This window comes from Sphingobium sp. SCG-1 (genome assembly GCF_002953135.1).
In the GTDB taxonomy this organism is placed as follows: domain Bacteria; phylum Pseudomonadota; class Alphaproteobacteria; order Sphingomonadales; family Sphingomonadaceae; genus Sphingobium.
Genome location: NZ_CP026372.1, coordinates 1,084,018 through 1,314,703 on the forward strand (window position 1 = coordinate 1,084,018; position 230,686 = coordinate 1,314,703).

The following is a 230,686-nucleotide window of genomic DNA, read 5'->3' on the forward strand; positions in this document are numbered from 1 at the left end:
GCCCGCCGCGAATGGCGTGATCCCCACCAGCAACAGCGAACAGGCCGCGAGCAACTTGAGCGCACTCCCGCTATGATCCCCCAGCGATCCGGCGCCGAAGATCAGCAGCGGCACCGCCAGCGGCAGCGCCAGCAACCCTGCCAACGCCCCGCTCGACCGCAGCCCCGCCGTCAGCGCGCTGACCATTAGCCCCAAGGCCGCCAGCGCGGGCGTACCCAGCAACAGCCCCAGTTCCAAGGTCGCAATCGTGCCCCCGTTCAGCTTCAGCAGCGCCGCCGCAGGCACCACCGCCACCATCAACGGCGGCCCGAACCCCAGCCAGTGCGCCACCAGCTTGGCCACCGCGATCAGCTCGTCGCCAATCCCGCGCAGCACCAGTTGATCCAGCACGCCGCTGTCCCGATCCGGCGCGACCAGCCGATCGACCGGCAACAGGCTCGCCAGCAGCGCCGCGATCCACAGCATGCCGCCCCCGGTCCGCGCCAGCAGCGCCGCATCCGGCCCCACCGCAAAGGGAAACAACGCCGCCACCAGCAGCAGAAACGCGACCGGCAGCCACAATCCGCCCGACCGCCACGCCAGCGCCGCATCGCGCGCGATCAGGGCGGGCAGGGCGCTCATGCCTCTGTCTCGACCGGGCGATAGGCAGCCACGTCCACTTCGACGGCGCCCGGCAAAGGCAGCGCCTGATGCGACGCCGCCAATATGATCCCTCCGGCCTCGAGATGCCGCGCCATCACCGCGCCCAGCAATGCGACCGACCCCTCGTCCAATCCATTGCTCGGTTCATCCAGCAACCAGATCGGCGCACCGCTCGCCAGCACCCGCGCCAAGACCGCCCGCTTGCGCTGCCCGGTCGAGAGCATCCGCACCGGCACGTCCGCCAGTCGCGTCAGGTCCATCGCCCCCAATGCATGGCCGACCGCGCCCGCCGCAGCCCCATCGACGCGCGCCCAGAACCCCAAGGCCCGCGCTAACGGCGCCTGCATCTCCAGCGCCAGATTCTCGTCGCACAGCGCCATCGCCCCCTCATGCGACACGCTCCCCGCAAAGACCGGCAGCAACCCCGCAACCGCCCGGATCAGGCTCGACTTGCCCGTGCCATTCGGCCCGCGCAGCACCGCGCATTCCCCCGCCCCAAGCGAAAGATCGACGCCGGTCAGCAGCATCCGCCCCCCGCGCACGCACGCCACGCCAGACAGTCGCAATGCCGCGCTCATGGTGCGCCTAGGTCCTCCAGCGCATGCATGTCATCATCGGACAGGCCGAAATGATGCCCCACTTCATGCACGACGACATGGGTAATCAGCGCCTCCAGCGACACGCCCGTCTCCACCCATTCGTCCAGCAGAGGGCGGCGGTACAGTTGGATCGTCGCGGGCAAGTCACCCGTCTGCGGCTCCACGCCCACGGGCCGCCCGGAATACAGGCCAGTCAGATCGAACGGATCCTCGATCCCCATTTCCTGAAGCACCGCGGCCTCGGCAAAATCCTCCACAAACAGCACGACATCGCTTAGGAACGCGTCGAACGGCGGTGGCAGGCGGGACAATGTGGAAAGGGCAAGCGTCTCGATCAATGCCGCGTCCGGCGCAATCAGCCCCTGGTGACCTTGATCCGTCATCGCAGCGGCATAGATTAGTATCTTCTCCAGCGCCAGCCAGGCGGCGCACCCACCAACAGGATGTCTTATAGATGATCGAGAAACTGGATGACGCCCTGCGCGCCATCGCTTTGAACGACTTGCCCGAATGGACGCCGGTGGCCGAACCGGACGGAATTTCCCGCACATTTTCCTTTGCCAGCTTCGTCGAGGCATTCGGCTTCATGACAAAGGTCGCACTGCTTGCCGAAAAGGCGGACCATCACCCCGAATGGTCCAACGTCTATAATCGCGTGCATATCCTGCTGACGACTCACGATGCTGGCGGTGTGTCCCAGCGCGACGTTGACCTGGCAACGCAGATCAACGCCCTGGCCTGACGTTCAACCCTTCGCCGCGTCGCTGCCGGCATTCTCGCTGACCCACAACGGTTCGAACGCGGTGCCCGTCATCAGCAAGGCGGAAGCGGGATAGCCCGCCGCGCCCGCTTTCTTTGCGGTGTCGACGGCCATGTCCACGGCGATCTCCTTGGTCTTGAAGGGGCCGTAGTACGTGTTGTCGAGGTTGATCTTCCATTCGCCGTCATGGTTCATGACGATGTAGCGGGCAGGGGGCAGACTGGTGGGCGGGGACATGGCGGCACCTTCAAATGATAATAACATGTCTTAAAGGTGGTGCGTCCACGCGCCTTGGCAAGAGCAGGCGCTCAACCCAGCACGTCCATCTTCGTGTTATAGTGGTGCCAGGCCATCACTGCCGCCGCCCCGCGATGCGGCCGCCAGCGCTCCGCGATCTCGCGCACGGCCTTCTCGCTGGGTCGCTCGGCCCAACCAAGGATGCGCCCGACTTCGATCTGCACGGCAAGGTCGCCGGCGGGCCAGATATCCGGCCGCCCTTCCGCGAACAGCAGGTAGATTTCCGCCGACCATCGCCCGATGCCCTTCACGAGAATCAGTTGCGCTATCGCCTCCTCGTCATCCTGCGGCAGCGCGTGCAGGTCCAGTTCGCCCGAAAGCACCAGCTCCGCGAGGCTGCGGGCATAGCCCTGCTTCTGCCGGGACAGCCCGCAGGCACGCAGCGCATCATGATCGCGGGCCAGCAACGTCTCCGGCGCACATCCTGCGCCGAGTTCCGCCTCCAGCTTGTTCCATACCGAAGCTGCCGCCGCGACGCTCACCTGCTGCCCGACGATCGTGCGCAACAATGTCTCATAACCCGGCTCGCGCATCCGCGGTTGCGGATAGCCGACCCGTTCCAGTGCCGCTGCGAACCCCGGCTCGATCCCCGCCAGCGCTTCCAGGCTGCTTCGTAACGTCTCTGCCGTAGTTACCATTTAACTCTGTCCTACAGCCGTGCAGGCACCTTATATGCGCGCGACACTTGATTTCCCCGCCGTCAACCGCAATAGGCGCAACAAGACTTTATGGAGAGCCTATATGCCCAAGCTGATCGTCGTCAACCGTAGCGGCGAAGAGACGGCCGTCGAGGGAGACAATGGTCTCTCCGTCATGGAATTGATCCGCGACAATGGATTTGATGAGCTGTTGGCATTGTGCGGCGGCTGCTGCTCTTGCGCGACTTGCCATGTCTATGCCGACCCGGCCTTCACCGACGCGCTGCCTGCCATGAGCGAAGATGAAAACGACCTGCTCGACAGTTCCGATCATCGCACCGAAGCCAGCCGCTTGTCCTGTCAGATCACCATGTCGGACGAACTGGACGGCCTGCGCGTCACCATCGCGCCTGAGGACTGATCGCAGCCCTTGGGGCGCGATCCTTCATGTCGCCACTAAAAAGCCCGGCTGCATCGTAATGCAGCCGGGCTTTTTTGGCATCCTCTCCGATGCTGTCGTCATGCGGCTGTTTCAGCCGTCATAATCTCCGCCGATGTTCTGGTTCCGCGGCGGCGCAGCGGCGGTAAGGCGCAGCGCCTCGGCCGACTGGGCCAGCGAACCGATCTCATCGGGGGTATCGTCATCGTCGATCTGCACCTTCTGCAGGCTGCCGATCAGCGAATCATGCAATTCGTGCGGAAGGACGGTTTCTTCCGCGATCTCGCGCAGGGCAACGACGGGGTTCTTGTCCCGGTCGCGGTCCAGCGTCAGTTCTGCGCCGCCCGAAATCTCCCGCGCGCGCTGCGCGGCAAGCAGGACGAGGTCGAAACGGTTGGTAACCTTGTCGACACAATCTTCGACGGTAACGCGGGCCATCGGGCCTCCTGAATCTGTGGTCTATGGTGGAAAGCGGAACCGCTAGCAGCGAAGCGCGTATGAGTCAATGAAACGGCGCGTGCACGGCGTCGGCGGGGGAGGGCAAGCAACGCTATGGCCAGCGTGGCGAAAACAGCGCAAGACTCGCTTATGGAAGAAGAAGCGAGGATCGGCCTGAAAGCGAGCGTCATTACGACCACGCTGTCCGGCAACACCATCGCCGTTATAGAGGATGGCCCGGACCTCCGATCCGCACTGCTCGACCTGATCGACGGCGCGCGGACCAGCCTGAAGCTCTGCTACTATATTTTCGAAAGCGATGAGAGCGGGCGTATGGTGCTGGCGCGCCTGATCCACGCCGCGCGGCGCGGCGTCAGGGTGACGCTGATGGTGGACGCTTTCGGCGGCGCAACGGCGGAAAACGGCTTCTTCGACGCGCTGGTCGCGGCGGGCGGACAGTTCGGCTGGTTCGGTGCGCGCCGCTCCACTCGCTACCTGATCCGCAATCATCAGAAGATTGCGATCGCCGACGACGCACGATTGTTGATGGGCGGGTTCAACGTGGGCGACGCTTATTTCGGCATACCGGAGGACAATTGCTGGCGCGATATCGGCCTGTTCCTGGAGGGGCCGGAGGTCGCCGCCATGGTGCGCTGGTACAGACAACTCTGGCGCTGGACGAAGACCCGGAAACAAAGCTTCCGCGTCCTGCGCACCCTCGTCAGGCGATGGCGACGACCCCGGCCGGTGTCTGCGCCATCGGCATTTCACTGGCTGATCGGCGGCCCGACGCGCAGGCTCTCCCCCTGGGCGCAGGTGGTGAAGCACGACCTCGACAACGGCACGCGCATCGACATGATCGAAGCCTATTTCTCGCCCGGACGCGGCATGTTGCGGCGCATCTGGCGGCTGGCACGGCGCAAGGGCGCGCGCCTCATCCTGCCCGCCAAGTCGGACAATGGCGCGACCATTGCCGCCGCGCGCCTGCTTTACGGCCCGCTGCTGAAACGTGGCGTGAAGATCTACGAATATCAGCCCTGCAAGCTGCACATGAAGCTCATCGTCATCGACGACGCCGTCTATATCGGCTCGGCCAATTTCGACATGCGCAGCCTGTTCCTGAACCTCGAACTGATGCTGCGGATCGAGGACGCGTCTTTCGCCGCGCAGATCCGCACGCTGGTCGACCGCCGCCAGCAGGAAAGCACAGCCATCACGCCCGAAGTCTACGCCGCCCGCCGCGGCCCCCTCGTGCTATTGAAGGGCTGGATCAGCTACCTGATCGTCGGCATCGCGGACTACACCGTCACCCGCCACTTGAACTTCCGCAACCCCGACGCGGATTGAAACGGAGAGGATGCTGACCTACTTCCGTTCAGCCCTTCGACAGGCTCAGGAGAGCGAAGTCGAAGCCCTCCCCTGAGCGAAGTCGAAGGGGCCTCGCTATCGCTCGGCACGACCCCTCCACTTCGCTCAGGGCGAACGGAAGTAGGGAACGCCTACTCCGCCGCCACCGCCGTCTCCGCATCGCTCAGCGGGTGCTCCAGCCGCTTGAGCATTTCCTTCGGGCACACCTGCCAGAAATGCCCGCGCCAGCGATCCCAATCGTCCAGCACCGTATGCGCCCAGCGGCTATCTGTGCGCACCGCATGTTCGGCGATCAGTACCTTAAGCACCGCTTCCCAATGCGCGCTGTCCAGCCGCTGCCACACGATGCTCTCGGGATTGGCCCGGGCGGCAAAGCTCGCATCCTCGTCCAGTATGAACGCCATGCCGCCGGTCATGCCCGCGCCGAAGTTCGCGCCGGTCCGACCCAGTATGACTGCCGTACCGCCCGTCATATATTCGCAGCCATTCGCGCCGCAGCCTTCGACCACGACCTGCGCGCCGGAGTTACGCACCGCGAACCGCTCGCCCGCCTGACCCGCCGCGAACAGCTTGCCCGCCGTTGCGCCGTACAGCACCGTGTTGCCGATGATCGTATTGTCCTTCGTCACCAGCGGCGAACTCACCATCGGGCGCACCGCGATGATGCCACCCGACAACCCCTTGCCGACATAGTCGTTGGCGTCGCCGAACACTTCGAGCGTAATGCCCTTGCACAGGAACGCCCCCAGCGACTGCCCCGCCGATCCGCGCAACCGCACCGTCAGATGCCCGTCGTTCAGCGCGGTCATCCCGTACTTGCTGGTGATCTCGGACGACAACCGCGTGCCCACCGCACGATGCGTATTCCGCACCGTGTAGGTCAGCTGCATCTTCTCGCCGCGCTCGAATACGGCCTTGGCGTCCTTGAGCATCTGCGCGTCGAGGCTATCCGGCACATCGTTGCGGAACGTCGCAAGGCTGAAGCGCCGCTCGGCATCGGTCGCATCGACCTTGGCGAGGATCGGGTTGAGATCCAGATCGTCGAGATGCTCGGCACCCCGGCTCACCTGCTTCAGCAACTCCGTCCGCCCGACGACTTCGTCGAGGCTCCGGAAGCCCAGCCGCGCCAATATCTCGCGCACTTCCTCGGCGATGAAGGTCATCAGGTTGATGACCTTCTCCGGCGTCCCCGTGAACTTGTCGCGCAACCGCTGGTCCTGCACGCACACGCCTACGGGGCAGGTGTTGCTATGGCACTGCCGCACCATGATGCACCCCATCGCGACGAGGCTCAGCGTGCCGATGCCGAACTCTTCGGCACCCAGTATCGCCGCGATCACGATGTCGCGCCCGGTCTTCAGGCCACCGTCTGTCCGCAACCGCACCTTGTGGCGCAGGCCATTCAGCGTCAGCACCTGATTGGCTTCCGACAGCCCCATTTCCCAAGGCGTTCCGGCATATTTGATGCTGGTCTGCGGCGATGCGCCGGTGCCGCCGACATGGCCCGCGATCAGGATCACGTCCGCATGCGCCTTCGCCACGCCCGCCGCGACCGTGCCGATCCCGGCCTGGCTCACCAGCTTCACGCACACCCGCGCGCGCGGATTGATCTGCTTCAAATCGTAGATAAGCTGCGCCAGATCCTCGATCGAATAGATGTCGTGATGCGGCGGCGGCGAAATCAGCGTCACGCCGGGCGTCGAATGCCGCAGCTTGGCAATGAACTCGGTGACCTTGAAACCCGGAAGCTGTCCGCCTTCGCCGGGCTTCGCACCCTGCGCGACCTTGATCTCCAGCTCTTCGGCCGCACCCAGATATTCTGCATGCACGCCAAAGCGCCCCGACGCGATCTGCTTGATGACGGAATTGGCATTGTCGCCATTCGCATAGGGCTTGAAGCGGTTCGCGTCCTCGCCGCCTTCGCCGCTCACCGCTTTCGCACCGATCCGGTTCATCGCAATCGCCAGCGTCTCATGCGCTTCGGGCGACAGCGCGCCCAGCGACATGCCCGGCGTCACGAAGCGCTTGCGGATCTCCGTGGTCGCCTCAACCTCGTCGATCGGTACGGCTTCGCGGGCGAAATTGAACTCCAGCAAGTCGCGCAGATACACCGGCGGCAAGTCCTTCACGCCGCGCGAGAATTGCAGGTAGCTGGAGTAGCTGTCGGTCGCGACCGCGGTCTGCAACAGGTGCATCAACTGCGCAGAATAGGCGTGGCTCTCCCCGCCATTGCGCTGACGATAGAAGCCGCCGATCGGCAGTTTCACGACTGCGCTGTCATACGCCGCCTCATGCCGCAGGATCGCGGAATAGTGCAGCGACGCATAGCCCTCGCCGGAAATTTTGGACGGCATGCCGGGGAACAGATCGTTCACCAGCGCGCGCGACAAGCCCACCGCTTCGAAGTTATAGCCGCCGCGATAGGAGCTGATGACCGCAATGCCCATCTTGGACATGATCTTCAGCAAGCCTTCGCAGATCGCCGTCTGATACCGCTCGATCGCTTCATTGAGCGTGATGCCATCAAACAACCCGCGCGCATGCCGGTCGGCAATACCCGCTTCGGCCAGATAGGCATTCACCGTCGTCGCGCCGACACCGATCAGCACCGCGAAATAATGCGTGTCGAGGCATTCGGCCGACCGCACATTGATCGACGCATAGGACCGCAGCCCCTTGCGCACCAGATGCGTGTGCACCGCCGCCGCCGCCAGCACCATCGCGATGCCGACGCGCTCCGCGTCGATCTTCTCGTCGGTCAGGAACAGTTCGGTCCGCCCCTCACGCACGGCCTGCTCCGCTTCCTCGCGAATGCGTTCGATTGCCGCGCGTAATTGCTCCTGGCCACCTTCCGCCGGGAAGGTGCAGTCGATCTCCGCAACCGCCGCGCCGAAGTGCCCCTTCAACTGCGTCCATGACGCGCAGGTCAGCACCGGCGAATCCAGCACCAGCACACGGCCCTGCTGCTTGTCTTCTTCAAGAATGTTCGACAGGTTGGAGAAGCGCGTCTTCAGGCTCATCACATGCCGCTCGCGCAGCGGATCGATCGGTGGATTGGTGACCTGACTGAAGTTCTGCCGGAAGAAATGGCTGACGGTGCGCGGAATGCCGGAAATCACGGCGAGCGGCGTGTCGTCGCCCATCGATCCGATGGCTTCCTTCGCGTCCTCGACCATCGGCGCCAGGATCAGTTCCAGATCCTCCAGCGTCATGTTCGCCGCGACCTGCCGCCGCGTCAGCTCCGCTTTGTCCCATGCGCACAGCGAATCGGGGGCAGGGGCGGGCAAGTCCTTCGCGAACAGGAAGTCCTTGACGTAATCGGCATAGGGCCGCTCCGCCGCGATACGGTCCTTGATCTGCCGGTCGAAATACAATTCGCCCTCGGCCAGATCGATCGCAAGCATCTCGCCCGGACCCATGCGGCCCTTGCTGACGACCGTGGTTTCGGGAACCACGACCATGCCGGTTTCCGATCCGACGATCAGCAGATTGTCCGACGTCAGCGTGTAGCGCAACGGACGTAGCGCATTACGGTCGACGCCCGCCACGACCCAGCGGCCATCGGTCATCGCCAGCGCAGCGGGACCGTCCCACGGCTCCATGACCGACGCCAGATAGTTGTACATATGCAGATGCGATTCGGGCGTATCCGCCGACTGCCACGCTTCGGGCACCAGCATGATCTTCGCGGTCGGCGCGTCGCGGCCGGCGCGGCAGATCGCCTCGAACACGGCGTCCAGCGCCGCCGTGTCGGACGCGCCCGCCGGGATCACCGGCTTGATGTCCTCGGACTGCTCGCCGAAGGCCAGCGACGCCATCTTGATCTCGTGGCTCTTCATCCAGTTCTTGTTGCCGCGGATCGTGTTGATCTCGCCATTGTGCGCCAAGGTACGGAACGGCTGCGCCAGCCACCACTGCGGAAAGGTGTTGGTCGAATAACGCTGATGGAAGATCGCGACGCGGCTCTCGAATCGCTCGTCCTGCAAGTCGGGATAGAAGACCGACAGCGATTCCGCGAGGAACAGCCCCTTGTAGATGATCGACCGGCACGAGAGCGAACAGACATAGAAATCGTTAATCTGCGCCGCGACGACCTTCTTCTCGATCCGGCGGCGGATCAGGTAAAGATCCTTCTCGAATTCCCCAACATCGCGTTCCTCGGGCATCGGCCCGGCGATCATGATCTGCTCGATCTCGGGCCGCGTCCGCTGCGCCTTCTCGCCGATTACGGAGACGTCGACCGGCACCTGCCGCCAGCCATAAATCTTGTACCCCGCGTCGATGATCTCGCTCTCGACAATGGTGCGGCACGTCTCCTGCGCCGACAGATCGGTCCGCGGCAGGAACACCATGCCGACAGCCAAGCGGTTCGGCAGTGGCTTATGCCCGCTATCCGCAATCGCATCGTCGAAGAACCGCACCGGCAAATCGACATGAATCCCCGCGCCATCGCCGGTCTTCCCATCGGCATCCACGGCCCCACGGTGCCACACGGCCTTCAACGCATCGATCGCCGAGGCGACCACGCGCCGGCTTGGCTTGCCATCCGTCGCCGCAACAAGGCCTACACCACAGGCATCGCCTTCGAACTCGGGACGATACATGCCCTCCTGCGCGATGCGAAGACGTTCGGATTCCATATGGTCCATCATTGTGCGACCTTCTTTGCGTCTGCGCCGATGAGCGCCTCAAGGCGCTTGCGTTCGGCTGGGGTTAGATCGTTGTAGGTGCGCGGCTTGGGCAGCGCTTCCATTTGGGCCATCGATTTCTTCATAATCTCTGGCATCGCCTGCATCATGGCGGGGATCATGGTCTGGACCTTGCCGATATAATGCGGGTCGGTGGCCAGCTCCATGAAGCCGCTGCCGAACTTGGCCCCGGCTGGCGTTTTCATGAACGCGTTGATCTGATCCAGTTCCGCCGCGTCGTAACGGCTGGCGAACGCCTCGGCCATGCCTTCGCGCATGTCCGGTTCGAAACGGCCCATAAACTGCCCGATGGCAGGCATCATGCTGTTCGTCATGATATCCATGCGCTTGCGAAAGTTGGGGTCCATGATCGCCATGATCTCATTGATCGTGGCGGGATTCAGCTTGTCGGCTTCCACCGCATCCATTCCGCCGGCCTTGAGCAATTCGCGAACGGGCATTTCGGTAATGCTGTCCATCATCGGGCCCATGATCTTCTGCATCATCGGCCCCATCATCCTTTCCATCGTTCCATCGGGCAGGATGATCGCGGCAACCGGACGCGCCTTCGCCAGCAACGCTGGGTTGACCGGCGCAAGCCCGCCACTGACGGACGCCGCAGGCGCAACCTGCGCCCCGAGCGGCGCAACCTGCGCCCCGAGCGGCGCAGACAGCAGCAATAGCGGAAGCGCGAGAGCCAGACGCCGCATCATGCCGCGACCCGCCCGCTGACTTCGGCACTCGCCTTCGCGCGCGCCTTGGCCTTCAGATATTTGTGCATATGGTCGGTAACATCGCGTCCATCGCGGATCGCCCACACCACCAGCGATGCGCCGCGCACGATATCACCCGCCGCGAACACGCCGTCCATCGATGTCATCATAGACTTGTGATCGACCCGCAGCGTACCCCAGCGCGTCACCGACAACTCGTCCGCCCCAAACATCTTGGGCAGGTCTTCGGGATCGAAGCCCAAAGCCTTGATGACCAGATCCGCCTCGATGCTGTATTCGCTGCCCGGATCAGGCTCCGGCGCACGGCGGCCCGACGCATCGGGCTGGCCCAGCCGCATGCCCGTCACCTTGACGCCGCTCACATGCTCGGTCCCCTCGAATGCGATGGGCGCGGAGAGCCAGACGAACTCGACGCCTTCTTCCTCGGCATTGGCGACTTCGCGCTGCGATCCCGGCATATTCTCCCGGTCGCGGCGATACAGGCACTTCACCGACTTCGCGCCCTGGCGAATGGCCGTCCGCACGCAGTCCATCGCCGTGTCGCCGCCGCCGATCACCACCACATGCTTGCCCGCCGCGTGCAGCGTGCCATCTTCATGCTCGGGAACGGCATCGCCAAAGCTCGCGCGATTGGATGCCGTGAGGAAATCGAGCGCCTTCACGACACCCTGCGCGCCGATCCCCGGCGCACGAATGTCGCGCGCTTTATATACGCCGGTCGCGATCAGGATCGCGTCATGACGCTCGCGCAGTTCGTCCATGGTCGCATCACGACCGACTTCGAAGCCTTCGTGGAAGATGATCCCGCCATCCTTCAGCCGGTTGACGCGACGCATCACCACGTCCTTCTCCAGCTTGAAGCCTGGAATCCCGTATGTCAGCAATCCGCCCGCGCGATCATGACGGTCATAGACATGCACCTCATACCCCGCAGCGCGCAGATATTCCGCCGTCGTCAGCCCCGCCGGTCCCGCGCCGATCACGCCCACCGACTGCCCGCGGGGCTTGCCTGGGACCAGCGGCTCAACCCAGCCTTCCTTCCACGCGGTATCCGTGATGAACTTTTCGACGCTCCCGATCGTGACTGCGCCATGGCCGGAAAACTCGATCACGCAATTGCCTTCGCACAGACGATCCTGCGGACAGATGCGCCCGCAAATCTCCGGCATCGTCGACGTCGCGTTCGACAATTCATAGGCTTCGCGCAGCCGCCCCTCCGCCGTCAGCCGCAGCCAGTCGGGGATGTGGTTGTGCAAGGGGCAATGCGTCGAGCAATAGGGCACGCCGCACTGCGAACAGCGCGAAGCCTGCTCCTCCGCGTCCGGCACCGGAAAGCTGGTGCTGATTTCGTTGAAATCCGTCGCACGCGTATCCGCCGCGCGCTTGTCGGGGTATTGCTGCCCCTTGATGACGAACTTCAGCATGGGCGTTTCAGCCATAATTTGTGCTCCACCACCACCATCGGCGACGGAGACGCAATATAATGGCCAAAGCCTGAAGTCACGGGCTTTTTGGCATTTAGGTCAGTTTATGTTACCTATTATGGCGTCTTTCCGGGCGGAGGCCGACAATCCCCGCAATAATATTTCAACCTAAGTGGCCGATGTGGACCTATCGTAGGAAAAGCCAGATCAAAGCGGCACTCCCTGCCACGATTCGATACCAGGCAAAAGGCGTGAAACCGTGGCGCGATACGATCCCCACGAACCACTTGATGACCAGCACGGCCACGATGAAGGCGACCACGAAGCCGATGGCGATATCGGTCCAGTTGATCCCGCCCGACATTACGAGCGCGCGCTTGTCGGCCAGTTCCAGAACTGTCGCCCCCAGCATCGTCGGAATCGCCAGGAAGAAACTGAACTCCGCCGCTGTCCTGCGCTCCACCCCTAGCGACAATGCGCCCATGATCGTCGCGCCGGACCGGCTGACGCCGGGGATCATCGATATGCACTGGATGAAGCCGATCCCAATGACGCGGACTAGCGGTATCTCGGCGATCCCCACGATATTGGCGGATCGTATCAGGCGTTCGATTATCAGGATCGCGACGCCTCCGACGATCAGGGCCACCGCGACCGTCTTCGGCGATCCCAGCAATGCTTCGATCTGATGGTGAAGCAGCAGCCCGATCACGGCCGCGGGAATGAACGCCACCACAAGGTTGCGCAGGAAGCGCCAGGATACGGGGTTCCCCTGGATCAGCCCCACCGCCACGGCCCAGAATGTGCGCCAGTACAGCACCACGACCGCCAATATCGCGCCCAGCTGAATGACCACATTGAACATGGCCCATTGCTGCGCATCATATCCCATCAACTCGCTGGCAAGGATGAGATGCCCCGTCGAGGACACGGGCAGGAACTCGGTCAGTCCCTCGACAATGCCGAGAAGGACGACCGTCAGAAGGTCGGTGGCCACAGTTCAGCTTGTCCCTTTTCGCAGATGTTCAGGCTTCCGCACGTCCGGCAAAGCGCCCGTGCCGCCGGTATTTCACCAGCCAGCCATCAGCCACCGCCGCGATGGGCGTGGGCGTGATGCCAAGTTCCGCAAAGCCCGCGGCGCCCGGCGCGACCACATTGTCGCGGCCCAGCATCTTGAGCTGGTCGCTGGTGATCGGTCCGCCCGGCAGCATCGCAAGCGCCGAGGCCGCAGGCGCGGGTACATCCACGAACAGCTTCTTGCGGCCGATGGCATCCGCGACCCAGCGATTGATCTCCTCCATCGTCAGCACTTCCGGCCCGCCCAGTTCGAACGTCTTGCCATTTTGGCTGGCGTCGAGAGCCAGCGTCGCTATCGCCCGCGCCACATCGACGGCATAGACGGGCTGGAACTTGGTTTGCCCGCTTATCACCGGCACAACCGGTGCCATTCGGATCAACTGCGCAAAGCGATTGAGGAACTGATCTTCGCGTCCGAACACGATCGAAGGCCGCACGATAATGGATTGCGGCAAGGCGGCCCGCACCGCTGCTTCGCCTTGGCCCTTGCTCCGTCCATAAGCCGATGCACTGTCGGCGTCCGCGCCGATCGCCGATACATGGACAAGGCTTCCCACACCTGCCGCAGTGGCCGCCTTGGCTACCGTTTCCGCGCCCTCCCGGTGAACGCGGTCGAACGCGCCGCTCAATATCCCGACCAGATTGACCACCACGTCGGCCCCCGCGACGGCGCGCGCCACGCTGGCCGGCTTAGTGATGTCCGCCGACATAAGCTGCGTCTGGCCAAGTCCGCCCAGCGGCTTGATCCGCAGCGCATTACCCGGATTGCGCTCCGCAACGCGGATGCGCGCGCCGCGTGCGAGCAGCTCCTGCGCCACATAGCGGCCCAGAAAGCCGCCGCCGCCGAAAATCGTAACCAGCCTGTTTTCCATGAGGAACTCCGCCACCAAAAGCGAAAAGGGAATATCAGCCTTTCCCTTGCCCCACCGGCGCGCGGGAGACAACCGCGTCGATGCCATCCTGCAAAAATATAGCGCCGCAAAAAATGTGGGGAAGCAATTGACACCCTCCCGGCCTGCGACTATCCGCCGCTGCCTACCCCGTGCCCAGATGGCGGAATTGGTAGACGCACCAGCTTCAGGTGCTGGCGATCGCAAGGTCGTGGAGGTTCGAGTCCTCTTCTGGGCACCACTACTGGCTCTGGCAGCGTCCAGATAAGTCCAGTAAGCGGCTGGTTTCACAGCATTTCTTGACCGAGAATCGCCAGACACCGTCCGGCGAAATCCGGCTAAGGGCACCAGCAGCGACCACAAAATGCTGCTCTTTTTGGTACCCTCGGATCGACCCGGCCTTGCTGGGAAAACGACCATGCTGACCTACATCCAGATCAATGCCGCCAAGCCGAGAGCGAAGGCCTGGAACCTAACCGATTCTCAAAACCTCTATCTCGTCATCCAGCCCAACGGCTCGAAGCTATGGCGCTTCAACTACCGCTTCCTAGACAAGCAGAAGAAGCTTCATCTCGGCGGGTGGCCAACCATAAGCCTCGCTGAAGCGCGTGTTCGGCGCGACGAGGCCAAGAGAAAGATTGCCGAAGGGATCGATCCGGCGCTGGAGAAAAAGCGCGCACGGATCGCTGCGAAGTACGCCGCTGCCAACACCTTCGAGGCGGTCGCCGAGGAATGGCTCGTCAAATGCGAGCGCGACGGTCTCGCGCCGGTGACCGTCGACAAGATCCGCTGGCTTCTCGCCAAGGCTTATCCCTTGATCGGCACGATCCCGATCGCGCAGATCACACCGCACGAGGCGCTCGCTGTCCTTCGCAAGGTCGAGGCGACCGGCGCGTACGAAAGTGCGCGCCGCATGCGCAGCGTCCTGAGCCGGGTGTTTCGCTATGGCGTCGCGACCGTACGATGCGACAAGGACGTCGCGGCCGATCTTCGCGGCGCGATCGCCGTGCCCAAGGTCAAGCATTTCGCGGCCATCACGCGGCCTTCCGAGGTCGGCGCTTTGCTCCGGGCCATTGACGGCTATAGCGGCCACAAGGTCACCGTCATGGCAATGCGGCTCTCCCCACATGTGCTGCTTCGGCCCGGCGAGCTGAGGCAGGCCGAATGGACCGATATCGATTTCGACGAGGCAATCTGGTTCATCCCTGCGGAGCGCATGAAGATGCGACGGCCGCACCGGGTGCCGCTGTCACGGCAGGTGATCGCGATGCTCAAAGAGCTTCACGAGCACACGCACTGGTGGAAATACCTGTTCCCGTGCCTCGGCAAGCCGCGCAAGGCGATGTCGGAGAATGCCGTCAACCAAGGTCTGCGCAAGCTCGGCTACACGACCGACCAGATGACCGCGCATGGCTTCCGGGCGATGGCCGCGACGCTGCTCAACGAGATGGGCGAATGGAACCCTGACGCTATTGAGCGCCAGCTCGCCCATGTCGACACCAACCAGGTCCGGCGCGCTTATGCGCGCGGCGAATATTGGGATGAGCGCGTCGAAATGATGCAGCACTGGTCGGATCATCTTGATCTGCTGCGCGACGGTGGGAAGGTCCTCCGACCCGACTTCCGGGCCGCCAGGCTACAGACAAAAGCCTGACTGATCTTGAAGCGCCGTCGCTGTGCGGCGCTTCATTTCTTTCTTTGCCTCATCGACCGGCCTACCGGAGCGCCCAACCGGACCATTGCGGTACACAATATATCCGTTATCCTAGATATATGGATAACGATTCGGCTATCACGATACTCGGTGCATTGGCGCAGTCGACCCGCCTCGACGCGTTTCGACTGCTTGTTCGGCATGAGCCCGAAGGCCTTGCAGCCGGCGAGGTCGCGAAGGCGCTCGACGTGCCGCAGAACACCATGTCGGTGCATCTCGCTACCCTGGCGCGCGCCGGGCTGATCCGGTCCGAGCGGCGCAGCCGCGTCATCAACTACCGCGCCGATCTCGATCAGTTGAAGGCGCTCACCCTGTTTCTCGTGAAGGACTGCTGCGGCGGTAAGGCGGAGCTTTGCGAGCCGCTGATCGCCGAGCTCACCCCCTGCTGCTGAAGGCCTTCCATGACCGTCGATATCATCATCTATCACAACCCCGAGTGCGGGACGTCGCGCAACACGCTGGCGATGATTCAGAACCCCGGCCGACAACGATCCCCTCCAGCAGTCGGTCGCGACGGGACGCTTGCGCAAGCTCAAGGTCATGGACTTGGCCGAGGATATCGGCGGCGGCCGCTACCGGCTTGCGGCGGGGCTGGAGGACACGCTGCGCCGGATGGGCGAGCGCGGCGACATCGTCCGCCTCATGCAGCGCGAATTGAGCGCACGCAGGCTTGACCGCGCCGGGGTCGAGCAGGTGGTCTCTACCAACCTCTCCGAACCGATCGTCGGCCGCGTGATCCATCGTGGATTTTCCGACGAGCATCGCGATCGCCATTTCCTGATGATCGATGGTACCGACGGCCGCGTCCATTATGTCGATGTTGGGCGTGGCGACGGGACGCCCGGTGTGCCCGAAGGCGCGACGGTCAGGATCGAGCCCAAAAGGCTGTCGGCGACCCAGGCGGATCGCACGGTCGCTGCCATCGCCCACGCGAATGGCGGCCGCTATTCGGTCGACCTGCATTTGGCGCACGATCCCAATGCCAGCGAGGCATTCGCGACCAGCCACGTCCGCAGGCTGGAGGCGATGCGGCGCGACGGTAACGGTCCCGAGCGGTTGCCGGACGGAAGCTGGGCTGTTGCAGATAATCATCTGGCGAAGGCGGAAGCTTTTGCCCACCGCCAGCAGCGTAATCGGCCGGTGACGCTGTCGGTGCTGTCCCGCACGCCTGTCGCCGAACTTGCTTCGAGGGATGCCCCGACTTGGCTCGACCGTGCAATTGAAGGTTCTGCGCTCGCCCCGCGCGACGTCGGTTTTGGCCGCGAGGTCAGGACGGCGCTCGCGGCCCGGCGGCAATGGCTGATCGAGCAGCGACTTGCCACCGGCGAGCACGGGACTTTTCGGATGCGCGATGGTGCGGTCGAGACGCTGCGCGAACGAGAATTGCGTGGCGCCGCAGCAGGCCTCGCCGACCGGTTCGGCAAGCCGTTCGAACCGGCCCGAATGGGCGAGCGTGTCGAGGGTGTGATCGCGCGTCGTGTCGATCTGGAAAGCGGCAGTTATGCGCTGGTCGAACGGTCGCGGGATTTCACACTCGTGCCCTGGCGCGATGTGCTTGAACGCAATATCGGCAAATCGGCATCCGGCATCCTGCGCAGTGACGGCATCAACTGGCAGTTCGGGAGAGGGCGCTCTGGGCCGACTATCGGCTAAGGTCAGCCCGTACATCGGACGCGCGAAAGCGCCCTAATCCGCGCCGCAACGCGCTCAGTTCTGCAATGAAATCTGGCGACAGCCGTCAATGCACAATTTCATCAGCTTCTCTTCTTGGCTAAGGATCGCTCCGCATAAGCCATTGCGACCACGGTGGATCGTTATTCTATGTCCGCCCCGCCATATTCGATGTAAGACGTAGAAGGATGACTCTCGGGGGGAGGGGGGCGTGATTAGTGCAGAGGATCGGCGTCACAGCCTCAAGAGCATCCGGCGGCTTACGATCCTGGCGCAGGATCCGGCGGTTCTGATCAACGGGCGCCTGGTCCGCGCTCAGGTCGAGATCCCTGCCGAGGAACTCCTGCCCGGCCCGTGCGGCTACCGTGTAAATGTCATCGACTATGACGCTAGCGCGAACCTGCTCTACCAGCCGCTCACGCTCGGTTCGGCGCTAACCGACGAAGACGATCCCTACAAGGATCACAGCGACGCGGATCTCCTCGCAGATCCGCGTTTCCATGCGCAGAACGCCTATGCCATCTCGATGCGCATTCTCGCCCGCTTCGAGTTCGCGTTGGGTCGCCGCATTCCCTGGGGTTGTGCCGGCCACCAGCTTCATATCGCGCCGCACGCCTTTGCCGACCCAAATGCCTTTTATTCGCGCGAAGACCGCGGGTTGTTCTTTGGGTACTTCGCGGTTCCCAAGGTCGATGGCGCCGGTCACGACACCGTCTTCACCTGCCTGTCGCACGACATCGTCGCGCATGAGACGACGCACGCGCTGCTTGATGGATTGCGCGCGGGATTCATGGAGCCATCGCTGCCGGACCAAGCGGCCTTCCATGAAGGCTTTGCAGACGTGGTCGCGTTGCTTTCGATCTTCGCTCTTCCCGAGACAATCAGGCGTCTCATCGCTGGCGATGATGACAGCCCCTTGGTGGATGAAGCGCGCCTGACGGAAGCGAGCCTGCGCCAGTCAGCCCTGTTCGGTCTTGCCAAGCAGATGGGCACCGCCTTGTCCGGCATTCGCGGTCAAGCCCTTCGCCGCTCGGTCGAGCTGGTTCCAGGACGCGACTATCTCAGCGATCCCGAGTTTCTTGAGGAACATGCCCGAGGCGAGCTGGTAGTTGCGGCCATGCTTCGCGCGTTTCTCGCGATTTGGGTCCAGCGCCTTTCCCGATTGGGAACGATCGGCCCGGGGCAGAAGAATCTCAGCCTCGTCATTGAAGAAGGTGCGCGCGCCGCCGACCATCTGTTGACGATCGCCATCCGGGCGATCGATTACTGCCCGCCGGTCGATCTCAGCTTCTCGGACTATCTCTCGGCGCTGCTGACGATCGACCGCGAGGTGGTTCCCGATGACCGCTATGGCTATCGCTTGGCACTGCTCGACAGTTTCGCGAGCTACGGCATCAGGCCGTCGCATAATGCCGGATCCGACGGGACTTGGAAGCGCTGCGACCGGACTTTCGTGCATAGCCGGACGCATTTTGACTCCATGCTGCGCGACCGTGAGGAGGTTTTCCGTTTTGTCTGGGAAAATCGCGTCCCGCTTGAGATCGGCGATGTCGGCTATATCGAGATCCAGTCGGTCCGCCCAAGCATCCGCGTAGCGCCCGATGGGTTCATTCTGCGCGAGACGATCGTCGAATATGTTCAGAGTCTGACCGCGACCGCAGGGGAACTGGGGACCACCTATAACGTGTCCGTTCCCGATGGGGTACCCAAATGGAAACCGTTGCGCATTCTCGGCGGCGGGACGCTGATCTTCGACGAATATGGTCAGGTCAAATATCAGATCGCCCACCACCTCAACAAGTCAGCCGCCGACCGCGAATGGCAGGCGCGCCGGCTCCAATATCTGTCGGATCGCGGTTCGCTCGATCTTCAGGTCGATATGCGTGGCCGCTTCGCCTTGCTTCACATGACACGGGCCACCGATGGCGGTGCCGTCCCCGACGGGCCGCCGTCGCGGCCGGGGGCGAAGGAGCGTGATCATGGCTAAGCCGGTCAGCGCCACCGTACGCACCTACCAAGTCGGCTTCGGCGACTGTTTTCTGCTCAGCGTGCTGTATGCGGATCAGAGCGAGAAACACGTCCTGATCGATTTTGGCACGACCAAGTTGCCACCTGAAGCGCCCAAAACTCGGATGAGCGACATTGCCGGCAATATCGCCGAGCGGTGCGGCGGCAAGCTGACCGCAGTTGTCGCGACGCACCGGCACCAGGATCATATCTCTGGGTTTGCAACGACTGTGCAGGGACGCGGTTCGGGTGCGATCATCGCCGGCCTCGATCCCGATCTCGTAATCCAACCCTGGACCGAACATCCCGATCTGGCGACGGACGCGACGGCAAGTGCCCGGGCCGACGGTACCAAGGGCATGGCCGCCGAAATTCGCTCGCTCGGGGCGATGCAATCCGTATCGGCGAACTATGTCGCCGAGGCGAAGCGGAATTACCGATATCTGCGCGGGTTCGACGAGAATCTGAAAAGCGAGCTCTCGTTCATCGGCGAGGACAATATCGCCAACGTCGCGGCAGTGAGAAATTTGATGGCGATGGGGCATGCCAAGCGCCGCGCCGAATATCTGCATGCCGGCCAGACGACGGCACTCGCGAAACTGTTGAATGTGAAGGTGGATGTCTTCGGGCCTCCGACTGTCGATCAGCGCGCAGCGATCAAGAAGCAGCGCTCGCGCGACCCGGGTGAATATTGGCATCTTGCCGCCAGCGCGCCGCTCGCGATCCAGGCCGAGACCGGTGCGCGCGCAGCGCCGCTTTTTCCCGACCATGTCCAAGGCCGAATCCAGAGCGAGTTTCCGGTCCAGACGCGTTGGATGATCTCCAAGGCGCGTCGGATGCGCGGCAAGCAGATGCTGCAGATCGTGCGGATGCTCGACAAGTCGCTGAACAACACCAGCCTCATTCTGCTGTTTCGGATCGGGTCGAAATCCTTGCTGTTTCCCGGCGACGCTCAGATCGAGAATTGGGGCTATGCGCTCGAGCAGGAGGCCTGGATGGCGAAGCTCGCCGAGGTCGATCTCTATAAGGTCGGCCATCATGGCAGCCTCAACGCAACGCCGAAATCGCTTTGGGCCCAATTCGAGAAGAAGTCGGAAAATGCCGAGGATCCCGAGCGGCTCGCGACGCTGATGTCGACCCTCGAAGGGAAGCATGGGCATGCGGAAGACAGGACCGAGGTGCCCCGCGAAACCCTGGTCGAGCAGTTCCGCAAGCATTCGAACCTGCACACGACACAAACGCCCGACCCCGAAAAATTCTGGCACGACTCCGTGCTCGACGTAAGTTGAGAGGAGCGATGCATGGAGCCGCGTAACGTTGTCGTTTGCTGCGATGGGACGTCAAACGAGTTCGCCAAGGACCTGACTAACGTCGCCAAGCTCACTTATGCCTTGGTCAAGGATCCCGAGCGCCAGCTGGTCTACTATCATCCAGGGCTGGGAACGATGGCGGCACCCGGATTTCCGATGCCGATCGGTAACCGCGCGGCGCGCATCGCCGGCCTTGCCTTCGGCTACGGTATCCGGGACGATCTACGCGACGCCTATGTCTTCATCATGAACCATTGGCGGCCTGGCGACCGACTCTTCCTTTTCGGCTTTAGCCGGGGCTCATATACTGTACGCGCGCTCGCCTCGCTGATCCGGATGTACGGCGTCGCAATGCCGGGCAACGCCGCGCTCGTTCCCTACGCGATTCGGATGCTGTGGGGATTGGGCGGTGACGATCGTAAAGTCCGAGCCAAGGCCTATGACCAGGCCGATCAGTTTAAGGCGAGCTTGGCGATGGCCGACTGCGCGCCCCACTTCGTCGGCGTGTGGGATACGGTCAGCTCGGTCGGGTGGGTCGGCAGCCCGGTGTCCCTTCCCTACACGCGCACCAACGATCAGATCACGATCTTCCGTCATGCGGTTGCGATCGACGAGCGGCGCGCGTTCTTCCGGACCAATTTGTTTCAAGCGTCGAGCGGACAGGATACTGAGCAGCTCTGGTTCCCCGGCGATCATTGCGACGTCGGTGGCGGCCATCCCGAAGCCGAGAGCGGCCTCTCCAAATATCCGCTCGAATGGATGGCTATTGAGGCCAGGTCAGGCGGCCTTCTCATCGACGAACCCCGACTTGCCGAGATTTTGGGCAAGGGACCTCCGGGCTATGCACCGGCGCGGCCCGACGCGAAGCTGCACGAGTCAATGGCCTGGTATTGGCGCCCTGCCGAATTCGCGCCGAAGGCGCACTGGGACAATGCAACCGGCAAGCGCGGTCTGCGGTGCAATATGTTTAGGCGGCGCAAGATGCTGACTGCACCCAAGGTGCATCGCGTCGCGTGGGAAATTCCAGGATATTCGGCGCGATTGCCAGCGGATGCGGTGTGCGTCTGAAACCCAAATGCTGCGGTGATGCCGGGGAGAAATGTTCATGGGCTTGATCCCGAAATGGCATGGCGTGGTGGAGCTTCCTCCGCTCCCCGAGCGCAGGCTGAATGTCGGCGGAAACTGGATCATTCAGCAGCCCTTTCGCGGCGCAGTGTCTCGCGCCTCGATCTCGGACTCGCAATATCCCGGCCACGACCAGATCGAGCTGCGCGATTTGGCGCCGCCGTTCGACATCGTGCTGTTGCGCCAGAGAGGAGCGCGGCGGATCAACATCGACTTGCCGGTCGTCACCGCGCAGGCATTCCCTGACTCTTCCGATCCATCGCCGGTCGCAGTGACGTGGGATAGCCATGGGATGCTCGAACAGTGGGCCGACACGCCGGCCAAGGTCCGCAAGGCTTGGGTCAACAAGTTCGATTTCCGGATCGAGGACGCGGACGAAGGCATTGAGGGCCTGCGCGTGCCGCAAATCGGGGCGCTTCATGCGATCTCCGCGCATTTCGCGGTCGGACGCCAGTTCGATGCGGCGACGGTGGTGTTGCCGACCGGGACCGGCAAAACCGAAACGATGCTTGCGACCCAAGTCTATCGCCGGCTCGAGCGGTCACTCGTGTTGGTGCCGAGCGACGCATTGCGGCGCCAGATCGCCAAGAAGTTCATTTCGCTTGGCGTGCTGCCAAAAGCGGGGGTGGTTCCAGCGGACACGGCTGGCCCGCGGGTCGCGGTGATCACCGCGGGCGTCCGGTCGGCAGACGATGCCCGCACCATCGTCGACAATGCCAATGTCATCGTGGCGCTGCCCAACAGCCTACAGGCGAGCGACCCGGGCGCGGTCGCGGTCCTGGCCGACGGCTGCTCCGATCTTATCGTCGATGAAGCGCATCATATCCGCGACCATCACCGGCGGATATCGGCATGAACATGTGTCCGGCCCGGCCCTGATGTTCCGCAAGTCGAGCGCACCGGCTGTTCCAATCGTCGATTATCTGGAGAGCGACCCCTTTATCGTCCGCTATGTCGATGGCACCTATTCCTACAATTGCTATCACATTCCGACTAACCTTGAGGCTGGGGAATATCCGCGTGAACGCATCGAAACCTGGGACTGGACCGGAGTGCCGCTCAACCGAGAATCGATGCACAAGGCCGGTGACCGCAAGACCATCCAGTATCGCGCCTTCGAGACGATCCGCGACGACTTTGACCTGATCTTCAATGACGACGGCAGCGGCGAAGCAGCCGATCTCGTCTGCCTGAAAGAGGTGGACGAGAAGACAATCCTACTCTGTCTTGTTCATTGTAAGGGCGCGCACGAGGGCCGAGTATCGGCCGATATCCGCAACTTTTATACCGTGTGTGGGCAGGCTCAGAAGTCTATCGCCGTTAAGCACGGCGGCGTGCAAACCCTGTATCACGATCTAAAGCGGCGCCACGAACTGTGGGCGCGCGAGGGCGCGACGCGCTTCCTGAAGGGCGATATGAAAACTCTGTCCTACTTCAAGGAAAAGGCGCGGCGCGCCAAGCTCGATTTTGAAGTCATCCTCGTTCAACCTGGCGCCTCGGCGCAAACTGTGAGCAGGGACGCCCTAAAGCTGTTGGCGACGACTGAGTTGTTCCTAAGCAAGACAACCGAAGCCAGTTTTCGGTTTGTTGCCTCTCCGTAGTTCAGCGCAGCATGCCAGCACCATGCGCCACGTGGTTCTTCTGCAGCGTGGGACTGGTGTTATCGTGCGTTCTAGTTAGCACGAAAATCTTCATCTTTTTGCCGATGAGGAGGCCGATCGTGGTTGAGATCGCAATACCGCCTCGCGCCGGAGCGCTCTTCTGATATACTGTAGAAGCAGCCGAAACCTCCGAGAAGGCATGAATCGGTTTGGGGGGCAAGGATGCGCATCGAATCTGCTGAAATTCGAAATTTCCGTTTGCTCGCCGACGCGGCGCTCGCGCTGGAGGGCCTGACCACCGTCATCGTTGGGCGGAACAACAGCGGCAAGACGTCGCTATCCGAGATCATGAAGCGGCTGCTGACCGACAGCAACGCCAGCTTCCAATTGGAGGATTTCTCTAGCGCGAGCTATTCTGGCTTTTGTGCCGCGCTAGATGCGCGGAACGCCGGCACCGGCGACGAGGCCGTGCGTACGCTGCTTCCTGCGATCGAGCTACGCATTCGGCTGAACTATGACATCGACCAGCCCGAATTCGGGCCGCTCGCTCCCTTCGTCGTCGATCTCGATCCCGATTGCCAGCACGTGCTGGTCGTCATCCGGTACGAGCTGAAGGATGGAGCGATCGCCGCCTTGTTCGAAGGCGCGTCGGTCGAAGCCCTTACAGACGAAACCCGCATTGCCTTTTTCCGATTGCTCCGCGAGCGCGTGTCTCAACATTATTCCATGACGATCCGTGCCGAAGACCCGAACGACGCGACCAACGTTCGCGTTATGCAGCCCGGATCACTGAAGCACCTCGTCAAGACGGGCTTCATCAACGCGCAGCGCGGGCTCGACGATGTGACATCGCGCGAGTCCGACGTGCTCGCGAAGGTGCTGGAGAGTATGTTTAGCATGGCAAGCTCAGAGGCGGCCGATGAGGGCGACAAGGCGATCGCCGACGCGCTGACGACTGCGGTTCAGGATATCCAGACGCAGCTCGACCAGAATTTTGCCGGCCAGCTTTCGAAGCTGCTGCCAACGCTCAAAAGCTTCGGCTACCCGGGTCTAGGTGGTCAGGACCTCCAGACCGAAACGATACTCGACGTGAAGCGGCTGCTCTCTAATTTTACCAAAGTCCGCTACGCCGGTTTCGGTGGCGTGCCGCTGCCCGAATCTTATAACGGCCTCGGCGTCCGCAACCTCATCTTCATCCTGCTTCAGCTCGTCGGCTTCTACAAAGCCTATCGCGCCGAGCCGGTCGCCGCCGGCGTCCATCTCGTCTTCATCGAAGAGCCCGAAGCGCATCTCCACCCGCAGATGCAGGAAGTCTTCATCCGACAACTCGCCAACATCGCCAAGCAGCTCGTCGACGGGACCGAAGATGATGTGACTTGGCCTGTACAGTTCGTCGTCTCCACCCATTCATCGCACATCGCCAACGCGGCGGGCTTCGAGAGCATCCGCTACTTTCTGGCTGTTGCAGCGCCTGATGCCCCGGCTGGCGTTCGCCAGACGCGAATCAAGGACCTCCGCAGGGGTCTCGCCGATAAACCGGAGCCCGAAAAGCGCTTCCTCCACCAGTATATGACCCTGACCCGCTGCGACTTGTTCTTTGCCGACAAAGCCATCCTGGTCGAAGGCCTCAGCGAACGGCTGATGCTTCCCGGCATCACCCGCAAGTTCGAGCTGGCCGAGCCAGAGGCGCCAAAGCTGTCGACGCAATATACTTCGATCATCGAAGTCGGCGGCGCTTACGCGCATCGGTTCGTCGATCTTCTCGAATTTTTGGAGCTGCGCACGCTGATCATCACCGATCTTGATTCAACGCTGGTCAACGGCGGCGAAGCCTGCGCCGTCCATCTCGGCACCGCGACGAGCAATGCCTGCATCAAGAGCTGGTTCGACGACGACCCGCTGACGCTCGCCGTCATCGCGGCGAAACCTGACGACGCAAAACGCAAGGGATGCAGCCGTATCGCCTATCAGTGTCCCGAAATACTTGGCGGACCATGCGGCCGGACCTTCGAAGATGCGTTTATCCTCGCTAACGCAGCCAAGTTCGGCGTTGCCGGTGCCGACACGCACGCGCTGGAGATCGCTGCGCGGGCCAAGGCTGCGACCTTCAAGAAGTCCGACTTCGCGCTCACCTACGCGATCGAGGACGAAGACTGGGGCGCGCCAAAATACCTGACAGACGGAATCCGCTGGCTCGCCCACGAGGATGTGCCGCCCACCGATCCCGTACTCGCTGTTGCGATCGCGGTGGCGGCTGAAGCCGAAGCCAATGTCGAAGCCGCACCCGAGGACGGAGCGGCTGCCGGTGCCTGAGACACCCGCCGAGGAAGCCAGCCGCATCGCGCTTGAGCGCGTCTATGCCGCCCTGGCTGAGGGTCGCAGTTTTCGGCTCGAGGCCGGCGCTGGCGCCGGCAAGACCTACTCGCTGATAAAGGCGCTCGAATATCTGATCGGAAAGCACCGGCGCGAAATGCCACGGCGCGGCCAACAGATCGCGTGCATCACCTATACCAATGTCGCGCGCGACGAGATCGAGGCGCGGATCGACCGTCATCCGATCATATATTGCGATACCAATCACGGCTTTTGCTGGAGCCTGATCGGCGGATTCCAGCGCCAGTTGCGCGAACTGGTCGCTGCAATGCCAGTGTGGCAAGAGCGGCTCGAAGAGGCCGGCGGCATCGGCAACCGCACGATCGATTATAGTCTCGGCCACCGTTCGGTGCGCGACACGGCCATCTCACTTGGCCATGATGACGTCCTACCGCTGACCATCTCACTCATGGAGCAGCCCAAGTTCCGTCGCCTGATCGCGCAGCGCTTTCCAGTCATACTCATCGACGAATATCAGGATACCGACGCGGCATGGGTCGAGGCAATCAAGCAGCATTTTCTGGGTGTCGAGGGCTCACCTTTGTTCGGTTTCTTCGGCGATCATTGGCAAAAAGTCTACGGCACTGGATGCGGCGAATTGGCGCACGAGGCGGTCGAGGAAATCGGAAAAGGCGCCAACTTCCGTTCGGTCCAGCCCGTGGTCGACGTGCTCAATATGATGCGGCCAGCGCTCCCACAGTTCGTCGAAAAACCTGAACTACCAGGCGAGGCGCGCGTTTTCCTGACCAATGGTTGGGCCGGGCAGCGCCGCACCGAAGCGCATTGGCGCGGTGACCTGCCCGCGGAAGTGGCGAGCCAAGCGCTGGAGATGACTCGAGCGCAACTCGAGGCCGACGGTTGGACGATCACACCGCAACACACCAAAATCCTGATGCTTACACATCGTGTGCTCGCGACCGAGCAAGGCTATGCCAGTCTTCCCGGCGTTTTCCGCTTCAACGACGCGTTCACGAACAAGGAAAATCCTTACATCTCCTTCTTCGTCGATGTGCTGGAGCCGGCCTGCGATGCCTACGTAGCGCGTCAGTTCGGTCGCATGTTCGAAGCGCTCGGCGGGAGCGTGCCGCATCTGCGCCGCCCGGCCGACAAGGCGGGGTGGGCCAACGCGATGGCCGCGCTAGTTGCAATCCGGGCCACCGGCACGGTCGGTGATGTCATCGACCATCTCGCAGCAACGCGGCGTCCGCGCTTACCCGATGTCATTTCAGATCGCGAGCGCGAGTTGGCGGCTTTCGACCGCGATGCCGGCGAGCAGATGCCTGCTCTGCTCGCTGAGATCGAAAACCTCCGTGCCATCAGCTATTCTGAGATTCAGGCGCTTCGGCGCTATTTGGACGGCTCGTCGCCGTTCGAAACCAAGCATGGCGTGAAGGGCGCCGAATTCGAGAACGTCCTGGTGATCGTCGGTCGGGGCTGGAACATGTACAACTTCAACGAAATGCTTGAGCTAGCATCCGCGCCGGCGATTCCGGCCGGGCGCCGAGGCGCTTACGAGCGCAACCGTAATCTTTTCTACGTTGCGTGCTCGCGACCAAAGCGGCGACTCGCGGTGCTGTTCACGCAGCTTGTATCCGACGCGGCGCAAGGCACACTGACGGCTTGGTTCGGCATCGATAATATCGAAACACTACCGCTCTGACATGCAAACGGCTGGGGAATGCCCATTGCTAGAGGGGGCTAGGCCTCGCCGACGAAAGTGGCCGAAGCCGAAGGCGTGGCTAAACGTCGCAATTTTGGGAGAGGGAAATTATCAAGCGGGTCATCTTGACTGCCGCAAAATAACACAGAAATACACACTTGTGTGGCAACTCGAAGTCCGCGATGGTGCCGTCGGTTCAGGAGCAGTCGCGGTGGCATATCCAATTCGTATCCAGGTTCTACTAAATCGACCCGAAGCGGAACGCTTTGAGCGCTTCTGTGAGGCGCGCGGTCACAAGAAGTCGACGCTTATCGCCCGTCTCGTGCGAGAGCACCTGGATCGAGAAGGTTTTGATGTTCAAGGTGAATTCTTTGCGGCCGGGAGCGAGCGATGAGTATCTTTGACCGTCGTGCCGTGCTTACAAAGATCGAGCGTTTGCGTTCAGGCGCATCGCCCCGTGTCTTGGATCTATTTGCGGGTTGTGGCGGGCTCTCGCTTGGTTTCCGGGCCGCAGGGTTCGAAATCGCCGCTGCCGTTGAGTTCGACCGTGAGGCAGCTCGCTCACATGGGGAGAATTTCCATCCCGGTGACCCGCGCCATGCACTGGCGCGGGACATAACCAACACCAGCCCGGAGCAGCTTGCTCGTGAGCTGGATCTGGGGCCCGTAAGCGCCGCAATTGACGTCATAGTTGGCGGGCCGCCCTGTCAGGCCTTTGCGCGAGTTGGCCGTTCCAAGCTGCGCGAGATTGACGAGCATCCCGAAGCATTCATGCACGATCCCCGTGCTCAACTCTATCTTGAGTACCTGCACTACGTCGACGCATTCCGGCCCCTTGCATTGCTCATGGAAAACGTCCCGGATGCACTCAATCACGGGGGACAGAACATCGCCGAGGAGACGTGCGAAGTGCTCCGCGACAAGGGTTACATCGCCGGTTACACGCTCCTCAACGCGTCGTTCTATGGCGTGCCACAGATGCGCGAGCGGATGATCCTGATAGCCTATCGCGAAGAACTAGATGTCGAAGTGGAGTTTCCGGCGCCCACCCACTTCGTAAAGCTTCCGCCCGGCTATACCGGAAGTCGTCAAGTAGCGCTCAAGCTCCTGAGCAAGGCACATCTCGCAGACCGTGCGCACAGTTATCATACTCCCCCGGCAGCCAATCCCGGCTTGCCGTCTGCAGTAACTGCAGCCACAGCGCTCAGCGATCTTCCGAAGATGACCGACCATCTGGTGGGAAAATTAAAGCGTGGGGCCCGTCGCTTTGACGAGATTCAGCGGTATCCGACCTCCAAACCGGTGGGCTTCGCGAAGCTTATGCGCGAATGGCCGGGCTTTGAATCCCGTGTCGGGATCAGCGACCATGTGATCCGCTATCTGCCGCGTGACTGGAAGCTGTTCGCCAGAATGAACGCAGGCGACCAGTACCCCGAAGCGCATGCACATGCATTGAAGATGTTCGATGAAGCGCTGACCGAGCTTCGATCAAAGACCGGAAGCGCGATCCGGTCCGGAAGTAAAGCGTGGGAGGCTCTACGGGCATCGATAGTGCCACCCTATGATGTCAGCAAATTCCCGAACAAGTGGCGTAAAATGGAGCCAGATTTGCCCGCGCGAACGCTAATGGCTCACCTCGGCAAGGATAGTTACAGCCACATCCATTACGACAGCGCTCAAGCCCGCACGATCTCAGTGCGAGAGGCCGCACGACTACAGTCATTCCCCGATGGCTTCAAATTCGCCGGCACGATGAACCCGGCGTTCAAGCAGATTGGGAATGCCGTTCCGCCGCTGCTGGCGCGGGCAGTGGCATTGAAAATTCAGGAGACCCTGGAGAGGGCAGTGAGGAATCAGCTTGATGAGCCTATCGGAGCGGCGGCGGCAGTTTGAGGCGGCCTCGCGAGCAGATTCGCTCGTCACGCCGAAAACAAAATTTCACAAGCTGTTCGGGGTGTCGAATAGTGCAAAGGTGATTCCGGGGGGATTGCAGCTCGGCGTCGTTAATCTCGACAATGTCGCGTCTGATGTAGATGGCTTTGCCTTTGCCTGCACGATGATCTTCCCTCCAGCCGACGAGGTCTACTTCACGGCCTATGTCCGCTCTGGAGGTGCGGTGATGGCTGCCCGGCTCGCTGAAATGAAGGAGAAGGGAGCGGGAGGTGGATCTGCTCCGCAGCCGGAGAAAGCGGATGAGGCGAGTGACGAGCCCGGCCAATCCTATGCCGCACGCAACAACAATACGGTCGTTGTGCTGGCTGACGACGGCAATTTCTATCTACGCAATCAGGGTTTCTGGGACACGCTCCCCGAAGACCGCTCCTCGTTGGGCGCGCCAATACCGGTTGACCGTATCAATGTGGCGCTCTGGCCGCCTGCCGCCTCGGTGCAACGCAGTATGCTCGCGCGAGAGTTCATTGGTTATCTCGCTCGATTTGTTGGGCGGGAAAAAGTTCACGAAATTCGTGTCTGGGAAGATGCCTCAGCAGTCAGCGAGGCGATGCGTCGCATGCCCCACACAATTCCGATTGCCGAAATTCGTGCCGGCATCGCGACCCTTGGCGGGGTCTATCCGGATGCGCTGATTGATCGCTTTCACGCTGGCCTTAATCATCTGCCCGACAAGCACTTTGTCATCCTGCCTGGCGTCTCAGGCACGGGCAAAACTCTGCTGGCACGCCACTACTCCCGCGCCGTGCACGGGATCGCGACGCCGGACGGTCCAGACCCGCTTCTGTTCATCTGCCCGGTTCGCCCGGAATGGACGGATCCAACCGGCCTCACCGGCTATTTCGATGTCCTTCAGAACCGATACGTGGTTCCGCCGTTTCTTGAAGCGATGCTGCTCGCAACGGCTTTTCCAGACGCACCGGTGTTTGTCGTCCTCGACGAAATGAATCTGGCACGGGTGGAATACTACCTCGCCGACATTCTGAGCAGCGTCGAAAGCCGACATCCCATCGCACTCCACTCAAGCAGTCTTCCGCTCGAAGGCAGCACAGGCGGCGAAATTCCTCCCCGACTTGCCTATCCATCGAACCTCTTTCTTATCGGCACGATAAATGTCGACGAGACGACCAGCCCGCTCAGCGACAAGGTGCTCGATCGAGCCGTGGTAATCGACATGTCGGCAACCGACCTTGATCGCTTCTTCGCGGCCCTTGACGCACGCGAGCCGGCGCTTGCCTCTTCGACCCAGGCCTGTGCGGCAATCCTTGGATCAGTGAACAAGCTTCTGGCGCCGCACGGACTCGGGTTCGGATACCGTCTCGCCGAGGAGTTCGTCCGTTACCATTCCTTCGCTACCGAACAGCTCGGCACAGCATCCGATTCCGTGATCGACGACCTTTTGGTCCAGAAGGCACTTGTGCGCCTTCGCGGCGGCGACGCGCAGCGCGACATGCTGTTGCAGCTCAAGGCAGCGCTCCCGCTGGCACCCCAGGCGCAGACGCTATTGACGAAGCTTGCCGCCGAGCTCGAGGAACTCGGCACGTTCCAGAACGCACGATGAGCGAACTACGCGTCCGCAACGCTGCGTCAGGCAGTGGCTGGCGCATCTGGCCCGATCCTGAATTGATTCCCTCCGGCTCGCTCGTTGAGGCTAGCGATTGTCTGTTCGAGCTGGTCGACACTCCAGGCGCCGGTGACGCCGACCTGTTCATTGATGACGTAGCGCTTGAGGCGCTGCGGACACGCGACGCGTCCACGGCCCGTTGGCGCTGGTCCCCCGGATTTCATGCTGGCTCGGTGGAGTGCCAGCTGCGGATTGGCAGTCGTCGGGCGACATTCGATGTGCTGCTCGACCCCGCCCAGCACAAGCTGACCCGCGATGCCTTCGACACCATGGTTCGCGAGATCCTGGAAGACAGTTTTGCGCTGTTTTCGCTCTCGGCATTTCATAAGAGTGTCGCCCGGGGCGACGGGCGCCGCCCCCCACCGATCGCGCGACTTCAGTTCCTGCGCAGCAGGATCGCCGAGATCGTCCGAATCGTCGAGGCCATCGACGCAGCGCCGCGCCGCGAATTGCGCGCGGAGGAGCGCGTAGTTGCCCTGCATCAGGCGGCCGGCGCCACTGGTGCCGAAATCCTGAAGTCATTCCGCTCCGGAAGAATAGTCGCTGTGCACCCCGCAACTCCGCTCCATCCTGGGCTTGCCGGACGATTACCCCAGAGGATCGTCAAACGCGTTCGGCGGTCGAGCCTTGATCGGCGCGAGCATCGGGAGATGAAGGCCTGCCTTCGCCTCTGGTCAGGCTGGCTCGCAGCTGCGGCGACCGCGGTCGCATCCGCCGCCGCCTCCCCGGATGCTGTCGCGCACGGTTGGCCACGGCGTTTGCGCCGCCTTGCTCACAGGCTCGACGGTCTGATTGCGCTGCCGTTATTTGAGAGCGTTGGCGAGGCACAGCCGCGAGTGACGGCATCAGCGGTCTGGCAGGGCGATCCAAAGTATCGGCGGTTTCAACGTCTCTATCGCGACATGTCGCTCGGAATCGCCAGTCTCTTCGGAGACTTTCTCGACATGCCGCTCGCCCGCACCTTTGATCTCTACGAGCTCTGGTGCTTCCTACGCCTGCTACGCGCCGCCGCAGAGCGTGAGAAGATCGGCGCTGCCAATATGCAGACACTATTTCTGGCAGATGCGTCTGGACTTACGATTGCCGCCAATGCGGTCAGCGTGCCGATTGACGGCACAGGTCTCACCCTATGTTTCCAGCGCCGCTATCGCGAGTATTGGCGCGAGGCCGACGGCATTGGAAGCTTCAGCCGCGACATGCAGCCCGATATCGTCATTGAGCAGCGCCCTACAGCTAAGAACGAGGGGACTTTACGCCTGATAGTGATCGACGCGAAATATCGAATCGGTGGAGGGCTCAATGATGCCCTGAGCAGCGCGCATATGTACCGCGATGCGATAGTGCGGGGACATGATGCGGGGATCGAAGGAGCCGTGACCGCCGCCTATCTGCTGGCGCCCGACGCGCCGTTCCTTTCGCCCGAATGGCGACAGACCCGATTGCCCGGACGGCTGTTTCATCCTGATTACCGGCGGCGGTTTCGGTTCGGCGCAGTGACTCTCCAGCCCGGTATGGCTATGGGCGAAATCCAAGCTGCGCTCGATGCGATGATCGCAGACGCGACCGCTACGGAACATGCGCAATGAAGCTCGCCGTCAAACTGCTCAAACGATCTGACCTGACGTTTTTCGAACCGCAGTTCCGGCAGGTCAATGCCGGCAATCAAAAGTCGCTGAACCTCAATAAGTCCGTACTCGTCGACCAGTTCTACCCGGCTCTCGGCGAAATGCAGCACAAGGCAGTAATTCCGGTTCGACTGTCGATCTGGGGGCCCGACGCCGCGGAAGAAATGCGCCTCTCACGCAGCATTGCGAAGGAGGCAAAGAATTGGCGGCTGAATGGCGAATTCGTTCACAACCCTGACATTGCGCCGGCGCGTTTCAACACGCTCGCGCCCGACGATCTGGCGCTCCTGCGTTTTGACGGTTCACCTAGCCCGACCGCAGTTACACTTGTCGTCGTCTCCGCGACGGCAAAATCCGACGCCGACCTGTATGAGCAGCTCGCACCCCTGGCGGGCTCCAATATGCGTGCCGTTTCTGCTGACGACCTGCTTGCAGCGCTTGCGGACGCACCGCCCGATCATCCAGCGCGTCAGCTAGTCTGGGACCAAGCAGAGCTTGCCGACCTTGAAGACGCCGCTGACGGCGATGCAACCGCAGCGGCGCGTATTGCCGCGCGACGCAAGGTAAGCCGCGATGAACTGGCAAAAGCCCGCGCTCGCGCTGGTGAAATTGGGTTTGAAGGCGAGGCACTTGTCGCGCATTGGCTCAGCCTTCAGGAGGTCGAAGGGCGGATCAGGGACTGGCGATGGATAGCCGACGAGGATGCGGTCAGTCCTTTTGATTTTGCCGTGACACGATCTGATGGCACCCCTTTGCGGGTCGAAGTGAAAACGACTTCCGCGACCGGACCCAGAGCCTTTCACATTTCAAGCGCGGAAGTCTCGTCTGCAGCGCAAGGCAGCGACTATGACTTGTTCCGACTGTCCGGCTGGGATGGCACAAACGCAACGCTGCGGATTGCAAATGATATCGGTAGCTGGGCCACTTCGCTGCTCACCGCACTCGCTGCGCTGCCGGCCGGCGTCCGACCGCAGAATTTTCTGGTTGATGAGGATCAGTTCAGGTGGAGTGAGCCAATTCAGCTCTCGGTTTCCGCGACCGAGGAGGATGAAGGAGAGCAGGCGTGAAAGCGCGATTGCAACGTGCGTGTCGCCCTGATCCGCACACGCCAGATCAGCGTCGCTACAATATGTCGCGCATCCGCAGCGCTAATACCAAACCTGAGTTGGTCATTCGGCGAGCTCTGCACGCCGCCGGCTTAAGATTTCGACTTCACGATAAATCGCTTCCAGGTTCGCCGGATCTGGTTTTCCACCGGCACCGTTGCGTCGTTTTTGTGAATGGCTGCTTCTGGCACGGTCACGCGTGCAGCCTGTTCCGCTTGCCCGCGACGCGCACCGAATTCTGGGAATCAAAGATCTCGGCGAACATGGCTCGGGATCGACGTAGCCTGTCCGCGCTTCACGACCAGAACTGGCGGACGATGATTGTGTGGGAGTGCTCGATACGCGGGCGAAATCGGCTCGCACCGCAAATGGTTTTCGAGACCTGCGCTGACTTTATCCGAGGCACCAGTGGTCACTGTCAGGTCACTTCAGAGCCTCCTGACACCCCTTAATTTAAATTCCATCTAAAAGCCACCAGGGATGATATTGAAACGCCCAGGGTATTTAATTGATCAGCCAGGGCAAAAACCCTTGACGCCTGGATGGGAATCACTCTACCAAATCAACGCCGCTGGAAGTGTCTGGAAAACCGCAGGCGGCAAGAGTCGATCCCGCCCGTGGCGAGAAGGAGGAAGCATGCTGTGGCACAGCATCCATAGATTATCGGATTGCGAGAGCGGCTGACTCCGACTCTCGCTGAGGTGTTGCGCGACCGGAAGTGTCTGGAAAACCGCCGGTCGCGCATACCGCTACCCATCCCCGTGACGAGAAGGAATTAGCGATGATTACCGATATAGCTGACAGCGCCGCGACTGTCACCAACAGCCTCGACTCTCTCATTGATGCTGGAGACCACACCGGCCGGCCGTTTAATGTCCTGGTCGGCTCAAACATGGGCAACCGCACGCTGATTTTCAGTGTGCCCATGGCAACGTTTTACGAGATTTCTGAGGTTGCGAATAAGCAAAATCTGTCTGCGGTACCGGCATATAATGACCAGCCTGTCGCACAGCGCCGACTTGACGAAGGACATGCCAAGAAGCTTGCGATCTTCATCCTGAAGGGATTGCTCGACACAGCGCGCCGGTCGCTCGAAAAGTCCGGCCACCCGGTGCCGGCCACTCTCCAGCGTCTTCAGCGTGAAATCGGGTCCCAGCCTTACATCTCGATGCAGCCCGTCACTGCCAACATCCGCAACTGCAAGTTCGGGGGCGATGGTCTCCGATTCGAGAAAAATGGCGGAGTGATTACCGTCTATCTTTCGGACAAGCATGTTCTCTGGATCATTGACGGGCAGCACCGCCGGTACGCGATGGACATGGTCTTTGAGTTCCTGAAGTCGGTCGTGAACAACAACCGCTATCCCCGTAAGCCGGTGCTCTACGTCCCGGCTGACGACCCACGGCGCGAACCCACCGCCGACGAAGCAAAGGTCTGGGCGACGGCATTTGAAATCGCTCGTTCTGACTGCTCAATCGTGGTGGAGGCTCATCTCGGCCTCGATATTGATCAGGAGCGCCAGCTTTTCCACGATTTGAACAACCTCGGCAAAACCGTTGAAGGTGGCCTTGCCTACGAGTTCGACAATTCGAATCCGGTCAATCGCTTCATTAAGGAGCGCCTGATCGGCGACGGGATTCTCACTGCAACCGTAGTGGACTCGGATAACGCCGGTGACTGGGCCAAGGATGAGGGTGTGATTGCGCGAAAGGACCTAGTCGCGATCAACGCACTGCTGTTCCTTAACAAGACGACGATTAACGGCGCAACGCCCGCCGACATCAACGCGAAGGAAGAATATGGCACTCGCTTCTGGGAGGCGATCGCCCAGATCCCGAACTGGGGTGTAGCAGGTGCGAAGAAGAATACGGTTGCAGCTCAGCCAGCGGTCCTAAAATCGATCGCGAAGCTGGTGTACGATTTCTCCTACGGCCGCGATCAGGATTCGGAACACCTCGAGCGTTTGGTAGCCGCCATCGAGGATGGAGACATCGACTTCTCGCACGTGAATCCGATGTGGCGATACTTTGAAATGAGTCAGGACGAGAAAGATAGCTTCTGTCCTGGCATGGCAGACGCGGTGACCCCAGAGGAAGCAGGTATCAATCTCGATCTTGGAAACTACGACGCGACCAGTGGCCTGATGCGGTTCGGTCCGAAGCACAACGACATTATACGTCACGTGGGCGACATGATCCGTTTCAAACTCGGCCTGCCCAAGCGAAAGGCGCTCGCGAAGCTTCAGGAGGATCTCGCCATGCGGAAGCTGCTTGAGGAAGTGATGGAGTCCGAAGCTTCCACGCTGGACGAAGTGAGCTGAATCATAAGACCGGCCCCCGGGCCCCGGGGGCCGGTCTCATTGGGTGGTGGTTGGCCGCGCGTCCTATCGCTGCGCAGTGTCGTTTCGAACGGGGCGAGAGCATCGAGCGGTCGTCACTTCGCCGTCTCATCGTCGGGCGTGCGGCGATAGGCAGCTAGATCAAGCGTCAACGCGGCGAGCGCGGCAGCCCGGTCTTCGCCGTGACTCATCAGGAGATCGACAAGATCCTCTTGGTTAGGCTGTCCAAGCGCCAGCCGATACAAGAGGCGCTGGCGCCGCAAGCGTCGAAAACGCGCGACGTCGCGGCTTTGCGGCAGGCTGAACACATAGCGTTTGATCGCCGCGCCCTTCAGCAACCACCATGGGCTCAGGCCAGACGGGTCGTCATGGCGTTCTTCGGCCAGCCCTTCCAGATGGCACCAGGGTGAGCCTCCAAGCTTGGCTGTCGCTGTCAACGCGGCAGGCCCGACTGATTCCCCGAGTGGCCGCCGTACGACGAGACCGGCAAATCGCGAGATGCGACCTTCGCGTTGCTCGAGATCGACAGGATTGGACGGAAGGTCCCAATGCGCGATGCGATCGCACCACGTGTGAAAGTCGAGACCCTCCTGGCCCACCGACGTAGTGGCGAGAACATGGGGCCAGAACGGCGCATTAAAGGCACGACGCAGCTCCTGCGAGCGAACGGGCTTTGCGCGATCATCCCCGGCGAGCGGATCCTCGCTGGCATCGGTTCCGCCAAACGGCACCGCGGCATGGCATCGAACACGAATACCGCCGGGTCCGGCCGGAAGGTCCTTGAACGTGAACCAGCCGGACGCCGCAGCGAGTGCATCGTGAAGATCATCCACGAGTTCGGCAGGCCCGACGCGCGCTCGCGCCAGCCAGAAATGTTCATCAAGCAGGCTCTCAAAGCCGCCATCGATGATCGCACGCTGAAGCACCCGTGTTGGCTTGGCATCGCCGAGCCGGCCCCAAAATACAGGATTATCGAGATAATTGCGTAGCCGTTGCCAGCAGAACCGAATCAGCGAGTCCTGGCCGTCGTCCCCAAGGGCTTCGCTGTAATGGCGCATCCAGGCGCGCCCGACCGTGATGGCCGGCCCACCAAGCGCCATATCCGCGAGGTCTTGAAGCTCTCGTGGGCTGAGCCATTCGATCGCAGGAACATCGGCGCGTTGCGCAAGCAATTCCGCCAGCGCGCCGTCCTCATTGGCTAGATCTTGCCACAGGGCCTGTGCATCATCGAAATCGCCACTCACCTTTTCTACCGCAGCAAGCACCTGCCAACCGGGGAGCCGGCGCTTGGCATCCGATTTCGGATTGGTGCGGATTGGAATTCCGAAACCGCGTAGCACCTTCTTTAATTGCTGTTTCACGGTCAGCTGGGCGAGAGCCGGCGTGGCAAATCGTCCCTTGAGCGGATCGGTTTCCCGGATGAGAAATGCCGAAGGATGGAAGAGCGCCAACGTCGCGCCTTGACCCGCCTTTACCTGGAGCTTTCGTCGCGTCCAGGCCCGGTCGTACGACACGCCCGCAGTCGATGCATAGCGGTTTTCGACTTCGAGGCTGGTCAGCCCAGCCACGCTTTGCGGTGTAGCGCGAAAGCGGCTGAACAGGAGGAGTTTCGGTGATGACGCCTCGGTCCATCCGCCGGCAAGCGGCCACCAGCGCACAGACGGGGCTACCCATGGCAACGCCAGTTGCTCTACCGAACAAACGTCGAGCAAAGCGCGTAGTTTAGCACTTCCCCAGCCACCGCTTGAGCCCCGCGGACGTCGCGCCGCGGTGAGCGCTGGGACGGAGCGCTCTGGCTTGAATTCCACACCGGTGGAGATCTTGTACCGAATCCCAAGCGACTGGGCGGGCAGCGGCACGGATAGCCAATAAGGCAGCGCCGCGGCTTTCAATTTGCCAGGAACACCTTCGGCAAAATGTTTGAACACCTGCAAATCAGCCGCCTGCAGGCTGTGGTCCGGATGATGCGTTCCTTCCCAATCGAGATCGGCCGGATCCTGTCGCTCGGTTCTGGCCATCATCGGGCGCAACAATGTCTGAATATCGTGCCTCATGGCCTGGGCGTGTTCGACCAAATTCGGGTCGGCATCCTCGTCGGCCATCCGGCCGATGCGGCGTAGGATCGCGCCAAACCGTTCGAAAAGCATAGACGCTTCGCTGCGCGCTGTTTTCCCGCCGAGGAAATCGATGATGTCGAAAAGTTCTTCGTGCGGCTGGTTCTGCGCGCCTTCCCAACTCTCGCTGTAGAGCCGGTAGGGCGTCGCAGAAAGCAGGATCATTGCCGGGCCACGGCCTGTCTTGCCGTCGAGCAGGGCATGCACCAGCCGGTCGTCCTTTGACGGCTTCAGCAGGTCGCGATACCGCTGAAATTCATCGAAGATGATGAGATCGGGCGGCGTTGCCAGCAGGCAGGCTTCGGCCAACGGCCGGCGAAGCCGTGCCAGCACGTGCAATTTCTTCTCTGCGGTTGTCGCGGCGAGGATCTTCTTGCGCGCGTTGTGGCCAAATTCGCGAACCAGCGCGCTGCGATACTCGTTGATGAATTTGACGGGCAGCTCACCAACCCATTTGCGCGCATTTCTGAGTGCACCCGCCCAGCTCGATTGGGCACGCTGTTGCATGAAGCCGGCAGGCAATTCATCTCCCAGCCCCTCATAACAGCGATCGAGAAGGCAGGCGATGAACGCACGCTCGCCGACCTTGCCGGTTTGCGGACGTGTCGTGAGCGCCGGAAACGATGTCAACGGTGCGAGGGGATATAGCCGAACGCCCGGGCGCTTCTTGCCTTCCAGCGGGATGAGGCCCAGCCGGTCGACCGTCGAGACTGCGGCCTTCGCTTCCTTACCCAGGAAATCCAGCAACCGATTAGCATTTTGATCGGACACCTTGGTGTTGCTGGTGATGTAGTAAACGGTGAAAGGCTTCTCGCCATCGTTAGAGAGCTTGCGAAGCACCTCGCGCGCGACCAGGGTTTTGCCGAGGCCGACCTCGTCGGCGACCAGGAAGCGGCGGCGACCCTTGCTCTTTAAGGCGGCGATCGCGGCGTCGACTGTTTCCGTCTGAAACTTGCGTGGTATCGTCGTCATGCCGGTGACATCAGCGTGAGCCGCGCGGCTGCCCAGATCTTCTGCAAGATTTTCAGGGCGTTGCGATCTTCGGCGCTGAGCGTATCGTCGTGTGCGAGGATTGCCGTAATATAGGTCTCAAACCGTGCATCGGCGCGCTGGAACGCCGCTTTGTCACGCGCCCATGCCGTCAGAATATCCTCGAGCGTCAGGTCGTCCAACCGTACCTCGTCACTGTCTCGGCCGTTGCCGCCACGCTCATGACGGTCCCACGGCTCGCCGTCGGGTGCCCCTAGGTCGCCATCGAGCAATCCGCGCATCCAGGCATAGAATGAGCGTATACCAAGGAAACGGGCAATCGCAGCGCGATCACGACCGGCCTCGATCGGCGGCTCGACGGTCACCCGCTGCATCCAACCACAACTGTCATCACCCAGACTCAGCCGCAGCTGGATCAGATCGGTCTGCCAGGCCAAGGGAATGTCGCCCAGATCGACCGTGGTTCCAGATACGGGCCATGGCGCCAATTGGCCGGTGATGAGCGATGCTTCGAGCCGAATGCCGTGTTTCCCAAGTTTCGGCGGGCTCGTGGCTGTCAGGACAAATTGCTGCCCCGTCCGATCGATCGAAACCGGCCAATGCGCAACCAGCGCGCGGCGGACGCCGTCGAGAAACTCACCGCCGTCCTTGACCGAGGAAATATCGGGTTCGGAGAATATCTCGGCGGGTATTGGCATCGCCGAACCCAGCATTGCCTCGATCCCCGCGACAATCGATGGACCCGCATCGAAATCGACCGTCGCCTCGGCATTGCGGCCGCCCCAGGCGCGGTCGGTCGCGTTAGCGCTGCCCATCACGACTTTGACTGCAGATTTAGTGCGGAACGCGAACAGTTTAGCATGAAGGCTGATGGGCGGCGGTTCTGCTTCGGCGTCGTCGTTCGGGTTCTGACCTGCGGGAGGCGATGTCCCCGCTCCAGCGTCGAGCTCTATCTCCTCCGGCTCCGGCTCTGGCGGCGCCAAAGCCAACAGACGCATGGGTTTGAGCAACGCTTTTGCGTCCCCGCTCAAGCCACGCACGGCGGGCACCGTCGTCAGCAGAATCCGCTCAGTCCCTTTGTCACCCCACTCAGCCATCGTCTTGACGAAAGCTGGACAAAGAAACGGACTGATCGCGACGATTCTGTCGAAGGTGCCGCCCGGCAGGGGGCTCGCCCCGGAATCGCCCTTTATGCGGAGGGCGACGCTGTTGATACGAACGTCGTCGGGCGCCCGCCAAGTGAGCGCCCCGAGTTCATCCGCGAATGCGTTAGCGGGAAAGTCGGCAAGCTGCGCCAAGCCAGCAAGGCGCTCACCGATGCTCGATATTCCGGGGATTGGCCCGGAACCCTTTTTACGCCGGACCTCGCCATCGATCAGCAGGCCCAGATCGAGATCACGGCTCGGGGTAAGATTGCGACTGCCGATCCAAAAGCGCCAGCTGCGTTCGCCTGCCGGACCTTCATAGCCAACCAACGCGAGTTTGGGATGCCAGCTCTGCCAGTCTTCGTCATAATTCTGCTCGACGATGAACTGGTCGAGCACACCGGTTACTTTGGGAAGGCCCGAGCGCCGGTGCAGCCGGCCGCGCTGGACGATGACTTTGAACTTGTCGCGCATCCGCTCGACCGCCTCAGCAAAATCGGCGGCGTTGCCGCTTCCGGCATCCCCATTGCGGCCGGTCATCGCCAACAACGTCGCGCCGATCGCGAACGGGTCTGCGGAATACGCTGTGAACAGCGCGACGCGCACGGTCCAGCCCCGGTCCGGACGAAGCTGATCGAGATAGGGTTGCCCCGCGAAATCGCCCGCCATGGCTATTTCACCCCTTCCAGGTCTGCGAGCAGCCGTTTGACATTATTCCAGCGAAAATGGAGCGGCATCGCCGCGCCATGCTCCTCCTCACTCCATTCGAGACGGCGGTCCGCACCGTCTTGGGTACGCGACAAACGCGCGCGTCGACGCTTTCGCGATTCCTCGGCGCGCCGATAGGCGGGCTCGATCGCCATCGGATCGGTTCCGCCGTCCTTTACCCATTGCAGCGTCTGCGCGAGCGCGTCGGAGACCGGTGCTGGCAGATGCCCCATATCCTTTTCAAAGGCATCCCAGTCGAGCGCCGCTGCTTGGCGTCGCCATGTCTTCAGGACTTTCGGCAAAGCCTTGCGCTGGTGGTCGGAGCATTGCCGCTTGTCGAGATTGGCCTTGAGCCACTCGACTTGCGCAGCATAAACCGCCCGACCGATGGCCGCGAGCGCCGCTGCGTGACCAGCGCGTATCAGGGCCGGGCGTTCGTGTTTCGCAAGCGCCAGAATGTCCGGGCTCCAGACATGAGCGGCATCGCCAAGCGGTTGACCGACAAGCATTGCGAGGAGCGAATCCTCGTCGTCCCTGGATTTGACGTTGCGCAACTGCCTGGCGAGATACGTCCGCTCCGTCTTCTGGAGCTTGAACGAGAGCTTGTCCGCCTTGAGCCAGTCCTCCGATGGCTCGGGACACGTGAATGGCCAAGTCGGTTGCTCGAAAGGTTGATCTTCATCATCGCGCAGCGTGGTTGACACCGTGGTCGCCAAGACCCGTTCGACTTGAGCTCTCGACCAACTTCCGTTCAGGCCGCGCTCGCGCAGCAACCCCCATTGCTGAAGCGCTGTCCAATAGACATAAGGCGGCGGCTGGTCGATCGGGGTCGGCCACACCCTCCCGCCGATCACGCCCGATTCGCCGAGCAGCCGCTCGGTCAGCCGATGTTCGCCACGTGCGATAAGATCGGCAGGCCGTTGCCCGCGCAGGCGACTGGCGCGAACATTCGCATAGAGCCAAGGCACGAAGAGAATGTAGCGTAGCCGCGTGTGCAGAACCGATGTTCCGGGGAAAAACCGGTCGGCATAACGCTGGTGAACGATGAGAAAACCGATCTCGTCTCGCACTCCGGCCTGATCGGCACTCATGAAGCGCCGTGCATCCCGCAACGCTTCCTTCGACAGATAGGTTATCCCAAAACTTGGCACCTAACCCAACCGCGGAAGTATCAAAATCTCTATGCGTCGCCCTTCTTCTCTCGACGCCGACCAAACCCCCGTATCAACCTGCATATTCCCCCCTCCGCTATTCATCCGACACTAGTGGATCCTCAGGGTACTGGACAGACCAGTTAACCGCCGGAATGATTAGCGGTGAAGCGATAGTGCACCGAGGCTCAAGGCTGCGATAGACCACGCCGCCGTTCGAGTCACAGAAGCTCCCCGCTGGCGTCACAGAGGCCCGGCAATCTCATTCGGGAGCCGAGCGACCGTTTCTCCCCTCATTTCGCGGTCTAGTATTCGCGCTAGGAACTCCGTGAAGGGGCGAATGTTCTGCCGGCCGCTGGCCTCCTCAAGCGCAGCCATATAATCGGCGCGCTGCTCGACGGGCACGATCGTCCACGGATACCTGTCCGAAATTTGTAGTCATATTTCGGACAAAGCTCCAACCAGCCCGATGCTCAGAAGGACTCGAACCGCCCCGTCCATTTACGTCCAGCCTTTTCTACGAATTCAGATCGTGCTAATGATGGCTCTGGCGACTTCTTAAGTCTATGATTTGACTGAGAAATCAATCGCTTAGGTGCCTCGGCAGAAAGCTCTTCTGACCCCCGGCAATCAACGCAGGGCGATAGAGAGACTGTCGGTGCGCAGCGAACGCCAGATTTCGAGCCGATTCACGAGACGCTGAGCGTCTACCGGGACCGTGTGGCGATAATTAGAGTGTGTGCCCTCGCCGAAGCATCCCGCGGGGCAAATTCCGTAGCAGCTTACCGTAGCAATCACGGCCTCTAAAAAGAACGGTTTTCCGGGACTTTCGGTCTGATGATGGGCCACGTTCCCGAATCAGTTTATTGTAGCAGATGCTCTCTGGGGATCGTCTTTTGGACGATCCCTCAGTGATTTCAGCGTGTTGGGGGTAGCTGGTGCCCAGAAGAACACTCGAGCCGTCCTGCCCTGACCGTCAACCGCATGCTCGGTCAGCGACGTCGGGGAGCCTGTGCTATGATGGGGCTGGGTCATATCGGAGGCTCCGGAATGCTGATGGCGCGCGGATATCGGTTCCCTCACGGGCTGGCTTGACCAGCCAGAAGCTACAGCTGACTGGTCGCGGCCAGCAAACCATAAACTTGAGGGTTTCTGGCGTGATAAAACAGGTCAGTGCTCTCGACCTGGTGCTGGTGTTGGACACAACAGGCAGCATGGGCGACGAGATAAGCTATCTGCAATCTGAACTGGATTCCATCGTTACCCGAGTGAAAAGTCAGGTCCGTAACGTCGATCTGCGCGTTCGATTGATCGTCTATCGGGACGAGGGTGATGAATATGTCACACGGTCGTTTCCTTTGTCTGGCGATATTGCGGCACTGCGAGCGACGCTTGACCGGCAAGATGCCAGCGGCGGCGGAGATACGCCCGAAGCCGTGGATCGGGCTATCATTGCAGCGGAACGGATGCAGTGGCGTAGCGGCGCTACAAAGGCGCGTCGACCCGAACAGGTTGAAATCATCCGGAAGGTAGGCAGCTACAACGCGGGACGTTGCGGCAACACCGAGGTCGCAATGCGCTGAACCTGTACCCACCGCCCCGTCTTCAACTTGACTCGCAAACGAGTGGCGGCTTTCGAGAACAGAATTCGAAGACATGAAGGTCACCATTTGGTCGAGGGCAGTCCCAAACAAGAGACAAGTCCTCTTTCCGTGCACGCCGCAGTGCTGTATCTAGTGCCTAATCCGACAGAGCAAAGAGCCGACGGGTGTAAAGACGTAGGAGAAACAGGATGACCGGAAAGATGTCGGCGGCGTTGGCCGCCGCTTGTGCCTGCGCGCTATATGCGCCGGCTTTCGCCTCGAGCAGCGATGCCGATGTGGTTGTGGAAGGGACGAGGGGCGTCGAGATACATCGTGTCACCGTGTCCATGGTCGGGCTGAATCTTGCTGCGGACAGCGGCGTGCGCTGGGCAGATGCACGCCTCAGTAAAGCATCAAAGAAGGTTTGTGGATGGGTGCAGGGAACCGTGCTTCCGGAGACACGCGACTACCGCACCTGTGTCGATGGCGCACTGAATGGCGCGCGGGCGGATCTTGCCAAGATGGTCGGTGTCCGGCGCGGCTAGTGTTGGCAGCATTAACATCAGAGTGGACCGGCCTCTAAAGGCTCGATCCATCGCCTGGTGTGGAGGATGTGGAGCATGTCTTTGACGGACATGCTCCACGGACCAGTCAGAACGTTTTCTTGACGCTGGTGTACCAGTAGCGCGCTTGCGGTTGATAAACGCTGGAAAGATAGCCAGCCGACGAGAATGGCGGGTTCTTGTCGAAGATATTGCGCGCACCAATCTGAATGGCGGTATTGTTGAGCGGGCCGTCATTCTTGAAGGTGTACTGGGCATATAGATTGACCGTGGTTTGGCCCTTCACAATGAAGGGATTAGCCTGCGCATCGCGGACGGCATTTTCATAAACGTCGTCGGTGAATTGCGTGAAAGCGCCGATCTTCACCGGTCCCACAGTCCAGTCCAGCATCGCCGAAATCCGCCAGCGCGGCTGGCCATCCCGACCCACCACATCGCCACCGCCCTGGATGGGCACGCCTGCGTTGATGACACCGGCGTCGCGCCCCGCGATCACGTCGGCCACGCCCTGCGGAGCATCGACATAGTAGCTAATCAGGCGAGACGCATTCACGTTGAGGGAGAAACTGCCGATCGACGTATTGGGCAAAACATAATCGAGGCCGAAATCGATACCCTGCACCGTCACCGGCAGCAGATTTTCGAAGTTTGCTATGACGTACAGCAATTCGCCTACGGGCGCGAGGCCGGTGCCCTGCGCAAGCGCGATATCGTCGGCCGTCGGCGCGCGGCGAACGACGTTCGGATTGCTGCTGCCCTGAGCACGTAGCAGGTAGTCGAGGTTCAGCCCGTTCTGATAGTCGAGCAGGCCGACGACGTTCTTCTGCTTGATGCGCCAGCGATCGACGGTGAGCGTCACTTTACCGAGGCCATCCGGCAACGGCGGGGACAATACCGCGCCAAAGCTCCAGCTCGTCGATTCTTCTGGCTTCAGATTGCGGTTGCCGCCGCTGCGCCGCAGGACCGAGATGCTGCGATTGCATTGCGAGAAGTTGGCGATGCGACCAGCGCGGACATCGGCTTCGCATAGCACATAATCGATGCCGGTATTCACGCGGTCGAGTGTGGAGGTGTTGATGACCTCCAAGTTTGGCGCGCGAAAGCCCTGCGACCACGATCCGCGTAGCTTGATGCCCTGAAGCAATTCCCACGAACCTGCGATCTTGGGCTTCGCGACTGAGCCGACGTCACTATAATCCTCATACCGGCCTGCAACCTGAAAATCGAGGCTGCGGAAGAAGGGCACTTCCATTTCCGGGCTGAATATCGGAATGGCAAGTTCCGCATAGGCCGATTTCACGTTGCGCTTGCCGCGAACGTCGGGGCTGGGGCTGGCGCCGCCCAAGTCGGAACCGTAGAAGATGCCCGTCACTGCATCGGTGTAGGTGGTATCGACGCCCCTAACGCCGCCCTGATATGTCGAGCGGTTGTCGCGATAGGTTTCCCGGCGATATTCGATGCCCGCCGCGATGCCGATGCTGTTATCCGCCCACAGGCCGATGAGGTCGTTATTTGAGATCTTGAAGTCTGCCAACGCGAGCGATGTGCGCGTCCTGCGGGTCGCCTTTATCATGAAGCTGTCGATTGTAGCCTGACTGTTGGGGGTGCAATCCCCGATTGACGGTGCGTTGATGCAGCCGCCGTTGAAGGGATTATAGGCGTCAGGCGTAGTCTTGTTGATCGCGGCCTGAAGTAGGGTGTTGGAGAAATTTTCCTGCGTATCCGCAGCCGTGGCCCAGGTGTAGAGTCCCGCCGAGTCGAAGTCCCAGTCGCCGAAGCTGCCGCGCAGGCCGCCTAGGAAACGATACTGATAGTTGGTGACATCGACGGTGCGTGATCCGACATCCACATAGCTATAGGACGTGATCTGGACCGGTAGCCCTGTGGCGGGCACGATAGCGGTGCTGAGGCCCGGAACGCGATTGGGCGACCCAACGGGGCCGAGCGGGTTCCAGTAGGCATTGGCTGCGACCGTGATCGGAATGTTGGCCAACGATCCGGGCGCGCCAATGATGGCGCTGGTCTTGCCGCGATAGAAGCCGGCTTCACCGAAGATCGTAAGGTTGTCGGTCAGATCATAATGCGCGTTGGCGAACAGGTTGATGCGCTTCACCGATGGCTGAGTGGTCAGATCGTCGTAAGTTGCCGGCGAATTGAAGCGAAGGTTGGAATCGACGGTCGCCATCTCAGTCGCGCCATTGCCATCGTCATAGCACATGCCGTCCGTGCCCGAAGCGATCCGGCATCCGGGACTTGTATTCGGCTGAATGTGAAATTGGCTCGACGCGTTGGTGAAGGGGGTAGCGCCGCTGGAAATCGCCCGATTGAGGAAACTGACGAGCCCATTTGCGCTGGGCGTTGCGGCCAGCGCGCGGAACGTGCCCCATGGCGTGCTGGTGCTGGTGCCGTTGAACGCGGCGACATTGGCGAAGGCCGTCCCTGCGACATAGCCGCGCCGGTCGACGCTGGCGGTATAATCCTGATCGCGAAGATACAGTTTGGACTTCTGCGCATAGCCTGCGAAGAGCGAGATATTGCCGCGGCCCTCGGCGAAGTCTTTGCCGATCAGACCGTTAACCGTAAACTCCCGAAGATTGGTGCCCTCCGCGCCGCCATATTGCGCGTCGAACTTAGCGCCTTTGAAGTCGGAGTTGAGCACATTGTTGACGACCCCTGCCACAGCGTCCGACCCATAGAGCGCCGCTGCGCCATCACGCAGCACTTCCACGCGGGAGATGTTGCCGACGGGAATGGTGTTGGCATTATAGCCGAAGGTCGGCACCCCGGAATCCACGACGCCCGTGATCGCCTGTGATGTGGGATGCAGCACGGTGCGGCGACCGTTGATGAGCAACAGCGTATTGCCTTGTCCAAGACCGCGTAGCGAGACGGTCGAGACGTCGCCGCGCGCGGCATTTGCGTTGCCGCCGCCCAGCACTTGTTCGTTGAAGGTGACGCCGCCTAGTTGCGGGATCGAGCGGAAGAGATCTGCCCCGGACACGGCGGCAACGGCTGCGATCTGTTCAGTGCCGACGACATTGACCGGCAACGCGCCGGTAGTCTTTGCACCCCTGATCTGCGATCCAAGGACCACGATATCTTCGCCGGAGTTAGCCGCGTCACCGGCCGACGTTGGCACCGATGCGCTCGGCGTTTCCTCCGCCGGAGTGGTCTGCGCGAGACCGGTGCCCATGGTAAGCGCAAGAAGGCTGACGCTCATCAATGCAGTTTCAATGACCCTTGGACCGCTCATTCCCTTTTCCCCTGTCGAACCGCCATGCCGCTCCTGCCGGCGCACGGCCTTGTGTGATGGTGCAGGTAATCCAGCGCATCCGTGCCAATTATCAACCTCTGGATGAGGCTTGCCGCGTTACCGCAAAGCAATGGCCGCGTAGCGATGCGCATCAGAACTCCTGCCTTGGAGCTCCGACATCTTCTCCCAAAGTCGAATTCGACCGTCTGCCATGTCGTGACAGTCGATCTTGTGGTGCTGGGTCAGGCGGACTGCCCTGCTTGTTCAATGTTCTTAAAACTATCGAGCGACTGAAACCCGCCATCGTGCAGCAACTATCGCTGCTTTTATTTTGTCTTGGCAATCACACCACTGGGGTGGAGGAAATCGCGATGCTTCTCGTTCAATGCCAACGAGTCATGCAGACCATCAGCCGCATATCGACACGGGAGACATTGCCAACATGAGCGGCAAAATGAGCGATGCGCTCGGAGGCGGGTTGAGCCGCCGCGATCTTGGAGGTCTGGCAATAGGCGGAGCCGCGATGCTGGCTGGCGAACTGCCTGCGTTTGCGCAGGTCGCACCACGCGCGTCCGCCATCGAACCTACGCGGCTGGTGAGTGCCGGGGAAACGCTGCGGCCGGAGATCGTGGGCAATTTCGGTATCGTCGCCGCTGGCCGCCATTATGCCGTGGCGGCGGGCACGCGCATATTGCTGGCTGGCGGCAATGCAACCGATGCGGGCGTGGCGGCAGTGCTTGCCGCTGCCGTGACGGAGATTTCGCACTTCGGCTTTGGCGGGGAAGCACCAACGATCATTTACGATGCGAAGGCAAAGAAGGTGTCGGTTGTGAACGGCCAGGGCACTGCGCCTGCCCTCGCCACGCCCGATAAGTTCACCGATGCTGGTATCATTCCGGGCAATGGACCCAGTGGGGGCACGGTTCCTGCGATGCTGGACGCCATGGCGCTCGCTTTGCAGCTTAATGGCACGATGACGCTCGATCAGGTGTTGCAGCCCGCGATCGAGTTGGCGGACGGCTTCGTGATGTACAACTTCCTGGCCGAGGTGTTCGTTAGCCAGCAGAAGGCGACGTCGAAGTGGGCGTCGGCGTACGACACCTATTATCCCGACGGGCAATTGCCGAAGACGGGCGAGATATTCCGCCAGCCCAATCTTGCTCGCACTTTGCGGCTGATCGCCGAGGCCGATCGCGCGGCGTTCAAGCGGAAGAAGGACCGTAGGGCGGCCATACAGGCAGGCCGCAACGCCTTCTACAAGGGCGACATCGCCCGCCGCATTGGCGCTGCCGTCGAAAAGGATGGCGGCCTGATGCGGTATGAGGATCTCGCCGGGTACAAGGGCAACATCGAGAGTCCGGCGACTACCAGCGTGTTCGGCTATGAGGTTTGCAAGGGTGGCTTCTGGAGTCAGGGGCCTGCGATGCTGATGGCGCTGAACATAGCCGAGGCTGCGGGCATTGCCACCATGACGCCCGGATCGGACCCATATCTGCATACGCTGGCGGAATCGATCAAGCTGGCGTTCGACGATCGGAACATGTTCTTCGGTGATCCAGACTTTGCCAAGGTGCCGGCCAAGGGCTTGCTTTCGAAAGCGTACGCGGCACAGCGGGCAAAGCTGATCGGCCCGCGCGCATCGCTCGAACATCGCTTTGGCGATCCCTGGGCCTTCGAGGGCAGTGCCCGCACGACGCCTGTGTTCATGCCGCATATGATCAAGCGCAAGGGCGGCCCCACCGCTGACACCACCGCAGTCGAAGTGGTCGATCGCGAGGGCAACCTTTTCAGTTGCACGCCAAGTTCCGGCTGGCTGCTGGGCGGCGCGTATATTGCGGGAGATACCGGTGTGCCGATGAGCAACCGTATGACGGTGTTCGACCTCGATCCAGCAAGCCCCAACGTGCTCGCCCCCGGCAAACGGCCGCGCACCACGCTGTCGCCCTGCATTGTCATGAAAGACGGCGCGCCGTTTCTCGCGATCGGCACGCCGGGCGGCGACAATCAGGATCAGCAGATCATGAACGTGCTGCTGCGCGTCCTCGCCTTCGGTCAGCCGTTGCAGGCCGCTATCGAAGCGCCCCGGATCAACTCAAACCATTTTCACGGCTCCTTCACGGTCAAGAAAGACGAACCGGGCGTGCTGGAAATTGAGGATCGCGTGCCGGAGGATGTACGCACCGCCCTGAAAGCACGCGGGCATAAGCTGGACGTGCTCGGGCCATATGGCGTCTCGACCGGTATTGTCGCGGCGGGCGTCGTGCCCGGCCCGGGAACGTTGCGGGGCGGCGCAGACGTGCGGCGTGAACGCTACGTCTTCGGTTGGTAAATTCATGAGATTTTAAGGGGATTTTCGCATGAGGCAGCGCATCGCCGCATCGCTATTGCTGGCAGCAACGACGCTTGGCGGCGCCGCGCCGATCGCGGCGCGTGCAGAACCGGTGCAACCTGCTCCCCCCGGACAGGGGAAGACCATCGCGTTCGACGTGCACGAAGGTACGTCGATGGCGGTGTCCGTATCGCCCAACGGAAAGTTTCTGACCGTCGATCTTCAGGGCAGCCTCTGGATCATCCCTGCTAAGGGAGGCCGCGCCAAGCTCATCACCGACTATTTCAACGATGCGCGTCAGCCGGTCTGGTCGCCGGACAGCAAGACGCTGGCTTACTTCGCCTATCGCGATGGTGGGTATGATCTCTGGACAGTGTCGCCCGATGGATCGGACGCTAAGAAATTGACGGAAGGCGCCTACGACGACCGTGAACCCTCGTGGTCGCCGGATGGCAGCAAGATTGCGTTTTCCTCGGACCGGCTGGGATCGGCGAGTTACAATATTTGGACGATCGAGGTCGGTACGGGGAAGCTGGAGCAGATCACGACCAATCCCAATGAAGACCGGATGCCGACTTGGTCGCCCGACGGGCGGGAGATCGCCTATTCCAGCGCGCAGGGAACGCAGGTCGCATTGTGGGCCGTGTCGCTCGCCGACCGCAAGGAGCGGATGCTGAAGCAGGTCGAGGGTCGTGTCGATGCCCCCTCCTGGGGGCCGGATGGGCAACTCGCCTATGTCGTCGCGGACGCCAAAGGCAGCCACTTGGAAATCGACGGCAAAGCAGTGTCGGGGGCAGAAAACGTATTTCCGTTCCGGGTGTCCTGGCTACCGGGCAAAGGCGGCTATTACTATGTGTCCGACGGCCGGATCCGTCGCCGTTCGGGCAGCCGCGTTACCGAAGTCCCCTTCACTGCGAAGCTGGAAGTCACGCGGCCGCAATATACCCGCGCCAAGCGTGATTTCGATACCACTGCGCCGCGCCGCGCGCTGGGCATCGTGAAGCCTGCCGTATCTCCCGATGGCAGCCAGATCGCTTTTATCGCGCTGGGCGACCTCTATCTGATGCCAGCCACAGGCGGCACGCCGGAGAACCTCACCAAAGATCATGCGATGGAGGCCGATGTCGCGTGGTCGCCGGATGGATCGAGCCTCGTCTATACTTCGGACAAAGGCGGCGGCTTGCCGCAACTGTGGATACGCAACCTGAAAACCGGACGCGACCGCCAACTGACGCGGATGGACACGCAACCACTCGGCGCGGCTTGGTCGCCGGATGGTACGCGAATCGCATTTATCGATGTGGACGGCATGTGGGGCGTCGCGGGTGTCTGCGTAGTGGACGTGGAGACCGGCAAGGTCACGCGCCTGCAGGCGTCGCTGGGACAGCCCGGCTCGCCTAGCTGGTCGGCGGACGGTAAGAATATCGCCATCGGGCTTTCGTACAAATTCTCGTCCAGCTTTCGCGAGGGCACCAACCAGATTTACGTGATACCCGCCGATGGCAAAGGACCGCCGGTGTGGCAGGTTCCGCAGGCCAATGCCTCGATCGACACGCGCGGAGGGGGTGGCCCTGCCTGGTCGCCGGACGGCACGAAGATGGCGGCGATCTACGAAGGATTGCTCAAGATCTGGCCGGTGTCGGCCGATGGTACGCCTGCGGGTCCGCCGCGCAGCTATACGTCCGACATCTCCTATTTCCCGTCATGGGCGGGGGATTCCAAGACGATCCTCTACCAGTCGGCCGACAAGGTGAAGTCGATCGACATCGAAACCGGCGTGATCCGCGAAATCCCCATTAACTTGAGCTATACGCTCGCGAAGCCGACCGGACGCACGGTGATCCATGTCAGCAATCTGGTCGATTCCGTTCGCGACGTGACGCAGCACGACAAGGACATCGTGATAGAGGGTAACCGGATCGCATCGATCAGCGATCATGATCCCGCGCTCCACACTTCCGCCGCCAAGTTCATCGACGGTACGGGGCTTACTGCCATCCCCGGCCTCATCGAACATCATGCGCATGTGCAGAAGGACTTCGGCGCGAACGCGCACCGGGCCTGGTTGGCCTATGGTATCACCACCGTGCGCGATCCCGGTAACCAGCCCTATGACGGCGTGGAGGATCGCGAGGCCAACGAATCGGGCGTCCGCATTGGGCCGCGCATCTACACCAACGGGCCGCTTCTGGAATGGCAGCGCGTCTACTACAAGATGGGCGTTGCCGTGGCTGGTCCAGCGCATCTGGAGCGTGAACTGGAGCGCGCGCGCCTGCTGAAATATGACGTCGTGAAAAGCTATGTCCGGATGCCCGATCTCTATCAGCGCCGGATCGTGGAGGCGGCGCATGCGATGGGCGTTCCGGTGACGGGGCATGAGATCTATCCCGCCGCCTATACCGGTGTCGACGCGACCGAACATATGGGCGCGACGAGCAGGCGCGGCTATTCCCCCAAGCAGGGGCCGCAAGCGCGATCTTACGAAGATGTGATCCAGTTGTTCGGGCAGAGCCAACGGGTGCTCACACCGACAAACTTCGGCGCGTTGCTGGGCTATCTGGAGAAGAATCCGGGATATAAAAATGATCCCCGACTGGGCCTGTACCCCGGCTGGGCGCAGAAGTCGGTACAGGAACAGAACCCGATGCTGATGGCGATGCGGCAGTCTATGCTGGCGGGAAGCCTGCAGTCGCTAAAGGCGATGTACGATGCCGGGACGAAGATAACGGCGGGGACCGACACGACGATTGCGATCAATCTTCATGCGGAAATCGCGTCTTATGTCGACGCTAGCCTGACGCCGTTTCAGGCGTTGCAGTCCGCGACGAAAACCCCGGCGGAAGCTCTCAATCTGGACGCGGGCACGCTGGAGGCGGGCAAGCTTGCCGACATCGTCCTGCTGGACGGCGACCCGCGCGAGAATATCGCCAACACCTTCAACGTGCGCAAGGTCATCACCAACGGCCGCCCCTATGGCGTGGATGAACTGGTGAAGCTGGGCGACAGGCCATAGCCGCGCCTCTGGATTGGGGCACAACAGATCAGGAGTGAATAGAGTGAGAAAAGCGAACGTCGCGTTGTGCGCAGTGGCCGGCCTGATGGCGGCGTTCCACACGCCTGCCCACGCAGCTCCCGAACCGGGCGAGGCGGGGTTCCGGGCGATGCTGAAGGAGATGGTGGAAACGGATTCCAGCTTCGACACCGGCAGTTGCACAGCGGTTACGGAGAAAATCGCGGCGCGGATGAAGGCCGGCGGCTTTCCGGAAGCCAATCTGCACCTTTTCGTTCCCGAAGGGCATCCCAAGGCCGGCGCTCTGGTCGCTGTGTATCCAGGCCGCGATCCCAAGCTGAAGGCCGTACTGATGCTGGGTCACATCGACGTCGTCAACGCCCGGCGGGCGGACTGGACCCGCGACCCATTCACGCTTATCGAAGAGGGCGGGTATTTTTACGCGCGCGGTGTGGCCGACATGAAGGCGCAGGACGCGATCTGGGCCGACAATTTGCTGCGATTTCAGGCGGAAGGGTACAAACCGCTGCGCACTATCAAGATGGCGCTGACTTGCGGTGAGGAGGGCCTGTACCTGAATGGCGCGAAGTGGCTGGTCGACAATCAGCGTGATCTGATCGACGCGGGCATCGCTCTGAATGAAGGCGGATATGGGGAGTTGGACGCGAACGGCAAATATGTCGATCAGACGTTTCAGGCCGCGCAAAAGGTGGTGATGAACTTCACGCTTGAAACGACAAATCCCGGCGGTCATTCCTCGGTGCCTCGCCCCGACAACGCGATCTACAGCCTTGCCCGTGCGCTCGACGAGCTGAGCCAGTATGAGTTTCCGGTCCAGTTCATCGAAGCGAACCGCGGCTATTTTTCCAGGATGGCGAAGATCGTCGGCGGAGAGGAAGGCGCAGCGATGACCGCCATCGTCGCCAATTCCGAAGACAAGGCAGCGAGCGACATTCTCAACCGCTCACCCATTTATCATTCGATGCTGCGCACGACCTGCGTTGCGACCTTGCTGTCGGCGGGACACGCAGGCAATGCTTTGCCACAGCGGGCGACAGCGACCATAAACTGCCGCGTCATTCCGGGTGTTCCCACCGAAGAAATCCAGGCGACACTCACCAAGGTCATCGCCGATCCTGAAGTCAAGATCACGGCGGGCCGCACGTACAAACCTTCGCCGCCTGCGCCCGTAACCGACGCCGTTTTCGGTCCTGCGCAGCGGGCCTCCGCATCGGTATGGCCGCGCGTGCCGATGGTGCCGCACATGGCGACGGGTGCGACCGACGCCGTGACGCTGAATGCGGCGGGCATTCCCACCTACGGCATCTCGGGGATCTTCCGCGATCCCGATGGCAATGGCGTGCATGGCCTCAACGAGCGTATTCGCGTGCGGTCGGTAATGGAGGCGAGGAAATTTCTCTACAAGTTGGTGAAATCGTACGCCGACCAAGCGGAATAGAGCTTCCCCTTTTAATGGACGCGAAGTGCAGAAGCGGCCGTCGCTGACGTTTTACCTACGCGACGATCGTCTCGCCTGTGGTGGCCGAGATCGAGCTTGGCCGCGATATCTCCCACCAAGGCGTTGCCGCCGCGTTGCAAGAGTAACGCGATAAGTCGCTGAAGCCCGACCCGATTCGCTTCGCTCTCGAGTGATGGGAAGACGTGGACATCAATGGGATGGTCGTTCTGCCGATGGTCGCAGAGATCAGTCTCACCGATTTCCAGTTGTAGTGGATCGCCGCCAGCTCTTTCGCGCGATCATAGGCACCGCGCCAAACATTGCGTTTGACCGTCGCGGCGCTGGCCAGGATCGAAGCGCGCGTCCGCTGCATATTGCCACCGATCTGAGCCATGATCGCATCTGCACGAGCAGCCGCAGTAGTCTCGAGCGATTGTCGCTGTGCGCGATACCCAAACCCGAATTGCAAGGCGACGAATATCAGCGAAGGCAGCGAAACTGCGGCAAGCAACAATGAAATGGTCGTCTTGTTCACGGTGCCTGCGCTGCGCTCGATCATGTCTGTTTGTCACCGCTGGCGAAAAAAACGGCAAGTGGATTTGCTCGATGCGGAGCTTTCAACAGAGGTCTTCCAGAATAAACCTTTGCGACCCAGCTATCGGATAAATCCGTGGCCCTTCCGAATAGGGATTTGGGAAGCTCTTATCCACGCTGGATATTTCGCGGCCGTTCCGCGTAATAACCCTATGACACGATGCCACTCGCTTCTACTTCTCGCGCTTCTCACTGCAAGCTGCGGTCGTGGACCGCCGCCGCCGCCGGACTATCAGGCCCAGATCAGCCAGCATGATCGAGCGATAGGAGCCGAACAGCACCCAGCTTTGCTGGAAGCATTTGGCGGTGTTTACGCTGGCCGGCAGTCGGCCTATGTTACTGCCGTGGGCGAGCGGATGGCGAATGCCGCCAAGCTGAAAGGCCAGTGCCACTTCACGCTCGTGAACAGCGATGTGGTCAATGCCTTTGCCGTTCCTGGCTGCTACATCTACATCACCCGTGGCCTGTTGGCAGTGGTCAACAGTGAAGCAGAGCTCGCTTCCGTACTGGGCCATGAGCTTGGCCATATTGTCGCTCAGCATAGCGATCGACAGGAGCAGCGCTCGCTCTGGAGAACCCTTGGCGTGATAGCCGTCAGTTTGACAGGCTCCGAGAAGCTGACCGATCTGGCGGGCCAGGCGGCGCAGTTTTTCGGCCTGCGATATTCGCGGAAGCAGGAGTATGAGTCGGACGATCTTGGTGTCCGCTATCTTCAATCTGCGGGATACGACCCCTATGCTGCGACCGATATGCTGCAAGCCCTGCAGGCGCAGGAAGCCCAGCGTTCAGAAGCGGGCGGGCAGGACGCCAAGGCGCTTCCCGAATGGACACTATCCCATCCGTTGACGGAGAAGCGCATTGCGCGCGCGCATGCCAGCGCGGAAGCTACCGGTTTGGCTGATGATACGCTCCCGGAGAACCAGGCCGCGTTGCTAAAGGCGGTCGACGGCATGCTTTACGGGGATGATCCAGAGCAGGGCTTCGTACTTGGGCAACGCTTCGCCCACCCTGTGCTGCGCATCGGGTTTGCCGCACCTTCCGGCTTTACCATGACCAATAGTCCTGCAGCGATCCGGCTAATGGGTCCAGAAGGTATTCAGGGCGAATTTGGAGGAGGTGCACTTAAGGGGCGTGGTATCGCCGAATACGCAAACGCACTGTTGACGTCGGTCCTCGGCAAAACGCAGGCGACCATCGGCAGGGCAGATGAGGGCAGCGTCAACGGACTGCCTGCATTCATCCTTCCGGTGCACATCATGACGCAGAATGGTCCGGCGCAGCTCCATGTTGCGGTCTATGACGGCGGGAACGGCCAAGCCTATCATTTCATCATCGCAGCACCGCCGGGCATCGACAGTGGTCCCGTCGCGGCCGCCCTGTTTTCATCGTTCCATCGATTGAGTGACGCCGAAATCGGGAAGCTGCGTGCGCGTCGCATCGAGGTGGTCCGTGTCGCTTCCGGAGACACAACGGTGAGCCTCGGCAAACAAATGGCGGGGGATGGCGGAGAGCCCTTGCTGCGCGCGCTGAACGGCATCGTAGATAGCTCAGTCCGGTCAGGACAGTTCGTCAAGCTCGTGACTTGGGCAAGTTAGCCGCAAGCGCAAGCTAAACCGAGCCGCAATGTGATAGGCGTCGTATGTGGTGTACGCCAGCACAGTAAGAATCGGTGGAGAAGCTGAAGGTCTGCACATGAAAATGAAATACGACGCTGAGCGTCCATGAAGGGTTGCCTGGCGATGGCAGCTTCTAACTGAGCAATCGACGATCCGGACGACCAAAGGGTACCAAACGGTCAAACGACCATCGTGGTTCTAGCGCCAGAAAGGCCGAGCGGACCCCATTCAGCAGCGGCACGTTAAGTTCTGATCGAGGATTTGATCATGCAGCCAGACAGCCACCTACACAGCCATGAGCAACCACCCGCACGTAATCGTCACGAGAGGCGGAAAGCCAAGGCGCTGGAGAAACGGCCCAAACAGCGGACCTGTGGATGCGGAGCAGCCCATCGTCATTTCGAGGCGCGTCCTGATAGTTAGTCTTCTAAGCCGCGCATCAAAAAAGGGCCGGCCCTTACGAACCGACCCTCGTTCACTCTGATGGGGACCAAAGTTGCGCCTATAAAGCACGAGGGGTCTTAAGGTTCCGTGCCAAATCAAAGTTAATGCTGTCAAACATCTTGCTGAACTTGATGCATCCTTAAAAACCCATTCTGTAAAGGCCGCTGCTCAGGACCTTCGCGATCCCAAGTTGCTCGACCGCGCGGGCCTCAAGGTCGAGGATATCGGGCTGTGGGAACTTAACGAGGCGTTCGCCAGCCAGTGCCTTTATTGTCGCGACACGCTTGGCATCGATCCAGAAAAATACAACGTCAACGGAGGCGCGATCGCAATTGGCCATCCGTTCGGTATGATCGGCGCTCGGCTAATCGGCCACGCCCTGATCGAAGGCCGCAAGCGCGGCGTGCGCTATGTCGTGGTGTCGCTGTGCACCGCCGGCGGAATGGGCGCGGCGGGGTTGTTCGAGATCGTGGGATGATCGGCGATCCGGCTTGCACCCTTGGCCATTTTGCGACACCAGTGGTAATGTCTTCCAAGATCATTTCATGAAGAATTCTACAGGCACCACTAACTCAAGTGTTTCCCCATTTCTTTCGACAGGTGGCCTGGGAAGTGGCGATGCGCGCTTTGGTAGGGCAACCGCCTCGCGATCCAGATCTGCATTGCCCGACGAGCGTTCAAGGTGCGAAGACAGCACCTTCCCCTCGCGGTCCACGGTGAATCGGATATAGGGCACTCCCTGCTGCCGGCGCGCCATCGCCATGCGCGGGTAGCGCCGGTGCTTGTTGAGTTGGGCCAGTACTCGCCCTTCCCAGGTGTCAGGTGCGTTGCTCGATACCTGTGGCGCTGGCGGTGCCGGCGCCGTCTTTAGCGCAGTGGTTTCCTCAGGCCGGCGCGCGGGATCAGGCATATTCGGCCCGCCGACAGGTTGGGGCACCGAAACTGCCTGGATCGGAACGATGATCTGTTCAATCGGCTGCACCTTGGGCGGTTCGGAAGGCTCGATCTTTTTCTCGACCTGTCTTTGCGCCTCCTTCTCCTCGGGCGGGGTCTCCGGAGGCGAGGCGAGTGGCAGCAACTCCACCATCGTTGGTGCGGATGGGGGCTGCACCTGCACGACCCGATCGATGGTGAGGAGAAGCCCCACAAGGATCATCGCGAAGATGGCGATTGTGCCCGTCAGTCCGAAGATGCGACTGCTTGCCGGTGGAGCGTAAGCGCTACGCTCGAGCGGTACGGCGACAGGCGCGGTTTGCGGCAGTGGAGCAGTTTCGCTCACTTCCTCCGGCTTCACTCCACCGGCGACAAGTACTTTCATGCTGGGAACCTCGGCATCATGAAGAATGCGGCGATTGCCAGTGGCAGGCTTAGACCCAGCAACCACCCCCACGCGCGGTCCGGATTGCGCGTATGGAAGGCAGCCATGGCGACAACGGCAAAGATTATGAAACTCGCCAGTGTGGCGGCAGTGACTGCCTCCACACGGTTCATGCCGAGACGGGCCAGGAGCAGCGACAGGGTGACCGTGGCCAACGAGGTGAACGCATAGGCCCCCAGCGTTCCTGCAAGTGTGCGAGATGCGGCCGACCACCGACCCCGCGCTTGTTCACTCAGGCGGATCATGGCTGGAGCTTTCGCATGATGCGGTCGCGATTGGTGTTGGCGACGATGACCAGGGCGGCGGCGATGGTCAGCCAACCGAACCAGGCCACTGCGCCATCACCCCAGCCAAAACCCAATCCAGCAAGTGCGAACGCAAGCGCCATTGCCAAAAAGCCCATCAAGCGCAAGGTGCGGCTCAGTGCGAGGGGTAGCTTCCGGCTGAGCCAGTCCTGTTGGTGCCGCCTCATGGCGAGCAGCAGTCCGACGAAGCCGCCTAAAGACAAGAAGAAAGTTGCGGCATGGATCATGCCGCCGCCTCCATCAATTCGCGCGCCGTACGGCGCGGTGTATCCTTCGGTTTATGGATAGTGAGCTTCCATGCCGTAAAGGCACAGCCTGCAGCCGTCACCAGCATCACAAGATCGAACCCGGCAAAGATCCAATCCTGCGCCATTAAGCTCGGGAAGAGGCCGCGCGTCGTGGTTAGGTCGTTCACGACAGGCACCAGCGCATAGAGGGACGCACATGCAGCCAGGGCCTCGATCCACGCTCGCTTTACGGGCCGGGCAAGCGTCCACACGAGCACCGCACCCCAGGCTATGAACAGGCAGTTGATTTCCCACTCAGCCCGTTTCGCCATGTCGAACGGTAGCAGGCGGTTGCTAAGGAAGAACACCGCGATCCCCGCGCATGATCCCGTAATCATGCCGACGTTCAATCTTTCCACAAGCCGGAGGCCGAAATGCGGGCGATTCTGGTCGAGCAGCTTGGCGCGGCGCTTGACAGTCCACAGAACGAGGCCGCTTGCCACCATCACCGTGCCGCCAACGCCGGACAGGAAATAGAGCCAGCGCACGACCGCGCCAGAGAAGCGACCCGCGTGTAGGTCGACCATCACGCTCCGACTTGCCATGGCGATGCCCGGTACTGCAGGGATCGCCATAACCTTTCCCGTGCCACCATCCAGATAGAGAGCATCCGATGCACCGCCGATCTGTGTCGGGGACGGCCAAAGCTGAACGATCGAAGCGAGATCACCAGGGCGCTCAACAACGATGCGCGCTGGGGCGAAGCCGTCCAGCAGACTCCTCGCGCGTGACACCGCCTTGTTCAGCGAGAGTGAAGCGATCCTCTGCCCTGTAGGATTCCTCACCGGACCGGGCGGATAGGCGGCCTGGAAATAACTTCCGCGATCCGGAAATTGGGCGCTGATCGCCCAAGGCATAAGCGTGAAAAGCAGTGTGACGAGACCTGTATAAGTAATCATCAGGTGGAAGGGCAACGCCAGAATGGCGGTGACATTGTGCGCATCGAGCCATGAGCGCTGGCCTTTGCCGAAGCGCAGCGTGAAGAAATCAGCAAAGATCCTTTTATGGATGACTATACCGGAGACAATTGCCACCAGCATTGCCAGCGCGGCCGCACAGACGAGGATCTCGGCAAGCCAATGAGGGAGGTAACGGAGTTCGAAATGGAAGCGGTAGAGGAACCATCCGCCGCGCGTGTCCCGAACTGCGATCTCGCGGCCGCTGGTGGGATCAAGGATTGCCTTGCCAGAAGAGGCTGCATTGCCGATCCCGCTCTTCCATGTCGCGATCAGCGGCTCGCCGCCCCGATCAGACGGTAGGGTAATGATCCATCGATCGGCATCGGGAGCCTTGGCGGTTAGAAGGATCGAGGCCGCGCGAAGCGCAGTGCTCGATACGGTTTGTCCTCTCAGCTCCGGGCGCATCCAACCGGATATCTCTTGCTGGAAGAATGCTGCCGTGCCGAAGAGGAATATGGTGAACAGCAACCAGCCCGGCAGGATGCCTGCCCAGGTGTGAAGCCATCCCATCGACTGGCGGAAGGACTGGTTACCCATGGTCGCCTTACTCGTCGCCGTCTGCACTGGGAAAGCGGAGCGTTCCCCCATCGTCAGAAACGAGCTTTAACCGAGACGGTCACATTACGCGGATCACCGTAGAAATTGCTGTTCGCCTGTTGGGCATAGCTCGGAATATAGTAGGTCTTGTCAAAAATGTTGTTGACGTTGACAGCCGCGAGAAGCGCTGGCGTGATCTGGTATCCAATCCGAGCATTCCACACCGAATATCCTGTGATGTCGAAGCTGCGATCATATCCTTTCATCTTTGACTGAGCGGTAACGCCCAAGCCTGTACTGATGCGCTCAAGCTTGCCGGGCAGTGTGTAATCTGCCCATAGGCGTAGAAGGTGACGAGGGGTCCAGGTGCTAAACCATGCTCCCTCGAGCGACGGATCTTCAAGATACTCCGTCTTGTTATATGTGTAGCCCATCGAAGCTTGCAGGCTGGGCAGGATCTCGCCGTTGGCCTCGACTTCCACACCTTCGCTACGCACCTTTCCGGATGCGATTGAGCAATACCAGCCGCTGCAGGCGAAGCCGCCGGCTATGTCGTTAACTGAGCGATTGCGGTGATCGTAGCGGAACAGCGCCAGAGAAACATTGGCGCGCCCCTCCATCAATTCCCCCTTGATGCCGGCCTCATAATTTCGGCCGTCAATGGGCCTCAGCAGATTGCCATCGGCATCGCGGGATGTTTGTGGATCATAGATCGTAGCGTAGCTGGCATAGACGCTCCATGCTTCGCCCAGCGCGTAGACCGCACCGACATACGGGGTGAATTTCGCGTTCGCTCGGGTGGTCGCGGCGTTCGGCGCGCCATAGCTGGCTGCCGTGCCGCTCCGGCTGGTATAGCTATAGTCATACCAGTTGAGCCGTCCGCCGAATGTGATGGTCAATGCCTCGACCGGCCTCAGCCGCCATGTGCCATACACCCCATATTGTTCGATGGCATATGCCGACCGCTGTGAGAACTGAGTCGCGATGAGGTCCGCCAATGTGCGCCGAGGCCGATAGTTATTGACGTTGCCGATATTGCTAATGGTGGCCACGTTGAACTGGCGGGCCAGCACATCATCCGTCTTGTGGGAGAGGTAGTTGCCGCCGACGATCACCTCGCTTCCGATGCCTCCGATATCGAACGATCCGGCGACATAGGCATCGATCGCGTTGCCCTTTGTCTTATAATCGGTGGCGAAATTCGAGTACGTTGCGCCCCCTCCGGTCACACGGGATATGGCGCCGCTGACGAACTGATAATTGGAACGATTGCTTTCATCGAAGTGGATGCCCGAGACTTTCGCACTCCAGCTGTCGCTAAAGCGATGCTCTAGATCAAGATGGAGCATGGTCTGGTCGCTGGTCACGCGATTCCAGTCCGCGCCCAGGTAAGTCGAGCGTGCCAGGCCTAGGTCGCCGCCATCCGCATAACGGGGTAATCCGCGCTCGAACTGACGGCCGTTGAAACGGCGGTTGCTGATACCCACGCCCAGCACCGTATCCGGATCGATGTCATAGTCTGCGGCGAGGTAGAAGGAACGGGTCTTGTTCCAGACCATATCTACGAAGGAGTCAGCCTGATCAAAGTCGGCAATGGCTCGGATGCGAAGGCGCCCATCCTTGTCGACCGGCCCCCCGAAATCGAGCTGGCCGCCAAAATGGTCCCATGAACCGCCAAGCAGGCTGACATTGACCGTCTGTTCAGCCTGTCCACGCTTGCGCACGAAATTGATCGCGCCGCCGGGAGCATTAGCGCCCTGCAAGAGGCCGGCTGCCCCGCGCAGTACCTCGATCCGGTCATAGAAGACCATGGAATCGGCCATGAAGCTGCCGGTGCTGTAGAGGTTTCGCGCCAGCGGTACGCCATCATATTGCAGCGCGCTGATCTCGAAACCGCGTGAATATACGAACGATCCCACGCCCGGCGAACGCGCCAGAGTGATGCCCGGAATCGCCGTTAGTGCTTGTCCAAGGGTGATGATGTTTTGATCATCCATGCTCTGGCGGGTCAGCACCGACACAGACTGCGGGATATCCTTGAGAGCTTGCTCGGTTTTACCGATGGTGACGACGCTGGGCGCATAGGATCGGCGCCCCTCCGTCGTGGCAGAGCTGAACGCCGCGCCAAGTGGCTGGACGTTTGAGCTGCCAACCTCACCTTCGACCCGTATCGGCTCTAACTGGATTGCTCCGTCCGCCGATTGTGGGGCGCGCTCGAGCGTAAAGGCTCGGGGCCCCGTTTGACGGAAGATGATGCCGGTGCCAGCCAAAGTACGCGATAGTCCCTCGGCAGGACCATAGCTGCCATTGAGACCTACGCTTGAAAGGCCGGCAGTCAGTTCTGCCCGGTAGGCCATCTCGACAGCAGCCTGGCGTGCAAAGGCATTCAGCACGTCCGCCAGCGGGCCGGCAGGAATGTCATAACTGCGGGTTCCCTGCGCCAGTGCCGGCGTTGCCACGATCGCGCTAGCGCCCAGCGCCGTCGCCAGCAGCAGTGAAGCCATAAGATTTGCAGCGCCCCGGCAGCCGCGTGTTGTCGTTGAAATTTCCACTTTTCATTCCCCGATCGCTCATGCTCGGAAGCAAGCCGCAATGCTAATGCGAATGCCTCGCATCTATGACGATTGGGCTTTCGGAAACGAGAGGTCGGGCCGCAATTTTTCCTGCTCAGCCCGAGATGAAGATCAGGCGATTGGTCAGTCGGGTAGAGTTCAGCCCGAGCGAGCGTTGAAGCTGGTTGATTGCGGCAACGGGATCATCGATGTGAAACACACCGCTCACGCGAAGCGTCTGGGCCTCGCCGAGCACGCGGAAATAGCCACGATGGTAGCGCCCGATTTCCGCAACGACTTGCGTGAGGGGTGTGTTCCTGAACACCAGCACGCCTTCGGTCCACGCCATCGCATCGGCGGTGTTCGCTGGCGCAGCGTGGCCGAGGCCATCCTGGCCATAAGCAAGGCTTTGGCCCTCTGTGACAACCGCTGACGACCCTTGCGGGACAGGGTAGGTGACCCGAACACTGTGCTCTGTCACCATCACTCTCGCGCCGTCGGCGTCTCTGCGCACAAGGAAGCGGGTGCCGAGCGCCGTCGCCGATCCGCCACTCGCCTCGACAGTAAAGGGCCGGTGCGGATCGGGCGCTACGATAAAGGCTGCTTCGCCGCCTAGCAGCCGCACCACGCGCCGACCGTCTACGAAATCGAGCGCCACCGCGCTGTGTGTATCGAGGTGAACGGTCGATCCGTCCGGCAGCTTCACGATGCGCCGTTCGCCAGTCGCGGTCATCTCGTCCGCCTGCAGGCGTGTCGGCAAATCCGCCGCGATACCGATGAACATCAGCGCCAGACTCGCAGCTAACGCCGGGCCGATCCAGCGTTGCCTACGTGGACCAGTGGCGCGCGGCAACGATCGCCGGGAGCGGCGGTCCGCTGCCGCTAGCAGGCTTGCCCGCAGAGCCAGGGTTTCAGGAACGCCTGCCATATGCGCCCAGATGTCTTGCATCGCCGCGAAGGCGCGGGCGTGGCGAGGGTCAACCGCGAGCCAGGCATTCAGCGCCGCCTTCTTTTCGGCTGACAGCGCATCGCCTTCAGCGACCGCAATCCAACGCGCCGCCTCATCGATGATGGATTTCGGCAAGGGATCGTCAGCCGAAGCCGCCATCAGCGTTCCTCCCTCTTCCCGTCATGGGTTATGGGCCACAAGAGCCTGCATTGTTATGACGTTCGATATAAGGGAAACGAGAGGCGTCCCGGAAAAATATCTCACGCAGACTGATCGCCCGCAAGGGTCCGGTGGCAGATTTGCAGGGCGTGGCGGATGTGCTTGCGCACCATATCCTGACTGATTCCGAGGCGGGTTGCCGTCTCCGCCACGCTCAGCTCATCGAGCTTAATGAGCACAAACACTTGGCGACAGCGCAGCGGCATCGTCTCGACAATGGCCGCGATCCGGCGGACCTTCTCCTGGTCAAGCAGGCGGACCTCCGCGTTCGGTTCGGCTGATGCGACATGCGATGTATTTACGTTGTCGGCGAACCGTGCATCGTGTCGGCGAGCCGAACGCAAATGATCAACCGCGAGGTTCAAGGCTAGGCGAAACAGGAAAGACCGCTTGTTAACGATCGGCGGATGATCTCTAACCGTCTGGACTCGGATATAAAGGCTCTGAGCCACGTCCTCGGCCGCCGGCTCGCTACCGACGATGCGTGCCATCCATCGCACGAGCGACGGGCGCTCGGCGATCAGGAGACGCGACAGGGCAATGGCATTGGTCGGCATTGCCGCGCAGTGTTAGCAGAATGCGAACGTCTCGCAACAATATCGCTGATACCGCTTCATGATGGGCTTACAAAAATCGTTATGAAAGTCGAAGAGCCCGGGAAATCAAGATGGACAAAAGCATTCCGGGGCAGGCGTATGCTGCATGCCGGCAGGAGTGGTCATTCATGACTGGGTAGGGTCCGGGAACTTGCTAATCATGCTAATCGAACACTGTTACATTGGAGCGGATGATTAGACGTGAATCGATCTTGCAGATCGCGGCTGGCGAGGTCTGCAAACTGGAATATTGCGGGCAGCGGCTGGATAGGCGGAGTAGATACTGGAACGAGGTTCAGGATGCCTGTGTAAATTCCCGCTTGGTCGTAAAGAGTCGCTGCATTCGTGAGCGATTGAGCCGCCGGGCCGCTGCCCTCCAGGGCTGTTGATCCGCTAAAGTTGTCGCATGTTCCGGCCGAAAACTTCAAGCAATGCTCGCCGCATTCTCTGCCTCGCCGGGATTCCCGCTCCGCCAGTTCCAATTGGTCGGGCTTCATCTCGCCATAGCTTGCGAAAGAACCCGGATGAAGGGGTGACATAGTGTGACTTTTGTGACCTTCCAGATCAGCTTCACCTGGAACAGCGCTTTTCAGACCCGCGGGCGCGCCTGCGGGTAGCTGCCAAGGATGCGCACCCATTTGGTGTGGAACTTCAATTCTTCCAGCGCGCGGTCGATCCGGGGATCGCCGGGCATCCCCTCGATATCCGCAAAGAACTCGGTCATCGCGAAGCTTGCGCCACGCTGGTAACTTTCCAGCTTGGTCATGTTGACGCCGTTTGTCGCAAAGCCGCCCAACGCTTTGTAGAGCGAGGCCGCGACATTGCGCACTTCGAACATAAAGGTCGTCATCACCGGACCATCTATCGAGGGCCGCTTCGGTTCGCGGGCAAGGACGACGAAGCGCGTCATATTGTCATCGCTGTCCTCGATATTCTCGGCGACCATGCGCAGCCCGTAGATTTCCGCCGCAAGCTGAGGCGCGACAGCCGCCGCGCCCGGCTCGCGCGTTTCCGCAACCAGCGCGGCTGCGCCTGCCGTATCGGCATAGGGAACTGGCTGAATACCCTGCGCGCGCAAATAATGGCGGGATTGCCCCAGCGCCTGCGGATGGCTGAACGCCCGCGTCACCGGCGCATCGGAAGCGCTCATCAGGCAATGGCGGATGCGCAGGAAATATTCGTCGACAATGCGCAGGCCCGATTCGGGCAGCAGGAAGTGCATGTCGGCAACGCGGCCATGCAAGGAATTTTCGATCGGGATGATCGCACGGTCGGCCCGCCCTTCGCGTACAGCGTCGATTGCATCCTCGAACGCGAAACTAGGCAGGGGAATACATGCGGGCTCGTAACCGAGCGCAGCCAAATGCGAATTTGCGCCTGGCGCCCCTTGATAGGCGATGGCGCAGGCTGGATCGCGCGATGCCTGTTCCGAAAGCTGTGCGACCAGCCGCCGTGCGGGAAGGGGATAAGCGTCCATGGCGGACGGCGCTTAGGGCGTTGCGAGGATCGACGCAAGCGACGCTTGCGCGTTCGCGCTTGCGTCATTATGGCAACCGCCACAAAGGGCGCGGGAATCCTGACTTACGCGCCAGGGCGGATTACTCGGAGGAAATCGGACGCATGGACGATCGTTTCAATACCATTGCCGGTTGGGCGCTGTTTGCAGGCATCGTCGCGCTCGGCGGATCGATTGTCAGCGGCAAGCTGTTCCATGCGGAGCGTCCCGAAAAGATGGGCTATGCGATCGAAGGCGTAGAGGCCGAAGGTGGTGCGGTCGAATCGGGCCCCGGCCTCAACACCCTGCTGGCCAGCGCCGATGTCGCCGCCGGTGAGAAGGTGTTCGGCAAGTGCGCCGCATGTCACACCGTTAATCAGGGCGGGGCGAACGGTATAGGTCCGAACCTGTATGCGACCGTCGATGAAGCGGTTGCCGAGGGCAAGGGCGGCTTCGCTTTCTCCGACGCGCTGAAGAAGAAGGGCGGCAAGTGGACCTTCGATCAGCTTGACGCATGGCTGAAGAGCCCGCGTGAATATGCGCCTGGTACGAAGATGACCTTTGCCGGACTTGGCAATGGCGCCGATCGCGCGAATGTGATCGCCTATCTGAACGCACAGGGCTCCAACCTGCCGCTGCCCGCCGCCGATGCGGCGCCAGCGGCTGCTGCCGCCGGGGATAATGCCGCTGCTGCGGGCAACGCTGCGGCGCCTGCCGCCAATGCCGCTGCACCGGCCGAGAACGCTGCGGCCCCTGCCGCCAAGTAAAGCGTCAACGATTTCAAGCGCGCCGCGCGATGGTTCAGGCCATCGCGCGGCGTTTTGCTGTCAGCCGCACGCCATCATCGTGTCGTCCTTGTAGAAGGCGCAGACAGCGCTCCACGCTTCCTCTGCCGTTTCGACCCAGGTGATGAGGTCAAGATCGCGGTGCGAGATGACGCCTTCCTCGGCCAGCGCCTCGAAATTGATAACTTTAGTCCAGAAATCCTTGCCGAACAGCAGGATGGGAATGGGCTTCATCTTGCCGGTCTGGATCAGCGTCAGCAGCTCGAAAAACTCGTCGAACGTCCCGAAGCCGCCGGGGAACACTGCCAGCGCCCGCGCCCGCAACAGGAAGTGCATCTTGCGCAGCGCGAAATAGTGGAACTGGAACGATAATTCGGGCGTGACATAGATGTTGGGCGCCTGCTCATGCGGCAGCACGATGTTCATGCCGATCGACGGCGCATCCACATCCGCCGCGCCGCGATTGGCCGCTTCCATGATCGACGGACCGCCGCCCGAGCACACCACGAAGTTGCGTTTGCCGTCTTCGCCCGCCGGGTAACGCGCCGCGATATTGGCCAGCCGCCGCGCCTCGACATAATATTTCGACTTGTCCGCCAGCCGCTGGGCAACTCCGCGCTCCTCGTCGGTCATCGCGGCGGCGAGGCGCTCCTGTGCCTTCTCCGGTTCGGGTATGCGCGCCGATCCGTAGAAGACGAAAGTCGATTCGATCTTCGCCTCGTTCATCAGCAATTCGGGCTTCAGCAGTTCGAGCTGAAACCGCACAGGGCGCAAATCTTCGCGCAGCAGAAAGTCGGTGTCCTGAAACGCCAGTCTATAGGCGGCGCTCGTCGTCTGCGGTGTTTGCAGGTCTTTGGCGGCATCCTTCACTTCCTGCTTGGCAGGACGGAATTTGCGCTCTTCGATGTCTTTGTTGGTCATCGGCGGGCATTAGCCAGCGGGCCGCGCCTTGCCAAGCACAAGCGCCTTAACCTACCGGCAAAAGCCGCCTTTTCCGCCCATGTCGAAATGCAGATGGTCATGGTGCGCCGCATTGTAATCGGGGCTGAGGACCGTCCTGAAACGCTTGCAGGCGCTGCTCCGGATGATGCGCAGGAACTGCTGTTCGCGACCATCTCCACCCCATCCGTTCTTCACCGAAATGCGGCGGCCATCGGCCAGCAGGAAGGCGGACACATCGACGGCATTGCTGAACGCATGTTCGGACAGCCGCCCCGACCCGGCGATCGGGCGACAGGAATAGGTGCCAAAGGTTTCGATCTTGACCAACTCGCTACCCAGGAACAGCCGCGCGGCGGGCTGCACGCCATATCGTGCCCAAGCCGAGAACTTCGCCGCCAGCGGGCAGGTCATCGCGCCAAGATTGGTGGTGGGGACGCCAATATCGATCAGCTTCACGCTGCCGAACGCCGAGCATCCACCGCCGAAACTGCGATCCTCCAGCGGCGTGAACTGCACCTGCGCCGCGCGCAGATTGGCCATGCACTGGCGGATTTCGGGCGACTGCGATCTGGGGGGAACAGGCCGTGCGACTGGCGGCCGCTTCACACGCACGCTGCGCCGGGGTTCGGGCGTTCCCGCGCAGGCGCTCAGCGCAACGATCAGCGCCAGCGTCACCCATCGCGTTGAAAAGCCCTGCAATGCCCGTCGCCCACGCATGACGACGCTTATAACAGCACAGGGTGAACCTCTGGCAACGGCTTTCCCGCTCCATCCGCCGCACGACCGGCCGAGGGGCGCGGGACCGGAAGAAGCTTGACTAAATGCGCGACATCTATAGGGCCGCCGACGGGCCACGCGGTCCCAACGCCGCGCAGCTCTCTGTAAGGAGACGCATACATGACTGATGTTACTGCCGCCGGCGCAACCCTTGCGCCTGCTCCGAAGCCCGCTACCAAGCCGGCTCGCCCCTTCTTCTCTTCCGGACCCTGTGCCAAGCCTCCGGGCTGGAGCGCCGCTGCGCTCGCCACGGATTCGCTCGGCCGCTCGCATCGTTCGAAGATCGGCAAGACGCGCCTTCAGTATAGCATCGACCTGATGCGCGAATTGCTGAACCTGCCTGACACGCACCGCATCGGCATCGTGCCGGGGTCGGACACTGGCGCCTTTGAAATGGCGATGTGGACGATGCTCGGCGCGCGTCCCGTAACCGCGATGGCCTGGGAAAGCTTCGGCGAAGGCTGGGTGACGGACGCGGTCAAGCAATTGAAGATCGACCCGACCGTCGTGCGCGCCGATTACGGCCAGTTGCCCGATCTCACCTCTGCCGATTTCAGCCATGACGTGCTGTTCACCTGGAATGGCACCACCTCTGGCGTGCGCGTCCCCAATGCCGACTGGATTCCAGCGGACCGCGAAGGACTGACCTTCGCCGACGCGACCAGCGCGGTGTTCGCCTATGACATCGACTGGACGAAGATCGACGTCGCCACCTTCTCCTGGCAAAAGGTGCTGGGCGGCGAAGGCGGCCATGGCGTCCTGATCCTTGGCCCCCGCGCTGTCGAACGCCTCGAAACCTATACGCCCGCATGGCCGCTACCCAAGGTGTTCCGTCTCGTGTCGAAGGGCAAGCTCACCGAAGGCGTGTTCAAGGGCGAAACGATCAACACGCCCTCGATGCTGGCCGTCGAAGACGCGATCTTCGCGCTGGAATGGGGCAAGTCGATCGGCGGGGCCGCTGGCCTGATCGCACGCAGCGACGCCAATGCCGCCGCGCTCGACAAGATCGTCGCGGATCGCGACTGGCTCGGCCATCTCGCCGCCGATCCGGCGTCGCGCTCGAAAACCAGCGTGTGCCTTACCGTCGAAGGCGCGGACGAAGCGTTCATCAAGAGCTTCGCCGGTCTGCTGGAGAAGGAAGGCGCGGCCTATGACATCGCCGGATATCGCGATGCCCCCGCAGGCCTGCGCATCTGGTGCGGCGCGACCGTCGACACTGCCGACATCGAGGCGCTCGGCCCATGGCTCGACTGGGCCTATGCCGAAGTGAAAGCCGCTTAACTCCCTCGCTACCCAATCACGTCGTCCCAGCGAAGGCTGGGATCGCAGGCCCCTAGGTCCGACCCAGCCGCCTGAGATCCTGACCTTCGTCAGGATGACGAATAGCAGAAAGGCTATTTGTCATGCCCAAAGTCCTCATTTCCGACAAAATGGACCCCCGCGCCGCCGCCATCTTCCGCGACCGTGGCGTCGAAGTCGACGAAATCACCGGAAAGACGCCGGAAGAGCTGAAGGCCATTATCGGCCAATATGACGGCCTCGCCATCCGCTCCTCGACCAAGGTGACGCAGGAAATCCTCGACGCTGCGACGAACCTGAAAGTGATCGGCCGCGCAGGCATCGGCGTCGACAATGTCGATATCCCCGCCGCTTCGGCCAAGGGCGTCGTCGTCATGAACACCCCGTTCGGCAATTCGATCACCACCGCCGAACACGCCATCGCGCTAATGTTCGCCCTCGCGCGCCAGTTGCCGGAGGCCGACGCCTCGACGCAGGCCGGCAAATGGGAGAAGAACCGCTTCATGGGCGTCGAAGTCACCGGCAAGGTGCTGGGCCTCATCGGAGCGGGCAACATCGGCTCGATCGTCGCGGACCGCGCGCTGGGCCTCAAGATGAAGGTCATCGCGTTCGACCCGTTCCTGACGCCCGAGCGCGCCGTGGACATGGGCGTGGAGAAAGTGACGCTGGACGACTTGCTCGCCCGCGCCGACTTCATCACCCTGCACACGCCGCTGACCGACCAGACCCGCAATATCCTGTCGGCCGAAAACCTCGCCAAGACGAAGAAGGGCGTGCGCATCGTGAACTGCGCGCGTGGCGGCCTGATCGATGAAGCGGCCTTGAAGGCGGGTCTCGATAGCGGCCATATCGGCGGCGCGGCATTGGACGTGTTCGTCACCGAGCCGGCCAAGGAAAGCCCCCTGTTCGGCACCCCCAACTTCATCTCGACTCCCCATCTCGGCGCATCAACCGACGAAGCGCAGGTCAATGTCGCACTGCAAGTCGCCGACCAACTCTCCGATTACCTGCTGGATGGCGGCGTCACCAACGCCCTCAACATGCCGAGCCTGTCGGCCGAGGAAGCCCCGAAGCTCAAGCCCTATATGGCGCTGGCCGAAAAGCTGGGTAGCCTGCTGGGGCAACTTGAGGGTGACAAGGTGCAGGGCGTTTCGATCGAAGTCGAAGGTCATGCGGCTGAACTCAATCAGAAGCCGATCACGGCGGCGGTCCTCGCGGGTCTGATGCGCGCCTATTCCGACACAGTGAACATGGTCAACGCCCCGTATCTCGCCAAGGAACGCGGCCTTGACGTGCGCGAAGTCCGCCACGACCGCGAGGGCGCCTACCAGACTCTGGTGCGCGTCACCGTGCAGACGCCAACCGGCGAACGTTCGGTCGCGGGCACGCTCTTCGGTCCGACTCAGCCGCGCCTCGTCGAACTGTTCGGCATCAAGGTCGAGGCCGATCTGGCAGGCAACATGCTCTACATCGTCAACCAGGACGCGCCCGGCTTCATCGGTCGTCTGGGTTCGACGCTGGGGCAGGCGGACGTCAACATCGGCACCTTCCACCTCGGCCGCCGCAATCAGGGCGGCGAGGCGGTGCTACTGCTGTCCGTCGATGGCACCGTGACCGAGCCGCTGCTTTGGGACATCTGCAAGCTGGCGGGTGTGAAGACCGTGAAGCTGCTGCGGTTTACGTGAGGTATGCGGGGTGGGAGATAACGCCTCTCACCCCTCCAGATCCCGTGACCCTTTCCCCGTTCGTCCTGAGCCTGTCGAAGGACTAGCCTGAGCGAAGACGAAGGCCGCCTCACTTCGTTCGGCTTGGCCCTTCGACAAGCTCAGGGTGAACGGAGGTTGGGGTATGGCCTCTCCTCCAAAACTCGCTAGAAGCGCCAGCCATGACCAAGCATAATCAAGCCATCGCCGGGCTGCTGCCCGAGGGCCTGTCCGACCGCCTGCCTCCAGCCGCCGAGGCATCGGCAAATCTGGCGCGCACCGTGCTCGATACGGTGGCGGCGCATGGCTATGCCCGCGTCATGCCGCCGATCGCCGAGTTCGAGGAGACGCTGACGCAGCGCCTCAAGTCCGCCCCTGCGAAGGATCTGCTGCGCGTGGTCGACCCGGTGTCGCAGCGTACGCTGGCCCTGCGCCCCGACATGACGGCGCAAGTCGGACGGATCGCCGCGACGCGCCTTGCGGCGGCGGCGCGCCCGCTGCGCCTTTCCTATGGCGGCCCTGTCCTCAAACTGCGTGCCAATCAGCTTCGCCCCGAGCGCGAGCGGTTGCAGGTCGGCGCGGAACTCATCGGCACGGACAGTGTCGCGGCGGCGGTCGAGATCGTCAATGTCGCGATCGAGGCGCTACAGGCGGCGGGCGTCACCGGCATCACCATCGATTTCACGCTTCCCGACCTGATCGACACGCTGGCGGCTGGGCCGATGCCGCTGGGTGACGACGCGCGCGAACAGGTGCGCGTCGAACTGGATGCGAAGGATGCCGGTGCGCTGGTGGCATTGGGCGAAGGCGCTGCCGCCTATCTTCCGCTGATCGAGGCGGCGGGTCCGTTCCATGCGGCGATGGAGAAGCTGGAGGCTATCGACGCCGCGACGGGGCAGGGCGCCATCGCCAGCCGCATCGCGGCACTGCGCGCCATCGCAAAGCCGGTCGGCTGGGACATCACCCTGACGCTCGATCCCACGGAACGCCACGGCTTCGAATATCAAAGCTGGTTCGGCTTCTCGATCTTCGCCGAGGGGTTTGTCGGGGAAATCGGGCGCGGCGGCTGCTACACGATCCTGCGCAGCGGCGGCAGCGAAGAGCCCGCTGTCGGCTTTTCGCTCTTCCCCGATCCGCTGATCGACGCCGGTTTCGGGCAACTCCCCACCAAGCGTCTGTTCCTGCCTCTCGGCCATGATGCGGAGCGTGCGAAGGCCTTGCGCACGGAAGGCTGGCGCACAATTGCTGCACTCTCGGACCGTGACGACGGTGCAGCATTGGGCTGCGACCATTGGCTCGATGGGAGGGACGTGCGGAGTTATTAGAGGGGTTGGTGCGGCTTTTGGCGTGTATGGTGCCAACGCGGATGACTAGAGAGTCTGAGAAAGCGGAAGGATGTGAACGCGGGTAAGTGGTGCAAGCGGCATTGTTGTTGCTTCCGCGTAGTTAACCCAAACGGCTTCTTCGATCTCAAGCTGCGTCTTGGGGGTGTGCTGAGTACGTACGTGAAAGACTTCAGCCTTCACGACAAAGTCTGCTTCGTTAGCCGCCGCAGCAGAAAACTGGCCGAGGGAGCGAGCCTCATTATCGGCCAACGACAGCCCGATCTCTTCACCTAACTTGCGTCGAAGCGCTGATAGCGCATCTTCGCCATCCTCTATCTTGCCCCCGGCTTGCATGAACCAGGGGGTGCCAGCCTTCCAAACTAGCAGCAGCCGTCCGGCTCCATCGTCAATCAAGGCCGCCGCAATTTGGATCGTGCGATTAGCTCTCTGTCTCATCCGAATAGGGTAGCAGGCACGAAAATCGGTTCAACCGACGTTTATGGGGCAGTCCGGTCCTTCTCCCGCGCAGTCACCAACCCACCTTCACCGCACTTTACCCAGAATCTCGCGCGCTCGCGGTTCGAGCCGCTCCACCGCCGCAGCATGGATGCCGGGCGCGCAGCATAATACGCCGAACGCCGTGGGGTCTTTGCGATTGAAGCCGAGCGGCCGCCCCAGCGCATCGCTCACCGCAGCACCCGCTTCCTGCGCGATCAATGCGGCGGCGGCGATGTCCCATTCATTGCCCCAGCGGATCGTCGCCAGCAGATCGGCCTCGTCCGCCGCGACCATCGCCATCCGCAGCGCAATGCTGTTGGGCTTTGCGACGGCCGTGAGATCATGGTCGACCTTCGGCAAGGCATCGGCGGGAACGCGCGCGCCGGGCAATTGCTGGCGCTGACTCGCTACCAGCGCGCGGCCATTCCGTGTCGCGCCGCCATTGGCCTGCGCGATCCACAACTCGTTGCGGGCAGGCGCTGCCAATATCCCGAAACGGGGGAGTCCCGCCTCCACCAGCGCCACAGATACCGCCCAACCAGGCCTTCCGCGCAGATAATCGCGAGTCCCGTCGATCGGATCGACCACCCACACCCGGTCGGTGCCCAGCCGATGCGCGGTGTCCGCCGTTTCCTCCGATAGCCACCCCGCATCCGGTGCCAGATCGTGAAGCGCGCGCTTCAGCATGGCGTTCACGTCCATATCGGCATCGCAGACCATTTCTCCGGGTGTCTTTTCCCAGCGTTCCACCTTGGTCTTGCCGCCCGCCCACAGGGTCAGGGCATGGTCGGCGGCTTCCGCCACCGCGTCTACTGCCTGCCGGAATAAGCGGTCTGCCATGGTTATCCGCCTGCCACCATCATCCCGTCGATCCGGATCGTCGGCACGTTGGTCGCATAGCGGAAGACGAGATCATTGGCGGGGACAAGGTTGCGGAACATCTCGATCAGATTGCCCGCAATGGTGATTTCCGCCACCGCGCCCACCACACCGCCATTCTCGATCAGGAAGCCGGACGCGCCACGGCTGTAGTCGCCCGTCACGCCATTGACGCCCATGCCGATCAGGTCGGTGACATAGAGCCCGCGCTTCACGTCCGCCATCAGGTCGCCCGGCGTCGCGTCGCCCGGCTCCATATGCATGTTACTCGGGCCTGCGCCCGGTGCGCCGCCCGTGCCCCGACTGGCGTGGCCGGTGGGATCGAGGCCCAATTGCCGCGCCGATGCGCTGTCGAGCAGCCATCCTGTCAGCACGCCCGCATCGATCAGCGCGCGGCGCTGCGTCGGCAATCCCTCGCCATCGAAGGGCCGCGATCGCAGGCCGCGCAGCATCAACGGATCGTCGATGATCGTGACGCCGCTGTCGAAGATCGCCTCTCCCAGATGATCGAGCAGGAAGCTCGACCGGCGCGCAATCGCCGGGCCGACCATCGCACCCACCAGATGCCCGATCAGGCTCGATCCGACGCGCGGATCGAAGATCACCGGCATCGGCCCGCTCTCGATCTTGTTTGGGTTCAGCCGGGCGACGGCGCGTTGCCCGGCCTTGTTGCCGATCGTCTCGGCAGCGTCCAGATCGACGATATGCCGCACGGTATGGCTGGCATAATCGCGCTGCATGCCCGCCCCTTCGCCCGCCAGCACGCTGGCATAGGTCGAATGGCTCGTCGCGCCATAGCTGCCCGCAAAACCATGGCTGGTTGCAAGCGCGATCTGGCTGCGGCCCGATGACGCCCCGCCGCCTTCGCTGTTCGTCACGCCGGGAACGGCCCGCGCCGAGTCTTCCGCTTCGAGCGCGCGCAATTTCAGCGCCGCCGGATCAGGCTCGCCCTTGTCGCACAGATCGAGCGCAGCGGGCTTGCGCGTCAGCAAACGGTCCTGCGGCGCAAGTCCCGCATAGGCGTCCTGGGGCGCCTGCTCCGCCATGGCGATGCACCGCTCGACCAATGTGGCAAGGCTGGCCGGGTTCATGTCGGAGCCGGAGACAGTCGCCGAACGCTGGCCCAGGAACACCCGAAGCCCGATCTCCTCGCCCTCGGACCGCTCGACATCCTCCAACACGCCCAGGCGGACGGAAACATTGGTCGAGGCATTGCACACATAGATCGCATCGGCGGCGTCGGCACCGGCCTTACGGGCGGCTTCCACCAGATTTTCCGCGCGCTTCTGCGCTTCGTCGAGACTGAGCATAGGGGTGAGAAGGACTCATGGGGTTCAGGGAAGCCCGCGCCTTAGCGGCATGGGGGCACAGGTGCAAATATGGGGTGGCGGGTTGGTTTTTCATCCCCCTCGCGCATTCGCGCCACCCCCGCTATCGTGGCCCCAGGAAACAACAGGGACGGAATGAGGATGGCCGACTGGAACAGGCGCAAGCCGTTTGAATCATTGACGGCGCGTGAGGAAGGGCAGCGGCTGATCCCGACCCTTTCCTGGCCGCATCTGCTGGCCTTGGGCGTCGGCGCGATCGTCGGCACGGGGATATTGACGCTGATCGGCGTGGGAGTCGACCGCGCGGGACCGGCAGTGTTGCTGTCCTTCGCAATCGCGGGCGCGATCTGCGCCTGCGCGGCGCTTGCCTATGCGGAGATGGCGACGATGATGCCCGCCGCCGGCAGCGCCTACACCTATAGCTATGCAGTGCTGGGCGAGTTGGTGGCGTGGGTGGTCGGCTGGTGCCTGATCCTCGAATATTCGCTGGTCGTCTCGACAGTGGCGGTCGGCTGGTCGGGCTATGCGACGCCCTTGCTGACGGCAGTCGGCTTCCCGCAGGCGCTGGCCGCCAGTCCCGCGCTGGGCGGCATCATAAACCTGCCTGCGATCTTCATCATCGGCGTCGTGGCGCTGTTGCTGAGCATCGGCACGCGGGAGAGCGCACGGCTCAACACGGTGCTGGTCATCATCAAGATTGCTACGTTGAGCCTGTTCGTGTTCTTCACCCTGCCGGTGTTCGATGCCGCCAATTTGAAGCCGTTCATGCCCTTCGGCTTTGCCAAACATATGGGGCCGGACGGTGTCGAGCGCGGCGTGATGGCGGCGGCGGCGATCATCTTCTTCGCCTTCTATGGCTTCGACGCGATCTCGACAGCGGCGGAGGAAACCAAGAAGCCGGAGCGCGACCTGGCCATCGGCATCGTCGGGTCGATGCTCGCCTGTACGCTGATCTACATCTTCGTGGCGGCGGCGGCCGTTGGCGCATTGCCGTTCGCGCGCTTTGCCGACAGCCCCGAGCCGCTGGCGCTGATCCTGCGCGAACTGGGACGGGGTGAGGTGGCGCGGATCGTGGCCATCGCCGCCGTCATCGCCCTGCCGACCGTTTTGCTCGGTTTCCTCTACGGCCAATCGCGCATCTTCCTGGTGATGGCGCGCGACGGCTTCCTGCCCATCAGCCTCGCGCGCATATCGAAGCGCGGAACGCCGGTGCGGATCACGATCCTGACCGCCTCGCTGGTGGCGATCATCGCGGGCCTCCTCCCCATCGATCAGATCGCGGCGCTGGCCAATGCAGGCACGCTGATCGCCTTCGCCGCCGTTGGCCTCTGTATGCTCGTCATGCGCCGCCGCGCCCCCGATCAGCGCCGCCCGTTCCGCGTGCCGCTGGCATGGGCGGTCGGACCGGGCGCGATTCTCGGCTGCCTCTATCTCTTCACCAGCCTGCCCACGAAGACGCTGCTCTATTGCCTCGTCTGGAACGTGATCGGGCTGGCGCTATACTTCGCCTACGGACGGCAGCGCAGTGTCCTGGGCCGTTAGCCAGAACCGGAACAGATGATGCGCCACCGCCATCTCGGGCGGTGCGATGAAGGGCGCGTTCGGGTCACCGGTCAGCGAGGCACGGACCTCGTCAGCCGTGACCCACATCGCATCTTCCAGCTCGGTCTTGTCGATGGTGAGCACATCGCTGCGCGCGTTGGCGACGCAGGCGATCATCAGCGAAGAGGGGAACGGCCAGGGCTGGCTCATCGCGTACCGCACGTCGTCCACCACGATGCCCGCTTCTTCCCATAATTCGCGCGCAACGGCTTCCTCAATCGTTTCGCCGGGTTCGATGAAGCCAGCGAGCGCCGAATAGCGGCCAGCGGGGAAACGCGGCTGGCGACCTATCAGCACGCGGCCCTCATGCTCAGCCAGCATGATCGTTACCGGATCGACGCGGGGGAAATGCTCTGCACCGCAGCCACGAAGCTCGCTCTCGCTGCCGCTGACGGCGCTTGCCGGGCATCGCCGCGCCCATCCCGCCTTGATAGGCGCGGTCGGCGTCCCGCAATTGGCGCAGAAGCCATGGCGCGCGTGCCAGTCGATCAGGCTTCGCGCCGTGCCGTACAGCGCCAGTTGGTCGGGCGACAGCAGGGGGGCGACATTCCAGACCTGCGGCGCGAACTTGGCGGCGTTGCCCGAAGCCGGGTCCAGCCACACGAACAGCGGCCCCTCATCGCCGACGCCCAGCAACGCGAACTCCTCAAATGACGCAGCCGAAGGCAGCGCCCCGGCCGCAAGCTTTGTGCCGTCCACTTCCGGGTCCAGCCCATTCAGCAGGATCATCCGCGCGCGCGGATCGGTAAAAGCGCGTCCCGCCGCCGCCGGATCACTGCGTATATGGTCCGCCCGGTCCAGCGTACCGCCGACAAATCCCGGCTGCTTCATAAAATGCCCATCCTCCGGTCAGTCCCATCGATCTTATCCGGCATAGGCTTCGTCCTTCTTCAACACAGCGTCGGCGACTTTGACGAACAGCGTGGGCAAGCCGGCTTCTCCGATGCGGTCGAGCGGCCACCATTCCCCGTCGTTCTCCGTCATGCAATCGCTATCTACCTCGGCCATGTGCACGGCGAGGGAAAGCGCGAAGTGCGTGAACACATGCCCGACCGGCGCAGGCAATGTCGCCCACTGCGCCGCGAACGGCATGGCGGCGTTCGGCGCAACGGACCAGTCCGATCCCGGCAATCCGCGCATCCCGCCCAGCAGGCCCCGGGCCGGTCGGCGCTCCAGCCACAGCTTGCCATTATGCGTAATCCACCAGACATGGCCGATCCGCTCCGGCTTGGCCTTTTTCGCCGCCTTCACCGGAAAGGCCGCAGGATCGGCAGTCCGGAACGCAGCGCAATCCTCTCGCAGCGGGCAGATACCGCAGGCCGGATTGCGAGACGTGCAGATCGTCGCGCCCAGATCCATCATGGCCTGCGCGAAATCACCCGCCCGCGCATCCGGCGTAATAGTCTCGGCAAAGGCACGGATTTCGGGCCGCGACGCAGGCAGCGGCGTAGCGATCGCAAACAGCCGCGAAACGACGCGCTCCACATTGGCGTCGACCACGACCGCGCGCTGCCCAAAGGCGATCGCCGCCACCGCCGCAGCCGTATAGGCGCCAACGCCCGGCAGCGTTCGGATGTCGGCCTCCCGATCCGGAAAGGCCCCGTTCCAATCGCGTACCACGGCGCGCGCGCAGGCCAGAAGGTTGCGCGCCCGCGCATAATAGCCCAGCCCCGCCCAGGCCGTCATCAGCTCCGCATCCTCCGCCGCCGCCAGATCGGCAACGGTCGGCCACCGCTCGGTAAACCGCAGGAAATAGGGAATGACCGCAGCCACGGTCGTCTGCTGCAACATCACTTCGGACAGCCAGACGCGATAGGGATCGGTCGCATTGGCGCCGGGCGACGCGCGCCATGGGAGACGCCGGGCATGCCTGTCATAATGAACGAGCAGGCGCTGCGCGATGGAAGAAGTCTCGACGGGCATGGGCCGCCTATGCCATTAAGACGCGCATGACGGAACGCCTTGATCCCCCTGCGCCGAAACAAAAGGCCGCGTCCCGCAAAGCCGTCGCCAAACCGGCGGAAGAGCGTCCGCGAATCAATGGACCGCGGGCGATAGCCGACCTGATGCCGGACATCGGCCGCGCCGCTTTCCGCAAATTCGGCTTCGTGCAATCGAGTATCGTCACGCGCTGGGCCGACATCGTTGGCAAGCATTACGCCGATATCAGCACGCCCGAATCGATTCGCTTTCCGGTGGGGAAGAAAGCAGGCGGCACCCTGTCGCTTACGGTATCGAGCGGCCATGCGCCGATGCTGCAACATGTGCTGCCCGACATCATCGAGCGAGTGAACCGCTTCTTCGGCTATGCCGCCATCGCAAAGGTTGCGATGCGGCAGGGGCATGTCGAACCCGCAACGCCATTACGATCGCCCCCGCCGAAGAACCTCCGCCCGATCCCGATAGAGCTTGGCGATTCCCTGCGCGATATCGGCGATCCGGAATTGCGCGCGGTGCTCGAATCGCTGGCGCAGGGGCTTGCCAATTCCAGTGGTTTGCCCAAGATCAGTTGACCCCTTCTACCGAGACATTTCCCCATGAAAATCCGCGCGCTTATCCTTGGCCTTGCCGCCCTTGTTCCTGCAACCGCCATTGCGGCGAAAGCCGTCGACTGGACGAGCCGGGTGACAGTCTCCCCGATCGGCGGGCATGTGATGGGCAATCCCGCCGCGCCGACGAAGGTCGTGGAATATATCAGCTACACCTGCAGCCACTGCGCGCATTTCGTGAACGAAGGCGCGCCGCAACTCAAGGCAGGCTGGGTAAAGACGGGCAAGGCGACGGTCGAAGTCCGCAACGCCGTCCGCGACCGCTATGACATGACCGCAGCGCTGCTGGCGCGCTGCGGTGGCCCCGCCCGTTTCTACGGCAATCACGCGGCGCTGTTCGCCAACCAGAGCGCCTGGATATCGCAGATCGAAGCCTATGAAGCCGCCAACAGCAAGCCTTCGCCTGATCAGAAACCATCCGCGATATTGCAGGACATCGGCAATAAGACCGGCCTGTACACAGTGATGGCGAAGCGCGGTTTTAGCCCTAAACAACTGGACGCCTGCGTCGCCGATCCGGCGGCGCTGAAGGCGGTGACAGGCATGACCAACGACGCGTGGAACGTGACCAAGATTACCGGCACGCCCAGCTTCTTGCTCAACGGCAAACTGATGGCCGACACATCCACATGGGAAGCGCTGCGTGCCGCATTGCCCGGCGGCGGCAAGTGAATTAAACCCGCGCGGTAAATGCCTCCCTAGTTGACGGAAACGATCTGCATGAAATTCCTGACCGGCCTTGCCACCGTTGCTTTTGCGCTGTCCCTTGCTGCTTGTGGAGACAAGGAAGGCGGCGATGCGTCGTCACCGGCTGGGCCCGTCGCGGCCGTGGCCGCCCCTGCAGGCACGACATGGGCCGATACGGTCGCGACCACGCCGGAAGGCGGGTTCGTCATGGGCAACCCGGACGCCAAGGTGAAAGTCACGGAGTTCGCCTCCTACACCTGCAGCCACTGCGCCGAATTTTCCGCCAAATCGTCGGACGAGATCCGCAACCTCGTGAACAGTGGCAAGATGAGCTACGAACTGCGCAATTATGTCCGCGATCCGCTCGACATGACGATGTCATTGTTGGCGCGCTGCGGTGGAGCCGGGCCGTTCTTCCCGCTTTCCGAGCAATTCTTCGCCAATCAAGCGGCCATGTTCGAGAAGGTGCAGGCATGGGGTGACGCGCCCTATCAGGCGGCAATGGCCGCGCCGCCCGAACAACGCTTCAACATCCTCGCCAACGGCACGGGCCTGACAGAATTTGCCATGCAGCGCGGCATCGCACAGGATCAGGCCAAGCAATGCCTCGCCAACACTACCGAAGCCGAAAAGCTGGCCAAGGGCGTTCAGGAGGCGACCACCAAGTATAACATCACTGGTACGCCGACGCTGCTGATCAACGGCACCGTCGTTGAGAATGCCGCGACATGGGAAGTGCTTCGCGAGAAGCTGAAGGAAGCCGGGGTCTGATTGACACGCGGGGGGCCGTTCTCTTTTAATACGGGCTGCGCGGGCGGGGGTCTATCGTGCAGATAAAGCGGCTGAAACTCAGCGGCTTCAAGAGCTTCGTCGATGCGACCGAATTGCGGATCGAGCCCGGACTGACGGGGATCGTCGGCCCAAACGGCTGCGGCAAGTCCAATCTGCTCGAAGCGATCCGCTGGGTCATGGGCGAATCGAGCGCAAAATCGATGCGCGGCGGCGGCATGGAAGACGTGATCTTCGCCGGCACCGCCACGCGCCCGCAACGCGACTTCGCCGAAGTCTCAATGCTGACGGTGCAGGAGCAGGGCGAACTCTTCCCCTCGGTCGATGTCGGCGCGGACGGCGAGCTGGAAGTCATGCGCCGGATCGAGCGTGGCGCGGGCAGTGCCTACCGCGCCAATGGCCGCGACGTGCGCGCGAAGGACGTGTCGCTCATCTTCGCCGACGCCGCCACTGGCGCGCATAGCCCGGCATTGGTGAGCCAGGGCAAGATCGCCGCCGTCATCGCCGCCCGCCCGCAGGAACGCCGCGCGATGCTGGAGGAAGCGGCAGGGATTGCGGGCCTGCATGTGCGCCGCCGTGATGCCGAGCAGAAGCTGCGCGCCGCCGAAGCCAATCTCGCGCGGCTGGACGATGTGCTGAGTGACATGGACAGTCGCGCCAACGCACTGCGGCGACAGGCGCGGGCGGCGGAGCGATATACCTTGCTCTCGACGCAGATACGCACGGCCGAAGCGCGCACGATCTTTGCGCGCTGGCGAGAAGCGGCGGCATCGTCCGACGCGGCCAAGGCGGAGGCGCTGGCTGCCGAAGCGGCAGTGACGGCGGCGCAGGAAGCGCAGATGGCGGCGGCGGCGCATGCACGGGTGGCAGTCGATGCGCTCGCGAAAATACGCGCCGAAGCGCAGCGCGCCCGCGACGTTGCCAGCGAGGCGGGCCACAGGCTGACTGCGCTGAAAGCGGAACGATCGGCGGCGGCGCAGCGCCTTGCCGACTTGTCCGCGCAATCTGAGCGGCTGGAGGAAGATCGGGGCCGCGAAGGCGCCCTGGCACATGACGCAGCCGAGGCGCTGGACCGGCTGACGAAGGAAGTCGCAACGCTCAAGAGCCGCATTGCGCAGACCGAGACGGCGGCACCCGAGCGGGTCGCGCGATTGGCGCAAGCGGAAACGAAGGCGCGGGATGTCGAAGTCGAACTGGCGCAGGCCATGGCGACGCAGGCAAGCGAACAGGCGGAGTTGCGCGTGGCCGAGGCAGCCTTGGCTGCGGCACGCAGTCGGCTGGAACGCGCGGAGCGCGACTTGCGCAAGGTGGAGGCGGAAGTGGCCGCTCTGCCGGATATCGCGCCACTTGAACAGAAGCGCGCCGGGGCGGTGCGGGATCAGGCCCAGGCCGAAGCGGACAGGGCCAAGGCCGAAGCCGCGCTTGCTGAGGCCGATATTGCGCGGGAGGCGGCCAGCGCAGCGCGGGCCAGCGCTGAATCCGCGATGTCGTCGGCTCGCGCCGCGCTGGCGGCGCTGGATGGCGAGGCGGCGGCGCTCACCAAAGCCGTGGAGCAAGGTTCCGCCAAGGGCCGCGCGCTCGATCAAGTTAAGGCCGCGCCCGGCTATGAGCATGCGCTGGCCGCTGCGCTTGGCGACGATCTGCAAGCGGCCGTCGGTGCGGAGGGCAAGCGGCGGTGGTCCGGCGCTGCGGCGCTGGCGGACGATCCCGCGATCCCGCCCGATTGCACGCGCCTGTCCGATCATGTCACTGCGCCGCCCGAACTGGCCCGCCGCCTCACTCAGGTGATAGTCGCGCAGAGCGGCAGCGGTCAGACACTGGCGGTGGGCCAGCGGCTGGTCACACTCGATGGCCAGATGCGCCGCTGGGACGGTTTCGTCGCGCTGGAAGGCGGCGCTGAGGCGGCGCAGCGTCTCATTCGCCTCAACCGGCTGGAGGCGATTGCCGCGGCACGGCCTTCCCTCGCTACACAGGTCGAGGACGCACAGGCGCAACTGACGCACGCCGAGACTAAGGGACGAGAGGCTGCGGCATCGTTGACCGGCGCCCGCGCATTGCTGGGAGATGCCGATCAGCGCCTGCGCACAGCGCTACGCACGATCGACGAAACTGTCGGCGCGCTGGAGCGGCTATCGGGGCGTCGCACAGAATTGGATGCGCGCCTTGCGGACCTGTCCCGGGACCACGGCGTCGCTGTGACCGAACATGAGTCCGCCACCGAAGCGCGCGCGAATATCCTCGATGGCACAGCCACACGGGCGATGGTCGCAAAGCTATCGCAGGCCCGCGACGGCGCCCGTCTGGCCGTGACTCAGGCCCAGTCCGATGCCGCGATGGCCGAGCGCGCGATCCTGTCCGACCGGGAGCGCATGTCTGCCGCCGAAGCGGAGATACGCGGCTGGCGTTCGCGCGCGGGAGAGGCGGCCAAGCGCATCGCGGCGATGTCCGGGCGGGCCGACGCCATCATCGCGGATCAGGCCGCATTGGCGGGAAAGCCCGAAGCCATGGATGCCGAAATCGCGGGGCTGTCGGCTCATGTCACGACGTTGAACGACGCGGCAACCGAGGCGCAACAGGCGGAGCGGGATGCGGAATCGGCGCTGCGGACTGCCGAGGCGCTGGTGCAGGAGGCGGCAGAAGACGTCAGCGCCTCCCGCGAAGCCCGCGCGGGTGCCGTGGCGCGCGCCGAATCAGCACAGGAAAAGCGCCTCGAAATGGGTCGCTTGTCGGGCGAGCGCTTCGAATGTCCGCCTCCGGTATTGCCCGAGCGGCTGGGTTTCGACAGCAGCACCATCCGCATCGCGCAGACCGAACAGGCCGAGCAGGATCGTCTGGTGGCAGACCGCGAACGAATCGGGCCAGTCAATCTGGTTGCGGCAAAGGAACTGGACGAACTGGAAGCGGATCAGGCACGCAGTCGCGGCGAAAGCGAGGAATTGACGCAGGCGATCAACCGTCTGCGCGGTTCGATCGGCAGCCTCAATCGTGAGGGGCGACAAAGGCTGCTGGCTGCGTTCGAGGCGGTGGACGGACACTTCCGGCGGCTCTTCACCACCTTGTTCAACGGCGGGCAGGCGCATCTCGAACTGATCGACAGCGATGATCCGCTGGAGGCGGGGCTGGAGATCATGGCGCAGCCGCCGGGGAAGAAACTATCAGCGCTGACGCTGCTGTCCGGCGGGGAGCAGGCGCTGACGGCGGTGGCGCTGATCTTCGGCCTGTTCCTCACCAATCCCGCGCCGATCTGCGTTCTGGACGAAGTCGATGCGCCGCTGGACGACGCCAATGTGGACCGCTTCTGCGACTTGCTCGACCGCATGGTGGCGGACACCAAGACGCGCTATCTGATCGTCACCCACAATGCCGTCACCATGGCGCGCATGCACCGCCTGTTTGGCGTGACGATGGTGGAGCAGGGGATCAGCCGCCTCGTCTCGGTCGATCTGGGCGGCGCGGAACAGTTGCTTGCGGCGGAGTGACGCATACAGCCTCGGGGTCCGCTACATCACCTTACCCGTATGTTCACGCGCTACCGACCACGAGGCAGGCAAGGAACATCAGCAGTCCGGCAAAGCGGTTGGAGCGGAATTTGACGAGCGGGTCCGCACCGTCTTCCTTCAGGGTGATGGTCTGCCATGCGAGATGCGTGGCGATGGGCAGCAGGGTTGCGACGGCGAGGATCTGCGGACGAATTTGCCAGATGGCAGCCACCCAGCAGAGCAGCGCACCGGCATAAAATACCGACACGCCCATCCGCACACGCTTGCCCATGCGCAGCGCACTCGACCGCACGCCGATCAGCGAATCATCTTCCCGATCCTGCATCGCATAGATGGTGTCGTACCCGATCACCCAGAATATGCAGCCTGCATAGAGCGTCAGTCCCGGAGCTGTCAGCGCACCCGCGATCTGGCTCCATCCCACCAGCGCCGCCCAACTGAACACCAGCCCCAGCCACGCCTGCGGCCACCAGGTTATGCGCTTCATGAACGGATAGGCGGCCACCAGGGCGAGACTGGCGAGCGCGACGATCTGCGCATAAAACCGAAGCTGGAGCAGCACGATCAGGCCGATCATGCTGAGCGCAACGAGCCAGACCCACGCTGCTTTCAGAGAGATCGCGCCACTCGCCAGGGGCCGCAGCGCCGTCCGTGCGACTTTCCGGTCGAGATCGCGGTCGATGATATCGTTATACACGCACCCCGCACCGCGCATGGCGATGCTGCCCAGCAGGAACCAGAGCAGCATATCCCAGCGCGAGGGAACGCCGCCCGCCAGCGCAATCGCCCACGCACCCGGCCAGAACAGCAGCCACCAGCCGATCGGCCTGTCGAACCGCGCCAGCATCGCCAACCCGCGCAATGTGGGCGGCAATCGCGCGACTATGCCCCGCGCCTCGCTGTCGGGAACGATTTCGCTGTCGGGGACGATGGTGTCGTTCATTCTGCTCCCTTGCGCGTGCCTCACTTGCCGAACTGCCTTAGTTGTTCTTTAGAGAGAGGGAAGGGGCTGCGACAGTGGCTCATGACTATGAAAGCAAAGCCGATGCCCGCCACCCCCGCCTGGCCGCCGCAAAGTGCGCCGCGCCTCTTTGTCGAGACGGTGTTGGGGGCGGGCGTATCGGTCGCGCTGGACGGCAATCCGGCCCATTATCTGGTCTCGGTCATGCGCGTGAAGGTGGGTGACACGGTGCTCCTCTTCGACGGCCAGTCCGGCGAATGGGCGGCGATAGCGCGTGACGTGCGCAAGCGGGACATCCTGCTGGAATGCATGGCGCAGACCAAGCCGCCCGAATCGGTGCCTGATTTCTGGCTCTGCGCCGCGCCGATCAAAAAGGGCCGCATCGACCTGATCGCGGAAAAGGCATGCGAGTTGGGGGTCGCCCGCCTCCAGCCGGTACTCACGCGCCGAGCGGTGGTGGACAAGTTGAACTTGGAGAGGCTGCACGCCCATCTGGTCGAAGCAGCGGAGCAATGTGGCCGAACTGCCTTGCCTGTCCTGTCGGAGATGGTGAAGCTCGACGCCTTGCTGCGCGATTGGCCACAAGGGCGGCATCTGTTTTTCGCCGACGAGACGGGCGGCACGCCGATCGCGCACGCCTTGCGCGAGCATAGCGGGCCCGCCGCTTTCCTCGTGGGGCCAGAGGGCGGTTTCGATCCTCAGGAGCGCGAATCGATCCGCGCGCACCCGGCTGCGGTTCCCGTATCGCTCGGCCCCCGAATCCTGCGCGCCGAGACAGCAGCGATCGCGGCCACTTCGGTTTGGATGGCGATGAATGGCGACTGGAACAGCCAATAAAGGTTTCAATCCGCAATGGGATTGCGTCTTTCTTCAGGCTACCTTATCTGCCGTCTACTTGCTTGATTTGACCTGAGCAGGGGAACGGCTAAGGGCGGGGCATGAGCACAAGAACAGACTCAGGGGGAACTGATCCGGTCATCGAAAGCCGCGATCAGCTCATTGCGCTCTTCGCCAAAGGTGAAAAGCCGCCGGAACGCTGGCGGATAGGCACCGAGCATGAGAAATTCGTCTATTCGATGAAGGATCACCATGCCCCTTCCTATGAAGAAAAGGGCGGCATCCATACCCTGCTGATCGGGCTGACGCGCTATGGCTGGAAGCCAGTGTTCGAGGGTGAGAACATCATCGCACTCTCCGGCGACGACGGCACGATCAGCCTGGAGCCGGCGGGGCAGCTCGAACTTTCCGGCGCGCCACTCGAAAACCTGCACCAGACTTGCGCCGAAACCGGGCGGCATCTGGAGCAAGTGAAATATGTAGGCGACATGCTGGGCCTCGGTTTCCTGGGGCTGGGCATGTGGCCGGACAAGACCCGCGCCGAATTGCCGATCATGCCCAAGGGCCGCTATGAGATCATGCTGCGGCACATGCCGCGCGTCGGCTCCATGGGCCTCGACATGATGCTGCGCACCTGCACGGTGCAGGTGAACCTCGATTATCAGAGCGAGGCGGGCATGGCGAAGATGTTTCGCACGTCGCTTGCCTTACAGCCGCTGGCGACGGCGCTGTTCGCGAACTCGCCCTTCACCGAAGGCAAGCCGAACGGCCTGCTCTCTTATCGCAGCCATATCTGGTCGGACACCGATCCGCATCGTACCGGCATGCTGCCCTTCGTGTTCGAAGACGGCTTCGGCTACGAGCGTTACGCCGACTATGCGCTCGACGTGCCGATGTATTTCGTATTCCGCGACGGCAAATATCTGGACGCCTCGGGGCTGAGCTTCCGCGATTTCCTTGAAGGCAAGCTATCGATCCTGCCGGGTGAAAAGCCGACCGAGAAGGATTGGGAAGATCACCTCTCGACGGCCTTCCCCGAAGTGCGGTTGAAGAGCTTCCTAGAAATGCGCGGCGCCGATGGCGGGCCTTGGGGTCGCATCTGTGCGCTACCGGCTTTCTGGGTTGGGTTGTTGTATGACGAGACGGCGCTGAACGCGGCGTGGGACGTGGTCAAGGACTGGTCGATGGACGAACGGCAGGCGCTGCGGGATTCCGTGCCGCGCCTTGGCCTCGACGCGCCGATTGGCGGCGGCAAGACGCTGCGCCATATCGCGGGCGAAGTGCTGAACATCTCGCGCAGCGGCCTCGCCTCGCGCGCGCGCCTCAACAGTGTTGGCGACAATGAGACGGGGTATCTCTCCGCGCTTCAGGAGGTGGTGGACAGCGGCAAGACGCCTGCGGAACGTCTGCTCGACCGCTATCATGGCGAATGGCGGGGTGACGTCAGCCGGGTCTATGCTGAGGAAAGCTTTTAGGCGTCATTCTGCGGGCTGCATTGTCGGCGAGGGAGGCTTGCCTTTCAGGGCCGCGAGCAACCGATCCATCCACCCGTGGCGCTGCATCCATTGGCTATAGGCGGCGTAGGCCGGATCGCTGTTCAAATGCGCTTCCTCGGTCTTCGCTCGCCAGAAATAGATGGCGCTGACGATCGCGATGGTCGCGCTGTTCCGAACGACGTCGACCAGGCTGCCCGTCGTCACGAGGAAGGGCAGAGCCGAGAGCCACCAGAACAGGTTCTTCGACAAATAGGCCGGGTGGCGAGTCCAGCGATAAGGCCCGTGGGTGATGATCCCGCGATGCGTGAGATTGGAGAAGCGCAATCCGAACGCCACTGTCGCCCAGGCGTAGATGCCGGTGAGCGCGACCAGCAGGCTTCCATAGATCCACTGTATAGCGACCAGGGCAGGTTGGTTGCCACCCAGCCAATAGCTCCATTCCGCCGTGCCATGATGATAATCGAGCGGGCCACCATCGCCCATCAGCACGAACGGCGGATAGCACATCAGCGCTGCCACCCATCCGGCGAGTAGCGGGTTAGCGGTGCGGATGTGCGCGTCGAGCGGCTTGCAGGTCAGCATATAGCCCACCGTCGCGAACGCCACGTCGATCAGGAACAGCAGCATGATCAGGAAATTGGCGAGACCGATCGGACTGGCAAGCACGTCGCCTAGGTTCCAGTGGATCAGGTTCGCGAAATTGGATGGCAGGACCGACAGCATGAAGGCGAGGAAGAATCCCTTCACCAGCCATGCGCGAGCGTGATGCGCGACTTGGGTGAGGTCGGCCATGCCCGCTGCGCCGCCGATAATCCATTGGCCAAAGGCATAGGAGGCGTCTCGCGGTTCGATCAGGCGACGGTCCAGCCACAGAACGTAAGGCACTGACGCCACCAGCAGCCAAGGTGCGGCCGTTCCGAACATCTCCATCGCAAAGCGATAGCCGCCATCCCAATACCATCTGGCGAGGCAATAGAGCACCGCCATGATGCCCCATGTCGCCCAGAAGCCAGTGAGTTTGACGAGGCTGATGTCGAATATATCGCGCAGCGCTTTGGGTGGCCCCTCCCAATCGATCCCTGTCGAGGCATTGCGATGAACGCGATCGACCAGCAGCGACCACAGCACCATCGGCACGCCGCACGCGAATATCGCCGCCATGCCCGCATAGGGGCCGTCCATCCCGTAATGCCAGGCAAGCGCAACCCACGCTATAAGACCGAAGAGACCAGCGACGCCTACCCCATGGCTCACTGCGGAGGGGGGGCAGGGGTCCAGGTCGGGGAGCGAGGAGTCATGCATCGCTTCGGCCTACCGCACAATGGTAAGCAACCGATGAAGGGGGGCAGGCTCAGCCACCACCCAATATGTTAATGGTGAAGGCGATCACGCCGAGATTAAACACGAACGCGGCAAGACAGTGGAATATCACCGTCTTGCGGACCGGCGTGTTGGTGACGCTGACATCGGACGTCTGGAACGTCATGCCCAGTGTGAAGGCGAAATAGATGAAGTCCCAGTAATTGGGTTCTTCGCTGTTGGGGAAATCGATGCCGCCAGCCTCCGGCGTATCGCCTTCGCTGATGTAGCAGATATGCGCATAATGCAGCGCATAGACGGTGTTGGAGAATATCCAGGCTATGATGAGCGTGGTAAGCAGCAGGACAATCGTCGGCGCGTCGGGCGCGTCATGCGATGTCACCGCCACGCCGACGGCCACGAGGATCACGGTGCTGACAATGCTGGTCAGCAGCAGCATTGTCACGCGGTTGGCGTCGTTGTCGCGCGCGTGGCGGCGCATCGTGCCTGCATCCGCATCGAGCAAGGGCGCGAGCGAGAACAGAAAGGCCAGCGCCGCAATATCGAAGCCCGCCATCACACCTTCATGCCACGGCATCGCCATCGCCAAGGGTGCCATCGAAGCGAGCAGCGCTAGGAACATGCCATAGCGCCACGGGAAAATATGTTTTCGGGTAGCGCGCGCCATCGGACGATTAGCGCCGTTTAGCGCGCTCCGTGCAAGCCTTTTCGCGCAGCCTTAGAGGTCGCGGCGGCCGAGCAATCGAAGCCGCAGCGCATTGAGCTTGATGAAGCCTGCTGCGTCCCGCTGATCGTAAGCGCCCGCGTCATCCTCGAACGTCACGACCTTCTCGCTATAGAGGCTGAACGGCGACTTGCGGCCAGTGACATACACGCCCCCCTTGTAAAGTTTCAGGCGTACAGTGCCCGTCACCTTTTCCTGACTATGGTCGATCGCCGCCTGCAACATCTCGCGCTCGGGCGAGAACCAGAAGCCGTTGTAGAGCAATTCGGCATAGCGGGGCGCAAGTTCGTCCTTCAGATGCGCTGCGCCGCGATCCAGCGTCAGTTGCTCGATCCCGCGATGGGCAAGATGATAGATGGTGCCGCCCGGCGTCTCATACATGCCGCGCGACTTCATGCCGACGAAGCGGTTCTCGACCAGATCGAGGCGGCCGATGCCATGCTTGCGGCCATATTCATTGAGGGTTTCCAGCAAGGTCGCGGGCGACATGCCTTCGCCATTGATCGCCACGCCATCGCCGCGTTCGAAATCGATGGTGATGGTCTCGGCCTGATCGGGCGCATCCTCCGGGTGAACGGTGCGCGAAAAGACGTAGTCGGGCACTTCCTCCCACGGGTCTTCCAGCACTTTGCCTTCGGACGACGTGTGCAGCATGTTCGCATCGGTCGAGAACGGGCTTTCGCCGCGCTTGTCCTTGGCGATCGGAATCTGATGCTCTTCGGCGAAAGCGATCAGGCGCGTGCGGCTGGTCAGATCCCACTCGCGCCACGGCGCAATGACCTTGATGTCGGGCTGAAGCGCATAATAGCCAAGCTCGAAACGAACCTGGTCATTGCCCTTGCCGGTCGCCCCATGGCTGACCGCATCTGCGCCGACCATTTTCGCGATTTCGATCTGCCGCTTGGCGATTAAAGGCCGCGCGATCGACGTGCCGAGCAGATATAGCCCCTCGTACAGCGCATTGGCGCGCATCATCGGGAAGACGTAATCCTTGACGAACTCCTCGCGCAGGTCGTCGATGAAGATATGCTCAGGCTTCACGCCCATCATCTCCGCCTTCTTGCGCGCGGGTTCCAGCTCTTCGCCCTGACCCAGATCCGCCGTGAAGGTGACGACTTCGCAATTATAGGTCTGCTGCAGCCACTTCAGAATGACGCTGGTGTCGAGGCCCCCGGAAAAGGCAAGGACGACGCGGTTGATCTGATCGGACATAGGCCAGGCTTTCGTGAAAAGGCACAGTTGTTGGGCGCGCGGGTATCAGGGAAGCCCCGTAATCGCAACAGCGTCATAGCCATCCGCGTAACGAAGCGAGCAGCCACAGGCCCAACCCCAGGAACAGCGCAGCTGCGACGGCGCGCACCGCCGCCAACGGAACGCGCTTTATCAACGCCTCGCCCAGATACACGGCGGGCACATTGGCGATCATCATGCCCAGCGTGGTGCCTGCCGTTACGGCCAGCAACTCCGCAAAGCTGGTGCCGAATTGCGCGCCAAGCGCAATGGTTGCGACCTGCGTCTTGTCGCCCATCTCCAGAATGAAGAAGGACACCAGCGTCGTGACGAAAACCCCCGAATGGCTGGGCGTCTTCAAATCATCGTCGATCTTGTCGGGAATGAGCGTCCACAGCCCCATGGCGATAAACCCGGCTGCGACGGCATATCGGAACACCGGACCATCCAGCAGCCCGGCAATACTGTGGCCGACCCACGCCGCAAGAAAGTGATTGACCAACGTCGCGGCCAATATGCCGCCGATGATCGGCACGGGTTTACGGAACCGGGTGGCAAGCAGGATCGCGAGCAACTGCGTCTTGTCGCCGACTTCGGCGAGCGCGACGACAGCAGTCGAGGCTAGGAATGCGTCCATGTATTTTGTCCGGGTCGGGCAGGATGGAGCACAATGTCACCGGCCCCCCCCGCCCGACCGGACGGAAAGCCGATGCCATTGGTCTCGACAGACAGGATCGATCGTTCCTGTCCCGCGCACCATGGTGTCTCCACCAAATATGTTGACGCGCGGCCCGCTGGTTTCCCGACGGCTGGCTACTCCCCAGATGACGCGCTACCCCTTAATGGCATATCCTCCAGAGGCAAGGACAGAGTGTGGAAAATTTGCGTGGGCCCATATTCGGTCGCCGCCCAGAGCCGCGTCGCCGGGTGCGGCCTAGCCCCTATTGCCGCGACCGGCGCACGGGCCTAAATAGGGGGTATGGCGCAGCATCATCACCATCACGAACCGACGGGCACTTCGCTGGCCGGTGCCGCGCAAGCGACGCTGGAGCGTAATGGCGAGCAATGGACGCCGATGCGCGCGGCTATATTCGAAGCGCTGGCGGGCGAAGAGAAGCCGGCGTCCGCCTATGACATTGCCGACCATGTTTCCAAGGCGCGGGGCAAACGCGTGGCGCCCAACAGCGTCTATCGTATCCTCGACCTGTTCGTGTCCTCCAACCTCGCCATGCGGGTGGAAAGCGCGAATGCCTATATCGCCAACGCCCATCCCGGCTGCCTTCACGACTGCATCTTTCTCGTGTGCCGGACATGCGGAGAGGCAACTCATGTGGACGACGATGCGTTGACCGGAAATGTCCGCAAGCGCGCCGCCAACGAGGGCTTCACTGCCGAGCGGCCCATTATCGAAGTGCTGGGCACTTGCGCCAAATGCGCGGCCTGAACGGCATCACTATATTCGACACCACTGGCGTAACCGGCTAAAGCAGTCGTCAGGAGAAACCCCTACTCATGTCCGAACGCCCCCTCACGCCGTTGCTAGATAAGGTAAATCTGCCCGCAGACCTGCGAAGGCTCGATCCTACGGAGTTGCCTCAGCTTGCGGACGAATTGCGGCAGGAAGTGATTGCGGCTGTGGGCGTCACTGGCGGGCATTTGGGTTCCGGCCTGGGTGTGGTCGAGCTTACGACCGCGATCCATTATGTGTTCGACACGCCCACGGACAAGCTCGTGTGGGACGTTGGGCATCAATGTTATCCGCATAAGGTGCTGACCGGGCGGCGCGATCGTATCCGGACGCTTCGCGCTGGCGGCGGCCTCTCAGGCTTCACCAAGCGGTCCGAGAGCGAATATGACCCCTTCGGCGCGGCGCATAGCTCTACGTCGATCAGCGCGGCATTGGGATTCGCCATTGCCGCCAAGCTGAAGAATCAGCCCGGCAAGGGCATTGCGGTTATCGGCGACGGCGCGATGTCGGCCGGCATGGCCTATGAGGCGATGAACAATGCGCGCGAGGCCGGAAATCGGCTGGTCGTGATCCTCAACGACAATGATATGTCGATTGCCCCGCCGGTCGGAGGGCTGTCTGCCTATCTGGCCCGGATCGTGTCCAGCCGGGAATTCCTCTCGGTGCGCGATGTGCTGAAGCGCCTCGCGCGCAAATTGCCGCGTCCGCTGCACAAGGCCGCGCGCAAGACCGACGAGTTCGCGCGCGGCATGGCGATGGGTGGCACGCTATTCGAGGAACTTGGCTTCTATTATGTCGGGCCTGTCGATGGGCATAATCTCGATCAGCTCATCCCGGTTCTGGAAAATGTCCGTGATGCGGAAGAAGGCCCTATCCTCGTCCATGTCGTGACCAAGAAGGGCAAGGGCTACGCGCCCGCCGAAGCCGCCAGCGACAAATATCATGGCGTTCAGAAATTCGATGTGGTCACGGGCGCACAAGCTAAAGCGCCTCCCGGCCCGCCAAGCTATACCAGCGTGTTCGCCAAAGCGCTGATCGCCGAGGGCCTGAACGACGATCGCATTTGCGCGATCACGGCAGCGATGCCTGCCGGTACGGGCCTCGACAAGTTTCAGGAGGCTTTCCCCTCACGCACCTTCGATGTCGGAATCGCCGAACAGCATGCGGTGACCTTCGCGGCGGGTCTCGCGGCACAGGGCATGCGGCCATTCTGCGCGATCTATTCGACGTTCCTTCAGCGCGCATACGATCAGGTCGTGCACGATGTCGCGATACAGAATCTGCCGGTGCGTTTCGCGATCGACCGGGCGGGTCTCGTCGGCGCCGATGGCAGCACCCATGCTGGCAGCTTCGACGTGACCTATCTCGCGACGTTACCGAACTTCGTCGTAATGGCGGCGGCGGACGAGGCGGAGCTGGTGCACATGGTGCACACGTGCGCACAGCACGACAGCGGCCCAATCGCGGTGCGCTATCCGCGTGGCAATGGCACAGGTGTAGCACTACCGAAAACGCCGCAATTGCTGGAGATCGGCAAGGGCCGCATCGTCCGGGAAGGCCAGAAGATCGTCATCATGTCGCTCGGCACTCGGCTGGAGGAAGCGCTGAAGGCGGCGGACCTGCTGGAAGCCAAGGGGCTGTCCACCACCGTTGCGGACCTCCGATTCGCTAAGCCCCTCGACGAAGCCATGATCCGCAAGCTGCTGGCGACGCATGAAGTCGCCGTGACAGTGGAAGAGGGCGCTGTCGGTGGCCTTGGCGCGCATGTGCTGACGCTGGCGAGCGACCTTGGCCTCACAGATTCGGGATTGAAGATCCGCACCCTGCGGCTGCCCGACATCTTCCAGGATCAGGACAAGCCCGAAAAGCAATATGCCGATGCGGGTCTGGATTCCGCCGCTATCGTGAATACGGTCCTGACTGCACTGCGCCATAACAGCGCGGGCGTAGTCGGCGAAGCGCGGGCCTGAGCGGTTGACGCGCCCCTTTGTGGGCGGCTAGGCGGACGCCTTTCCAGCAGGATATGACCCATGAACGATACGCCTGAAACGCCCACGCCCGAAACGGCCCCGATAACCGACACGCCGCCCGACCGCCTGTCGACCAACCCGCGCAGCCCCCACTTCGACATGGACGTGCTTCAGCGCGGCATCGGTATCCGGTTCAAGGATCGCATCCGCAATGACGTGGAAGAATATAGCATTTCCGAAGGCTGGATTCGCGTAGCGGCGGGCAAGACCAAGGACCGCCACGGACAACCGCTGACCATCAAACTGTCTGGCGAAGTAGAAGCCTGGTACGAAAATCCGCCTGCGCAAGAGGCTTCGGAATAGTCTATTTCAGCCGCGCGGCCCGTTTCACGTCGCGGATGATGTCGCTCAAGGTGCGCTCGTCTCCGATCCGGCTTACATCCGCATAGGCCAGGCGGGGTCCGGCCTTGCGGAGCGGCAAGTCCTCCGCATCATCCGGGAGCGGCATGGCCTTGGCTAGGCGTACGCCGCTCATACCCCTGAACGGATTGAGGCGCGCTTTCTCGCTATAGATAAAGCCGTAAGTCGGGTTGATACGCGCGCCCATCTGGCCGGTGGGCGTATGCCAAACGCGCACCGCGCTCCAGTCGCCTTCTTCCGACACGTCGATGGCGCGGACGTCTTCTTCGATAGCGCCCGGCGTCGACCAGTTCGCATGCCGGATCAGCACTTCGCGATCCGACAGCACCGCGCTCACCACCGCGACATGGCCAAGCTGCATGGGTCCATAAGGCTGGAACGCCAGCACCGCGCCCTTACGAGGAACATGCCCGCGATCATAATGTCCGGCCGCCTGCGCCCACCATGTCCACGCGTCACCATACAGCGTCACGCCCGAAACCACACGCGAATAGGGCACGCATTGCAGAATGTCGGCGGCGCGCAGCGGCATCGCTATTGAAATGGCAAGGCTCGTCGCCAGCAGCCAAGCTGCGGCTTTGCCCCGAAGCTGTCCCATATGTGATCCTGAAAACCGTAATCACCCACTGGGGACGGTTATGTCAGGAAATGCCTAGCAACCGGTTAAGCATGTCGGGGGACGGGATCAGCGGAAGGTGGCGGGAACCTGCGCCATGGCAATCTGCACCGGCTTTTGCTCGGGTGCCGGCGCGGAGGCGTAGATGAACCCGCGCGCTGCATTGGAACGCTGGCCCAGATCGCCGATGGGTGCATACCAGACCTTGACGTCGCTCCAGTCGTTATTGGGGGACACGTCCACGGCGCGAACATCATGCTCGATACCGCCGCGATAGGACCAGTTGGCGTGGGTAAGCCGCACTTCGCGATCCGAAACGACCCGACTGACCATGGCGACATGACCGGCGGGCATCGAACGGCTGGAGGCAAAGGCGAGGACTGCGCCGACCCGTGGCTCATGCCCGCGATCATAATGGCCGCTGGCCTGGTTCCACCAATCGGCAGCGCGGCCGAAAAGCTGAATTCCCGAAATCTGACGCGCATAGGGTGCGCACTGGAGCGTGCCTGCCATGGCCGGAGCGTTCGCCGTAACCAGGCCGAGTGCGACAATCAGCGCGAAAGCCGCGCGAAACAAACCTTGCATTATATGGGCGACCCCTCGCTTCGTTGAAGCGCTTAGAGGGGATCGCCCGATACGGCGCTACACCGCTGCGGCGAGGCGTTGCCACGACGGGGCGTATAGATCGAAGTGCGTGGAACCCTTTTCAGGAGTTAATGGGGGCCGACTCTCACGGCCCTTCGTGCAGCGGATCGGTGCCAGGCTCAGGCGGCTCGTTGGACATGGAAGCAGTATGGTCATGTGGCGCGTGCCCCAGCGCCGCCCCGATCATCCTCTCCCAGACGACCGGATCGCCTGCCGCAGCCATGGCTTCATCGGGTTCTCTCAAGGTGCGGAGAACGGCCAGGGCGTCGCTCCGATAGTTCGGCCAAGCATCGTCAACATCCGGCGCGGCGGACGATTCACGACCCGCCGCATTAATGCTTAGATGTTGCCCTGCAAGTACGCGGGCGATCCGCTCCACTACCGCCGTTTTTGACACATTCATTGCTTAAGCCCCTGACTGCGCTAGCTCTTGTGTTCTGGCCGCCATGGTCATCCTCAAGCCGCCGGGAGTCAAGTCTCATCCCGAAATGGGCGGCACATCAGGCGGCTTGCTCCATCGGGATGATATCGCCGCGTCCATTGGAATTGGCTATCATCGGCATGGCCATAACCAACGGCTGCATCTCCAGCTTCGCTTGGGGATATTGATAGAAAGCGCCGCTTCCCTCGTCCCAGAATCCGGCACCGATCTTGTTGGCGGTCTTCTGCGCAGCTTCGATGCTGGGATACCATTTGCCCGTCCGTGTGGGCGTCACATACCGATACATAGTCATGAGCATCTAAATACCGATCGCTGCCATCGGTTCCGCGCCTCTGCGATGGATTGCGCCACTGTCGGTCGAGCTGTTTCGACGGAGGATTTCGCAGCGGCGGAACGCGCTGCCGAAGCCCGTAACGCAGGAACTGGCACTATCGCGGTGAAGTCGCTATTTGTCATGGATGACGATCTCGCCTGAAAAATTACATGCTCTTGTCGCCGCGGTTTTGAAGGACGATGCCGCGCCCGCGATCTCCGATCTGGCATTGCCGGGGGGCGTGCCCGACAGCGGTCCAAAGACAGTCAGCCGCGCCGAGTTCGCCGTGGCGATGAACGTGGCGCTGCATTGGGGATTACTGGCGCGCGTGCCGACGGCAGCGGCCTATGCAGCGGATTGCCGGGCGGCGGGGCGGAAGATCATACTCGATCATGGTGCGCTGCGCACGGTCATATTGCCCGGCCATGCGCCCACTGGCGCCGTTCCCGCCGGGGCGGATGCCTTCGCCCGCATTCTCGAACCGCTGGGCTATGTACGCGCGGACATCTATCCGCTCGATAGGCTGCGGATGACCGGATATGCCTGGTGCCATAGCGCGTTTCCGGACAGCATCGCGCAATTCTTCATCAGCGAACTGCATGTGGATCGGTTCGGCCCCGACTTCGCGGCGGCGGCCAAACGGATTTTCGGCACGACGCGGGAACCGCTTACCGCCGACGCGCTGGCGGTGCTCGATGAGTTTGCGGAGCGGGGCGAGGTTGCGCTAAATCGGGCCGCCGCGGCCTTGCCCGCCATCGTCGGTGCTTTCGACCGGCATCACGACGTGCCGAGCCTGTCCGACTATGAAACGCTGAAAGCCGCCAGCGCCGAAGCCGCCTGGATCGCGACCGAGGGTAATGCCTTCAACCATGGCACCGACCGGGTGAGCGATGTCGAGGCAGTGGCCGACGCACAGCGTGCCGCTGGCCGCGCCATGAAGGACCGCATCGAAGTATCGGGCAGCGGACGCGTGCGCCAGACGGCGTATCGCGCCGACTGGGTGGAGCGTTCCTTCGTCGGAGAAGACGGCGCTGCTGTGACGCTCTCCGTGCCAGGCTCCTTCTACGAATTTATTGATCGTGAAGTTGACCCATCAAATGGTCTTATCGATCTCAAATTTGACAGTGGCAACGCGCAGGGCATCTTCAAGATGACCGCGTCGCTGGACGCCTGACCCCGATCAGACGCCGGGGACGGACAGCAGCTTCGCCTCATCCTTGATCCGGCTGGCCTGCGCGGGATTGGCGGTGATCGCGTTCTTCGCCGCCTGCGTCGCTTGCGCCGTCTGACCCAGCGTCATGCGGCTGCGCATCAGCATGATCCAGCCATCGACATTTGTAGGATTGGCCTTGAGCTTGCCGTCTAAGCTGGCGACCATGCCGTCGATCATCTGATCCTGCTGACCTTTGGGTAGTGCAGAGGCGGCCTGCATTTGATCGCGCGTCGGGCCAGGAATCGCCGCCGTCGCGACCGAGGGAATTTCAGAATGCGGCGCGCTCGGCTTGATGCTGGCGAGTTGTTGGGTAACATCGACTTTGTGGATGCGGCCGACCTGCTCGATGGTACGGCGCAGGTCCGCTTCCCAAGGTGCGCCGCTCGGCGTCTCCTTCAACAGCGCGACCCAGTCGGCGATCGCGCCCTTGTGGTCGCCCTTCAGATCCTTGGCGACGGCTAGGAAATAGCGTGCGCGCGGTTCCTTCGCATCCAGCGATATCGCCTTGTCGAACGCCGCCGCCGCCTCGGCAGGCATCGGATCGGTGGCGCTGCCCATCACCAGCGCCTCGCCCAAAGACGACCAGAATGTCGCATTGCCCGGCACCAGCGCCGTCGCGCGTTTGTAGGCGCGTGCCGAATCGGCATAACGGTTCGCTTCAAAATAGGCCCAGCCGAGCATCTGCCACCCTTCGGCGTCCTTCGGATTCGCGCCGACGCGGTTCTGTAAGTCCTGAATAATGGCGGCTGGATCGGCCGGAGCAGCGGTCTGCGGTTCGGAAGCCGCTGCTGTGGGCGTAGCGGAAGGGTCGTGCGATTCGCGGGTTACGCCATAGGCGACGGACACCAGCGCGATCACGCCGGCTCCGATCAGCAGCATCCGTCCCGTGCGACTTCCCGCGCCGCCGGGCGCCTTTGCAACTTCCGTCATTGAAATCCCCTCCACATGCAACTTGCAGTCTAGCGCGACGCGAAGGAAATGGTAGAGTGCCGCCACGGTTCGCACCCGTATGCCGCTAAATCGACCGGGGGAAAGGTCGGGAGTGGCAAACAGAATCTTGGGGGATAACTGTGGGCAACCGCGTGCGCATCGCTATTGTGGGATCGGGGCCGGCCGGGCTGAGCGCCGCCGCGCGTGCCGCAGGTCTGGGTCTTTCGCACGTCCTCCTCGAAAAGACCGACCACCTTTCCGATACGATCTACAAGTATCAGAAGGGCAAGCACGTCATGGCGACGCCGAGCCAGCTCGTCCTGCGATCCGACTTCGATTTCGACGCGGGCAAGCGTGAGAAGATCCTGGGCACCTGGAACGATCAGGCGGCGGGGCAGGGCATCAACGTCGCTTACAAAAGTGAAGTGAAAGCCATCGAAGGCACTGGCGATCCGATCCCGGGTAGCGTGCAGAAGATCGTCGTCCGCGCCCGCGACGGCAGCAGCGAAACGCGCGAGAAACAGCGCCACGCGCCCCCTTACAAGATCACGCTGACCAACGGCGAAGAGTATATCGCCGACGCCGTCATCATGGCGATCGGGACGCAGGGCAATCCGAACCTGATGCGCTGTCCGGGCGGCGACTTGCCCCATGTCCAGTATCAACTTGATGATCCGGCCGAATATAATGACGAGCATATCTTCGTCATCGGCGGCGGCGATGCGGGCATCGAAAACGCGCTTGGTCTGGCAGCGGACGAGGCGCAGGGCAACATCGTCAGTCTGATCAACCGTGGCGCGGAATTTTCGACTGCCAAGGGCGCGAATGTACAGGCCCTGATGGCGGCGGGCGCTGCCGGGCGTGTCAGCATCCTGACCGAGAGCACCACGTCGAAAGTCGAGCAGGGCTTCATCACCGTCGATACGCGCGATGGCGAAGTGCGCCTGCCGTGCGATCGGATCATCGCGCGGATGGGTTCCGCGCCGCCGCGCAGCTTCGTTGAGGAATGCGGGATTGAGTTCACGAGCAACGACCGGCTGGCCTTCCCCAAATTGTCGCCTGTGTTCGAGACGACCGCGCCTGGCATTTTCGTGATCGGCGCGCTCGCCGGTTATCCGTTGATCAAGCATTGCATGAATCAGGGCCACGACGTTGTTGAGTTCATCAACGGCAACACGACGCTGAAACCCGCAGACGAACCGATCCTTGCCGCCAAGTTCAAGGATTTACCGGGCAAGAAGAGCGTGGACGAATGGCTGGAGTTCCTGCGCACCAACGTCTCGATCCTCGAAGGCCTGTCGCCGCTCCAGATGCGCGAGTTCATGCTCGACAGCGAAGTGCGCGCCTATGGCAAGAACCAGGTCATCTTTGAAAAGAACGATCCGGGGTCTTCGCTGTTCGCGGTCGCCGATGGGCAGGCGCTGGTGGAAGTGCGGGCGGAAAGCCCCGCCATCACCGTGCCAATCGAAAAAGGCTCGATCTTCGGCGAAGTTGGCTTGATCTCCGGGCGGCGGCGCGGGGCTACGGTGCGCGCGGGCGAAAAGTCGATCATGGTGGAAGTGTCGCGCACGGCGGCGCTGAAACTCATGTCCTCCGTTCCCGCCGCCAAGCGCGCGGTAACACGCATCTCGACCGAGCGGCAATTGCTCCAGATGTTCGGCGCGGGCCTGACCCCTGCCGACCTTACCGAGGTGCTCGACACCGCCGAGATCATGACGGTGAAGGCGGGCGAGTTCATCATCCGTGAGGGTGAGCAGGGCGACGACATCTTCGTCATCCGCGTCGGATCGATGATCGTCGAGAAGATCGTCGGTGGAAAGCCCGTGTTCCTCTCCTATCTTCCCGCAGGCAGCTACGTCGGCGAAATGGCGCTGATCGGCGGCGGACCTCGCACCGCCAGCGTCAAGGCGACGGTGAAGTCCGAAGTCATCAGGCTGAAGGGCGAGGCGTTCCGCGCGCTGATGGAAGCCAAGCCCGCACTGCTGGAACGCGCCCGGCGCGACATGGCCGCGCGGCAGGACATCAACGCCTTCGTCGAGAGCCGCAAGGACAGCTTTTCGACCGTGGTCGATATGTATTCGCAGACGGCCAAATTCCTGGTCGACAATGGCATCGGCGAAGCGACTGACGTGCTGTTGATCGACGAGCATCTGTGCGTCGGCTGCGACAATTGCGAGAAGGCGTGCGCGGACAGCCATGAGGGGCTGTCACGGCTCGATCGCGAAGCAGGCAAGACCTACGCGCATCTGCATGTGCCGACGAGCTGCCGCCATTGCGAGCATCCGCACTGTATGGCCGACTGCCCACCCAACGCCATTCATCGCGGCCCCGACGGCGAAGTGTTCATCGACGACACCTGCATCGGCTGTGGCAACTGCCAGCGCAACTGCCCCTATGGCGTAATCCGCATGGACAGCGTGCCGCCCAAGAAGCCGGGCCTCCTAAGCTGGATGCTGTTCGGCGCAGGGCCGGGGCCGGGCGAGCCATCGAAGAAGTGGCGCTACAAAAATGCCGAACCGGGCGTCGAGAAGCCGAAGAAAGCGATCAAGTGCGACATGTGTTCGGGGATCGACGGTGGCCCTGCCTGCGTGCGCGCTTGCCCGACTGGCGCCGCGATCCGCGTATCGCCCGAAGACTTCTTGAGCGTCGCACGGCTGGAACGGATCACGGGGGATAGCCGCTGACCATGGCGACACGGGTTTCCACGATGCGGCGCGCGCGGGGCGAAGCGCGCCATGAAGGCTTTCTGCAACATGGCGGTTTCCGCTGGTTGAAGATTTCGACGGTGCTGTGCCTCCTCATCATCGCCAGCTACCTGATGGTTGACATCACGCCGCGCCATAATGGCGGAAGCTGGTATGGCTACACGCTCGGCACCATCGGCGTGTTGCTGATCCTGTGGCTGACCGCGCTCGGTATGCGCAAGCGGGCGATGACGACCGGGCGCTGGTCATTGAAGGCATGGACGTCCGCCCATGTGTATCTGGGTCTCAGCCTGATCGTTATCGGCACGCTGCACACGGGTTTTCAGCTGGGCTGGAACGTGCACACGCTGGCCTACGCGCTGATGATGCTGGTGATCCTGTCGGGCATGTTCGGCGTGGGCGTCTATGCCGGAATACCCGCCGCGCTCAGCGATAATCGCGACGAGATGACGCAGGTGCAGATGCTCGACGCACTGCGCGCCATCGATCGGCAATTGCACGACGCCGCGCAACCGCTGCCGCACGAACAGGCCGAGGCGGTGCAATGGTCCCTCGATCAGGATCCGTTCAGCGGTGGCCTGTGGCGGCGATTGACCGGCAGCTATTCCAGTTGCGCGACCGCGCGCGCACAATCGGCATTACGTCAGTGGACCGCCGCGCATCCCGATACCGGCGACGATCCGCTGGAGCGCATCGACGCGCTACTGGAGCGCAAGCAGGGCACGCTGGCACGGCTGCGCAAGCATCTGCGGTTGAAGGCGCTGCTTGAAATCTGGCTCTACGTGCATGTGCCCGCCACCTTCGCGCTGCTCGCAGCCCTGACGGCGCACATCGTCAGCGTGTTCTTCTACTGGTGATCGCATGACATTCCTTATCCGTCAGGTCAGCCACACCGCCGATGGCCGCGAAATCGTGCGCCAGTCCACGTTGCCCAAGCCGCAGCTGTCGATCGGCCGTGCGGCAGAGAACGACATCCACTTGCAGGATCTGTCGGTCACGCCCGACCACGCGCGGATCGAGCAAGTCGATGCCCGGCGCGTCACCGTGCGCGCGACGGGAACGCTCGGGTTCGTGCTTGACGGGCGCACGACGATGCGCGCCGATATCGACGCCGTGCAGGGCGCGGAACTGCGCTTCGGCGGGCACCGCATCACCGTGTCGCATGGCGAAAATGACGAGATCATCCTGTCGATCCAACGCGTGGACGCCCTGTCCGACGCACTGGAGGAAAAGGAAGAGTCCCGCGTCTTCTCGCTCTCCGGCCTGCTGCCGGGGCGGCGCGGCATGGCGTGGGCGCTGGTGTTGTCGATCCTGATCGGCTTTCTGGCGGTGCCGATCTTCAGTTTTGTCACGCGGCCCGCGCAGGACACGCGCAACATCTACGCAGTAAAGAACGAGCGTGAGGCGCAGATGATGCGGGCGAACCTCACCAAGGGCGACACCGTGGCCGGCGACAGCGCCTGGTCCCCCGGCCCCTTGAGCAAGGCGCATCACGCGCTGGAAGGCAAATGCGAAAGCTGCCACGTCAAGGCGTTCGTGTCGGTGCAGGACAGCGCATGTCAGACCTGCCACAATCCCGCGGAAGTGCATGAGCACGCCCCCGCTGCCCGTCTGGCGATGGCACGCGAAACTCCCGGCGTCGGTGGACGCATCCTCGCCAGCTTCTCTTCCGCGTTCGGTAAGCCCGGCCCCGGCGCCTGTGTGGATTGCCATACCGAGCATGTCGGCGCTGGCCCGATGCAGCCGACCGCGCAGCAGTTCTGCACCGATTGCCACGGCACGCTGGACAAGCGGTTGAAGGACACAAAGCTGGGCAACGCAGGCGACTTTAGCACCAGCCATCCGCAATTCGAGCCCGCCGTGATGGTTGCGCCGCCCGGCATCGGCATGAAGTACCCGCGCTTCGAACGCATCTCGCTGGACGACGAACCAAGCGACAATGGCGGCCTCAAATTCCCGCATAACATCCATCTGAGCAAATCGGGTGGCGTCGCGCGCATGGCGCGGACGTTGAAGGCGCAGCAGGGCTATGGCGACTCACTTGCCTGCGCGGATTGCCACCGTCCGACGGCGGACGGCGTGCGCTTCCTGCCGGTCGATATGGAGACCGATTGCCAAGCCTGCCACAGCCTTGGCTTCGAGAGCATCGGCGGCACCGTCCGCACTCTGCGGCATGGCGAACCGGCGCAGGTTGTCGCCGACCTGCGCGCCTATTATCGCTCGACTGGTCCGGTACGCCCCGTTGCGCTTGGCGGCATGACGCGGCGCCTCCCCGGCGACTATGCGGCGGCGAAGGTGAGCAACGCCTATGTGCGGGCAGCGGCTACGCGACCCGGCAATGCCGAGGCCGCGATCCGCGCCGTCTTCTCAAAGGGCGGGGCCTGCTTCGACTGCCACGTCATCACGCCGCCGGGGGCCGGGGGCAATGCCAACTGGCAGGTAATGGCGGTGCATCAGCCCATGCGCTACATGATGAAGGGCTGGTTCGACCACGCGCCGCATAAGACCGAAAGCTGCGAAAGCTGTCATGCCGCGCCGAAGTCCGCCAAGGCGAGCGACCTGCTGCTGCCCGGCATCGCTACATGCCGCGAATGCCATGGCGGGGAAAAGGCGAAGGCCGATGTGCCCTCCAGTTGTGCTCTATGTCACAGTTATCATGCCGGGAATGGGGCACCATGGGTTCCGGCGAACACGATAAGGGACAAAACGGTTGCCAAGGTGATCGCGCTGTCGAGCGAGGCGTCAGACGCAACACGACGTAATCGATAACACAACAGGGGGGCGCACGTCCGATGCTGATCGCGCAGATCACGGACATTCATCTGGGGTTCGAGCCCGATAATCCGGCCGAATTCAACCGCAAGCGGCTGGATCAGGTATTGCGGCACCTGATCGACGGCCCGAACCGCCCCGACCTGTTGCTGGCGACTGGCGATCTGGTCGATCGGGGCGATGCGGACAGCTATCGGCGGCTGGCCAATGCGCTCAGCGTGTGTCCGTTCCCGGTCTTCCCATGCATGGGCAATCACGACGATCGAGAGAATTTCGCGACCTTCTTCCCGCGAACGCCCGTCGTCGATGGCTTTGTGCAATATGTCGTGCCGCTCGATGGGCTGCGGTTGATCGTCATCGATACGCTGGAGCCGGGTCGTCATGGCGGCGCATTCTGTGAAGCGCGGGCCGATTGGCTTCACGCGCGGCTAAAGGAAGAACCCGAGACGCCCACCGTCATCGTGATGCATCATCCGCCGGTGGAAGTCGGAATAGACTGGATGAATACGCATCCGGACGAACCCTGGGTAAGCTGCTTTGCCGACACGATAGCGGGGCATGGTCAGGTACAGGCGCTGGTCTGCGGGCATCTCCACCGCCCGATCGTCGCGCCATGGAAAGGCACGACGGTCGCGATCTGTCCCTCCACCGCGCCACAGGTCGCGCTGGACCTCTCGCCCATAGATCCTGAGAAGCCGGACAATCGCCCAATGATCATCGCCGATGCACCCGCTTTTGCACTGCATCGCTGGACTGAACATGGCCTCGTCACCCACTTCGATACGTCCGATGAACATGTGATGCTCGCCAAATTCGACAAGCAAATGCAGCCGCTTGTCCGCGCCCTGGTCAGTGAACGGCCCCGATAGCGCGACGCTTCTTTAACCAGCATAAGGGCGACCCTATTTCTCTGCGCATTGATTGAGGTTAAAGCGCACACGTAACGATCTGCTACAGCACCGCATGCCCGTTGGGCGGGAAGGCAAAGCAGTACATGAAAGAGCGGTTCGTCGAGCGATTTCCGCTTGCAGTGGTTCATCCGATAGTTGCTTACGCCGTAACACTGGGCCTGTGTGGCGCAGCTCTAGGGCTGCGATTGCTGGCCGAGCCTGTGCTTCAGGCTGGCTATCCCTATGTGACTTTCTTCCCCGCAGTCGTCCTGTCCGCATTTCTCTTCGGTCGTGGCCCGGCGATTCTGGCGGGTGCTTTGTGCTGGATGTTCGCGTGGTATTTCTTCATCGCGCCACAGACGGGGCATGTTTTCACTTTGGGCACCTTCGTCGCGCTGGCCTTTTATTTTATCGTGGTGGCCGTCGACATCATCCTGATCGACTGGATGCAGCAGAGCAATAAGCGGTTGGCCGACGAGCGCGCACGCGGCGCGGCGCTGGCCGAGCATCGCGAGATGCTGTTTCGCGAACTCCAACATAGGGTGTCCAACAATCTGCAAGTCGCAGCGGCGCTGATCGCGCTTCAGCGGCGCAATATCGACCATCCCGGCGCGCGTAAGGCTCTGGACGAAGCGTCGCATCGGCTGGCGCTGATCGGCAAGATCAGCCGGGCGCTCTACGATCCCAGCGGTCAACGTCTGTCGGTACGCTCTTTCGTGGAGACGTTGGCGAAGGACGTCCTCGACGCTAATGGCCGCACCGACGTTCGCGTCGATCTGGTTATCGACGACGATGTGGCGATCGATCCAGACGCCGCTATCCCGTTTGCGTTGATCATGGCGGAGGCCGTCGCCAATGCGCTGGAGCATGGATTCGCCGATCGCGTCGGCGGACTGATCCGCGTGACCGTCAGGGGTGATGCCGGTCTGGAACTGGACATCGTGGACGATGGATGCGGGCTTCCGGAGAATTTCGATCTACAGAACAGCCAGAGTCTGGGCCTGCGCATCGCGACGGCGCTGGCGCAGCAGCTTGGCGGGACTTTCCGCCTCCTTCCGGGCGACAGCGGCGGGGTTCGCGCTTCGCTGATGGTCCCGGCCGCTGCGTAGCGGGGCCCGTCCCGCATATCAGTAGGTGAGGACAATCTGCTGCTTGGCGGCGCGCCACTCCTCGGCTATGACCCGTCGCCTATGCATAAACATTCGATCAAGTTCGCGCTGGCGATTGCCGCTGTTGCCACGCTGGGCGCCTGTGCCTCGTCTAAGAACAAGGCCGACACGCAATATGTCGCCCGTGACGTTTCGACGCTCTATAACGGAGCTAAGTACCGGCTCGACCGGGGCCAGTTCAAGCTGGCAGCGGCGCTGTTCGATGAAGTCGAGCGCCAGCATCCCTATTCGCCATGGGCGCGCCGTGCGCAGCTGATGGCGGCGTTCAGCTACTATATGAACACCGATTATAACGAGGCGATCCAGGGCGCGCAGCGGTTCCTGTCGATCCATCCGGGTAACAAGGATGCACCCTACGCTTATTATCTAATCTCGCTCTGCTATTACGAGCAGATCGCCGACGTTACGCGCGACCAGAAGATTACGCAGCAGGCACTCGATTCGCTAGGCGAACTCGTCCGCCGCTATCCCGGGACGCGCTACGCTGCCGACGCGCGGTTGAAGATCGACTTGGTCAACGACCATCTGGCGGGCAAGGAAATGGAGATCGGTCGTTTCCACCAGCGTCGCGGTCAATGGCTGGCGGCAACGCTGCGCTTCCGCTCCGTTGTCGACAAATATCAGACCACGACGCACGCGCCCGAGGCGCTTGAGCGACTCGTCGAAAGCTATCTCTCGCTCGGCCTGCCCGAAGAAGCGAAGAAGGCAGCGGCGGTGCTGGGCGCGAACTATCCGGGTTCCAAATGGTATGAGCGGTCCTACAAGCTCATTCAGGAGCATCCTCCCAAGGCGGCATGAAGCGCCGCCTGTTCCCCTTTCGTATCTAAGGGGCTAAAGCCGTTACGTGCTGACCAACCTGTCCATCCGCAATGTCGTGCTGATCGAGGCGTTAGACCTTGCCTTCGGTCCGGGGCTGGGTGTGCTGACGGGCGAGACGGGGGCGGGCAAATCGATCCTGCTGGACTCGCTCGGGCTGGCGCTGGGTGCGCGGGCGGATAGCGGCCTCGTCCGGCAGGGCGAGGCGCAGGCGAGCGTCACTGCGACGTTTGAGGAGCCGGATGCCGGTCATCCGATCCGCGCCGCGCTGGCGGACAACGATCTCGACCTGGAACCAAGCGAGCCGATCATTATTCGCCGTACGTTGAAGGCGGATGGCGGCAGCCGCGCCTTCATCAACGATCAACCTTGTTCGGCAGCATTGCTGCGCGAAGTCGGCGCACTGCTGGTCGAAATTCACGGGCAGCATGACGATCGCGGCCTGCTCAATCCACGCGGGCACCGCGCGCTGCTCGACGCCTTCGGGCGGTGCGACACTGCCAAGGTCGCAGCGGCGCACGGCGCATGGCGTGAAGCTGAGGCGATGCTGGCGGCGGCGCGGACGGATGTCGAGACGGCCGCACGGGACCGCGAATATCTGGAGCACGCCGTCGCTGAACTGACGGCGTTCGCGCCTGAACCGGGAGAGGAAGCGCTGCTGGCCGACGATCGCGCGACGATGCAAAAGGGCGCGCGCCTGACCGAGGATCTCGTTGCTGTGGCAGAGTTCCTGGACGGGTCGGAGGGCGGCCTCGCGCGGCTTCGGCAAGCGGCACGGCGGCTAGACCGGATCGCCACGGAGCATCCAATGCTGGCCGAGGCGCTGGCGGCCCTCGACCGCGCGGTGATCGAGGCAAGCGAGGCGGAGGATCATCTGAACGCCGCCAACGAAGCACTCAGTTACGACCCGGCGCGGCTGGACAGCATCGAGACACGGCTGTTCGAAATGCGGGCACTGGCGCGCAAGCATCAGGTGCAGCCCGATGATCTGGCGGAACTCAAGGCCGAAATGGATACGAAGCTGCAGCGGATCGATGCGGGCGAGGAAGGCCTTGCGGCTTTAGACGCCGATCTGACGGCGAAGGCAGCGGCCTACCGGCAGGTGGCGCAAGCGCTGACGGCGCAGCGGGTCGCTGCGGCGAAGCGGCTGGATGCGGCGGTGGCGTCGGAACTGGCACCCTTGAAACTAGACGCCGCACGTTTCCGCACGGCGGTTGCGGCGCTGGACGAAGCGCAGTGGGGATCGCAGGGCGCCGATCGAGTGGAGTTCGAGATTTCGACCAACCCCGGCGCGCCCTTCGCGCCGCTGGTGAAGATCGCGTCGGGCGGCGAACTGTCGCGCTTCATCCTCGCGCTGAAAGTCGCGCTGGCACAGGAGGGTGGTGCCGATACGATGATCTTCGACGAAATCGACCGCGGCGTCGGCGGCGCAGTAGCCAGCGCGATCGGCGACCGGCTCGCGCGTTTGGCGCATGGCAGCCAGTTGCTGGTGGTCACGCACTCGCCACAGGTCGCGGCGCGCGGCGCAACGCACATGCTGATCGCGAAATCCAGCCAAGGCACTGTAACCCGCACCGGCGTCCACGCGTTGAGCGAATCCGAACGCCGCGAAGAAATCGCCCGCATGCTGTCCGGCGCGGAAATTACCCAGGAAGCCCGCGCGCAGGCCGGGCGGCTGCTGGAGGGGGTGTGATGGCGGACATGTCCGCGCTGACAGAAGCCGAAGCGGCCAACCGTCTCATGCGGCTCGCAAAGCTGATTGCGCATCATAATGCGCGCTATCATGCCGAGGATGCGCCGGAGATCAGCGACGCGGAGTATGACGCGCTGGTGCGGGAGAACAGCGCGCTGGAGGCGGCGTTTCCGCATCTGGTGCGGGCAGACAGTCCCAACCGCCAGGTCGGCGCGTCGGTAGAAACGTCGCCGCTGGCCAAGGTCGCCCATGAAAAGCGGATGATGAGCCTCGACAATGCGTTCGACGACGCGGAGGTGGAGGAGTTCGTTGCGCGGGTGCGGCGCTATCTGGCGCTTCCCGCCGACGCGCCGGTGGCGATGACGGCGGAGGACAAGATCGACGGGCTCTCGCTCTCGATCCGCTATGAAAACCGCGTGTTAAAGCAGGCAGCCACGCGCGGCGACGGCCAAGTGGGGGAGGACGTTACGGCCAACGTCCGCCACATCGCCGACATCCCGCAATCGCTGCGCGATGACGCGCCCGACCTCTTTGAAGTGCGCGGTGAAGTGTATATGGCGAAGGCCGATTTCGTCGCGCTGAATGCGCGGCTGATGGTGGCGGGGCAGGCGCTGGCGGAAAGCAAAAACGAGGCGTTCGACCCCGAAACCGTGCGCCAGTTCGCCAACCCCCGCAACGCCGCTGCCGGTTCGCTACGGCAGAAGGACGCTGCCGTCACCGCCAGCCGACCCCTACGGTTCCTCGCCCACGGCTGGGGCGCACATTCCGCGCTACCCGCCGACACGCAGATGGGCGTGATGCAGGCAATCGGGCGGTGGGGCTTTCCGCTGTCCGAACATTTGCGGCGATTCGAAAACGCAGCCGAACTGCTCGCGCATTATCGTGGCATCGAGGCACTGCGGGCGGACATGCCTTACGACATCGACGGCGTGGTCTATAAAGTCGATCGGCTCGATTGGCAGGAGCGGCTGGGGTTCGTCGCCAAGGCACCGCGCTGGGCCATCGCGCATAAATTCCCCGCCGAGCGCGCGCAGACCGACCTTGTCGCCATCGATATCCAGGTCGGGCGGACGGGCAAGCTGACGCCGGTCGGTCGCCTGACGCCCGTCACGGTCGGCGGCGTCGTGGTGTCGAACGTGACACTGCACAACGCGGACGAAATCGCGCGACTGGGCGTGCGACCGGGTGATCGCGTGGTCGTCCAGCGCGCAGGCGACGTCATCCCGCAGGTGGTCGAGAATCTCACGCGTGAAGAACCGCGCAACGCCTTCGTCTTTCCCGATCACTGCCCGGCCTGCGGTTCCGAAGCGGTGCGAGAGGAAGGAGAAGTCGACGTGCGTTGCACGGGCGGGTTGATCTGCCCGGCGCAGCGGTTCGAGCGGCTGCGGCATTTCGTCAGCCGGGGCGCTCTCGATATCGAGGGGCTGGGCGAGAAGACCATCCAGGAATTTCTGGATCTCGGCTGGATCGACGAACCTGCCGATATCTTTCGATTGTCGCAGCATCGCGACGAGCTAGTCGGGCGCAAGGGCTGGCAGGAAAAGTCAGTCGATGGCCTCCTCGAGTCCATTCGCGCGAAGACTTCGCCCGACGCCGCGCGTCTGCTGTTCGGCCTCGGCATCCGTCATGTCGGCGCGGTGACGGCGCGCGATCTGCTGAAGCGCCACACGACCTTGCCCGCCTTGCGCGCTCTGGCGGAAGATATCATCGCATTGCGCGCGGCGACCGAGCCACTGCCGGACGAGCCGCCGCACCGCTTTCAGGCCCGGATCGACAAGGCCATTGCCGACCACATAGGCGTGGAAAATGTCGGCGCGGCAGTGGGTCACGCGCTTGCTGACTTCTTCCATGAACCGCACAATGTACAGGCGTGGGAAGACCTGCTGAACGAAGTGTCGCCGCCTGATTACAAGGTCGACGTTCGCGAAAGTGCGGTCTCCGGCCAGACCATCGTCTTCACCGGCAAGCTCGAAACGATGAGCCGCGACGAAGCCAAGGCGCAGGCCGAAGCATTGGGAGCCAAGGCGGCGGGGTCGGTCAGCGCAAAGACGGACCTGATCGTCGCAGGGCCGGGTGCTGGATCGAAGCTCAAGAAAGCCGCGGAACTGGGCATCCGGGTGATCGATGAAGCGGAGTGGGCGGAGATCGTGCGCGGCGGCTAGCTAGGGTGCTGGAAACCAGCGCATCACGCTCCAGCTTGCAGGCGTCCAGATGCCGATGCGCACCCCGATATCCCGCAATTTGTCGCCCGTCCATTCGTTGCAGGTGCGCAGCACGCTATAGCTGCCACGTGCGGGGTAGAACAGATCGTCCGCACCATAGCCCTTGATTGCCGCGCCCGGCGCAAAGTCGGCGTCGATGGCTTTTGCAAGCGCCTGATATTGTGCGGAGGTCAACAGGATAGGCCGCAGGTCCGGCCCTCGCCACAGGCGTTGCAGATGATCGACATGCATCAGCGTGGTGTCACTGCCGATTGCAGCGCGCAGGACGATCTTCGGATCGACGTCCGCCCAAGTTGGCGTGTTCAGATAAAAATTGCGCTCGCCCCAACCGAACATCAGCCACTGGCCCGCGCGTCGTGGATCGCCAAGATCGGTTGGCCGAACCCGCGCCCGCCAGTCATGCAGACCGTTGACCGTGGGGAGCACCAGCCCGGTGTGCACGCCGTTGGTGTAGACGTAGATGGTAATGCCGTCAGTCGGTCGCACCGCATTGCGATTTGCCGGGATTAACGATCCGCCCAATATGCACAGTGCGAAAAGCAACGGCGCCGCCAGCATGGCGCAAAGCCAGCGCACGACGCGTCGCTGAAACCAGCGCTTCCTGTCGGAGCTGGACCTTTGCGTTCTACCAGCTCCCGTAGCCTGGCGCCTCACCATTCAAGTCTGCGGCCCAGCGGCGCGGACGACGCCAGCCGATCGCGGGCCGCTTGCGTAAGCGGAGCGTCGGCCACTGCCCGGTGTCGATGCGATCGGCAAGGCGCATACCCTGCGCACGATAGGCAGCGGCGACGCGGCTCACCTGACTGTCGAGCAACCCCGCCAGGATCAGCGTGCCGCCTTCGTCCAGCGCTGCCGTCAAAGAGGGCGCAAGTTCGATCAGCGGCCCGGCAAGGATATTGGCGATCACCAGGTCATAAGGCGCGCGGCGCTGGATGCCGGGGTGATCCACGCCGGCGGCGGCAAACAGAGTGAGTTGTCCAATCCCCATGCCCAGCGGCACGTCATTGGCGGCAGTATTCTCCGCAGTTACCTCGACCGAGACCGGATCGATGTCCGACGCGGTGGCATAAGCGCGTGGCCACAGGTGCATGGCTGCGAAGGCGAGCAGCCCCGTGCCGGTGCCCACGTCCGCAATATTGCCGAAGCGATGCCCCAGCCTGCGCGTACGATCCAGCATGGCTAGGCAACCGGACGTCGTCTCATGCTGCCCGGTACCGAAGGCGCGTCCCGCGCCAATCAGGAAATCTTTATGGTCCGGCGGCACGGCGTCCTCCGGCGAATTGCGCACGAAAAAACGCCCGGCGATGACAGGTTCCAACCCTTGCTGGCTGATCGTGACCCAATCCTCCTGCGGCAGCTTTTGGAGTGCCGGTTTCCGACCCCGCGCGCTCGGCACAAGTGCCTGCACCAGCTTCACCAGTGCGGCATTGGGCTTGCCCTCGAAATAGGCGTCGAGTTGCCACTGCTCTGGATCGTCCTCCACGGCTTCGCTGGTCATCAGCGTCGGCGGATTGTCGAGCATGGCGAACGCCGCGACATCACCTTCCAACGCTTCGGCCTCCGCCCGCGTACAGGGAAGGGTGAGCTTCCAACTATCGGACATAGCTGGCTCCATTGGCGTCGAGGACTGCGCCGGTCATAGAGGGCGGCGCATCGTGCACCAGGAACTTGACGATGGCGGCGATCTCTTCGGGATCGGCGACCTTGCCCAGCGGAATGTCCGCCAGCAATGTGTCGCCACCCCGGCTGGCGAGATAATCCTCCGCCATGCCTGTCCTCGTGAAACCGGGGCATACGGCAAAGGCGTAGATCCCCTCCGCTGCATAGGCGCGGGCGATCGTTTTGGTCATGGCCACCATGCCGCCCTTTGACGCGGCATAATGCCAATGCGCCGGGCTGTCGCCGCGATAGGCGGCTCGGCTCGCGACGTTGACGATGCGACCGGTACTTCTGCGCTGCTGCCAGTGGAGGACGGCCTTGCGGCACAGCAGCGCCGCTGCTTCCAGGTTGACGGTCATCGTTCGCGACCAACCCGCCAGCCAGTCAGCATCGCTGGCGTCGAGCGGCGTCGCCTCGAAAATGCCGGCATTGTTGATGAGGATGTCGATGCGTCCGCCCAGCGCCTCGACCGCCTTGTCCCAGAGGGCGTCGGCCCCACCGGCCGCGCTGAGGTCAGCATCCTGGCTACTCGCCGCGAACAGGCGCGTGTCCTTGGATTTGAGGATCGTGGCGCAGGCCGCGCCGATCCCGCGGCTCGCACCGGTGAGGAGGATGTTAAGGGACATGCATGCCGGTTAGCCGACCCGCACGCCCGAGGGAAGGGTATTAGGCGACGCGTTGGCTGAGTTCTGCCGAAGCGTCACGAAGCAAGTTGAGCTTGCCCTCCACACTCATGAAGCCGCGTTCGAGTTGATCGATCTCGGATGCTACGACTTCCGTATCCTGCCGGATTGCCGAGATGGTTGCCGACATCGAATCTGCGGCTAGGGCCGTTTCATCAACAGCTGCAGTTATCATCGTAACGGTCTGCGCCTGTGCATCCATTGCGCCCCGAATGCGGTTGGCGGACATCTGCACTTCATCGACCGTTTCGCGGATGCGCTGGTTGGTTTCGACCGATTGGCGTGTCGATGCCTGAATGGAGCCGATCTTGTTGGCGATATCGTCCGTCGCGCGCGCTGTCTGATTGGCGAGGCTTTTCACTTCTTGTGCAACCACGGCAAAACCGCGGCCTGCGTCGCCCGCCCGCGCGGCTTCGATGGTGGCATTGAGCGCCAGCAGGTTGGTCTGGCCCGCGATGTCGCGGATCAGGCCCAGGATCGACTCGATCGACTGCGCATTCTCCGACAAGGTAGTAGACATCGTCACTGCTTCGCCAGCCTGTGCATAGGCCCGCTGTGCGACTTCGGCTGCGCCTTCCACTTCGGCACGAGCGTCCTCGATTGCGCGGATCAGGCCAGCGGACGTCTGCGCCGCTTCACGCATGGCAAGCGCCGATTGCTCGGCGGCGGCGGCCACTTCGGACGCCTTGCCCAACATGCCGCGGGTGGCGGCGGATGCATCCTTGGCCTGTTCACGCAGACCTTCGCCCAGTTGTGAGGCGCCGTCGATCTCTGCAACGATGCGTTGTTCGAATATCTGTGTGTTCTGCTGGCGGATTACATCTTCCTCGGCCGATGCATCGCGCGCTAATAAGGTGCACAACAGTTCAACTTCGACCAGACAGATGCGCGTGACGTTCCGATGCAGAATGCGCGCCCTCTCCGGATCTACGGGCGCGGCCCAAAGAATATCGTGCACCTTCTCGTTTGCTGCGGAGATTGCCAGCAGGATAGCGAAGACGGAGAAACCGTGTTTGCGGGCCTGACGGGCGCAGGCTCGCGCCGAGTCCGCCCACTCTTCGGAACTCAGGTTGGAATATTTGGCCCGAACGTAGTGCGATACTTCCTTGCGGAAATTGCTGAGGGAAGGAGGCGGCACATGCATCGCCAGCTTCGTATGTTCCACATAGGTGTCAAAGAACGCCTGAGCGACTGTCTCACCACCATCGGGCAGAAGCGCAAACACCTCTGCCGCATCAGCAGCCAACATACCGTTTGGGTCGAATTCGCGTAGCCGTTCCCGCATGGAAACATCCGCATTTGTTTTCAACACCATGAATCTTGCCTCTCGCATCCTAAGGCTCGTCAGCGCCTGATGACTGCTCATAACCCTCACTTGGTTAATCATCTCTTAGCCCGGTGGAAAAACGACAGGGAAGAGAGAGAAACTGAGACTGCTCCTGCCTTCCGCAGCTTTTGTCATGTGATTCTCCGCTGCATTGCACAGTATAGGGGTGCGCGCTAAAGGGGCTGTGAATCACGCTGACCCTGGGGAGTGCAGACCGAATGGCGCGAACGCGAAACAGGCCTCTGTCGCCGCATCTGACCATCTGGAAATGGGGTCCGCATATGGCCCTGTCGATCCTTCAGCGCGTTACGGGCGATGGCTTGGCTACGGCGGGCGTTCTTGGCGTCGTATGGTGGCTGGTGGCCGCCGCGTCCGGCCCGGAAGCCTATGCCAGCTTCATCCATCATGCGACCTCATGGTATGGCTATGTCGTGATGATCGGCTTGACGCTGTTCTTCTTTCAGCACCTGTTTTCCGGTCTCCGCTACTTCGTGCTGGATATTGGCGCGGGCTATGAACTGAAGACCAACAAGAGCTGGGCAATGGTCGTGCCGGTCGCGGCGATCGCCGTTACCGCGGCTATCTGGCTCAGCGTTTTTGCAGGGAAGCTGTAATGGGTAGCGGTACGGAAATCGGTCGCGTCCGGGGCCTTGGCAGCGCCAAGTCGGGCACACATCACTGGGTCAACCATCGCATCACGGCGGTAAGCAACCTGTTCTTGGTGCTCTGGCTGATCTTCAGCCTGCTGCAACTGCCTAGCTTGGATTACATTGCTGTCACCACCTGGCTTGCGAAAATCTGGGTCGCCGTGCCGATGATGCTGATGCTCGTCAGCGTATTCACGCATCTTCGCCTTGGCTTGCAGATCCTGGTCGAAGATTATGTGCATGACGAGGGTTTGAAGTTCGCCACGCTCATGTTCCTCAATTTCTACGCCGTCGCTGGCGCCGCGGCTGGCATCTTCGCCATCGCCAAGATTGCCTTCACTGGAGCAGCCTCCTGATGTCGACCGAAGCCTATAAGATCATCGACCATACCTATGACGCCGTTGTCGTAGGTGCGGGTGGCTCCGGCCTGCGCGCGACCATGGGGATCGCGGAAACCGGCCTCAAGACTGCGTGCATCACCAAGGTGTTCCCAACGCGCAGCCATACCGTTGCGGCGCAGGGCGGCATCGCGGCGAGCCTCGGCAATAATTCGCCCGACCACTGGACGTGGCACATGTACGACACCGTGAAGGGGTCGGACTGGCTGGGCGATCAGGACGCGATTGAATATATGGTGCGTGAAGCACCCGCCGCCGTGTACGAACTGGAGCACGCAGGCGTGCCGTTCAGCCGCAATCCGGAAGGCACAATCTATCAGCGTCCCTTCGGCGGCCACATGCAAAACATGGGCGCCGGCCCGCCAGTGCAGCGCACTTGCGCCGCCGCTGACCGCACCGGCCATGCGATGCTCCACTCGCTCTATCAGCAGTCGCTGAAGTACGACGCGGACTTCTACGTCGAATATTTCGCCATCGACCTCATCATGGAAAATGGCGAGTGCCGTGGCGTCATCGCCATCTGCATGGAAGATGGATCGATTCATCGTTTCCGCGCGCATAGCGTCGTGCTGGCCACCGGCGGCTACGGCCGCTGCTATTTCTCCGCGACCTCCGCCCATACCTGCACGGGTGACGGCGGCGGCATGGTGCTGCGCGCTGGCCTGCCATTGCAGGACATGGAATTCGTGCAGTTCCACCCGACCGGAATCTACGGCGCGGGCGTGCTCATTACCGAAGGCGCGCGCGGCGAAGGCGGCTATCTGACCAACGCATCGGGCGAGCGGTTCATGGAACGTTATGCGCCGTCCGCCAAGGATCTGGCATCGCGCGACGTGGTGTCGCGGTCGATGGCGATGGAAATCCGCGAAGGCCGCGGCGTCGGCAAGGAAGGGGATCACATCTTCCTCCACCTCGACCATATCGACCCGAAAATCCTGGCCGAGCGTCTGCCGGGCATCACGGAAACCGGCAAGGTGTTCGCGAACGTCGACCTGACGCGTCAGCCGCTGCCGGTGGTGCCGACCGTTCACTACAATATGGGCGGCATCCCCTGTAACTACCATGGCGAAGTCGTGACGTTGAAGGACGGCAATCCCGATGCCGTCGTGCCGGGCCTGTTTGCGGTCGGCGAAGCGGCCTGCGTATCGGTGCATGGCGCGAACCGCCTCGGCTCCAACTCGCTGATCGATCTCGTCGTGTTCGGCCGCGCGACCGGCCACCGCATTTCCGAAATTGTGAAGCCGGGTTCGTCGCACAAGGCGCTCCCCACCGACAGTGCCGATCTGGCGCTTTCGCGGCTCGATCACTTCCGCAATGCGAAGGGCAGCACGCCCACCGCGAAAATCCGCCTCGAAATGCAGCGCACCATGCAAAAGCATGCCGCCGTGTTCCGCGACGAGGCTCTGATGAGCGAAGGCGTCGCCAAGCTGCAGAACGTCTACAAGAGCATGGAAGACGTCCAGGTCACCGACCGCTCGCTGATATGGAACACCGACCTCATCGAGACGCTGGAGCTGGACAACTTGATCAGCCAGGCGACGTGCACCATCGAAGGCGCGCTGAACCGCAAGGAAAGCCGCGGCGCACATATGCACGAGGATTACCCCGAGCGCGACGACGCCAACTGGATGAAGCACACCATCTCATGGTTCGACGGCTGGGGCGGCAAGGGCGGCAAAGTCACGCTCGATACGCGCCCCGTGCACGAATACACACTGACCGACGAAATCGAGTACATCAAGCCAAAGGCGCGCGTTTATTAAGCGTCTTACGCGATAGGGTGCCAAAAAGGGGCGCGAGCGCTATGTCGTTCGCGCCCCTTTTTTATTGGTGCCGGGTCAGTCGTTGGCGAGCGTGGTGAGAAAAGCCTGCAATCGTGCAACACCCTCCGCGTCGACGCGTAATCCCATCTTCGTCCGCCGCCACAGCACATCTGCGGCGGTCCGCGCCCACTCGTTGCGAACGAGGTAGCGGACTTCGGTTTCGGTCAATCCACCGCCGAAGTCTTCGCCCAGAGCCTCCCTGCTCAACGCCTCGCTCAGCCACTCGAATGCGCAGGTGCCGTAGGTGGAGACGATCCGCGACACATCGTCCGGCGTGAGGAACGGATAGGCCGCCGCGATCTTCGCCATCAATGCCGGACGGTCCCGCAGTGCAAATTCGCCGCCGGGCAGTGCCGCGCTCGCCGTCCAGCTTCTGCCCGTCAACGTCGGCATCAAGGGCGTGAGCATCGCCATCGCATCTTCCGCCAGACGACGATAGGTCGTGATCTTACCCCCGAAGATCGATAGCAACGGCGCGCCATTGTCGGCATCGAGTTTCAGGACGTAATCGCGGGTCGCTTCCTGCGCGGCGCTCGCCCCATCGTCGAGCAACGGGCGCACGCCGCTATACGTCCACACGACATCTGCGGGCGTGATCGCCTGCGCGAAGTATTCGCTGGCCGCTGCACAGAGATAGGCGATCTCTTCTTCCGACGCTTCAGGTTTGAGGTCGGCATTCTCGTGATCGCGGTCGGTCGTGCCGATCAGCGTCAGGTCGCGCTCATAGGGAATCGCGAAGATGATCCGGCCATCGGCGTTCTGGAAGATGTAACTGCGGTCATGATCGAACAGCCGCTTCGTCACGATATGGCTACCGCGCACCAGTCGGATGTTGGCGGGGCGCTCCGTCTCCGTGCGATCGATCAGGCGGACGACCCATGGCCCCGCCGCATTGACGATCGCGCGCGCCTGAAAGCTGCCCGCCGTGCCATCGACGTCGCGCGTCGTGATGCGCCACAGGTCGCCCTCACGCGCTGCTGCCGTCACTTCGCATCGGGTACGGATTTCCGCACCGCGCGACGCCGCATCGCGCGCATTCAGCACCACCAGCCGCGCATCGTCCACCCAGCAGTCCGAATATTCGAATGCCGTCGAATAGCCGGGCTTCAGCGGCTTACCCGCTGGGTCGCTCCGCAAGTCGATAGTGCGCGTGGCCGGCAACAACTTCCGCCCGCCGATATGATCGTAGAGGAACAGCCCCAGCCGCAGCAGCCACTTCGGCCGCAATCCCGGATGATGCGGCAGCACGAACCGCATCGGCCAGGCGATGTGCGGCGCGATGTTCAGCAGCCGCTCGCGCTCCATCAGAGACTCACGCACCAGCTTGAATTCGTAATGCTCCAGATAGCGCAGCCCGCCGTGGATCAGCTTGGTCGAGGCGGACGACGTGCCGGACGCCAGATCGTCGCGTTCGAGCAGCAGCGCCGATGCGCCGCGCCCGGCTGCATCACGGGCGATGCCGGTCCCATTGATGCCGCCGCCAATGACGCATAGATCGTAGATCACGACCGCGCCCTCACAGCACCAGCGCCGCCGCCAGCGACAGCGCGAAGGAGACGATGGTCGCCGCGATCACCGGCGCGAAACTGCGCCACCCCTGCGTCAACAGCACTGCCATTTGCGACTTCATCGCCGTTGCCGTGACGGAGACCAGCAGCAGCGCCTTCGACACGACATGCGACGCATCCGTCAGTTGCGGGGGCAGGGAAACGGCGGTGTTGATCCCGACCAGCACCAGGAAGCCGAGCACGAACCAGGGCACCTGCACGCGCCGCGCAACCCCATCGGTGACGCCCTGATTGCGCAGGGCAAAGGCGACGATCGCAAGCACCGGCGCCAGCAACGTCACGCGTGTCAGTTTGACGATCGTGGCCACTTCCCCCGCCGTGCGAGAGAAGGAGAAGCCGCCGCCGATTGCCTGCGCGACGTCATGGATCGATGCACCGATCAGAAACCCTGCCTGCTGATCGGTCAGCCCCAAATATTCGGCGATCGGCGGGTAGAACGACATGGCAAGCGCGCTGGCGACGGATATTCCGACCAGCACGATCGTAAAGCGCGCCTGATCGATGCGCTTCTCGCCGATCAGGCTCCAAAGCGCCAACGCGGCGGACGCGCCGCAGATCGCCGTGGCGCCGCCCGCTAGCAGGCCGAACATGACGTCCTGCTTGAACAGCTTCGCCACCACAATCCCGGTCACCATGACGACTGCCATGATCGCCACCAAAGCCGCTAACGAGCCGATGCCCAGCGACCCGATCTGCGCAAAGGTGATCTGCGTGCCCACGAGCACGATGCCGATCCGCAGCAAGGTGTGCGACGCGAAGGTGAGGCCCGGCACCAGCCGTGGCTCCGCGCTCACGAAACTCAGCGACAGGCCGATAAGCAGGCCCATCAGGATGATCGGCGCACCATAATGCTCGCTGAGCCATGCAGCAGCAAGCGAGGCGACCACCGCGATCGCCATCCCCGGCACGCGCTCCTGCCAGCGGCGCTGCGGCTGCGGTGTCTCCATCAGCAGGTCGCCGTAGAGGTCAGCCGCCATGACGGTGTTTCTGTCTTGCGCTGTCATATGGCTCATGCCTATAGTTGCGGTGGACCATCCGCAACTTAAAAAAAGCATGTGCGGGCAGGATGGCGGGCGAGGGAGAGTGGCGATGACAACGGAACAGGCTGTGCCACTGGATAGCGGGCCATCCGACGATGATTTCGGCACCGGCAAGTCGCTCCGCTACGGCCTGATCGCTCTCATCTTCTTCGCTACGGCGCTTAATTATGTCGACCGGCAGGTTCTGGCGCTGCTCAAACCGATGCTGGAAAGCGAATTCGGCTGGTCGGACCAGCAATTCGCGCATCTGGGTTCCTCGTTCCAGATTTCCGCTGCGGTGGCGCTGCTTGGCGTAGGCTGGTTCGTCGACCGCTTCGGCGTGCGCTTCGCCTATGGCGTGGCTGTAGCGGTGTGGAGCATCGCGGGAATGGGCCACGCCATCGCCATGACTGTGCAGCAGTTCGTCGCCGCGCGTGTAACGCTGGCCGTGGCGGAGTCGGTGAACACGCCTGCCGCAATCAAGGCGGCCGCTACATACTTGCCGTTAAAAGAGCGCTCACTCGGCATCGGCCTCATCAACACCGCGCCCAATATCGGTGCCATCCTGACGCCCCTGCTGATCCCGCCGTTCGCGCTGGCCTTTGGTTGGAAAGCCGCGTTTCTGGTGACGGGCGGCCTGGGCCTGATATGGCTGGGCTTCTGGATCGTCGGCACGCGCAAGCTGAAGCCCGTCACCACGAACGTTAAATCCATGAACGCCGTGGGCAGCGTGCGGTGGAGCGAATTGCTGAGCGACCGCCGGACATGGGCCGTGATCGGTGCGAAGGCGCTGACCGACCTTGTCTGGTGGTTCATGCTGTTCTGGATGCCCGACTTCTTCGCGCGGCAATTCGGCATGGCGCAGGGGACGCTCGGCTACCCGGTGGCGTTGATCTACGTGCTGGCCGCGATCGGCGCGATCAGCAGCGGCGCGCTGTTCCCGATCCTGTTGTCGAAAGGTTTCTCGGTCAACCGCGCGCGCAAAGTGTCGATGTTCCTCTTCGCGTTGATGATTCTCCCTGCGCCACTGGCGATCTATGCTGGCAATCCGTGGACGGCGGCGCTGCTGATCGGGATGGCGCTGTTCGCGCATCAGGGGTTTTCGACCAATATCTTCGGCATGACAGCGGATATCGTGCCCACGGCGCGCGTCGCCAGCGTCATCGCGCTTGGCGCGATCGCCGGGAATCTCAGCGGCACCGCGATGATCGAATTTGCCGGATGGTCGCTGAGTTCCGGGGTCGGATATTGGCCGATGTTCGCCATTTGCGCAGTGGCATATCTGGCTGCGCTGGCATGGATTCACCTGCTGGTGCCGACGCTGAAACCCGTCGCACAATGATCGTTACGGAACATTACTGATCCTCAAGCGTCTTATCGTACAGCAGCCACCTATGGCCGCACCTTAAAGGAGTTAGGATCATGGGCATTATCATTCTTATCATCGTCGGCGGCATTCTGGGTTGGCTCGCCAGCATGGTCATGCGGACCGACGGACAGCAGGGCGTGTTCCTGAACATCGTGGTCGGCATCGTCGGTGCCGTGCTTGCCGGTTTCCTGATCTCGCCGCTTCTCGGCGTCGCGCCGATTACCAGCGGTAGCTTCGACATTGCGTCGCTGCTGGTATCGTTTGTAGGCGCAGTCGTTCTGCTCGCGATCGTCAACCTGGTACGTCGCGGTTCGGTTCGGTAAACTTCGAACCTTCGAAATCTGAAAAAGGGCGGCCCGCAAAGGTGCCGCCCTTTTTAATGCATAAAGTGCATCGCGGCTGCGCCCGTCAGGATAGCGCAGGTGCCTGCGGACATCCCGCACAGGACATAGCCGATGTGGCGAAGAACCGGCGGATGCGGCTTACGCGCGGCATGATTGCGACCCGCGGACGACAGGACAAAGCTGGCAAGGACACCGTACGTCAGGGCAGCAAACTCGATCATGATAGCTCCGCAGGCAAGTTCGTTTCCCGTTAACTACGGTGAAAGTCCTAAAGCAATCTCACCAGCCATGCCGTTTGCGACGAAATGTGCAAAATCTTTGCTGCACTGCGGAACTTTTCGGCGTGCTCAAGAAAAAGGCCGGTGTCCCGTGCAGAGGACACCGACCCTTTCACTGGACGTGATAGCGTCGCCAGCGAAACCGAACTCTACTTCTCGCTACCGAAATTCACGCGCGCCGTGACGCCAAAATAGCGGTCTGCCTCACGGGGAATGATGTAGCGATACGAACCCCCGGGGCCACCCGAAACGATCGAGGAGGCAAAGCTCTGGTCGAACAGGTTCTTGACCTGCGCACGGATGCTCCAGCCATTGTCCGGCGACACCAGCCCAGCGCTCACATCGACGATGCCGTAGCCTTTAACCGTCGTGCCCGCGCGAACGGCTGCCGACGGGCTGAGCTCGTACAATTGGCTCGATTGGTAGCTGCCCTGCGCACCGAGTTCGATGTTGGCGAAGCCGCTCGTTTCGATCTTGTACGTCGCGCCGAGTGATCCCTTCCACTTCGGTGCATTGGCGAGCCGTGTGCCGTTGGGAACGCGCTGCGCTTCGGTTGCGCCGGGGGGTAGGCGGAACTGATCGACCTTGGCATCGGTATAGGCAAGGCCGCCGTTCAGGCTAAAGGCGCGGCTTGGCTGGTACATCATGTCCAGCTCGACGCCGCGCGTCGACACGGTGCCTGCGTTGGTCAGGCGGGTGACGACGACGCCCGCAACGATATCGGGGTTGTTCGCCTGATAGTTGTTATACTTGGCGTAGAAACCAGTGAGGTTCAGGATCAAGCGATTGCCGAACAAGCTGTTCTTCAGGCCTACTTCATAGGCATCGACAGTCTCCGGTGCGATTACGCCCGCACCGGACGTGCCCAAGTTGAAGAACAGGTTGTAGGCTGGTCCCTTGTAGCCGCGCGTGTAGCTGGCATAGCCCATCGTGTCGTCGGTGAGGTCATACTGCAGCGCCGCCTTGCCCGACCAGTTATCGTTGACCTTCTTCAACTGCACGGGAAGCCCATTGGGCGTTCCGGCGACCGGGCTGCCATTGTTGTAAATGCCCGCATCGAAATTCGGGTTGATGCCGCCTGCGGAGGCCCCGCCGACATTGGTCTGGCGGATCAGATTGCCCTCAAGCTGGTCGGCGGTGTAGCGGATGCCGCCGATGGCGCGAAAGCGGTCGGAGACGTTCAACGTCACCTGACCGAACGCGGCCATGTTGGTGAAGATCGACCCATAATCCGTCGTGCCAGTGACCGAACGGATCGTCGATACGCCGAGAGCGGTGGAGCAGGGGATCAATCCCGGCGAGACGGCAGCCAGCGTCGACGCACTACAGATCAGCGAATCACGCGTAAACTGCCGCTGCGACTCAGCGCGCGAATAATACAGCCCCGCCACATATTCGAAGAAATTGCCCGAAGGGGAGGACAGGCGCAGTTCCTGGCTAAACGTCTTGGACGTCTGCGGACCGATGTCGTGCAACTGGTTGAGGCCCACATACGCCCGGTCGAGCCAGTCGCCATCGCGAATCTCGGTGTTATCCCATTTGCGATACGCAGTGATCGATGTGATCGTCTGATTGCCCAGTTCGGCATTCAGCTCCATCGACACGCCCCAGCTTTCTTCCTTCGTCTGCGTCAGCAGGTTCTGGTTCACGCGGCGCGTTTCGTCGCCATTGATGTTGGTGCCCGAAAGCGCAGCCGCTGCGGCGTTGGTCGGCACGGTGCCGATGACTTCCGCGCAGCAATCGTCGTTCGCTTTGCGCCAGTCGCCCCGCAGGATGACGGTGACCGCGTCGGACAGATCCGCTTCGATCACGCCGCGCACGCCATAATGCTTGTAACCATTGACCTTGCGATCCAGAGCGATGTTGCGCAGGTTGCCATCATATTCGCTGTAGAAGCCCGTAACGCGCGAACGGATGTTCTCACCCAGCGGAATGTTCAACGTGGCGCGCGCGCGATATTCGTTTGAATCGTAGTAGCTGGCTTCCACCGTGCCGCCGAAGCTGTCCTCGGGGCGCTTCGTCACCATGCTGACGACGCCTGCGGACGCGTTCTTGCCGAACAGCGTGCCCTGCGGTCCGCGCAGCACTTCGATCCGATCTATATCAACGAGATCGCCAAAGCCTTCGCCCGCGCGGCTGAGCACGACGCCATCGATGACGGCGGCGACGGAGGGTTCGGCGGCGATCGAGAAATTGATCGTGCCAACGCCGCGCAGGAACAGCGCCTGATTGAGGCTGGTGCCGCCCTTGCGGAAGTTGAGGCTGGGCACGAGATATTGCGCGTTCTCAAGGTTCACGCCGCCTTGCGCCGCGATCGCTTCGCCACCGACAACAGAGACGGAAAGCGGTACTGCCTGCAGATTTTCTTCGCGCTTCTGCGCGGTCACGACGATATCGATGCCGCCCGCGTCATCCGCAGCAGCAGGAACCGGAGCGGTTTCCTGCGCCATGGCGGGCGCGCAAAGCGCAATTGCACTTACGCCTGTCAGCGCTGTCAGAAACGCGGCACGAAGCAGCGAGCCATTGGATATGTTGGTCATGAAAATCCTCCCTTTGCGAGATTTCTTCGCCCAGCCCTGCATTTATTGAGGGGTTTAGGCGGGTAATAAGTGCGGCAATGGTCGATTGTCAATTCTTGATCGGTCAAAAGGCTTGTGTCATTGTCTTGCGTTGTCATAATAGCGCACCGCCCGTTCAAGGGGCGTGTATCGAGAGAGGGTTCATGGCCGCAGCGGCGCTCACACTGGCAGTAACGGAAGGCGGCTTCGCATTGTGGCAGGGCGATCGGCTGCTTGCGATCCATGATGCCGCGCACCCGATGATCGCCGTCGGGCGCGGCGTGGCCGACGTCGAGATGTTCCGGGGCAACTTCCGCCTTTCCGATACCGTGTCCGAACGAACCTCTCTCACGCACGCAAAAGTTCTGCCGCAGACTGGGTCTGGCGACGTTGCACGCGTGGAATTTTCAAGAGGGGAGGGCCGTCCCGCCATCCTGTCGCTGGTGGTCCAGTCCGACGGGCTGCTGCTAGAGGCGCATGACAGGGCGGTCAATCGCTGCTGGCTGACTTTCCACGCCGAACCCGATGAGAAGATCTACGGGTTGGGTGAGCAAATGTCGTACCTCGACCTGCGCGGTCGCGTCTTCCCCGTATGGACATCGGAGCCGGGCGTCGGCCGCGACAAATCGACGGCCTTTACGCAGGCGATGGACGAGGCGGGCAATGCCGGCGGCGACTATTGGACGACCAATTACCCGCAGCCGACCATCCTCTCGTCACGCAACATGGCGCTGCACGTTGATACACACGCCTATTGCGCATTCGACTTCACGGCGGCCGACAGCTTCACTGTCGAATGTTGGGATGTGCCCCACCGGATCGAGACGTTCGCCGCCGCCGAAATGGTTGATTTGGTCTCCACTTTGGCCTCACGTTTCGGCCGCCAGCCATTGCTGCCGGAATGGGCGACGAACGGTGCGATCATCGGCCTGAAGCAGGGGCAGGAAAGCTTCGCGCGTCTCGAAAAGATGATCGACGCGGGTGTCCCGGTTTCCGGATTATGGTGCGAGGATTGGGTGGGCCTGCGCATCACCAGCTTCGGCAAGCGGCTGTTCTGGGACTGGAAATGGAACCGCGAACGCTATCCCGATCTCTACCATCAGATCGCACGTCTGGCAGCGAAGGGCGTCCGTTTCCTGGGCTACGTCAATCCCTACCTCGCCATCGATGGCACCCTGTACCAAGAGGCGTTGGCTAAACGCTATCTTGCCCTCCATCAGGACGAGGATGCACCCTACCACGTCGATTTCGGCGAGTTCGACGCCGCCATCGTCGATTTCGCCAACCCGGCGGCAGCGGAATGGTTTGCCGATCGCGTGATCGGGCAGGAAATGCTGGACTTTGGCCTGTCCGGCTGGATGGCGGACTTCGGCGAATATCTCCCCACCGACGTGCGCCTGTTCGACGGCAGCGATCCGATGCTCGCGCACAATGCCTGGCCGACACTGTGGGCAAAGGTGAATGCCCGTGCCTTGGAATTGCGCGGCAAGACCGGCGATGCCGTCTTCTTCATGCGCGCGGGCGGCACCGATGTCGGCAGATATTGCCCACTGCTCTGGGCAGGCGATCAATCAGTCGACTTCTCGCGCCATGACGGGATCGGCACGGTCATCACCGCCGCTTTGTCATCCGGGCTGGTCGGAAACGCCTACAGCCATAGCGACATCGGCGGCTACACTAGCCTGCTTGGCAATGTCCGCACCGCCGAACTGCTGATGCGGTGGAGCGAACTCGCTGCCTTCACGCCCGTCATGCGCACGCACGAAGGCAATCGCCCCGACGAGAACTTGCAGGTTGATTCGACGCCCGAACTGCTCGCCCATTTTGCCGCGATGACGCAGCTCCACGCCGATCTCGCGCCCTACACCCGCGCCCTGTGCATCGAAGCGCGCGACACCGGCCTGCCCTTGCAACGTCCGTTGTTCCTGCATCATGAAGATGACATGGATAGCGACACGTTGCAGACGCAGTATCTGTACGGGCAGGATCTTCTCATCGCGCCGGTCATAGCGGAAGGCGCGCGCCGCTGGCGCTGCTATCTGCCCTGCGACGCGACTTGGGTGCATCTGTGGACCGGCATGCCGCGCGAATGCGGCTTCGTCGAAGTGGAAGCGCCGTTCGGTCGCCCGCCGGTCTTCTATCGATCCGACAGCCGCCATGCGCCGCTGTTCACGGAAATAGCGGCTCGCCACGTCGCCCGCTGCAAGGCGCTGCTATCGTGACCGCGCGCGCGACGATCCATGACGTGGCGCAGGCGGCGGGCGTGTCGGTCAAGACGGTGTCGCGCGTCCTCAACAAGGAACGCTATGTCCGGGACGACACCCGGCAGAAGGTGGAGGATGCCGTCCGCACCCTGCGCTTCAGCCCCAGCATCGCCGCGCGCTCGCTCGCCGGGCGCAAGTCGGGCCAGATCGCTTTGCTCTACGACAATCACAGTCCTTATTACATCCACCAGATCCAGGAAGGCATTTGGGAAGCCTGCCGCGACGAAGGCGTCCGCCTGCTCGCACAGCCGGTGGACGTCGCATCGCCCGATGTAGCGCGCGAAGTGGGCGGCCTGATCGACGAGACGCATGTTGATGGCATCATCCTATCATCGCCCGTCACCGATTGCGCAGCAGTGCTCGCGGAACTGGAGCGCCGGAGCATCCCCTTCGTCCGCATCTCCCCCGGCACCAACCATGCGATTACCTCGTCCGTGTTCATCGACGACGTGCAGGCGGCGGACGACATGACCGCCTATCTCATCAATCTTGGTCATAGGCGGATCGGCTTCATTCTGGGCCACGACAATCACATGGCCAGCAATGAGCGGTTGTTCGGCTATCGTCGCGCGCTGGACAGGGCAGGGATTGACTATGAACCCGCGATCGTCATCCCCGGCGCGTTCGATTTCGCCAGCGGCGTGAATGCCGCCGAGATCCTGCTTGCCATGCCGCAGGCACCCACGGCGATCTTCGCCAGCAATGACGATATGGCGGCAGGTGTGCTTGCCGTCGCGCATCGGACGGGCGTTGCCGTGCCGGACCAGCTTTCGGTCGCGGGCTTCGACGACACGATGCTGGCGCAAGTCGTCTATCCGCCACTCACCACCATCCGCCAGCCGACTCGCACATTGGGACAGACGGGCACCCGCCTGCTTTTCAGCATGGGGGCAAGTGCGGAACATCGCCGCCTGCCTCACGAACTTATCGAGCGCCAATCGACGCGCGCAATTTCCTAAAAGGACTGCCACTTCATGACTTCCTCCGCCTTCCTCCCCGCTCCACCGAAGACCCGCCCGCTTGGCAAATCCGGGCTGACCGTCAGCGGCCTCTCCTGGGGCATGTGGCGCTTCAAGGGGAATGACGTCGCCGCCGCCGCAGCCCTCGTCGATGCGGCGCTGTCGTCCGGCATTACCCTGTTCGATACCGCCGACATCTACGGCCCCGACAATGGCGAGGCGTTCGGCGCATCCGAAGCGCTGCTTGGCAAGGTGTTCGCGGGCAACAAGGGCCTGCGCGGCAAGATGGTGCTGGCGACCAAGGGTGGCATCGTCATTGGCACGCCCTATGACAGCAGCGCGGCCTACCTCACCTCCGCCATAGACGCATCTCTGACGCGCCTTGGTGTGGAGCATGTCGACCTGTGGCAGATCCACCGCCCGGACGTGCTGACTCACCCGCAGGAAATCGCCCGCACGCTGGAGGACGCCCACAAGGCAGGCAAGATCGGCGCGATCGGCGTGTCCAACTTCACCGCCGCGCAGATCGACGCGCTCGCCCATTTCCTGACCGTCCCCCTCGCCAGCACGCAGCCTGAATATTCGGCGCTGACGCTCGGCCCGCTCGTGTCCGGCGAATTGGATCAGGCGATGCGGCTCGGTATCGCAGTAATGGCTTGGTCTCCCCTTGGCGGTGGCCGCATCGCCGATCCCCGTAGCGAGCGGGAGCGTGCTGTCGCCACCGCTTTGAAGAAGGTCGCGGATCAATATGGCGTCTCCGTCACTGCCGCGGCGTTCAGCTGGATCATGGCGCACCCCGCCAACCCGATACCGATCGTCGGATCGCAGACGCCCGCCCGCATCCGCGAAGCCGCCGACGCCTACAAGGTCAAATGGACGCGTGCCGACTGGTACGCGGTATTGACCGCATCGAGAGAGGAACCCCTGCCGTGAGTGCATCATCCTGCGAAGTAAGCTGGTTTTCCGCCCTGTGCGACGACGACTATGAATTCTTAGGGCAGCCGGACCCCAAACTGGCGTCCAGTTGGGAGCATTGCCGCGATATCGTGCTGCAGGCGGAAAGCGGCGGGTTCGACAACATCCTGCTCCCTTCGGGCTATCAGCTTGGGATCGACACGACGATCTTCGCCGCCGCCATCGCGCCGATGCTGAAGACCATCCGCCTGCTGATGGCGGTGCGGATCGGCGAAGACTGGCCGCCGCAGCTTGCCCGCCGCATCGCCACGCTGGATCGTATCCTTGGCGGGCGGTTGACCGTCAACATCATCTCGTCCGACCTGCCCGGCGATACGCTGGAGAGCAATCCGCGCTATGCCCGGACGCTCGAAGTCATGCAGATCCTGAAGACGATGCTGAACGGCGAGCACCTCGATCATCAGGGCGAGTTCTACAAGCTGAACCTCGATCCGCCCAAGATCACGACCGTATCCGGCAAATGCCCGCCGCTCTATTTCGGCGGTCTCAGCCCCGCTGCCCGCGATGCCGCCGCGCAAGGGTGCGACGTGTACCTGATGTGGCCCGACACGATGGACAAGGTGCGGGAGATCATCGCCGACATGACCGCCCGCGCCGCCAGCCATGGCCGCACATTGAAGTTTGGCTATCGCGCCCACGTCATCGTACGCGAGACCGAGGCCGAAGCGCGTACCGCGGCCACCCGCCTGCTCTCGAAGCTGGACGACGACACCGGCGCTGCCATTCGCGCCAAGTCGCTCGACAGCCAGTCGGTCGGCGTCACGCGGCAGGCGGAGCTGCGCGCGGCGGCGGGCGAGGAAGGCTATGTCGAGGATAATCTGTGGACCGGTGTCGGCCGCGCGCGTTCAGGCTGCGGCGCGGCGATCGTCGGCGATCCCGATCAGGTGCTGGCGAAGCTGCGAGCCTATCAGGCCGAGGGGATCGACGCGTTCATCCTCTCCGGCTACCCGCACGCGGCCGAAGCGGACCTGTTCGCGCGGCACGTGTTGCCGAAGCTGGAGCACGGGCCTTTGATACTAAGCTAAATGCCCCGTTCGCCCTGAGCGAAGTCGAAGGGCCAACCTGAACGCAGTGAAGGAGCTTCGCCTGCGGCTCAGCTTATCCCTTCGACAAGCTCAGGGCGAATGGGAAATAAGACGAGAGGATAAGAATGACCCAACCCATCCTCGTCATCGACGAAGGCACCACCTCCACGCGCGCAATGTTGTTCGCGCCCGACGGCGCATGCCTTGGCACCGCGCAACGCCCCTTAACGCAACATTACCCCGCCCCCGGCCGGGTCGAGCATGACGCCAACGAGATCTGGGCGCTCACCCTCGAATGCGCCCGCGAAATGGTGGCAAAGGTCGGCGGCGCGGATCGCATCGCCTGCATCGGCATCACCAATCAGCGTGAAACGGTGGTGTTCTGGGACCGCCGCACGGGCGAAGCCGTCGCCCCTGCCATCGTCTGGCAGGACCGGCGGACGGCGGAAACCTGTCACGACCTGATCGTAGCGGGCCACGAGCCGATGGTGCAGGACCGCACCGGCCTGCTGCTCGATCCCTATTTCTCTGGCAGCAAAATGGGCTGGGCGCTTGGCCAATGGCCGCAGTTGAAGGAGCTAGGCGATCACCTCGCGGTAGGCACGGTGGAGAGCTACCTAGTCTATCGCCTGACCGGCGGCGTCCACATCACCGACGCGACCAATGCGTCCCGCACGGCGCTGATGGCGATCGAGCAGGGTGGCTGGGACGCCGAATTGCTCGACCTGTTCGGCGTTCCGGCGGCGCTGCTGCCCGAAATCACGGATTGCGCAGGGCAGTTCGGCACGACGCAGCCTGATCTCTTCGGTACAGCCATTCCGATCACCGGCCTCGCAGGCGATCAGCAAGCCGCCTCCATCGGTCAGGCCTGCCTCTCTCCCGGTCAGACCAAGGCGACCTATGGCACCGGCGCGTTCATCCTCACCCATTGTGGGCAGGACATGCCGCGCTCCAAGCACCGCCTGCTCGGCACCATTGCGTCACAGATCGGCGGGCAGCGCTGCTTCGCGCTCGAAGGATCGGTGTTCGTCGCGGGCAGCGTCGTCAAATGGCTGCGCGACGAACTCGGGATCATAGACAACGCGGACGAGACGGCGGGCCTCGCCGCATCGGTGCCCAATAACGGCGGCGTCAGCTTCGTGCCCGCGCTGTCCGGGCTCGGCGCCCCCTATTGGCGGCCCGACGCACGCGGCGCGATCACCGGCCTCAGCTTCTCGACTGGCCGCGCGCACATCGTCCGCGCCGCGCTGGAGGCCGTCACGCATCAGTCGCTCGACTTGAAAGCCACCTTCGCCGCCGATGGCGCGATATGGGCGGACCTGCGGATAGACGGCGGCATGGTCAGCAACGACTGGCTGGCGCAGGACTTGGCCGACATGCTCGACCTCTGCGTCGAGCGTCCGCACTTCATCGAGACCACGGCACTCGGCGCGGCGATGCTGGCAGGCGTTGGCGCGGGATTGTTCACCGACCTTCAGGCCGCCTCCGCAATGCGCAAGAATGCGACGGCGTTCCACCCGAAACCCAATCCCGCCGCCGCCGGCCGTTGTCGCGCATGGGAAGTCGCCGTCTCCGCCGTCCTGCAGGCGTCGGGCAATCGCGACTGACGAGGCGACAGCGACCTCGTCCACAGCTATTTATTTTCGTTCGCGTTCCATCCTCTTGCCTTTTCAAAAGCCTAGGAAAATCCGCGCGTCGCGGCTGCTGAAAATCCGTTAGGACGGAGAAGTTGTTCGCTACAGCAGTCGGCCGATTCCCTAAACCGTCATTTACCCTCTTGCGCCATTTCAGGACTGTGGCACTATCCCTTGTGTAAGGACAACGGGGGTTGCCCAATAGATTGTGTTCAGCGCGCCGGTATGCCCGGTGGATAGGAGGATGTTTGCTTCTGTCGGTCATCACAATCGGGCGGCTCTGTCCATGTTTGAAGCTGGTCGCGCCGTCAGGGCGTTTGCCCGAATGGGGACTTGACCGAATCGAACGGAACATGAACATTCGGGGGCTACGGTAATGGACTTTCGGGAAAGTCAGGAAACAGGTGCAGGCGACGTGGCTACGATAATGGATGAAGTGCTGGACGCCGTTGCGGCACAGGCAGATGTGAAGACTTCGGCACCCAGGGCCGATGCGCCGGAGAAGCCCGAAGCCGTGTCGTCACACACGATTCAAACGCGCCGGTTCGATGTGAAGACGGACAACTCGCGCGACGCCCTGCTGACCGAGTTCGGCAAGGACACGCTGCAGGACCGCTACTTGCTGCCCGGCGAATCCTATCAGGATCTGTTCGCCCGCGTCGCGGCGGCTTATGCCGACGATCAGGATCATGCGCAGCGCGTCTACGACTATATCTCGCGCCTGTGGTTCATGCCTGCGACGCCCGTGCTCTCGAACGGCGGCACCGGGCGCGGCCTGCCGATCTCCTGCTACCTTAATTCGGTGGACGACAGCCTGGAGGGCATCGTCAACACCTGGAACGAGAATGTATGGCTCGCGTCGCGTGGCGGCGGCATCGGCACCTATTGGGGCAGCGTGCGCGGTATCGGCGAGCCGGTCGGCCTCAATGGTAAGACCAGCGGCATTATTCCATTCGTGCGCGTCATGGACAGCCTCACACTCGCGATCAGCCAGGGTTCGCTGCGCCGTGGTTCGGCTGCCTGCTATCTCGACGTGTCGCACCCGGAAATCGAGGAATTCCTCGAAATCCGCAAGGCATCCGGCGACTTCAACCGCAAGGCGCTGAACTTGCACCATGGCGTGCTGCTGACCGACGAGTTCATGGAAGCGGTGCGCGACGGCACCGAATTCCACTTGCGTAGCCCGAAGGATCAGTCGGTCCGCGCCACGGTCGATGCGCGCTCGCTGTTTCAAAAGCTGGTGGAAACCCGCCTCGCGACGGGCGAACCCTATATCATCTTCGCCGATCAGGTGAACCGCTCGATGCCCAAGCATCACCGCGATCTGGGCCTGAAGGTGTCGACCTCGAACCTGTGTTCGGAAATTACGCTGCCCACTGGCCGCGATCATCTCGGCAACGACCGTACCGCCGTGTGCTGCCTGTCGTCGATGAACCTGGAAACATGGGACGAGTGGAAGGACGACAAGCGCTTCGCCGAGGATATCATGCGGTTCCTCGACAATGTGCTTCAGGATTATATCGACCGCGCCCCGCCCGAAATGGCGCGCGCCAAATACAGCGCCAGCCGCGAGCGTTCGGTCGGCCTTGGCGTCATGGGTTTCCACAGCTTCCTGCAGGCGCGCAACATTCCGTTCGAAGGCGCAATGGCGAAGAGCTGGAACCTGCGCATCTTCAAGCAGATCAAAAGTCAGGTCGATGAAGCCTCGATGCAGCTCGCGATCGAGCGTGGCCCGTGCCCCGACGCCGCCGACATGGGCGTGATGGAGCGTTTCTCCTGCAAGATGGCGATCGCGCCGACGGCGTCGATCAGCATCATCTGCGGCGGGACATCAGCCTGCATCGAGCCGATCCCGGCAAACATCTACACGCACAAAACGCTCTCGGGCAGCTTCTCGATCAAGAATCCCTATCTGGAAAAGCTGCTGCAGGACAAGAGCAAGGACAGCACTAATGTCTGGAACTCGATCCTGGAAAATGGCGGATCGATCCAGCATCTCGACTTCCTGAGCCAGGAAGAGAAGGACGTGTTCAAGACGAGCTTCGAGATCGATCAGCGCTGGCTGCTCGAACTCGCGGCCGACCGCACGCCCTATATCGATCAGGCGCAGTCGCTGAACCTGTTCATCCCCGCCGACGTCGACAAGTGGGACTTGCTGATGCTCCACTATCGCGCGTGGGAACTGGGCATCAAGTCGCTCTATTACCTGCGGTCCAAGTCGGTGCAGCGTGCCGGGTTCGCGGGCGGCGTGGAGGCGGACAACACGCCCGATCTCAAGAAGATCGAGCTGACGACCGGCGAGACGACCGATTACGACGAGTGCCTCGCCTGCCAGTAACGGGCTGAGCCTCTGGACGACAAAAGGGCTGACGCAGCGATGCGGCAGCCCTTTTGTTTAGCGCTCCCGTCCGATCAGATAATCAGGAAATCGTGCGCCGTCAGGTTAAGCCCGGAGGACAAGGTCGCAATCTGCACCGCTGCGCCGCTGCCCGAACCATCCGCATCGTAGCTCAGCACACCGGTCGAACTGTTGTAGATCAGGTGCTGGTCCGCCGTCATCGCCGCCTTGCCCACCGCGAAATAGCCATCGTTCAGATGCCCGTCCGCCCCTAGGGCCGAGAACACGGCATTATCGAAAACGAGACTGTCGTTATTGACGCTGAAGTCTGCGATCTTGTCCTTATCGCCCGAAGACGCAGGCGTATTGAACACGAAATAGTCATGCCCCGCGCCGCCGGTAAGCTTGTCGCTCCCCGCGCCGCCATAGATCCAGTCCGCGCCTTCGCCACCCTCGATCGTGTCGTTGCCGCCAAGTCCGAGCAATATGTCGTTCCCGCTCATGCCGAACAGCTTGTTGGCGCTGGCGTTGCCGGTCATCTCATTGTCCAGTGCATTGCCAGTGCCCATGCCGGTCGTTCCGGCGAGTAGCAGCCGCTCCACATTGTCGGCCATGGTGTAGCCGGCGCTGGCGATCACCAGATCGTTGCCGCCGCCAGCATTCTCCACGACCATGTCCCCGCTGGTCGAGACATAATAGGTGTCGTCGCCCGCGCCGCCAATCATCCTGTCGGCCGATCCGCCGCCATCGAGGACATTGTCCCCGGCATTGCCGGTGAGCACGTTCGCAGCGCTGTTGCCAGTCAGATTGACATTGGCGGTGCCCAGCGCCGTCGCGTTCTCCACGAACTTGTCGAGGGTGAAGTTGACGGATGAAAGCACGGTGTCGGTGCCGCCCGCCGATTTGGTTTCGACTACCTTGTCGCCAACATTGTCCACATAATAGCTGTCATTGCCGTCGCCGCCGGTCATCAGGTCAGCGCCCGCGCCACCGTCCAGCACATCGTCGCCGCCTAGGCCGTTCAACTTGTCGTCGCCGCCAAGTCCGTACAGCCAGTTCGCGCCATCATGCCCGGTCAGGATGTTTGCCTGACCATTGCCGGTGCCGCGCGATGCGGCATCGGCCAGCGTCAGGTTTTCGACATTGTCCGCCAAGGTATAGTCGACATGCGCGACCACGCTGTCGGTGCCGCCGTTCACAGCCTCGCGGATGATATCCGACGCAACCGTGATGTCGAACATATCGTCGCCGCTGGTGCCGACATGGACATCGCCGACTGGCCCGCCAAGACCGCCCAGCCCGTCGCCGCGACTGTGCCCGAAGTCCAACCCGAAGAAGCGCGCCTCGCCGACGCCCGTGCCCTGCGTCTCGTTGACGCCCAGATAGACGCCCGCCTTGAAGTAGAGCGTGTCGGACTGCCAGATGCCATTGATGGTGGTCGTGCTGTTATAGACCTTGTCATCGGCGTAGACGGTCACTTGCAGGGTATTGCCCACTGCGTCGATCTTGTAAGAGAATATCTCGCCCTTATCGATCGACGGCGTCGTCCCATCCTCGGCGCGCAGGTCGAACTTCAACTCCTTGTTCGAAGGCCCCGCCCGGTCGTTCTTGAAATAGACGGTGCCGTTGTCCCAATACAGACGAACCAGCTCGTCGTCCTTGCCGTGGATCTGCCCGATCACGATTTTTCCGGCAGTGCCATCAAACAAGGTGGGGACTTCATCCACCGAAAGCGTCGCGGTCATCGTGCCGCCCTGCTTCAGGTTCCATGCGGCAAGTTTGCCGTCATTGACTTCGCGCAATTCGGAACGCGCATATTTGCTGCCCGATGTCGTCGAGCCATCGACGACGGCGCGAAAAAACAGCGCATCGTCACTGGCGCGAAAATATTCCGAGCCCTGATAGACCGGCAGATCTTTTATCTGCGCTGCAACGCCCACCTTCTTGCCTTCGCTGTCCACCGGCAGCGCCAAAGTCCATTCCCGAAAATCGAACCCACTTGCCTTCATGCTCATCAGAATAACCCCCAGTAGCCAGCGGCGACCAAACCGCTTTCCGTTCAACTGGAGTGCATAATCGCAACTGGATCTGCTAAATCGTCACAAGGAACTTCCTTAACTGTGAATTAGGGAAATTCATTTGCCCTCTCGCATAACGACACCAAATCCGCCGGATCATCAAGTCCGCCCCAGCGACGCGAATAAAGAGAGATCGTTACGCTACCAAGACGATTGCGATGATCGGAGGTAAGGTTGCGTTAATCACATCACGCAAAGCTAAATTTGCGCAATTAACCATTTATGTGCAGCTGCGGGAATCTGAAACGCAGCACAGGGAAAGATCAATATTTAGCTGAAAAACCTTCTAAAACCAGAATGTTCTATTTACAATCAAATGGATAGCTACCTTAATAGATCAATTTGCATCCGTTTCCATTTGATACACTGCGGAAATTCGACAAGAAGTCTGTTCGCAACCGCAAAAAGAAATTTGCCTTTACGCAATAAGATACAGTACTAGTGGATTTAACGCACAGATTCGATTGCAAACCGCACATCAGCGGGGCGATCCAACCTGTACGATTTTGCTAGGTCCATATTGGGGGCATTATGCGGGTATCAGTCTTCGGAATCGGTTATGTGGGCGCAGTCACGGCGGCTTGCCTGTGCAAGAGTGGCCATGAGGTCATTGCGGTCGACAACAACGCCGCGAAAGTGGACTTGCTGAACGCAGGGAAGGCGCCGATCGTCGAGCCGGGCCTGCCCGAACTCATTTCCAGCGCCGTCGCCAATGGCACTCTGCGGGCGACCACGGATGTTGCCGACGCCATCCACAACACCGACCTCTCCATTGTCTGCGTCGGTACGCCCAGCCTGCCGAACGGCAACCTCGATCTCGGCTATGTCGTCACCGTTTGCGAACAGATCGGCGCGGCGCTGGCGCAGAAGGGCGACTTCCACTCAATCGTGATGCGTTCGACCATGCTACCTGGTTCGATGGCTGGCACCGTCATCCCTTCGCTAGTGCGTTCATCGGGCATGGAAGCGGGCAAGCAGTTCGGCGTCGCCATCTACCCCGAATTCCTGCGCGAAAGCACGGCCATCGCCGATTATCTCGAACCCGAAGTCATCGTCATCGGCAAGATGGACGACACCACTGTCGATCGTTTGCGGGAACTGAACCAGGGCATCATCGGCGAAGTCCGCGTGGTCGAGATCGGCACCGCCGAAGCCATCAAATATGCCAACAACTGCTGGCACGCGACCAAGATCGTCTTCGCCAACGAAATGGGCAACATCTGCAAGGCGGCCGATGTCGATGGCCATGAAGTGATGGAAGTGCTCTGCGCCGATAAGCGCCTCAACATCTCGCCTGCTTACATGAAGCCCGGCATGGCATTCGGCGGATCGTGCCTACCCAAGGATTTGCGCGCCCTCCGCTACAAGGCGGCGTCGATGGATGTTCGCGTGCCAATGCTCGAAGCGGTGCAGATGTCGAATGAGCTTCAGGTGGACCGCGCGTTCGACCTGATCGCCTCGCGCGCCACCAGCCGCCGGATCGGTATGCTCGGCCTCAGCTTCAAGTCCGAAACCGACGATCTGCGCGAAAGCCCGCTCGTCAGTGTCGCGGAGAAGCTGTACGGCAAGGGCTACGACCTGAAGATCTTCGACGCCAATGTCAGCTATTCCAAGCTGGTCGGCGCGAACCTCCACTTCATCCGCTCGCACATTCCGCATCTCGCTGAACTGCTGGTCGAGGATGTCGAGGACGTCGTCTCTCATGGCGACACCATCGTCATCGGCAATGGCGACCATCGCTTCCGCGCGCTGCCGGGCAACATCCCCGCAGGCAAGACGGTCGTCGACCTCGTTCGCATCGACCGCAAGCTGCGCACGAAGGACGCCTATGAAGGGCTGAGCTGGTAATCGGCCGACGATAGGCGGGGGCGCTTTCGTTGCGTGGACTGATCCTTTATTTCCTGGTGCTCGCGGCCCTCGTGTACCAACTCGACGAGAGTTGGCTCGACCCCGTGTCGCCTTATTATCTGGCGCTGATCGGCACGATCGGCATCTGGCGATATGGATGGGCGGCCCTCCATATCGCACGGGCCATGCTGTATCTGCATGTCGTCTTTCCGCGGATGCGCAAGAAAGTGGAAGCGGCGGGCGAAGACGCGATGCCGAGCCATGTCTACCTGATGGTGACAAGCTTCCGCATCGATACCGAGACGACGCGCAAGGTCTATCATTCCGTCTTTCAGGAGGCCGTGGAATGCGGCCTGCGCTGTACGGTCGTCGCGTCCCTTGTGGAGATGGGCGACCAGCGTCTGGTCAAGCAACTGCGGACGATGGCGGGCGAGAATGATCTCGTCGACCTGAAGTTCGTCCGGATTGCAGGCACCGGAAAGCGCGATGCGCTCGCCGAGGGGTTCCGCCTCATCGCCCGTGCAGAGCCGCCGCCACGCGCGGTGGTCTGTGTCATCGACGGTGATTCGATCCTCGAAAAAGGCGCACTTCGCCGCAGCCTGCCCTTCCTCTCGGTCTACCCGCGTGCCGGTGCCTTCACCACCGACGAAGTATGCAAGGTCGAGGGTCGCGAGATCTTCCGGCAGTGGTATTCAATGCGCTTCGCCCAGCGGCAAATCCTGATGTCCTCGCACGGCTTGGCCAAGCGCGTGCTGACGCTCACCGGTCGCATGTCCGCTTTCCGTGCCGACCTCGTCACCAATGCCGATTTCATTCGTCAGATCGAAGTCGACTGGATCGACCATTGGCGCTTGGGCCGCCTGAAGTTTCTGACCGGCGACGACAAGTCGAGCTGGTTCTACTTGCTCCGCAATCGTTGGCAGATGCTGTATATCCCCGACGTCAAGATCATCACGATCGAGCATCCGCCGCACAACAGCTTCCTCATCGGCTCCACGCAGTTGATGGTCCGCTGGTTCGGCAACATGCTGCGCACCAATGGCCGCGCGTTGAAGCTCGGACCGCGCCACATAAGCTGGTGGACCTGGTGGTCGATCTTCGACCAGCGGATTTCGATGTGGACGTCGCTGACCGGCCTCGTCGCGGCGATCCTCGCCAGCCTCTTTATCGAGCCTACGCTGATCCTTGGCTATTTCTACTGGGTTGCTCTTACGCGCTTCCTTCAGACGATCGCGCTGCTGACGGTCAGGCAGGAAGTCAACTGGACCTATCCGTTCCTGCTTTACTACAACCAGATCTATGGTTCGATCGTAAAGACATACATCTTCTTTCGTCTCGATCGCCAGAAATGGACGCGGCAGAACACGACTAACGCTAGCCGCGCCAGCAATTTCTTCAGAAGATATACAAACGTCTCATCTTTCTTCGTTCATTCCTTCGCCATTCTCGCTCTCATCATTTTCGTTGGAAATTTCATGAGAGCCTTGACTGTCGACAGCGTGAAGAACGTCGATCTGATGTTCAGCCAATAGTGATCCAGGAGGATTTATGAGCACAGCCGCAACTATCAGCCATGAGGCGGCTAGCCAGCGTCAGCACACCCGCATGAAAGTGGCCGCGCAGGCCATCATCGACGGGAAGGTCTACCAGACCTCCGACTGGTCGGTCGGCGGCGTGTGCATCAAGGACTATGAGCACAATGTCAGCATCGGCGACATCCTGCTGCCGCAGATGCGCTTCAACTTCGACGGGTTCGACATGACCATCGACGTCGAACTGGCCGTCCGGCACATCAACGATCAGCAGAACATCATCGGCGGCGCCTTCTCGCAAATGAGCTGGCAGCAATTGTCGCTGCTCCACTTCGTGCGCGATGCCTATCTCAGCGGCGAGATCATCGACGCCGGGGATATCCTCCACGTCCTTCAGCGCGACAACAGCGCCCGCGTCCGCACGACCTCGATGCCCGAGGCGGAGAAGACGCCGCGCCGCGCCGTGTTCGAGGCGCTCCGCAAGAACTTCGGATTGCTTCTGTTCGTCGTCGCGGCCGTGCTGCTGTCGGCCTATGTGCTCGTCAATCTCTACACCCGCACTTTCGTGGTAGCGGCCGAGGGTGCTGTCACCAGCCCGTTCGGCACCGTGCTGCGCGCACCGACCAGCGCGACGGTTACGTCTTTTGCCGTCAAACCGGGCGACCGGGTCGAGCCCAATCAGATCCTCGCCTCGATGGAACGCGTAGACGGCTCCGTACTCAACGTCGTCGCGAATTGCCGTTGTGTCGTCGGCGAACGTCTCGCCCAGCTTGGCGCACCGCTCTCACGTGCCGCGCCGATCATCAGCCTCGCGCCGGTCCGCGGCAAGGTGGAGACGACACTGGTCGTCCGGTTGAAGGAACTGCGCAAGGTCAGCGTCGGCGACAAGGTCGCGATCAACTTCTTCAATGACGACAGTGAAGCCTTCGGTCGCGTGAAGAGCATCCTGCTGCCGGGTCTCACCGATCCGGAAACGCTGGAGCGTACAGGCCTGAAGGTGCCTGATCTGGCCGGTTCGGTGGTCGTCGAATTCGATCAGGAAGTCGGGCCGGGACGCCTCGGTCAGCCGGTATCGGGCCGCATCCGCACGCTGCGGATCGGTCTCTGAGGGGGCAGGGGACAGCTACGGGGGCGGAGCCGGGGGGCTACTTCCACCAATCGCCACAGCCTCATCTGAATGGGAAGCCATCATGAAATCTTCTGACCGCAAGACGTCCTCCGTCCCGCTTCGCATAGTTGGTCTGCGCCTGGCGCTATGCACCTCGCTCGGGCTGATCCCGGCTGCCGTGCTGGCGCAGGAAGCCTCGCTCTATGCGCCGCCACCGCCCTCTGACGCGGCGGCCGTTCGGGTCGTTCCTGCAGGCGCTGGCGCGATAATTCAGGTGGGCGCAGTCACGTTGCAGGCAAAGCCCGGCTTTCCCAGCGGCTATCGCCATGTGAAGCAGGGCCAGATTCCCGTGAAGGTAGGCGGACAGGCCGTCGCCAAGCCCTTCGTTGCCGGCCGTTATTATTCGCTCGTCGCGGGTAATTTCGGCCGCGAGAAGTTTCGCGTATTTGCCGATCCCAAACCCTCGCTGAGCAAGGCGACGGTCGTGTTCTACAACCTCTCCGCCATGGACGGCGTGTCGCTGAAGACCGCGGATGGCAAGATCACCCTGCAACAGAATGTCGCCCATGGCGTCTCCGTCAGCCGCGAAGTCAATCCGCTCCGCGTCGGGTTCGCCGTCTATCAGGGCGCGAAGAAGCTTGGCACCGTCGCCCCGCTACAGCTTCGCCGCGGCGCGAGCCTTGGCATTTTCCTGACGCAGGCGGGCGCGCCGCAGGTGTTCACCGCGCCCGGCGCTTCGGTCGGGAACTAGACTGAACCGATGGTCTTTTCCTCGACGATCTTTCTGTTTCTGTTTCTGCCGGTGTTTCTGGCCGTCTACTATGTGACGCCGTGGAAGCTGAAATCGCTGACGATCGTCGTCGGATCGTATATCTTCTATGCTTGGTGGCGGGTCGATTATCTGCTGCTGCTGATGGCCGTCACTATCTGGGCGTACAGCATCGCCCTGCTGATCGAGCATGCGCGGCAGGAGGTCTGGCGCAAGCGGTGGACCGTCATCGGCATCACCGTTTCGCTGCTGACGCTCGGCTATTTCAAATATGCCAACTTCGCGCTGCAATCGCTGAACGATATTCTCGGCACCACCAATCATCCCATTTTCACATGGGATCACATCATCCTGCCGATCGGCATCAGCTTCTTCACCTTCCAGGCGATCAGCTACATGGTCGACATTTACCGCCGGGATTCCAAACCCGCCCGGTCGCTGCTCGATCTCGCCGCGTTCAAGGCATTGTTCCCGCAACTGATCGCCGGGCCGGTGATCCGCTACAAGGATCTGGACGAGCAGTTCGCCTACCGCACCCACACGATCGAGAAGTTCGGCGAAGGCGTGATCCGCTTTGCGCAGGGTTTCGCGATGAAGGTGCTGATCGCCGACACCATCGCGCCGATGGTCGAATATTGCTTCACGCAGCCTGCGCCCACCGCGCTCGATAGCTGGCTCGGCGCGCTCGCCTACACCGCGCAGCTTTATTTCGATTTTGCGGGCTACAGCAGCATGGCGATCGGCCTTGGCCTGATGATCGGCTTCCGCTTCATCGAGAATTTCGACCAGCCCTATGCCAGTCGCTCGATCACGGAGTTCTGGCGGCGCTGGCACATCAGCCTGTCCACCTGGCTGCGTGATTATCTTTACATTCCCTTGGGCGGCAATCGCGGCGGAGAGTTCGCGACCTATCGCAACCTGTGGCTGACGATGGTGCTGGGCGGCATCTGGCACGGCGCGGCGTGGACGTTCGTGCTGTGGGGCATCTGGCACGGATCGATCATGGCGGTCGAACGCCGGTTCGGCAAAGGCAAGACCGGGCAGCTTTTCGCCGCGCAGACTGCTTCGTGGATCTTCACGTTCCTGCTGGTCGTGATCGGCTGGATCATGTTCCGCGCGCCTACGGTCGAGACCGCCTTCAACGTCTATGCGGGCCTGATCGGTGCGCATGGCTGGGCGCTCTCGCCCGAAGTCGCATGGCAGGTGCGCGGGCTTCAGGTCGCGATGCTGATCGTCGCCTATCTCATCGTCCTGCTCGGCGCATTGCGCGTCTGGAACATCCGCATCCTGCCGGAGGCATGGCCGCGCTCGCCCGCGCTGGTTGCCGCCGGATGGGCGACCTTGCTGGTGTTCTCCGTCGCCAAGCTCTCCGCCGACAGCTTCTCTCCCTTCCTCTATTTCCAGTTCTAGGCCCACACGCATGACCCTGCCCACCGGCAACAAGACAGACCGCTACGCCGCCTTCATGGGCATTGCGCTGCTCGGGCTTGCTGCGGCCATTGCGGCAGCCAACCCCGCAACGTGGACCGGCGCCCTCGGTGCGCCGATCGCGGACGGGCAGTGGGCGGGGCTTTATGGCAAGAATTTCGACAAGACGCTGATCCTGACGCAGCCTGCCAAGGACGCCTTCGGCACACTCTCCTATCTCAGTTTCCGCGAAGGTCGCCCCGGTGTTCTCGTCGGCGACGACGGCTGGCTGTTCACTGACGAGGAAATGGTCAAGCTCGATACGCCCAAGATCGCACTGGGCGAAAAGATCGGCTTCATCTCCGCCGCCGCGCGCAAATTGCAGGCCGCAGGCAGCAAGGTCGTCGTCGTCCTCGTGCCTGCCAAGATGCGCATCTACGGGAAACACACGGGCCGCTACAGCTTCATGCCGAAGCTCCAGCCCGTCTATGGCGACATGATCGCCGGCCTGCGTCGCGCCGGGATCGGGGTCGTGGACTTGAGCAAGCCCTTCATGGCGAACGCAACGAAGACGCAGCTTTTCCTCAAGACCGACACGCACTGGACGCCCGAAGGCGCGGGCCTTGCCGCGCAGGCCATCGCGCAGTGGGTGAAGCAGTCAGGCGCGCTGGCAAGCGACCAGACCAACAGCAATTACGTCCTTAATAAGGGCGCGACGAAGACGCACAGCGGCGATCTGCTGACCTTCCTCCCGGTCCTCCCGTCGGCGCGGTCGATGGCGCCCGCGCCCGACCGCATCCGCACAGGCGACGCGGAGTTGCGCGGCAACGGCGCAGTCGCCGCCGATGATGCGCTGTTCGGCGACAGCAGTATTCCGGTGGCGCTGGTCGGCTCCAGCTACAGCTTCGACCCGCGCTGGCAGTTCGAGGATCAGCTGAAAGTCGCGTTGCATACCGATGTCCTGAACGCCGCACAGAAGGGGAAGGGGCCGTTTCAACCGATGGCCGACTATCTCCATGGGCCGGAATTCAAGGACGCACCCCCCGCGCTCGTGATCTGGGAAGTTCCCGAACGCTATCTGTGGCTTCCCACGAAATTGCCAAGGTTGTGAGGCCCTGATGGACATGCCCACTCCTCCCGACGCCGAAATGGCGCCCCCGTTGCAACTCGGCATCCGCCAGCGCATCGCGGCGCTGTCGATCCGGCGCAAACGAGTCATCGTCGGCGGCATAGCGGGCTTGCTCCTGCTGGCCGGTGTCACGAGCCTGTTGCTGCTCAAGGGTGGCCGCACCCTGCCGTCCTGGAATATCGGCGCTTCGCAGGGGATCGCGGATCTTTCGCCTTCGGACGTCCGCAATCTGGAGGCGCGGCTGGCGGCCCTGAAGCCCGGGACGCCGGGATTTGGCGATCGCGCCGACGATCATCTAAAGCTGCTCTCGACCCTGAAGATCATCGACGGTCGCGGCGGACTGACACTCGACCGGCATCTGCTTCAGTTCATTGCCGCCGTGCGTAAACAGGTCCGGACCGCCGACGCCGCCAATGGCTATGATCTGGCGGAACAGGCATTCGGCCTGATCGACGACCGGGGTATGCGTCAGGTCGCGGCCGAACGCCTTGGCCTGCTGACGATGAGCGGCCAGATCAGCGCGCCCGATCGCGTCGAGCGGCTCTTCCGCATCTGGTCGTCCGTGGATCGCGAATGCCTTCAAGCGGGTCATAGCTGCGATCAGGTAACGCACGACTTCGCGCTCTACTTTGCCGCTCACGCCCAGGTCAACGCGGATGCGCAGCAGGCCGCCTTTCTGCTCGCCCGCCGCCTCGGCAACGTCGGACAGCGCACGACCGCCTATCGCCAGATCGGGGCGCTGCTGATGCGCCCGGTCATGCGCGACCAGAACGATACGGCGCTGACCGTCGCTGTGAGTGTGGCGCTCAAAACCAAGCAGGCAAAGACGGCGCTCGCCGCAGCATCGGCAATGTCGACGAACCCGAAGGGCAGTCGCGACACCATGCTCCGGCTGGTGGAAGATAATCTCCTCGGCAGCCAGAACGTCGTGGATGCGCTCGATGCCGCGCTGGCGATATCAGGTCCGGCAAATCGTGACGCTGCGCTGCTCCATTTCGTCAATGACGGCCTGTCGAAGGGCTATATGCACGAAGCGCAAGTCGCGCAGGCGGCGATCGGCAATGCCGACAGCAAGACCCTCGCCGCGATGCAGATCGGCCTCTCGTTCGCCGATGGCGGCTACAATGGGCAGGCCCAGCCTTATCTCGGCAATGCCGTCGCGCAAGTCTCGGCCATGACCCCCGGCGCGCCGCGGGAACTTGCCGCCGCCTACGCCGCACGTGGTTTCGCGGAAGCAGGCAATATCGAAACGGCAAAGACGCTTATCGCAATGGCGGGCGACAGCGGCACGCTTCGGGAAGAGGCCGTCAAGAGTATCGCGGAAGTCTATATCGGCACGAAGGATGTCGATGGACTGGTCGCACTCGCCGACGATGCGCGCGGCGCCACTGCGGGCGACATGTTCGGCAAGGCAGCGGCGCTGGCGGCACGCAATGGCGATCTCGACCGCGCGGCCGATATCGTTGCGAAGCAGCGGGACACGGTGTCCTGGCTTCAGGCAGCAGGGCGGCTGGCGCTCGGCGGCCTGATGTCGAAAGAATGGGCCAGCGATGCCAAGGCGAAGCTCAAGACCATCGCCGCCAACGATCCTGCGTATTGGGACAGCTTTGCCTTCGCCGACGCCGCCTTCTCCCGTGCTTCGGGCGATCTGTCGGGCGCAGTTCGCAAGATGCCTCTGATTACCGACCCGGGCGTGCGTGCGGATGTCGCGAAAAGCGTCGGCGTCGCCCTGCTGAACCGGGGCAATTTCGACGGTGCGATGGGGTTGCTCGGCCAATTCACGTCCGGCGACACCCGAAGCCGTGATTCGCTCAAGGCCGCGCTGGCGTTGGAACTCGGCAAGTCGGGCGCGATCCGCGCCGCCAGCTATGCTGTTAAATCCATGTCGGACATCAATTCGCGCGTCCGGACGTTCCACTTGCTCGCGCGCATTCAGGCTGGTCGGCTGGACCGCTTCAAGGCGCTCAAGGGCGGCGCGCAGCCGGTCATTCCCGACGCTGACCGGGCGCTGGTTCCCGGCGCGCAGATGGAGCGCTCCATTTATGCCGCGTTCGACGTGAAGCAACAAAGCCTGGGCGACTACATACCGCGCCTGCCCGACAGCGATGCGATCGATGTGGGAGCAGTCAAGCGGGACTTTGCGCCGGCTGACGACAGCAGTGCGCTCGACATCGTTCCGCTGGTGAACAACGATTACAACAAGAAATTCCTGACCGCGCGTTCGGTCCAGGACGACTGGACTCTGGTCGGCGCGACCATCGTCATGGCGGCGCAGGGGACGCGGCACCCGGTCTATCTCCACCTCAGTCGTGGGCGCGTCACCATCCCGCAGCTTTGGGAGCAACTGGTGCTGCGCGGGCAGGGGGATTTCCTCGGCCGCAAGGGCCGCACCTACACGTTGCGGGCGCCGCTGTTCGTCGGATCGGGCGCGATGCTGACGCTCTCCGGCTCGGACGTATCCGCGCTGCGCATGTCGACCGAGCGAGCGGCGTTCATCGTGAACGCGGGTAACTTCCGCATGTCCGATACCATCCTCTCGGGATGGAGCGAGAAGACCTCTGCGCCGATGGAAATGACCTACGACAGCAAGCACGAATTCCGGCCCTTCTACATCGCGTGGAGCAACTCCAACACGCGCGTTGCCGGCAGTCAGTTCCTCAATCTCGGCTACTCGGCGGGCAAGGCCTACGGCATGACGCTGACGTACGGCCCCGTCACCCTGCTGCAACGCAATGTCGAGCAGGTTCGCCCGCCGACGGGCACCTTCGTCGAGAACAGCTTTCAGCACATGCTGTATGGCTTCTACAGCTATGAAGCCAATGATGTGCAGGTCGTGGGCAACGAATATCGCGACAATATCGTCTACGGGATCGATCCGCATGACCGCTCGCACAAGCTGCTCTTCTCGTACAACACCGTCTATGGATCGGGTAAGAAGCACGGCATCATTGGCTCGCGAAATGTCGAGGATAGCTGGTTCGTCGGCAATCTGACGTTCGAGAACAAGGGCTCGGGCATGATGATGGACCGCTATGCGGGCCGCAACATCCTCTATGCCAACACCGCGTTCGACAATCACGCCAATGGCATTTCGATCTACGAAAGTCCGTGCAACCTCATCTCGTCCAACACCGTGTTCAAGAACGGTCGTTCTGGCATCACCGTCCGCAACAGCTGGGACGTCGGCATCTTCCACAATCAGGTGCAGGACAACCACAACCTCGGGATCGAGGGCTATGCCGTCGAGTTCATCACGAAGCCGGGCGCTCCGGCCCGTAACCTGCTGCTCGATCCTTATGAGCAGTTCCTGTCCACTGCGGCCGTCTCCAACAAGCTGAAGAACAATCATCAGGGCGGCATGGGAATGCTCGGCATGGGTGCCATGCTCGTCCAGGGCAATACGATGGTCGGCCCGGCCAAGCGCCTGTTCCTCAACGACCTGAAGCTTGCCGAACGCGACCTTGGCGCGCGGCAGGCGGCAGGCGTCATGATCGCCAGCGGCTGCCCCCGCCCCAAGCGCCCCTATAGCTGCCCGTTCGTGCCGCAGAACTATCTCTCGCGGGAGCTTTCCGCTGCCCCCGCGTTCGGCAAACCGTTCGCCTCCTGCCCCGGCAACACAATCGTGAACGCCGCCACGCAGAAGGGCGCGCAATCGCTTCCACTCGACAAAGCGCGCGACGAGGAAGCCGATGACGAAGATCTGCCCCGGCCGCTGGGAGCCACGCTGTGAAGCGGCTGCTGGCGATCTCGGCCATCGGGCTGCTTTGGGTCGGGGCAATGGGCGTGGCGGGCTATTCGTACAATGTCGCCCCGCTGGCGCCGTTGCAGCAAGCGGACGACGCCGTGCGGCTGGCTGCGGCGCAGGACGACAGGCTCGCCTTCCTTGCCGCGCTGAAGAAACTCGAAACGATCTCTCCCAGCCTCGCGGCGTTGCGGCGCTATGAGAATATTGGTCAGTCGGTACTGCCGATGTCCCCGCAAGATGTGGAAGGCGCGAAAGCCGCCGCCCGTGCCGCGACGCGGAACGATCCGGAGGCGCGCGCCGAGGCCGACCGGCAACATGCCTTTGAACTCGCGAGCAGGCCAGCCACCGCATCGCAGGGTGTCTCCATACTTCAGGGCATGGCCGCACGCGGGGACACGTCCGCCATCGCGATGCTGGCGGAAAGCCTGGAGAGCATCAACATGCGGCGCGGCGAAGTCGGCCCGTTATGGCGTTCGATTGCGCTCAAGCGATCGGGCGCGGCGCTCAAGACCGCCGACTTCCTCAGCTTCCAGCCGCGCCTCACTTTAAGCTCGTTCGAGCCGCGCGACTATCGGCGCATTGCCGAACGGCTGATGCGGCGCGAAGCGGCCAAGGGCAATACGTCCTCGATGGTGAGCCTTGGCGACCTGCTGCGCCAGCGCGCGGGCAAGAACGACATCAGGGACGCGCATCGCTTTTACGAACAGGCGCTGGAAGGCGGATCGATCCGGGCCATGGTCCGGCTCGCCGAACTGCTCCTCAGTCCGGGGTTCAAGAAGGACGATGCAAAGCGCGCGATGGCGCTGCTTCAGGGCGCGATCAAGCGCGGCTCGTCCGAAGCCTCGTACATCATGGCCGAAAACTACCGGCAGGGGCGCGGCGTCGCCGTCGATAACAGGCAGGCCGCGGAATATTATCGCGTGGCGGCACGCGGCGGCAGCGCGGGCGCGCAGGTTCGGCTCGGCGACTTCGAGACGCAGGGCACCATCGGTCCAGCCAATCCAGCCGCCGCCTTCGCTTGGTATAGCCAAGCGGCGGCGCTGGGCAACGCGGCGGCCTATGCGAAAGTCGCGCAGGCCTATCTGCCGGGCGGATCGATGCCGCAGGACAATGCCAGGGCGGTCGAGAATTTCACCGAGGCAGCAAAGCGCGGCAGCATCCCGGCCATGACGCAACTCGCCAATATCTATCGGCAGGGGCGCGTGGTCGATCGCGATATCGACCAGTCGAACGAATGGGCGCTGCGGGCCGTCAATGCAGGCAGCACCAACAACAATCTGCGGATCATCGCGGCGCAGGCCGTGGTCGTCGGCGGCACCAGCCCCACCGAACTGCAACGCGCCAAGGATCTGCTCATCACCGCCATCGCGGGCGGCAGCGTGGAGGCGCGCACGAAGCTCGGCGGGCTGCTGCTCTCGGTCGGTGACCCGGACAGCACGCGGCAGGCGATGGCGCTCTTCAAGCAGGCTGCGGCCAGCGGCAACGGCGAAGCGCTCGCTTCGCTGGCGGCGATCTATGCGTCGGGCAACGGCGTCCCGGTCGATCCGGAGTTGAGCTTCCAATATTTCAAGCTCGCTGCCGCGCGCGGGAACGCCGCCGGGTTCCGGGGCATGGGCGTCGCGCACGCCAGTGGCTTCGGCGCGGCCAAGGATATGGCCAAGGCAATCGAATATTACAAACGCGGCTCCGCACTGGGCGATATCAAGGCGTCGATCCTGCTCGCGGGTTGCTACATCGACGGCTGCGGCAGCGTTCCACAGCCCGCCAAGGGCAACGCCCTGATCGTCAGCGTCTTCGGGCGCGGTAACAACGACGTCGATTTCCAGACCGCCGTCCTGATGCTGAAAGGCGATGCGCCCGGCTCTGAATTCCGCGCTATCCAGATTCTGAAGGACGCGGCGCGGCGCGGCTACGGCCCCGCTCGCGAAGTGCTGCGCAAAATGGGCCAGTTCGATCCGCGCGAGCAACAGAAAGTCAATCAACAGCGCCGCGAGACGCTGCTTATCGCCGGAGCGGGAGGATGACCGAAATCAACGGGGCACCGACACGAGTGAAATCCAGGCGCACGGCCTGGACCTATCTGCTGCTTGCTTTGCTCGGCTTCGTGCTTGGCAGCATCATGGTCAACATGATCGCCAGCCGCCTGAGCGATGGCGCGCCTATTCAACGCGCCTTCAACGTCGGTGCGCTGGAGACGGTGACGCCGGTGTCGCTCGCGCCATGGTGGCTCGTCGGCAGGGCGCAGCTCGACTGTCAGCAGTTCATGCCGCTTGCCTCCGCGCAGACCAGCATCGTCGCCGCTATCGCCCGACCGAAATTCGTGCTTGGCGATCGGAAGGTCAAACCCTGCTCGCTGCTCGCCAGCTATGCGGAGCGCAAACGCCTGTCCGGCAACATGCGAGAGACATCGCGCAACGACGGCTTTTTCACGGCCGGCAGCCTGACGCTTCCCGCCATTGCCCTCCTCGGCGTTCCGCTGACGCGATGGATCAACGTGCTGCTGCTCGTCGGCGCGGCGGGCGTCGGCCTCTGGATGATGTGCACCGGAAGGGCGCAGGATGTGCATCGCGACCGGATCGCTGCGACGGCGTGCATGGTGATTGCAAGCGCTTTGGTGCTGGCGGTGCCGGGATCGCTGACGGCCATTCCTACGATGGCGATCCTGCTGCTCAGCATCTTCGGCGTCCTGCGCCTATTGAAGCAGGGCAGGGATGGCAGGGACATCATTCTGAAGCTCACGCCACTGGTGGCCGCCGCCATGCTCTCGCTTGACCCGACAGGGGGCAGTGTCGCAGTTGGATTTGGTTGCGTGCTGCTCTTGGCGCGGCTGGTCAGCACACCGGGGGACAAGGGCGCGACCGTGCTCGATGCGGCGGGCTTCTATATGCTGACCGTCATTCTGTGCTGGCTTGCTTTCGCCTTGTGCATCGGCATTGCCAAGGGATCGCCGGATGCGAGCGAAGTTCTGCTCGATCAATTGACTTCGCTGTCGGAAGCCGGGAGCTTCACAGCGCTTCAGGCCGGTACGATCGGCACCTATGAATGGCTCAGCAACGATGCCTTGCTCGGGCCATTGGGTGCGCTGGACCTGATGCTTACGGTCCTGTTCGGCATCGCCACCTACAGCGTAGTCCGGCCGGTATCGCCTGCTGCGTCCCGTGCGGAGCCGCTGCTGACGGCGCTCATTGCGATAGCGCCGGTCGTCCTGTGGGCGCTGCTTTATCCCGGCTACTGGAGCGGCAATGAGGACCAATATTCGCTAATAGCGATGTGGATCGTGGCGATTGCCCTGTCCGGCCCGCTCTGCCTTCTGGTCGAGGGTGCACGGCATCTCGCGCGCGAGCAGAAGGCGTTGCCAGCGCCTTCTGCTCGCCAGGCAACGCCATTATCCGGGGCTACTCCTTTTGCTTGACGATGTCGCCGCTGGCCGGTTGCGCGGTTTCGTACAGCGCCGTCATGTCCCCGCCGATGCGCGTCGATCCCATCGGCCTGTATTTTTTCAGCCACTTCTCAACACGCACGTCATGAAACCGCGCATAATAAGGCTCCATCCAGGCCAGCGAGGACTCGTTGTACAGGTCTTCCTGCTTGTACCCGGCTTTCGCGCCGATGACGTTCATGTCGTCCAGCGCCGCGATGTTGAGGTCGATCAGCTTCTGCAACCGCCGCTTGTTCAAGGCATAGAGATCGATGCCGTTCACTTCGCCCGCTTCGGCGATCAGGATCAGCGGTGCGAGCGCGAACATGTGGTAGCTCGCGGCTTTGGTGCGCCGCTCCATTTCCAGCTCAAGCGATCCATCGTCCCGGATCTGATCGAGCGCGAACTTGTAGCGATCCACGCCCCAGTCGAACAGCACCTTGTCGCCCGTCGCCAGCCCCGCCGACAGCACGCCCCAGGCCGCCCAGTAAAGATGATTGTTCCGGCGGCTCTTCAGCTTCGGGTTGGTGGAGAAGTCCTCTTTAGCTCTATATGCGATTTCGCTAATCCACTTGCGGATTTTGGCTTTCTGGGCCTCGTCGCGGGATGCCGACTGCACTTTCAGATAGGTGGTCGCAAAGGTCCCCAGTTCCCATTTGCGGACGGACTGGCCTTGGCGGTTGATCTGTCCCAGGAACGCACCGCCATCGGCCCACGCCTCCAGCCAGTCGAGTGCACATTGCGCCTCCGCATTGGCGCTCTTGCCGCCTTCGATATAGTGGTCCGCGCTGTTGACGATGAACTTGCCGTAAGCCTTGATCGGCGCGATGTCGGCAACATATTCGGCTTCGGAATCGGCATCGACGACGCTGGAATTATTGAGCTTTCCGGCTTTCTCCCCATATTTGCTGACAGTCTGGATATCGACCACCGCCGCCGGTGCGGGCGGGCATCTGTAGGCTTCACTGTCCTCGCTCGGCAACGGTCGCGTCAGCGCAGGATACAACGGCGCGGGTCGCCATTCCTGCGCGGCACATGCGGAAAAAGTGGACGAGAGCAGCAGGTAGGTAACGGTCTTGATGGCCGTGCGATGCATAGGTCCTCCACGCAATTCGGGAATAGAATATGAGATTTCCAGCGCCTTCGTATTGCGTCAGGATGGTCGCGACTAGCATTATTTCGATGTCGTTAGTATTAACGCAAAACGCCTCCGCCCGGAAGAAAGTGGAAGCGCCCACCACCTATGGGCAGACGGGATTCTTCAAGCCGAGCGACGGCTATATCGACGCCGTACCACAGCGTTATCCCTTCTGCCCGGCGGCACTGAAGCCCGACAGCTATGAGCTGCCGTCCAAGCAGATCATCGAGGGCGACACCGGCTGGTTCTTCATTCAGGATGACATCAATTGGAGCGCCGATTTTTCGCCTGCCTTCTATCAGGATCTGAAGCGGATCACTGCCGCCCTCAAGAAGCAGGGCACGCAACTCGTGATCGTGGTGCCGCCGCCGCGTGCGCTGACCGGTTATGACCATCTGCCGCAGTGGGCGCTTGCCAATGGCGTGGGTCGCTCCGTGCAGGCCGAGGCATATCGCGGCTTGCTCGACAGGATCAGAGCTGTCGGCGCACTTATTCCGGACGTGCTGGGCGAAGCGAAGCGGCAGAACGTGCCGTTCGATCATCTCACCAGCCCGTCCGACATCCATTGGACCACGACCGGATCGTGGATTACGGCGCTGGCCGTCGCGCGCCAGATCGCGCCGCAGCGCCTCGCTCAGGGTGCGCCGCCATTGCTCGGCACGCCGTCCGCGAAGATGGAGGATTCCTACACCAAGATCCTGAACAAGATCTGCGGCACCACCGCCGTCGGCCAGTATGTCCGAAGCTTCAAACTGGCCGAAGAGCCTCAGGCCTCCGCCGACAGCCTGCTGGGCGACACCGCCGCGCCCGAAGTGGTGATATTGGGCACCAGCTTTACGGCCCTGACGGATCGCTACAGCTTCTCACCCTTCGTCGAAAAGCTCTCGGGAAAGCCAGTCGTCAATCTGGCGGTCACGGGCGGCGGGCCGCTCACTGCGATTCAGCAATATACGACGTCGGAAGATTTCCGGACGTCGAAGCCGAAATACATCGTCTGGGAATTCCTGCTCTCGAACAAGCCGGACGGCTCCTCGACCAGCGAACGCGGGGGCCTGCTGCGGCCGGCGTGCGGCGGGGCTTACCCCATCGTCAAACATAAACTCGCGCCGATGCTGACGCCGCTTCTCAGCGCCACCGATATCGCGCGCGGCACAACGCCGGGGCAGTCGGCGCAGCTTGCCCTGCGCAGTGACAATCCCGCCTTCAAGAGCTTCTCGCTGCTGCTGAACTATGTGGACGGGCGGCAGCGGAACATCGCCGTGGACACGCGTCGCGCCACGCAGATGGACACCAGCTACACCGTCGGCCTTCCCGATGATTACGCGCTGATCTCCGACATTGCCGTGGAGACCGAGGACAGCCTGAACGGCACCGTCAGCGCACAGCTTTGCCCGGCGAGCGGGGAACTCGCCGACGCCGGATCATCATTTCAGCCATCCTGGTTCAGCCGCCTCGCGGCCTGGTTCAAGTCTTTTTGGGGGTAATGCATATGACTGTTTTCCGTTTCCGGTCCGTACTCGGACTTTGTCTGGCCACGTCCGGCCTGTCGCTGCCCACCACGATCATGGCGGCGGTTTGCCCCGCGCCGTCCACCGACAGGGCGGCCGCCGCTCCGTCGCGTAGCACGACGCCGCCCGCCGATCCGCTCGCCCGTGCCATGTGGGACGCGGATGGTATGCGCCGTGCGGGCAAGCGCGATGCGGCCGACGCCGTCTACACGCGCCTTCTCAACACGCCCGCCGACCGTCGCGAGACGGCACGCCGGGCCGCGCTTCGCCTGTCGCAGTCGGCATTGACGCGGGGCGATTATGCAGCCGCCCGTAGCTTCGCCGCCCGCGCGGGTGCAAAGGGGGCCAGCGCGGAGATCGCCACGCAGGCGAGCCAACTCGACCGCCGCATTTCCTATGCGCAGACGATGAACGCGCGCGGTGATGCCTATGAAGCGCTCTCCGCCCGCCGTGCCGCCGGGTCCGCCTCGGACGAATTGATCGCGGCCTATAATGGCTTGCTGGAAGAGCCGTGCCCCTATCCCGACGATTTTCACCCACGCCTTCGTCTCCAGATAGCGGACATTCTGGCCGAACGCGGCGATATCGACGGCGCGCGCGCGTCGCTGTCTCAGGCCGCGCGGGAAGCGCCTGCGATCGAGGATCCCGACAAGGCCGCCCGCATCCGTGAACGCGCCGCTTATGCGGAGCGCGACATCGCCGCCTCGATCACGCTGAAGCAGGCCGATGCGCTGGCCGACGCGGACCCCGCCGACACCGTGGGCGCAGAGGCGCAATATCGTCAGGTATTGGCGACGAACCCGCCGCCGTCGATCAGCCGCCTGATAAGCGCGCATTTCGGCCTGTCGAACCTTGCCGCCGACAAGGGCGACTTCGCCACGGCCCGCGCCGAACTGGAAACCGCCAAGGCCATGGCCAAGCCCGAGCAGATCCAGCGCGTGGACGAGAAATTCGCGCAACTCGGCCAGCGCGAGATCGACCACAAGGCGCGCGCCCGCATCGAAACCGCGCAGACGGACTCCCGCATGGCGCCACAGGCCAGCCTCGCGACTCTCGACGAAGTGATCGCGCAGCAGCCCGCGCCTTCGCCGCAGGTGATCCAGTCCGCCCAACTGACGCAGGCCGACATCCTGCGCCGCGAACGCTATTACGCCAAGTCGAAGAGCATCGCGCAGGGCGTCGTCGCCGCACCACAGAACCCGCGCATCACGGAGCGCGCCAACGCGATCCTCGCCCGCGTCGAGGCCGACAATCCCAAGCAGTCGCTGCACGGCGCGGTTGTCGCAGGCGTCTCCTACGACACCAACGCGCCTGCGCTGGTCAACTCGCTGCGCAACGAAGTCGACGACGATGGCTATCCCAATAACCAGCGTTTCGATGACGGCAGCGCCATCGTCCGCGCAGTGCTCGATCACCGCCTGCGCCTCAACGACAATGGCGACCAGTGGCGCACGCGCTTCACCGGCACGCAGACCGCCCAATTCTCGCTGAAGCGCATCAATCGGACGCTGGCGGAGATCGAGACCGGCCCGCTCTTCAACTTGCCCGGCGCGCGGATGACGCTCGGCGTCTATGGCATTGCCAATACGGAGCGGCGGTCAGGTGATTTCGTGCAGGCCAACTATGGTGCGGGGATCAACTTTGAAAAGCAGCTACAGGGGGAGATGCTGCTCGGCGGTTCCTATGAACTGACGCATCGCAACGATCGCCGCGTGGGGCTGGACGGCACGATCCATTATGGCCGCCTGTGGGTGCGCGACGAAGTGGCGCTTGGCCATACGCTGCGTCCCGAGTTGACGCTCCAGCGCCGCGATGTGGATGATCCGACGCTCGATAGCTGGCGCTATGGCGGCAGCCTCGCCTACAGCTATCAGTGGGGCGACCGCGACGTGCTCGGCTACAACTTCGCCGTGGAGCCGGGCTACACCAAGATCGACTATCGCCGGGTCGCCGGGTTCCGCCGCTCGGACGAGCGCATCACGGCCGACGTGGAAGCGTCTGTGACGATCCGCCGTCAGTGGGAAATCGCGCTGCTCTATCAGTTGAACAGCGTCGAATCGAACGTGCCCGCCAACGACCGTCTCGCCAACCATCGCTTCGGCATCCGGTTCGGCTGGCTGTTCTAAAAGCGCCCGGAACCCGCGCAAAGCCGCCGTTTTCTACTCAAACGGCGGCCGAAAAGAACAAAACGCGCCCGCAACTGCTAGTGCTTGGCTACCCCGCCAAACCCTAGTGATTGTGGGCGCAAGCGATATTTTGTGACCAGCCGCAGAAAATCCGCTGGCACTTTATTAAGAGTGGAGTAACATTCTCGTCATGCCGGGGGGCGTGACGGATGATGGGCTAAGCTGCCGAATTTCCGTCCGAAATTTTGCTTCGGGTAAAGAGACGGAAAGGGGTGCCATCATGCGTTGTTCTGCCATTGCCGCTCCTTCCGCAGTCGCCAAGCATGGGCCACGAAAAAGGGCGCAGCGCCATGCGCCGCGCCCATCCTTCGTAACCAGCGGGGCTTATACCTGCTGGGAGTTCTCTTCTTCCTCGAACGTCACCGCCACATCGGCGTTCGCGGACAGTCGCACCGTCGATCCATCGCCCTCGACCGCCGCAATCAGGCCGTTGGAGATATAATGGTGATGCCCCTCATGGCTCCCTTCTCCGCTGTCTTTCTTGGTCAGCTTCAGCCGGTCGCCCTGGACATGGTCCACGGTGCCCACATGCACGCCATCCGCGCCGATGACTTCGGCATGTTCCTTGATGCTGCTCGTATCAACCATGATTTCGCTCCTGTATCGGGGGTAGTCGCGCTGAAACGCGCCACCTCTGCGTCCGGAGCCATCGCCGCCAAAATTTTCACCCCGTTAATTGCACGTCCGGAGTAATCCCATGTCTCTTCTCCAAGCCTCCAAGCAGTACAAGCCCTTCGAATACCCCTGGGCCTTCGATTTCTGGAAGCGCCAGCAGCAGATTCACTGGATGCCCGAGGAAGTGCCCCTGGGCGAGGATTGCCGCGACTGGGCGCAGAAGCTCTCCGACCATGAGCGCAACCTGCTGACGCAGATTTTCCGCTTCTTCACCCAGGCCGATGTCGAGGTGCAGGATTGCTACCACGACAAATATGGCCGCGTGTTCAAGCCCACCGAAGTCAAGATGATGCTGACCGCGTTCAGCAATATGGAGACCATCCATATCGCCGCCTACAGCCATTTGCTCGACACCATTGGTATGCCGGAAAGCGAATATGGCGCATTCCTGGAATATCAGGAGATGCGCGACAAGCATGACTACATGCAGCAGTTCGGCGTCGACAGCGATCAGGACATTGCCCGCACGCTCGCCATGTTCGGCGGCTTCACCGAAGGGCTGCAACTCTTCGCCAGCTTCGCCATGCTGATGAACTTCCCGCGCTTCAACAAGATGAAGGGCATGGGCCAGATCGTCACCTGGTCGATCCGCGACGAGACGCTGCATTGCGAGGGCATCGTCAAGATGTTCCACACCTTCGTCGCCGAACGCCAGTGCCTGACCAAGGCGGTCAAGGAAGACATCATCGATTGTTGCCAGAAGACCGTGCGGCTGGAGGATGCCTTCATCGACCTGGCGTTCGAAATGGGTCCGGTGCCCGGCATGACTGCCAAGGAGATCAAGCGCTACATCCGCTTCATCGCCGACTGGCGCCTGGGACAATTGGGTTTCCAGCCGATCTACATGATCGAGGATCACCCCCTGCCATGGCTCGCCCCGCTGCTGAACGGCGTGGAGCACGCGAACTTCTTCGAAACCCGCGCCACCGAATATTCAAAGGGCGCGACCCGCGGCAACTGGAACGAAGTATGGGACAGCTTCGACCGCCGCAAGAAGCTGAAAGCCAACGACACCGTCGAAGACGAACAGGGCGACGATATGTTCAAGGCAGCGGGAATCGCGGCGGAGTGAAATGACACTTCTGGTGCGGAACTCCTTTGCTGACAAACTAAAGCATCTGGTTTCTAAGCTACCTGAACATTTCAATCCTACTGATGACGGACTACAGATACTTACTTGGTCTGGAGAAGCCATTCGGTCAGCTATAGCTTCTTGTTTTCATTGTCCTAATGACATGCATCCATTGGAACTAAACGAATGCATTCGCAAAGCTACAAGGGCAGCGTTGTCTAGGCAAAATTTGTCATCCGAATCTTTTCAAAGCACGTTGAATGCTACGGTCGATAGTTTCCGGCAGACCCCAAAAATAAAATATGCTGCCTGGACTAAAATAAACTTCAACCCGGCAGGCGCAGCTACGTATAACTTTTTTGGTTCAAAGATATGTATTGGCTCTCGGTTGCCGTCCGAAATGCGCGAATGGCAAGCCGTACTAAATCGTGACGGGGACGGGCCGGTTCAACCCATCGGAGGGGTGCTGCGGTGCGAAGGGCTATTTAGGAGCGCTTGGGTAGCGGGTTACGAGTTAACCGATAAAATAGAGAAGTTCGGCTCATTTATCAACTTCTGGAATAACACTTCGTCCGGTCTGGTATTTCCGGAATCCTCTAGAGCTATATTTAAATTAGGTCCAACATTCGCATTGTATAATTACCATGCCAAAAAATATGATGATACATATTGGACAAATGAGACTTATGACGCCCAACTTTGGTCTTGGGGAGCCAATAAGTTATCGAAACTACAGAATGGCATCGAAACTTTACATAAGCTGAATCGGAAGAGAAACGGTAATCCGCTTCTGCCTGACGCACTACATTGCATGGCACTGTTAAACAACAGTTGGTTAATTCCCGACCCCCAGCGAGCAGTTATGTCCGTGTGGATGTGCTTCGAGCGACTGTTATCCCATGGTTCTGATGGGACGAGAGGGGGATATGAAGCGATTGCAAGGCGAGGAGGAAAATTTGATGCAGACTCCCGCTCACGTGAGTATATTTTGTTAGCCTTAGCATCTCATCGCAACAACGCGGCACATGGAAAGGGCATCCCGGGCGAAGCGCAAGTTGCGAGTGCGCTATACCAAGAATGCGCTCGTTATCTCATATGGCTCATCCGGTGGGCTATCCACAATGGCTCCAGATTTCAGACCAAAAATGAATTTCTCGAATGGGTAGATATTCCCAAGGAAAGCGAGCGACTCTTACATCGCAAGAAATTACATAATTTAGCTATGACGTTTTGGCATCCAAGAAGGGAGCAATAAAGCGCGTTCTAGATGTTACCACAACATCATCGGTATTTGATAACTTCGGAAGCTTGCGTAGTTCTTTACGATCTAATATTTAGCTCTTAATGCGAATTTGGACCTGTTCAAACGGGATCATCGCGTCCCCGTTTTTGGCTTGCTCCAGACCGCGCGCAACCTTCGCCTGTTTCCATGCCGCATAGCTGCGCTCCGTCGCACCCGGCGCGTCGGTCACTTTGTCGGTGGCTGCCAGCTTCGTTTTCATGACATTGAATATGGGCTATTGGCTAAACACTGATGAACCGCCGTTTCCCCTGTCCTACACCCCACCCGATCCGCTAACACCGCTGCTCCTTCCAACCGCAAGCATTGGTGGTGCCACGCTCCTGACTCGCTGACGAGACCCCCATAGTCGATCCGTCGCCGCTGCGCTTCCTTCGGCCCGTCACCGCCCGCTTGTCATAGCCGGGCTCGCGAACGGGCCGAACTCTCCAACGGGAGTGTGCGCCGCCAGCGGTTCCCGAATCGACCGCGCGCTGCCGCCTCGACCGCTCGGTCCGGACAGCGCGGCGATGGGCATCTCCGGTCAGCCGGTCTACCCGAGCCAGCACCCCGGCATCAGGCTGGACGGACAGGATACCCGTCCCCGCAGCGGCGGCGCGGACGGTCTCTATGAAGCGCAATGGGACGCGGCACCCCTTGCCCGATCCCTCCGGCGGCAGACAGGCGCCCGAACGCCAACACCGCTACCCCGGAAAACGGCTCGACCGGGGGGTGACGTAGCGTGACTTTCGTGACCTTCCGACCCAAAACGACTTTGGAAAGAGGGACAGCGAGCGCCTATTCGCGGCGCACATCGTCCTCATCGTCGTCGCTGTCGGTGAAGCCCAATATGTCCTCTTCATCGTCCATCATCGGCTCGCCCGCGAACGCGCCATTGTCGATGCGGCCGCTGTTGACCATCGCGTTCATCGTCTCGACCAGGTCGGGTACATCGTCGGGCATTACCTGCGTGCGGTCGGTCGATCCGCCGCGCTCGGTCTCCTGCGTCAGGTCGGTGCTGCGCACCAGCGCGTCGTTCGCCACATCCTGCGCCTGCTCGCCGGTCTCGTCCTGTTCGCTATTGGCGAAATCGGCGTCGATCGGGTCGCTGGCGTTGGTGCCGGCGGTGGAGCGTGACGTGTCGGTCATGGCTGATCCTTCGTTGTGTAAGGGGGCGGGCAGGGCCGCGATGGCAGGGATAACGTCCCGCCTCCGCCTCCCGTTCCGCTTGTCTGAACCGCGCCCTTCGCGGACGTTATGTTACGTTCATGCAACCACCGCGCCTAACCCACGTTATGCCCTCACCGATACGAACGAGAGGAGTAACACCCCATGAAGAAGATGCTGCTGAGCCTGATGCTCGCCGCCACGACCCTGACCGCGACGCCCGCGCTGGCCGATCCTCCAGGACACGCCCCCGCGCATGGCTGGCGCGACAAGCAGGACCGCCGGGATGATCGCCGCGAATGGCGTCAGGATCGCCGGGACGACCGGCGTGACAATCGTCGCGAGGCCCGCCGCGATGCCCGCGACTGGAGGCAATATCGCAACTACGACTATAATCGCGCCGAACGTCGTGGTGAGCGCTATTATGCCGACAACTACTATCGCGACGGCCGCTACTATCAGCCGCAGCGCCTCAGCCGGAACAGCCGCATCTATCGCGGCAACGACAACCGCTATTATTGCCGCCGCAGTGACGGCACCACCGGCCTGATAATCGGCGCAGCGGCGGGCGGCCTGCTCGGCAACTCGCTCGATCGCGGCGGCTCCAGCCTGCTTGGCACATTGCTCGGCGCAGGCGGCGGCGCGCTGCTGGGTCGGGAGATTGACCGTGGCGGCGTAAGCTGCCGCTAATCGACACCGCAATGGGCCGAGTGACAAAAACCACTCGGCCCGTCGCAAACCCTGGATGAAAACCGCTGCCCGCCGCGTTGGTGCGTCAGGCAGATACTAATCTGAAAGGAAGACCTGATGACCAGAACCGCTATCATCGCCGCCGCACTGGCCTCCATTGCCCTCACCGCGCCCGCCGCCCATGCCCAGCGCGCCGTCTCCTACGAGGAAGAACTGGCCCGGCGCGAACAGGGTGTGATCCTCACGCATCCCTTGGCAGGCCGCGACAACAACCTCTGGCACGATTACCAGACCGACGTCGCCGAAGCGCGTCAGGAACTGCGCAAGGATCTCGACGACGTCAGCGACAGCGAAGACCGCCGCGATGCATGGGAAGAATATCGCAGCGAACTGGCCGATGCCCGCTACGACTATGTCAAGGAAATGAAGGAAAAGGGCTATCGCGTCGGGCAAGTCCGACTGGAGCCCTGAACCCCATCGCGCGCTTGACGATCGGGCACGCAACGGACAATGATCGCCCTTGAATTTCGTGAGGGGTGCGCGTGGCGGAAAACTGGCTCTATGACGCGCACCCGGCGATGTTCCGCAGCAACCCGCTGCTGTTCATCCTGTTGCTGATTTCCGTGGTCGGCATACTCGGCCTCGGCATTTGGTACATCAAGTCGAAGGGCGAACGTCTTGCGCTCAGCGACAGCGAAATCCTGCTGGAACGCGGCCTGCTGTCCAAGCAGCGCACCCAACTCGCCCTATCCAGCGTCCGCACCGTCCGCATCACCCAAAGCGTTTTTCAGCGGATGATGGGCGTCGGTAATATCGAGATTTTCAGCGCGGGCGACTATGCCGAAATCGCGATCCGCGGCATGCCCGATCCTAACATTGTCCGCGAACTCACGGCCCGCCGCACGCACTAACCGCTACTTCCCCACGAACAGAAACGCCACCGCCGCCATGATGCACGCGAATGCAGCGAAGTGCCGCCAACTCAGCGGCTCGCCCAGTACCAGCACCATGAACGCCCCGAACACGATCAGCGTGATCGCCTCCTGCGTGATCTTCAACTGCGCGCCGCTCCACCCCTGCGCATAGCCGATCCGGTTTGCAGGCACCGCCATGCAATATTCGAACAGCGCAATGCCCCAGCTTATCAGGATCACCGCGATCAGCGGCTTGTTCATGCCCCCTTTCAAGTGCCAGTACCACGCGATTGTCATCATGATGTTCGATCCGACGAGCAGGGCGACTGGTATCATGGGTGGTCCTTTGGCTAACGGCTGGCGTCGCACCTTGCGCGTCGCCGCGGAGGTTGCAAGCCTCGCCCTTCGCCCCTAGAGGGACCGGGACTTTTCCCCGCCCGGTGCGGGGTTCCCTCGCCCAAGGATATGCAAGTGGCCAATGTGACCGTGATCGGCGCCCAGTGGGGCGATGAAGGCAAAGGCAAGATCGTCGACTGGCTGGCCGAGCGCGCCGATGTCGTCGTCCGCTTTCAGGGCGGCCACAATGCCGGACACACGCTGGTCGTCGGCGATAATGTCTACAAGCTCTCGCTGCTGCCTTCGGGAATCGTGCGTGGCACGCTCTCGGTCATCGGCAATGGCGTCGTACTTGATCCGTGGCACTTCCGCGAGGAAGTTGCCAAGCTGGCGGGGCAGGGCGTCATCATAACGCCGGACAACCTTCAGATTGCCGAAACCTGCCCACTGATCCTGCCGCTGCACCGCGATCTCGATGGTCTCCGCGAAGATGCAAGTGGCGCAGGCAAGATCGGCACCACGCGCCGTGGCATCGGCCCAGCCTATGAGGACAAGGTTGGCCGCCGCGCAATCCGCGTCTGCGACCTCGCGCACCTAGACGACCTCGGCCCGCAGATCGACCGCCTGACTGCGCATCACGACGCCCTGCGCGCCGGGTTCGGCGAGAAGCCGATCGATCGCGAGGAATTGATGGCGCAACTCCGCGAAGTCGCCGAGTTCATCCTCCCCTATGCCAAGCCCGTCTGGCTCACCCTCAACACAGCCAAGGCGCAGGGCAAGCGCATCCTGTTCGAAGGCGCACAGGGCGTGCTCCTCGATGTCGACCACGGCACTTACCCGTTCGTCACCTCGTCAAACACCATCGCGGGCACGGCAGCGGGCGGCTCGGGCCTCGGTCCATCGGCGGCGGGCTTCGTGCTGGGCATCGTCAAGGCATACACGACGCGCGTAGGCTCCGGCCCGTTCCCGACCGAACTGGAAGACGCCACCGGCCAGCGCCTCGGCGAGCGCGGCCATGAATTCGGCACCGTCACGGGCCGCAAGCGCCGCTGCGGCTGGTTCGACGCGGTGCTGGTGCGGCAATCGGTCGCCGTCTCCGGCGTTACCGGCATCGCGCTGACGAAGCTCGACGTGCTAGACGGTTTTGATGAACTGAAGATCTGCGTTGGCTACACCATTGGCGACCAGACCTACGATTATCTCCCCGCGCACAGCCAGGATCAGGCGCGCGCTACGCCAGTCTATGAGACTATCGAAGGCTGGCAGGACACCACCGCCGGCGCACGCAGCTGGGCCGAACTTCCGGCGCAGGCGATCAAATATATCCGCCGGATCGAGGAACTGATCGGCTGCCCGGTCACTCTGGTATCGACCTCGCCACAGCGCGACGACACGATCCTGGTCCGCGATCCCTTCGCCGACTGACCACCCAAAGGAGCCAAAGTCATGCCGTTATCCATCCCGGTTTTCTATGGCTCCTATCGCTCCGACCGGATGGGTATACGCCTCGCCAATTACATTGTAGCGGGCATCGATGCGCGCGGCGACAAAGCCGAACTGATCGACGCCAAGGCGATCGACTTGCCGATGCTCGACCGCATGTACAAGGAACATCCCAAGGGCGAAGCGCCGCCCGCGATGGAAAAGCTGGCCGAGACGATCCGCACCGCCGACGCCTTCATCTTCGTTACCGGTGAATATAATTGGGGCATGCAGCCGGGACTCAAGAACTTGACGGACCATTTCCTGGAGGAATGGTTCTGGCGCCCCGCCGCCATCGCCAGCTATTCGGCTGGTCGTCTAGGCGGTGCGCGCTCCAACAGCATGTGGCACCCGACGCTGAGCGAGATGGGCATGGTCGTCATCTCCAGCACGATCACTGTTGGCCCCATTGCGCAGACCCTGGACGAACAAGGCCAAACGATTGGCGACGCAGGCAAATCCCTCGACCGCGCCTTTCCCCGCTTTGCCGATGACCTTAGCTGGTGGGCCGAAGCCGCCAAGGCGCAGCGCGCGACGAAAGCACCACCATACTGATCCACCGCTCGCGCATTTCCCACCGTCCTGAATCATGCTACGGCCCATGACTATGAACGACCTGACACAGACACCCGAAATGCTGATCGCGCTGCTCGGCGCACGCGCGCGCAAGGCGTCCGCGATATTGGCGCAGGCCAGTGACGCGCAAAAGTCGCAAGCCCTGAAGCTCGCCGCGCAGGCGCTACGCGATGCGGCCCCGGCCATCGCCGCCGCCAATGCGCGCGACATGGAAAATGCCGCAGCCAATGGATTGTCGCCCGCCATGCTCGACCGCCTGCGCCTCGACGCGGGCCGCATCGCCGCCACCGCGGATGGCGTCGAGGAAGTCGCCACGCTCACCAATCCGCTGGGCGCAATCATCGACAGCAGCGAGCGTCCCAACGGCCTCGCCCTGCAACGCGTGCGCGTGCCGCTAGGCGTCATCGGCATCATCTATGAAAGCCGCCCGAACGTCACTGCCGACGCGGCTGCCCTGTGCCTGCGCGCGGGCAATGCGGTGATCCTGCGCGGCGGCAGCGAAGCGGTGGAAAGCAACCGCGCCATCCACGCCGCCATGCTGTCCGGCATCGTCGCGGCGGGCCTCCCCGCCGACGCCGTGCAGATCGTACCGACCACCGATCGCGCCGCCGTAGGCGCACTCCTCAAAGCCGCCGAATTCATCGACCTCATCATCCCGCGCGGCGGCAAGAGCCTCGTCGCCCGCGTCCAGGAAGAAGCGCGCGTGCCCGTCCTCGCGCATCTCGACGGCATCAACCACAGCTATGTCCATGCTGCCGCCGATCCGGAGATGGCCCGCAAGCTCGTTGTCAACGCCAAGATGCGCCGCACCGGCGTCTGTGGCGCGACCGAGACCGTCCTGATCGATCGGGACTTCACCGCCGCCGCGCCATTGGTGAATGCACTGCTCGACGCCCAATGCGCGGTGCGCGGGGACGCAGACGTGCAGGCACTGGACGCGCGCGTGACTCCCGCATCGGACGAAGATTGGGACACGGAATATCTCGAAGCCATCGTCTCCATCCGCTTCGTCGATGGCATGGACGACGCCCTCGATCATATCGCCGCCCATGGCAGCCACCACACTGACGCGATCATCACCGAAGACGCAGCAGCGGCGGAGCGGTTCCTCAATGCCGTCGACAGCGCCATCGTCATGTGGAACGCCTCCACGCAATTCGCGGACGGCGGCGAATTTGGCCTCGGCGCAGAGATCGGCATTTCCACCGGAAAGCTTCACGCGCGCGGTCCGGTCGCGCTGGAAGGGCTGACCACCTACAAATGGCTGGTGCGGGGCACAGGGCAAGCTCGCCCGTAACCGCCGAAGGGTTGGAAAGAGGCGCGCGCGTTCCTACTTCGCGCTCGGCTCACTGATCCTCCGGAGGCTTCCCCCATGCGCTATAATCGTTTCGGCCGTACTGGCTTGTTCGTGTCCGAATTGTGCCTCGGCACCATGACCTTCGGCGGCGAAGAGGGCAACATGTGGGGCCATATTGGGCGGCTGCAACTCGACGAGGCGAAAACCCTGCTGAAGGGCGCGGTCGATACCGGGATCAACTTCATCGACACCGCCAATGTCTACGGCAACGGCGCATCGGAAGAGATATTGGGGCAGGCGATCACCTCGCTCGGCCTCAATCGCCATGATCTGGTGATCGCGACGAAGGTGTTCGGGCCGATGGGCGAAGGCCCGAATGCGCGCGGCAACTCGCGCTATCACATCATGCAGCAGGTCCGGGAAAGCCTGAAACGCCTCGGCACCGATCACATCGACCTCTATCAGATACATGGCTGGGACGCCGTGACCCCCATCGAGGAAACGGTCCGCGTGCTTGACGATCTCGTTCGCCAGGGGCTCGTGCGCTATGTCGGCGTCAGCAACTGGCCCGCGTGGGCAGTCGCCAAAGCCCTCGGCATATCCGAACGGCTGAATGAGGCCCGGTTCGAGAGTGTGCAGGCATACTACAGCATCGCCGGACGCGATCTGGAGCGCGAACTCGCGCCAATGATGCGGTCGGAGCAAGTGGGCCTGATGGTCTGGTCGCCACTGGCGGGCGGGTTCCTATCGGGCAAATACACGCGCGAAGGCGAGGGCGAAGGCCGCCGCGCCGCGTTCGATTTTCCGCCGGTCGACAAGGACAAGGGCTTCGATATCATAGATGCGATGCGTACCATCGCCGATGCGCGCGGCGTGTCGGTCGCCCGCATTGCGCTGGCATGGCTGCTGCATCAGCCAGTCGTCACCAGCGTCATCATTGGCGCGAAACGCCCCGACCAGTTGACGGACAATATCGCCGCCACGGAAATCACGCTGACCGCCGAAGAACTGGCGACGCTGGACGCGGTCAGCGCGCTCCCACCCGAATATCCCGGTTGGATGCTCGAACGGCAGGGCGAATATCGTGCCAACCAGCTGAACCAGCCGCCGCGCTGAAACGCGCCTCTTGATCCCGCGCCTGCCCTGCGATAGCGGTGGCAGCGCGGGGCAAGGCGACCTCCCGCATAGAAGCGCTTCTGCGCTCAAGCGTTGCTCTTGATACCCCTGCACGTCACAGGCGTGCGGGCGCTTGAGGGCATGACATGATCGACGCGCAGAACACCCCTACCTTTCGGCAATTCCTCGGCGTTTTCGCGCGCATAGGCTGCCTCAGCTTCGGCGGCCCCGCCGGCCAGATCGCGCTGATACACCGCGAGTTAATCGACGAGCGGCAATGGTTGGAGGAAGGCCCGTTCCTGCGCGCCCTCAACTTCTGTCACTTGCTTCCCGGCCCGGAGGCGCAGCAACTCGCGACCTATATCGGCTGGCGCATGTTCGGTCTTCGTGGCGGGCTGGCGGCGGGGCTGCTGTTCATCATCCCCGGCGCGCTGGTGATGCTGGCGCTCTCACTGCTCTATGTGCAGGCGACGGGCCTCGCAGGCTTCGAAGCCGCGATGGCGGGCGTGAAGGCCGCCGTCATTGCGATAGTGGTGCAAGCGCTCATCCGCATCGCCCGCCGCGCACTGAAAACCCGCGCGCAGGTGCTGCTCGCCATCGCCGCTTTCGTGGCGCTGTTCCTCTTCGATCTTCCCTTCCCGATCGTGATCGCCGTTGCCGCGCTGGTGGGCATGCTCACCGGGAAAACAGTCGATCATGCGTCCACTTCGCCTTCCGCTTCAACCTCGGCCAGTACGATGTTCGGCCAGTCGATACGCGCCGTCCTGATCGGTTGCCTTCTCTGGGCCGCACCTGTCGCCCTGATCTTCGCGACCCTCGGGCCGGATCACGTCCTTGCCCACGTCGCCACCTTCTTCTCGAAACTCGCAGTGGTGACGTTCGGCGGCGCCTATGCCGTGCTCGCCTATATGGCGCAGGCGGCGGTACAGGACATGGGTTGGCTTTCTGCCGGGCAGATGGCGGACGGCCTCGGCCTAGCCGAAACCACGCCCGGCCCGCTTATCCTCGTGACGCAGTTCGTCGGCTTCCTCGGCGCCTGGAACGCCCCCGCGCCCTTCACGCCGACCATCGCCGCGATCCTTGCCAGCATCATCGTCCTGTGGGTGACGTTCGTCCCCTGCTTCATCTGGATTTTCGCGTTCGCGCCATGGATCGAGCGGCTGGAACATGCCCGCCGTCTCCATGCCGCGCTGGCAGGGGTCACCGCAGCCGTGGTCGGCGTCATCGCCAACCTTGCGCTATGGTTCGCGCTGCATGTCCTGTTCACGCGCGTCACGCCGTTCAGCGCCGGACCGATCCACACGCAACTGCCTGACGTCTCCAGCTTCGATCCTGTCGCAGCGCTCCTCGCGGCAGGCGCAATGATCCTGATGCTGCGCTTCAACCGCGGACCCGTCACGGTACTCGGGCTGGCCGTCCTCGCCAGCGTCGCCCTGCGACTGGTCCTCGGCTAAAGCGCTACTTCTTCGCCAGTTCTTCCTTGAACGCGTCAAGTTGCAGCGGACGCCCGAGGAAGTTCTGGATCAGCACATTGGCGTCCTGCGACCCGCCCGGATCAAGCACCAGATTGCGATAGGCCATCGCCGTCGCCTTGTCGCGAATGCCCGCCGTCTTGAACCGCGTGAACAGGTCGAGCGCGATCGCCTTCGACCAGACATAGGTGTAGTAGATCGCCGAATAGCCATCCAGATGCCCAAAGCTCGCATAGTTATGCGTCGCCGGCACGGGCGGAAACAGCGAGTAGCGCGCGATCTGCTGATCGTACATCGGCTTCAGGTCAAAGTCGGGCTTGCGATTGTAGAAATTGAGCGAGACCGCCGCATAGGCAAGCTGCCCCTTCCACACGCCCGCTTCCCCGAAGCGGCGGCCCGCGTTCATCTTCTCGACCAGCGCCTTGGGAATCGGCTCGCCCTTATCGTTGGAGGCGAAGCCTTTCAGCGTGTCATAGTCCCACACCCATTCCTCCAGTAGTTGCGATGGCGCTTCGATAAAGTCCCATTGCAGATTGCCCATCGACTGCGTCGCGTATTGCGTATGCCCCGAATAGAGCGAATGGATGAGGTGCCCAAATTCGTGCAGGAAAGTGTTGGCATCGTCATGATCCATCGGCCCGGTCGCCGGGAAGTTGCAGATCAGCGCGCCTACCGGCACCTGCTGCCCCGCCACCCCGGTGCGGATCGGGAATTGCGCGGCGTGATTATATTTCCCCGTACGCGGGAACATGTCGAGATAGAAACGCCCGACCAGCTTGCCCTTGTCGTATAGCTCCCACGCGGTGACGCTCTTGTCCCACACGGGCGTATTCCAAGGCCGGATGTCCGCGCCGAACAAGTCGCCGACCAGCTTGAAGATACCCGCACGCGTCTTCTCATAGGTGAAATATTGCCGGACAACCTCCGCATCCACAGCATATTTCTGCTTGCGGAGCAGGTTCTTCATGTAATTATTGTCCCAGCCCTGCAACTTGTCGATCGTCGGATCGACCGTCTTCGCGAACGTCAGCAGCTCGGCATAGTCGGCATCCGCGCCGGGCTCGGCGGCGACATTCACATCCTCGATGAACTGCGCGGCGCGGGCGGGGTTGCCGATCATCTTGTCCGCCGTCACCAGCGTCGCATAATCGGGATAGCCGAGCAGTTGCGCCAGTGCGTAACGCTTCTCCAGCAATGTCCGCAGCACCGCTTCGTTCTTCGGATAGCCACGATTGCCGAACGCTGTCGCGACCTTCTGCCGCGTCGCGCGAATGCTCGCGAAATCGAGGATGGGGAAGATATCGGGATAATCGAAGGTCAGATGCACCAGACCATCGGCACCCGGCTTATGCGCGTCGACATAATCCTGCGGAAGGCCCGCCAATTCCGCGGGCTTTAGCGGAATGTCGCCCTTGTCGTCGCGGATGTTCTTCGCGAACAGCAGGCCGGTCTCGGTGATCTCCTTCTGAAGCTGCGTCACCTTGGCGCGCGTCGCCTCATCCTTGTCGACGCCCGCCAGCTTGTAGTTCGTCAGCATCTTCTTGAGAGTGAAGCCCGTCTTGTCGTCCAGCCCGCTCGCCGGAATGGCGGCCAGCCGGTCGTAGATCGGCCGCGACAGGCTCACTGCGGTGTTCGCGTCTGAGAGCTTCTGCACGCACGCCTCCGCCGCCGTCCTGACGGGCTCGGTCGTGCTGGTCTGCGACACCAGATACATTTCGTTGCTACCATCGGACAGCAGCAGGGACAGGTCGTCGAACGCGGCAAAGTCCTTCGCGATCGTCGCCGGACCCTTGCGCCCCTCCAGCGCCGCACGCGACTGCGCGACCGCCGCCAATGTCTCGCTGCAACGCGCGTCGACTGCCGCCGCTGTGGTTAGATTGAGCGGCAACGGCGTCAGCAATTTCGTAGCGTCAGCATAGGGTTCGGCGTGGGCCGTGCCCGCGACCAGCAGACTGAGCAAAGGCAAGTGAAAAGCGCGTTTCATAAATTTCCCCGACAGGAAGTGTATTACCCGTTTGTGGCACTCAGCGTTACGGCCTGCAAGCCGCTGATTGCAGTGGCTGCGCCAGTCTGCCAAAGCGGGGCATGGCCCGGATCGGCATATTGGGAGGCTCCTTCAATCCCGCGCATGGCGGCCACCGTGCGATTTCGCTGTTCGCATTGCAGGCGCTGGGGCTGGACGAAGTGTGGTGGCTCGTCTCGCCGGGCAATCCATTGAAGCCGGCCAAGGGTATGGCATCGCTCCGCGCCCGCTTTGCAAGCGCGCAGGCGCAGGCCCGCCGCGCCCCGATCCGTCCCACCACTATCGAGGCGCAACTTGGCACACGCTACACCGTCGACACGCTCAAGGCGCTGACCCGGCGTTACCCGCAAAACGACTTCATCTGGTTGATGGGTGGCGATAATCTCCGCCAGTTCGGCCAGTGGAAGGACTGGCGCGGTATCGCGCATATCATGCCCATTGCCGTTATCGCGCGTCCGGGCTATAATGAAGCCGCTTATGGCTCTGTGGCCATGGCATGGCTGCGGCGCTTCGTCCGGCCCGCGCGCCAGAGCAGTCACTGGACGGACTGGAGACCGCCGGCGCTCGTGCTTTTGCGCTTTCGCCCTGATCCACGATCGGCAACCCTGCTGCGGCAGGCGGACCCCCTCTGGCATCGCGAGTTGGATATGAAGCGTGTGCGTGATTCGCTCACGCGCAAAATGGTTATATGAAGGAGTAGAATTGCCCAGACCGACCCCCGCCAACGATACGGCGCCGCAAGACGTGATCGAAGATCGCCCCTATGCCGACACCGAATCCGTGGCCGCCCTGCACGCATTGGTCATGCAGTCGCTTGACGACGACCAGGCGCAGGAGATCATCTCGATCCCCCTTGAAGGCAAGAGCAGCATCGCCGATTACATGGTGATCGCAAGCGGCCGTTCGTCGCGTCAGGTCGCGACGATGGCACAGAAACTCGCCGAGCGCGTGAAGCAGTCCACGGGCCGCAGCGCGCGGATCGAAGGGCTGCCGGTCGCCGACTGGGTGCTGATCGACGCGGGCGACATCATCGTCCACCTGTTCCGCCCCGAAGTGCGCAGCTTCTACAACCTCGAACGCATGTGGGGCTTCACCGACGCTCCGGTGGCGACTTCCGCCTAGAAAACCGTTCGCCCTGAGCGAAGTCGAAGGGTCAAGCTGAGCCGCAGGCGAAGCCCCTTCACTGCGTTCAGGAGATGGCTTCGACTTCGCTCAGCCCGAACGGACGGGAGGGCAGGGAAATAAGGCATGCTCCTGCACATCCTCGCGCGCGGCAAGATCGGCCGGTCTCCGGAAGCGGACCTCGTCGAGCGCTACCTCAAACGCGTGACACTCCCCACCAAAGTCACCGAACTGCCCGATCGAGGCGGCAAACTCCCCCCGACATCGCCCGGCACCGTCACCGTGATGCTGGACGAAAAGGGCGCGCAGCTTTCCTCCATGGCCTTCGCCCAACACATCGAGCGTTGGCGCGACAATGGCACCCGCGAATGCCGCTTCCTGATCGGCGCGGCGGATGGGTTCGACGATGCCGCCCGCGCCAGTGCCGACTTGCTGATCGCGTTCGGCGCGATGACATGGCCGCACATGATGGCGCGGGCGATGCTGGCCGAACAATTGTGGCGCGCGACAAGCATCCTTGCCAACCACCCCTATCATCGCGAAGGATAGCCCGATGGGCAGGGGGCGGATCGGTGCAGGGCTGGGAGTGGCGATGATCGCCGCCGCGCTGGCCTATGCCGCCGCCGCACAGGATCTCGTGGTTCCCGGCATGGGCGCGACCAGCCTGACGCAGGAACGCCAGGCGCTAACCGCCGCCCGAAGGCAGGCAGACGCCGCCGCCCGCCGCTCCCGCCAACTCGAAGCGCAGGCCAACCAGGCAACGCAGGACGCCGACCGCGCCAACCGCAGCGCCGCCGCGCTCGCCGCGCGCATACAGGAGGCCGAGGCTGACATTCAGGCAGCACAGGCCCGCCTCGCGATCATCTCACGGCTACAGGGCGCGCAGGCCCGCCGCTTGGCCGATCGTCAACAGCCCATCGTCAAACTCACCGCCGCGCTGCAACTCCTCGCCCGCCGCCCGCCCGCGCTGGCGATCGCGCAGCCCGGTACGATCACTGACGCGGTGCATATGCGCCTCGTCCTCGACGCGATCCTGCCCGTGATCCGCGCCCGCACCGCAGGGCTGCGCGCCGAACTCGCGCGCAGCCGCGAACTCAGAAGCATTGCCGAACAGGCTGCCCGCGCGCTGGAGAACAGCCGCACCCAACTCGCCACGCGGCAGGGCGAATTGCGCCGCCTCGAAACCGCCAAGCGCATCGCCTCGCGCGATTATGCGTCCAGCGCCAGCCTCGAAGCCGACCGCGCCATTGCGATGGGCGAACATGCTCGCGACATCGTCGATTTGATGGATCAACTGGAAAGCGCAAGCGTCCTGCGCGAACGGCTCGCGAGTCTGCCCGGCCCGGTGATGCGCCCCGCGCGCCCAGGCGGCGTCGCCGCGCCCCGCGCCGACATCGCGCCCGAACAGTCCCGGCTCCCCGCCTATCGCCTCCCCGTAGTCGGCCAACTCGTCACCGGCTTTGGCGAAGTATCGGAAAGCGGCGTCCGCGCCCGCGGCCTCACCTTTGCCACGCAATCCGGCGCACAGGTCGTCGCGCCGACATCGGGCCGGGTCGCCTATGCGGGTTATTATCGCGGCTTCGGGCAGATCCTCATCATCGACCATGGGCAAGGCTGGACGACGCTCATCACCAATCTGCACCACCTGTCGGTCGAAGTCGGGAACAGCGTGCGGCAGGGCACACCGCTCGGCACCGCTGCACCCTCCGCCGCGACCGTCACTGTCGAACTGCGCCGCGATGGCCGCCCGGTCGACATCGTGCCGCTTCTCTCCAGCGGGTAGCGCTGCATTCATCGACGCGATGCAACGCTCGTCGACCAGACCTTTGCGCCGCGCCGCGAATACGCCTATATCGCCAGGTAACTCCCAGCAGGACTCAAACACCCGATGAAATCCACCTTCCTCCGAAGTGCCGTAGCTCTCAGTGCGCTTGCCCTCATTCCCGCCACGACGGCGGCTTTGGCAGAGGCGGAAGGCAACAGCTACAAGGCGCTCGACGAATTCATGGACGTGTTCCAGAAGGTTCGCAGCGATTATGTCGAGAAGGTCGATGACGAGAAGCTGATCAAGGGCGCCATTGAAGGCATGCTCTCCAGCCTGGACCCACATAGCAGCTTCCTCGACGCCCGCGACTTCGCCAACCTGCGTACCCAGACGGAGGGTAATTACGGGGGCCTCGGCCTCTCCGTCACCTTGGAGGACGGCGCGGTCAAGGTCATCGCCCCGACCGAGGACACCCCGGCTTTCCGCGCGGGGATCAAGGCTGGCGACTATATCACGCACCTCGATGGTCAGTTGATCTACGGTGGCACGCTCGACGAAGCCGTCGACAAGATGCGCGGCGCACCGGGCACCGCGATCAAGCTTACCATCGTGCGCCCTGGCCGCGACAAGCCCATCGACCTGTCGCTCACCCGCGAAGTCATCGAGCTGAAGCCGGTGAAGTGGGAAGTGAAGGATAATATCGGCATCATCAACATCGTCAGCTTCTCGGCCAACACCGGCGCCGACGTGCGTTCGGCGATCCGCAGCATCGACAAGTCACTGGGACGCAAGCCGACCGGATATATTCTCGACATGCGGTCCAACCCCGGCGGCCTGCTCGACGAAGCCGTGTCGGTCAGCGACGTGTTCCTGGAGCGCGGCGAAATCGTCTCACAGCGCGGCCGCGCCAAGGGCGATGTCGAACGCTATTTCGCCAAGCCCGGCGACGACGCGAAGGGCCTGCCGGTCATCGTGCTGGTCGACAGTGGCTCGGCCTCGGCCTCGGAAATCGTCGCGGGCGCGCTGCAGGACCAGCATCGCGGCCTCGTTATGGGCGAGCGCAGCTTCGGCAAGGGCAGCGTCCAGACGCTGCTGCCGCTCAGCAATACGACCGCCCTGCGTCTCACTACGGCACGCTATTATACGCCTTCGGGCCGGTCGGTGCAGGAAGGTGGCATCGAGCCCGATATCCGCGTGCCGCAGATTTCCGATCCCGATTACAAGGCACGCCCCAAGTTCCGCGAAAGCGACCTGCGTCGTCACTTGATCAACGAGATCAAGGTGGACGACAAGACGCTGGAGGAAGACGCCAAGGAAGATCCTCGCTTCAAGATGACAGCGGACGAATTGAAGAAAAAGGGCATCGACGACTTCCAGCTTTATTACGCGATGCAGACGATCGGCCGGATAGGGGGCGCCAAGCCTTCGATAATGGCCCGCGCCACGCCTGTTGCCGTCCGCAAGACCGCGTCGCGCTGAGCATGGGGAATTCGAAGCGGCTCGCTTTGACGGTTTTGGCATGACGGCTTTGTCCAGAGCCCGCCTCATCGCGATCCTCGCGCCCGTCGCTTTGCTCGGCGGCGCGCTGATCTCGCAATATGTTTTCGGCCTTCATCCGTGCGAAATGTGCATGTGGCAGCGTTGGCCGCATCTCGCGGCAATCGCCCTTGCGCTGCTTGCCATCGTAACGCGCGGGAAGCCCTCCACCAGCGCCGCGCTCACGGCCCTCGCGGCCATCGCGATCGGAGTCAGCGGCGGCATCGGCGCGTTCCATGCCGGCGTCGAATATGGCTGGTGGACCGGGCTGACCGCCTGCTCCACCACGCCGGTCGGGGGCAGCGCCGCCGATATTCTCGACAGCATCATGGCGACGCCGCTCACGCGCTGCGACGTTGCGCCATGGTCGCTGTTCGGCATTTCGCTCGCCGGCTTCAACGCGCTCTTGTCGCTGGCCGCCGCCATTGCCATTTTGGCATTGCTGGCAAAGGCGCGGAGGTCCGCATGACGGTGGCGAAGGATTACCCGAGACCGGGGCGCAAGCCCGACACTGCCGCGATGCTGCGCGTGGATCAGGCGGGCGAATATGGCGCGACGCGGATCTACGCGGGCCAGCTTGCCGTGATGGGCGACCGCCACCCGATGAGTCGCGTCATCGCCGGAATGGCCGCGCAGGAAGAACGCCACCGTCAGACCTTCGACCGCATGATCGTGGAGCGCGGCGTGCGCCCCGCCTTGCTCCAGCCGATCTGGGACGTTGCGGGTCATGCGCTCGGTGCTGTCACGGCGGCCTTGGGCCCGGAGGCAGCAATGGCCTGCACCGCCGCGATCGAAACCGAGATCGACCGCCATTATGCGGAGCAGCGCGTCGCGCTGGGGCAGCACGACAAGGAACTATCCACTGCCGTCGAGGATTTTCAGGCAGAGGAACTGGAGCATCGCGATGCCGCGATTGCCCATGGCGCGGAAAAGGCACTGGGTTATGCACTGCTCTCGGGCATGATCCGCCTGGGGTGCCGTGCGGCGATAAAGCTCTCGGCGCGTATTTGAAGGATGAAGCTATGAAGATCCTGCCGCTTGCCACCCTGGCGCTTCTGATGCTGCCAGCCTCGGTGCTCGCGCAGGATGGGCCTGCGTCCCCGCCTGCCGCGGTCCCCGCCGGCACCGACAATGAGAAGGTCAATCTCGTCATCGTCTATGGCGACGATCCATGCCCCAAGACTGCCGGTGACGAACTCGTCGTGTGCGGCCGCAAGGAGGAAAAGGAACGCTACCGCATTCCCGAACCCTTGCGCGGCGATCCGAACGCCCCCGCCAACCAGGCATGGGGCCAGCAGTACAAGTCGCTCGAATATGTCGGCAAGTCGGGCATCGACAGTTGCTCGCCATCTGGTATCGGTGGCTTCACCGGCTGCTTCAATCAGTTGGCGCGTAATGCGAAGGCGGAAAAGCAGCAGGCCAAGAACGCCAGTTGGGGCGATCTAGTCGCGGCGGAACGGGCCAAGCGTCTCTCCACCATCGATGCGCAATCGGATGCCATCGAAGCGCGCGTGAAAGCGGAAGAGGCTGCAGCGAAGAAGGATGCGCCGGTCACTGCGCCGAACTGATAGGACTGGTGAGGCCGATACGTTGTATACAGCAACCATTCAGCCATGCGGGTTGACTGTGTCGTCATGAAGAACCTTTTGTCAATTACCGTGCTGTCTCTATACGCAGTTGCAGGGGCCTCGGCCTTTGCCGAGCCGCCGCAACGCATTTACTCTCTCGTGGTCTATGGCAATGACGCTTGCCCGCCTTCCGAAGGCGACGAAATCGTCGTCTGCGCCCGCAAGCCAGAGTCCGAGCGCTATCGCATCCCCAAGACACTGAGGGACAAGCCAGCCCTGTCGGGCGGCCCCGGCTGGGGCAGTCAGGTCGCGAACATGGAAGCGGTCGGGCGGCAGACGCTACCTGGAAGCTGCTCTGTAAACGGCAGTTACGGCTTCACCGGCTGCACGGCGGCGGCGCTTCGACAGTGGTTCGCCGAACGCCGGATGCAGCAATCCGCCGGGGTACCCTGATACTCCCGAACGTCGCTGATAGAGTTCGAAATTTACTTTTTAGAAGCCTTTGCTTTGCATTGCTCGCTGTCTTCCGACGGCGACGAAAAGCCGAAATCACTACCTGTGATCTTTGCGGTCGCTCCTACGCCTGCCAGCAGCATAGACGCTGCCAGCGCGCCGCCTATCATGAAGCTGCGTGTGTTAGCCTTGGTCCGCTTAATCGGGGCAAGGGTGTTGTCTTGCAGATCAACGAGGCGGTCAGAGCTTTTGAGGGCTTCAGCACCATCCCATGCCGCTTCGACCCGCGCGAAGGCAACGGCATGCGCCGGGCTTGCCTCGATCCAGCCGTAAATCCGTGCCTTCTCGTCTTCGTCAGCGTCAGAACGAAGTTTGACAAGAAGCCTTGCGGCCTCTTCCTCTATCTCCGACCAATTGCGCCCGTTCGACTCCAGCACTTTCCGAATCCATTTCTTCGCGTTCCGACCAAGCGCGCATAACCATTGTGATGGCTTTGGCTAGATGCTTTTCAACAGTAGAAACGGATAGGCCCATTTCTTCCGCTATTTCGCTCATGGATTTCTCGTGGATGCGACGGAGGATGAAGACTCGGCGGCATTGAACTGGCAGCGACTCGACGATCTTCTCGACTTGCCGGAGCGCGTCGCGCGCTTCGAGCTGCCCTTCAAGCCCGGTATCCGATTGCAGTAGTTCTAGGTCCGCGATCGTCTCGAAGCTGACGATCTTGTTCCTACGCGCATTATCGATAACTAGATTGCGGGCGATTGTGAAAAGATAGGCGCGGCCTGCCGTGACCGGTTCCCAGTTATCAGTGGCATAGGCCCGTGCGAGCACTTCTGCCACCGTCTCTTCCAGCTCTTGCGTGGGTGGCAGAATGCGCCGCAACCGTCCCCGCAGAGCGGCTTCGTGCGGCAGTAGTGTTGACTTGAACCACTCAAGCTTTGCGCGAACCCGATCCACACCAGCCCCCTTGTGTGTTTTCCTTGTCGCCTCTCAGCCTCTCCGTCTTTGTGCTTATGAGCATATTTCAATCATGATTCGGACAGGCTGTCTATGCATGAGTGCAACTTTTCATGCTTTTGACGTAAATTCGTAATCGATTGTTCTTTTCCGTTCCTTTTGCGGCACAGGATCATTGTGCCCATGTAAGTTGGGCGTGGCGAGAGAATAGAATTGTGCCTTTAGATGATAGGCTACGCGCACTTCTCGTGACGAAACGTCGCTGACGGATTTTGCTCGATACGGACTAGGGTCGTCCCGCCGTTCTCCAGCTTCAAAGTCATGGTTTTGGTCCAGTTCTGCCCTTCGCCGCTGAAGTCGAAGCGGGCTTTCACTTCGGTAGGCGAAACAGCGTCGATGCTCTTGAGCTGGCCCAACGATTCGTAGAACTTCAGGCTGCTGGCGCTGACCGTCACTAGTCCCTTGGTATCGGAGCGGCTGAGGTCGCAATCGTTCCTGACCATGCCCCATCGCCCGCGGAAGGCCGTCGGCAGTCCGCTTTCTGATCCGCTCGATTCAGTAGTAGTCGGCGACACCTGCGTCTCGTTCGCGGCGTCGGAAACGCTAGCCGTGTTGACGGGCTCGACCTCTTCGACAGAATTGCGGATGGCGACATTATCCAGGGCCGGCGCGTCGTCCTGCTTCTGACAAGCGGATACTACCAGCGTGGCCGTCGCCACCAACAGGCTGGTAATGACGCGCGCCGTCTTTTTAAATTTCCGATCCCTGTCCATGCCCCAATCCACCCTGTTCCTGTTTGATCAGTTGATTGCCGGACTACCTCCGAATGAGCCGTCCGGCATCGACAAGCCTTGCGCCCATCGCGGCAGTATCGCAATGGTGCCACAACGAAGTCGTGACGCTTGGCGTTCCGCTTTTCGGACGGTACAGGTCACGCACAACAGGGCCGCCACGGAGCGTTAGTATCTTGCCAAGCCAACCCAGATTCAAACGCAGCCGCGCCGTGGCTCTCGAAACCTGCCGGACGGCCGCGACCGATTACCTCGATTTTCTCGCGGCCTGGGTCAAGAAGCCGCGCCAGACGGCGTCGGTCGTCCCCAGCAGTCGCTATCTTGCACAGCTGATGGTGCGCGGGCTTGATCCCGCCGATGGCCGCGTGATGGAACTGGGCGGTGGCACCGGCGTCTTCACGCGCGCCATCCTCGCAACCGGATTGCCTGCCGAAAAGCTGGAGGTAGTGGAGATCAATCCCGGCTTCGCGCGCAGCCTGCGCCGCCATTTCCCCCGCGCCTCGATCCTCGAAGTACCCGCGCAAAGCGTCTCCTCCCATGCAGCGGGCGAGCGGGGCAGCTATCAGATGGTCGTCAGCGGCCTGCCACTGCTCGCGATGGACAAGAGCCTGCACATCGCCATCCTTTCCGAAGCATTTGCGATGCTGCGTCCTGGCGGCAGCTTCGTGCAATTCACCTATTCGGTGCGTCCCCCCGTTTCCAAAACCATCCTAGACATGCTCGATCTGGACGTGTCGCGCGTGGGGCATACGGTTCGCAACTTTCCCCCTGCCACGGTATTCCGCTTCACTCGCCGCAGCGAATGACCGACCAATATGATGCGATAATCCTCGGTGCAGGCGGCGCCGGGCTGATGTGCGCGGCTATCGCAGGACAACGCGGCAAACGCGTGCTGGTGATCGACCATGCCGAAGCCGCGGGGAAGAAGATCCTGATTTCCGGCGGCGGGCGCTGCAATTTCACGAACATCCACACAGCGCCCGACCGATATCTCTCTGCCAACAAACACTTCATGAAGTCCGCGCTGGGCCGCTACACCGCCGCCGACTTCATCGCCTTGGTCGAGCAATACGGCATCGCCTATCACGAGAAGGCGCTGGGGCAGCTCTTTTGCGATGGCTCCGCGCGGCAGATCGTTGCGATGCTGCTAGAGGAATGCGCGAAGGGCAGGGCAGAGATCGCGCTGGGCGACGCCATCACCGACATCGCCCATGCCGACGCGCAATATCGCGTCACCTTCGGCGCGCGCACAGCCTCCGCGCCTGCGCTCATCATCGCCACTGGCGGCCCATCCATCCCGAAGATGGGCGCAACCGGCTTCGCCTATGACCTCGCCCGCAAGTTCGGCATGAAAGTCGTCGAGCCGCGCCCGGCGCTAGTCCCGCTGACATTGGGCGGCGACGAAACCCTGTTCCGCGACCTGTCCGGAGTCTCCGCCGACGTCATCGCGCGTTGCGGCAAAACCGCCTTCCGCGAAGCCGCTCTTTTCACGCATCGTGGATTGTCCGGCCCGGCGATCCTGCAGATCTCGTCTTATTGGCGGCACGGACAGCCCATCGGAATCGACTTCCTGCCCTCCAACAGCGCCGACTGGCTGGTCGAAGCAAAACGCCTCAAACCCCGCGCAACTCTGCGCTCCACGCTCGCCTCGGCACTCCCCGATCGCCTCGCCGAAACCCTGTCGGAACGCCTCGCCCTTCCCGGCGATCTCGCCAGCCAGACCGACAAAGCACTCCAAGCCGCGACCCAGCGGCTCGCCGCCTGGCAATTCCACCCGAACGGCACCGAAGGCCTCGCCAAGGCCGAAGTCACGCTGGGCGGCATCAGCACCGCAGAGCTGTCGTCTCAGACGATGGAATCGCGCACATCTCCGGGTCTTTTCGCCATCGGAGAGGCCGTCGACGTAACAGGTTGGCTAGGGGGCTATAATTTTCAGTGGGCATGGTCTAGTGGGTGGGCAGCCGGGCAGGCTCTTTAGTGCACGCTGCCCCGGAGTGATTTCAGGTCGGAAGGGTGGTTTTCGCTGGGTGGATTAGCATCTGGCGTCTTGAAGCCACTGAAAAACATAAGAAAAATGGGGAACCGGCCGTTCCAGACGTCACATCATAATTTCAGCCGTTGCGGCGTGCCAAACTGATTCGAGTATTAGAATGCCATTCACGACCCTGCCCAAGCTTCTTTCCGAGGCTCTCGCCGCCCGTGGCTACGCCGCGCCTACCCCGGTTCAGGCCGCCGTTCTCGAACCCGAAGCGCTTGGCCGCGACCTCGTCGTCTCCGCGCAGACCGGTTCCGGCAAGACGGTCGCCTTCGGCCTCGCCATGGCCGACGATTTGCTGAACGCCGAAGGTTTTGCGATGCCGACGCAAAAGCCACTCGCCCTCATCATCGCCCCAACTCGCGAACTGGCCCTGCAGGTCAGCCGCGAACTCATCTGGCTCTACGGCCCCACCGGTGTGCGCATCGCGACCTGCGTCGGCGGCATGGATGCCTCGAAGGAGCGCCGCAATCTGGCGCAGGGCGCACAGATCGTCGTCGGCACGCCCGGTCGCTTGCGCGATCACCTTGAGCGTGGCGCGCTCGACCTCGCTGAACTCCGCGCCGCCGTGCTCGACGAAGCCGACGAAATGCTCGACATGGGCTTCCGCGAAGACCTGGAGCAGATCCTCGACGCCACGCCCGAAGGCCGCCGCACACTCCTCTTCTCGGCCACCATGCCAAAGCCGATCGTCGCGCTCGCCAAGCGTTACCAGAAGGACGCGCTGCGCATCTCCACCGTCGGCGAAGATCGCGGCCATGGCGACATCAGCTATCAGGCCGTCACCATCGCGCCCGCCGATATCGAAAACGCCTGCGTCAACCTGCTGCGCTTCCACGAGGCCGAAACCGCGATGCTGTTCTGCGCCACGCGCGACAACGTTCGCCACCTCCACGCCGGTCTCACCGAACGGGGCTTCGCAGTCGTCGCCTTGTCCGGCGAGCATAGCCAGAACGAGCGTAACGCAGCGCTGCAAGCCTTGCGCGATCGCCGCGCCCGCGTCTGCGTCGCTACCGATGTCGCCGCGCGCGGCATCGATTTGCCGACATTGAGCCTCGTCGTCCACGTCGAACTGCCACGTGACGCCGAAACGCTTCAGCATCGCTCGGGCCGCACCGGTCGCGCGGGCAAGAAGGGCACTGCCGTCCTCCTTGTCCCCTATCCCCGCCGCAAGCGCGTCGAATCCATGCTGCGTGGCGCGAAGATCAATGCGGAGTGGATCTCCGCTCCCACACCGGAGGATATTCGCCGCAACGACCGCGAACGCCTGATCCTCGCGCTGCTCGAACCCGTCGAAGTGGACGAGGAAGATCGCGAACTGGCCCAGCGCATCCTGGCCGAGCGCAGCGCCGAGGATATCGCCGCCGCCCTGGTCCGCGTCCACCGCGCCCGCATGCCCGCGCCCGAGGAACTGCTGGACGGCGCGCAAGCCCCCCAGCGCAACGACGGCCCGCGCCCCGGTTTCGAGGATACTATCTGGTTCCGCATGAACATCGGTCGCAAGGACAATGCCGATCCGCGCTGGCTGCTGCCGCTACTCTGCCGCCGTGGCCATATCACGCGTGGCGAAATCGGCGCGATCCGCCTCGCCGCTAGCGAAACCCTGTTCGAGATTCCGCGCGCCGTCGCAGGCCGCTTCATCACGGCTGTCAAGCGCACGGCGGGCGATGATCCGGATGGCGAAGGCGCAGTCATGATCGAGGAAGTGAAGGGCGGCACGCCGCGCGACGAAGCCCGCAGCAACCGCCGCAACGACGGTCCGCCGCCGCGCCGCTACGACGCGCAGCCCTCCGAAGGTCGCGGCTATCAAGGGCGGAATGAGTCGCGCGGCGAACCTCACGGTGAAGGCCGTCCTCCCCAGCGCGCGCAACTCGGCACGCGTCCCGGCGGCACAGGCGCACCCCGAAACGGTGGCGGTGGCAAACCGTTCGGCGCAAAGCCCTTCGGCGATCGCCCAAGCGGCCCCGGCGGCGCACGTCCTCCGTTCAAGGGCAAACCCGGCGGCGGCAAGCCCTTCGCCGGCAAGCCCCGCGGTGGTCGTCCGGGCTAACGCATAACATCTAAACCGTTCGCCCTGAGCGAAGTCGAAGGGATCTGCCGAGCGCAAGCGAGGCCCCTTCGCCACGGGCACGGCGAGCGGTTTGAGGTATCTGCGAACAAGAAGGCTTCTGACATGCCCCGCATCCTCGTCGACGCAGACGCCTGCCCGGTAAAGGACGAAATCTACCGCGTCGCCTTCAGGCACGAAGTTCCGGTGACGATCGTCAGCAACAGCCCGATCCGCGTGCCCGCCCACCCGCTTATCGACCGGATCGTCGTCAGCGACGGCTTCGACGCCGCCGACGACTGGATCGCCGAGCGGGCAGGGGCTGACGCCATCGTCATCACCGCCGACATCCTCCTTGCCGACCGCTGCCTGAAGGCTGGCGCGGCGGTGATCGGCAGCAACGGCAAGCCCTTCACGATGAGTTCCATCGGCAGCGCCATCGCCACCCGCGCGATCATGGCCGACCTCCGCGCCGACGGCACCGCCATCGGCGGCCCACCTCCTTTCAGCAAAGCGGACCGCTCGCGCTTCTTGCAGACACTGGACGAGGCCTTGGTGCGGATGAAGCGGGGGCGGTAGTTCGGCAGTGCTGGCCAAGTCGTCAGGCAAATCTGCTGAGACATACACAGGTGGTTTACTGACTGTCCGCAAACTCAGACGATTAGCGGATTGTGACACTACAACGCGGATAGTGGCAGCGAGCAAAATCATCGATCATCGCAATAAGAACCATCGGCAGATTAAGCATACATAGAAAATCAGCATAGTCGCGTGTTAGCATCCTTGCGCGGAGCATCGAACATCACGGTCGACGCAGCGACGGCCGAAATAGATAATGGCAAAGCTTTCAATGATAGAAGACCCTATGTCGCTGCACAAAACTGCTACGTCGCCTCCCTTTTTGGCTAAACAAACGGCTTTTCCTATTCACTTGAGTTCTAGAATGAGGGTGGACAACGCAGCTATCCGATCAACAGTAGACTGCAGCTCTCCGGGGCGAGCCTCTGCATGCTGACGCTCGGTCAGGTTTCGGATGAAGCCTGTGAAGAAGCGCTGCCCATTCGTTGACAGCAGCTCCAGCGAAAAAAGTAGAGCTATCGCGTCGTTCGCCTACTACGATGCGGCCTTTTCCGATGATGCGTCTCTCACCCCTGAGATGGTATCGTTCAAGATAGCTATCGTGCGGGGGCGTTGGATAAGATCGCTAGCGGATTCCGGCTATCAGAAGGGGAGTCGGAGACCGGCCGTCCCCTTCAAGCTGTAGCTTTTGCCGAAATCGTTGAAGGCTGTGTTTGCCGAGGCTTCCGCGTAGAGCGTGAGGCGATTGCCTAGCACGATGCTGCTGCCCACGCCCAGCTCGCCCCACAGGCGATGGTTCTCGCGCGCGATCGGTGCGCCAGACACATCGGTGACGGTGCCGTCGAGCCACTCGTAAGAGAGGTTCCCCACAACATACAGACGGCTGCGTGCATCCTGCCGGTCGAGCGCCATGCCCCAACGGGTCTTTAGGCTGTCACCGAGCTTCGACGAGACCACCGCTCCATGCGGGTCGGTGAACTGATCGAACTTGACAGTCGAGTAGGCCACCTGGATCTGTGGGGTGACCGAAAGCGTTTTGCCGACCGGCGCGCGCTTCCCGAGCTCGATGCTATAAGCTTGTCCAGTGCCGTTATTGCTGTCAGCGAGCCTGCCGAGCACCTGGGACTTCAGCTTGCTATCGAACCAGTTCATCTGCGCGCGGCCATCGACATAGAAGCCTTGCGCGCCGAACCACGTCAGCGTTGCACCGGCGCTGTAGCCCTTGGTCTTGATGCTGCCGTTGCCAAATAGCGAGACGATGTTAGCGGAGGCTTCGCCATAGCTGCCGAGCACGCCCAGCACGAGAGTCGCGCCGCCGCTGCGCTCATCGAGCACATAGTCTGCGCCGAGCTCGTACTTCCAATTATCGACATTGACGTCCGCAAGGCTGGTAGAGAACGCCGCGTTGGGCCGCGCGCGCTTAGCTTCCGTGCGCCCCCAGATGCCGGATGCCTTGCCACTTTCGATTTCCGCCCACCGCCGATTGCCGATCCGCTGTTGCATCGTGCCGAGCTCGGTGAGCGCGAGTAGGTTCTGGCCATAAGCCTCATAGATCGGCACCCCCGGTTGGTAGAGCGGGGTCTGCGGTTCATTGGGTGCATTTAGCAGGCTCGAACGCAGATACCAGTCGCCGTCGGTCGGTGTGCTTACTCCGTTCTTGTACAGCCGGTAGCCATAAGCTCCGGCGATCACCGCTTGGTCGCCCTCGAACGCATAATCACCATTAAGGGTGAACCCGCCGTCGGACGCGCCGTCCACGTCGACGATCTTGATGCCGTTGACTGTCGGGGCGCCAAGCCCACCGCGGTTGACCACATCGATCGCGGTGGTGCCCGCTGTGGCACCGTCCACTATGAGGAGATCGGTCCGCGAACGGTCGTCGCCAAGGGCAGTCTCGATTTCCAGACGCCCGCCTGAGCCGGTATAGCCCCCCACGGTCAGTGTGCCGAACCCGTTGCGACCCGGCGCCAAGATGCCTTCGTTGCTGACGCTGCCTACTTGGCCCGTGCCCTCAAGGCGGCTGCCGCTGTTGACGCCCACTGCGCCGCCGAATGCGCCGGTGACCGCGAGCGTACCGCCCGCGACCGTCGTCGTTCCGGTATAGCTCCCGTTGATGCCGGTCAGCAGTAGCGTACCGGCACCGGCCTTGGTCAACTCTCCGGCGCCGGAGAGTTGACCTCCCAACGTGAAGGTGGTGGCCTCAGCCGTCGAGATCGTCGCCGTTCGTGTCAGCGCGATCGCCCGGCCGCTGGTGAGGGTGGAGCTGGTCGCGAGCGTGCCGCCGTCGAGCGTCACGTTGCCTTGGGCCGCACCCAGATTGGCGTCAGCCGCGATCTGCACCGTGCCGCCGTTAATCAGGGTGCCGCCAGTGTAGGTGTTGGCGCCGCCGAGCACGAGTTTGCCGGCATCGGACTTGACCAGTTGCGCATCGCCCGATAGCGCCGAATTGATCGTCGTAGTAAACTCGGCGCCTGCCGTACTGCCGTCGCCGACGCGAATTGTCGTTTGGGGTCCGGTCAGTGTTAATGCATCGCCAGTGATCGTATAGCTACCGGCCGTGAACTGGAGGCCCGAAACCGTCACCTGGCCGGCACCATTGCTTACAGCGACCGTGCCGCCGGTGCCGCCGAACACCGCAAACGCGCCGTCGGAATAGGCGGCGTTCAGCGCGCCGCTCGAGTTGGTCCAATTGTCGCTGGCGATGCCGTTCTGCCAGATACCGTTGCCGCCATTGATCACACCGTTGTTCTTGGGGCCAACCGCGCCGTCCCAGAAGTTGAGCACCAGCCCGGCGCTGTTCACCAGATTCACTTGGCCAGCTACCGAGGTCTGCACGGTGACGTTGCTGCCCGCCGGCAATACGCCGAGTGTCAGGCCATTGTCGGTAAGCGCGCCGCCATAGTCGAATACGCGGTATACGCCAGTGTCGAACATGCCGCCTGCGGGCACAGCCACGTTGATCGTGCCGTCGAGCAGGAGGTCGCCGCCTACATTAACCAAGTCGTTGAGCGCACCGCCCGCGACGTTGGCTTGCCCGAACTCATATGCGAGCGTCGCGCCTTCCGCGAGCGATAGACTGCCGCCGATGGTCAGCGTGCCCGCGTCACCTGCGCCGGGGGTGATGATTGCCCCATCGGCAAGCGCCACATTGCCGCCGATCGTGCCGACGCCGCCCAGGTCTGCACCCCCCGTGACGTTCACCCCGCCGGTCGCAGCCGAATAGTCGCCGTTCACCAGCAAAAGGCCCTGTGCGATGGTGGTGACGCCCACATAGTTGCCAGCCCCGTCGAGGATGAGGGTTCCCGCGCCACCTTTGGTGAGGCTGCCAGCGCCTGAGATTTCTCCGGTCAGGATCAGCGTCGTGCCGGTATCGGTGCGAAAGATGCCTGCACCAGCAAGATCGACGACGCGGGCCGAACTCAGGTTGGCAGTGGTGTTGAGCGTGCCGCCATTTAGGTCAAGTCCGTTGCTGGCATTACCCAAATTAGCGTCGCTGCCGATGCGGAGCGTGCCGCCAATGATCGCAGTGCCGCCAGTATGGCCGTTGGTACCCGAGAGCACGAGTGTGCCCAGGCCGGTCTTGACCAGTTGTGTGGCGCCGGTGATGTCACTCGCGATCATGGCGGTATAGTCTGCTCCCCCGGTCGTGCCGTCACCGACCCGGATCACCGACTGCGGCCCGATCAGCGTAAGCGCGCCGCCGGTGATCGTGTAGCCGTTAGTCGCAAATTGCAGGCCCGATGCAGTGACTGTGCCCAGGCTGTTGTCGATCGCTACCGTCCCGGCGGCACCAGTGAAGATGGCGAAGGCGCCATCGGAATAGCCCGCATTCACCGCGCCACCGGCATCGGCCCAATTGTCGTTGCCTATATCGCTCTGCCATTCACCGTTGCCGCCGTCGACGGCATTGTTGAACTTGGGGCCAGCCACGCCATCCCAGAAATTAAGCGTCGAGCCGCCGACGTTGATCAGGTTGACCTGATTGGCGACCGGAGTCTGGACGAACACATCGGCGCCCGTCGGCAGGAGCCCAAGCGTAAGGCCTTTGTCGGTCAGCGTGCCGCCATAGCTGGCGATGCGGTAAAGACCGATGTCGAAGGCGCCGCCAGGCGTCACCGCGACGTTGAGCATGCCGTCGAGCGTGAGGTCGCCGCCGACGTTAACGACGTCGTTGAGCGGACTGCCGACCGCATTGGCCGCGCCGAATTCATAAGCGAGCGCCGAGCCGCCGGACAGCGCCAAACTGCCGTTGATGGTGAGCGTCCCCGGCCCGCCGTCACCCGGCGCCAACTTAGCGCCGTCAGCCACTACAACGTCACTGCCGATCGTTCCCAAACCGCCCATCGTCGCGCCCGTTGCTACGCTAGTAAGCCCCGTAGCGGTCGACTGGTTGCCGTTGACGAGCAACGTGCCTGCGGTGACGTTCGTCGCACCGGTATAGCTGTTGGTGCCCGCGAGTGTGAAGGTGCCGGTGCCGTTTTTGACCAATGCACCGTTGGCTCCGGCGATCGTGCCGGAGAAGCTCGTGCTGTTGGCTGTTCCGAAACTCAGCGACTTGTCGCCAAGTGCCACTATGCCCGCACCTGAGAAGTCACCGATTGTCGTGCCAGCGCTGGCGAGAGCAGCGATATCGAATATGGCTCCGTTATTCACCGCCACCGCGCCGCCCGAGTAGAGTGCGCCGTCGTCGGTGAGGACGAAGGTACCAGACGAAACGGTGGTGCCGCCAGTATAGCTGTTAGCTTTGAAGAACCGCACCGCACCGCCCGGCGCCGCGATCACGACGTTGCCGCCCGTGCCGCCGGCGATACCGCCGTCGGTGATCGTTCCCGACCAGTCGGTGGAGGAGTTGCCAAAGCCGAGCGTCAGCGTTTTGGAGCCTAAGGCAATGGTACCTGCGGGACCGCTATTGAGCTGGATCACGCGTGCGCCGGTGTTGGTCTGCGAGATGTCGAAGACCGTGCCTGCGCTGACCACTAGGTCGCCAGTACCGATCGTCCCCGCGCCGGCCAGCGCCAGCGTGCCGCCCGCGATGGCGGTTCGATTGTTATAGGTGTTGGCACTCGTCAGGGTCAGCTTCCCGGAGCCGAGCTTGTTAACGAAGGTGCCAGTGGCACTATTGGGTCCGTCACCTATTACACCGGCCAAGGTGACATCGAAGCTTTGGGTGTCGATATCATTTGAAGTGGGGCTACCCAAAAGGATTGCTCGGTTCGACGTGAACGAGCCTGCCGCCTGGAGCGTGCTGCCCTGAAGCGATAGCGTACCCGCAGCAGCGCCAAGATCGGCATCGCTCGAGACCTGTACGGTGCCGCCACCGACCACGGTGCCGCCTGCATAGCTGTTGGCACCGTTCAGGATAAGCATACCGCCGCCCAGCTTGGTGAGTGTGCCTGTTCCCGAGATCGCGGCGCTGAGCGTGAATGTGTCGCTGCGGTTCACCACCAACGCGGCATTGTTGACGATGTCGCCGGCCACACTGCCGGTCGCGGCGCCATTGCCAAGCTGGAGCGTCCCGCTATCGATCCGCGTCCCGCCGGTGTAGCTACTTGTGCCGGTGAGCACGAGGGTGCCGAGATCGGTTTTGACCAGTCCCGCACTACCCGAGAGTTCGCTTGCAATGGTCGCGGTGTAGCCCGCGCCTGCCACGCTGCCGTCGCCGACCTGGACGAGCGCCTGTCCCCCGGTGAGGGTCAGCGCGTCGCCAGTGATCCCATAGCCATTGCTCGCGAACTGCATGCCCGACGCGCGGACGTTGCCGCTGCTATTGTCGACACTCACCGTCCCGGGCGCGGCCGAGAAGATCGCGAAGCTGTCGGGAGTATAGTCGGCGTTTAGTGCACCAGTGCTATTGCTCCAGTTGTTCGAGCCGCCGCCGATGCGCCATACGCCGTTGCCGCCGTCTATCTGGCCATTGTTCTTGGGGCCGGCTGCGCCGTCCCAGAAGCTCAGCGTCAGCCCGGCCGAATTGACGAGGTTGACCTGTCCCGCGACCGCGGTCTGCATCGAGACCGTGCTGCCGACTGGCGTGGCGCCAAGAGTAAGACCATTGTCAGTGAGCGCGCCGCCGTAATTGAAAATGCGGTAGATGCCCGGACCGAAGCTGCCGCCGGTCGGCACCGACACGTTGAGCGTCCCGTCGAGCACTAGATTGCCGCCGACATCGATTAGATCGTTGAGCGCACCGCCTGCGATATTGGCTTCGCCGAATTGCATCGACAGCGTCGCATTGGCTGCGAGCGCCAGATTGCCATTGATTGCCAGCAGGCCGGGCAGGCCGTCGAGCCCGCCCGGATCGAGCGTTCCCCCATCGGCGATCGAGACATTGCCGCCGATCACGCCGGTCCCGCCGAGTACCGCGCCGGAGGCTACGCTGGTCAGCCCTGTGGCTGCGGTCTGATTGCCGTTGACGAACAGGGCGCCGGCATTGACTTGGGTGTCGCCCGAATAGCTGTTGGCGCCGCTCAGCGTCAGCGTGCCCGCGCCCGTCTTGACCAGATTACCAGCGCCGTTGATTCCGCTCGTCAGCCCGAAGGTGGTCCCGGCGTCCGTCAGCAGGGTACCGTTGCTCGCGAGCGCGACCGCGCGGCCACTGTCGAAGCTTGCCGTCGTCTGGAGCGTACCGCCGTTGAACGTGAGGCCGCCCGTCGCATCGCCTAGGTTAGCGTCGCCGGAGACCCGAAGCACGCCGGCATTGATCGCCGTGCCGCCAGTGTAGCTGTTGGCACCTGTGAGCAAAAGCGTGCCGATATCCGCTTTGAGCAACTGGGCCGATCCGGTGAGTTCAGTCGCGATGCTTGCTGTTATGCCCGCACCCGTCGCGGTGCCGTCCCCGACGCGGATCGTCGCCTGCGCACCAGTGAGAGTGACGGCGTCGCCCCCGATCAGATAGCCATCCGTCAGGAACTGCATGCCCGCTACATTGACCGCACCAAGGCCTTCGTCGACGGTGACGGTGCCCGCGGCGCCTTGAAACACGGCAAATGCGCTGTCCGCGAACGGTGCATTGGGGATGCTGCCCTCATCCACCCAATTGTCGTTGCCCGTGAAATTCTGCCACAGGCCATCGCCGCCACTGACGACGCCGTCATTTTTCGGGCCGCTGCCGTCCCAGAACCGGAACTGGAGCCCCGCCGTGTTCACGAGGTTCACCTGATTAGCGACCGACGTCTGCACATAGTAGCCCGGCGATGGAATCGTGCCGATCGTCAGTCCATTATCGGTAAGGGCTCCGTCATAGTTGATGATCCTGTAGATGCCCGGATCGAAGCTCCCGCCTACAGAGGTCTGTACGTTGAGCGTGCCATCAAGCACGAGGCTGCCACCAACATTCACCAGATCGTTGAGGGCACCGCCGACAACGTTCGCCTGACCCAGGTTCAAGTTCAGGGTAGAGCCTGCCGCAAAGTTCAGATTGCCGTTGATCGTCAGCGCGCCCGGCGCGATGCCACTATCGCCCGGATTCAGCGTCCCGCCCGCCACCGTGACGTTTCCGCCGATCGTTCCCTTGCCGCCCAGCGTGCCGCTCGCCGCCACCGTGGTCAGTCCGGACGCCGCAGTTTGATCGCCGTTGACGATCAGCGTCCCGCCCGAGACATTGGTCGTTCCGGTATAGCTGTTGTTGCCCGTCAGGATCGTAGTACCGGCCACCTGATTGATATTGCCGATCCCGCTTACAAGCGCCGCAAAACCATAGGCCGGATCGGTGTGGTTGAAATTGACTCGCGAGGTCGCGCTGCCGAGGTTGAGCGATGCAGCATTTATGGCCCCGGCAGCCGCAGCGGTCAGGCTCTCGCCCCCGCCAATGTTGAGCACGCCGGTCGCGCCAGCATTACTGGCAAGCGTCAGCGATCCGCCGACGTTAAGCAGCCCACTATCGGTCAGCGTGACTATGCCCGTCCCGACGCCGCTGCCGACAATGAGGTTCCCCGTCGTGGTGAAGCGTGCACTCGCGCCTGAAACCAGCAAGTTTGCAGGACGCGCAGCCGAGACCGAGCCGATCGTCGCGCTGGTGAAGTTCGCCGCGCCGCCGTTCAGCAGCGAGAAGGTACCGTTGGTCATCGACAGAGAGCTGCTGCTGGTCCAGTTGGACCCCGCCCCGGTGATCGTGACGAACGGTGCGGTCGTATTGCCGGCCACTGCACCGATCTGACTCGCCCCGGCGGTGCGCAGCGCACCGCCCGAGCTGATCGTCGCGCCGGCAATGTTGCTGGCAGTGGACGTCCCCACCAAAAATCCGCCGGCGACGTCCGCGAGCGAACCCGCACCGGATATATTGAGGCTCGTGAGGACCGGGCCAACCGGCCCGTTGCGAAGTGTCAGGTTGCCGGTCGTCGTTCTGAACACGCCGCCATTCGAGACATTCACGGTCGCGCTCACACCCAAACCGGATTGAGATTGTGCAATGAGTCCCGTGGTACTGAAAACCGAACCGCTTCCATCGATGCTGAGCACCGCCGAGGTGATACCCGTTGCGCCACCGGAGTTGACCGTGTTTCCGCTGGCAATGCGAAGCTCGCCCGCGTTGACAGTGGTCATACCGCCATAGCTGCTGCTGCCGGTCAGGCTGAGGGTGCCGGCACCGGACTGAGTGAGCGTACCGGTGCCACTGACGCTGCCATCATAGGTATAGGCATCGCTCCGCTGGAACTCGAGCGTGCCATTGTTGACAATATCGCCGACGATGCTGCCCGTGGTGCCGGCAGCCCCGATCTGGAGCGTGCCGGCGGTAATGGTCGTGCCGCCGCTATGGGTAGCATCGCCGGTCAGCGCCAGGATGCCGGCGCCACTTTTGATGAGCCTACCACCGCCGGTGACAGTGCCTGTCAACCTCAGCGTCGCGAGCGCGTTGCTGGTGAGGAAGGTCCCGGCCCCGGTCAGCGTGACCGCCCTGCCGGTTATCATGCTCGTCGTGGTGTCGAGCGTGCCGCCATTGAAATCGAGCCCGCCCGCCACCGCGCCGAGATTGGCATCGCTCGCGACGCGCAATGTGCCGCCGTTGATCGCGGTCCCCCCCGTGTAGGTGTTGGCGCCACTCAGGACGAGGGTGCCAAGGTCGGTCTTGACCAGCCGGGTCGTGCCGGCGAGCACCGCCGCGATCGTGGCGGTATAGCCGGCGCCAACGGCCGTGCCGTCGCCGACGCGGACCATCGAGTCCGGGCCGATCAGCGTCAGCGGGGCGCCATTGATAAGATAGCCATTGCTCGCGAATTGCAGTCCGGACGCGGTCACCGCGCCGTCTGTATTGTCGACCGTCACGGTGCCGGCGGTTCCGGCGAAGATAGCGAGCGTACCGTCGGCATAAGCGGCATTCACGCTGCCGTCGGCATTGGTCCAGTTATTGTCGGCGCCGCCAAGATGCCAGGTGCCGTTTCCGCCATTGATCACATTGTTGAACTTTGGCCCGGCATTCCCATCCCAGAAGCTTTGCGAGAGGCCTACCGAGTTGATCAGATTGACCTGGCCGGCGACCGAGGTCTGGACAGTGACGCTGCTCCCGACCGGCAGTACGCCGAGCGTGAGGCCATTGTCGGTGAGCGTGCCGCCATAGTTGAACACGCGGTAGATGCCGCCACCGAAAGCCCCGCCGGCTGATACGCCGACGTTGATCGTGCCGTCGAGCACCAGATTACCGCCGACATTGATGAGATCGTTGAGTGGTCCGCCCGCGACACCGGCCTGACCAAACTCGAAGTTAAGGATCGAACCACCTGCCAGTGACAAATCACCATTGATCGTCATTGTGCCGGGACTATTGCCCGGCGCGACGATGCCGCCGTTTGCGACGGTTACACTGCCGCCAACGATACCACCACCCCCAAGCGTCGCGCCGGACGCAATGCTGGTGAGACCGGTCGCGGCGGACTGGTCGCCGTTAATCAGCAGCGTGCCCGCATTCACGTTGGTGGTGCCGGTATAGCTGTTGTTTGCCGTTAGTGCGACGATGCCGGTGCCGGCTTGCGTGACCGACCCGGTTCCCGAAATGAGGCCGCCAAAGCCGATATTGTCGGAGCGATTGAAAACCAGTGCGCCGCTGTTCGCCGCGTTGCCGATGATGGAGCCGCTGGTGCCTCCATTGCCGAGCGACAGCGTGCCCCCCGCGATCGTTGTCCCGCTGGTATAGCTGTTGGCGCCGGTCAGCGTCAGCGTGCCCCCACCTACCTTTGTCATTCCGCCCGCACCGGAAACCACGCCGCTGAGGGTGAAGCTGGTTCCGGCGTCGGTTAGTATCGTGCCCGCGCCGGTCAGCGTCACGGTGCGCGCGCTGCTGATGTTCGCGGTCGTCCGCAAGATGCCGTTGTTGAAGCCGAGCGGACCTGCGGCCGCGCCCAGATTAGCGTCGCTGGAGACCTGCAGCGTTCCGGCGTTAATCGCCGTCCCGCCGGCATAGCTGTTGATGCCGGTCAGGATCGTCGTGCCTGCGCCAGCCTGCCGCACCGAACCGGTGCCGGAAATCACACCATTGAACGTGATGGTGTCCGAGCGGTTGACCGCCAGCACGCCATCATTGGCGACATTGCCGGTGATGCTGCCGCTTGTCCCACCATTGCCGAGCTGCAGCGTGCCCGCGCTGATCGTGGTGCCCCCGGTATAACTATTGATGCCGGTGAGGATCGTAGTGCCGGTGCCGAGCTGCCGCACCGAGCCTGTCTGTGTGATGACGCCGCCATAGGTCAGCGTATCGGATCGGTTGAAGCCGAGGATCCCGAGATTGTTGACCGTGGCGCTCGCGTCGCGCCCGTCGTGCCACCATTGCCGAGCGTTAGGGTGCCCGCATTGACGTTGGTCGGGCCGGTATAGCTATTGGTGCCGGTCAGCAGCCAGGTGCCAGCGTCGTTCTTGGCCAATGTCGTGATGCCGCTGCCGGAGTTGCCGATCGATCCCGCCAGCGTGTTGTTACCATTATTCGTGCCGCCGAGTGCGATCGTGCGCGCCTGGTTGGCGCCCGCAAGCGTCACCAGTCCGGTGTCGGTGAAAACGATCGCCCCGGTGCCTGAGGATTCGATGAAGGTCGTGCCGGCTGAAAGCGTGAACAGGCGATTGGTAGTGTCGCCCGCGCCGGTGTAGCGCAGAGTCGAGTTGTTGCCGATAACCAGATTGGCCGCGGCGGCCGACGACGCGCCGATGCTGCTCGCCACGCCGCCGTCACTCAGCTTGCTGACGCCCAGCACGCCGCCATTGATCGTGGTGATGCCGGTATAAGTGCTGCCGGCATTATTGAGGATCCAGGTGCCGACGCCGTCCTTGGTCAGCGAAGTCACGCCCGCGCCATTATTGGTGATCTGGGCGGAAAGGCTGTTGTTGCCGATATTGGTGCCGCCGATCGCCAGCGTCTGGCTGGCGCCGGGCGTGGTGAACGCGATCGGCGCGGTGCCGGTAAAGGCGATCGAACCCGTACTCGAAGCTTCGAGCCGGCTGGCCGCCGAGGCGCCGAGCGTGAACAGGCGATCGGTGCTGCCGCCTGCGCCGGTGTAGCGCAGCGTGCCGCCATTGAGGATCAAATTACTGGCGTTCGCGGCGGAGGCGCCAACCGCGCTGTTGGTGCCGCCATCGGCGAGGCACGCGACTTCGAGCGCGCCGCCGTTGATCGTGGTGCTTCCGGTATAGCTGCTGCCGCAGCCGCTGAGGATCTGGGTATAGGCCCCATTCTTGGTGAGGCCGCCGCTGCCGCTGATCGCGCCGGCATAATTTGCGAGCCCGGAAGTCGTATTGAGCGTCAGCGTCGCCGTGCCGAGCGTGACGTTGCCGCCAAGGGGACCACCACCGTTCAAATAGCCCACGGTGGTGTTGAAACTGTTGAGATCGAGGGCGGCGCCAGCGATGTTGCCGAGCGATACGCCGCCGGTCCCGAATGCATTGATCCTGCCGGCGCGCAATACGCCCCCGTTTATCGCCGTGCCGCCGGTGTAGCTATTGGCGCCGGACAGAAGCAGAGTACCGGTGCCTGCCTTTTGCAAGGCTCCTGCACCCACCACCGCACCACCGAATTGAAGCGTGGCGGCGGGATCGCTGACGGAAATCGTGCCGGTCCCGGCCACCGTGAACCCGCGATCGGTGCTGACGCTGGCACCGGAATAGACCAGATTGCCGTTGCTAAGGATAAGATTCGCGGACGCGGTGGTCGATGCGCCGATGCCGCTGGCGACGCCGCCATTGGCGATGCAATTCACGATCAGCGTTCCGCCGACGATTGACGTGGCGCCGGTATAATTGTTGCTGCAGCCGGCGAGTGTCTGGATGCCGCCTGCCGCCTGGTAGAAGCCACCGCTGCCGCTGATCGTGCCGGTGAAAGTGCCACTGAGGCCGCCCGAGGTCAGCGTGGCGGAGCCCAGCACGACCGAGCCGGCGCCGGAAAGCGCGCCGACCTTGTTAGCGAATCCGGCGAGGTTCAGTGTTCCCCCCGCGTTGACGGCCATTGGCGCGGTCTGGCTCCCGAATGCCTGAACCGATCCGGCGCGCAGCGTACCGGCGGTGATCGTCGTGCCGCCAGTATAGAGGTTTGTGCCGGACAGCAGCAATGTGCCATCGCCTTCTTTGATCAGCCCGCCCGAACCGATCGCGGTTCCGCTGAGCGTCAGCGTCGCGGCGGGATCGCTCGCCCCGATCCGGCCATTGCCCGTACCCAGCGTGAAACCTCGGTCGCTGCTGGCGGTTGCGCCGGTATATTGCAGCCCGCCGGCATTCTGAAGCACGAGGTTCGCCGAATCCGCCGACGATGCGCCGATGCCGCTTGCCACGCCGCCATTCGCCAGCGTGCCGACCGCCAGGGTGCCGCCGGACACCGTCGTGACGCCGGTATAGTCGTTTGCCGCATTCGCCAGCGTCAGGGTGCCGGCGCCGGTCTTGATAAGGCCAGCATCGTCCGGGCCGCTGACCGCGCCGGAGAAGGTCAGATTAGCGCCACCGTTGTTGATCTGGATCGTCCGCGATGGGCCGCCGTTCACGAGCGTGAAGCCGCGATCGGTCGTCACAGTGCCGCCGGTATATTCCAGCGTGCCGCTCTCGATCACAAGGTTCGATGCGGCCGCCGACGATGCGCCGATGCTGCTGGCAACGCCGCCATTGGCGATGCTGTTGACGACGAGCGTGCCGCCGCCGAGCGTGGTGCCGCCGGTATAGGTGTTGGCGCCGGTCAGCGAAACCCGGCCGATGCCGCCCGTGATGAAGCCGGTGGCGCCCCCATTGTCAACGATGGATGAGGCGATCGTGAATGTGCCGGTGCCCGTGCCGTTATGGAGGAGCCCGAGCGTGCCGCCGCCCGCGCTGCCGGTAAGCGAACCGCCGGTGATCGTCTGGCTGGCATTGCCCATGCTCGCCGCGACGATGATCGTGCCATCCACACCGAGCGTGTTGGCGCCGCCGACCGTGACGGTGGAATTGGCCGCGGCGGTATATTTGATGCCGCCGAGCTGCACGTCGCCGGTGACGGTGTTGGAATAGGGCGAATTGGCCACCCCTCCCGCGTCACTGACGACATCCCCGGCCAGCCACGTGCTCGCATCGTCCTTGTTCGCATAGCTGGAGAAAGCGGTGACATTGCCCGCCAGCACCTGCGCATAGTCGGTGCCGTTGACCGTAGCCCAGCCAAGGGCGCCGTCGCCATTTGTAGTGGTGATCGCGCCGCTGGCGGGCAGCGTGAAATCGATCAGACCGCCCGTGCGGGTGAGCGCGCCGAGGTTCAGCGTCATGCTGCCGCCCCCGCCGGAGGTCGCGACGAGCCGGTTGTTGCCGGCAGTGACGTTCAGGCCGTTGAAGGTCTGGCTGTTCGTCGCGCCCGCCGCGCCGGTGACGGCAAGCGTGCCGCCGGCCATGTTCAGAGTCGACATGGCGGACAGGATGTCGCTGGTCGGCGCCCCCGCGCCTGCGAAATTCAACGCCAGCGTGCCGCCGTTGATCGTCGTGCTGCCGGTGTAGGTGCTTTGTCCGGTTAGCGTCAGCGTGCCGGTACCGCGTTTCACGAGATTCCCGTTGCCGGTGATGCTGCCCGCATAGCTCGTGCTGGCAGCGCCGTTGACCGTCAGCCCGCCGCCGCCCAACGCCACGCTGCCACCCGTGCCGGCAAGCGAAGCGACCATGATATCGTGCGTGTTGAGATCAAGCGTGCCGCCATTGACGGTTACTGCATTGGGCGTGCCGAACGCCTGGTCGCTGCCGGACCGAAGGGTGCCGCTCGTGACGGTTGTCGCGCCGTTATAGGTGTTGGCCCCGCTGAGCAACCAGACATTCCCCGCAGCGCCGTTCATAATCACGCCGCCATTTCCGGAGATCACGCCGGACATGGCGTTGTTGCCCGCGAAGCTTCCGCCAAGCGTGAAGCTGTCGGCCGGAGCCGCGGCTGAACGTCACCCCAGCACTGAGCGCGAGCGCGCCGGTGCCATCATTGAGAATGCTGCTGCTGCCGTTAATCGAAAAGGCGCGATCGGTGCCGCCGCCGGTGCCGGTGTAGGACAATATGCCATTGTTGATGGTGATGGCGCCGGTGCCGGTCATGCCGGTGCCCAGCGAACTGTTGGTTCCCCGGTTCGCCAGCGTGCTTGCCCGGACCGTGACGCCACCTATGGTGGTGGGAGCGGTGAAAGTGTTCGCGCCGCCTAGCGTAATGGTACGGGCGGTGCCGCCGCCCTGAAACGTGATAGGTCGAAATCCGGAAATCTGTCCCAGTAATTCGAGGTCTGCCGTCTGGGCGCTGAACGCCACGAAAACGGTGGTCAACCCGCTCTGGGAGAAGTTGCCGGTCAACGACAGTGTGCCGGTCCCCTGATTTATCAGGCTGATTCCGCCTCCGCCGTTTCGCATGGACCAGCCGCGGTTGGAAACGTCTCCGTCGCCGGTATAGACGGCACTTGTGCTGCCGGCGCCGATCTCGGAGCCGATAAAGATCGCATTGCCGGCACCGAGTGCGCTCGCCTGGCCGATGTTGCCGATCGAGCTGAAGCTTAGGTTTACGCCGTTGGCATTCAAATCCCCGGTGAAGTCATTGGTATTGTCGCTCAGCGTTGTCGACTGGACCAGCTGGAGTCCGCCGGTGCCGGTGATGTGCGCGGATCCCACCCCTCCGCCAATGCTGGCAGAGCCGGCGAGCGTGACGACGCGGGTAGAGGCGAGCGCGCCGGTGCTGCGAAGGCTCGTGCCCGCGGAAAGGGTGATGTTGTTGCCGATGCCGAGCGCGGCGTCGCCGTTGAGCGTCAGGACGCCGCCGGTTACGTTGATCCCGCCGGTGAAGGTGTTGATGCCGTTTAGGGTCAGTGCGCCGACGCCCGCCTTGCTCAGCCCGGCATTACCGTTGACGATCGAATTGATGGTGGCGTTGCCGTTGGTGGTGATCGTCGGCGTCGTGCCGGCGAGCGTCAGCGTACTGCCGGTTAGCAGGTATGTCGTGTTCGCATCGAAACCGAGATTGTGCGCAATGATCGGCGTGGCCAGCGTCACCGTGGCGTTCGTGCCGTTGGGTCCACCGAAGATGGCATTGTCGATGCCGCCATTGTTCCAGGGTGTGTAGGGGCCGCTCACGCCATCGCCATTAGGGCTCCAGGAAGAGGCGCTCGTGTCCCATGTACCTGTGCCGCCGCGGTTCGTCGCTGTCCCGTTGGGATCCCAATTTCTGTCCTGCTGCGCATGTCCAGTCGAAGGAAGGCCGATTAACGCCATCACGGCCAGCGAAGCACCGCAGAGCAGACGCGCGCCGCCACGGGAGACCGGGACAGAGGAAAAGTTGCGGCGCACCGGCCGAGAACGATCGGCCGAACACGGCCGATCTTCCTTCTTCATCATCTGCGACCCCCTTTTACTCAATAAAAATGGCCCGAAGCACACGCTTCAGGCCAACCTACGCAATACCCTATTTAAATGGACCAAAGACCTGTGAAACTAGAAGATAGCATTCGCGTTTGTTCCATTGGTAACTCCCCTGACTCCTAAGAGTCGGGAAGCTTTGTGTCCTGCCGTTGCCGACAGATTGCGTTTTCAATCAATCACCCGCCGAGATGCGCCCTTCTCCATCTTTGCGCACATTTTGGCAGTTAACGACTGCTCCAACCGCTACTCAAACTTTGTTATCTTAAGGTTACGATGAACTCGTGTATTCGATAATTACAAATAATGCAATGTAAACAATTGTATATGGCACGGCTTTGTTCATTTGCATGAGAGAAAGGCGATCTGTCTTCTGAATGATCGCAGAAGGTCACAGGTATCCTCGGCTTTACACGAAACCGTGTGGCGCGGATAGTGGATGGCGCGGATTATATCCTTGAGCAGGGCATTTTGTGCCATGCCATCGTCAGGCGCGGGGGCCATAGAGCATTATCCAGACTGCATCCGATCGCGACGACACCACCCGGTCGTCATCGTTGCGGCGAACGTGGAGCTTAGGGCCTACGGCACCATCCACAGCCGGGACGCCATCATCTGGTTCACGCATAACATGGCCACCACCGACGCGGCGCGCAGACTTGGTGGAACATCCTAGGTGCCCGCCAAGCTCCCAATTCTCGCTTCGTGAACGAGCATACCAGCGCTCAGGCGCAAGTACGGGGCGAAACTGAAAAATCGCTATCATGGCACTTGCGAGAGTGGATGGAGCCGTCATCTGGTCAAGATTGGCGACCATGATCTGTATGTTCTGTTCCAAAGGAGATATTCCGCGAACCGCTATAATTTGCTACCAAGAACCACCCCGAACCTGCTCCAAGTTACGGCACCATTCCCGCCATCTCGCGTTCGATTGCGACCATTGGTGAGGGTGTGCCATGATTGCTGTGGGTGAGGTTTTGAAGGCGGTTGGGCCGAATGCGGCTATTGTTTTTGCGGCATGGATTTTTATGGGGTTCCTGCAGCAGCGCTATGACAATGCGAGCGACCGTTATCGCGCGACTGTGGGCAACTTCCGGTCGGGCGATCATAGCGGGGAGCGCGCAGACAACCTGAAGGATCAGGTTCTGGTGTACCGGCGGCGCTGCAAGATGATGGGGTGGGCGACTACGGTAGGACTGGTCGCGGCGATCCTGCTGATATTGGCGCTGATCTTCGGCGCGCTGGAAGTAATAGTCCCGAAGGTTCCGGTGATCGCTTATGCCGGGATTGCGTCGACGATCGGCGGCTTCGCGCTGGTGATCGCGGCGGCGGTGATCGTCATCATAGAAGGGCGCGTGGTGCACCGGCAGATTGACGCGGAACTACGCGACGTGCCGGAATTTGCGGACGAACTTGGCGAGGAAGCAGGCAGCGTCCGGCAGCAAGGGCCCCTGCGCGCCTAGGCGCGCGGGCGACCAGTTCTTCGATGGAGGCTTACTTGCGGGCTTTGCGCGCGGCGTACTTTGCGTCGCGGATTGCCTTCTGCTCCTCAGGCGTCAGCTTGGGCTTTTCCTTCTTCACTGGCTGAGCAGCCAATTCGGCGGCCTTGCGCGCTTCCTTTTCGGCGGCAGCGGCTTCTTGCGCGGCTTTCTTCTCCGCAAGCTTGGCGGCGCGCTTTTCAGCTTCGGCCGCGGCCTTGGCTTCGGCGGCCGCCTTGCGCTCGGCAAGGACTGCGGGATCGACGGGAGGCTTGGCTTTCAGCTTGTCGAGCGCCTTCTGCTTCGCCTGCGCCGCAAGAGCGAGGCGATCCTGAAAAGCGGGATCCCGATACGTCGCCATAAGTCTGAAAGCCTGTCCTGTTATAAGTGCGGAGCGGAGCGCCTGCCCGCATTCCCTCAATTTTGCAAGGCTTCAGGCACGATTTTGTTCCGTTCGAGGACTCGAGGAGCAGGCGGCGAGGCCGTCAATTGCATCAGAGGGTGCGATTGCAGTAGAGGACGGCGATGCACAGCGCCACTCCCTTGCCCGGTGTCACGGCTATCGTTCTGGCGGGAAGCCGTCCGGGCGTCGACCCGTTGCTTGATGGAAGCGGGGTCTCGACTAAGGCGCTGCTCCCAGTGGCGGGGCGTCCGATGCTGGCGCATGTGCTGGGCGCGCTGGTGGGGCATGGGGCGGTCGGACGCGTGGTGGTGCTGGCGCAGGATATCGAAGCGCTGTCTAATGATCCGGCATTGGCAGCGTTCGTTGCCGATCCCGCAGTCAGCTTTGCGCGAAGCGGGGCGGGGATCAGCCGGTCGGTGATTGCAGAGATCGACGGCGGCGCGGCTTTCCCGATATTGCTGACGACTGCGGACAATGTACTGCTGACCGGGGCGATGATCGATGCATTCGTATTCGGTGCGCGGGGGAGCGACATAGCGGTCGGCTTGGTCGAGCGGCAGGTGTTGCTGGCGCGCTATCCGGAGAGCCGAAGGACGTGGCTGAAATTCCGGCGCGGCTGGTGGTCGGGTGCGAACCTGTTCTGGATCGGCAGCGAGAAGGCGCGACCCCTGCTTGAGCGTTGGCACGCGGTCGAGCAGGATCGCAAGAAGGGCATGAAGATCGTCGGCGCATTCGGTCCGTTGTTGTTAATTGGGGCGCTGCTGCGGCTTCTGACGATCCAGCAGGCGGTGGCGCGGCTGGGGCGGCGGCTGGGGGTCAATGCGCGAGTCGTGGCAATGCCGCAGGCGGAGGCATGCATCGATGTGGACAAGCCATCCGATCTGACGATGGCTGAGGCGATATTGGCGGCGCGGGCTTAAGCTTTGCGCAATGCCTTGCGGCTGGCCCAGCCCATCAGCAGGAAACCGGCAATCGATGCGAGTAATGTGGAATAGGCCGCGCCGATCGTGCCGAAACGAGGCAGCAGCACTGTCAGCAACGCGAGCAGCAGCAGCGTCGTGATGAAGGTGATCCGCAGCGATTGGCCTGCACGTCCGGTCGCCATCAGCAGTGGGCTGAAGCTGACGCCGACGAGATCTATCGATGCGGCTATGCCGAGGAGCAGGAGCAGCGGGTAAGCGCCAGCGAATTCCTCTCCGGCGACTAGCATCAGCAGCGGCTTGCCGATTAGCAGGATCAGCGCCACGATAGCGCAACCGGTAATCAGCGCCAGCCTGTTCATGCGACCGAACAGCGCACGTACCTGCTCCGCGCTGTCACTCGCCGCTGCGCGAGCGAGTTCGGCGAAGAGGGTGCGGGAAAACATGCCCGACATTTTTGTGAGGGCCGAACTCAACTGATTGGCGAGGCGATACAAGCCCGCGCCCGCCGGGCCTACGAAAAGACCGATGATGAGGACGGCCGCCTGCTTTCCGACCGAAGACAAAGTCGTGGATAGATTGGTCGCGGTCAGGAAGCCGATCAGACCGGGATTTTCTGCGCGCGCGTCGAGGAAGCGTCCTTCGTGCCAGGCACCGATGCGGCCTTTCGCGACGCGAAGCGCCAAGATCCAGAATGTCGCCGCGCAGAACATTTCGGCGGCGGCCCAGGCGATGAGGAACGCCATGATCGACGGCCCGGTGGCAAGGACGATCGCTGCACCGATCATGCGGCCAACCGGCACCATGGTATCGGCGATCGACCCGGTGTCGAAGCGGTCGAACAACCGCAGCAGTCCTGTAGGCGTCGAGCGGATGCCGATCAGCATGGCGGCGCAGAACAGCAATGCCTGCCAGGCGAGGTCAGCCGACCAGCCGACATAGGGGCCGAGCAACAACGTGACAGCAGCGGCGATGAGGCATCCCAGAATTGCCGAACCTATGTCGATCATGATGCAGAAGCGAAGCAAACGGTTGAGTGCCGAGGTATTGCCGCTCGTCAGGTGCTTTTGCCCAAATCGAACGACGATTTGCCAGGAGTCGAATGTAACTAATGTATTGATGGCCTGTGCAGTGCTGAGAACCAATGCGAAGCGCCCAAAATCCGCCACCCCCAGAGTGCGAGTGACGATGGCGAGATAAACAAGGCTGAGCAGTGCGCCGACGCCCTTGCCGCCCAGCAGCCATGCGGTATTCGCCAGAATGCGCGAGAAAGCGGCGTCACTTCCGGTTGCAGGATCGTTGGCCTGCCTGCGCCCGATTTTCCATGCCGCCACTATTCGATCCGGTCCTTCCTGTGCCGCGCGGCTTCTAGTTTGTGCGGCAAAGATTGTCGATGGGATGGGAATTGGCTAGTGCGCGGCATGGAAAACGGAAAAGCCATTATCCTGAGTGCGGGTCAGGGAACGCGCCTCCTGCCGCTGACGGCGGACATGCCCAAATGCCTTATAAAGATCGATGGTAAGGCGATCCTCGATCATCAACTCGATGCGCTTGCGGCAGCGGGCGTTGCGCATCCCTATGTCGTAGGTGGCTACAGGTTCGAAAAATTGGCGGCGCATATTGCGGCGCGGGGCGATGGCACGGACCTGCTGTTCAATCCGTTCTGGCTGGTCGCCAGCAGCATCAGCAGCGTGTGGGCGGCAAGAGCATTGCTTGAGGGCGACTTCGTTATCCTGAATGGCGACACGATCTATGCCGCCAATCTGCTGGCTCAAGGGTTTGCGGGATGCAGGAAAGGGATCAGCCTGTTCGTGCAACGCGTCGACACACCGGAACTGGACGATATGCTGGTCGAAGTGGAGGACGGCGTGGTTCGTGCCGTTGGCAAGACGCTCGCCCCTGCGCGCGCGCGATATCGGTCCCTGGGGATCATTGCCGGGCGGCAGGACGAAGGGCAGTATCGCGCGGCGCTGGATACCGTCATCGCCCGGGAAGGCGGCATCCTGAATTATCATCACGCCATCATTGGAGAAATCGCGCAAAACGGCACCGTACAGGCGATTGTGGTCAATCGCGACGACTGGATCGAAATCGACCGCCCCGAGGATATCGCCGCCTGGCATTCCAGAGGTCTATGAGCCGGAAGCCCAAGGCGGACGTAGCGTTTCTCTTTCTTGGAGAGATGCTTCTGGTGCCGCATCTCTGGCCGATCGTGGATGCATTGGCGCGGGAACGGCCGAAATTAATCATTGATCTGTGGATCAGCACGTCGGTTCATGAGGACCTTCTGAGCCGATGGATGGACCCTGACGTACATGGAAACGTGCGGCTGCGCCATGCTCCGGGATATAGCCTCCAGCCCGTGCCGCACGCGGGCGACAATCCAGAACTGCCGGCCAAGATGCCGATGCTGGCGCGCCTCGCACCCCGACTGGCGCGCATGCCGGTGGTGGTCTGCGCCGAGCAGACAAGCCTTTGGCTACCGCGGCTATTGCCGATGCGGTCCCGCTTCATATTCACGGTCCATGGCGCAGGGCCGCTCAATTATAACAAAGATGGACGTTTGCGCTACGCAAGCCGCCTGTTCGTGCCGAGCGACTATCTGACCAAAGACCATGTGAGGCATGGCATCGCGCAGGAGAACATCGTGGTGACTGGTTATGTAAAGGCCAGCTTTGCTCCGTCGCTGACTTCCGACATGATCTTTCCGGAAGCGCGACCGGTAGTGCTCTACACGCCGCATTGGCAGAGCTATCGCTCATCGTGGTGGGATTGGGGTCGACAGATCGTGGAGATGCTGGCGGAGCAAAGCAGGTTCAACGTCATCATTGCCCCCCATCAAAGATTGTTCGAGCAGGATCGAAAGGCGCGTGCGTTTCTGGACGGTTTTTCAAGCCAGCGTCATATGCATGAAGATAGCGGCAGCTTCGCCATGGTCGACGGCAGCTATACGCGAATGGCGGACCTGTATCTGGGCGACAGTTCAAGCCAGATCATCGAGTTTCTGGCAAATCCCCGGCCCTGCGTAATCGCCGACAGCCCCTCAATGACATGGCCCTCTGGTGATTATCAGAAATGCGGCGACGTCGTTCGGACAGCCGAGGACATCTGGCCTGCCCTCATGGCGGCGAGTGAACGGCACAGCGCTTACCGCGATTTTCAACACAGTCTTGCCTTGGAGGCTTTGGGCAATGCCGACGAGGAGGCCGCGCTCCGTAGCGCGCGCGCGATCCTCGACCTACTCGACAGCTAGGCGGCCTGCGCCAGCCAGCTTATGATCTTTCCGCCCGCCGCGCGGACGCGATAAGCCTGCGCTAGGCGGACGGCATGGACTATCAGCGAAATGCCGGTCCACCATGCAAGGCCGATCAGTCCCCAGTCCGGACGCTGCAATAGAACGGAGAAGAACAACAGCGCCATGTTCGGATTCCGCCGCGCCGTGACAAGGCGGAATTGCGAATCAAAGCGGCGCCAGACATGGATGTCCATGTCGAAATCCTTGATGAACGCGCCTTCGATCAAGCGCTGAAGGATGTATCCGGCCACAATGACGACCATGATCGCGACGAAGCTTACCGTACTAAGCGCAAGGCCGTGGACGGCAAGCCCAACACCCCAGGCATACCACCAGAAGGGCGGGTGCATAAGGTCGATCCCGTGGTCGAAGATGTTGCCCCATTTGGAAGACGTAATGGTGCAGCGTGCGAGCTTCCCGTCCACGGTGTCGAACACCATGAAGGTGAAGCCGCAAGCCATCCCGGTCCAATATTGCCCATGGGCGAAGAGAAGAGTCGCGGCGATGCAAAGCATCGCGCCCAGGCCGGTCACCATATTCGGCGTCATTTTCAGCTGGGCAGCAATCCGCGTGAGAATCAGCGCCAGCTCCGGCCAGAGATATTTGGTGAGGGCGTCCGTAACGCCCTTATAAGCGCCAAAGTAGCTTTCACGCTCGATGGCATGACGCGACGTCGGGTCCAGCTTGCGGACGAAGGGCGCTTCCAGTTTCCGAAGCTGCTTGTTGTAGATTTTCGTACCTTGGCCGAGGTCCGTAATGGCAACTCCCGCGATATCGCGGACGGATTTCGGATCGGCGTCCTTAAGAATATGACCCACAACCAGTTCATCGCCAATCGTGAAGACCGTGCCCGGCTTTTCGAGGGACAGGCGAAGCAGGACGGGGTCGAACACATAGGCAAGGTTCGTGGCGAGGACGTAGCCGTCCGCGACGATTTGCCCCGATTTGGCGGCTCCCGTGACCATACGCCGCACGCGCTCTGCATTGGACATGCCCCAGATGGGCGTATCGTTATGGCCGATCGTGCGTATCTGCAATGAGTCAGCGGAGACGTGCGGTGAGGACATTATTCGGCGATACCTGTTTGATGCGAAGGCGGATCAACACCGTCGCGACCGTTGAATGATGACCGGCATGTTGGCAAGCGCAGCCGAACCGGTTGCCTCGTATTGCGCTCTCATGGCTTACGCAATGGCATTACTATTTGGGAGCGCCCTCGAAGCTCACCATAGTCCAGCCATGCGACTCCGCCATCTTGTGTAGCGGTAGCCCGGCATTCACGAGAAACCCTTGGTCCGCCCAGCCCAGCACTGGCGCATCCGAGAGGTGGTCGCTGTAGAAACGCGTCGTCGCGGGCGTAGTGCCGGTTGCCAAGAGCCATGCCTCGATCATCGCAAGTTTGTAGGTGCCATAGCAATTCTCGCCCTCGATCTGACTGGATATTCCGCCATGGGGCAGGCGGACATGGCGAGTGGCGATCGTCGCAGCGAAACCCAAGGCCGTGCCGACAGCCGCCGCGTACAGATCCGGGGCGGCTGTCGCCATTATGAGCATTCGGCCTTCCGCTCGATCTGCTTCGATACTAGCGAGTGCGCCGGGCTGCACATTGTACGCGAGTGTGTGGCGAGCATAGTCGGCAGCAAGTGTGTCGGCCGCCTGCGTAGAGATTGTCCTGCCTAGCAGCAGTCGCAGGCCGAACTGTTTAAGGGGCTTGCGCGCAACTAGGCCTAGTTTGTGGCAGGCCATTGCTACTATCCACAGAGGCAGTCCGGCCAGCCGCCAAGGCGCGCGCCGCCTTGCCGCGAAGATCAGAAAAGGCGTGAAGGTGCCGCGTTTGGTGATCGTGCGGTCCAGATCGTAAATGGCGAGGTGCATGGCGCTCCGTAGCTTGGGAATCAGGCGCAGCAAGCTGTCTTAGCGCTTTTCCGCATCTGCGAATGCCTCTCACCTTGACTAAATGCCCCCCATATTGTTGAGGGGATCGCATCGGACTCAGACGGGACACGAGGAAAATGGCCGAATTCAGACTACCCGCGAACAGCCGCATCAACGGCAAGGGTGTGGAACACAAGGCTGAAGGCGCCTCCAACGTCAAGAAGTTCAAGGTGTATCGCTACGATCCCGACAGCGGCAAGAACCCCCGTTACGACACGTTCGAGATTGACCTCGACACCTGTGGCCCGATGGTCCTCGACGCACTTATCAAGATGAAGAGCGAGCAGGATCCGACGCTGACGTTCCGCCGCTCATGCCGCGAAGGCATTTGCGGGTCGTGCTCGATGAACATCAACGGCAAGAACGGCCTTGCCTGCACAACCGCGATCGAAGACTGCAAGGGCGAGGTGAAGATCACGCCGCTTCCGCATATGGACGTCATCAAGGATCTGGTCCCCGATTTCACGCATTTCTATGCGCAGTACAGCTCGATCAAGCCGTGGCTGCAAACCGTAACGCCGCCGCCGTCGGGCAAGGAGCGGCTCCAGTCGCCCGAAGACCGAGAGAAGCTGGATGGCCTTTATGAGTGCATCCTGTGCGCGTGCTGCTCAAGCTCATGCCCATCCTACTGGTGGAACAGCGACAAGTTCCTTGGTCCAGCGATCCTGTTGCAGGCCTATCGCTGGCTGGCGGACAGCCGCGACGAATATACCGGCGAGCGTCTGGACGAGCTGGAAGATCCCTATCGCCTGTATCGTTGCCACACGATCATGAATTGCGCGAACGTCTGCCCCAAGGGGCTGAGTCCCGCAAAGGCGATTGCCGAGACGCGCAAGATGATGGTCGAGCGCGCAATCTGATCGCCCTGATTCTCTTGCGGCAACTGACGTGTCAATCATGACGGACGATGTAAGCGACCAGGAATGGCGCATTTTCGATGTCACTGAGTCGGGCACATGGTGGGACGATTTGCCGGCGGTATCATACCGGCAGTCTGCTGCCGACCGCATAGACTTTCGCATGCAGCCATCTGAGCAGTCCGGGAATCGTCTTGGCGGGCTGCATGGAGGGTTCCTCGCCGGCTTTGCGGAAGGCATTCTCGGGTTGTTTCTGACCGTGGCGAACGGGCTTCCCAATTGCGTGACGGTATCGTTGTCCTTTGACTATCCGGGCAGCGGCCGAGTTGGGCTGCCGGTCGAAGGTCAGCTATATCTTGTTCGGGAAACCGGGCGCATGCAGTTCGTTCGCGTTGTGCTGGAGCAGGAGGGCGTCACGCTGCTCTATGGCAACGGAGTGCTGCGTAAGCTCAACCTGCCATGACTGGCGTGCTTGCTCGCTACCATGCGCTGGTCGCGGCGGGGGAATTGCGCGCCGATCCTGACCAGGAAGCGGCGGCACATCGGCTCGATGCGCTTCAGCAGGAGTTGGAAGCGACGCCGCCGCGTGGATCTACCTTATGGCGGATGCTGCGCAAGGCGCCCGAAGCGCCACGAGGCCTGTATATGTGGGGCGGGGTGGGACGCGGCAAGTCCATGCTGATGGACCTGTTCTATGACTGCATATCCATCCGCAGGAAGCGCCGGGCGCATTTTCATGAGTTCATGATCGACGTTCATGCGCGGCTGGCTGAGGCGCGCAAGAGTGAGACAGGCGACCCTATTCCACCCGTTGTCGCGGCGCTGGCCGATGAGGCCCGGCTGCTGTGTTTCGACGAGATGGTTGTGAACAACATGGCGGATGCGGCGATCATGTCGCGGCTGTTCGCCGGGCTGATCGCGCAGCGCGTGACGATCGTCACGACCTCCAATCGGCCGCCAGACGACCTCTACAAGGACGGACTGAACCGGCAGTTGTTCCTGCCGTTCATCGACCTCATCAAGGATCGGCTGGACGTGCTGAGCCTTAACGGCCCTACCGACTATCGCCGCGACCGGCTGGGCGATGCGACCCTGTGGCATGTTCCCAACGGACCCGAAGCGACCGAAGCACTGAGCGCGTCCTTCTTCCGACTGACCGACTATCCGCCAAGTGACCGCGCGAACGTGCCAAGCGAAGAGTTGCCGGTGCAGGGTGGACGAACGATGCATGTGCCCAAGGCACTGAAAGGCGTTGCGGTATTCTCCTTCAAGCGGCTGTGCGCCGAGGCGCGGGGGGCGACCGACTATCTGGCGATTGCGCGCCGTTATCATGCGGTCATCATCGTGGGCATCCCCGTGTTGGGGCCGGAAAAACGGAACGAAGCGGCACGGTTCGTGACACTGATCGATGCGTTGTACGAATATCGCGTGAAGCTGTTGGCGTCGGCTGATGCAGTGCCGATGGCGCTCTATCCCACCGGGGATGGTGCGTTCGAGTTCGAGCGGACAGTTTCCCGGTTGATGGAGATGCAATCGGACGAGTATCTTGCGTTAGGACATGGGCCAAAATAGGCCGGGCGCTTGTGCTATAAGGCGCACGCCCGGCCAGTTTGCCGCTGTCAGGGGTGCCCCCAAGGGTAAGGGCAAACAGCAGAAGCTTCATAATGCAATTGCGAACCAATTGCAAAGATAATTGTCGGACTAAGCTTTTGTGCGGTTGAAACCTTGATCTATTGGGCCTAAGCGATCCTCCAATTCCAAGTTCGTAACCTTTGGAGGATGATAATGGCCCGTAAGAAGATCGCGCTGATCGGCGCTGGTAATATCGGCGGTACGCTCGCGCATCTCGCGGCATTGAAGGGCTTGGGCGACATCGTCCTGTTCGACGTGGTGGAGGGAATTCCTCAGGGCAAGGCGCTCGACCTGTCGCAGTGCAGCCCGGTCGAAGGCTTCGACTCCAAGATCATCGGCACTAATGATTATGCCGACATCGCGGGCGCGGCCGTCATTATCGTCACCGCCGGTGTGGCGCGCAAGCCCGGCATGAGCCGCGATGACCTGCTCGGCATCAACCTTAAGGTCATGAAGGCCGTGGGCGAGGGCATCAAGAACAACGCGCCCGATGCGTTCGTCATCTGCATCACCAACCCGCTCGACGCGATGGTATGGGCGCTTCGCGAATTCTCCGGCCTGCCGCACAACAAGGTCGTGGGCATGGCGGGCGTGCTCGACTCTTCTCGCTTCAGCCACTTCCTGGCCGAGGAGTTCCAGGTGTCGGTGAAGGAAGTTACGTCCTTCGTGCTTGGCGGCCATGGCGATACGATGGTGCCGGTCGTCGAATATTCGACGGTTGCGGGCATCCCCATTCCTGACCTGATCGCCATGGGCCGTTCCACCAAGGAGCGGATCGACGCGATCGTCGCGCGCACGCGTTCGGGTGGCGGTGAAATCGTCGGCCTGCTCAAGACTGGCTCCGCCTTTTACGCGCCCGCCACCAGCGGTATCGCGATGGCCGAAGCCTATCTTGGCGACAAGAAGCGCGTGCTGCCCTGCGCTGCCTATGTCGAGGGCAAGTACGGCGTGGATGGTCTTTATGTCGGCGTGCCGGTTGTAATCGGCGCGGGCGGCGTCGAGGAAGTGATTGAAATCAACTTGGGCGAAGAGGCCAAGGCGAACCTTCAGGTTTCGGTCGACGCGGTTAAGGAACTGCTGGTCGCCTGCAAGGGCATCGACGCCTCGCTCGCCTGATAATAGCTGCACCGGCCTCCCCAGGAAAAGTGTGCAGCCTGGGGCGGTCGATAGATGAAATGCCACTCACCTTCTTAAAGGGGCAAGCATGTCTATCCTCGTCAACAAGAATACCAAGGTCATAACGCAAGGCATGACCGGAGCCACGGGCACGTTCCACACCGAACAGGCACTGGCTTACGGCACACAGATGGTTGCGGGCGTCACGCCCGGCAAGGGTGGCTCCACGCACATCGGCCTTCCGATGTTCGACACCGTGTTGGAGGCCAAGACGGCAACCGGCGCTGACGCATCGGTCGTGTACGTTCCGCCGCCGTTCGCGGCTGACTCGATCATGGAAGCGATCGACGCGGAAATCCCGCTGATCGTCTGCATCACCGAAGGCATTCCGGTACTCGACATGGTGCGCGTGAAGCGCGCGCTTTCCGGCAGCAAGTCGCGCCTCATCGGCCCGAACTGCCCCGGCGTGCTGACGCCCGGCGAATGCAAGATCGGCATCATGCCCGGCAGCATTTTCAAGAAGGGCACCGTTGGGGTTGTCTCGCGCTCGGGCACGCTTACCTATGAAGCTGTGTTCCAGACTTCCAACGCGGGCCTTGGTCAGACCACGGCAGTCGGTATTGGTGGCGATCCGGTGAATGGCACGAACTTCATCGACGTGCTGGAGTTGTTCCTGGCGGACGACGCGACCGAATCGATCATCATGATCGGTGAAATCGGCGGCGATGCTGAAGAGCAGGCGGCCCAGTTCCTGATCGACGAAGCCAAGCGCGGTCGGAAAAAGCCGATGGCTGGTTTCATCGCGGGCCGTACGGCGCCTCCCGGTCGTCGCATGGGTCATGCTGGCGCGATCGTATCGGGCGGCAAGGGCGACGCGGAAAGCAAGATCGCCGCGATGGAAGCCGCTGGCATCAAGGTTGCGGCGAGTCCGTCGGAACTCGGCACGACGCTGCTGGAAGTATTGAAGGGCTAAGTTGGCCCGAACGTGGGCCGGGGCTGCACCCCCGGCCTGCGCTGGCGTTCCGCGACTGCACGCGGGGAAGCGCAAGATTGGACGGAATATGGGTTACGAAGGTCAGGAATTCGAAGTTGAGCAAGGCCCGAGCTGGGCTAAGCCCAACTGGCCGCTGACGGAAACCGATGCGCTGACGGCAGCGCTGGACCCCACACAGATGGCGGTCGAGATCAAGGCTAAGGCGCAGGCCGCGGGCAAGGCGGTTTCCGATAAGGATATCACGGAAGCGGCGGGCGACTCCATTCGCGCCATGATGCTGATCCGCACTTATCGTGTGCGCGGGCACTTGGCCGCAAATCTTGATCCGCTGGGTCTCTCGCATCGCGATCTTCCGGCCGACCTTACGCCTGAATATCATGGCTTTGCGGGCACCGCGCTCGATAAGAAAGTATATCTGGGCGGTGTTCTCGGTCTTGAATATGCGACGGTACGTGAACTGGTCGACATCTTGCGCGCCAACTACTGCGGCAATGTCGGCCTTGAATATATGCACATTGCCGATGTGGATGAGCGCCGCTTCCTGCAGGATCGCATGGAAGGCAAGGACAAGGAAATCGAATTCACGCCCGAGGGCAAGAAGGCGATCCTGACCAAGGTCATTCACGGCGAGCAGTATGAAAAGTTCCTTGGCCGCAAATATGTAGGCACCAAGCGTTTCGGCCTGGATGGCGGCGAATCGATGATTCCGGCGCTTGAGGCGGTCATCAAATATGGCGGCGCGCAGGGCGTGCGCGAAATCGTGTACGGCATGGCGCATCGCGGTCGCCTGAACGTGCTCGCCAATGTGATGGCGAAGGGCTTCCGCGTGATCTTCCACGAATTCTCGGGCGGCACGGCCAACCCCGAGGACGTGGGTGGATCGGGCGACGTGAAGTATCACCTCGGCACATCAACGGACCGCGAGTTCGATGGGACCAAGGTGCACATGAGCCTTGTGCCGAACCCGTCGCACCTTGAGACGGTCGATCCTATCGTGCTTGGCAAGGTGCGGGCGCAGCAGGTATTCCGCGACGATCTGGCCGATCACCGCGAAGTGCTGCCTGTGTTGATCCATGGGGACGCGGCGTTTGCGGGGCAGGGGATCGTTTGGGAGTGCCTCGGCTTCTCCGGCATCCGCGGCTACAACACCGGCGGCTGCATTCACTTCGTCATCAACAATCAGGTCGGCTTCACGACCAGCCCGCAGTTTGCGCGCTCCTCGCCTTACCCGAGCGACGTGGCGAAGGGCATCATGGCCCCGATCCTGCACGTCAATGGCGACGATCCGGAAGCTGTGACCTTCGCGTGCAAGCTGGCGATCGAATACCGCCAGACCTTCCATCGCGATATCGTGATCGACATGTGGTGCTATCGCCGCTTTGGCCATAACGAAGGCGACGAGCCGGGCTTCACCCAGCCATTGATGTACGCGAAGATCCGCCAGCATCCGCCGGTGAGCGAAGTCTATGCGGCACGGCTCAAAGCGGAAGGGGTAGTCGATGACGCATTCGTGGCGGCCACTACCAAGGAATTCGTCGACTGCCTGGAAAACGAATTTGAGGCAGCTAAGAGCTATAAGGCGAACAAGGCCGACTGGTTCGCCGGTCGATGGTCCGGTCTATCGCAGCCCACCGATGTCGAGACGGCTCGCAAGAGCGTGGAAAGCGCAATTACGCCCAAGCTGTTCGATAGCCTGGGGCGCACGCTGACGACTGTGCCCGAAGGCATCAACATCCACAAGACGCTCCGCCGCATCCTCGACGCCAAGGCGGAAATGTTCAAGACCGGAGCCAATTTCGATTGGGCAACCGGCGAGGCTCTCGCATTCGGCTCCCTGTTGTCGGAAGGCTATGGCGTGCGGTTGTCGGGGCAGGATTCGGGACGCGGCACGTTCAGCCAGCGGCATTCGGTCTGGGTCGATCAGGATACCGAAGCGCGGTACATTCCGCTCTCCACTGTACCGCACGGCCGGTTCGAGGTGTTGGACTCGCCGTTGTCGGAATATGGCGTTCTGGGTTTTGAATATGGCTATGCGCTGGCCGATCCTAAAAGCCTCGTGCTGTGGGAAGCGCAGTTTGGCGACTTTTCGAACGGCGCGCAGATCATCATCGACCAGTATATCGCATCGTCGGAATCCAAGTGGCTACGTGCTAATGGTCTCGTGATGCTGCTGCCGCACGGTTATGAAGGGCAGGGGCCGGAGCATAGTTCGGCACGTCTGGAGCGCTATCTGCAATTGTGCGCCGAAGGTAACATCCAGGTCGCGAACTGCACGACGCCCGCGAATTATTTCCACATCCTGCGCCGCCAGATGCTACGTTCGTTCCGCAAGCCCCTCATCATCATGACGCCCAAGTCGCTACTGCGGCACAAGCTTGCGGTGAGCAAGGCGGCAGATTTTCAAGGCGATACGCACTTCATGCGCATCTTGTCCGACACGAATCCTGCACCGGACGAAGCCACCAAGCGGCTGATCCTGTGCAGCGGCAAGGTGGCCTATGACCTGATCGAAGCGCGTGACGCCGCAGGCGACACCGACACCCAGATCGTCCGTATCGAACAGCTTTACCCGTTCCCGACTGAAGCGCTTGCGGTTCGCATTGCACGGATGACGAACCTTGAGGAAGTCGTCTGGTGTCAGGAGGAACCCCGTAACAATGGCGGCTGGTTCTTCGTGGAGCCATTCATCGAGCAGAGCCTGGAGCAAGCTGGCCGTGCGCCCATGCGTGCACGCTACGCCGGACGCAAGGCTTCGGCGTCACCCGCTACGGGCCTCGCCAAACGCCACATCGCCGAGCAGGGCGCGCTGGTTGCCGATGCGCTCGGCCACAGTGTCCGCACCGAAATCCGTCGCCAGAAGAAGGGCTAAGTCAGCATCATGGCCACCGAAGTCAAAGTCCCTACGCTGGGCGAATCCGTAACCGAAGCTACCGTGGGTGCATGGCTGAAAAAGCCGGGCGAAGCGGTAGCGCTAGACGAACCCATTTGCAGCCTTGAGACCGACAAGGTCGCCGTGGACGTGCCCTCGCCGGTAGCAGGTACGCTGGGTCAGCAGCTTGTGGCTGAGGGCGATACCGTCAATGTCGGCGCTGTGATTGCGATTATTGAGGCAGGCGGAGCTGCTGCGGCGCCTGCTCCGGCAGCAGCGCCGGTTCCGGCGCCTGCTGCGAAGGCCGAGGCGGCCGCACCTGCACCCGCGGCTTCCGCGCCCGCGCCCGCATCGGCCGAGGAGGATGACAGCAACCTGACGCTGTCACCTGCCGTGCGCCGCCTCGTGCTGGAACACGGTCTAGACCCCAGCAAGATCAAGGGCACTGGCAAGGACGGTCGCCTGACCAAGGATGATGTGACCGCCGCAGTCGCTGCAGGCACCGCCAAGGCGGCTGCTGCGCCTGTCGCGAGCGCCGTACCCGCTGCTGCGCCGTCCGCGCCGGGTCGTGGTGAGGAGCGTGTCCGTATGACCCGCCTGCGCCAGACGGTCGCCAAGCGCCTGAAGACTGCGCAGGAAACCGCCGCGATGCTGACCACCTTCAATGACGTCGACATGACCGCTGTCATCGAGGCTCGGGCTAAATACAAGGATCTGTTCGAGAAGAAGCATGGCGTGCGCTTGGGCTTCATGGGGTTCTTCACGAAGGCCGTGACGATGGCGCTGCGCGACATTCCGGGCGTGAACGGGCGGATCGAGGGCGACGAGATCATCTATCACGAATATGCCGACATTTCCGTGGCGGTCAGCGCGCCTAATGGCCTCGTCGTCCCGGTGATCCGCAATGCCGAGAGCATGAGCGTCGCCGAGATCGAGAAGACGATCGGCAACTTCGGCAAGAAGGCGAAGGAAGGCACGCTGACGATGGAAGACATGAAGGGCGGCACCTTCACGATTTCCAACGGGGGCGTGTTCGGTTCGCTAATGTCCACGCCGATCATCAACACGCCGCAGAGCGCTGTGCTCGGCTTGCATCGGATCGAGGATCGCCCAGTGGTTCGCGACGGTCAGGTGGTGGTGCGTCCGATGATGTACCTCGCGCTGAGCTATGACCATCGCCTGATCGATGGTCGTGAAGCCGTGACCTTCCTGGTGGCGGTGAAGAATGCGATCGAAGATCCGACTCGCCTGCTGATCGACCTGTAAGAATAGTCCAGCGCCCCGCGCCATGCGGTGCATCATGGATGGAGTAGATAATGGCCGAATATGATTATGATGTGCTGGTGATCGGCGCGGGGCCGGGTGGCTATGTGGCGGCAATCCGCGCGGCCCAGTTGGGCTTGAAGACCGCCTGTGCGGACAGTCGCGATACGCTGGGTGGCACGTGCCTCAATGTCGGCTGCATTCCTTCCAAGGCGCTGCTGAATGCCTCGCATTATTTCGAGGAAGCAAGTTCGGGTGCGTTGGTGAAGCATGGCATCAAGTTCAGCGGTGTCGAACTCGACTTGCCGACGATGCTGGGCGACAAGGACGAAGCAGTTAAGGGCCTGACCAGCGGCATCGAGTTTCTGTTCAAGAAGAACAAGGTCGAGTGGCTGAAGGGCCTTGCGACGTTCAAGGACGCGCATAGCGTAGAGGTCGCGGGCAAGACTGTGACGGCCAAGAACATCGTCATCGCGACGGGATCGTCCGTAACGCAGCTTCCGGGCATCGACGTCGACAACGACAAGGGCATTGTCGTGGATTCCACCGGTGCGCTGGCATTGCCGAAGGTGCCCGAGCATCTGGTCGTCATCGGCGGCGGTGTGATCGGGCTGGAGCTTGGCTCTGTGTGGAAGCGCCTCGGCGCGAAGGTCACGGTCGTCGAATATCTTGACCAGATCCTGCCCGGCATGGATGGCGATGTGCGCAAGGAAGCCGCGAAGATCTTCAAGAAGCAGGGCTTCGACATCAAGACGAGCACCAAGGTGACCGGTGTTTCGGTGTCCGGCAGCAAAGCGACGGTTTCGGTCGAGCCCGCAGCGGGCGGCGAAGCAACCATGATCGAGGCGGACGTCGTGCTGGTAGCGATCGGCCGCAAGCCCAATACCGACGGGCTTGGCCTCGACAAGATAGGCATCGAAGTAAACAAGCGCGGCCAGATCGAAACCGATCACGACTTTGCCACCAAGGTCGATGGTGTATGGGCGATCGGCGACGTGATCCCCGGCCCGATGCTGGCGCATAAGGCCGAGGACGAAGGCGTTGCCGTGGCGGAGAACATCGCGGGTCTCACTGGCATCGTGAACCACGACGTGATCCCCTCGGTCGTCTACACGCATCCCGAGATCGCGGGCGTCGGCCTGACCGAGGAGCAGGCCAAGGAGCGTGGTTCGGTCAAGACCGGCAAGTTCCCAATGATGGCAAACAGCCGCGCCAAGGCGATCCGCGACACCGAAGGCTTCGTGAAGGTCATTGCCGATGCCGAGACCGACAAGGTGCTGGGCGTGTGGATTATTGCATCACCGGCAGGCGACATGATCGCGCAGGCGGCACAGGCTATGGAATTCGGCGCGTCCAGTGAGGACATCGCCTACACCTGCCACGCGCATCCGACGCATGCCGAGGCGCTGAAGGAAGCTTCGATGGCGGTGCAGGGCAAGCCTATCCACATGTGACGACTTCGGGGCGGCCGCTATTTAGGCCGCTGCTTTACGATCCTCGTTTGATGGGTATGGGCGAGCGGCTTCCTATCCGTAAGAGGTAGCTTCGCCTAACCATTGCGGCGGCGCATGCTTCTGGCACGTACCACCTGCTATCGCTCGCTCGCCAAAAATGTTCCGACGTGCTAAATGCCCCCCAAACAGCGTCGGGGGATTGCTATGGCCAGTGTCGCCGGAATGCCGCTTGCACCAGCGGTGGGAGACGAGCAATTCTTCGCGCGGGCTGCTATGGTGATGACGGCCGTTATCGTTGCCGGTTTTTGGCTTCAGCTTGCGGCGGGAAGGTCCAGCTTCTCTTCTCCGCCACTCGTCCACGCGCACGCCCTCGTGTTCATGGGCTGGGTGTTTATCTACCTGTTCCAGAACATATTCGTGGCGGGCGACCGAATGGCGCTCCACCGCCGCCTGGGCTGGATCGCTGCCGGATGGATGGTTCCGATGCTGGTCCTGGGGTGCATGGTCACCCTCGCTGTTGTGCGGCGGGGTCAGGTGCCGTTCTTCTTCCGACCGTTGCAGTTCCTGATATTAGATCCTGTCACATTATTCGCCTTTGCCGGTTTGACGACTGCGGCGATCCTGTTGCGGCGGCGCACGCAATGGCATCGGCGTCTGCATTTCTGCGGTATGTCGATATTGCTTGGTCCCGCCGTCGGCCGGCTGTTGCCGATGCCGCTTCTTCAGCCTTGGGCGTGGGAGAGCACATTTGCGGTGATCCTGATCTTTCCGATTGTAGGTGTCTTGGCCGATATCCGGCGCGAGGGGCAAGCTCACCCCGCATGGCGCTGGGGCATTGGGGCGATGATCGCTGCGCTGCTTTTGACGGAGGCGATTACCTACAGCCCCGTGGGCCAAGCAATCTACGTGGGGACAACGAAGGGTTCACCCGGCGCAAGCGTGGCGCCGCTGCAATTCGCACCGCCGCCGACCGATGGCAAAATCACCGGACGGACATGAATTCGCGACTGCAGATGCCTAGCCCAAGCCCCACAGCGCGCCGGGCCATAGCATCCCGTCCTTCACCGGCAAGGCACCGTAGCGATCCTTTGCCAGCAGCAGCGCGCCATCCAGATCGATCCAGTCGGCCCCCTGCGCGGCAAGGAAGGCAGGCGCGATGCCGAGCGACGTGCCCAGCATACACCCAAGCATGATCCGCAGCCCGCGTGCCCGCGCCGCTTCGGCCAATGCCAATGCCTCAGTGAGGCCCCCGGCCTTGTCGAGCTTGATATTGACGGCGGAGAAGCCGGTCAGCCGGTCGAGATCCTCGCGCGTATGCACGCTTTCGTCGGCGCAGAAGGGCACCGGTGACTGGACGCCCGCCAGCATGTCCTCCCGCCCATGCGGGATGGGCTGTTCGATGAGTTCGACGCCGAGCGCCGCCAGCGCATTTGCTTCCGCCGCGATGTCCATCCGGGCCCAGCTTTCATTAGCATCGACGATCAGGCGGGCCGCAGGCGCACCCATGCGCACGGCGGCGATCCGGTCACGGTCGCCTTCACCCGTGAGCTTGCACTTGAGCAGGCCGAAACCCCGCGCCTCCGCTATTCGTGCATCGGCCTCCATCTGCGTGGGATCGTTGAGGCTGATCGTGAAGGCGGTCGCGACGGCTTGCGGTTTGGTCAAACCCGCAAGCTGCCATACCGACAAGCCTTGGCGCTTTGCCTCATAATCCCAGAGGGCGCAGTCCAGTGCGTTGCGCGCCGCGCCGCGGTCCATACGGCTGTTCACGCTCGTGCGATCGAGCGGGCCGCGATAGGCGTTTATCGCCGCCACACAGGATTCCGCCGTCTCCCCGTCATAGTAGATCGCCGTGCCTTCGCCGCGCCCGCTATGCTGGCCATCGCTGACCGTACACACGACCACGTCGACATGCGTCTTTGCGCCGCGACTGATAATAAAGGCGCCCTGTACGGGCCAGCGTTCGACGTTCACGGAAACTATTTCGACCATGCAAGTACTTTAGGGGCGTTCATGCGGAACGGAAAGCCCGTGCAGGCTTTCCCCTGCGCGTCTGTCAGGCTAGAGGACGTGACAAGCCCTAACAGGACATTGATAACGTGACATCACGAGAGCTTACCGGCCTGCTTTCTCTCGCCGAGAGTGACGCATCGCTTCCTTTTTCCCGCAAGGTAAGCGACTGGGCATGGCGGTTGGCATTCGGAGCGATCGGATGGCCGTGGCTTCTGAAAAGCCTGCACGGGGGTAGCAAGGCCGACAAGCGCGCGTTGATGACGGCGCTAGGACTTGCCCCCGACGCGCTGCCTCATCTGGGTAGCTGGAAGGCCGATACAGGGTTCTTGCGCCATATCGTGATGCAGATCGCGCTGTTGCAACCGGGCATTGTGGTCGAGCTAGGCGCAGGTGCCTCGACGCTGGTGGCGGCTAAGGCGCTCGCGCTACATGGCGGCGGGCAGCTTATCAGCTTCGATCAGCACGCGGGCTTCGTCGATGCGACTCGCGAGTGGCTCGACGACAACGGGCTGTCGGTTGACATCCGTCATGCGCCGCTGGAGGCGAATGTAGAGGGGTGGCCGGGTCGTTGGTACAGCGTGGATCGTCTGCCAGACCGGATCGACCTTATCATCATCGACGGGCCGCCGTGGAGCGTGCATCCTATGGTACGCGGCGCGGCAGATAGCCTGTTCCGGCGACTGTCCCCGGGAGGCGTGGTGCTGCTGGACGATGCCGCGCGTCCGGGCGAGCGCCTTGTGGCGCGGCGGTGGCGGAAGCGCTGGCCAGACATCGACTTCTCACTGTTGCATGACGGCACCAAGGGCACGCTCGTGGGCGTCAAGCGTGTGGCGGGTGTGCCGCCTGCGCCTGCCAATGATAATGGTGGCGCGTTTCGCCATGCCGCGCGCGCAGCGGGAATTGCGGCGCTGATTGCGCTCGGATGGATTGGGAGAGGTGCGCTTGGCGAATTTCCCGACCCGGCGCAGGCCAGCACCACCTTCATCGATGAAGCTGCCGCGTCGCACCGTACCGGGCTATTGCGGCAGGCGATGGTCTCTCAAGTGGAAAGCACGCATCTCGACAGTGTGGAGATTGCGCGCTCGACAGGGATTCGCTTGCCCAAGCTGCCGGAGGGTTGGCGGGTGCGCGATGTGCAGCTTTATCCGACGAACAGTTCGCCCGCAGTCGCCCTGTCCCTCACTACGCCGCAGGGCGAGGCCGTGACGCTATTGGCAGGCCGGGCCGAAACTCCCGCCGACGCAAAGCCCTTAGTGACTAAGCGGGCCAGCGAGAACATTGCATATTGGGAAAATGGCGATCAGGCGCTGGCGCTGACGGGCACAATGCCCGCCGAACGCGCGTTGGAGTTGGCTGCGATGCTGGCACGAAATACGTAAGCCAGATAGGATGCCGCGCAGCCGCATCGGCCGGGGTCGCCGACCGACAAGTTCAATTGTTGTGCGCGCGAATCCAGTCTTCTACGATCGGCGCGATCTTCATTCGCCACTTGCTGCCATTGAAGATGCCGTAATGGCCAGCGCCTTCGGCCATGTAATATTTCTTGTGTTCGTCAGGCAGGTTGGTTGCAATCGTCAGCGCGGCCTTGGTCTGACCCAGGCCTGAGATGTCGTCCCGCTCGCCCTCAATCGCCAACAGGCCGATGTCGGTGATCGCGGCAGGATCGACCCGCACGTCGCGATGCATCAACTCGCCCTTCGGCAGGCTGTGCTTCTGGAACACTTCGCTGACGGTTTGCAGGTAGAATTCGGCGGTCATATCGCAGACCGAGCGATACTCCTCGTAGAACTTCTTCGTCGCGTCTGCGCTTTCCTCGTCGCCATCGACCAGATGCTTGAACATTTCCCAATGGCTCATCAAGTGATCGCCAAGATTCATGGTCATGAACCCGGCAAGCTGCATGAAGCCGGGATAGACGCGGCGGCCATTGCCCGGATAATTGAACGGAACCGTCGCGACAACATTCTGCTCGAACCAGGTAAGCGGCCGCTCGGTGGCCAGCGTGTTGACAGCAGTGGGGGCTTCACGCGTGTCGATCGGACCACCCATCATGGTGAGGGTGCGCGGCTTGGCGGGATGGTTGCTCGCCGACATCAGCGCCGCAGCAGCGTAACTCGGCACCGATGGCTGGCAAACAGCAAGCATATGTGCACCGGGACCGATATGCTCCAGCCATTCGATCAGATAATCGATGTAGTCGTCCAGGTCGAAGCCGCCCTCAGACGTGGGCACATTGCGGGCATCACGCCAGTCCGTGATCCACACGTCATGCCCAGGCAGCATCCGTTGTACTGTACCACGCAGCAGGGTTGCATAGTGGCCGGACATCGGCGCGACGATCAGCAGCTTTGGATCATTTTCGCTCGCTCCCTCGCGGAGGAAGTGGCGCAACTGGCCGAATGGCTTACGCGCTTCGATAACCTCCGTGACTGGCGTCGAGCGCCCATCGATGGTCGTCTCGGGAAGATCGAATGCAGGTTTGCCGCGCGTTGCCGAGGCGTGCGCGAACACGTCCAGCGCGGAAGCGAGAATGGGGCCGGCTCCGAAGTAGGAGAAGGGGTTGGCGGGGTTGCTGAGTATCTCTGCACCCGCATTGGCGATGGCGCTTGCCCCTGCCAGCAGGCTGCGTTGAAACTCATATGCGTTATAAAGCATGGCTACCCGATGTCCTTCGTTAATGGGGCCGTTACGATAATACCGACCAAAGCCTTTTCTGTTTCGCACAGCAACATAAATTAATCGATTTCATAATTCGGTTAACCCGATCTGATGTTCGATTTGAGGTACGCGGGCGTGTCGCCATGCTCACGGCGATTGCGATTGAGTGGCTTCTAACGGCCTGCTAAGTCGCAGCGATGAGTAGGGACAGCAGGCAAGACACGGCCTCCAGCGGCGCAACTGCGCAATCGGCAAACGAGGAGAGCGCTCCGCGGACCAGCAAACTCGCAAGCCTTGGAATGCTATGGCATTTTGCCAGGAATTATCCCGGTAGGCTGGCTGCTGCAATGATAGCGCTCGTCTGCGCAGCGTCTGCTACTCTAGCGATTCCTAGTGGCTTCCGGCTTGTGATTGATCGTGGATTCGGGGCCAGCGGCGGCGGGGGGATATCGGGCGGTGGTTCCAGTATCTGCTGCTGATTGTCGTCATCCTGGGTATTTCGACGGCTTGCCGTTTTTATTTCGTCTCCTGGATCGGCGAGCGGGTGGTGGCCGATGTTCGTACCGCAGTGCAGCGCAATCTGCTGCGCATGGCGCCCCGATTCTTTGAGGAGAATCGTCCTTCGGAAATCTCCTCGCGTATGACATCGGACACTGCCGTTATTGAGCAGGTCGTCGGCGCGACCGTTTCCGTGGCGTTGCGCAATCTCGTGATGGGCGTGCTCGGCGTCGGCTATATGATCGTGCTCGCGCCTAAGCTTGCTGGCATGATGCTGTTGGGCATTCCACTGGTCATCCTGCCGATCGTGTTCATGGGTCGCCGGGTGCGGGTTCTCTCTCGCAGCAGTCAGGATCGACTGGCCGATATCGGCAGCATCACGTCCGAAGTTCTAAGTGCGATGCGGATCGTGCAGTCCTTCGGTCAGCAAGAGCGCGAGGCCGCCCGTTTTTCGGCTGCGGTCGAGAGCGGCTTCCAGACGGCCCGTCGCCGCATTCGCCTGCGGGCCATCATGACCGGTGTCGTCATCAGCCTGATCTTCGGTGCGGTTACGCTTATTATGTGGCAGGGCGCGATCGATGTCGCGAGTGGCAAGCTGTCGGGTGGGAGCATTGCTGCTTTCGTGCTGACGAGCGGGATTGTCGCAGGGGCTTTCGGTTCGCTCACCGAGACTTGGGGCGACTTGCTCCGGGGCGCGGGCGCGGCGGAGCGACTGAACGAACTGATGACCGCAGTGCCGGAAATTGCTGCGCCTGTGTTTGCGCAGCCCATTCCCGATAGGACGCAGGCGACGCTGGCGTTCCAGAACGTCACCTTCCGCTATCCGACCAGGCCCGACATGAGCGCCCTGGATGATTTCACGCTGGTCGTGGAGCCGGGTGAGACTGTGGCGGTGGTCGGGCCGTCCGGCGCAGGCAAGTCGACGCTCATCCAGCTCGCGCAACGTTTCTACGATCCGCAAGGCGGCCACGTAACTTTGAACAGGGTCGACATGAGGGATGCCGATCCGGCGGACGTCCGCGCCATGATGGCGCTGGTGCCGCAGGAAAGTGTGATCTTTGCCGCATCGGCACGCGACAATCTGCGCTATGGCAATTGGGACGCCAGTGATGAACGCATTTGGGAGGCAGCACGTGCGGCCCATGCCGACGAGTTCCTGCGCAGCCTGCCGCAGGGTCTCGACAGCTTCATGGGCGAGGCGGGAACGCGCCTGTCGGGCGGGCAGCGGCAGCGCATGGCGATTGCCCGCGCGCTGCTGCGCGACGCGCCGATCCTGTTACTGGACGAAGCTACATCTGCATTGGACGCGCAGTCGGAGAGACTGGTGCAGGATGCGCTCGACACCTTGATGCACGGCCGCACCACAATCGTGATCGCGCATCGCCTTGCGACCATTCGAGCGGCGGACCGTATCGTCGTGATGGACCACGGCCGGATCGTTGAGCAGGGAAGCCATGCGACGCTCAATGCGCAGGGCGGGCTGTATGCGAAACTGGCGCGCTTGCAATTCCATGATGAGGCGGCCTGACCACTAGTCATTGCATCGGAGTGCAGGGCCAGGCACTTTGCCTCCTAGCGCAACGACGGGGGACGCCGATGAAGAAGTGGTTCAAGCTAACGGCAATGATAGCGATGACGGTAACTCCCGGTCTCGCGGCGACACAGTCCGAGCCAGCCAAGGCCGGCGTTACGGGGTTGGGCGCTCAAGTAGCGGGTCGCCCGTTCACGCCCGCCGTACGCGCCGGCGACACGCTTTACCTTTCGGGACAGCTTGGAACCGCGGCGGACGGCGCATTACCAGCGGATTTCGAGACGCAGGCGCGCAATGTGATGGTCAATGTGGGCAAGGCGGCGTCGCTAGGCGGCGCGACCATGGACGATCTCGTGAAGTGTACCGTGATGTTGAGCGACATGAAGCTGTGGCCCAAATTCAATGAGATATACGCGACCTATTTCAAGGCGGATCGTTTGCCCGCCCGAAGCGCCTTTGGCACGAACGGTCTTGCTCTGGGGGCATTGGTCGAAGTGGAATGCATTGCGTACAAACCGCAATGAAGCGGAACATCTGGCGTATACTCTTTCCGCCACGTAAGCCGTTTGTCGCATTGGCGCGGTAAGGCGTCTGCATCCGATCAATTGAGGAGATTCATCATGGCGATCAAAAGAAGTGCGTCGGCAGTCTGGAGCGGCGGCCTGAAAGACGGCAAGGGTGCTATCTCCACCGAGAGCGGTGCATTGGACGCCCGTCCCTATGGTTTTGCGATGCGCTTCGAGGGCGTGAAAGGTACCAATCCCGAAGAACTGATCGGCGCGGCGCACGCGGGATGCTTCACCATGGCGCTCTCTTTGATTTTGGGCGAGGCCGGGCTGACGGCCGAAAAGATGGAGACGAAGGCGGTCGTAACGCTGGAGCAAAGCGACGGCGGTTTTTCGATTCCAGCCATCGCCCTGACGCTGACGGCGAAGATCCCCGGCACGGATGACGAGACGTTCCAGGATCTGGCGGCCAAGGCGAAGGCGAACTGCCCGGTTTCCAAGCTGCTGAAAGCGGACATTACGCTCGACGCGACACTGGAAGACTGATCTTTGAATTAGGGTAGTGAAATGCAACCGATCATGCCTATATGATCGGTATGACCAAGCTTTCCCTTCTCGACCTTGTTCCTGTAACGGAGGGCAGCGACGTCGCCACTGCTCTGGCGAACGCTGCCGACTACGCCCGCACCGCGGAAACGCTGGGCTATCAGCGATACTGGACTGCCGAACATCATGGCATGCCCGGTATCGCTTCGGCGGCGACCTCGGTTGTGCTGGCTGCGATCGGGGCGGCGACGTCTACCATCCGCATCGGGGCGGGCGGGATCATGCTTCCCAACCATGCGCCGCTGGCCATTGCCGAGCAATTCGGCACATTGGAAGCGCTGTATCCGGGTCGTGTGGATCTCGGCTTCGGGCGTGCACCGGGGTCGGATCAGCGGGTGGCACAGGCGATGCGGCGCAACCTTGCAGGCGGCGCTGACCAGTTCCCGCGCGATGTGATGGAAGTGCAAGCCTATTTCGCGGGCGACGATCGCCTGGGCTTCACCGCCACCCCCGGCGCGGGGGCAAATGTGCCGCTATGGATATTGGGGTCGAGCCTGTACGGCGCGCAGCTCGCGGCGGCACTCGGCCTGCCTTACGCCTTCGCTTCGCACTTTGCACCTGATGCGCTGGACAGTGCGCTGGCGATTTATCGTCGTGATTTCCGCCCGTCCGCGCAACTCGACAAGCCCTATGCGATGGCTGGCTTTAACATTTTTGCGGCGGACACGCGTGAGGACGCAAAACTGCTGGCGACGTCCATGATGCAGACGGTCGTGGCATTACGGACCGGCACGCCCGGAAGAATGCCGCCGCCGATCAGCGGATATTACGAGTCACTTCCGCCCCAACTGCAATCAATGGTGAACAACTTCCTGTCCTGTTCGGCCATCGGAACGCACGACGATGTGGCGCGCGATCTGTCGGCCTTTGTCGAGCGGACGCAGGTTGACGAGGTGATGGTGACGGGGGCCACTTTCGATCCCAACGCACGCAAGCGTTCCATCACGATCGCCATGGAGGCGGCACAGAGCCTCGGCCTGGCCAAGGCGGCGTAAGCGTTAGACCGTAACGGCTGTTTGCGCCTTCCGTCCTTGCTTGGGCGGGACAGCGAGTCTTCCGCCGCTCAGGATGTGCGCCGTCGTCGGGGAGATCGCCATGATGATGTGGGCTAAAGCGATCGATGCTCCAAGGACCAGAAGCGGCTGAACCATCAGGAAAGTAGGATAGAGTGGCGATCCGACCGGGCCGATCCATTCACCAAGCAGCGGCCCGCCGATCCAGATCAGTGTTACATGGCAGCAAAAGAGAAAGAACGCATAAGGCTCCAGCGCCAGTAGCGCACTTCGGGCGCGCGATGTGGCGAGGGCACTGGCGACCTTCCAGAAGAACAAAGCGGCGGCGACGCGCGTGAGAAGATCGAGCGCTGCCATGGCCTGCCCATGTGTCGTGATGAATGGTGCCGGGGGTAGCGATAGCGCGATCTTCACCGGTACGAGCAGCAGGAACGGTGCAAATGCCATGACTGCGGGGAGCGTAGAAGCGCGCTCCGCCAGCGACAGCCGCCGGGCGACCATGCCGAACAGAAAGAAGAACAAGATTAGAGGGCGGAGAAGCAGCGGTTGCGGCCATTCCCCGATCGTCAGTATCGCGACGCTCGCCGCAATAAGCGCCATGCCCTTCACCGGTATTCGAACTAACAGCGGCGCAGCCAACATGCAGACGAAGAGGTCGCGCAGGAACGGCATTTGGACGTTGATGTCGGGCGGCCTAGTGAGGGCCAAAAGTTCTTCGGCGAGCCAACCAATCGATTGCGGCTGTGGAGCCAGGATCAAGCCCGCATAAGCAGCGCCAGAGACGCAGATGATCGCGATGGCATTCCACAGCACCATTGGCAGCAATATGGTGCGTGCCTTGCCAGCTATGAAGCTGTGCCATTCTTGCGTGCGTCGCGATCCTGCGACGAGATAGCCGGAGATCATGCCAAGCAGCGGCACTGCGCTCTTTCCCAGACCCTCCATCAGCGTCCAGCGGAAGATTTCCTGACCGCTACCGACGAGTTGCGCCAGTTCCTCGCCAGTGCGTCCGGTCCAGGCATGAACATAGACGACGCCGAGTATGCAGATCACGCGCGCTATGGCGATGGCGTCATTGCGGGCGGGGGATCGTGACGTGATCGGCAAGCTGTGGTTCCGGCGTAAACTAACAGAGGTAATGAACCTGCGTAACGATCGTTCCCGCTCTTGTCAGGCTTTGGTAGTCGAAGCGGGGGATCGGCGGGGTCGCTTGTGCAACGGTGCGGATGAAAGCGGTGCGCAGGGAGAGGATGTCCCGTCTTGCATTGGCCTCCTGCTTAGCAGGCGCATGGGAAGCAACTAATCCTTCACCATCATGCTGAACGTGCTTCAAAATTCACCGGCGAAAGGCGCAGTGCGCACTGATGAAATGGATGCTGAAACCAATTCAGGACGATGAGGCGCGTGACAGACACGCCCGCAAGTCTAAGGCCAGCTCCAAAGGAAAAGGGCCGGAAGATCGCTCTTCCGGCCCCAATTCGTAGCGTAAATGTAGAGCGGGACTTAGAAGTCCATACCGCCCATGCCACCCATACCGCCCATGCCACCGGGCATGCCGCCAGCGCCGGCCTTGTCGTCGGCAGGCGAGTCGGAGATTGCGGCTTCGGTGGTGATCAGCAGGCCGGCAACCGAAGCTGCGTCCTGCAGAGCCGTGCGGACGACCTTGGTAGGATCGATAACGCCAGCCGCGACCAGGTTCTCATACGTGTCGGTCGACGCGTTGTAGCCACGGGTCTCGTCGTTTTCGCGGAGCAGATTGCCAGCAACGACAGCGCCATCGACGCCTGCATTCTGTGCGATCTGCTTTACGGGAGCGACGATCGCTTTGCGGATGATGTCGATACCGCGCGTCTGGTCGTCATTCGCGCCCTTGAGGCCTTCGAGAGCCTTGGTGGCGTACAGCAGAGCCGTACCGCCGCCGGGAACGATGCCTTCTTCAACGGCAGCGCGGGTCGCATGGAGAGCGTCGTCGACGCGATCCTTGCGCTCCTTGACTTCCACTTCGGTCGAACCGCCAACCTTGATCACGGCGACGCCGCCAGCAAGCTTTGCGAGACGCTCTTGCAGCTTTTCCTTGTCGTAGTCGCTGGTCGTGTTCTCGATCTGCGCACGGATGGCTTCCACGCGGCCCTTGATCGCATCGGCATCGCCGGCGCCATCAACGATGGTGGTGTTGTCCTTGTCGATCGTAACGCGCTTGGCGGTGCCCAGCATGCCGATGGTGACGTTCTCAAGCTTGATGCCGAGGTCTTCGGAAATCATCTCGCCCTTCGTCAGGATCGCGATGTCTTCCAGCATCGCCTTGCGACGATCGCCGAAACCAGGCGCCTTGACCGCAGCGACCTTCAGGCCGCCACGCAGCTTGTTGACGACCAGAGTCGCCAGCGCTTCGCCTTCGATGTCTTCGGCGATGATGAGGAGCGGACGGCCCGACTGAACGACAGCTTCCAGGATCGGAAGGATCGCCTGCAGGTTCGACAGCTTCTTTTCGTGGATCAGGATGTAAGGGTCCTGAAGCTCGACGAGCATCTTTTCCGGGTTGGTGATGAAGTAAGGCGACAGGTAGCCGCGGTCGAACTGCATGCCTTCCACGACGTCCAGTTCGAAGTCGAGGCCCTTGGCTTCTTCAACGGTGATGACGCCTTCCTTGCCGACCTTTTCCATCGCTTCGGCAATCTTCTCGCCGACGATGGTGTCGCCGTTGGCCGAGATGATGCCGACCTGCGCGACTTCGGCCGAACCGGAGACGGGCTTGGAACGGGCCTTGAGGTCTTCGACAACCTTGGTCACGGCGAGATCGATGCCGCGCTTCAGATCCATCGGGTTGATGCCGGCCGCGACCGACTTCATGCCCTCGCGAACGATGGCCTGCGCCAATACGGTTGCGGTGGTGGTGCCGTCACCGGCAACGTCGTTGGTCTTCGAAGCAACTTCGCGAACCATCTGCGCGCCCATGTTCTCGAACTTGTCCTTCAGTTCGATTTCCTTGGCGACGGTAACGCCGTCCTTGGTGATGCGGGGAGCGCCGAAGCTCTTGTCGATGACAACGTTACGGCCTTTGGGACCGAGCGTGACCTTGACCGCGTCGGCCAGGATGTCGACACCGCGCAGAATGCGCTCACGCGCGTCGCGGGAGAATTTTACGTCTTTTGCAGCCATGAGATATACCTCTTGCTATGTATTGGAGTGGGAATTCAGGGGCGGCTGATTAGCCGACGATGCCCAGAATATCGCTTTCCTTCATGATGATGAGGTCTTCGCCCTCAACCTTCACTTCGGTGCCCGACCATTTGCCGAACAGGATCTTGTCGCCAGCCTTGACGTCGAGTGGCGTAACTTTGCCATCTTCGGCCTTCGTGCCGGAACCAACGGAGACGACTTCGCCTTCCTGTGGCTTTTCCTTGGCAGTGTCTGGAATGATGATGCCGCCAGCAGTCTTTGCTTCGGCTTCGATGCGACGGACCAGAACGCGGTCATGCAACGGACGGAATGCCATATATTTGCCTTTCCCTTCATGAGGGAACGCGCGACAGCGGCCCGGATGCGAGCGAACATGAAAGCCATGCTCAATACCCCCATCTCAAAGTGCCGACTCTCTCCCGCTCCCGTGAACTTGTGTTTGTTAGCACTCTCCGGTGAAGAGTGCCAGCGCCAGATATGGCGCTCTGCCTCTGCCGGTCAAGGGGAGATACAAGAAAAATGTGACAGTCCGGCGTTATGATCGGTCAAGCTGGAAGTCGTTAGGTAATGATTTGGACAGTTCAGCCAATCACATAAGTGCAGCTCACGTCGAAACCTCCGAATTGGCGGACAGCGCTCTGGTTTGTTCGGTGAAGACCAGAGGAAAGGACAGTATGGCAGAAGAAATGAGACGCCGTTCGTGCGTGGATTGTGACTTAGTCGACGGCCACAGAAGGGTTGTCGATCGTGAAGCGACACACTATCGCCTGTTTTCAACGCATATGTGGGGAATGTGCAATGGCGACAGCGGCGAATGACGAAGGCAAGAGGCGACGATCGGTCGTAACTGCCGCAACGCGCATCAAGATCATGGAGGCTGCCGAACGCCTCTTTGCCGACCGGGGTATAGACGGCGTCGCGTTGCGGGAAATCGCCGCCGCTGCGGGTCAGGGCAATAACACTGCTGTCCAATATCATTTCGGCACCAAGGAGCGGCTGGTCTACGACATCTTCGATTATCGCACCAATATGTTCGAGCCGCTGCGCCAGAAGATGCTCGACCAAGCCGAGCAAGCGGGACAGTTGAAGAACGCCCGTGTCCTTCTGGAAGTGATGTGCCTGCCGCATCTCAGCA

The 230,686-nt window shown here is 62.2% G+C and carries 184 protein-coding genes, 1 tRNA gene, 3 pseudogenes and 2 riboswitches (2 of these 190 running past the window's edge); of the genes and pseudogenes, 117 read left to right on the plus strand and 71 right to left on the minus strand.

All coding sequences use genetic code 11. From position 1 onward, the window contains the following. The 3 genes in view from C1T17_RS04950 to C1T17_RS04960 are tightly spaced (each overlapping or abutting the next) and all read right to left on the minus strand, a layout consistent with a single transcriptional unit that may run on beyond the window. Positions 1-621, minus strand: partial view of a heme exporter protein CcmB gene (locus tag C1T17_RS04950; protein WP_104952489.1) — the 5' portion only. The gene continues 27 nt to the left of window position 1, outside the view; only the first 621 of its 648 coding nucleotides appear in the window; the start codon lies at positions 619-621; the stop codon falls past the left edge of the window. After that, entirely contained in the window at positions 618-1,220 is a 603-nt protein-coding gene (ccmA, locus tag C1T17_RS04955; RefSeq protein ID WP_104952490.1) for a heme ABC exporter ATP-binding protein CcmA, read from the minus strand. Before ccmA ends, C1T17_RS04950 begins: the two co-directional genes overlap by 4 nt. Then, positions 1,217-1,624, minus strand: a complete 408-nt coding sequence (locus C1T17_RS04960) for a metallopeptidase family protein (RefSeq protein ID WP_104952491.1) — start codon at positions 1,622-1,624, stop codon at positions 1,217-1,219. Before C1T17_RS04960 ends, ccmA begins: the two co-directional genes overlap by 4 nt. Before the next feature lie 71 nt (positions 1,625-1,695). Between C1T17_RS04960 and C1T17_RS04965 the strand changes: the two genes are divergently transcribed. Continuing rightward, on the plus strand, positions 1,696-1,983 hold the full coding sequence (locus tag C1T17_RS04965) for a 4a-hydroxytetrahydrobiopterin dehydratase (protein WP_104952492.1): 288 nt from the start codon (positions 1,696-1,698) through the stop codon (positions 1,981-1,983). Positions 1,984-1,986: 3 nt separating this feature from the next. Here the strand turns inward: C1T17_RS04965 and C1T17_RS04970 are convergent, their stop codons facing one another. Beyond that, positions 1,987-2,238 carry a DUF2188 domain-containing protein gene (locus C1T17_RS04970; protein WP_104955006.1) on the minus strand — a complete coding sequence of 84 codons (252 nt, stop codon included), beginning with the start codon at positions 2,236-2,238 and terminating at the stop codon, positions 1,987-1,989. Positions 2,239-2,309: 71 nt separating this feature from the next. After that, positions 2,310-2,936: a DNA-3-methyladenine glycosylase family protein gene (locus C1T17_RS04975; protein WP_104952493.1), complete on the minus strand. Its 627-nt coding sequence runs from the start codon at positions 2,934-2,936 to the stop codon at positions 2,310-2,312. Between the two features lie 103 nt (positions 2,937-3,039). Here C1T17_RS04975 and C1T17_RS04980 point away from each other — a divergent pair, with 103 nt between their 5' ends. Then, positions 3,040-3,357, plus strand: a complete 318-nt coding sequence (locus tag C1T17_RS04980; protein WP_104952494.1) for a 2Fe-2S iron-sulfur cluster-binding protein — start codon at positions 3,040-3,042, stop codon at positions 3,355-3,357. A gap of 111 nt (positions 3,358-3,468) precedes the next feature. Here C1T17_RS04980 and rpoZ read toward each other — a convergent pair whose 3' ends face one another. Further along, positions 3,469-3,813 (minus strand): DNA-directed RNA polymerase subunit omega, encoded by a 345-nt coding sequence (gene rpoZ / locus C1T17_RS04985; RefSeq protein WP_104952495.1) that lies wholly within the window; start codon positions 3,811-3,813, stop codon positions 3,469-3,471. A gap of 150 nt (positions 3,814-3,963) precedes the next feature. Between rpoZ and C1T17_RS04990 the strand changes: the two genes are divergently transcribed. Further along, positions 3,964-5,160 (plus strand): phospholipase D-like domain-containing protein, encoded by a 1,197-nt coding sequence (locus C1T17_RS04990; RefSeq protein WP_104955007.1) that lies wholly within the window; start codon positions 3,964-3,966, stop codon positions 5,158-5,160. A gap of 152 nt (positions 5,161-5,312) precedes the next feature. Here the strand turns inward: C1T17_RS04990 and gltB are convergent, their stop codons facing one another. The 5 genes from gltB to C1T17_RS05015 form a co-directional block, all read right to left on the minus strand. Then, on the minus strand, positions 5,313-9,830 hold the full coding sequence (gene gltB, locus C1T17_RS04995) for a glutamate synthase large subunit (RefSeq protein ID WP_104955008.1): 4,518 nt from the start codon (positions 9,828-9,830) through the stop codon (positions 5,313-5,315). Then, a complete protein-coding gene (locus C1T17_RS05000; RefSeq protein ID WP_223262804.1) occupies positions 9,830-10,582 on the minus strand; it encodes a DUF2059 domain-containing protein in 753 nt (250 codons plus the stop codon). Before C1T17_RS05000 ends, gltB begins: the two co-directional genes overlap by 1 nt. Next, positions 10,579-12,042 carry an NAD(P)-dependent oxidoreductase gene (locus C1T17_RS05005; RefSeq protein ID WP_104952496.1) on the minus strand — a complete coding sequence of 488 codons (1,464 nt, stop codon included), beginning with the start codon at positions 12,040-12,042 and terminating at the stop codon, positions 10,579-10,581. Before C1T17_RS05005 ends, C1T17_RS05000 begins: the two co-directional genes overlap by 4 nt. A gap of 172 nt (positions 12,043-12,214) precedes the next feature. Further along, the gene (locus tag C1T17_RS05010) at positions 12,215-13,024 is read right to left on the minus strand and encodes an undecaprenyl-diphosphate phosphatase (RefSeq protein ID WP_104952497.1); all 810 of its coding nucleotides are present in this window, start codon (positions 13,022-13,024) and stop codon (positions 12,215-12,217) included. A 28-nt stretch (positions 13,025-13,052) separates the two neighbouring features. Beyond that, positions 13,053-13,976 (minus strand): complex I NDUFA9 subunit family protein, encoded by a 924-nt coding sequence (locus C1T17_RS05015; protein WP_104955010.1) that lies wholly within the window; start codon positions 13,974-13,976, stop codon positions 13,053-13,055. 172 nt (positions 13,977-14,148) lie between these two features. Between C1T17_RS05015 and C1T17_RS05020 the strand changes: the two genes are divergently transcribed. The 18 genes and pseudogenes from C1T17_RS05020 (at position 14,149) to C1T17_RS05105 (ending at position 36,080) form a co-directional block, all read left to right on the plus strand. Then, positions 14,149-14,235: transfer RNA gene (locus tag C1T17_RS05020), tRNA-Leu, on the plus strand. A gap of 177 nt (positions 14,236-14,412) precedes the next feature. Then, positions 14,413-15,648, plus strand: coding sequence for a tyrosine-type recombinase/integrase (locus C1T17_RS05025; RefSeq protein ID WP_104952498.1), 1,236 nt, complete (start codon positions 14,413-14,415; stop codon positions 15,646-15,648). Positions 15,649-15,767: 119 nt separating this feature from the next. After that, positions 15,768-16,100: an ArsR/SmtB family transcription factor gene (locus C1T17_RS05030; protein WP_104952499.1), complete on the plus strand. Its 333-nt coding sequence runs from the start codon at positions 15,768-15,770 to the stop codon at positions 16,098-16,100. Between the two features lie 9 nt (positions 16,101-16,109). Continuing rightward, positions 16,110-16,190, plus strand: a pseudogene (locus C1T17_RS05035) (arsenate reductase); the annotation flags it as partial. Between the two features lie 40 nt (positions 16,191-16,230). Further along, entirely contained in the window at positions 16,231-17,361 is a 1,131-nt protein-coding gene (locus C1T17_RS05040) for a DUF3363 domain-containing protein (RefSeq protein ID WP_223262805.1), read from the plus strand. A 229-nt stretch (positions 17,362-17,590) separates the two neighbouring features. Next, on the plus strand, positions 17,591-19,366 hold the full coding sequence (locus C1T17_RS05045) for a hypothetical protein (RefSeq protein WP_223262806.1): 1,776 nt from the start codon (positions 17,591-17,593) through the stop codon (positions 19,364-19,366). Further along, entirely contained in the window at positions 19,359-20,675 is a 1,317-nt protein-coding gene (locus tag C1T17_RS05050) for a hypothetical protein (RefSeq protein ID WP_104952501.1), read from the plus strand. The genes C1T17_RS05045 and C1T17_RS05050 overlap by 8 nt, the downstream gene beginning before the upstream one ends. A gap of 12 nt (positions 20,676-20,687) precedes the next feature. Continuing rightward, positions 20,688-21,764 (plus strand): DUF2235 domain-containing protein, encoded by a 1,077-nt coding sequence (locus tag C1T17_RS05055; protein ID WP_104952502.1) that lies wholly within the window; start codon positions 20,688-20,690, stop codon positions 21,762-21,764. A 37-nt stretch (positions 21,765-21,801) separates the two neighbouring features. Beyond that, positions 21,802-22,677 carry a DEAD/DEAH box helicase family protein gene (locus C1T17_RS21565; RefSeq protein WP_223262807.1) on the plus strand — a complete coding sequence of 292 codons (876 nt, stop codon included), beginning with the start codon at positions 21,802-21,804 and terminating at the stop codon, positions 22,675-22,677. Continuing rightward, positions 22,631-23,422, plus strand: a complete 792-nt coding sequence (locus tag C1T17_RS21570; RefSeq protein WP_223262808.1) for a hypothetical protein — start codon at positions 22,631-22,633, stop codon at positions 23,420-23,422. Before C1T17_RS21565 ends, C1T17_RS21570 begins: the two co-directional genes overlap by 47 nt. Positions 23,423-23,644: 222 nt before the next feature. Continuing rightward, positions 23,645-25,735: an AAA family ATPase gene (locus C1T17_RS05070; protein WP_104952504.1), complete on the plus strand. Its 2,091-nt coding sequence runs from the start codon at positions 23,645-23,647 to the stop codon at positions 25,733-25,735. Then, on the plus strand, positions 25,728-27,455 hold the full coding sequence (locus C1T17_RS05075) for a UvrD-helicase domain-containing protein (RefSeq protein ID WP_223262809.1): 1,728 nt from the start codon (positions 25,728-25,730) through the stop codon (positions 27,453-27,455). Before C1T17_RS05070 ends, C1T17_RS05075 begins: the two co-directional genes overlap by 8 nt. A 390-nt stretch (positions 27,456-27,845) precedes the next feature. Further along, positions 27,846-29,348: a DNA cytosine methyltransferase gene (locus C1T17_RS05080; protein WP_104952506.1), complete on the plus strand. Its 1,503-nt coding sequence runs from the start codon at positions 27,846-27,848 to the stop codon at positions 29,346-29,348. Next, on the plus strand, positions 29,317-30,966 hold the full coding sequence (locus tag C1T17_RS05085; RefSeq protein WP_104952507.1) for an McrB family protein: 1,650 nt from the start codon (positions 29,317-29,319) through the stop codon (positions 30,964-30,966). The genes C1T17_RS05080 and C1T17_RS05085 overlap by 32 nt, the downstream gene beginning before the upstream one ends. Next, positions 30,963-32,615 (plus strand): DUF2357 domain-containing protein, encoded by a 1,653-nt coding sequence (locus C1T17_RS05090; RefSeq protein ID WP_104952508.1) that lies wholly within the window; start codon positions 30,963-30,965, stop codon positions 32,613-32,615. Before C1T17_RS05085 ends, C1T17_RS05090 begins: the two co-directional genes overlap by 4 nt. Beyond that, entirely contained in the window at positions 32,612-33,721 is a 1,110-nt protein-coding gene (locus tag C1T17_RS05095; protein WP_104952509.1) for a protein NO VEIN domain-containing protein, read from the plus strand. Before C1T17_RS05090 ends, C1T17_RS05095 begins: the two co-directional genes overlap by 4 nt. Then, complete coding sequence (locus C1T17_RS05100; RefSeq protein WP_223262810.1) at positions 33,718-34,212, plus strand: very short patch repair endonuclease; 495 nt, start codon at positions 33,718-33,720, stop codon at positions 34,210-34,212. Before C1T17_RS05095 ends, C1T17_RS05100 begins: the two co-directional genes overlap by 4 nt. A 329-nt stretch (positions 34,213-34,541) precedes the next feature. After that, positions 34,542-36,080, plus strand: a complete 1,539-nt coding sequence (locus C1T17_RS05105) for a DNA sulfur modification protein DndB (RefSeq protein ID WP_104952511.1) — start codon at positions 34,542-34,544, stop codon at positions 36,078-36,080. A gap of 113 nt (positions 36,081-36,193) precedes the next feature. Here the strand turns inward: C1T17_RS05105 and C1T17_RS05110 are convergent, their stop codons facing one another. From C1T17_RS05110 to C1T17_RS05120, 3 genes are read right to left on the minus strand one after another with little or no spacing between them, the layout of a single operon-like run. Continuing rightward, on the minus strand, positions 36,194-39,184 hold the full coding sequence (locus tag C1T17_RS05110; protein WP_104952512.1) for a DEAD/DEAH box helicase family protein: 2,991 nt from the start codon (positions 39,182-39,184) through the stop codon (positions 36,194-36,196). Further along, positions 39,181-41,016 carry a phospholipase D family protein gene (locus C1T17_RS05115; RefSeq protein ID WP_104952513.1) on the minus strand — a complete coding sequence of 612 codons (1,836 nt, stop codon included), beginning with the start codon at positions 41,014-41,016 and terminating at the stop codon, positions 39,181-39,183. The genes C1T17_RS05110 and C1T17_RS05115 overlap by 4 nt, the downstream gene beginning before the upstream one ends. Positions 41,017-41,018: 2 nt before the next feature. After that, entirely contained in the window at positions 41,019-42,206 is a 1,188-nt protein-coding gene (locus tag C1T17_RS05120; protein WP_104952514.1) for a DUF6361 family protein, read from the minus strand. A 1,157-nt stretch (positions 42,207-43,363) separates the two neighbouring features. Here C1T17_RS05120 and C1T17_RS05125 point away from each other — a divergent pair. Further along, positions 43,364-43,789 (plus strand): vWA domain-containing protein, encoded by a 426-nt coding sequence (locus tag C1T17_RS05125; RefSeq protein WP_104952515.1) that lies wholly within the window; start codon positions 43,364-43,366, stop codon positions 43,787-43,789. A gap of 209 nt (positions 43,790-43,998) precedes the next feature. Then, a complete protein-coding gene (locus tag C1T17_RS05130) occupies positions 43,999-44,334 on the plus strand; it encodes a UrcA family protein (RefSeq protein WP_104952516.1) in 336 nt (111 codons plus the stop codon). A 106-nt stretch (positions 44,335-44,440) separates the two neighbouring features. Here the strand turns inward: C1T17_RS05130 and C1T17_RS05135 are convergent, their stop codons facing one another. Next, on the minus strand, positions 44,441-47,572 hold the full coding sequence (locus C1T17_RS05135) for a TonB-dependent receptor domain-containing protein (RefSeq protein ID WP_189338499.1): 3,132 nt from the start codon (positions 47,570-47,572) through the stop codon (positions 44,441-44,443). A gap of 487 nt (positions 47,573-48,059) precedes the next feature. Here C1T17_RS05135 and C1T17_RS05140 point away from each other — a divergent pair, with 487 nt between their 5' ends. Genes C1T17_RS05140 through C1T17_RS05150 form a run of 3 tightly spaced genes read left to right on the plus strand, consistent with a single transcriptional unit; the run spans position 48,060 to position 54,403 of the window. Then, positions 48,060-49,934 carry a gamma-glutamyltransferase family protein gene (locus C1T17_RS05140; protein WP_104955012.1) on the plus strand — a complete coding sequence of 625 codons (1,875 nt, stop codon included), beginning with the start codon at positions 48,060-48,062 and terminating at the stop codon, positions 49,932-49,934. 28 nt (positions 49,935-49,962) lie between these two features. Continuing rightward, positions 49,963-52,947 carry an amidohydrolase family protein gene (locus C1T17_RS05145; protein WP_104952517.1) on the plus strand — a complete coding sequence of 995 codons (2,985 nt, stop codon included), beginning with the start codon at positions 49,963-49,965 and terminating at the stop codon, positions 52,945-52,947. Between the two features lie 43 nt (positions 52,948-52,990). Continuing rightward, entirely contained in the window at positions 52,991-54,403 is a 1,413-nt protein-coding gene (locus C1T17_RS05150) for a M20/M25/M40 family metallo-hydrolase (RefSeq protein ID WP_223262812.1), read from the plus strand. A 55-nt stretch (positions 54,404-54,458) separates the two neighbouring features. On the opposite strand, the gene C1T17_RS05155 is transcribed toward C1T17_RS05150, so the two are convergent. Next, a complete protein-coding gene (locus C1T17_RS05155) occupies positions 54,459-54,962 on the minus strand; it encodes a hypothetical protein (RefSeq protein WP_189338500.1) in 504 nt (167 codons plus the stop codon). Between the two features lie 187 nt (positions 54,963-55,149). On the opposite strand from C1T17_RS05155, the gene C1T17_RS05160 reads away from it, so the two are divergent. Both C1T17_RS05160 and C1T17_RS05165 read left to right on the plus strand, forming a co-directional pair. Further along, complete coding sequence (locus tag C1T17_RS05160; protein WP_189338501.1) at positions 55,150-56,592, plus strand: M48 family metalloprotease; 1,443 nt, start codon at positions 55,150-55,152, stop codon at positions 56,590-56,592. A gap of 649 nt (positions 56,593-57,241) precedes the next feature. Beyond that, positions 57,242-57,535 (plus strand): annotated as a pseudogene (locus tag C1T17_RS05165) (acetyl-CoA C-acyltransferase); the annotation flags it as partial. 60 nt (positions 57,536-57,595) lie between these two features. Here C1T17_RS05165 and C1T17_RS05170 read toward each other — a convergent pair. The 8 genes from C1T17_RS05170 to C1T17_RS05205 form a co-directional block, all read right to left on the minus strand. Beyond that, entirely contained in the window at positions 57,596-58,375 is a 780-nt protein-coding gene (locus tag C1T17_RS05170) for an energy transducer TonB (protein ID WP_104952520.1), read from the minus strand. Continuing rightward, positions 58,372-58,680: a hypothetical protein gene (locus C1T17_RS05175; protein WP_104952521.1), complete on the minus strand. Its 309-nt coding sequence runs from the start codon at positions 58,678-58,680 to the stop codon at positions 58,372-58,374. Before C1T17_RS05175 ends, C1T17_RS05170 begins: the two co-directional genes overlap by 4 nt. Beyond that, complete coding sequence (locus C1T17_RS05180; protein ID WP_104952522.1) at positions 58,677-58,967, minus strand: DUF3325 domain-containing protein; 291 nt, start codon at positions 58,965-58,967, stop codon at positions 58,677-58,679. Before C1T17_RS05180 ends, C1T17_RS05175 begins: the two co-directional genes overlap by 4 nt. Continuing rightward, positions 58,964-60,523: a PepSY-associated TM helix domain-containing protein gene (locus tag C1T17_RS05185; protein WP_104952523.1), complete on the minus strand. Its 1,560-nt coding sequence runs from the start codon at positions 60,521-60,523 to the stop codon at positions 58,964-58,966. Before C1T17_RS05185 ends, C1T17_RS05180 begins: the two co-directional genes overlap by 4 nt. A gap of 53 nt (positions 60,524-60,576) precedes the next feature. Beyond that, positions 60,577-63,027, minus strand: a complete 2,451-nt coding sequence (locus C1T17_RS05190; protein ID WP_104952524.1) for a TonB-dependent siderophore receptor — start codon at positions 63,025-63,027, stop codon at positions 60,577-60,579. Between the two features lie 163 nt (positions 63,028-63,190). Continuing rightward, a complete protein-coding gene (locus C1T17_RS05195) occupies positions 63,191-64,183 on the minus strand; it encodes a FecR family protein (RefSeq protein ID WP_104952525.1) in 993 nt (330 codons plus the stop codon). A gap of 101 nt (positions 64,184-64,284) precedes the next feature. Further along, the gene (locus C1T17_RS05200; protein ID WP_104952526.1) at positions 64,285-64,800 is read right to left on the minus strand and encodes an RNA polymerase sigma factor; all 516 of its coding nucleotides are present in this window, start codon (positions 64,798-64,800) and stop codon (positions 64,285-64,287) included. 628 nt (positions 64,801-65,428) lie between these two features. Then, complete coding sequence (locus C1T17_RS05205) at positions 65,429-66,316, minus strand: prephenate dehydratase (protein ID WP_104952527.1); 888 nt, start codon at positions 66,314-66,316, stop codon at positions 65,429-65,431. A gap of 143 nt (positions 66,317-66,459) precedes the next feature. On the opposite strand from C1T17_RS05205, the gene C1T17_RS05210 reads away from it, so the two are divergent. Continuing rightward, positions 66,460-67,101 carry a c-type cytochrome gene (locus C1T17_RS05210; protein WP_104952528.1) on the plus strand — a complete coding sequence of 214 codons (642 nt, stop codon included), beginning with the start codon at positions 66,460-66,462 and terminating at the stop codon, positions 67,099-67,101. Between the two features lie 60 nt (positions 67,102-67,161). Here the strand turns inward: C1T17_RS05210 and C1T17_RS05215 are convergent, their stop codons facing one another. Both C1T17_RS05215 and C1T17_RS05220 read right to left on the minus strand, forming a co-directional pair. Continuing rightward, on the minus strand, positions 67,162-68,040 hold the full coding sequence (locus tag C1T17_RS05215; protein WP_104952529.1) for an LOG family protein: 879 nt from the start codon (positions 68,038-68,040) through the stop codon (positions 67,162-67,164). A gap of 51 nt (positions 68,041-68,091) precedes the next feature. Further along, positions 68,092-68,778: an extensin family protein gene (locus tag C1T17_RS05220; protein ID WP_104952530.1), complete on the minus strand. Its 687-nt coding sequence runs from the start codon at positions 68,776-68,778 to the stop codon at positions 68,092-68,094. 180 nt (positions 68,779-68,958) lie between these two features. On the opposite strand from C1T17_RS05220, the gene C1T17_RS05225 reads away from it, so the two are divergent. The 3 genes from C1T17_RS05225 (at position 68,959) to C1T17_RS05235 (ending at position 73,165) form a co-directional block, all read left to right on the plus strand. Continuing rightward, entirely contained in the window at positions 68,959-70,119 is a 1,161-nt protein-coding gene (locus C1T17_RS05225; protein ID WP_104952531.1) for a phosphoserine transaminase, read from the plus strand. 122 nt (positions 70,120-70,241) lie between these two features. Then, complete coding sequence (gene serA, locus C1T17_RS05230) at positions 70,242-71,822, plus strand: phosphoglycerate dehydrogenase (RefSeq protein ID WP_104952532.1); 1,581 nt, start codon at positions 70,242-70,244, stop codon at positions 71,820-71,822. 200 nt (positions 71,823-72,022) lie between these two features. Beyond that, positions 72,023-73,165 (plus strand): ATP phosphoribosyltransferase regulatory subunit, encoded by a 1,143-nt coding sequence (locus tag C1T17_RS05235; RefSeq protein ID WP_104952533.1) that lies wholly within the window; start codon positions 72,023-72,025, stop codon positions 73,163-73,165. Positions 73,166-73,210: 45 nt separating this feature from the next. On the opposite strand, the gene C1T17_RS05240 is transcribed toward C1T17_RS05235, so the two are convergent. The 3 genes from C1T17_RS05240 to C1T17_RS05250 all read right to left on the minus strand — a co-directional run bounded on the left by C1T17_RS05240 (position 73,211) and on the right by C1T17_RS05250 (position 75,852). Then, complete coding sequence (locus tag C1T17_RS05240; protein ID WP_262982730.1) at positions 73,211-73,579, minus strand: NUDIX hydrolase; 369 nt, start codon at positions 73,577-73,579, stop codon at positions 73,211-73,213. 129 nt (positions 73,580-73,708) lie between these two features. Further along, on the minus strand, positions 73,709-74,503 hold the full coding sequence (locus C1T17_RS05245) for an inositol monophosphatase family protein (protein ID WP_104952535.1): 795 nt from the start codon (positions 74,501-74,503) through the stop codon (positions 73,709-73,711). A gap of 2 nt (positions 74,504-74,505) precedes the next feature. Then, the gene (locus C1T17_RS05250) at positions 74,506-75,852 is read right to left on the minus strand and encodes a TldD/PmbA family protein (protein ID WP_104952536.1); all 1,347 of its coding nucleotides are present in this window, start codon (positions 75,850-75,852) and stop codon (positions 74,506-74,508) included. 159 nt (positions 75,853-76,011) lie between these two features. Here C1T17_RS05250 and C1T17_RS05255 point away from each other — a divergent pair, with 159 nt between their 5' ends. Further along, positions 76,012-77,412: an amino acid permease gene (locus C1T17_RS05255; protein WP_104952537.1), complete on the plus strand. Its 1,401-nt coding sequence runs from the start codon at positions 76,012-76,014 to the stop codon at positions 77,410-77,412. Here the strand turns inward: C1T17_RS05255 and nudC are convergent. Both nudC and mutY read right to left on the minus strand, forming a co-directional pair. Next, positions 77,368-78,303, minus strand: a complete 936-nt coding sequence (gene nudC / locus C1T17_RS05260; RefSeq protein ID WP_104952538.1) for an NAD(+) diphosphatase — start codon at positions 78,301-78,303, stop codon at positions 77,368-77,370. The genes C1T17_RS05255 and nudC overlap by 45 nt on opposite strands. 33 nt (positions 78,304-78,336) lie before the next feature. After that, positions 78,337-79,395 (minus strand): A/G-specific adenine glycosylase, encoded by a 1,059-nt coding sequence (gene mutY / locus C1T17_RS05265; RefSeq protein ID WP_104952539.1) that lies wholly within the window; start codon positions 79,393-79,395, stop codon positions 78,337-78,339. A 26-nt stretch (positions 79,396-79,421) separates the two neighbouring features. On the opposite strand from mutY, the gene C1T17_RS05270 reads away from it, so the two are divergent. The 4 genes from C1T17_RS05270 to smc are packed head-to-tail and all read left to right on the plus strand — an operon-like array spanning position 79,422 to position 84,976. After that, positions 79,422-79,985 carry a DUF721 domain-containing protein gene (locus C1T17_RS05270; protein ID WP_104952540.1) on the plus strand — a complete coding sequence of 188 codons (564 nt, stop codon included), beginning with the start codon at positions 79,422-79,424 and terminating at the stop codon, positions 79,983-79,985. A gap of 24 nt (positions 79,986-80,009) precedes the next feature. Beyond that, complete coding sequence (locus tag C1T17_RS05275; protein WP_104952541.1) at positions 80,010-80,693, plus strand: thioredoxin domain-containing protein; 684 nt, start codon at positions 80,010-80,012, stop codon at positions 80,691-80,693. A gap of 48 nt (positions 80,694-80,741) precedes the next feature. Continuing rightward, positions 80,742-81,479, plus strand: coding sequence for a thioredoxin domain-containing protein (locus C1T17_RS05280; RefSeq protein WP_104952542.1), 738 nt, complete (start codon positions 80,742-80,744; stop codon positions 81,477-81,479). Between the two features lie 56 nt (positions 81,480-81,535). Then, on the plus strand, positions 81,536-84,976 hold the full coding sequence (smc, locus tag C1T17_RS05285) for a chromosome segregation protein SMC (protein ID WP_104952543.1): 3,441 nt from the start codon (positions 81,536-81,538) through the stop codon (positions 84,974-84,976). 43 nt (positions 84,977-85,019) lie between these two features. Here smc and ubiA read toward each other — a convergent pair whose 3' ends face one another. Beyond that, entirely contained in the window at positions 85,020-85,940 is a 921-nt protein-coding gene (gene ubiA, locus C1T17_RS05290) for a 4-hydroxybenzoate octaprenyltransferase (RefSeq protein ID WP_104952544.1), read from the minus strand. A gap of 102 nt (positions 85,941-86,042) precedes the next feature. Between ubiA and C1T17_RS05295 the strand changes: the two genes are divergently transcribed. Then, on the plus strand, positions 86,043-86,795 hold the full coding sequence (locus C1T17_RS05295; RefSeq protein ID WP_104955014.1) for a 16S rRNA (uracil(1498)-N(3))-methyltransferase: 753 nt from the start codon (positions 86,043-86,045) through the stop codon (positions 86,793-86,795). A gap of 101 nt (positions 86,796-86,896) precedes the next feature. Further along, complete coding sequence (locus C1T17_RS05300; RefSeq protein WP_104952545.1) at positions 86,897-88,270, plus strand: glutamate--cysteine ligase; 1,374 nt, start codon at positions 86,897-86,899, stop codon at positions 88,268-88,270. A gap of 3 nt (positions 88,271-88,273) precedes the next feature. Here the strand turns inward: C1T17_RS05300 and C1T17_RS05305 are convergent, their stop codons facing one another. From C1T17_RS05305 to C1T17_RS05320, 4 genes are all read right to left on the minus strand, one after another. Then, positions 88,274-89,593, minus strand: coding sequence for a methyltransferase family protein (locus C1T17_RS05305; RefSeq protein WP_104952546.1), 1,320 nt, complete (start codon positions 89,591-89,593; stop codon positions 88,274-88,276). 49 nt (positions 89,594-89,642) lie between these two features. Then, on the minus strand, positions 89,643-90,278 hold the full coding sequence (locus C1T17_RS05310) for a DUF1345 domain-containing protein (protein ID WP_104952547.1): 636 nt from the start codon (positions 90,276-90,278) through the stop codon (positions 89,643-89,645). A gap of 51 nt (positions 90,279-90,329) precedes the next feature. After that, positions 90,330-91,547 carry an argininosuccinate synthase gene (locus C1T17_RS05315; protein ID WP_104952548.1) on the minus strand — a complete coding sequence of 406 codons (1,218 nt, stop codon included), beginning with the start codon at positions 91,545-91,547 and terminating at the stop codon, positions 90,330-90,332. Between the two features lie 73 nt (positions 91,548-91,620). After that, the gene (locus C1T17_RS05320) at positions 91,621-92,202 is read right to left on the minus strand and encodes a TMEM165/GDT1 family protein (RefSeq protein ID WP_104952549.1); all 582 of its coding nucleotides are present in this window, start codon (positions 92,200-92,202) and stop codon (positions 91,621-91,623) included. Between the two features lie 17 nt (positions 92,203-92,219). Further along, positions 92,220-92,400: riboswitch (yybP-ykoY riboswitch) on the minus strand. A gap of 144 nt (positions 92,401-92,544) precedes the next feature. Between C1T17_RS05320 and C1T17_RS05325 the strand changes: the two genes are divergently transcribed. From C1T17_RS05325 to C1T17_RS05335, 3 genes are all read left to right on the plus strand, one after another. Then, entirely contained in the window at positions 92,545-93,009 is a 465-nt protein-coding gene (locus C1T17_RS05325) for a Fur family transcriptional regulator (protein ID WP_104952550.1), read from the plus strand. A 68-nt stretch (positions 93,010-93,077) separates the two neighbouring features. Then, positions 93,078-95,003 carry a 1-deoxy-D-xylulose-5-phosphate synthase gene (dxs, locus tag C1T17_RS05330; protein ID WP_104952551.1) on the plus strand — a complete coding sequence of 642 codons (1,926 nt, stop codon included), beginning with the start codon at positions 93,078-93,080 and terminating at the stop codon, positions 95,001-95,003. Positions 95,004-95,105: 102 nt separating this feature from the next. Then, entirely contained in the window at positions 95,106-95,366 is a 261-nt protein-coding gene (locus tag C1T17_RS05335; RefSeq protein ID WP_104955015.1) for a DUF3297 family protein, read from the plus strand. Position 95,367: 1 nt separating this feature from the next. Here C1T17_RS05335 and C1T17_RS05340 read toward each other — a convergent pair whose 3' ends face one another. The 4 genes from C1T17_RS05340 to C1T17_RS05355 all read right to left on the minus strand — a co-directional run bounded on the left by C1T17_RS05340 (position 95,368) and on the right by C1T17_RS05355 (position 97,418). Beyond that, positions 95,368-95,955 carry a CHAP domain-containing protein gene (locus C1T17_RS05340; protein ID WP_104955016.1) on the minus strand — a complete coding sequence of 196 codons (588 nt, stop codon included), beginning with the start codon at positions 95,953-95,955 and terminating at the stop codon, positions 95,368-95,370. Positions 95,956-96,108: 153 nt separating this feature from the next. Then, positions 96,109-96,624 (minus strand): CHAP domain-containing protein, encoded by a 516-nt coding sequence (locus C1T17_RS05345; protein ID WP_104952552.1) that lies wholly within the window; start codon positions 96,622-96,624, stop codon positions 96,109-96,111. 145 nt (positions 96,625-96,769) lie between these two features. Beyond that, positions 96,770-97,087 carry a hypothetical protein gene (locus C1T17_RS05350; RefSeq protein WP_223262813.1) on the minus strand — a complete coding sequence of 106 codons (318 nt, stop codon included), beginning with the start codon at positions 97,085-97,087 and terminating at the stop codon, positions 96,770-96,772. Between the two features lie 97 nt (positions 97,088-97,184). Further along, entirely contained in the window at positions 97,185-97,418 is a 234-nt protein-coding gene (locus tag C1T17_RS05355; protein WP_145958956.1) for a hypothetical protein, read from the minus strand. A gap of 45 nt (positions 97,419-97,463) precedes the next feature. Between C1T17_RS05355 and C1T17_RS21185 the strand changes: the two genes are divergently transcribed. After that, a complete protein-coding gene (locus C1T17_RS21185) occupies positions 97,464-97,601 on the plus strand; it encodes a hypothetical protein (RefSeq protein ID WP_189338502.1) in 138 nt (45 codons plus the stop codon). Beyond that, complete coding sequence (locus C1T17_RS05360; protein ID WP_104952554.1) at positions 97,585-98,613, plus strand: 2-oxoadipate dioxygenase/decarboxylase family protein; 1,029 nt, start codon at positions 97,585-97,587, stop codon at positions 98,611-98,613. The genes C1T17_RS21185 and C1T17_RS05360 overlap by 17 nt, the downstream gene beginning before the upstream one ends. Positions 98,614-98,619: 6 nt before the next feature. Here C1T17_RS05360 and C1T17_RS05365 read toward each other — a convergent pair whose 3' ends face one another. Beyond that, positions 98,620-99,582 (minus strand): tetratricopeptide repeat protein, encoded by a 963-nt coding sequence (locus C1T17_RS05365; protein WP_223262814.1) that lies wholly within the window; start codon positions 99,580-99,582, stop codon positions 98,620-98,622. Between the two features lie 152 nt (positions 99,583-99,734). Between C1T17_RS05365 and C1T17_RS05370 the strand changes: the two genes are divergently transcribed. From C1T17_RS05370 to ligA, 8 genes are all read left to right on the plus strand, one after another. Continuing rightward, positions 99,735-102,266: a cyclic nucleotide-binding domain-containing protein gene (locus C1T17_RS05370; RefSeq protein WP_104955018.1), complete on the plus strand. Its 2,532-nt coding sequence runs from the start codon at positions 99,735-99,737 to the stop codon at positions 102,264-102,266. Positions 102,267-102,268: 2 nt separating this feature from the next. Beyond that, on the plus strand, positions 102,269-103,144 hold the full coding sequence (locus tag C1T17_RS05375) for a hypothetical protein (RefSeq protein WP_104952555.1): 876 nt from the start codon (positions 102,269-102,271) through the stop codon (positions 103,142-103,144). 4 nt (positions 103,145-103,148) lie between these two features. Beyond that, positions 103,149-105,056, plus strand: a complete 1,908-nt coding sequence (locus tag C1T17_RS05380; RefSeq protein WP_104952556.1) for a cytochrome c3 family protein — start codon at positions 103,149-103,151, stop codon at positions 105,054-105,056. Between the two features lie 23 nt (positions 105,057-105,079). Beyond that, positions 105,080-105,928 (plus strand): phosphodiesterase, encoded by an 849-nt coding sequence (locus C1T17_RS05385; RefSeq protein ID WP_104952557.1) that lies wholly within the window; start codon positions 105,080-105,082, stop codon positions 105,926-105,928. Positions 105,929-106,053: 125 nt separating this feature from the next. Then, positions 106,054-107,058: a sensor histidine kinase gene (locus tag C1T17_RS05390; protein ID WP_104952558.1), complete on the plus strand. Its 1,005-nt coding sequence runs from the start codon at positions 106,054-106,056 to the stop codon at positions 107,056-107,058. An 81-nt stretch (positions 107,059-107,139) separates the two neighbouring features. Then, a complete protein-coding gene (locus tag C1T17_RS05395) occupies positions 107,140-107,916 on the plus strand; it encodes an outer membrane protein assembly factor BamD (protein WP_104952559.1) in 777 nt (258 codons plus the stop codon). A gap of 46 nt (positions 107,917-107,962) precedes the next feature. Further along, positions 107,963-109,627 (plus strand): DNA repair protein RecN, encoded by a 1,665-nt coding sequence (gene recN / locus C1T17_RS05400; RefSeq protein WP_104952560.1) that lies wholly within the window; start codon positions 107,963-107,965, stop codon positions 109,625-109,627. Continuing rightward, positions 109,627-111,789: an NAD-dependent DNA ligase LigA gene (gene ligA, locus C1T17_RS05405; RefSeq protein ID WP_104952561.1), complete on the plus strand. Its 2,163-nt coding sequence runs from the start codon at positions 109,627-109,629 to the stop codon at positions 111,787-111,789. The genes recN and ligA overlap by 1 nt, the downstream gene beginning before the upstream one ends. On the opposite strand, the gene C1T17_RS05410 is transcribed toward ligA, so the two are convergent. The 4 genes from C1T17_RS05410 to C1T17_RS05425 all read right to left on the minus strand — a co-directional run bounded on the left by C1T17_RS05410 (position 111,790) and on the right by C1T17_RS05425 (position 115,506). Beyond that, a complete protein-coding gene (locus tag C1T17_RS05410; protein WP_189338503.1) occupies positions 111,790-112,407 on the minus strand; it encodes a TIGR02117 family protein in 618 nt (205 codons plus the stop codon). A gap of 67 nt (positions 112,408-112,474) precedes the next feature. Then, entirely contained in the window at positions 112,475-113,452 is a 978-nt protein-coding gene (locus C1T17_RS05415; protein WP_223262815.1) for a 50S ribosomal protein L11 methyltransferase, read from the minus strand. Next, positions 113,442-114,134 (minus strand): SDR family NAD(P)-dependent oxidoreductase, encoded by a 693-nt coding sequence (locus tag C1T17_RS05420; protein WP_104952564.1) that lies wholly within the window; start codon positions 114,132-114,134, stop codon positions 113,442-113,444. The genes C1T17_RS05415 and C1T17_RS05420 overlap by 11 nt, the downstream gene beginning before the upstream one ends. Positions 114,135-114,174: 40 nt before the next feature. Continuing rightward, the gene (locus tag C1T17_RS05425) at positions 114,175-115,506 is read right to left on the minus strand and encodes a methyl-accepting chemotaxis protein (RefSeq protein ID WP_104952565.1); all 1,332 of its coding nucleotides are present in this window, start codon (positions 115,504-115,506) and stop codon (positions 114,175-114,177) included. A gap of 230 nt (positions 115,507-115,736) precedes the next feature. Here C1T17_RS05425 and sdhC point away from each other — a divergent pair, with 230 nt between their 5' ends. The 3 genes from sdhC to sdhA are packed head-to-tail and all read left to right on the plus strand — an operon-like array spanning position 115,737 to position 118,326. Continuing rightward, positions 115,737-116,132 (plus strand): succinate dehydrogenase, cytochrome b556 subunit, encoded by a 396-nt coding sequence (sdhC, locus tag C1T17_RS05430; RefSeq protein WP_104952566.1) that lies wholly within the window; start codon positions 115,737-115,739, stop codon positions 116,130-116,132. Then, positions 116,132-116,521 carry a succinate dehydrogenase, hydrophobic membrane anchor protein gene (gene sdhD / locus C1T17_RS05435; protein ID WP_104952567.1) on the plus strand — a complete coding sequence of 130 codons (390 nt, stop codon included), beginning with the start codon at positions 116,132-116,134 and terminating at the stop codon, positions 116,519-116,521. Before sdhC ends, sdhD begins: the two co-directional genes overlap by 1 nt. Then, positions 116,521-118,326 carry a succinate dehydrogenase flavoprotein subunit gene (sdhA, locus tag C1T17_RS05440; protein ID WP_104952568.1) on the plus strand — a complete coding sequence of 602 codons (1,806 nt, stop codon included), beginning with the start codon at positions 116,521-116,523 and terminating at the stop codon, positions 118,324-118,326. The genes sdhD and sdhA overlap by 1 nt, the downstream gene beginning before the upstream one ends. A 75-nt stretch (positions 118,327-118,401) precedes the next feature. Here the strand turns inward: sdhA and glpD are convergent, their stop codons facing one another. Both glpD and C1T17_RS05450 read right to left on the minus strand, forming a co-directional pair. Then, the gene (glpD, locus tag C1T17_RS05445) at positions 118,402-119,892 is read right to left on the minus strand and encodes a glycerol-3-phosphate dehydrogenase (protein WP_104952569.1); all 1,491 of its coding nucleotides are present in this window, start codon (positions 119,890-119,892) and stop codon (positions 118,402-118,404) included. 10 nt (positions 119,893-119,902) lie between these two features. Beyond that, a complete protein-coding gene (locus tag C1T17_RS05450; RefSeq protein WP_223262816.1) occupies positions 119,903-120,967 on the minus strand; it encodes a YeiH family protein in 1,065 nt (354 codons plus the stop codon). Between the two features lie 76 nt (positions 120,968-121,043). On the opposite strand from C1T17_RS05450, the gene C1T17_RS05455 reads away from it, so the two are divergent. Further along, positions 121,044-122,315 (plus strand): MFS transporter, encoded by a 1,272-nt coding sequence (locus C1T17_RS05455; protein WP_104952570.1) that lies wholly within the window; start codon positions 121,044-121,046, stop codon positions 122,313-122,315. A gap of 80 nt (positions 122,316-122,395) precedes the next feature. Continuing rightward, positions 122,396-122,665, plus strand: a complete 270-nt coding sequence (locus tag C1T17_RS05460) for a GlsB/YeaQ/YmgE family stress response membrane protein (RefSeq protein ID WP_104952571.1) — start codon at positions 122,396-122,398, stop codon at positions 122,663-122,665. 53 nt (positions 122,666-122,718) lie between these two features. Here C1T17_RS05460 and C1T17_RS05465 read toward each other — a convergent pair whose 3' ends face one another. Next, complete coding sequence (locus tag C1T17_RS05465) at positions 122,719-122,907, minus strand: hypothetical protein (protein WP_104952572.1); 189 nt, start codon at positions 122,905-122,907, stop codon at positions 122,719-122,721. A gap of 206 nt (positions 122,908-123,113) precedes the next feature. Then, on the minus strand, positions 123,114-125,504 hold the full coding sequence (locus C1T17_RS05470; RefSeq protein ID WP_104952573.1) for a TonB-dependent receptor: 2,391 nt from the start codon (positions 125,502-125,504) through the stop codon (positions 123,114-123,116). 182 nt (positions 125,505-125,686) lie between these two features. On the opposite strand from C1T17_RS05470, the gene C1T17_RS05475 reads away from it, so the two are divergent. From C1T17_RS05475 to C1T17_RS05500, 6 genes are all read left to right on the plus strand, one after another. Then, entirely contained in the window at positions 125,687-127,744 is a 2,058-nt protein-coding gene (locus C1T17_RS05475) for an alpha-glucosidase (RefSeq protein ID WP_104952574.1), read from the plus strand. Next, positions 127,741-128,745: a LacI family DNA-binding transcriptional regulator gene (locus tag C1T17_RS05480; RefSeq protein WP_104952575.1), complete on the plus strand. Its 1,005-nt coding sequence runs from the start codon at positions 127,741-127,743 to the stop codon at positions 128,743-128,745. The genes C1T17_RS05475 and C1T17_RS05480 overlap by 4 nt, the downstream gene beginning before the upstream one ends. Before the next feature lie 15 nt (positions 128,746-128,760). Beyond that, positions 128,761-129,678 (plus strand): aldo/keto reductase family oxidoreductase, encoded by a 918-nt coding sequence (locus C1T17_RS05485; protein WP_223262817.1) that lies wholly within the window; start codon positions 128,761-128,763, stop codon positions 129,676-129,678. Continuing rightward, positions 129,675-130,745: an LLM class flavin-dependent oxidoreductase gene (locus C1T17_RS05490; RefSeq protein WP_223262818.1), complete on the plus strand. Its 1,071-nt coding sequence runs from the start codon at positions 129,675-129,677 to the stop codon at positions 130,743-130,745. The genes C1T17_RS05485 and C1T17_RS05490 overlap by 4 nt, the downstream gene beginning before the upstream one ends. Before the next feature lie 125 nt (positions 130,746-130,870). Continuing rightward, on the plus strand, positions 130,871-132,352 hold the full coding sequence (locus tag C1T17_RS05495) for a glycerol kinase (RefSeq protein ID WP_104952577.1): 1,482 nt from the start codon (positions 130,871-130,873) through the stop codon (positions 132,350-132,352). A gap of 403 nt (positions 132,353-132,755) precedes the next feature. After that, positions 132,756-134,717 (plus strand): ribonucleoside-diphosphate reductase subunit alpha, encoded by a 1,962-nt coding sequence (locus tag C1T17_RS05500; protein ID WP_104952578.1) that lies wholly within the window; start codon positions 132,756-132,758, stop codon positions 134,715-134,717. 74 nt (positions 134,718-134,791) lie between these two features. On the opposite strand, the gene C1T17_RS05505 is transcribed toward C1T17_RS05500, so the two are convergent. Further along, entirely contained in the window at positions 134,792-136,732 is a 1,941-nt protein-coding gene (locus C1T17_RS05505) for a polysaccharide lyase family 7 protein (protein ID WP_104952579.1), read from the minus strand. Positions 136,733-137,326: 594 nt separating this feature from the next. On the opposite strand from C1T17_RS05505, the gene C1T17_RS05510 reads away from it, so the two are divergent. The 9 genes from C1T17_RS05510 (at position 137,327) to C1T17_RS05550 (ending at position 151,745) form a co-directional block, all read left to right on the plus strand. Further along, positions 137,327-138,643, plus strand: coding sequence for a nucleotide sugar dehydrogenase (locus C1T17_RS05510; protein ID WP_104952580.1), 1,317 nt, complete (start codon positions 137,327-137,329; stop codon positions 138,641-138,643). A 29-nt stretch (positions 138,644-138,672) separates the two neighbouring features. Next, the gene (locus tag C1T17_RS05515) at positions 138,673-140,175 is read left to right on the plus strand and encodes a glycosyltransferase (RefSeq protein WP_104952581.1); all 1,503 of its coding nucleotides are present in this window, start codon (positions 138,673-138,675) and stop codon (positions 140,173-140,175) included. A gap of 16 nt (positions 140,176-140,191) precedes the next feature. Further along, on the plus strand, positions 140,192-141,283 hold the full coding sequence (locus C1T17_RS05520) for a hypothetical protein (protein WP_104952582.1): 1,092 nt from the start codon (positions 140,192-140,194) through the stop codon (positions 141,281-141,283). A gap of 82 nt (positions 141,284-141,365) precedes the next feature. Next, positions 141,366-142,034 carry an alginate O-acetyltransferase AlgF gene (locus C1T17_RS05525; protein ID WP_104952583.1) on the plus strand — a complete coding sequence of 223 codons (669 nt, stop codon included), beginning with the start codon at positions 141,366-141,368 and terminating at the stop codon, positions 142,032-142,034. A 9-nt stretch (positions 142,035-142,043) separates the two neighbouring features. Further along, on the plus strand, positions 142,044-143,462 hold the full coding sequence (locus tag C1T17_RS05530) for an MBOAT family O-acyltransferase (RefSeq protein WP_104952584.1): 1,419 nt from the start codon (positions 142,044-142,046) through the stop codon (positions 143,460-143,462). Positions 143,463-143,472: 10 nt separating this feature from the next. Next, positions 143,473-144,570: an alginate O-acetyltransferase AlgX-related protein gene (locus C1T17_RS05535; RefSeq protein ID WP_104952585.1), complete on the plus strand. Its 1,098-nt coding sequence runs from the start codon at positions 143,473-143,475 to the stop codon at positions 144,568-144,570. 7 nt (positions 144,571-144,577) lie between these two features. Continuing rightward, positions 144,578-148,318, plus strand: coding sequence for a right-handed parallel beta-helix repeat-containing protein (locus tag C1T17_RS05540; RefSeq protein WP_104952586.1), 3,741 nt, complete (start codon positions 144,578-144,580; stop codon positions 148,316-148,318). Next, positions 148,315-150,357: a tetratricopeptide repeat protein gene (locus C1T17_RS05545; RefSeq protein ID WP_104952587.1), complete on the plus strand. Its 2,043-nt coding sequence runs from the start codon at positions 148,315-148,317 to the stop codon at positions 150,355-150,357. Before C1T17_RS05540 ends, C1T17_RS05545 begins: the two co-directional genes overlap by 4 nt. Next, positions 150,354-151,745: a hypothetical protein gene (locus C1T17_RS05550; protein WP_104952588.1), complete on the plus strand. Its 1,392-nt coding sequence runs from the start codon at positions 150,354-150,356 to the stop codon at positions 151,743-151,745. The genes C1T17_RS05545 and C1T17_RS05550 overlap by 4 nt, the downstream gene beginning before the upstream one ends. Here the strand turns inward: C1T17_RS05550 and C1T17_RS05555 are convergent. After that, a complete protein-coding gene (locus tag C1T17_RS05555; protein WP_104952589.1) occupies positions 151,729-152,847 on the minus strand; it encodes an alginate lyase family protein in 1,119 nt (372 codons plus the stop codon). The two genes, C1T17_RS05550 and C1T17_RS05555, sit on opposite strands and share 17 nt — an antisense overlap. A 128-nt stretch (positions 152,848-152,975) precedes the next feature. Between C1T17_RS05555 and C1T17_RS05560 the strand changes: the two genes are divergently transcribed. After that, positions 152,976-154,373 (plus strand): alginate O-acetyltransferase AlgX-related protein, encoded by a 1,398-nt coding sequence (locus C1T17_RS05560; protein WP_189338504.1) that lies wholly within the window; start codon positions 152,976-152,978, stop codon positions 154,371-154,373. A 5-nt stretch (positions 154,374-154,378) separates the two neighbouring features. After that, a complete protein-coding gene (locus C1T17_RS05565; RefSeq protein ID WP_145958957.1) occupies positions 154,379-156,523 on the plus strand; it encodes a hypothetical protein in 2,145 nt (714 codons plus the stop codon). A 384-nt stretch (positions 156,524-156,907) separates the two neighbouring features. Here the strand turns inward: C1T17_RS05565 and C1T17_RS05570 are convergent, their stop codons facing one another. Then, positions 156,908-157,171: a DUF2171 domain-containing protein gene (locus C1T17_RS05570; protein ID WP_104952592.1), complete on the minus strand. Its 264-nt coding sequence runs from the start codon at positions 157,169-157,171 to the stop codon at positions 156,908-156,910. A 109-nt stretch (positions 157,172-157,280) separates the two neighbouring features. On the opposite strand from C1T17_RS05570, the gene C1T17_RS05575 reads away from it, so the two are divergent. Both C1T17_RS05575 and C1T17_RS20955 read left to right on the plus strand, forming a co-directional pair. Continuing rightward, a complete protein-coding gene (locus tag C1T17_RS05575) occupies positions 157,281-158,330 on the plus strand; it encodes a ribonucleotide-diphosphate reductase subunit beta (protein WP_104952593.1) in 1,050 nt (349 codons plus the stop codon). 1 nt (position 158,331) lies between these two features. Beyond that, positions 158,332-159,585 (plus strand): hypothetical protein, encoded by a 1,254-nt coding sequence (locus C1T17_RS20955; protein ID WP_145958958.1) that lies wholly within the window; start codon positions 158,332-158,334, stop codon positions 159,583-159,585. A gap of 79 nt (positions 159,586-159,664) precedes the next feature. On the opposite strand, the gene C1T17_RS21190 is transcribed toward C1T17_RS20955, so the two are convergent. Further along, complete coding sequence (locus tag C1T17_RS21190) at positions 159,665-159,832, minus strand: hypothetical protein (protein ID WP_189338505.1); 168 nt, start codon at positions 159,830-159,832, stop codon at positions 159,665-159,667. 575 nt (positions 159,833-160,407) lie between these two features. After that, positions 160,408-160,758 carry a hypothetical protein gene (locus tag C1T17_RS05580; RefSeq protein WP_223262819.1) on the minus strand — a complete coding sequence of 117 codons (351 nt, stop codon included), beginning with the start codon at positions 160,756-160,758 and terminating at the stop codon, positions 160,408-160,410. 183 nt (positions 160,759-160,941) lie between these two features. On the opposite strand from C1T17_RS05580, the gene C1T17_RS05585 reads away from it, so the two are divergent. From C1T17_RS05585 to C1T17_RS05595, 3 genes are all read left to right on the plus strand, one after another. Then, entirely contained in the window at positions 160,942-161,466 is a 525-nt protein-coding gene (locus C1T17_RS05585; protein WP_104952594.1) for a glycine zipper 2TM domain-containing protein, read from the plus strand. Between the two features lie 117 nt (positions 161,467-161,583). Further along, positions 161,584-161,937: a hypothetical protein gene (locus C1T17_RS05590; protein WP_104952595.1), complete on the plus strand. Its 354-nt coding sequence runs from the start codon at positions 161,584-161,586 to the stop codon at positions 161,935-161,937. A gap of 71 nt (positions 161,938-162,008) precedes the next feature. Beyond that, the gene (locus C1T17_RS05595) at positions 162,009-162,377 is read left to right on the plus strand and encodes a PH domain-containing protein (RefSeq protein ID WP_104952596.1); all 369 of its coding nucleotides are present in this window, start codon (positions 162,009-162,011) and stop codon (positions 162,375-162,377) included. A gap of 3 nt (positions 162,378-162,380) precedes the next feature. Here C1T17_RS05595 and C1T17_RS05600 read toward each other — a convergent pair whose 3' ends face one another. Further along, entirely contained in the window at positions 162,381-162,716 is a 336-nt protein-coding gene (locus C1T17_RS05600) for a DMT family protein (RefSeq protein WP_104952597.1), read from the minus strand. Between the two features lie 135 nt (positions 162,717-162,851). Here C1T17_RS05600 and C1T17_RS05605 point away from each other — a divergent pair, with 135 nt between their 5' ends. From C1T17_RS05605 to chrA, 5 genes are all read left to right on the plus strand, one after another. Beyond that, entirely contained in the window at positions 162,852-164,141 is a 1,290-nt protein-coding gene (locus C1T17_RS05605) for an adenylosuccinate synthase (protein WP_104955022.1), read from the plus strand. A 21-nt stretch (positions 164,142-164,162) separates the two neighbouring features. Further along, entirely contained in the window at positions 164,163-164,753 is a 591-nt protein-coding gene (locus C1T17_RS05610) for an NADPH-dependent FMN reductase (RefSeq protein ID WP_104952598.1), read from the plus strand. A 52-nt stretch (positions 164,754-164,805) separates the two neighbouring features. Beyond that, complete coding sequence (locus C1T17_RS05615) at positions 164,806-166,071, plus strand: glutamate-5-semialdehyde dehydrogenase (protein WP_104952599.1); 1,266 nt, start codon at positions 164,806-164,808, stop codon at positions 166,069-166,071. A 75-nt stretch (positions 166,072-166,146) separates the two neighbouring features. After that, positions 166,147-167,187 carry an aldo/keto reductase gene (locus tag C1T17_RS05620; RefSeq protein WP_104952600.1) on the plus strand — a complete coding sequence of 347 codons (1,041 nt, stop codon included), beginning with the start codon at positions 166,147-166,149 and terminating at the stop codon, positions 167,185-167,187. Positions 167,188-167,333: 146 nt separating this feature from the next. Beyond that, positions 167,334-168,641 (plus strand): chromate efflux transporter, encoded by a 1,308-nt coding sequence (chrA, locus tag C1T17_RS05625; protein WP_104952601.1) that lies wholly within the window; start codon positions 167,334-167,336, stop codon positions 168,639-168,641. Between the two features lie 4 nt (positions 168,642-168,645). Here chrA and C1T17_RS05630 read toward each other — a convergent pair whose 3' ends face one another. Next, positions 168,646-170,643 carry a M3 family metallopeptidase gene (locus tag C1T17_RS05630; protein WP_104952602.1) on the minus strand — a complete coding sequence of 666 codons (1,998 nt, stop codon included), beginning with the start codon at positions 170,641-170,643 and terminating at the stop codon, positions 168,646-168,648. A 101-nt stretch (positions 170,644-170,744) separates the two neighbouring features. On the opposite strand from C1T17_RS05630, the gene C1T17_RS05635 reads away from it, so the two are divergent. The 9 genes from C1T17_RS05635 to C1T17_RS05675 all read left to right on the plus strand — a co-directional run bounded on the left by C1T17_RS05635 (position 170,745) and on the right by C1T17_RS05675 (position 177,126). Continuing rightward, complete coding sequence (locus tag C1T17_RS05635; RefSeq protein ID WP_104952603.1) at positions 170,745-171,374, plus strand: nicotinate-nucleotide adenylyltransferase; 630 nt, start codon at positions 170,745-170,747, stop codon at positions 171,372-171,374. Positions 171,375-171,384: 10 nt separating this feature from the next. Beyond that, the gene (rsfS, locus tag C1T17_RS05640) at positions 171,385-171,804 is read left to right on the plus strand and encodes a ribosome silencing factor (RefSeq protein ID WP_411269210.1); all 420 of its coding nucleotides are present in this window, start codon (positions 171,385-171,387) and stop codon (positions 171,802-171,804) included. A gap of 126 nt (positions 171,805-171,930) precedes the next feature. Further along, positions 171,931-172,353, plus strand: coding sequence for a 23S rRNA (pseudouridine(1915)-N(3))-methyltransferase RlmH (locus C1T17_RS05645; RefSeq protein ID WP_104952604.1), 423 nt, complete (start codon positions 171,931-171,933; stop codon positions 172,351-172,353). Between the two features lie 4 nt (positions 172,354-172,357). Next, on the plus strand, positions 172,358-173,587 hold the full coding sequence (locus C1T17_RS05650; RefSeq protein WP_104952605.1) for a murein hydrolase activator EnvC family protein: 1,230 nt from the start codon (positions 172,358-172,360) through the stop codon (positions 173,585-173,587). Positions 173,588-173,692: 105 nt separating this feature from the next. Beyond that, entirely contained in the window at positions 173,693-175,048 is a 1,356-nt protein-coding gene (locus tag C1T17_RS05655) for a S41 family peptidase (protein ID WP_104952606.1), read from the plus strand. A gap of 40 nt (positions 175,049-175,088) precedes the next feature. Continuing rightward, on the plus strand, positions 175,089-175,574 hold the full coding sequence (locus tag C1T17_RS05660; RefSeq protein ID WP_104952607.1) for a disulfide bond formation protein B: 486 nt from the start codon (positions 175,089-175,091) through the stop codon (positions 175,572-175,574). Next, positions 175,571-176,116 carry a demethoxyubiquinone hydroxylase family protein gene (locus C1T17_RS05665; protein ID WP_104952608.1) on the plus strand — a complete coding sequence of 182 codons (546 nt, stop codon included), beginning with the start codon at positions 175,571-175,573 and terminating at the stop codon, positions 176,114-176,116. Before C1T17_RS05660 ends, C1T17_RS05665 begins: the two co-directional genes overlap by 4 nt. Positions 176,117-176,127: 11 nt before the next feature. Further along, positions 176,128-176,673, plus strand: a complete 546-nt coding sequence (locus C1T17_RS05670; protein ID WP_104952609.1) for a hypothetical protein — start codon at positions 176,128-176,130, stop codon at positions 176,671-176,673. A 66-nt stretch (positions 176,674-176,739) separates the two neighbouring features. After that, positions 176,740-177,126 (plus strand): hypothetical protein, encoded by a 387-nt coding sequence (locus C1T17_RS05675; protein ID WP_223262820.1) that lies wholly within the window; start codon positions 176,740-176,742, stop codon positions 177,124-177,126. Positions 177,127-177,158: 32 nt separating this feature from the next. Here the strand turns inward: C1T17_RS05675 and C1T17_RS05680 are convergent, their stop codons facing one another. The 3 genes from C1T17_RS05680 to C1T17_RS05690 form a co-directional block, all read right to left on the minus strand. After that, positions 177,159-177,563 (minus strand): FecR/PupR family sigma factor regulator, encoded by a 405-nt coding sequence (locus C1T17_RS05680; protein ID WP_223262821.1) that lies wholly within the window; start codon positions 177,561-177,563, stop codon positions 177,159-177,161. Beyond that, positions 177,487-178,086 carry a sigma-70 family RNA polymerase sigma factor gene (locus tag C1T17_RS05685; protein WP_104952612.1) on the minus strand — a complete coding sequence of 200 codons (600 nt, stop codon included), beginning with the start codon at positions 178,084-178,086 and terminating at the stop codon, positions 177,487-177,489. The genes C1T17_RS05680 and C1T17_RS05685 overlap by 77 nt, the downstream gene beginning before the upstream one ends. A gap of 233 nt (positions 178,087-178,319) precedes the next feature. Beyond that, positions 178,320-178,859: a hypothetical protein gene (locus C1T17_RS05690; RefSeq protein ID WP_104952613.1), complete on the minus strand. Its 540-nt coding sequence runs from the start codon at positions 178,857-178,859 to the stop codon at positions 178,320-178,322. A 230-nt stretch (positions 178,860-179,089) separates the two neighbouring features. On the opposite strand from C1T17_RS05690, the gene C1T17_RS05695 reads away from it, so the two are divergent. The 4 genes from C1T17_RS05695 to C1T17_RS05710 all read left to right on the plus strand — a co-directional run bounded on the left by C1T17_RS05695 (position 179,090) and on the right by C1T17_RS05710 (position 183,538). After that, complete coding sequence (locus C1T17_RS05695; protein WP_223262822.1) at positions 179,090-179,683, plus strand: class I SAM-dependent methyltransferase; 594 nt, start codon at positions 179,090-179,092, stop codon at positions 179,681-179,683. Beyond that, the gene (locus tag C1T17_RS05700; RefSeq protein WP_104952615.1) at positions 179,680-180,855 is read left to right on the plus strand and encodes an NAD(P)/FAD-dependent oxidoreductase; all 1,176 of its coding nucleotides are present in this window, start codon (positions 179,680-179,682) and stop codon (positions 180,853-180,855) included. Before C1T17_RS05695 ends, C1T17_RS05700 begins: the two co-directional genes overlap by 4 nt. Positions 180,856-181,027: 172 nt before the next feature. After that, positions 181,028-182,962 (plus strand): DEAD/DEAH box helicase, encoded by a 1,935-nt coding sequence (locus C1T17_RS05705; RefSeq protein WP_104952616.1) that lies wholly within the window; start codon positions 181,028-181,030, stop codon positions 182,960-182,962. A gap of 123 nt (positions 182,963-183,085) precedes the next feature. Then, a complete protein-coding gene (locus C1T17_RS05710) occupies positions 183,086-183,538 on the plus strand; it encodes a YaiI/YqxD family protein (RefSeq protein WP_104952617.1) in 453 nt (150 codons plus the stop codon). Positions 183,539-184,180: 642 nt separating this feature from the next. On the opposite strand, the gene C1T17_RS05720 is transcribed toward C1T17_RS05710, so the two are convergent. Genes C1T17_RS05720 through C1T17_RS05730 form a run of 3 tightly spaced genes read right to left on the minus strand, consistent with a single transcriptional unit; the run spans position 184,181 to position 199,309 of the window. Continuing rightward, positions 184,181-194,179, minus strand: a complete 9,999-nt coding sequence (locus C1T17_RS05720; protein ID WP_104952618.1) for an autotransporter-associated beta strand repeat-containing protein — start codon at positions 194,177-194,179, stop codon at positions 184,181-184,183. A 32-nt stretch (positions 194,180-194,211) separates the two neighbouring features. After that, positions 194,212-197,817, minus strand: a complete 3,606-nt coding sequence (locus tag C1T17_RS05725; protein ID WP_104952619.1) for a beta strand repeat-containing protein — start codon at positions 197,815-197,817, stop codon at positions 194,212-194,214. Continuing rightward, a complete protein-coding gene (locus C1T17_RS05730) occupies positions 197,729-199,309 on the minus strand; it encodes a beta strand repeat-containing protein (protein ID WP_104952620.1) in 1,581 nt (526 codons plus the stop codon). Before C1T17_RS05730 ends, C1T17_RS05725 begins: the two co-directional genes overlap by 89 nt. A gap of 123 nt (positions 199,310-199,432) precedes the next feature. Beyond that, positions 199,433-199,508: riboswitch (cyclic di-GMP riboswitch) on the minus strand. Between the two features lie 279 nt (positions 199,509-199,787). Between C1T17_RS05730 and C1T17_RS21195 the strand changes: the two genes are divergently transcribed. Continuing rightward, the gene (locus tag C1T17_RS21195) at positions 199,788-200,006 is read left to right on the plus strand and encodes a hypothetical protein (RefSeq protein ID WP_189338506.1); all 219 of its coding nucleotides are present in this window, start codon (positions 199,788-199,790) and stop codon (positions 200,004-200,006) included. A 352-nt stretch (positions 200,007-200,358) separates the two neighbouring features. Next, positions 200,359-200,793 carry a DUF2721 domain-containing protein gene (locus tag C1T17_RS05740; protein ID WP_189338507.1) on the plus strand — a complete coding sequence of 145 codons (435 nt, stop codon included), beginning with the start codon at positions 200,359-200,361 and terminating at the stop codon, positions 200,791-200,793. A gap of 31 nt (positions 200,794-200,824) precedes the next feature. On the opposite strand, the gene C1T17_RS05745 is transcribed toward C1T17_RS05740, so the two are convergent. Beyond that, on the minus strand, positions 200,825-201,169 hold the full coding sequence (locus tag C1T17_RS05745; RefSeq protein ID WP_104952623.1) for a DUF6481 family protein: 345 nt from the start codon (positions 201,167-201,169) through the stop codon (positions 200,825-200,827). A gap of 164 nt (positions 201,170-201,333) precedes the next feature. Here C1T17_RS05745 and C1T17_RS05750 point away from each other — a divergent pair, with 164 nt between their 5' ends. Further along, positions 201,334-202,131, plus strand: a complete 798-nt coding sequence (locus C1T17_RS05750) for a nucleotidyltransferase family protein (protein ID WP_104952624.1) — start codon at positions 201,334-201,336, stop codon at positions 202,129-202,131. On the opposite strand, the gene C1T17_RS05755 is transcribed toward C1T17_RS05750, so the two are convergent. Continuing rightward, positions 202,128-203,465: a lipopolysaccharide biosynthesis protein gene (locus tag C1T17_RS05755; protein ID WP_411269211.1), complete on the minus strand. Its 1,338-nt coding sequence runs from the start codon at positions 203,463-203,465 to the stop codon at positions 202,128-202,130. The genes C1T17_RS05750 and C1T17_RS05755 overlap by 4 nt on opposite strands. An 87-nt stretch (positions 203,466-203,552) precedes the next feature. Here C1T17_RS05755 and C1T17_RS05760 point away from each other — a divergent pair, with 87 nt between their 5' ends. Beyond that, entirely contained in the window at positions 203,553-204,269 is a 717-nt protein-coding gene (locus tag C1T17_RS05760; RefSeq protein ID WP_104955025.1) for a sugar phosphate nucleotidyltransferase, read from the plus strand. Continuing rightward, positions 204,266-205,384 (plus strand): hypothetical protein, encoded by a 1,119-nt coding sequence (locus tag C1T17_RS05765; protein ID WP_104952625.1) that lies wholly within the window; start codon positions 204,266-204,268, stop codon positions 205,382-205,384. Before C1T17_RS05760 ends, C1T17_RS05765 begins: the two co-directional genes overlap by 4 nt. Here the strand turns inward: C1T17_RS05765 and C1T17_RS05770 are convergent. Beyond that, positions 205,381-206,493: a CDP-alcohol phosphatidyltransferase family protein gene (locus C1T17_RS05770; protein WP_104952626.1), complete on the minus strand. Its 1,113-nt coding sequence runs from the start codon at positions 206,491-206,493 to the stop codon at positions 205,381-205,383. The genes C1T17_RS05765 and C1T17_RS05770 overlap by 4 nt on opposite strands. Before the next feature lie 133 nt (positions 206,494-206,626). Next, positions 206,627-207,334 carry an HAD family hydrolase gene (locus C1T17_RS05775; RefSeq protein WP_223262823.1) on the minus strand — a complete coding sequence of 236 codons (708 nt, stop codon included), beginning with the start codon at positions 207,332-207,334 and terminating at the stop codon, positions 206,627-206,629. Positions 207,335-207,438: 104 nt separating this feature from the next. Between C1T17_RS05775 and C1T17_RS05780 the strand changes: the two genes are divergently transcribed. The 9 genes from C1T17_RS05780 to C1T17_RS05820 all read left to right on the plus strand — a co-directional run bounded on the left by C1T17_RS05780 (position 207,439) and on the right by C1T17_RS05820 (position 218,545). Beyond that, positions 207,439-208,221 (plus strand): succinate dehydrogenase iron-sulfur subunit, encoded by a 783-nt coding sequence (locus C1T17_RS05780; protein WP_104952627.1) that lies wholly within the window; start codon positions 207,439-207,441, stop codon positions 208,219-208,221. Positions 208,222-208,258: 37 nt separating this feature from the next. Then, a complete protein-coding gene (locus tag C1T17_RS05785) occupies positions 208,259-208,681 on the plus strand; it encodes a PaaI family thioesterase (RefSeq protein ID WP_104952628.1) in 423 nt (140 codons plus the stop codon). Further along, complete coding sequence (zapE, locus tag C1T17_RS05790) at positions 208,678-209,790, plus strand: cell division protein ZapE (protein ID WP_104952629.1); 1,113 nt, start codon at positions 208,678-208,680, stop codon at positions 209,788-209,790. Before C1T17_RS05785 ends, zapE begins: the two co-directional genes overlap by 4 nt. Positions 209,791-210,003: 213 nt before the next feature. After that, positions 210,004-210,966, plus strand: a complete 963-nt coding sequence (gene mdh / locus C1T17_RS05795; protein WP_104952630.1) for a malate dehydrogenase — start codon at positions 210,004-210,006, stop codon at positions 210,964-210,966. Between the two features lie 88 nt (positions 210,967-211,054). Then, the gene (gene sucD, locus C1T17_RS05800) at positions 211,055-211,939 is read left to right on the plus strand and encodes a succinate--CoA ligase subunit alpha (RefSeq protein WP_104952631.1); all 885 of its coding nucleotides are present in this window, start codon (positions 211,055-211,057) and stop codon (positions 211,937-211,939) included. 88 nt (positions 211,940-212,027) lie between these two features. Then, positions 212,028-214,829: a 2-oxoglutarate dehydrogenase E1 component gene (locus C1T17_RS05805; protein ID WP_104952632.1), complete on the plus strand. Its 2,802-nt coding sequence runs from the start codon at positions 212,028-212,030 to the stop codon at positions 214,827-214,829. 9 nt (positions 214,830-214,838) lie between these two features. Then, positions 214,839-216,095, plus strand: a complete 1,257-nt coding sequence (odhB, locus tag C1T17_RS05810; RefSeq protein WP_104952633.1) for a 2-oxoglutarate dehydrogenase complex dihydrolipoyllysine-residue succinyltransferase — start codon at positions 214,839-214,841, stop codon at positions 216,093-216,095. 50 nt (positions 216,096-216,145) lie between these two features. Next, the gene (gene lpdA / locus C1T17_RS05815; protein ID WP_104952634.1) at positions 216,146-217,546 is read left to right on the plus strand and encodes a dihydrolipoyl dehydrogenase; all 1,401 of its coding nucleotides are present in this window, start codon (positions 216,146-216,148) and stop codon (positions 217,544-217,546) included. A gap of 204 nt (positions 217,547-217,750) precedes the next feature. Then, the gene (locus C1T17_RS05820; RefSeq protein ID WP_223262824.1) at positions 217,751-218,545 is read left to right on the plus strand and encodes a hypothetical protein; all 795 of its coding nucleotides are present in this window, start codon (positions 217,751-217,753) and stop codon (positions 218,543-218,545) included. A gap of 18 nt (positions 218,546-218,563) precedes the next feature. Here C1T17_RS05820 and dgcA read toward each other — a convergent pair whose 3' ends face one another. Continuing rightward, complete coding sequence (gene dgcA / locus C1T17_RS05825) at positions 218,564-219,538, minus strand: N-acetyl-D-Glu racemase DgcA (RefSeq protein WP_104952635.1); 975 nt, start codon at positions 219,536-219,538, stop codon at positions 218,564-218,566. Positions 219,539-219,645: 107 nt separating this feature from the next. Between dgcA and C1T17_RS05830 the strand changes: the two genes are divergently transcribed. After that, positions 219,646-220,938, plus strand: coding sequence for a class I SAM-dependent methyltransferase (locus C1T17_RS05830; protein ID WP_104952636.1), 1,293 nt, complete (start codon positions 219,646-219,648; stop codon positions 220,936-220,938). Between the two features lie 52 nt (positions 220,939-220,990). On the opposite strand, the gene C1T17_RS05835 is transcribed toward C1T17_RS05830, so the two are convergent. Next, entirely contained in the window at positions 220,991-222,214 is a 1,224-nt protein-coding gene (locus tag C1T17_RS05835) for a polyhydroxyalkanoate depolymerase (RefSeq protein ID WP_104952637.1), read from the minus strand. Positions 222,215-222,516: 302 nt separating this feature from the next. Here C1T17_RS05835 and C1T17_RS05840 point away from each other — a divergent pair. The 4 genes and pseudogenes from C1T17_RS05840 to C1T17_RS05855 all read left to right on the plus strand — a co-directional run bounded on the left by C1T17_RS05840 (position 222,517) and on the right by C1T17_RS05855 (position 226,353). Then, a pseudogene (locus tag C1T17_RS05840) lies at positions 222,517-224,243 on the plus strand (ABC transporter transmembrane domain-containing protein). A 68-nt stretch (positions 224,244-224,311) separates the two neighbouring features. After that, positions 224,312-224,770: a RidA family protein gene (locus C1T17_RS05845; RefSeq protein ID WP_104952638.1), complete on the plus strand. Its 459-nt coding sequence runs from the start codon at positions 224,312-224,314 to the stop codon at positions 224,768-224,770. 96 nt (positions 224,771-224,866) lie between these two features. Next, complete coding sequence (locus tag C1T17_RS05850; RefSeq protein WP_104952639.1) at positions 224,867-225,298, plus strand: OsmC family protein; 432 nt, start codon at positions 224,867-224,869, stop codon at positions 225,296-225,298. A gap of 50 nt (positions 225,299-225,348) precedes the next feature. Beyond that, positions 225,349-226,353 carry an LLM class flavin-dependent oxidoreductase gene (locus C1T17_RS05855; protein ID WP_104955028.1) on the plus strand — a complete coding sequence of 335 codons (1,005 nt, stop codon included), beginning with the start codon at positions 225,349-225,351 and terminating at the stop codon, positions 226,351-226,353. 3 nt (positions 226,354-226,356) lie between these two features. On the opposite strand, the gene C1T17_RS05860 is transcribed toward C1T17_RS05855, so the two are convergent. The 3 genes from C1T17_RS05860 to groES all read right to left on the minus strand — a co-directional run bounded on the left by C1T17_RS05860 (position 226,357) and on the right by groES (position 229,867). Then, the gene (locus C1T17_RS05860; RefSeq protein WP_104952640.1) at positions 226,357-227,478 is read right to left on the minus strand and encodes an acyltransferase family protein; all 1,122 of its coding nucleotides are present in this window, start codon (positions 227,476-227,478) and stop codon (positions 226,357-226,359) included. A gap of 396 nt (positions 227,479-227,874) precedes the next feature. Then, on the minus strand, positions 227,875-229,530 hold the full coding sequence (groL, locus tag C1T17_RS05865) for a chaperonin GroEL (protein ID WP_104952641.1): 1,656 nt from the start codon (positions 229,528-229,530) through the stop codon (positions 227,875-227,877). Positions 229,531-229,579: 49 nt separating this feature from the next. Beyond that, positions 229,580-229,867 (minus strand): co-chaperone GroES, encoded by a 288-nt coding sequence (gene groES / locus C1T17_RS05870; RefSeq protein ID WP_104952642.1) that lies wholly within the window; start codon positions 229,865-229,867, stop codon positions 229,580-229,582. A gap of 482 nt (positions 229,868-230,349) precedes the next feature. On the opposite strand from groES, the gene C1T17_RS05875 reads away from it, so the two are divergent. Beyond that, a protein-coding gene (locus C1T17_RS05875) for a TetR/AcrR family transcriptional regulator (protein ID WP_104952643.1) crosses the window boundary here: on the plus strand, positions 230,350-230,686 show its 5' portion. It continues 407 nt past the right edge of the window; only the first 337 of its 744 coding nucleotides appear in the window; it begins with the start codon at positions 230,350-230,352; the stop codon falls past the right edge of the window.

What these genes read in the sequence shown, in the direction of transcription:
- C1T17_RS05805 (WP_104952632.1), top strand. Translation starts at nt 212,028, where the DNA reads ATGGGTTACGAAGGTCAGGAATTCGAAGTTGAGCAAGGCCCGAGCTGG.
- C1T17_RS05130 (WP_104952516.1), top strand. Translation starts at nt 43,999, where the DNA reads ATGACCGGAAAGATGTCGGCGGCGTTGGCCGCCGCTTGTGCCTGCGCG.
- C1T17_RS05420 (WP_104952564.1), bottom strand. Translation starts at nt 114,134, where the DNA reads ATGTCCCTTAACATCCTCCTCACCGGTGCGAGCCGCGGGATCGGCGCG.
- C1T17_RS05410 (WP_189338503.1), bottom strand. Translation starts at nt 112,407, where the DNA reads ATGCTGGCGGCGCCGTTGCTTTTCGCACTGTGCATATTGGGCGGATCG.
- C1T17_RS05615 (WP_104952599.1), top strand. Translation starts at nt 164,806, where the DNA reads ATGAACGACCTGACACAGACACCCGAAATGCTGATCGCGCTGCTCGGC.
- sucD (WP_104952631.1), top strand. Translation starts at nt 211,055, where the DNA reads ATGTCTATCCTCGTCAACAAGAATACCAAGGTCATAACGCAAGGCATG.
- C1T17_RS05845 (WP_104952638.1), top strand. Translation starts at nt 224,312, where the DNA reads ATGAAGAAGTGGTTCAAGCTAACGGCAATGATAGCGATGACGGTAACT.
- C1T17_RS05650 (WP_104952605.1), top strand. Translation starts at nt 172,358, where the DNA reads ATGGGCAGGGGGCGGATCGGTGCAGGGCTGGGAGTGGCGATGATCGCC.
- C1T17_RS05485 (WP_223262817.1), top strand. Translation starts at nt 128,761, where the DNA reads ATGACTTCCTCCGCCTTCCTCCCCGCTCCACCGAAGACCCGCCCGCTT.
- sdhA (WP_104952568.1), top strand. Translation starts at nt 116,521, where the DNA reads ATGTCGACCGAAGCCTATAAGATCATCGACCATACCTATGACGCCGTT.
- C1T17_RS05280 (WP_104952542.1), top strand. Translation starts at nt 80,742, where the DNA reads ATGAAATTCCTGACCGGCCTTGCCACCGTTGCTTTTGCGCTGTCCCTT.
- C1T17_RS05495 (WP_104952577.1), top strand. Translation starts at nt 130,871, where the DNA reads ATGACCCAACCCATCCTCGTCATCGACGAAGGCACCACCTCCACGCGC.
- C1T17_RS05170 (WP_104952520.1), bottom strand. Translation starts at nt 58,375, where the DNA reads ATGAAAGTACTTGTCGCCGGTGGAGTGAAGCCGGAGGAAGTGAGCGAA.
- C1T17_RS05235 (WP_104952533.1), top strand. Translation starts at nt 72,023, where the DNA reads ATGACCAAGCATAATCAAGCCATCGCCGGGCTGCTGCCCGAGGGCCTG.
- C1T17_RS05525 (WP_104952583.1), top strand. Translation starts at nt 141,366, where the DNA reads ATGAAATCTTCTGACCGCAAGACGTCCTCCGTCCCGCTTCGCATAGTT.
- C1T17_RS05395 (WP_104952559.1), top strand. Translation starts at nt 107,140, where the DNA reads ATGCATAAACATTCGATCAAGTTCGCGCTGGCGATTGCCGCTGTTGCC.
- C1T17_RS05225 (WP_104952531.1), top strand. Translation starts at nt 68,959, where the DNA reads ATGACTGATGTTACTGCCGCCGGCGCAACCCTTGCGCCTGCTCCGAAG.
- C1T17_RS05765 (WP_104952625.1), top strand. Translation starts at nt 204,266, where the DNA reads ATGAGCCGGAAGCCCAAGGCGGACGTAGCGTTTCTCTTTCTTGGAGAG.
- C1T17_RS05460 (WP_104952571.1), top strand. Translation starts at nt 122,396, where the DNA reads ATGGGCATTATCATTCTTATCATCGTCGGCGGCATTCTGGGTTGGCTC.
- ligA (WP_104952561.1), top strand. Translation starts at nt 109,627, where the DNA reads ATGGCGGACATGTCCGCGCTGACAGAAGCCGAAGCGGCCAACCGTCTC.
- C1T17_RS05145 (WP_104952517.1), top strand. Translation starts at nt 49,963, where the DNA reads ATGAGGCAGCGCATCGCCGCATCGCTATTGCTGGCAGCAACGACGCTT.
- C1T17_RS05385 (WP_104952557.1), top strand. Translation starts at nt 105,080, where the DNA reads ATGCTGATCGCGCAGATCACGGACATTCATCTGGGGTTCGAGCCCGAT.
- C1T17_RS05780 (WP_104952627.1), top strand. Translation starts at nt 207,439, where the DNA reads ATGGCCGAATTCAGACTACCCGCGAACAGCCGCATCAACGGCAAGGGT.
- C1T17_RS05820 (WP_223262824.1), top strand. Translation starts at nt 217,751, where the DNA reads ATGGCCAGTGTCGCCGGAATGCCGCTTGCACCAGCGGTGGGAGACGAG.
- C1T17_RS05770 (WP_104952626.1), bottom strand. Translation starts at nt 206,493, where the DNA reads ATGTCCTCACCGCACGTCTCCGCTGACTCATTGCAGATACGCACGATC.
- C1T17_RS04990 (WP_104955007.1), top strand. Translation starts at nt 3,964, where the DNA reads ATGGAAGAAGAAGCGAGGATCGGCCTGAAAGCGAGCGTCATTACGACC.
- mutY (WP_104952539.1), bottom strand. Translation starts at nt 79,395, where the DNA reads ATGCCCGTCGAGACTTCTTCCATCGCGCAGCGCCTGCTCGTTCATTAT.
- C1T17_RS05360 (WP_104952554.1), top strand. Translation starts at nt 97,585, where the DNA reads ATGACGATCTCGCCTGAAAAATTACATGCTCTTGTCGCCGCGGTTTTG.
- C1T17_RS05835 (WP_104952637.1), bottom strand. Translation starts at nt 222,214, where the DNA reads ATGCTTTATAACGCATATGAGTTTCAACGCAGCCTGCTGGCAGGGGCA.
- C1T17_RS05620 (WP_104952600.1), top strand. Translation starts at nt 166,147, where the DNA reads ATGCGCTATAATCGTTTCGGCCGTACTGGCTTGTTCGTGTCCGAATTG.
- C1T17_RS05025 (WP_104952498.1), top strand. Translation starts at nt 14,413, where the DNA reads ATGCTGACCTACATCCAGATCAATGCCGCCAAGCCGAGAGCGAAGGCC.
- C1T17_RS05550 (WP_104952588.1), top strand. Translation starts at nt 150,354, where the DNA reads ATGACCGAAATCAACGGGGCACCGACACGAGTGAAATCCAGGCGCACG.
- groL (WP_104952641.1), bottom strand. Translation starts at nt 229,530, where the DNA reads ATGGCTGCAAAAGACGTAAAATTCTCCCGCGACGCGCGTGAGCGCATT.
- C1T17_RS05520 (WP_104952582.1), top strand. Translation starts at nt 140,192, where the DNA reads ATGAGCACAGCCGCAACTATCAGCCATGAGGCGGCTAGCCAGCGTCAG.
- C1T17_RS05080 (WP_104952506.1), top strand. Translation starts at nt 27,846, where the DNA reads ATGAGTATCTTTGACCGTCGTGCCGTGCTTACAAAGATCGAGCGTTTG.
- C1T17_RS05140 (WP_104955012.1), top strand. Translation starts at nt 48,060, where the DNA reads ATGAGCGATGCGCTCGGAGGCGGGTTGAGCCGCCGCGATCTTGGAGGT.
- C1T17_RS05475 (WP_104952574.1), top strand. Translation starts at nt 125,687, where the DNA reads ATGGCCGCAGCGGCGCTCACACTGGCAGTAACGGAAGGCGGCTTCGCA.
- C1T17_RS05750 (WP_104952624.1), top strand. Translation starts at nt 201,334, where the DNA reads ATGCACAGCGCCACTCCCTTGCCCGGTGTCACGGCTATCGTTCTGGCG.
- rpoZ (WP_104952495.1), bottom strand. Translation starts at nt 3,813, where the DNA reads ATGGCCCGCGTTACCGTCGAAGATTGTGTCGACAAGGTTACCAACCGT.
- C1T17_RS05600 (WP_104952597.1), bottom strand. Translation starts at nt 162,716, where the DNA reads ATGATACCAGTCGCCCTGCTCGTCGGATCGAACATCATGATGACAATC.
- C1T17_RS05645 (WP_104952604.1), top strand. Translation starts at nt 171,931, where the DNA reads ATGCTCCTGCACATCCTCGCGCGCGGCAAGATCGGCCGGTCTCCGGAA.
- ubiA (WP_104952544.1), bottom strand. Translation starts at nt 85,940, where the DNA reads ATGAACGACACCATCGTCCCCGACAGCGAAATCGTTCCCGACAGCGAG.
- C1T17_RS05210 (WP_104952528.1), top strand. Translation starts at nt 66,460, where the DNA reads ATGGACGATCGTTTCAATACCATTGCCGGTTGGGCGCTGTTTGCAGGC.
- C1T17_RS05535 (WP_104952585.1), top strand. Translation starts at nt 143,473, where the DNA reads ATGACCCTGCCCACCGGCAACAAGACAGACCGCTACGCCGCCTTCATG.
- lpdA (WP_104952634.1), top strand. Translation starts at nt 216,146, where the DNA reads ATGGCCGAATATGATTATGATGTGCTGGTGATCGGCGCGGGGCCGGGT.
- C1T17_RS05185 (WP_104952523.1), bottom strand. Translation starts at nt 60,523, where the DNA reads ATGGGTAACCAGTCCTTCCGCCAGTCGATGGGATGGCTTCACACCTGG.
- groES (WP_104952642.1), bottom strand. Translation starts at nt 229,867, where the DNA reads ATGGCATTCCGTCCGTTGCATGACCGCGTTCTGGTCCGTCGCATCGAA.
- C1T17_RS05005 (WP_104952496.1), bottom strand. Translation starts at nt 12,042, where the DNA reads ATGGCTGAAACGCCCATGCTGAAGTTCGTCATCAAGGGGCAGCAATAC.
- C1T17_RS04970 (WP_104955006.1), bottom strand. Translation starts at nt 2,238, where the DNA reads ATGTCCCCGCCCACCAGTCTGCCCCCTGCCCGCTACATCGTCATGAAC.
- C1T17_RS05740 (WP_189338507.1), top strand. Translation starts at nt 200,359, where the DNA reads ATGGGGTTCCTGCAGCAGCGCTATGACAATGCGAGCGACCGTTATCGC.
- C1T17_RS05380 (WP_104952556.1), top strand. Translation starts at nt 103,149, where the DNA reads ATGACATTCCTTATCCGTCAGGTCAGCCACACCGCCGATGGCCGCGAA.
- C1T17_RS04965 (WP_104952492.1), top strand. Translation starts at nt 1,696, where the DNA reads ATGATCGAGAAACTGGATGACGCCCTGCGCGCCATCGCTTTGAACGAC.
- C1T17_RS20955 (WP_145958958.1), top strand. Translation starts at nt 158,332, where the DNA reads ATGACACTTCTGGTGCGGAACTCCTTTGCTGACAAACTAAAGCATCTG.
- C1T17_RS05530 (WP_104952584.1), top strand. Translation starts at nt 142,044, where the DNA reads ATGGTCTTTTCCTCGACGATCTTTCTGTTTCTGTTTCTGCCGGTGTTT.
- dgcA (WP_104952635.1), bottom strand. Translation starts at nt 219,538, where the DNA reads ATGGTCGAAATAGTTTCCGTGAACGTCGAACGCTGGCCCGTACAGGGC.
- C1T17_RS05375 (WP_104952555.1), top strand. Translation starts at nt 102,269, where the DNA reads ATGGCGACACGGGTTTCCACGATGCGGCGCGCGCGGGGCGAAGCGCGC.
- C1T17_RS21565 (WP_223262807.1), top strand. Translation starts at nt 21,802, where the DNA reads ATGGGCTTGATCCCGAAATGGCATGGCGTGGTGGAGCTTCCTCCGCTC.
- C1T17_RS05730 (WP_104952620.1), bottom strand. Translation starts at nt 199,309, where the DNA reads ATGATGAAGAAGGAAGATCGGCCGTGTTCGGCCGATCGTTCTCGGCCG.
- C1T17_RS05015 (WP_104955010.1), bottom strand. Translation starts at nt 13,976, where the DNA reads ATGGAAAACAGGCTGGTTACGATTTTCGGCGGCGGCGGCTTTCTGGGC.
- C1T17_RS05355 (WP_145958956.1), bottom strand. Translation starts at nt 97,418, where the DNA reads ATGACTATGTATCGGTATGTGACGCCCACACGGACGGGCAAATGGTAT.
- C1T17_RS05705 (WP_104952616.1), top strand. Translation starts at nt 181,028, where the DNA reads ATGCCATTCACGACCCTGCCCAAGCTTCTTTCCGAGGCTCTCGCCGCC.
- C1T17_RS05725 (WP_104952619.1), bottom strand. Translation starts at nt 197,817, where the DNA reads ATGTCCGGCGTGATCTCCGGAAATGGCGGCGTGATTATGAACGGCGCT.
- C1T17_RS05205 (WP_104952527.1), bottom strand. Translation starts at nt 66,316, where the DNA reads ATGGACGCTTATCCCCTTCCCGCACGGCGGCTGGTCGCACAGCTTTCG.
- C1T17_RS05190 (WP_104952524.1), bottom strand. Translation starts at nt 63,027, where the DNA reads ATGGCTTCACTGCTGCTGGCGACGGCGCTGGGCGCTAGCGCGATCGTG.
- C1T17_RS05610 (WP_104952598.1), top strand. Translation starts at nt 164,163, where the DNA reads ATGCCGTTATCCATCCCGGTTTTCTATGGCTCCTATCGCTCCGACCGG.
- C1T17_RS05855 (WP_104955028.1), top strand. Translation starts at nt 225,349, where the DNA reads ATGACCAAGCTTTCCCTTCTCGACCTTGTTCCTGTAACGGAGGGCAGC.
- C1T17_RS21570 (WP_223262808.1), top strand. Translation starts at nt 22,631, where the DNA reads ATGAAGCGCATCATATCCGCGACCATCACCGGCGGATATCGGCATGAA.
- C1T17_RS21190 (WP_189338505.1), bottom strand. Translation starts at nt 159,832, where the DNA reads ATGAAAACGAAGCTGGCAGCCACCGACAAAGTGACCGACGCGCCGGGT.
- C1T17_RS05785 (WP_104952628.1), top strand. Translation starts at nt 208,259, where the DNA reads ATGACGGACGATGTAAGCGACCAGGAATGGCGCATTTTCGATGTCACT.
- C1T17_RS05255 (WP_104952537.1), top strand. Translation starts at nt 76,012, where the DNA reads ATGGCCGACTGGAACAGGCGCAAGCCGTTTGAATCATTGACGGCGCGT.
- C1T17_RS05155 (WP_189338500.1), bottom strand. Translation starts at nt 54,962, where the DNA reads ATGATCGAGCGCAGCGCAGGCACCGTGAACAAGACGACCATTTCATTG.
- C1T17_RS05670 (WP_104952609.1), top strand. Translation starts at nt 176,128, where the DNA reads ATGAAGATCCTGCCGCTTGCCACCCTGGCGCTTCTGATGCTGCCAGCC.
- C1T17_RS05745 (WP_104952623.1), bottom strand. Translation starts at nt 201,169, where the DNA reads ATGGCGACGTATCGGGATCCCGCTTTTCAGGATCGCCTCGCTCTTGCG.
- C1T17_RS05630 (WP_104952602.1), bottom strand. Translation starts at nt 170,643, where the DNA reads ATGAAACGCGCTTTTCACTTGCCTTTGCTCAGTCTGCTGGTCGCGGGC.
- C1T17_RS05340 (WP_104955016.1), bottom strand. Translation starts at nt 95,955, where the DNA reads ATGCCGCTGCGCGCCGCCGACATTCTGCAATGCGTGCCCTATTCGCGT.
- C1T17_RS05195 (WP_104952525.1), bottom strand. Translation starts at nt 64,183, where the DNA reads ATGGCGGCTTCGGCTGACGATCCCTTGCCGAAATCCATCATCGATGAG.
- C1T17_RS21185 (WP_189338502.1), top strand. Translation starts at nt 97,464, where the DNA reads ATGGATTGCGCCACTGTCGGTCGAGCTGTTTCGACGGAGGATTTCGCA.
- C1T17_RS05665 (WP_104952608.1), top strand. Translation starts at nt 175,571, where the DNA reads ATGACGGTGGCGAAGGATTACCCGAGACCGGGGCGCAAGCCCGACACT.
- chrA (WP_104952601.1), top strand. Translation starts at nt 167,334, where the DNA reads ATGATCGACGCGCAGAACACCCCTACCTTTCGGCAATTCCTCGGCGTT.
- C1T17_RS04980 (WP_104952494.1), top strand. Translation starts at nt 3,040, where the DNA reads ATGCCCAAGCTGATCGTCGTCAACCGTAGCGGCGAAGAGACGGCCGTC.
- C1T17_RS05470 (WP_104952573.1), bottom strand. Translation starts at nt 125,504, where the DNA reads ATGACCAACATATCCAATGGCTCGCTGCTTCGTGCCGCGTTTCTGACA.
- dxs (WP_104952551.1), top strand. Translation starts at nt 93,078, where the DNA reads ATGTCCGAACGCCCCCTCACGCCGTTGCTAGATAAGGTAAATCTGCCC.
- C1T17_RS05505 (WP_104952579.1), bottom strand. Translation starts at nt 136,732, where the DNA reads ATGAGCATGAAGGCAAGTGGGTTCGATTTTCGGGAATGGACTTTGGCG.
- C1T17_RS05325 (WP_104952550.1), top strand. Translation starts at nt 92,545, where the DNA reads ATGGCGCAGCATCATCACCATCACGAACCGACGGGCACTTCGCTGGCC.
- C1T17_RS05000 (WP_223262804.1), bottom strand. Translation starts at nt 10,582, where the DNA reads ATGATGCGGCGTCTGGCTCTCGCGCTTCCGCTATTGCTGCTGTCTGCG.
- C1T17_RS05675 (WP_223262820.1), top strand. Translation starts at nt 176,740, where the DNA reads ATGAAGAACCTTTTGTCAATTACCGTGCTGTCTCTATACGCAGTTGCA.
- odhB (WP_104952633.1), top strand. Translation starts at nt 214,839, where the DNA reads ATGGCCACCGAAGTCAAAGTCCCTACGCTGGGCGAATCCGTAACCGAA.
- C1T17_RS05110 (WP_104952512.1), bottom strand. Translation starts at nt 39,184, where the DNA reads ATGACGACGATACCACGCAAGTTTCAGACGGAAACAGTCGACGCCGCG.
- sdhC (WP_104952566.1), top strand. Translation starts at nt 115,737, where the DNA reads ATGGCGCGAACGCGAAACAGGCCTCTGTCGCCGCATCTGACCATCTGG.
- C1T17_RS05450 (WP_223262816.1), bottom strand. Translation starts at nt 120,967, where the DNA reads ATGAGCCATATGACAGCGCAAGACAGAAACACCGTCATGGCGGCTGAC.
- serA (WP_104952532.1), top strand. Translation starts at nt 70,242, where the DNA reads ATGCCCAAAGTCCTCATTTCCGACAAAATGGACCCCCGCGCCGCCGCC.
- C1T17_RS05160 (WP_189338501.1), top strand. Translation starts at nt 55,150, where the DNA reads ATGACACGATGCCACTCGCTTCTACTTCTCGCGCTTCTCACTGCAAGC.
- C1T17_RS05175 (WP_104952521.1), bottom strand. Translation starts at nt 58,680, where the DNA reads ATGATCCGCCTGAGTGAACAAGCGCGGGGTCGGTGGTCGGCCGCATCT.
- C1T17_RS04975 (WP_104952493.1), bottom strand. Translation starts at nt 2,936, where the DNA reads ATGGTAACTACGGCAGAGACGTTACGAAGCAGCCTGGAAGCGCTGGCG.
- C1T17_RS05050 (WP_104952501.1), top strand. Translation starts at nt 19,359, where the DNA reads ATGGCTAAGCCGGTCAGCGCCACCGTACGCACCTACCAAGTCGGCTTC.
- C1T17_RS05690 (WP_104952613.1), bottom strand. Translation starts at nt 178,859, where the DNA reads ATGGACAGGGATCGGAAATTTAAAAAGACGGCGCGCGTCATTACCAGC.
- C1T17_RS05415 (WP_223262815.1), bottom strand. Translation starts at nt 113,452, where the DNA reads ATGTCCGATAGTTGGAAGCTCACCCTTCCCTGTACGCGGGCGGAGGCC.
- C1T17_RS05710 (WP_104952617.1), top strand. Translation starts at nt 183,086, where the DNA reads ATGCCCCGCATCCTCGTCGACGCAGACGCCTGCCCGGTAAAGGACGAA.
- C1T17_RS05055 (WP_104952502.1), top strand. Translation starts at nt 20,688, where the DNA reads ATGGAGCCGCGTAACGTTGTCGTTTGCTGCGATGGGACGTCAAACGAG.
- C1T17_RS05350 (WP_223262813.1), bottom strand. Translation starts at nt 97,087, where the DNA reads ATGAATGTGTCAAAAACGGCGGTAGTGGAGCGGATCGCCCGCGTACTT.
- C1T17_RS05655 (WP_104952606.1), top strand. Translation starts at nt 173,693, where the DNA reads ATGAAATCCACCTTCCTCCGAAGTGCCGTAGCTCTCAGTGCGCTTGCC.
- C1T17_RS05365 (WP_223262814.1), bottom strand. Translation starts at nt 99,582, where the DNA reads ATGACGGAAGTTGCAAAGGCGCCCGGCGGCGCGGGAAGTCGCACGGGA.
- C1T17_RS05390 (WP_104952558.1), top strand. Translation starts at nt 106,054, where the DNA reads ATGAAAGAGCGGTTCGTCGAGCGATTTCCGCTTGCAGTGGTTCATCCG.
- nudC (WP_104952538.1), bottom strand. Translation starts at nt 78,303, where the DNA reads ATGAAGCAGCCGGGATTTGTCGGCGGTACGCTGGACCGGGCGGACCAT.
- C1T17_RS05565 (WP_145958957.1), top strand. Translation starts at nt 154,379, where the DNA reads ATGACTGTTTTCCGTTTCCGGTCCGTACTCGGACTTTGTCTGGCCACG.
- C1T17_RS05555 (WP_104952589.1), bottom strand. Translation starts at nt 152,847, where the DNA reads ATGCATCGCACGGCCATCAAGACCGTTACCTACCTGCTGCTCTCGTCC.
- C1T17_RS05540 (WP_104952586.1), top strand. Translation starts at nt 144,578, where the DNA reads ATGGACATGCCCACTCCTCCCGACGCCGAAATGGCGCCCCCGTTGCAA.
- C1T17_RS05635 (WP_104952603.1), top strand. Translation starts at nt 170,745, where the DNA reads ATGGCCCGGATCGGCATATTGGGAGGCTCCTTCAATCCCGCGCATGGC.
- C1T17_RS05095 (WP_104952509.1), top strand. Translation starts at nt 32,612, where the DNA reads ATGAAGCTCGCCGTCAAACTGCTCAAACGATCTGACCTGACGTTTTTC.
- C1T17_RS05500 (WP_104952578.1), top strand. Translation starts at nt 132,756, where the DNA reads ATGGACTTTCGGGAAAGTCAGGAAACAGGTGCAGGCGACGTGGCTACG.
- C1T17_RS05215 (WP_104952529.1), bottom strand. Translation starts at nt 68,040, where the DNA reads ATGACCAACAAAGACATCGAAGAGCGCAAATTCCGTCCTGCCAAGCAG.
- C1T17_RS05760 (WP_104955025.1), top strand. Translation starts at nt 203,553, where the DNA reads ATGGAAAACGGAAAAGCCATTATCCTGAGTGCGGGTCAGGGAACGCGC.
- C1T17_RS05030 (WP_104952499.1), top strand. Translation starts at nt 15,768, where the DNA reads ATGGATAACGATTCGGCTATCACGATACTCGGTGCATTGGCGCAGTCG.
- C1T17_RS05085 (WP_104952507.1), top strand. Translation starts at nt 29,317, where the DNA reads ATGAGCCTATCGGAGCGGCGGCGGCAGTTTGAGGCGGCCTCGCGAGCA.
- C1T17_RS05305 (WP_104952546.1), bottom strand. Translation starts at nt 89,593, where the DNA reads ATGCATGACTCCTCGCTCCCCGACCTGGACCCCTGCCCCCCCTCCGCA.
- C1T17_RS04960 (WP_104952491.1), bottom strand. Translation starts at nt 1,624, where the DNA reads ATGACGGATCAAGGTCACCAGGGGCTGATTGCGCCGGACGCGGCATTG.
- sdhD (WP_104952567.1), top strand. Translation starts at nt 116,132, where the DNA reads ATGGGTAGCGGTACGGAAATCGGTCGCGTCCGGGGCCTTGGCAGCGCC.
- C1T17_RS05345 (WP_104952552.1), bottom strand. Translation starts at nt 96,624, where the DNA reads ATGCAAGGTTTGTTTCGCGCGGCTTTCGCGCTGATTGTCGCACTCGGC.
- C1T17_RS05300 (WP_104952545.1), top strand. Translation starts at nt 86,897, where the DNA reads ATGAGCACAAGAACAGACTCAGGGGGAACTGATCCGGTCATCGAAAGC.
- C1T17_RS05425 (WP_104952565.1), bottom strand. Translation starts at nt 115,506, where the DNA reads ATGGTGTTGAAAACAAATGCGGATGTTTCCATGCGGGAACGGCTACGC.
- C1T17_RS05455 (WP_104952570.1), top strand. Translation starts at nt 121,044, where the DNA reads ATGACAACGGAACAGGCTGTGCCACTGGATAGCGGGCCATCCGACGAT.
- C1T17_RS05310 (WP_104952547.1), bottom strand. Translation starts at nt 90,278, where the DNA reads ATGGCGCGCGCTACCCGAAAACATATTTTCCCGTGGCGCTATGGCATG.
- gltB (WP_104955008.1), bottom strand. Translation starts at nt 9,830, where the DNA reads ATGGACCATATGGAATCCGAACGTCTTCGCATCGCGCAGGAGGGCATG.
- zapE (WP_104952629.1), top strand. Translation starts at nt 208,678, where the DNA reads ATGACTGGCGTGCTTGCTCGCTACCATGCGCTGGTCGCGGCGGGGGAA.
- C1T17_RS05105 (WP_104952511.1), top strand. Translation starts at nt 34,542, where the DNA reads ATGATTACCGATATAGCTGACAGCGCCGCGACTGTCACCAACAGCCTC.
- C1T17_RS05510 (WP_104952580.1), top strand. Translation starts at nt 137,327, where the DNA reads ATGCGGGTATCAGTCTTCGGAATCGGTTATGTGGGCGCAGTCACGGCG.
- C1T17_RS05090 (WP_104952508.1), top strand. Translation starts at nt 30,963, where the DNA reads ATGAGCGAACTACGCGTCCGCAACGCTGCGTCAGGCAGTGGCTGGCGC.
- C1T17_RS05585 (WP_104952594.1), top strand. Translation starts at nt 160,942, where the DNA reads ATGAAGAAGATGCTGCTGAGCCTGATGCTCGCCGCCACGACCCTGACC.
- C1T17_RS05135 (WP_189338499.1), bottom strand. Translation starts at nt 47,572, where the DNA reads ATGAGCGTCAGCCTTCTTGCGCTTACCATGGGCACCGGTCTCGCGCAG.
- C1T17_RS05660 (WP_104952607.1), top strand. Translation starts at nt 175,089, where the DNA reads ATGACGGCTTTGTCCAGAGCCCGCCTCATCGCGATCCTCGCGCCCGTC.
- C1T17_RS05580 (WP_223262819.1), bottom strand. Translation starts at nt 160,758, where the DNA reads ATGACCGACACGTCACGCTCCACCGCCGGCACCAACGCCAGCGACCCG.
- ccmA (WP_104952490.1), bottom strand. Translation starts at nt 1,220, where the DNA reads ATGAGCGCGGCATTGCGACTGTCTGGCGTGGCGTGCGTGCGCGGGGGG.
- C1T17_RS05275 (WP_104952541.1), top strand. Translation starts at nt 80,010, where the DNA reads ATGAAAATCCGCGCGCTTATCCTTGGCCTTGCCGCCCTTGTTCCTGCA.
- C1T17_RS05295 (WP_104955014.1), top strand. Translation starts at nt 86,043, where the DNA reads ATGCCCGCCACCCCCGCCTGGCCGCCGCAAAGTGCGCCGCGCCTCTTT.
- C1T17_RS05115 (WP_104952513.1), bottom strand. Translation starts at nt 41,016, where the DNA reads ATGGCGGGCGATTTCGCGGGGCAACCCTATCTCGATCAGCTTCGTCCG.
- C1T17_RS05250 (WP_104952536.1), bottom strand. Translation starts at nt 75,852, where the DNA reads ATGCTCAGTCTCGACGAAGCGCAGAAGCGCGCGGAAAATCTGGTGGAA.
- C1T17_RS05590 (WP_104952595.1), top strand. Translation starts at nt 161,584, where the DNA reads ATGACCAGAACCGCTATCATCGCCGCCGCACTGGCCTCCATTGCCCTC.
- C1T17_RS05575 (WP_104952593.1), top strand. Translation starts at nt 157,281, where the DNA reads ATGTCTCTTCTCCAAGCCTCCAAGCAGTACAAGCCCTTCGAATACCCC.
- C1T17_RS05220 (WP_104952530.1), bottom strand. Translation starts at nt 68,778, where the DNA reads ATGCGTGGGCGACGGGCATTGCAGGGCTTTTCAACGCGATGGGTGACG.
- C1T17_RS05245 (WP_104952535.1), bottom strand. Translation starts at nt 74,503, where the DNA reads ATGGCAGACCGCTTATTCCGGCAGGCAGTAGACGCGGTGGCGGAAGCC.
- C1T17_RS05320 (WP_104952549.1), bottom strand. Translation starts at nt 92,202, where the DNA reads ATGGACGCATTCCTAGCCTCGACTGCTGTCGTCGCGCTCGCCGAAGTC.
- mdh (WP_104952630.1), top strand. Translation starts at nt 210,004, where the DNA reads ATGGCCCGTAAGAAGATCGCGCTGATCGGCGCTGGTAATATCGGCGGT.
- C1T17_RS05700 (WP_104952615.1), top strand. Translation starts at nt 179,680, where the DNA reads ATGACCGACCAATATGATGCGATAATCCTCGGTGCAGGCGGCGCCGGG.
- C1T17_RS05315 (WP_104952548.1), bottom strand. Translation starts at nt 91,547, where the DNA reads ATGTCCGATCAGATCAACCGCGTCGTCCTTGCCTTTTCCGGGGGCCTC.
- C1T17_RS05200 (WP_104952526.1), bottom strand. Translation starts at nt 64,800, where the DNA reads ATGCCGACCAATGCCATTGCCCTGTCGCGTCTCCTGATCGCCGAGCGC.
- C1T17_RS05850 (WP_104952639.1), top strand. Translation starts at nt 224,867, where the DNA reads ATGGCGATCAAAAGAAGTGCGTCGGCAGTCTGGAGCGGCGGCCTGAAA.
- C1T17_RS05070 (WP_104952504.1), top strand. Translation starts at nt 23,645, where the DNA reads ATGCGCATCGAATCTGCTGAAATTCGAAATTTCCGTTTGCTCGCCGAC.
- C1T17_RS05180 (WP_104952522.1), bottom strand. Translation starts at nt 58,967, where the DNA reads ATGATCCATGCCGCAACTTTCTTCTTGTCTTTAGGCGGCTTCGTCGGA.
- C1T17_RS05270 (WP_104952540.1), top strand. Translation starts at nt 79,422, where the DNA reads ATGACGGAACGCCTTGATCCCCCTGCGCCGAAACAAAAGGCCGCGTCC.
- C1T17_RS05570 (WP_104952592.1), bottom strand. Translation starts at nt 157,171, where the DNA reads ATGGTTGATACGAGCAGCATCAAGGAACATGCCGAAGTCATCGGCGCG.
- C1T17_RS05465 (WP_104952572.1), bottom strand. Translation starts at nt 122,907, where the DNA reads ATGATCGAGTTTGCTGCCCTGACGTACGGTGTCCTTGCCAGCTTTGTC.